This window comes from Sutcliffiella sp. NC1 (genome assembly GCF_027594365.1).
Classification (GTDB): Bacteria; Bacillota; Bacilli; order Bacillales; family Bacillaceae_I; genus Sutcliffiella; species Sutcliffiella cohnii.
This window is the reverse complement of the sequence record NZ_CP115153.1, coordinates 1,416,057-1,646,742: the sequence shown is the minus strand read 5'-3', so window position 1 is coordinate 1,646,742 and position 230,686 is coordinate 1,416,057. Positions and strand designations below refer to the sequence as shown.

Genomic DNA, 230,686 nt, shown 5'->3' with positions numbered 1-230,686 from the left:
TTTTCGGAGCGAGCTCAATCGCTAAAGCTTGTGAGAAAGAAACGGCAGCCCCTTTTGAAGCGATATAAGAACTCAGTCCAGGACGTGGTCGGACTGCCGAAATGGAAGCAACATTGACGATAACCCCTTCTTGATCTGATAATGCTTTTACAACAGCACGGTTCATTAAAAATACAGCTGTCGTATTGATTGCGATAATTCGGTTCCACTCATCAAGCGTTACGTCCTCAATCGGTGTAGATTTTTGGGCAATGCCGGCAATATGTACTAATCCATCAAGTTTTCCAAAAGCTTGAATAGCTTGCGCGACAACATTTTCTGCATGTTCCTCTTTCGTTAAATCCCCTTCTACTGTTAAAAAACGGTTACTCTTTTCGGATAGGGAAGCAACGGAAAGATCACAGGCAACGACATTCGCACCTTCCTCTAAAAAGCGATCAACTGTAACTTTACCCATTCCGCCTGCAGCACCAGTTATAATATATGTTTTTCCAGAAAGTCTCATTATCTTATCTCCCTTTCTATCTTTCTGTTTAGAAACGAGGAAGGCCAAATTGCACGCCTTCCTCTTTCGTAAATATCTATTATTATGCTAATGTTCTTTCTGTATTAGCTAACATTGCTTCTATAATCGCTTGCCCCATTTCTTCTGTTGTCGCCGTTCCTCCTAAATCTGCTGTTAATACTTTCCCTTGATTCACGACAGATTCAATACCGATCATTATTTTTTCTGCAAGATCCTTCCGACCAAGATGCTCCAGCATCAGCGCAGTTGACCAAATTTGAGCAATTGGGTTGGCTTTTCCCGTCCCTGCTATATCTGGTGCAGAGCCGTGTACAGGTTCAAACATTGATGGATATTCACGGTTGGGGTTTAAGTTAGCAGATGGTGAAATTCCTAAACCTCCAACGAGAGCCGAGCCTAAATCAGATAAAATATCTCCAAAAAGGTTGGAAGCAACGACAACTTCAAAAGATTGTGGTCGCTGAACAAAATAAGCAGCTAGTGCGTCAATATAATTTTCTTCAAGCGTAATTTCAGGATAATTACTAGCCACCAACTGGACAGCCTCATCCCATAGCTTCATAGAATGGATAACTGCATTCGATTTCGTTCCGCTTGTCACCTTTTTTTTGCCGTTTTTCTTTGCATATTCAAAGGCAAACTGAGCAGCGAGTGATGTGCCAAGTTTAGTAATAACCGTATTTTGTATCGCTAGTTCCTGTTCCATCCCTTGATAAAGTCGTCCTCCACTATTGGAATATTCTCCTTCTGCGTTTTCACGGACTATGACAAAATCAATTTCCACATCATCGTATCTCGTTTTCATCCCATCTAGCTTTTTTACTGGTCGTAAATTAATATATTGCTGGAATTGTTTACGAATTGGCATAATCAATTCCCAAATCGTAATCTCATCAGGTACACGTTCGTCACCGATTGCTCCAAAAAGAATAGCATCATAGTTTTTCAGGATTTCCATCCCGTTTTCTGGCATCATTGTACCGTGTTTTAAATAATAATCAGAATTCCAATCGAACATATCTGCTTGAAATTGAAAGGTTGAATCTTGCTCTTTTAGACCTTCCAATACTTTTAAGGCTTCCTTCATTACTTCAGGACCGATTCCATCTCCTGGAATGACTGCAATTTTATATTGTGACATCTCTTGATCCCTCACTCGTCTTTTCCTCTATTTAAAAACAGTAAAGCTGCTGTTCGGTACATTTCTGTTGTTTCTGCCAATTCGTCGATATCTACGTATTCATCAATTTGATGTGGTACTTCCCTGTCACCTGCACCAGTTGTGACAATAGGAACTCCAGCTAAATGGAGGAATGTTCCGTCTGTCGCACCAGGAACTCCGTTATAAACAGGGGGCTTTCCAGTAACTTCTTCATATGCTTTTGCAATTGCTTGCACGACTGGTTCGTTTATATCCGTTTCTGTCCAAGGTCGGTCCTCAATCACTTCAAACTCCGCTCTAAAGCTTTCATCATCTTTAGAAAGCCTGTCAAAAATATGTTGAATTTCTTTTCTTATCTCCTCATGATTTTGCCCAGGAACCGTTCTTACATCTAGTGTTGTCAAACACTGATCTGGAACGACATTGATTTGAGCTTCCCCACGAACTGGTGCTTGGAGAATGGTCGGTGTAATACTCGGCCAGCCTAATTGTGGATGGCAACCAAGTCTTTCCTTTTCTCGCTGCTCGTAGTCATCTAATGCACAAATAATTTTAGCCATCCTCGTATTCGGATTGATCCCGCTAAGTGGCATTGCTCCGTGAGCCATTTTTCCATACACACGGATTACGATACGCATTGCCCCTTTTTGACTTACACATATTTGATTTTCTTCCGGTTCACAAATAATAGCGCCGTCTACATTATCAGCCCAACCTTGCTTAATAAAATGCTTTATACCGATCATCATTCCTTCTTCATCGCACGGAATACAAAGAATTATTTTTCCTGACCACTCTTCTTTATCCCTTAAAATTGAATGAGTTGCGGTGATCATGCAGGCAAGATTTCCTTTCGTATCATTCGTACCGCGACCGTACATCCTTCCGTTTTCGATAACCGCTCCAAACGGGTCGTATGTCCAAGCTTCTCGATCTCCCTCTGTTACTACATCCGTATGCCCTTCAAATAGCAATGTTGGGCCTGGTTTTCCAGAATCAACGATACCAATTACATTCGGCCGGCCTGGCTCGACTTCTTCTACATGAACTTCGATACCTAAATCTCTTAAATATTGAGCAACATAATTCGCTACTTTTTCTTCGTTTCCTCCTTCCACACCTGGACGATATACACTAGGAATTTGGACAAGTTTTTGCGTTAATTCAATAACTTCCTCTCGATCTCTCACACTTCTATTTTCACGGGATTGTTTGATAGACGGCATAGTATACCCCTTTCTTTTTCAATATTCAAAAAACTGTAAATAAAAGGGGATGACAGCTGTAGATATCGCGACGTTTCGCGAATCCTTGGTCATCCACCTTATGGAGTTAGCCAGTTAGGCTTGTAGCTTATTTGAATTAGATATAATCGTTTCTTTTGTTAATAAACTTACGATAACAAAGGCTAGTAGTGAAAAGATAATTGGAAATACAACAGAATGAACTCCCATCATATTTGGTGCGAAATTATGAACAATAATATAGGAAGATACACCGACAACCATCGAAGCAAGTGCCCCATGTTGATTACCTCGTTGCCAATAAAGTCCCATAATGACTGGCCAGATAAACGCGGATTGTAAACCACCGAAAGCAAATAAGTTTAACCAAATTAATAAGTCTGGTGGACTTAACGCCATCGCAAATACGAGAATTCCAAGAACAGTCGTCACACCGAAACTAACTTGTTTTATTTGTTTGCTTGAAGCTGATGGTTTAATGAAGTTTAAGTACACATCTTTTACAACCGCAGAACTTACTAATAAAAGAAGCGAGTCAACCGTCGACATAATGGCAGCTAACGGTGCTGCTAGTACGATTCCAGCTAGCCATGGTGGCAATACTTCCATCGTAATTAATGGCATAACAGAGTCTCCCACTGCAATATCTGGAAGGATTGGACGTGCAAATACTCCAATTAAATGCATTCCGAGCATAATAAAGCCGACTACGATTGTTCCAGTAATTAACGCTCGGTGCATTGCTTTTGAACTTTTATATGACATCGCACGAACGGTAACTTGCGGAAGAGCAACTACCCCAACACCAACTAATATCCAGAAGGACGAAACATAGGCTGGAGTAAGTCCGCCGTCATGTCCAAATGGTGTTACGAGATTTGGGTTTTCCCTAGCAAGATCTGAGATAATATTTGAAATCCCACCTCCTGCAATAATCGTCCCAATTAAAATGATTAATGTACCAACAAACATGACAACCCCTTGAATGGAGTCAGTTACTGCAACAGCACGGAATCCGCCGATAATAACATAAATGATGACACAAACTGCAAATATAAATAGGGCAGATGTATAAGAAAGACCTGTTAATGATTCTATTAATCTTGCTCCGCCTACCCATTGAGCTGCCATTGCGGAAAAGATAAAGATAATAATACTGAAAGCAGCTACAAGGGATACAGACTTACTGTTATTGTAACGACTACGTAAAAAATCAATGAGGGTAATTGCTTTATATTTGCGGGCGTATATCGCAAATTTTTTCCCTAAAATAAGTAATGTAAAATAACCTGTCGCCACTTGAGCCATCGCAAGAAGTACCCAGCCCAATCCTTGCGTATAGGCAGTACCTGGTCCACCGATGAAACTACTCGCACTTCCGTAAGTGGCTACCATTGTCATCGCTAAAATGAATCCGCCTAACTCCCTGCTTCCGAGAAAGTATTCCTGCAAGAAGTTACTAGAATTTTTCAGATGACGAGACGACCAAAAGCCAACAACAAAAATGGAGATGACAAAAATTATTAATGGAAATATTACTTGCCAGTTCATTTTGTCTCCTCCTCTTCCTCAAAACTAACTTCTGTTAAGAATCCTTTCACAACTATAATAACGAGTACTATCATTATAATTGTTCCTACAACACAGCTATAAAAAAACCACGCTGGCAATCCGAACACATACGTATATTCTTCTGGAGGTGTTGATCCTAACCCGTAAGCGAAGCCATACCACCATATAAAGTTAAAAATAACGAGTCCAACACCGATTAATGCTTCCCTATTGGCGATTTTAAATCGTGGATCATTATGATCTATCTCATTATGATTCATATCTCTCTCTCCCTTCATCTCAAAAAACTGATTCCTTACACGTGCAAAAGGAAATCTCACCTATTCCGCCCTTTTTAAAACGTAATCTTTTAAACATGCTTGCAGGTTGCTCTCTTTCTATTGCCTCCTATCCCCCTTTTCTTTCATTTCTGAGATAACGGTTAAACCAATTTACAGAATATTTTAAATTTATAGTATAACAAAATAAATGACAAGCACATTAGACATAATATCCAATCATCACCCCAAAATATTTTCCACTTTGTCTAGGTGTGGACAGAGGGACGGGTTTCTTATCCAGGGAAAAAATGGGGAATTCAACATCTTACGAACCTACATAAATACGAATAAAAATAGAAAACCTACCTATCATATTGTAAAATTTGAAACTCCGAAGAATCAAATTATACAAAAATAATGGAAGGTTTTCTACTATAATTAATAACACATGGGTAGTGGCAAAGGAAAAACGATCATTAAAAGTGTATAATATCCCTGTCCATTTATCCAATTCTGTTTACTTAATATTGGTTGAATTCCTGTATCCCAACCCTATTGTACATTTTCAATCGAAAATTTATTAGTACTATATAGCCACGGTTGTATACTAGCTCCAATTAATCCAGACTCATTCTGTAGTTCTGCAGATTTGAGCTCAACACCATTAACTAATGCCCTTAATCCCTTATGTTTTAAATTTTCCTGTAAAAGGTAAATTATCCAATCTTCGTTTGCCATTACACCTCCACCTAATACAACTATTTGGGGATTAAACATATGAATAAGATTTATGATACCTATTGATAATCCTTGAATCATTTGTTGAACAACTTCTTTTGCTAATGGGTGACCTTCCTTATAAAAACGAAAAACTTCTTCCCCTGTAATTGAAGCAACATCGATGTGTTCCTCGCCATGCTCTGTCAACAGTTTGCTCATTCTTCTAGCAATCCATGTACCGGAAGCAAACGTTTCTAAGCAGCCAGGAAGACCACAGTTACATAATTCGCCATTCATATCAACCGACATATGGCCAAGCTCCGTAGCTCCACCCCAAGTACCGTGTATTAAGGAACCTTTCGTTAACACTCCTCCACCAACACCAGTTCCAAGTGCTAAACAAATGACTTCTTGATAGCCTTTCGCAGCCCCAAAATATTGTTCAGCAAGCGTCAACACGTTTACGTCATTATCTACATAAACCGGTAATTCAGAATAAGCTTTAATCTCTTCACGTAAATGAATGCCTCCCCAGTTACGAATGTTCGACGTTCCTGATAATATCTTCGCTTCCTGTACATGTACTTGACCTGCGGTACCAATTCCAATTCCACCTAAAGTGATGCTCTTTTTGTTAGCAAAAAGTGTTAGCTCCACAATTACTTCTTTTAACACTTGAAGTATTGCTTCTCTCCCAAGTTTTGGGGTAGGTACTTTCACTTGGTGAATGATCGTGCCGTCCCGTTGAACAATGCCTGCTGCTATTTTCGTTCCACCAATATCTACCCCAATGTTATAGTCCACGATTATTACCTCCCTACTGCTTTTTTGAAGCATGAGTATATTGCTTCCAAGGCTGAAATCCAAATTTCCCGTAATAGTTTAATAGTATTGTCCAATCGACCACCATATCTTCAACACCTTCCTTCTGTAAAAGAAGGACAATTTGTTCAAAGTACGATGTTCCTAAACCTTTTCCTTGATATTCCTTCGCCACACCAATCGGTCCAAGTCCACCGTATTTTTCCTTTAATAGCTCTTTCCAAAAAATACTCGGACCAATATAACCGTCGTTAAACGTGTGAACATGGGCAAAACCAATTAATGCATCTTCTTTAAAAAGCCCAACCGTTCCGTCGACACGTCGATCTTTTCGCAAAAAAGCTAACGTATCGTCGTACCATCTCTGACTGAAATTTGCTTGAATTAGCGACAATAAAGTAGACTGTTCCCCCTCTCGAAGCCTTCGAACCGAATAGCCTTCTTGTAGAGGATATTTTTCTGCATAATCGGAAATGCTCGTTCGTAAATCGTAGGCACTTCCTTCCACTTGATAGCCTTGCGATTGAAAAAAACGAATCGTTTCCGTACGCTCACTCGGTATGCCTGGAAATAAATGATAAGGGTCCATCCCTACAAGTACGTCTGCTCCACTCATCTGCTGTTCAAATTCTCGTAGCATGCCACTACCAATTCCTAAGCCGCGAAACTCTTTATCAACTAATATAGCACTAATCCAACAACCACCTTGCTCCGTATCTCTTTTAGAAACAAGGAAACCTACTACTCTACTGTTTTCAAGTGCAACGAATGATGCTTCCTCGTTCACCCACTCATTAGCAACTAAATTACGCTCGAATAATAGTTCCGTTATCGGAAAAGACTCCGCTAAGTTCTGATTCCATAGAGGGATGAACTCTTGCCAAGAACCATCCCAGTCTTTCCAACTACGAATTTGAATTTTCATAGGAAAAGCTCCCTTGCTCTAGCAATTTCACCGGTGACTTCCCTTGAAAAGTTAATTGTCCGTCTAATAGTTTCTTTAATTGATGAATCGTATGATCTGTGTAACTAAAAGTAGTAATATATGTGCCCACCGCCTTTGGTAAACGCTCGATTATTTGTGGATTCCAAAGAGAAACAACGATGATGTTTTCCGTCATAGTTGATAATTGGTCCACTAACTTCACCCAACCTCGTTGCAATTCTCTTCGTTCATTAATTAGTAGCACAACGACGTCACCTTGTTGAATCGTTGTTACTATTTCAGCTATCTCAATTAATGTTGGATTTTCTCCACTAATATACGTTACTTCATATCGTTCCTCTGCAAAGACGACGTCGACAATTGCCTTTCTGTCTCCCATATAACTAATATCATTGTAAGAAGATTGCCCGATTACTTTTATTGTCTTAGTACGGTCTAACGGTAAAACATTACTTTTATTAATCTGTAACGTTATTCCTTCCGCTGCAATGCGATTCATCACTTCATGATATTGCTCTTCGACGATAGTAGTTGGATTTAAACTATCCGTGAGATTCTCATCGTCAATCCACTGTTTCTTCTTATTTAAAATCCGATGAACTGCAGTTTCGACTGTTGATAAAGGTAGCACTCCATTTACCACTGCACGTTCTACCGCTTCTACCATGGAATATTGAGAAGCAACATCTCGCCCACAAGCAAGTATAATATCGGCACCAGCTTGAACCGCCTTTACAGACCCTTCTTCTCTTCCGAAGTATTTCGCAATCGCATCCATTTCCATCGAGTCTGTGATGATTAATCCATCATATTCGTATTTTTCTCGTAACAGCGTTTGTAAAAAGTACGAACTTAATGTAGCTGGAAATTCACTATCTAATTGCGGATAAACAATATGGGCAGTCATTATCGCTTCCATATTGTTGTTCATATTATCCATAAAAGGGACGAGTTCAAACGACTCTAACTGTTCTAAAGTTTTATCTACCATCGGCAAGCTTAAGTGGGAATCAAACTCCGTATCTCCGTGTCCAGGGAAATGCTTACCTACCGCTAAAACCCCAGCGTCATGATAACCTTGTATACTCGCTTTCCCTAACTGACTCACTTCTACCGGTGATTCGCCGAAGGATCGAGCACCAATTACTGGGTTATTCGGATTATTATTAATATCAATATCCGGAGCAAAGTTCATATTAAATCCAATCTTTTTTAACTGTTGCCCCATGACAAAGCTAGCATCGTACGCATTTTTTTCACTTTTCGTAGCACCGATCAGCATATTTCCAGGAGATACAACCATCGAATCCCATAAATAGGCAATCCCTCCGCCTTCTTGGTCAATCGATATCCATAATGGCGGACGGTTGTTGTTAACAGCGATTGTTTGTATATCTCGAATTAACGTAATTACTCTATTTATATCTCGTAAATTTCTTTGAAAAAGAATAACTCCCCCAACATTCCATTCCGCAATCGCCTTTTCAAGCTTGGGTGTTACATCTTCTCCTCCAAAAGCAATAATAAACATTTGCCCTATTTTTTCTTTTAGAGTCCAATCTTTCACCACCATACGTTTCCCTCCATTCAAGCTATTGCTTCACTTTTGCTTCTTGCAACTTGGTATCATATCCCACTTCAAACATTCTTCTCCATGGCATATAAACATTTTCTAACTGAATATCATATTGTAACTCTTTCATTTCTTTTTCTATAAAAGTGTTAAGCTTTTCGTTCACTAGTTTTGTAACATCTTGTAATTGGGAACCTAAATATCTCGGTGTTAGACCTATAGTTGGTAGTACTTCATAAGATATATGCTTTCGCACGACCGCTTGATAGCCCCAATCTTCAACAAGACGACTATAGAGAAATGCTTTACTATTTTCTTTATGCCATGACGGACTTGTTACCTTATCTTGTCGATAGTAGGAAGCGATAATTGCGTGACTGACGACTGTCCCCATCGTATTTCCATTTGTGTTCCACGCTGCATAAGCAATTAATTCATCTAGTAGACCTTGTTTTTTCACTAACTGCATTAAAGAAACATCCGCACCGTTACAAATGGCAACATCCGCTAACGCTACATTCTTTCCTTTTGAAATAAAGTGCTTCATCGCATGGACAAACTCACGATAATTCACTTCAGAAAAATAAGAACGATTTCTAGTTTCTATTGCAAAGCTTGATTCCGCCATTCCATCTTGACCACCGACTGCAGAAGAATGGACCATAAGGAGTACATTATTCTCTCTTTCATCGTGTACAATAACGCCACCTGCAGAAGTAATATGAGACTTTATGCTTTCTCCTAATCTTCTATCTTCATATCTCGGAATAATGAAAGGACCATTAGTAGAAGAATAACGAATCGCTATTTCCGGTGTATAGTCATGCTCCTGACAGAAAACTCTCGTAAATAAAGTACATGCAATTTCATCTGCGCCAGGATAGATATTGACACAATCCATTAAATTACCTTTTTCAACTTGATACATTAAATGACGCTGTTCCCTCGCTGTAAACCCAAACTCAGAATTATCGTCTAACGGAATAATTAAGTAATCTATCAAATTGCTGTCTACTAGTTGTACAACATTCTTTGTAACGGCGAAGTTCGTCTTCCTTCTATTAAAATAGTCTGTCAATATTTCTTGCGGTATTTCCGCTTCTATTTTCGAAAACTCCGCTGTTTCCTCTTCACTTAATTGGTTTAGTTCCTTCTTATCCGATAACCATCCTAAACGGTAAATTCTTTGTCCATATTGCTCATAGTAACTAGGCTCTTCTTCATCACTATTGTAGGCCGGTACACGCATAATTAAGTTATAAGCATAAATTTGCAAATTTGGATTTTTGTCTTTTATTTCTTTTAGAACATGTAACCTTTCCAAACATTCTTCGATCGTTAATGAATGTAAACGAGATGGCACGATTCCACCGTATAAGAGCATATCAATAGAAACGATTAAATAATCTGCATCTATCGTTTCCTCTTTCACCCACTCTAACAGTTGAGGTACATTTGCAGGAGTTTTCATGTTACCTAGCATATTTTTGTTCGGAACGATCATATCCATGTCCGTCATGTCAGCTAATGCTTTCGGATATAAATAATTACAAGGTCTTTCATCTAATGGTACGTACACAACTTTTTTCATTTTTGGCCCTCCTTCTGTTCTTCAATTAAAACTTGCCACCAATCGTATAATTCTAAATAAATGGCATCGAAAATCATGAGACCGTCACCACTATTTACACACTCTTCCACTGCTTTTTTAAATTGAAAAGCGTCACCCTCGTACTCTTGTAAAAACAAACCTGCGATCACTGGTACATTTTGAGCAGTTACTTTTTTACTTAACTCAATAGCACCTTCTACACTGCGCCACTTCTCTTTTCCTTGCTGTATAGCTTCCCCTTCAAAAACGTCGGGATAATAGCAACCTGTTATTAAAAAGTCTAAACAATCCGCGTACCCTGATTTCATATAACCCTCTTCCATCCACGGAAAAGTTACTTCATTATGTACACTAGCCCAGTTCACACCTTCTTCATAAAACTCAGGGTACCAAGAACCTACATATATTCCAAAACCGACTTGCTCGTTCTTTTCTTTTACTAACCCTTTTGCTTGATGAACAAAGTTCGTAATATTCGTCGCTCTCCACGTTAACCACTTTTTATATAAAGAGCCTGGCTGAACACCATTTTTCTTTGGGATCAGTATATCTTCTGGCCAACATTCTATTTTTTTTCCGATATATCGTTCAAAAGTATTTCTACTAAACTCACTAAAGTCTCCGTTGATGTTAGGATAGCGACAACGGTCTAACACAACAGCATGAAAGTCGTACTTTTGTACAACTTCTTCTATTAAAGAGAGCTCATATTTTTGTACTTCTGGATGAATTGGATTGACAAAAATAGAAGGTTCATGAAATTCCTCCGCTTTTGTAAAGGTCGGAGTGGAAGTTGAAGCGTCTAAATGATAATAAGTAACTTGCCATTCTTTATTTGCATGTGCTTTAGAACTAGTGTCGTTTATATTTCCTTCTGCAAAAACATCAAACTTTACAATAGCATGTAAGCCATGTTCATTAATGACATCAATCATTAATTGCACATAGTCTTTCCCTTCCCACTCTCGGAATCTTTCCCATGAACTAACGTGTGGGGCAAGGGAGCTATGATAGGTAACATACCCGTATGGAATTTTCGCATCAACGACAACGTGAGAAAAACCAGCTTCTTTTGCTTGTTGAATGTAGCTTTGCCTTTTTTCCTCTTTAATTAAATAACGGCCATTCGCTAAAAAGTCTACCCATAGCACTTTAGCGCCTACATATGTTTGATTCATCACGTTCACCTCTTTTTATTTTAGGCTGTGTTCTTAAACTTTGTTGTTATTGGAAGTTGGTTGGTTAGTTGGTTAGCTTTTAGGGGGTTCCTAACGAACTAACTGCTAACCAACCACTAAATGCTTCATTTATAAAACTCATATTATTTAAAATGCCACACTCTTTTAGAAAAGAGCCTTATTTTATGTAGAAGAGGGTGCCCTTTTAAAGGCAAAGCAACTCCAACACTACATTTCGACTTACATCTTATGTGGTGTCGGAGGGCCATGCACAAAAAATAGGACACCCGATAATTTTCACTAACAATCAGTGGGGTTAGAGTTTCACTTGATCCCGGTGTAAGCGCCCGTAAACTCCCACCTCAAAAAACTAATGAGGTTGAGCTGGGAGCTAACGGTCGCTAACACCCCGATTTGTTCAACTATCAATCAGTGGGGTTGAAGCCCCCACTGATTGAAGTTTCACTTTATTTTTCTTACTTATTTAAAAACCACTCATTTACTTGATCTGTCCACTCTTGGCCACCATCTTTGTACCATCTTTCAACAAAGACATCAAAGTCGCTAATTGGACGGTTACCAGCAATAATTGTCGCGAAGAACTCATCTTCTAACGCTCTTAATTGCCCACCGTAAGTTCCACTAGCAGGTGTTGGAGGTCCAGTATACTCAGAGAACATTGCATTTTCTGCAATTTTCGTTACGTTATCAAATAAATTAAATTCTAAACCTAAAGAATCTAAACGAATTTTAGTTGTTTCAGGATCTAACGGTTCAACAGTTGTATACATTTGGCGATATAGATGCTCATTATGCTTTTCAAAGTTTGTTTGTGCTACACCGTCTTTAATTTCCCAAACATCTCCTTCGAATCCTAAGAAGATATCTCTAAATCCATCAGAAACGATAAAGTCTAACATTTTAACAACTGCTTCTGCATTTTCACTAGTTACTGGTACAGCATTATAACCACGAACTAACGCGCTTCCGGCTGTTCCAGATTTTCCATTTGGACCAACAGGGTAATCAATAGAAACCCACTCAGCATCTGGATTGTTCTGTGTATTCGTTAAAATAGGACCACGAGTATCCCACCATGCTGCTGTAAATAGACCAGCACGGTCGTTTGCAACTTTTTCCCCTAATACTGTTAAGTTGTTGGACGGGAACTCTCTATCTAGTAAACCTTGTTGATATAAATCTGCTAAAAACGCTAACGCTTCTTTCATTTCAGGAGTAGTACTAGAGAATACTAACTTTCCATCTCTTTCTACCCACTGATTCCGTTGAATACCAAACGCACCAAGAATTGGCGAAATCCGACCTAGTTGATCCGTCATTACGAAACCAACGTTACTTTTTTGCTCTTTGAATGCTTTTAAAACTTCTACATACTCATCTAAAGTTACTGGCTTCTCAAGACCAAGTTCATCTAACCAATCTTGACGAGCGTAAACAATTTCAGATCCCGCTTCTTGAAGAATATGTGGGATTGCATAGATTTCACCATCAATTGTTACAGCTTCCCAAGCTTCTTCAGGGATTAATTTCGTTAAGTTTTTTCCATGCTCTTTAACGATATCCGTTAAAGGTGTTAATGCTTTTTGATTTACATAGTTTACGAACCAAGTAGCATCAGGACTATAAATCATATCTGGTAACTCATTACTTGCCATTAATACATTTAGACGCTCCATATACCCTTCTGCTGGAGGCACTTGAACTTTAATATCAAGTCCTGTGTTTTCTTCAATAAAATCTAAATATGGATTGTTGCTTTCATCCATTCCATTTGGGAATGCGCGTCCGTAGTTATTTACGACAATCTCGATTGAAGCATTTTCACTCGTACTACTAGAATCTTTTGAACAAGCAACAGTAGTAATTAACATGATGGCAATTAAACTTACGAGTAATAACATTTTTCTTGACATGAATGCTTTCATCTTTATAAATCCCCCTTCATGATTCTCATTTTTTAGATGATACGTTTAAAATGTGAATAAATAGTCAGGTTGGCACCATCCCATCCACCCCCTTAATTTTTCTACATTTTGGTGAAAGTTAACCTTTAACCGATCCCAACATAACACCTTTAACAAAGTATTTTTGCAGAAATGGATAAACGATTAAGATTGGTAGCGTACTAGAGATAAGCGCTGCTGCTTTTAATGATTCATTCGCTAAAAGCTGTTGTTCAAAGTTATCCCTTAAATTAATTTCAGACTGGTCAAATTGAATTAATTCTCTTAAATAAACTTGTAACGGATACAAGCTACGGTCATTAATGTAGAGCACTGCGTCAAAGAATGAATTCCAATGGAATACGGCGTGGAATAATCCGATTGTCGCAATAACTGGCATCGATAACGGAATAACGATTTTAAACAATATCCCTATGTTTGACGCCCCATCCATTTTGGCAGATTCCTCTAATTCTGCCGGAATGCTTTGGAAGAAGTTTTTCACAATAATTAAGTTAAAGGCGGAAATCATTGTTGGGATAATGTAAGCCCAAAATGAGTTTAACAAACCTGTCTCTCTAACTACTAAATACGTAGGAATCATTCCTCCACTAAATAACATCGTAAACACGACCATAAATAGAATGAGCCCACGGCCTTTAATGTATGTTTTTGATAACGGATAAGCCATTAAACATGTAAAGAAAACATTCACGAACGTTCCAACGACTGTTCTCAATACACTAATGGAAAACGCTTTTAGAAAGTGTTGATCCATTAGCACTTCTTTATACGCAAGAAAGGTTGTTTCTATTGGTAAAAATAACACTTCACCTGAGACAATTGCACGTTGACTACTTAATGATTGAGCAATAACATGGACAAAAGGAAACAAACAAATGAGTGCAAAGCCACCAAGAAACAAATAGTTAAATATAGTAAAAGCTCTTTCTCCTTTACTTTGCTTTATCGCCATTGGCAACACCCCCTTACCATAGTCCGTTTTGTCCTAATTTTTTGGCAATTTTATTCGCAAGGACAACCATAATTAGCGCGATGACTGATTTGAATAATCCAACAGCAGTCGTATAACTGAACTGTCCTTGTGTAACACCGACACGATAGACATACGTTTCAAAGACATCACCAACGTTATATACGAGTGGATTTAATAAAATAAAGACTTGTTCAAATCCAACTTCTAAAATATTACCCATTTGAAGAATGAATAAAATAACAATCGTAGGTAATAAGCTTGGCAACGTAATATGCCACGTTTGTTGCCATTTATTCGCTCCGTCTACTTTGGCTGCTTCATATAACTGTGGATCAATTCCTGCTAGAGCTGCTAAATAAAGAATTGTTCCCCAACCAACACTTTTCCATAAATCACTAGCTACTAGTACTGTTCGGAACCAACTATCATCTGCAATGAAGTAAATTGGTTCAAACCCTAGAAACTGTATGAACGTGTTTACGATCCCTGTCGAAGGGTTAAGTAAGTTAATCATAATCCCACCAACAATTACCCAGGAAAGAAAGTGTGGCATATAAATGATTGTTTGAACGGATCGTTTATATAACATGTGGCGAATCTCGTTCAACATCAACGCAACGATAATTGGGGCAGGGAATCCCCAGAATAACTTATATAAACTGATTAGCAATGTGTTGCTAAAGATACTGTAAAATTCATCTGCTTGAAACATTCGAGCAAAGTGTTTAAATCCTACCCATTCGCTGCCTGCTACTCCGGCAAATACACTGTAATCTTGGAATGCGATGACGATTCCCCACATTGGTACGTATTTGTAGATGAGGAAGAATAGGATTCCTGGAATCATTAATAGATATAGGTCCCAGTATTTAAGGAGTGCGCTTTTTTTCTTTGGTTTGATGTCTGTTTTTATGTCTATTTTTGTTTTGTTTGCTTCGATTGAAGTTCCATTTTGCATGTGAATTTCACCTCCTCTATTTGTCTTGCTTGAAATTAGGATTAAGTAGTTAGATATAGTCCGTTCCACTCCGCTACAGGTACTCGCTTTCCGCGGGGAGAGAGCCGAGCCTCCTCGGCTTCGCCTGTGGGGTCTCGGCCTTCTCTCTCTTCCCGCAGGAGTCTCGCACCTTTCGCTCCGTTCCACTGACGGTTCTGAAATTTAAGAAACAAAAACTTAAAATCTCGGTTTAAAACATACCTATCTTCAAATCCCCTGTTGGAAGTTAGTACGTTCAACTTCGCTACGACCACTTGCTTTCCGCCGGGAGAGAGCTGAGCCTCCTCAGGCTACGCCTTGCGGGGTCTCAGCCTTCTCTCTTCTTCCGGCAGGACAAGGAAGGCTACGGCAGCAAGACATCGCACGAAGAAAAATGCGTATGCATTTTTCAAGGAGTCTCGCACCTTTCGCTCCGTTCCACTGACGGTTCTAAGTAAAAGTGATTTGACTCGGAACCTAATAATAATAAAACAGGCCACGTTCCTCGCTCACTTCTACTTTCATCCACTACGTTTTTATACTGCATGGACGGTTGGCCAGGATAGTTCAATTCCTTCGTTTACTAGGTGTTGTTGGAAGTTTTCTAGTAGTGTTTGGTCGTTTCTTACTTGGCGTGGTGTTAGTTTATGTTTTAAGCAATAGGCAACTAAGTAACCACTTACTTCTCCGATGTTCCATTCGACTGGATGTAAGCGATAACATCCATTTGTTATATGAGTAACTCCTAAGTTTTTAGAAGCTGGTAGTAAGTTATTGACTCTTACCGGGATCAGGCTTCCTAACGGAATTTGGAATGGCAAGCTAGAAATATCGATAAATGAATTTCCTCCCGTACTTGGATGCAAGTCAATTCGGTATGATCCAATACCAACGGAATCATGAAATACTTCCGCTGTTTCTCTTAACGCTGCACTTATATGCTGTTCCACAACCGTAAACTCTGCTTTAATTCTTCTAGACTCGCGAATATACGGGAACATCGCTAAACCGTCATCTGTTCCAACTACATCTGGGCGTAACCGTAAACCAGGATATCCTTGTTTACCATCTAATCTCGGTGCCTCTGTTTGCATCCAATATAATAAGGAAAGACTTAGTTGTTTTGCACCTTCTAAATGCTTTTGCTTCTCTTCTTTACTAACATCAATTACAGGCCCTAACCAATAGTCATTTTGTGGCCAATTTATAAGGGATATATCACTGTCATATAAACCTTCTTTGAAATTTGCTTTATCTATTAATCTACGATATTCCCATAAAGAGAACTTATCTTTTTCTCTAAATAAACTGTATGTAATTGGCTGTAACGTTACTGGGTTTACCCCCGTCCAGTCTAGCTGTGTATTTGGCCAAAATGGAGCTTGGTAGTCTTTCCAAAATTGATAGTCTCGAGGTTTCTCAATCGTATGATTTTCTCCTTCGATGTAATCAATCGCAAAGCAATGAGTAATTGCCTGCATTTCCATCGGATTCGCATCCCCAACTAGCGCATGCGGTTCACCTGTATCCTTTTGGGACTCTGCACCTGTTACATACTCTACACCAGCTAGTGGTAGAACATCTCCACAATCGGTGCCATCTAAAAAGTATGGTGCTCTTAATACATAACTTTGTTTCGTATATACTTGTTCAACTTCTACCGCTGTAACATCATCTTTATCTGTTTCGGCAGCTTTAATTTTCGTTTCCGTTAAAATAATTACTTTTCCACTATGCACGTAAGGAGCTAACATATCATTCAATACAGCAAGTGCTGCACGAGGTTCGTGAGATATTCTACTAACGTTCGCACTACCAGGATTAAAAAATGGCTTCTCTTTTCCTAGCTCACTTAGTGGGAAGTGTTTACTATAATATGACCTAACATCATTTCTAAACTTGCGATAGCTTCTCGTACAACCGAATTGTTCGATCCAACGATGCTCATCAGGCGGTACTGCTTGGTTCGTTAATTGACCACCAATCCATTTCGTTTCTTCCGTCATAATTACTTTGTAACCAGTTTTTGCAGCAGCTAGGGCTGCAGCACACCCACCCGTGCTTCCTCCAACAATGACAACATCTGCAACCATTTCTTTTATCATTTGCTAAGCCCCCTAATATAATTTGTCGGAAACGGCTTGCGCTGTTTTTTGTAATGCTTCCCTCGACTTTTCTTTTCTTTGTAGCTCAATATATCTCGTTATCATATCTAATACGTGCATTTGAGAAATAAGAGAGGAGAACGCCCCACCGTGTAGTGGACTCTCTTTCGCTGACGTTAACAACACGACATCACCGAACTTAGTAATTGGTGATTTAATATGATTCGTAATACATATAATGTAAGCACCATTTGCTTTCGCTATTTCTATTGCATCAACAAGATCTTTCGTGCTTCCGGATGTAGATATTCCGATAACAACATCTCCCGGTTTCGCTAATGCACAATTCATTGCAATAACATGCGAATCGGAGGCAGTTTCTGCATGAAAACCTAATCGCATAAAGCTATACTGAGTTAATTGCGCAATGACACCAGAAGCCCCAACCCCAAACGTATATAACTTATTTGCTCGAATAATTTGTTGAGCGGCCTCTTCCATCACAAGTGGATTTACTAGACTTAACGTATTTTGTAACGTTTGACTGTTCTCTGCTGTTACTTTTTGAGAAAGAACGAAAACACTATCAGACTCATGAACTTCTCCATACTCTTGTTTATTCGTTTCTGTCCCATGTTGCGCAACGGCTAGTTTAAAATCTTGGTAGCCTTTATAGCCCAACTTCCTACAAAATCTTATGACGGTCGTTTCCCCAACTTCTGCATGTTCTGCCAAATCGGAAACAGACCAGTAGACAGCTTCTTTTAATTGATTTTGGACAACATCTGCTACTTTTTGTTCTGATTTTGTTAATGATTGATAAATACTTGTAATCATCACATCTGGGCTTACTTGGTAATTCACTCTACTCATGTCGTAATCATCCTTCGAAATTTATAAGTTGTCGTTTACAAATTGAATCGTTTTGTCCATATGGTCAATAATTGCCATATCATGACCAGAAAACGGAAATACTTCAATTGATTTCTCTGCTTTTATTCTGTTATATACTCCGTAAATAGGCATCGGCGGACATACAAGGTCTTTTAACCCAACTGAGATTCTTGTCTTACTAGTAATGTTTTCGCAGTTATTTAAGTTATCAAAGTACGTTAACGTCGTATAAACTGGCTCTATATATTCTGGATGACGGTGTAAAAACTTCTCTACTACTGTCAAACTGCCTTCAAACTTTTGCTTCATTGCGAGTCCAACATCACACATGTTCGGCACATCAGCAACGGTTAATTTAGGACGATTATCTAAACTAGAAACAGCTAGAGCGATGCCCCCACCCATACTAGCACCGATGATGGCAATTCTATCTTTATCTATTTCTTCTCTAGAACAAGCAAAATCAATGGCGCGAACACCGTCTACATAAACTTTTCGGTAGTAATATTCTTCTTTAATTAAAATGCCTTTCGTTACCCAAGTTCCCATTTCATCTGAGCTGTACTTCGAATAGTCTCCTGTTTTCCCTTGGCCTCTCACATCAACAGCAATGACTGCATATCCTTGAATTAACCACTTCATATAATGAGAAACAGAATTTTTATGACCTGCATATCCGTGGAAAAAAATTAAGCAAGGTAATTTCCCTTCTATTTTTTTCGGCAAAATGTAATAGGCTTGAATCGGTGTCTCATCAAATCCGTGATACGTTAATTCATAGGCTGTAATTTGCTTAATTGGGTAATCCATTTCTATAAGTTGCTCATTTAATGGCCTTTCTTTTGCTTCCTGTAACGTTTGACTCCAAAATGCATCGTGATCCGGCATTTTTGTTAACTCTGGACGATAAGCCTGTAACTGTTGAATCGTATCTTGAATATGTCTCAACATAAAAGGTCCCCCTATTGCTTTGCTTGAAGTAATTTTTCAGCTGTATCTCTCACCGCCACATAAAACTGCTTCGTAATAATTTGCGGGCGAGTAATTGCTGACCCTACCACGACAGCAAAAGCACCTAGCTCTAACGCCTTCGCGGCTTCTTCCGGTGTACTAATATTACCTTCTGCTATTACTGGAATGGTTGCTTTTTTAGCTAATTCCTCTAATAACGGAAGATCCGGAATCATTCTATCTTTCGTATATGGAGTATAGCTTGATAGAGTCGTAGATAACATATCTACGCCCGCTTTCTCTGCCGCTATCCCCTCCTCAAAAGTAGATATATCTCCCATAATGAGACAATCACTTTTGTTGCGTATGTAAGCTACTAACTCTTCTAAACTTTCCTTGTTAGGTCGTTCTTGTATCGTTGCATCTAATGCAATTACATCCACGTTTGCATCGATTAACGCGCTAATTTCTGTTTTCGTTGGGGTAATGTACACCGGACTATTACTATAATCTTGCTTAATTAAGCCAATGATCGGTAAACCTGTCGCTTCTTTAATGGCGACAATATCTACTACACTATTAGCTCGGATTGCTGCAGCTCCTCCAACTTTAGCGGCTAAAGCCATTTTTGCCATATGCTCCGAACCGAATAAGGGCTCATCCGGTAAGGCTTGGCAAGATACGATGAGTTGCCCATATATTCTCTCTAATATTTCTCTTTTTCTCATATTTGTCTCCCAACTCCCTTTTGCACAATGACTTAAACCGTTAACGTATCCTTTTTATCTTCGTCGTTCCTTACCTTAGTAAACGCTTCCACTCTATTGAACGCTTTATAGCTAATCATCATTAAAGCGTAAGCCGTTACACTACCTGCAAAAACAGGAATCAACCCTGGTAACGCTCGTAAAATGATGACAGAACTTGCGATGATGAGAATAAATGCCACCACTACTAGTGGATTCATAAACATGAGGAGAATCGTACTTTTAAAGTAGTTCCACCATTTCGTTTGATAATGTACATAAACTGGAAATAAAAATACACCTAATAGAAGATAAATAAATGTGACAACCCAGAAGAAGTAATAAAGCACTAACATGACTGCACTTGATGGGGATGAAAAATACAATATGTCTACATATAAGATCAAGCCTATAAAACCATAACTAATACCTAGTAAATTAGATTTCATAAATTCTTTCTTATACGTTAACCAAAACGTTTGGAAAACAGGAATGTCTCTATTCCCTTTCACCCATTGCCTCGTGACAGTGAACATAGCAACCGTAGATGGGAAAAGACCCAATATTCCTAAACCTAAAAGAATAAAAAATAGCCATAAAATATTTAAATATGCTAATCTCACAAACATGAGTGAAAACTTATAAAAGCCATCCATATATTGATTATCCATTGTAGTTATGACTGCCTCCTCGTTGTGTTTCGGACTCGCTCCAATTCACCAGCAAATTATGGTGGATAATTCCTCCTTAGATGGAATTTTTTTTGGAGTATATCTCCATAATATAGGCGCCTTTCACTTTTGTAAAGGCTTTCTTAAATAAAAATTCAGAATTTTTAAAAGGTCGAGGGGATTAGAAAAAACCTCGACCTTTTATTTAAAATAACGGAAGGACATGACAATCCTTAGACGGATGCACTATTCCATGTATATATTTACAGTTGCTAGTTGAACTAAATCTTTAGCTAAAGTAACCTTCAAACAATTGAAGAATTTCTTCCACATGCTCTTCATTAATATGTTTACCTGCATGTTGCTCTAACATTTTTACAAACTGTTCCAATGCTTTTATAGCGTTGTCATTCGCTTTTTCGGCCTGCCTCACTTTACCTTCTGCATAGAACCGTTCGCTCTGTTCGAAATGTTTTTGGGCTCTCGATAAATGTTGCACTAATGCTGTTTGGATTCCTTTTGGATGAACAACATATTGTTCCACTAATTCTTTCGCTGTCTCTATCACTTCAGCTACATTAACACGAGTAACGGTTACGGATTTATGATGTGTTTTCCAACCATCAACAAGAACGATTATTTCTACCTCATTCGCTCCATCCTCTAGTGAGATGGTTGCTGTAAAGTCGCCATTCGATGCAAGCACTGCCTTTTCTCCATTGATCCATACTTCTGCATTACCTGGACCAACGATTTGAACTTTTCCATTGAAATCTAGTTGTTTACTTCTCACTTCTTTACCGTCATAGTTTAACAAGCCATTTAATATAGCTGCTCTAACCTCGTCACCAACATGATAAGCATTGGCTACTAACTGTCTTTTCGTTCTAATACCTGATCCATCAAGTGCGGAAATGACAAATCCACCTTCTGGAATGATACTGTTATTATCTTGTACATTTACCCAACTCCAATTTTTCGCCTGTTGTTGGTTCACCATTTTCACCACTTTACCTGTCGCATCGACAACCGCTTCAACACCCCAAATATTCGTACCTGTGGAAGGACCAAATGCTTCCGAATAAATGTTCAAATTGTTGTCATTACGGTTAACGTTAAAGAAATCTCCTTCAATAACAGCCTCGCTATTGCGTGGATCACTTATCCCAAGATAGTAATCTTTCACATACTCGACATCGTTAATCGATGCTTTGATCACAGGGAAATTTGCTTGTGAGTAATCAAAAAGCATGAGCCCATTCGTATTTTGCAAGCCAGCCTGGAACACTTCACGTTGAACGGGTGGGTCTTGAACATTCACTAACGCCATACCCGCATAAAGAGGAATCTCCCCATTCGTCATAATGTTTCCAAGTGTAATGTATTTTTTCACTTCATTCGCTGTACGTTGGTACGTACCAATCATTAAGAAGTCTAAATTATCTGTATAACCTGTTTCGTAATACTCATCTGTATAAATACTGTCTTGCGGGAACTCTAATCTTTCATTATAGACGAAGTTTGGACTAGCCCAGTTCACTCCGTTTAAATAGTAAGACTCATACCAAGAACCAACATAGGCTGAAAGCTGAACATCTCTATTTTCTCGCACATTATATTCATCTACTAAGTCGCGCACTTCTTCTGTAAAACTTTTGATCACACTAGAACGGTACGTATACCATTCGTTAATTAACGGACCATCCACTCTCGTATTACCTTCATACGTGAAAATATCTTGTGGCCAGTTGTTTAACTGCTTTCCTCGCTCCGCTAAAAACTGTTCAAACTGTTGGCGTGAAATATCACTGAAATCAGCGAAATAATTATCATATCTTCCGCGGTCTAGTAAAACACCATCCACGTCATAGTTCTTTATCACTTCTTCAAAAGATTTCAATTGATAGTCTCGAACTTCTGGATTCGCTGGGTTTACGAAAGCAACGAGCGCTCCGTTTTTCCCGTAATGACTATCTCGTAATCTTTTTATTTCTCCTCCATCTTCATGACGATAAATTTGTTCTTCCCAATCGAGATGTTCATTTAATACACCAAACTCGTTATGAGCGATAGACCCTTCTGCGAATACGTTCATAGCTGCATGAACAGTTAATCCTAAACTGTGACTATGTTTAATAAATTCTGCTAATAAGTCTAAGTCAGGGTTTGAACCAGCACGAGATTCTGCCGTCATTTCACTAACATACGGACGGTTAGTTAAATCACTTTTCTTATAAGAAGCGAATCCTTCTACTCCTTTAACATCCAATGCAATCGCTGTAACTCCAGCATCTTTTGCTTCCACTAGCATGTTATAAATGCTCTCTGACGTTTGGAATCTCCTCGCATTTGGTCCTTGCTCTACCCAAAGGAACACTTCCTTCTCTTCCATTGTCTCTTCTTTGTAATAAACGATTAAGGATTGTACGTCATGTTCGTTGCCATTTTTAAAAATCGCAACATCAATATAGTTCGTTCCTTTCGATAAGGAATAATCGTAGCGGAAGGAACCATCTTCTGATATCGAAATTTCTTCTCCATTTACCTCCAGACGATATTGTTCTCCTTCCTCGAAGTTACGAATGGAACCTACTAACTGTGTTGTTTGCTCCGTTACTGTGTACATAAGCTCATTCGCTAAAATAACACCCGCTTGCAATCCATCACCTTTCATTAAAGCAGTTACTGGAATTACTTCGCCATTTTTTCTTAACTTAATTACGTCTCCAACTTTAAAATTCGTTGCTAGAAACTTACGAAAATCTTTCGATGCCCATGAATCGTCGTGAGCTAGTAAAACATATCCTCCGTCAGGGATAGATAACATTTGCTCCTCTTCCCAAACTGGCACGCCACCATTTATTGATGGACTAACTACTCGAACGACTTCATTTCTACTATTTACTTGCACAGCCACCCAAAGACGTTTTACTAAAACTTCAGGTGCAAACTCTGTCGTAAACAGTGAAATAAAATCTGCTTTTCCTTCAATGCTCGAATCTATATAATTAATTTCTTTTGTTGGACCTTTTGTTCCTATACTGACATCTTCTGGAGCTGCCTCCACTTCAATTAAATCGTCTTCAAAGTTAGACATCGTAGTAACAGGGAGTAAAGATAAAACTAGAAATACAGAAACTAGTAAACTAATCAACTGACGAAATTTCATTTAATTTCCCACCCTCATATCATTTTAAAATAAAGCGCTTTCAAATTTGTTCAAAGTACTTGCTCTATATCCCCCCTTCATCCTTTTAGTTATGTATTCACTGAACAGGAAACTTTAGGTGGAATCATCCTCCATTTTTGTACAAAATACTGGAATACACTTTCATTTTATACAGCCTATTCTTTATTTGTAAATAAAATTACGAAAATTACGAAAATTATAGGTAAAAAGACTTGCCTACTAGTGACCAAAGTACTACTACCCTTTCAATTGGAAACGAAATTGCCATATAAGAATTCGACTCTTTAAAAGGGTTTTTCACCGAAATATAGAATGTAACTTAAAGAGCGATAATATTTTTTGGAGGGTTGATTTTGAAAGAACAAAACGGTAGCTTAACTAAACTAGACAAAAATTTACAAATAGAAAATGTTATGACAGACGGAATTATGTGGACTTCTCCATTGTACTCACCCTATGAAATTAATGGCTTTCCTTGGTTTTCAACGGATAAAACTTATCGAAGACTTCCAATACAGCCGAACGTTAAAATTCCGGAAGCAGTCGATCACTTAGCAAATTGTACAGCTGGTGGCCAAATCCGTTTCCAGACAGATGCAACGAAATTATTACTGAGAGTAAAGATGAAAGGCAGAGCTTATATGAGTCATATGGCTGCTGTTGGTCAATGTGGATTCGATTGCTATTTCGGTACACCTGGAAATCAACAGTTTGTAAATGGAGGAATTTTTGAACTATTACAAGACGAATATGAGGTTACTATTTTTGAGAGGGAAGAAAATAATATTATCTCTATCACTTTAAACTTCCCACTTTATCAAGGAGTTGAATTAGTAGAAATCGGCATCAATCATTCTGCTAGTATAATAAAACCACTCCCATATAATAGTTCGAAAAAAGTTATTTTTTACGGAACTTCTATTACACAAGGAGGATGTGCATCTAGACCAGGTCTTGCCTATACAAATATATTAAGCCGGCGCATCAATCTGGAGTTTATGAACCTTGGTTTTTCCGGTAATGGAAAAGGTGAAGCGGAAATGGCTGAGCTTATTAGTGAAATAGAAAACCCTGCTTGCTTAGTGTTAGATTATGAACCGAACTGTGTTAGTACAGAACTATATAAGCAAACATTACCTAAGTTTATTACTACATATCGTATGGTTCACCCATATGTTCCTATTCTTGTAGTCTCCAAGTTTCCTTATGGAAAAGAAAGGTTGAATAACCAACTACAAGTAGACAGACTAGAACGTCTTGCTTTCCAAAAGGAGCTCATTGCTATTCTGCAAAAACAAGGTGATGGGAATATATTTTTTTTAGAAGGAACCGATATACTTGGGGAGTATTGGGACGATTGCACAGCAGATGGTGTACACCCTAATGATTATGGTTTTATGTTGATAGCGAATAAGATGGAGCCTATTATAAAGGAAATTTTGAATTACAGTACCAATTCGAAAGGATAAGAGTTAACACGAACACATGATATTTATTATTTTCTATATTTCCGAAATACAATTAAACAAGAGTTTGTATTTTCCTTTTTTCAATAAATTATTTTATTCTAAAATACAGGGAGCAAAACATAATACCTGCTCCCTATGTTATATAAAAATTTTTCTTTTTTATATTAAGAATTTTCTATCTACCTTCTTCTTTCGTTGTTTCATGATGTTTTTTATATTGCACTGCTATAGATTCCTTAATCTTTTATTCAACAGCACACGTTTGAAGTTCGCCATCCATATACATAATTAAAAGCTTCATCAGTTATCCGCATCAACATTTTTATATACATCTTTTTATATCATTAATCGCTTGTATATGCATTCCTTCATGAAAAGCAGTTCGAACTAGCACTTGCTCTATCGTTGTATAATGTTCCATACTAGTCGGCGGATACTCTTCTTCTAGTCGATGTGCGTAGCGCTTTTTTATGTCTTCTATTTGATTTTCTAGCATTTTTTTCAACTGTGAAAACGTAGGGGTTTCTTCCGTAAAATTTGCTGGGGTGGTTCCAAACCCGAACCATTTATTGAATGTTTTCATCTTTTCATCTTTTTCTCTCGTAACCGCTAAAACCCATAAGTATTGATCTAGATATGTATGCCCCATGTTCCACCGAATGTTATTCCTAAAGCCTTTTGGGATAATTTCTGCCATCTCTTCGGTTACGTCCTCGAGGTCGTCTAGCAAGTATTGTCGATACGTTTCTAATGACTGGAATAGCGCTACTTGTCTGTCTTTCATTTTATTGTCCCTCCTTAAATGATACGCATGGAAATCCGTAGACCGGTATTAAATAGGCTAATTTGATATTTTTTTAAAAACTATCAATCTATCTCTTTTCTTCGCAGAGCATAATTTTATTTCCTTCGCTATCCAGAACTTCAAAAAACTTAACATCCTCTGCCCCTTGTACTTTTGATTGGATGCTAACATCTTTCTGTTTCATATACTCATACGTTTCTTCAATATTTTTAGTGTCAAACATAAAAAGGTGATTGGTACTTGGCGTTAATGTGTCACGATGAATACTGTCTAAAATAAGGTTAGTTTTTCCTAACGGGATAGAATAGATAGTTTTCATATCAGGAGTTGCCGTTTTCATAAATTCTTCATCTTCCGGGAGACCTAAAATTTCTCTATACCACTGTACAGCTCGAGGCATATTTTTCACTATTACAAAAACTCCACCTATATTAAGACTGACTGGGCTATCTGTTATCATATCAATTTCCACCTACTTTAACGAAAATTTTCTCTTTAACTGACTTAATCCATAGCATTTCCAGTTAGGACGATAACCTATAATATGGAGTAGAATCTTAACTTTGATAAAGTGTTGTTATTGACATATCATTATATGATTTCCGTCAAGGTCTTTACATACAAACCATTGGGAGTTTTGCACTTCTGTAACTAGGTCTGCACCCATTTTTTTCATATATTCATAGGAGGTATTAATATTCTCCGTTTTAAACATAAACGCTGGTGCTTTGTACACTGATAATGTTTCTTTATTGCTCCACATTGGCATTTCATCCAGAATTACATCTACCCCTTCTAAAGGTAATACGAATAAGTGCCCTAATTCTTCTTTATCTGTTTCCGGTATGCCAAGCATTTTACAATACCACGTTTTTGCCTTTTTCACATCGCGCACTGGTATGAATATAGCGCCTACCTTGCTTTGAATTGGACTAGCATTTTTTACATTATCCATGAGTTTCTCCATCCTTTCTATAATGCTCTTCTCTATTATATTAGCTACCAAAACGGCGAGACCTTCATTTAAATAGAAAAATATTAAAAAAGTGTGGAAGCGGGATTGATCTGATCAATCCCCCGTCCACACCTTAATAATGCCTTCGAAGTTTGAAAAAGTTTGTGCCAAGTTCGTTTAAAGCGATTGCTGCTAAGATGATAGCGGTGCCTAACCACTGGAGTGGGGTTATTGCTTCAGATAAGATAATGCTTGCTGAGAGGATGGCGATTGGTAGTTCAATAGACGTTAATATATTGGCAATTCCACCCGCAACTAATGGTGCGCCTACTGCAAAAAATAGTGGTGGTAATACGGAGCCAAAAAACGAGACACCAGCTCCAGTCAATAATAAGTGACCCTCAAGTGGAAATATGGATGGAATGTCCTTAAAAAATACAATGAGTACTAGTATCGCTGAACCGGTAGCCATTAAAGATGTCCTTGTCCACGCATCAACCTGTACAGCAACTTTTCCACTGAAATAAATAAATCCCGCATAAGTGAATGCAGATAGAATACCGAATAAGAATCCTTTTATAGGTAGTCCTTGTATTTCTCCATTTAATATATTTGAAGCAAAAAATACCCCAATTAAAATAAATATAATGGATACAATGGTAATAGGAGCAGGTTTAACTTTGCTAAAAATCCATTCTAATAGGAAACCGATCCAAACAAATTGAAACATTAGAATGATAGATAACGAGGCCGGTAAATATTGCATAGAACCATAGTAAAAAATACTAGTTAAGCCGATAAAACACCCTGTCATCATAATTTGCGGTATGTTCTTTATACTAAGCCCTTTAAAACTAGAACCTTTTAATAGAGTAAAAGACCATAATAAAATAAAGGAACTTACCATTTGAACTATATTGATTTGTCCAAGTGAGTAGCCGTAGCTGAATCCCAATTTAGCAAAAACCGGTGTAAAACCGAAACATGCGGCACCAATTAAAACAAACAAAACACCTTTATTGATTTTCATTTACGAACACTTCCTTGATGAAAATATAGGGGGATAGATTCTTCCTCCACCATTTATAACATTTATAAAATTATATACTTCACGTCGTTTTACTTTTCTACACTGGTAAAACAATAGTCATTTTCCAAAAACTGTGTGGACACGGAACCTGTCCCTATGTCCACAAAAAGAAAATCACTTTGCTACGCATATAGCAGCAAAGTGACTTTCAAAAAACTTTAAACAGGTATCATTAGTTTCGGATTAAGTAGTCAAATGCACCTAGTGCCGCACTTGCTCCTGACCCCATTGAGATAATGATTTGTTTATACGGGGTATTTGTACAGTCTCCTGCAGCAAATACGCCTGGGATGTTCGTTGCACCATGATTGTCTACAACGATTTCACCAATTCTAGTGCGTTCAACCGTTTCCGCTAACCAGTCTGTATTAGGTACGAGACCGATTTGAACGAAAACGCCTGCTAATTCAATATGTTTAACGTCGCCTGTTTCACGCTCAACGTAAGTAATTCCGTTAACTTTATCTGTTCCCGTAATTTCTTGTGTTTGAGCATTTGTGATAACCGTAACATTTGGTAGAGAATGAAGACGATCTTGTAATACAGAGTCTGCCTTTAGCTCGGAATTAAATTCAAGAACGGTAACGTGATTCGTAATTCCTGCAAGGTCGATTGCTGCCTCAACACCAGAGTTACCACCACCGATAACCGCTACGTCTTTACCAGCAAATAAAGGACCATCACAGTGAGGACAATACGCTACACCTTTATTCTTGAATTCAGCCTCACCTGGTACTCCGACATTACGCCAGCGAGCACCTGTTGAAATGATAACACTTTTACTCTTTAGAACCGCGCCGTTTTCGAGTTCAACTTCAATTAAGTCTTTCTTCTCTAAACGTTTTGCACGTTGTAAATTCATTACATCTATGTCGTACTCTTTTACATGTTCTTCAAGACTAGCCGCAAGTTTAGGTCCTTCTGTAGCTTTTACACTAATAAAGTTTTCGATGCTTAGCGTGTCCATAATTTGACCACCAAAACGTTCTGCAACGATACCAGTTCGAATACCTTTACGTGCTGAATAGATAGCCGCACTTGCTCCAGCAGGTCCACCACCAACAACAAGTACATCGAATGGTTCTTTATTTTCAAACTCAGAAGCGTCTGGAGTGTTCCCCATTTTAGCAAGAATTTCTTCTAATGACATACGACCGCCACCGAACTCTTCTCCATTAAGGAAAACTGTTGGCACGGCCAAAATGTTTTTGCTTTCTACTTCCGCTTTAAAAGCTGCACCATCAATCATTGTATGTGAAATGTTAGGGTTCAAAACGCTCATTACGTTCAGGGCTTGAACAACATCAGGACAGTTATGACAACTTAAACTAACGTAAGATTCAAAGCGATATTCACCCTTAATGTTTTTCACTTGATCAATCACTTTTTGGTCTACTTTCGGAGCTCGTCCACTCACTTGAAGTAGAGCTAAAACTAATGAAGTAAATTCATGTCCTAGTGGTACTCCTGCAAAAGTTATACCTGTGTTTTCGCCTACACGATTTACGCTAAAGCTTGGTGTTCTCTCAAGTTCTGCTCTCTCCACTTTAATGCGGGATGACATTGTAGCTAATTCATCCACTAGAGCTAGCATGTTGCGGGAAACTTCATCATCTCCTGCGCTAACTTTTAGTAGCACATCGCCCTCCATCAACGGTAGATATTGAGCTAATTGTGCTTTTATATTTGCATCAAGCATCATGGATTACACTCCTTAAATCTTTCCAACAAGATCAAGGCTTGGAGTTAGAGTTTCAGATCCTTCTTGCCATTTAGCTGGGCAAACTTCACCTGGGTTGTTACGAACATATTGTGCAGCCTTAACTTTGTTAACTAGAGTACTTGCGTCACGACCAATACCGCCAGCATTGATTTCAACAGTTTGAATAACACCGTCTGGATCGATGATGAAAGTTCCACGATCTGCAAGACCTTCTTCTTCGTTTAAAACTTCGAAGTTACGAGAGATTTTTTGAGATGGGTCACCAATCATAACATACTCAATTTTGTTAATTGTTTCTGAATGATCATGCCATGCTTTATGTGTAAAGTGAGTGTCAGTAGATACAGAATATACTTCAACTCCAAGAGATTTTAACTCTGCATATTGATTTTGAAGATCTTCTAGCTCAGTTGGGCATACGAAAGTAAAGTCAGCTGGGTAGAAGCAGAAAATGCTCCATTGACCTTTTAAGTTTTCATCTGAAACTGTTACAAAATCACCGTTGTGGTACGCCTGTGCTGTAAATGGTAGTACTTCTTTTCCTATTAATGACATAATAAATCTTCCTCCTAATACTTTTAAATATTTAAGTATATACTGTAGAATTATTAATCAACGTTAGTATATAATAAACAGACGTTAATAATAATAATTCTAATACAACATCTATTGTTATATAAAGATAACTTCTTGTCAACCGTTAAACCTAAATGTTTTCAATTGTTTAAAATTCGTCATAATTAAATTTCTTCGTACCCGTATAGCTCCTTTTTTCCATTTTCTTCATAAAATAAGACAGCTCAACTAATAAACTTTATCAATTACTTTTCTCTTTTATCAATTGTGGACAGAGGGACAGGTCCCGCGCCCCACCAATAAATGGATATTTTGCCATTCTTCATTAAAACTCATCCCATTCTAATACGTTATACTAACGGGTCCATAACATGTATATAAACGAAGAATGCAGGATCATACCTTTTAATTCAATACCACCCTTAACATTCTTCCGTTTTTTTCTCTTCCTTATTCTTATTATTTGTCTTTCCTTTGAAAATAGGGAGAATTTGCTCACTACTACTTCGCTATAAAGGCAAAAAAAGGTTGTAATAGGTTATTTACTATTAGTCAAACTAAATACAAACAACTTAGGAGGCTTTTATCCAATGTCACAAGAGGGACAATTCCAAAGCAATCAAAAGCAATATACAATGCCTGATGCACTGAAAACAGAAAAAAAGCATGCTTATCGGGTTGGTTACACCGCTACTACAGGAAACGATACAGGTGGAAAAGACGAACCAGGGAAGCGAACGGATTTAGAGTAGCTTTTTATTATAGAGAGTTTAAACATAAAATATAGAGACCGCTGGTGCAACATCACCAACGGTCCTAATTTGTGTATCTATATAAAGTTCTCGTCTACAACTCTTACATATTGAAGCCGCCTAAGCAATACGTACCATCGAGTTATAATAGTAAGCTATCATTCCCTCAAATAACAGCCATCAATTTGGCTAGCATGTTTAAACTAATATGTCGGTTCTCCGTTCGCCACTCCAACTTCATACCCCATCTCTTGAAGAAGTTCTCGTGTGTAGGCTAAGCTATGCTCGGCTTGCTCCTGCCAAGTGGAGACGGAGTTCATGAAGCTTTCTAAACCAGCGGGTGCATTTTCTTTCATTACTTGTAGCCACCTGTTTACTTCCTTGTCTTCTTTTAAACCATTATTCACACAGTCTATTAGTGCTTTTATGATGGATTGATGAAGTTTCCCCACGGTGTAACCTTTTTGCGCACCCTAGAGCTGTTACTCGGTGATAAGATGCCGGAACAAGGTGGCGATGTAGTTCGGCATTTCCTTTTAAATTTTGGGTACCTGGAAAGTGAAATAACTGCGTTGTCATCGAGCATACCATTTGTTCCGCATTTAAGCTGTAACTCAGCCTCTCCACTACCGGAGCCCAGCTTTGACGATATGGATCATAGTTATACAAAACTTTCACCTCACTTCTTAAAAATTCCATAATAGCCTATGCATTTTTTTGTCCTTTTGTTAACGTTCATTTATTTCTGTTAAGTTTTTAAAAGTAAATAAAGCAATAACTTACAATACTTTCCCTATAGAAAAAGCTATCTTTTCCCCATACTTTAAGAAGGAAATCCCATAAATTAATAGAATCCTTCTAACTTCAGAACTTATTTGTACATTTTTTTCTAAAATATGCAAAATAAAAAATAAAAAAACGTCAATATCCATAGATAAATAGAAAAAGGAGGGTCGTTACGAATGAGCGAAAAAATTATCTCCGAATGGTTTCACCAATATAGTGATGAAATGTATAACTTTCTTATATACAGACTTGGCGAATCAGATGTGGAAGATTGTGTACAAGAGGTGTTTATTCGAGCGTATAAAAGCTTACCTTTATATAAGGGTGAATCGAGCCCAAGAACTTGGCTATATACAATTGCTCGCAACATTGCCATTGACGAATTAAGGAAGAGGAAACGAAAAAAATGGAAGGTTCTCGTTTCATTTGAAGCCAAACATGAACCGAACATGACAAAAACGCCAGAAGAAATATTAAGTTTAAATGAAGAAAACAAACAGTTGTATCAGGCAATCCAGTCTTTAAAACAAAATTATCGTGACGTTATTATTTTAAGAGGTTTGGAAGGGTTTTCGATTACAGAAACGGCAGAAATATTAGATTGGAGTGAGCCGAAAACGAGTTCCACCTACCACCGTGCAAAGTTGGAACTAAAAGATTTGCTAGGAGGTGCTTTTTATGAAGAAAGATCTATTGGAACAAAAGCTTCAAGCAATGCCAACAGCTGAGTTACCGGAAACGGAAAAAGAGAGAATGTATAACTCTATAGTAAAGCAAACAAATAATTTCCAAAAACGAAAGTCTTCCAAACAAACCTTAAGTTTTATGATTTCTGCGGGTGGTATAGCCGCTGTAATTATGCTTGCTGTTGTTCTTTTTGCATACCCGAATAATAACCAAACCCCACTACAAGCTTTTGTCGCGGAAGAAGAGATTAAAAGTTTGGAAGAAGAATTACTTTCGTACGACCGATACATTATGTTGCCCACGTATATACCTTTTGATATAGAGGAAGTCATATTAGAAAAATCGTATTGGGGTCCAAAAGCAGTTGGGGATAGAGAAATTCTATATACAGAAGAAGACGAACCTTCCCATTGGACGCTTTCGTTATACTATACTTCTAGCGAAAGTCCGAAGAAAGAAATGGAAATTGTAATAACAAATAAGTATGAATTAACAGAGGAAGACATTGCCCATATGGACGAAATGATCGAACTCTCTAATAATCGACAAGGTGGGTATTCAGTATTCAACGATTTTTCACGTGCTTTTGAAAAAGGTGCGATGCAAGGTTTTTCGTGGCAGGAGAAAGGTTCCGTATTTGATTTTACAATCTCATTTGAAGATGGGGAAACACTTCCTAAAGAAGAGTTTATAAAAATTGTAGAGTCATTTCAGCCTTTAAATCCCCATTTCGTCCCAAAACCAAAGGAAGTAGAACCTATCCATTTTACAGTTGATGAAGTTTTATTTGAACAGATCGCTATTGAAGATATTTTTTCTATAAACTTATCGAGAGGTTCTGATTACGCGAAAGTATTTTTAACAGATGAAGGTCTCATTAACGAGGTAATGTCTACCTTTAAAGGATTAAAGTTAGAAAAAGTGGAACGTCCCCCTATTGAAAGCATGGACCTTCGTACAGATCGTTTTTACGTAGAAGTAAACAAAAACAGTAGATTTTTCGTTGTAATTACAGAAGACGGATATATCACATTCACCAATGGCCAAGACCTGAATATTAATTACGGGGATTACAAAATTATAAATGAGTTTTCTTATTTTGATGTGGTCGACTCCTTGCCAATTGAATGGACGAATTTGAATTAATTTGTGAATCCTTTATAAAAAAGAAGTAACTGCCAATTGCTAGTTACTTCTTTTCCATTATTAAAGTTAAATCGTTGATATATATGTTCAGTCCTGTGTACCAAATAATGATCATTCTTTTTATATGACAATTCTTATTACAGCCAATAACTGCAATAATCAACTTTTCTCCAAACTTCCCTTACTTATTAAGTAATTTTTCTATTTCATTTGGAGGTATAGGCTTACAAAAATAAAACCCTTGACCAATATGACATTTATACTTCTTTAACAATTGTAGCTGCTCTTTATTTTCAATGCCTTCTGCAACTATTGTAAAATTCAAATTTTTCCCCATCTGAATAATCGATTTTACAATTTGGTCATCTTCTGTACAAATATCATCTATAAACGATTTATCAATTTTAAGGTTATCAATAGGTAAATGTTTCAACACACTTAAGGAAGAATATCCAGTTCCAAAATCATCAAGGGCAATTTCTATTCCTATATCTTTCAAACGTTCCATTATTGTGATACTTTTTTTGTGATTGCGCATTACGTGTTCTGTAATTTCCAATTCTAACAGATTGGAGGGCAAGCCTGTTTCATACAATATGTTAGCAACTTTATTTACAAAGTTTTCATTCAAGAATTGATGTATAGAAACGTTAACTGCTATACGAATAGAAGGTAAACCTTTTAATTGCCATGATTTCAGCTGCTTACACGCTGTTTGTAACACCCAGTCACCAAGTTCAACAATTAGCCCTGTATCTTCCGCAATTGGGATGAATTCATCAGGAAGGATAAGTCCTTTTGTTGGATGTTGCCAACGTATAAGAGCTTCTACACCAATTATTTTATCTGTACTTAAATTTACCTGAGGTTGATAAAATAATAGAAATTCATCATTTTTTAATCCCCTTCTTATTCCTTGTTCGAATTCCAATTTCTTTTTGTACTGAACATCCATTTTATCATCAAAGAAGCGATAGGCATTTCTTCCACTTTCTTTTGCTGCATACATTGCTGTATCAGTATTTTTCAATAATAAATCCGGATGTTCACCATCTCTAGGATACATACAGATACCAATACTAGAGGTAATATAGTATTCGTTTTTTTCGAGTATAAACGGATAGGATAATTTTTCAATAATTCCACTTGCTACTTTTTTCACTTCTTCTTCCTCAACGTCCTTTAGCAAGAGAACAAACTCGTCCCCTCCATAACGAGAAAGAAATGCTTTATTTCCTAAGAATCCCTTTAATCGCTTTGAAACTTGCTTTAATAAAATATCACCCGCATCATGACCTAAGTTATCGTTAATATATTTAAATCTATCTAAGTCTAAGAGCATAAGTGCAAAGTTTTCACTTTTCTCAATAGCCTCTTGTAAAAACTTATTTAGTGCATTTCGGTTTGGTAATGACGTAATGGAGTCATAATAGGCAAGGTAATTAATTTGTTCTGCAGCTATTATTCGTTCTGTAATATCCCTCATAATAACTTGTATTGCCTCTTTGCCGTGAAAAGTAGTTTTAAAAGCTATTGTTTCTATTGGGATTTTTTGACCACTTGGGGTAAGAATTCTTTGCTCTGCTAGCTCAATCTTCCCCTCTTCCTTCACTTTTTTCATCCTACTAATCGTGTAGTCATAATCCTCCAAAGGAACAAAATCTAATAGGTGCTTTCCAATTATATCTGATGCATTTTTCGCCCCAATGAAATTAATTCCCGCTTGATTTACGTAAACAATCACTCCATCTACATGAACGAAAATTACCTCAGCGGAATTTTCCACTAATTTTCGGTATCGCTCTTCACTTTCCCTTATATAACGAAAATCCCTGTCGATCAATTTATAAAAAATCCAACTCGTAACAACAATAAACAAGCATCCTTTCAATATTGAAAAAAAGTGAGCTTGGAAATGGGCATTTTTGTGGATATATTGGTCCAACAATAATTCACTAACAAAAATCCAAATAAGACTAATAATAAAATAAATAGCTATAATTCGAACTGAAGGCTTCCAATATTCACTGTTCAATCTTTCACCTCTTTTTGCAAACTAAAAATGTCCCATTTAAAATAAGTAGTTAAATTTTACTTATTTTGTATTGTTAACAGATGCTTAAAGCTATATGTACGATGTGATTTTTTTTACGTTGGTAAGAATGGTCCAAAGCTGTTTCTATTCTTATACTCTTTTATTCAATAACAAAAAAAACGATTGTGCACACAACCGTCTTCACCACCATCTATTAACTATAACGACCAAAAGCATAATATCCAGTAGTTAGAAAATACTTAACTACCGGTCATTCTCTTCCTCCACAGCTAAAAACTAGTTTACTTAATCCCAATAATTAAATAAAAAATCCCCTTGAGTTTGCGGCTTCCAATAATTGATACTGTATTGCTCCCATTCTGACAAAGGACGAGTAATCTCGAATGGACGATTTAACTCCTCTACGGAGCAGATTTTGTATGGTAAGGAGAAATAGGAGGTTAGCATTGGAAAATCAACGAAATTAATTGGATAACTCCCATCCAGCTCTTTCGTGAACGCAACGTTATATTGGTTACAAAGTATATAAATTGGCCCGTCACTTAGAGTAAGTTTAACTGCCTGATAACTACATATGCCTTGTTCATCATAAGTGATAATATTAGATTTTACACGTAAATCTCTTGCAATGCTTTTGCAAAAGTTGTAAAAAGCAACATAATCGTAACTAGTAAATTGTTCTTCAGGAAAGGAAACTAGCGTACTTTTTCTCCCCATCTTTTCCTCCACCTGTTTCACAAGGTTCGTAACTTTTGGGTCTGAGAAGATGGTTTGAAATTGTTGAGGTGATAGAAGTCCAGGCCTCTCATTCCCAAGAGAGTCTATTAAAAAAGAATGACCCCAACTAGAGCTTCCTTCATCTATTGAAAAAAATAAATAAAACTCTTCTTTCTTAAGTTGAACTGTGACATTTAGCTCGTATATATTTAAGTAAGTACCGTCTGAACACGGGACTTGCTCGTCGTATATAAGATTTGTACGTAAGACTTTCATTCGGCAAACCACCTTCCGACTATGTATAAATTAAAGGAGCTTCTGTTTGATGCTAATTTTGAATTGCGTCTGTTACAAAATCCTTTACATGCCAACCCCTTAATATTGATTCAAACTCTTTTCGAATAATTTGACTATTATGATTTATTTTACCATTTTAAATCACTGGAGAACATTTAAAATAAAAAAAACGAAGGAAACTATATTAGCCCTTCGTTTCTCTACTTACCTATACATAATTAACTAATCCAAACTCAACTCGAAACACTTTTCACTTTGCTTTTTACAAAAGAAAAGCCTTTCCCTTCCCACTCTGGATGTGCTTTCTTTACGACAGTTGGTCTTGCCATACTAAGAATAACAATAATGAGCATTACTGCAGAAACTATTAGAACCCAATGTGCTGGGAGAATGTCATAAAGGAAGCCGTAAAGTACCATCCCTAGAGGCATAAGTGCCATAGACATCGTTTCCAGAATAGAAAATACTCTCCCTTTATATTCGTCTGCAATTGTTTTTTGGAGCATCACCTGTAATGGTGTATTAACGACGATGATCATCCCACCAAAAGCAAGCATAATTAGCATATAAAATCCGACTTGAACAAAGTAACTCATTGGTATTAGAAGTGGTACCGTAATGCTAGCTAAAATTAATCCTAGACCAATAATTCCTCGTTTTGAAACTAATAGAGGGAAGCGCACTTCTTTTCTCATCGAAAAATAAATCGACATTACTAGCATCCCTAACGAAAATGCTCCTTGTGTTAACCCAAAATGTTGCGACTCCATTTTTAATTTTTCAATTAAAATATACGAGTAACCTACCTCGAATGCTCCGAATAAAAAGTTCACTAGTAACCCTATCCATATCATAATCATAATGACTCGTTGCAATTTTAAATAGCTTATTCCAGCTTTCATGCTTTGCCACATTGACTCTTTTTGCTCGCCCTCTACTGGCTGTTTTTCTGTTGCGAACAGTTTAAAGTTCATCGTTGACTCGAGAATAACGGCAATAATCGAAGCCCCAATATAGATTAATAGAAAAACAGGGATGGAAACTGTTCCGTATAGAATCCCACCTACTGCTGGACTACCAATAGCCGCAAAGGAGATGGCCATTTGGTTTAATGACATCGCCTTTTGAATTCTATTTTGATCAATTAAACTAGTAATCGATGATGTGAATGCAATTCCCGAAAACATCGAAGTTAAAGATAATATAGCTGTTGTTATATAAATGGTAATTAAGGAAAGACCAGATGTTAGTGTAATTCCAAGAAGAATAATAATGGTGAGTGTTGTTGCAATCTGTGACAGGATGACTATTTTTTTCTTTGAGTATCGATCAGTAATCGCTCCGGCAAACGGGCTTAAAATCGTTCGAGGTAAAATGTTACAAATTAAATTAGTTGCAAAACTAGTAGCCGAGCCCGTTAGTTGTAATATATAAAAACTAATGGCAAATGTATAAACTTGGGCTCCAAACGTCGAAACCATTTTACTAATCATAAACGTATACAAATGGTAAGTTGCCTTTTTTAACTTTAAGCTATCATCCATCATAGCACCCCGCATTTAAAAGTTTAATTTAATTAAACAAATCATTACACGGATAGTTCTTCCATTACAAGCAAAAGTTTAATATAATTAAACAAATAGGCGATTTACGAAAGGAGTGCTTTAATACATGCTAGGTGAACGCATTCGAAAGCTACGAAAACAAAAAAAATTGACACTTGAAGCACTTGCTGGAGAAAAATTGACAAAAGGAATGTTAAGTCTCATTGAAAATGATAAAGCCCAGCCTTCCATGGAAAGTCTTGCGTATATTGCAGAACGGTTGAACGTAGAAGTTGCGGAGTTACTTGGAAATGCTAACGCTAGCGAATTGAGAAATGTCATGGTCCAGGCCGAGCAACTTATTAACATTGATCACGAGGAAGATCCAAATAAATATAAAAAAATAATAAAACTCATCGAACCTTTTATTGATAAAGTTACGAAGAGTTACGAGTCTGCTCGATTGTTAGAACTGTATAGCTATGCACTTTACTATGAAAAAATAGACGGTTGGCAAACATTACTCCAGCGTGCTGCCGATATTTTTGATGAACTAAACGTATCCTCCAGCCGAACAAAAATTGCTGTGTTTCGTTCTTCCATAAAGTTTGTTGAACACCGCTACGAGGAAGCGTTAGACGTTTTTTTAAAGGAAAGAAAAGCTGTGGAAGAACAACATTTTTATATCGATCCTTTGTCACTACTTGAGCTTGATTATCATGAATCCGTTTTATACTTTGCGGTAGGCAATTCAGAACCAGCACTAAATGTAATGGAACGGGCCATTACTTTATCAAAGGAAAAGAGGATTTTTTATTTAATTGATGATTTATATCGACTTGCCGCTGTCCATGCGATGGATGACGGGAATAAAGAAAAACAAAACTATTATTTAATGAAGTTAAAAAAGTACGGAGAATTCGCTGACCATGAACCTTCTATCCACTTTTATCATCTAATCAACTTGATGATGCTTATTTCAGAAGAAAAGCAATATACGAAAGCTTTGGAGCTAATTGAGGAATATTTAGAAGAAAAAATGGTACATTATGAAACTTGGCTCTCTGCCGAAAAAGGAAAAGCACTATATTACCTAGGTCGGTACGATGAGGCTTTTGCAGTTTTGGAACAAGTAAAGGTACCAGAGTATCTCCACCATCCTTATGATTTAGCTATGTTTTATATTTTAGAATCATTTAAGGGTTTAATACAACTCGTATTGGGGAATAACGAAGCTGCTCTCTCCTATGCCAAAAAAGGTGTTCAACTATTTGAAACACTCCCTGAATCAGCGTATAAGAGGTTTAGCATAGTGACCTTAGAGAAGATTAAGAAAGAATTTTGAATTGAATAATAGTCCAGAAGATTTGCTACCGCCATTGTAACTCTTTTGTTACCTCCTTTTAATAAACTACTATTAAAGGAGGAGTATAGATGAAAATTACCAATCATAAAGTAAATGCAGGAGGAGTTCAAATTCACGTTGTTGATTACGGTGGAATTGGGGAACCGATTGTTTGCGTGCATGGTCTTACTGCTAATGCACGGTTTTGGGATGCAATTGCAGAACAACTGTCTCCTACTTACCGTGTTTTAGCGGTTGATTTGCGTGGACGTGGTGATAGCGAAAAGCCGAGTGATGGATACCACATCCAACAGCATTCGCAAGATATACGGCACGTTTTAACTCACTTCGATATTGAAAATGCAATCGTTATGGGACATTCTCTCGGAGCAATCATTTCACTCTGTTTTACAGCGACATATCCTGAACGAGTAAAAAGATTAATATTAGTTGATGGCGGAGAAGATTTAGAGCGTGAAGTAGCGGAAGTCTTACAACCTTCTATTGAAAGACTTGGCCGTGTTTACCTCAATTTCAATGAGTATACGGAGGAGCTTCGTTCGAAACCTTTTTTCCAACCTTGGAATTCGTACGTTCATGAATATTTCTATGCGGATGTACATCACCATCCAGATGGAACTGTGTCCACGAAAACGACAAAGGATATTATCGATAAAGAAATAGAAGCTTTATACAGTACGAACGTTAATCAGTATCATGATAACATTCATGTGCCTGCACTTCTATTTTACGCACCGCATTGTTTATATCATCCAACCGCTTATTTATTATCAAAAGAAACAGGTCAGCATTTAGCAACGAAGTGGAAGAATAGTAAGTTCATAGAAGTTCCAGGAAGTAATCATTTTAGTATTATTTTTTCAGAGTACAGACTAGTCACGGAGGAAATCCGACAGTTTTTAGGTAGTAATATCGAGGAAAAGGCACGTTAGCGTGCCTTTTTATATCGTCATTAGCCGTTTTAAATTTTTTTGGCAACTAGCGCCCCTACTCCTACAACTAAATAAACACCCATTAAACATACAATTAGTAGACCCGTTTCGATATATTGGACCCCACTTGCAAAAGCGATAATTAATGCTGCTCCACTTCCAAACAGTACGACATATAAAACAACCATAAAATACTTTTGAAGGTTTCTTAATGTCCGCTCATCTACGTCTGGTACGTTTCCGTTTCGTTTTTCCTTTATTTTAAGACCAGCGAAAAATACTAAACAGCCACCCAGAACTCCGATAATCATTGGTAGAAATAGGTTCAATGGGTATTCACCAGTTTCTTTTCCAATTAAATAAATTGCCAGTCCCCCTCCGATTAACATACAAATGATAATAACAGCCCAAGTAATATATAATAGCTTCTTTTTGCCCACCAGATTCACTCCTCTTCTTCTAAATAAAATAGCTGCTCAAACGGAACATTAAAATACTTTGCTAATTTTAACGCCAGCTCCAAGCTCGGATTATATTTATTTTTTTCAATCGCATTAATTGTTTGTCGAGTAATTTGTAAATCTTCCGCCATTTGAACTTGCGTAATCTCCTTACTTGTTCGAATTTCTTTAATGTGATTTATAACTTTCACAAGCAACCTCCAATCTAGACGAGTGTAAAGATATCTTTACACTCAGTATAAATGATGTAGTTTTTGATGTAAAGATATCTTTACACTTTTTTGATTTTATAGTCCAATTGGTTTATCAGAAAACTTCACCTAAAAAAAAGAACAGGTCCTAAATAAGACCTGTCCCTTACTTTTACTTCTATTTCTTTTTCATACGGTATAAATCAACCGTTTTATATCCTTGTGATAAAATGTCTACCATTTGTGCTTGGCGTTTTTCGCGTGTTTTTTGTTGTTTTGCAGAAAATATGTATCGAGCCCAATCTCGTTTGTAGCCGGGGGTTAACTCTAGGAAGAAAGTTCGTTCATTCGGATGCTCTGCTAGCAATGCTTCAACGTCTTTTACATTATCCTCATAGTCAGCTACACATTGACTCGCTGCTGACGTTTTTTGTGCTTTCTTTTTCTCTCGCTTTAATCCGACAACAGTAAATACGTCATCCATCGCTACCATACGTGAGAACTTCACATCGCTATCTCCCACATATCCATCTTCACCTACTTTTAATGTAGGGAAAATTTCATCTCTATGAACGAACGTTTCGTAACGTTTGTTTCCTTTTTTCGGGTAAGCAAAAAATAAATATCCTTTTTCACGTAATTGTTGCTCATTTATAACTTTTTCTGTATGTTCCACCATGTCATTAATTGTTTCAATAAAAATAAAAATAGCATCATGATTTCCAGTTAATGCTGTTTCGAAACCATCAAAAATATGATAATCACTAGGTTCATTAACGACTGCTAAGTTTTCGTACTTGTCTAGTTTTAGCTTATTAATAATTGTCATCGTGCTCTCCTTTAGTTACATTCATCATTGGTACAAACCGTACGTTTTATTGACATCTTGAATGAAAATAATGCCGTTTCCAGGCTCATCTATTTTCAACTTTGATCTAATGGACGAGATAATATTTTCTGTACTTTCTTTTTCAGATAAGATTAATACTAGCTCTTTTTCTGGCTCAATGTTCATCGAAAATAGTTTACTTGTTTCATGGATACCGGATCCTCTCGCGTTAATTATGGTACCACCTTTTGACCCTGCTTCGGTGGCAGCGTCGATAACAAGCTCGGCATTTCCTTTTTCTACAATTACCGTAATAGCGTGATACATTGTATTATTCACACCACTTTCTTCATTTATTGTTTCTTTCATACATTTTGCACCTAATACTCGGTATATTGATGTTGTATAAACGATGCCGTGGTTCGGCTTTGAAAATTTAAATTTTTTATCGAGTTGTTCAATCGCGTGATGAACAGTATTTTTATCAGAAACTAGTATAATAATTTCTTTTCGAATATCATTTATCCCTAACATTTCCAAGAGGCGGTTTTTTACTGTCCCTTTCCCTACAAGAATAGTTCCTCCTGAAATACCGTGTTTTTTGGCAGTTTGCACAATTTTACTTCCTTTTCCGAAGTCAACGATAATACAAACTTGTTCGTATGCGATCATTTCAGAGTTACTGGACATCTTTTTCCAAACCTACTTTCTTTGATTTCATTTTAAATACGAGTCCTACGATTTGTAGCGTGATAAGAGGCGTTAAAGCTACCATCGCAATCATCCCAAATGCATCTACTAAAACATTAGCACCTTCGATTGCTTCTGCTGCACCTTGTACGAATGCTAGTATAAAGGTAGCTGTCATCGGTCCAGAGGCAACCCCACCAGAATCAAACGCGATTCCAACAAATAGTTTAGGAACAATATAGGTTAAGGCTATCGCAATAATGTAGCCTGGCAATAAGTAATGCCATAATTGTAGCTCTGGAATAAGTATTCTTAGTATAGACAAAGCAACTGCTAAGCCTACACCGATACAAAGGGAAAACATGACAACATTTCTTCTTACGTACCCACTCGTAACATCTTCAATTTGATGAGTCAAAACATGTACTGCTGGTTCGGCTAGTATCGTTACAAGACCGAGAACAAATGCTACGATAATAACGTATGCTTTCCTGTCTAACGATGCGATAGAATATCCAATTTCCCTACCAACATCCATGAAGCCTGCATTGACACCCATTAAAAATAATATAAGTCCGATAAACGTAAATACAAGTCCGACGACAATTTTCCGAACTGCTTTCCTTGACATTTTAAAGGATATTTTTTGGAATACAAGAAAAATAATTAAAATAGGTAAAAGGGCTATCAAAATTTCTTTCGTAATCTTAGGAAATTCGTGCAAAAAAGGACCAATGACGGACATTGTCCCCTCCGCTTGCACTTCAATTCCTCCAGTTATTTCTTCTGTTTTTGATATGATATTCATAAGTAAAACAGCGATTATCGCTCCTGTGGAGGCAATTGCAACAAGACCGAAGCTATCCTTTTCAGACGCTTTACTATCTTTTTTCATCGAGGATATCCCTAGAGCAAGTGCTAAAATAAACGGAACAGTCAGTGCACCAGTTGTCGCTCCGGATGCATCAAAAGATATTGCTAAAAATTCTGGTGAAGTAAATATAGCGAGAACAAAAATAATAAAATATAAAACCGTTAATATTTTGAAAAGCGGGATGTTAAAAACAATCCTTACTAATCCCAGCGCAATAAGAGCGCCAATTCCAATCGAAACTACTACGACGATTAATGATTTGGAGATTACACCTGATGTAACAAAATCTACTTGGCCAGCAAGAATATGTAAGTCTGGCTCCGCAATGGAAATAAAGAAGCCCAACAATATCCCCGCTATTAGAACAATCCAAACTTTATTAGATTTAGCAATCGTTTTCCCCATTAATTGACCAATAGGTGTAATGCCGATGTCTACCCCAAACAAAAAGATAGATAAACCAACGATGATGAAGATTGAACCGATGATAAAACGGAAAAACATAGAAATGTCTTCAAGTGGAGCTAGCGTGAAGTTTAATAATAAGACGATTAACGTGATAGGTAAAACTGCATATAATACTTCTTTAAATTTATGGACAATTACATTCAAATAGCAGTCATTCCTTTCAGAAATAAGTTCCTCATATTTATGGAAGAGCCCGTTCTTTTATTTTTTTTAATTATCTCATAAAACATTATTAGCGTTATGTGAATTTTTAAAAAAATAATAGTTTTTTGGAAAACACGTATGTCCCTCCTTATTTTATTAAATACTTTGGATAGGAAAGTTAAGGTGAGTAGGTGAAACATACAAGTGAACGTTATGACATTTAACATACACCACGGTAGGGGAATCGATGGAAAATTAGATTTACGTAGAATAAAACATGTTATAAAAAGTTCTGGGGCAGATATTATTGCACTTAACGAGGTTGATAAAGAGTTTTCCTTTCGTAGTAAATATGTAGATCAAGCACTATGGCTTGCAGAAAATTTACAGATGAACTATGTATTCGGTCCAACGATACATATCAAAACTAAAAATCGAATTCGACAATACGGAAATGCACTGTTAACTCGTTTTCCAATTGAAAGTAGCTGTAACCATCCATTCGACTTTTTACCAAGTTTTATGGAAAATAGAGGTTTATTAGAGGTTCATGTAAATATAAACGGAAAAGTGATATCATGCTTTGTTACCCACTTAAGCTTCGCCCCTTTTTTGCACCAGCAACAAGCAAGATTTGTGTTGAGTAAAGTAAGGGAAACTGATCAACCTACTATCCTTATGGGCGATTGGAATATGAGACCGTCTTCCAAAAGTTATTCCGAAGTGACACAGCATTTAATAGACGCTAAGAGTAGCGATGGTTTAGATTATACGTTTCCTTCTAAAAGGCCGAAAGTGAAACTAGATTACATATTTGTTAGTGATGGAATTAAGGTTATTCATGCAGGACCTTATAAATTAGATGTGCTAGCTTCGGACCATTTACCTTTCGTTGCGGAAATTGAACGTTCTTAAGAAATCATTGTACAAGCTTTCTAACATTAAAGAAAAAAGAAAGCTACGTAAGCATGTAAGCTTATGGTAGCTTTCTTCTTTTTATCAGTGAACCGTTCTATATTTAATCATGTATTCCAACTTGCTGGAGAGGTCCACCTTCTCTTCTTCACTAATTAAATGGTCTGGTGTTTTATTTATTTGCTCAACTACTTTTTTCAGTTGGTCATAGCCTAGTTCTCTAGCTTTTTCAGCTTGCTTAGCTTCACCAGATGCTTCTAATTCAGCAGCCCGTTTGAAATGCTTTTCTGCTGATTCTATTTGTTTTAATAAAGATGTCTTTATACCATCATTCGTGTTTAATGCCTGTATTTGTTCTTTTATATCGATTAGTGTTGGTAGGTCAAATGTCATTGCGCTTCCTCCACCTCGGCGAACAGCTTCGGCTACTGCTTGTTTTTGACCATCTGGTAAAAAGGCGATTCCAGTAAAGGCACCGATTCCTTGGACTAGTGGCGACACTTCAAATTTGTGACCTAACGCTTTTAGTTCTTCGTATTCTTTCGTTTCTGAAAAGGCCGGCTCTATTATCGTTACTCCAGAAATTTTATTTTGCTGAGAGATCCTTGCCATTTCAACCGCATCCGGAAGACTCATTCCTCTATCTAAATAAGATAAAATAATTTGAGTAACAGTCGAAATAATCGTTAAGCTTCCCGGAGCTCCACCAGCAAAAACAGCCTCTCCATCTTTCGTAATAATCGTTGGTGCCATTGTACTTAGAGGTTTCGCACCTGCGTGAGCACTATTTGGCTCACCTTCGTCGGCGTAGTAACGAACACGGTTAGCTAATACGTCATTTAACATAAAACCGTAACCAGGAACGACAATCCCACTACCACCAATAGACACGATTGTGTTTGTGTAAGCAACTACATTTCCGTAACTGTCGGCAACCGTTAAGTGAATCGTTTCGCTATTGCCTGGTGCACCTTCTGTTGGGTCTTGTTCGTCATCCCCTTCAAACTGTAAGTCTGTTACTATTATATTTCCGATATAGAAGCTTCCAGCACCTTCTCCATTACGATATTCACGAGCACTAATTAGTAAACGGCCAGGATTATTAACGGACGTATCTTGTTCAATTAAATTCCATTCGCTCGGTTCTTCTTGACCATCTTGCCAAACTTTAATGAATTGCTGGTCACCTTCTACTCTAAATCGTAACCATTGTAGATCCTCTGTCACATCTAAACTAAATCTACCTATCTCTTGCAAAGTACCATTTACTGTTTTGATAAGACGTATACTATTCCAAGCAGTACGAATGTCTACTCCATATCCGTTTAATGGACTTTGTAAATTATTGAATTGGTCTGCACGGAGCCAGAAACGTAAATCACGACTAGGACTGACATCCATCCGAAACGGCACTAATAATTCACTATCATTTGCTGGACTCATTTTTGCTGTTGCTCTTGCGGACGAGCGATCTTTATCCGCTAACATCATTCGACCAAAGCCGTTGCCAGCTAAATCTATTATTCCGTCTTCGGTTGTATCTGTTTCAAATTTGCTTGAATCCCATGTTTCACCTTCTACTCCTCGGAAATCAGATTCGAAACCAGGCTCTAACTCTACCTCTTCTAAATCTTCTACTTTCATATTACCGATATAAAAATTTCCTGCTCCTTCTCCAGTACGATATTCACGGGCACTTATAAGCAATAGACCTGGCTCCATAACAGAGTGGTCCTCTTCAACTAAATTCCAGTTAGCAGGCTCCTCTTTCCCATCCTTCCATACTTTCACAAACAATTGATTGCCTTCGACCCTAAAACGGAGCCATTGTAAATCTTCCGTTACATTTAGGTTAAATCTTGCAATTTCTTGAGGAGTTGATCCGTTTACGGTTTTAATTAAGCGAATACTATTCCATTCTGTACGAATATCTACTCCATATCCGTTTAATGGACTTTGTAAATTACTGAATTGATCTGCACGGAGCCAGAAGCGCAAATCTCGGCTTGGACCTGCATCCATCCGGAATGGCACTAGTAATTCACTGTCTGTTGTAGGTTTCATAATTGCCGTTGCTCTCGCGGATGAACGATCTTTATCCGCTAATATCATTCGACCAAAGCCGTTGCCAGCTAAATCTATTATTCCGTCTCCGGTTGTATCTGTTTCAAATTTGCTAGAATCCCATGTTTCACCTTCTTCTCCGGAAAATTCGTATTCAAAGCCTGGCTCTAGGTCATCTGGAGTTGGCGTTCGCTCATTTGTTTCAACTATTTCCATTTCTCCAAGACTAAAACTACCACCACCATTCCCATCAGCAAATTCAATACTACTTATTAGCAGTCGCCCAGGTTCACTGATAGAAACATCTTCTTCTATTAAATTCCATGCTACTGGCTCTTCTTCCCCATCACTCCATACTTTGACTGATAATTGGTCATCCACTACTTTAAATCGGAGCCATTGTAGATCACTAGAAAGTGTACGATTAAAACGAGCGATTTCTTCAATCTGATTACTGTCTACTGTTTTAATTAACCTTATATTGTTCCAGCCTGATCGAATTTCTACCCCATATCCGTTATGAGGACTAGCACTACGATTAAAGCCATCAGCCCTTAACCAAATACGCAAATAACGGTTCGGACCAATATCGTTAATTTTGAAAGGTACAAGTAGTTCTTTATTATCTACTAATACCATTTCAGAAGATGCCCTACCTGCTGAATTTCTTCTATCTCCAATCGCAAGTTTTCCAAACCCGTTACCGTCAAACGTATAGCTTGTATCAAAGGAAGTATCGACGAAAAACTTTTCCTTATCCCAACTATCACCGGCTTTTCCTTCAAACTGATAAGTTAAACCAGGCTCTAATTCTGGAAGTGGCTCTGGAACGTGATTAGGGTTTTGTTCATAAAACCATGCATCACCTGGTGCTACTTTTCCTACTGTTGCTTTATCCGTAATGGTTTGTTGACGTGATAGTGCAAAATTTTTCGAAATTAACCCATTTGTCGGCACATCAATCACAGTCGGGTCGCCATGAAACTCCGCGCGATCAGCAAATCCTCTCTTCGATGCCTCTAAGTAATAATGTAAAAATTCCGTTTGCGACATATTTTCTAAATCATAGTTCTCAAGAATATTTAAAATTTCACCAATTAATAAACCACCGCTTGATACTAACGGCATACCATGAACGTTAAACCCTCGATATGAAGTAGTAACAGCATCTCCAGTTACTACTTCATAACTAGCAAGATCCTCCCACGTCATGTCTGCCGGTAAAATTTCATACGGAGTATTTTCCTTTGCAGGAGGATTATTGACAGCATCTAATATCGCTTTCCCAATTTCTCCCTTGTAAAAAACGTCACTACCATATTCTCCAATCAACTGAAAAGTACGAGCTAAATCCGGATTTTTTAATAGTGTTCCTGCTGGTGGAATGTTTCCGTCCTCGTCAAGGAATAGTTCACTTGTAGAAGTAAACATACGAAAACGACTTGCATTCTCTCTTACTTCCCTTACAAAATTCTCATCAATTGTAAAGCCTTCACTAGCTGCTTTAATGGCTGGTTGTAGCACTTCAGCTAGTGTCATTGTTCCGTAATTTTCAAGTGCTTCTTCCCAAGCAAGTACACTTCCAGGGACACCAACTGCTCTTCCACTATTTTTTCTTTGATCGTAATCATAAATATTTCCGTTCTCATCTTCGAAAGATTCAATATTAAACGATGCAGGTGCCATTGAACGGTGTGTAAGAGTCACATTTTTATTCTCTTCTGCTAAGAAAATACTCATCATTCCCCCACCACCAATTCCTCCAGAGAACGGACGCGTTACATTTTGGACAGCTGCTGCTGCAATTGCTGCATCTACAGCATTACCGCCCTTTTCCATGATCTCGATTGCAGCTTTTGAAGCTAAAGGATGTTCTGTCGCTACCGCCCCACCATTTCCAGTCGCAACTGCTTCTTGTTCATAATAAGGATTAACCGTTTCCGAAGCTTGTCCAATTGCAGTGCTTGGTAAAAATAACGACAAACATAAAATAGTGCATAACAATAAATGAATAACTTTCTTCCCTCTCATTAAAATACCCCTTTCTTCGTCAGAAAATTCTGTATACACGTACTATCATAATGTGCCCAAGACGAAAAAATTGTTGAAACAGACCGCATTTTTCTTGTTTATTTGTAAACTCTACTCGAATTAGCGCAATTTCGCACGAACCATTTGATTTATCAATGCAAAAATCGAGTAATTTATTAAAAAGGGACTGTTTTATATCAACAAAAAAAGACCGGTAACTTGACCAGCCTCTTACTTTTTTATAAACGCCCTAAAGGTAGAGTACGTATTTTTCGAATCATTTTCCTTAAATTTTCTAGCAACCATCATAGCCACCATTTGAGGAATTAAATTCAATATTGTCACTATAAGTAATAATTGATACGGTGTTAATGGCTTGAAATAACTATACCACCGCTCGTTTCCTGCCATTTGGCCTACAAAATAGAAGGAGATGATTGTAGATAGTATATTTCCTACAATAAAAGTGATGATACTTTTATTTAATCGAGAGAAAAATGCTAGGATAGAAGAAAGAGCAATCATTAAGATATAGCCGAGCATTGAGCCGTTTGTAAAGTCTTGGCGCATGGAAAAATACACAAATGGTAAACAATATAGTAGAACTATTAATATATTAATAACGTTTTTCATCATAACTTCAACCTTTCTTTACTAACAGGATAATTCATCCAACTTCTTCCTATTGTACCATGAAAATACAAAAAATAGACCCGATACATGTTCGTCGAGTCTAACATTTTATATTATAAAATTTGCAAAGAAATAAAGCATGACGATACTTATAATAATCGTTATGTTTGCTGTTGTTGCTATTAATCTAGTAGCTTCCGTGCTGTATTTGAATTCTACTGCAAACGCAAGCGAAGATGTCGCAACCGGTAGCAAAAATCCAATCAATAACGTATAACGAAACATGTCATCATATGGGAGTAAGTAAAATAGTGAAAGTCCTACAAGTAAGCCTGTCCCATATTTGAAGGATAGAAATTTTATCAATGGCTTTATGAATTGTTTTTCGATTTTAAAATTCAAATAGATTCCTAGCAACAATAATGACAACGGCACATTAGCTGCTGATATGGTACTTGCCACATCAATAACCATTGTCGGTAGTTGGATGTTAATAAAGTTTAACGTACTAGCAATAATATACGTCATTAACGGTATTGAGGTGCCTAGTCGTTTTAAAATTTCGATTGGGTTTAAGCTTAATCCTTCTTTTGAAAAATAGCTACCTAAAATAAATGCTATTCCAAAAACCATTAACGATGTTCCGACATCAAACATACTAAAATACGTTAGACCATTTATTCCCCAAATGGCAAAAACAAGTGGGAAGGCAAATAGACCTACATTTAATCCGGAAGCCATCATCATAAATGATCCTTTTAATTCTCGCTCTTCATTTTTGAAAACGAGTAATCCTAGTGGCGTTATAATTAAACCGTATACTAGGACGATAACAGGTAGTAGCATTAACGTTGGTTCTATTTTTACTGAATTAAACGTAACGATAACTAAGGCAGGAAGTGTTATTCTAAAAATAATTTTTGCAATAACTTGTCCTTCTTTTTCTTCTATCACTTTTAAGCGCTTTAATACGTAACCGAGCGCGATGATTGCAATAATGTAAAAAAACTCCTGATTCATTACTACATAAGCTCCTCTATATCTTTATTGTAGAAAAGTATTTTGACACTCGTTCCATTGTAAGTTATGAAACGGCTTTCATGTCAACCTTTTTTCCAAATGACGGATGTTTGTCGAAAATTCCGCAATATATTTTTACAGTAAAATGTTGACAACCTTTTTATTTCCATGTATAGTGAATTCCATAAACTTAATATTTTCAATTTTCTCTTATCTAGAGAGGTGGAGGGACTGGCCCTATGATACCTCGGCAGCGGACTTTAAATAGTACTGTGCCAATTCCAGTAGCGTAATGCTAGAAGATAAGAAGAGCCGGCGGTTTAATATTGTTCTTTCACCCCTCTTCTTGTTTTTGAGAAGAGGGGTTTTTATTTTAGCTCTATTAAACCTCACTATTGATTAGAGAAACTATAAAACTTTTAAAGGGAGAGTTAACTTATGACAACAAAAACATTAATTAGTGCGCCATTTCGTGCAGATCACGTAGGTAGTTTATTACGTCCAGAGAGCATTCATAAAGCAAGAAAGGATTTTCAAGAAGGGACTATTACTTCCCAACAACTTCGTGAAATTGAAACAGAAGAAATAAAAAAGGTTGTAGATAAGCAAATCGAAGTTGGTCTTCAAGCTGTAACAGATGGAGAGTTTCGTCGTAGATTTTGGCATACTGATTTTCTAGAGCATTTGAACGGTGTAGAAGGCTATGTGCCAGACCATGGATTTAAATTTAAAGATGTGGAAACAGAAAGATACGATGTACGTGTCGTTGGAAAAATTTCTTTTAATCCAGATCATCCACATGTGAAAGATTTTATTGAGTTTAAAGAAATTGTTGGAGATCGTGCGGTTGCAAAACAAACAATACCGAGTCCAAATCAATTATTCAACGCTGGTATCCGTAACTTGGACATTTATCCGGACATTGAGGAGTATGCAAATGATATCATCCAAGCATACCGCGATGCAATTAAAGCCTTTTACGATGCAGGTTGTCGTTATTTACAATTAGATGATGTTTACATTGCTGGACTAAACGCACCAGAAATTCCATTTAATGATAGTGGCTATTCCCGCGAAGAATTAATTGCGTTAGCTTTGCGTGTAGCTAACGGCGTCTTAGAAGACAAACCAGAGGACCTTATTGTTACTACTCACCTATGTCGTGGTAACTACCGCTCTACTTGGGCATTTGAAGGTAGCTACGCAAAAATTGCACCAACATTATTCGCAAAAGAAAAAGTAAACGGCTTTTTCTTAGAATATGACGATGACCGTTCTGGAGATTTCCAACCTTTAGAGCACATTCCGAATGGCGGCCCTCAAGTTGTTTTAGGGGTATTCACTTCTAAACACGGTACATTAGAAGATAAAGAAAATATTAAAGCACGCGTGGAAGAAGCAACAAAATTTGTACCACTAGAGCAACTTTGCATTAGCCCACAATGTGGTTTTGCTTCTACTCATCACGGTAATATTTTAACAGAAGAAGAACAATGGGCTAAACTGAAGTACATTGTAGATATTTCAAAAGAAATCTGGGGTTAATTATTCCATTTGGAAAAGCTCTGACCGACTAGTAGTGGGTTAGAGCTTTTTATTTACGATAATCTTCTTTTAATAACCAAGGGATTTTCATTTCAAATTCCATTTGTATAGTTGGTGTCGGAAACTTATTTGGTACAAGTGAACAATCTTCCGTAAAGCTGAATAAAATGCCATCAATTGCGTCGATAACTTGTCCTTCTCCAATTGACCGTTCCAATATGTTGCCTACTATATGATAAAAGCCACCATAAAAATGTAAGCCATCCTCCTGTTGAAAATGTTGAAACACTTCGCCTTCTTTTTTAGGATCTATCCCTAATGATTGAAAAAGCCCCATTATATTCAAAGAGAAAGTATCACATGCAAGTAAATAATTAGCACAATAATGACAACTACAATCTTCTGTTATAAGATGGTATTTTTCATAAAAACTTTTCGTTTGAGCAATATCCACTTCTATTTTCCAACCATTAAACTCTAATTTAATCAAACTAAATCCAGCTCCTACTCTAACATTAGCTTAATAATTGAATAACAAATAGCGTACCAAAAATTCCAAACACAATAAGTACACTTAATTGCGGGTCGATACGTTTTTGAAGTGCTTTCACATGTACTTCTACTTTATCTTTTATAAAACCAAGCAGAAAAAGTCCACCTGCAAAAATTGAATATGTAATCCACTTATTACCTACTAACGGTTCAACAACTCCGAGAATTATATATGTAAAAATGAGAAAAACGATGAAATAAAGTAGCGTTGATAGTTTCATATTAAATACCTCTTTATACTCTCATTTTGATATCTCTTACTTGCCATATCATTGCTCCCCACCCTATATACATGAAAGAAAAACAGAGAAGTTTACCTCCTCTGTCCGCTAGAACTATATTCCAGACTGCTTAGAATAATTCCGCCTAATCATCCCGACTGACTTCATCAAGCCTAATTTTTCATAGTACGGTTGGAGCTCCTCATCACACATTAAGTCAATCATATAAATGTCGTCTAATTCTTTTAACATCCGTTGAACTAACTCCCTACCGATTCCTCGATTTTGATAAGCTGGTAGTACTTCAAGTAACGGTATATAAGCGGATAGTATTCCATCACTAATAGCTGTAATGAAACCTATTACTTTATTAGTTTCTTCATCAAGAGCTAGGACAACTTTATCACTATTTTTCAGTAAAGTTAAATGAGTTTGTTGGCTCGGCGGCTGAGGCCAACCTACAAAAAAGCCTTCAAGCATCTCAACTGTAATACTATCTATCGTTGTTTTAAATTCCATTATATAATCCCCTTATCTTTTATTTTGTTAATAATAAAAGATAAAAATCAATTGTAAAGTAACAAAAGAAACCCTCCAAACAGAAAAGACTATATAACTTATTCTATTAGTTTGGTAAAAACCCTTTCTTGTTACCTGGGATTTTTTACGTTACTAATCTCTTCTATTATATTAGTTAGTGAATGGCATTTCTGTCGTATATCCACTTTGAACGATGATTAATTCTTCAATATCCCTTATCATTTCATTTTCTAGTTCCAGTACAAAAGTTCTAGGGGTGGCATCTGCAGTACAGTTTCCCTTAGTGTCTGAAAATGGAACTGTGATTGCTTTTTTGGCTTTATCTATGGTGATTTCTTTTAATTTGTACGGACAGCTTCCTGATTCTTGTAACCCGATGAAAACAACACTTTTTTCCTGAAAGTCCGCATTAGGGGCATTTCCCAAAATATTAGTAGTTATATTCGAGAATTATCCCATCATCCCTCTTCTATTCGAGCTATAATTGAAAATAATTCATAAAAAATAAATTCTTGTAACTTTTTATTAACTTCAAACGAATAATACATGAATACATAAAAGGGGGAAGCGAGTTGATTGATTTAGATAACTTAGAAGATAGTATAAGTAGAATTTACGACCATTACTATTTAGATGTTTATCGGTTTCTAATATGTTTTTCAGGCAATCAAAGTGATGCAGAAGATATGACTCAAGAAGTTTTTATACGCGTTCTTCATAATCTAGGTTCGTTTAATAGTGACGGCAATCTAAAAACTTGGATAATTTCCATCGCAAAACATGTAGCTGTAGACAACTATCGAAAGAAACGTTTTTATGCAATATTCAAGGATTCTTTTTTCAATCAAGTCAAATCAACAGAAAAAGGGCCAAATGATATATATGAACAAAACGAAATGAGAAATGTATTGCACGAAGCTATTTCAAACTTAAAACCAAATTACCGTACAGTAGTGATTCTAAGAGGAATAAATGAATTTTCCATAAAAGAATCTGCACAAATATTGGGATGCAGTGAGTCTAAAGTAAAAGTAAATTACCATCGAGCTTTAAAAGACTTAAAGAAGAAACTGTTTTTTGAATTTGAGGAGGTCATACGTAATGCAAAATGACAATAATTTGTTTAAGTTAATGAATGAAGTATACCCTCAAAATCCGTCTGAAGAGTTTGTTGATAACACCCGGGAGAAACTTAAGCTAACCGCAAGAGGTTTAGACAGAAAAAGAAAATTGAAAAGAGTATCTATTATTTCTAGCACTTTTTTGTTTTTCACCGTAGCGGCTACTTGGATTTTTTTCTTTGGCGGTAGTACAGTAATCAGCAATACACTTCAATCTATCAGCAGCGACAAAACACTACCCTTAGTAGATGAAAACGAACAACCATCTGTATACATTTACCATACTCACAACTCAGAATCTTTTTCTCCGGAAATACAAGTAGATGACATTTCGTTAGCGTATCATGAAGAAATAAATATAACATTACTAGGTAAAAGATTAAGTGATGCTTTATTAGAAAGGAATATTAAATCCGTCCACGATACAACCGATGTAGCAGCTATTCTAAAGCAAAGAGGACTAACTTATAATGAAGCTTATACAATTTCTAGGGAAGCCCTTCAAAATACATTAAAGCAGAACAATAATATTGAAATGATTTTTGATTTACACAGAGATTCCCAAGATAGAAAAGTCACTACCGTTGAGATAGATGGAGTTAAATATGCAAGAGTTATGTTCACGCTTTCAAATGGCCATATTCATTATGAACAAAATTTAGAGTTTGCTGACATAATTCATCACTTACTCGAGGAAAAATACCCTGGTATTTCAAGGGGAACATTTATAATACGTGGTCCTAACCAGAATACCTACAATCAAGATTTAAAAGAAAATTCACTATTAATAGAGATCGGAGGCGTAGAAAATACATTAGAGGAATCGTATAGGACTGTTGATATTCTTGCCGATGTAATTAAAGAAGTACAGGAAATGACAAGCGAATAAATTATATTATAAAAAGCCACTTGCTATCACTGAAGTGGCATTTTTTATTCTATTTCTCAGTCGCATCTATTTTACACCTAGCTCTGTTCTAACTTTTTCGATACCTTCTTCGTCTACCATATAATATACAATTTCTTTAACAATAGAAAACTCCACTAACTCTCCCATCTCTATTGCATCAATTTTTAAATCTTTGCTTGTATCGATTGCAGGGAAAATTTGAGTAATGTTTTTATTTATTAAATCTTCCATTATAGCTACTAATAATTCATTATGCTGTTTTTCTCTATGTTCAAAAGTATGTCGGGCAGGATCATACCTAGCTAATAATTGACTCAAAACTTCTTCTCCACTTAACGTTTCGTTCGTAGTCGTTATAGAAATGCCGCCCAAACTATTTAATAGTTGTACAAATCTTTCTTCTGTTAGTTCATGATAAGAATCGATTTGCATTCCGAAAAATTTAGAAAAAGACTTCACTGCAGCACTTGACTCGACAATAGTAGTTTTAAGAGCCTTCCCTTTCATCCTTTCCTGACCAGTTTCATCTATAATCGGAACGTACAAATCCCGATGAATTGATAAAACTTTCAAGTTGTTTTCACTAGGAATATACGAAAATAACAATAATAAATCCGCTAAATCATGTTCCTCACGCCTAATTATTAATAATTCCGTTTTTGGGTTTTCATGCTCCCCTATTTGTGCAACATTATGTATTTCTTCATTATTATTGAAAATAGTTGACGAGGAAAAGAGAATAAATATTATCACTGCTACAACTCCTGTAATCGAAGTGACAAATAAAGCACTAAACGAGCTAAAGAGCTTTTTTATCTTGTTTTTGGATGTTTCGTTTTTTATTCTACGAAACACTTTTTCCCTATCAATAGCATCAAAGGTCACATCATCGAATTCAGGAAACAAATACTCTTTTTCTTTATTATCCAACGATCTCAGCCCTTTCTAATTTTTCTTTAAGTTTCGACTTCCCTCTTCCCAATCTTGTTTTGACTGTACTCATTGGTATGTTCATTAATTCCGATATTTCTTTTATCGTGAACTCCTCATAATAATACAAAAAGATAACTTCTCTATATTTAGTGGGAAGGTCAAAAACAGTATGTTTTACGTTATTCTTTTCCCAATTATGTAAAGCTTCGTCTTCCGATGATGCGTTACTTTTAATATTGAATTGATAAAGTTCCGAAACTTTTAATTTTCTATAGCTCCAACTTTTTAAATAATCTTTCGCTGTATTTATTGTTATCCGATACAACCATGTTTTGACACTAGACTCGTGTCTAAACTTTTCCCAATTTATGTAGCTTTTAATAAAGACATCTTGAACTAAATCTTTAGCAATCTCTTTATCTCTCACATAGGAATAAGCTAGTCTAGTTAACTGGTCACCATATGTAATCATCATTGTTTCCAATAAAGAATCCTTTTCACTATTATCCAACGTAATCCCCCCTTCTTTTTGTTTAAGTATTTGTTCGACGAATGTGACGTTAAAAATGTTTCAATTGTTTTTAAATGGGAAGTGTATGGCGGCACTTACACGACTTTTTGACGCAGTTGGAAAATTTATTGACGCACTTTCGCATTTTATTGAAAAGTCTAAAACTCCCTAATTTCTAAAATCCCCTAGTCGCATAAAGAACTCTTGAAGAAAGTTGTAGAATAGCTTTTCGGTTGGTAAGAGTACGCGATCTTTTGGGGTGATGACTCCGACTGTTCGTGTGACATTTGGTTCGACTAATGGAATTTTCACCGCTGAGCGGGGTAAACTATCGACTAGCGTTTCTTCTGGCATTAGGGTAACCCCGAGGCCAGCTGAGACTAACCCTTTTAGAGCATCGATGTCATCTCCTTCGAATGCGACTTTTGGTGTAAAGCCAAGGTTTTGACAGGCGTTGACGACGATATCACGAAATACGAAGCCTTCTGGTAAAAGGACGAACGGTTCTTCGGCTAGTTCCCATAATGTAATCGACTTCTTTTTAGCTAACGGATGATGAATCGGCAAAAGTGCAACAACGTTTTCTGTAAATAATATTTTCCGATTTATCTTTCTTTCTTCTTGTGGGACAGGGCCAAGTAATGCAAGGTTAAAATCACCTTTCACTACACCATCGATTAGTTCACGATATAACCCTTGTTTTAATTGAAATTTTGCTTCTGGGTATCGTTGGCGAAAAGCATAAATAACGGTTGGTAGTGTGTTGGCAGCGAGACTAACAGGGAACGCGATACGGATTGTACCTTTTTCCGGATCTAAATATTCTTCTACTTCCCTTTTCGCATCATCCATTACATTCATTGCATGTTTCATTCGTTCAAAAAATATTTTCCCTATCGGTGTTAATCGCACCCTTCTTCCTTCCCGAATAAACAAGTCAACTCCTAATTCATTTTCTAAGTTTACGATTTGTCTACTGACGGAAGATTGTGCGACATGTAAAGCGTCTGCTGCTTCTGTCATATGTTCTCTCACTGCTACTTCCATAAAGTACCGTATTTGTCTAAAGTCCACCTTTTCTCCCCCTAAATATCCACTTATGCAAAAAACGCATTAATATTATCGTTTCTTGATATTGATTCGATTATTTAAATAATTATAAAATATTTTATAATATCTGATAAATAATAACCTCATATTTATAAAAAAAATTACTTTTAACATAAAACATTAACTAAAAAAGGACTGATGCGTATGAAAACATTAGAAAAAGTTCAACATTCCCATACAGAAAATGCAATCAAGTATGTTCAAGAAGTGTATGAAACGGTAAAAGTACGAAACGCAAATGAAATTGAATTTCACCAAGCTGTAAAAGAGGTCTTCGATTCATTAGTGCCAGTCCTCGTGAAAAACCCTCAATATATGCGTCAAGCAATCCTCGAAAGAATCGTTGAGCCTGAAAGAGTCATCTCTTTCCGCGTACCATGGGTTGATGACAACGGAAATGTTAAAGTTAATCGCGGATTCCGTGTTCAATATAACAGTGCCATTGGACCTTATAAAGGTGGAATAAGATTTCACCCTTCTGTAAATGCAAGCATCATCAAGTTTTTAGGTTTTGAACAGATTTTTAAAAATTCATTAACTGGTCAGCCAATTGGTGGCGGTAAAGGCGGAGCTGATTTTGACCCGAAAGGCAAATCAGACGGAGAAATTATGCGATTTTGTCAAAGCTTCATGACAGAGCTTAGCAAGTATATCGGACCTGATATCGACGTACCAGCTGGCGATATAGGTGTTGGGGCAAAAGAAATTGGTTACTTATTTGGGCAGTATAAGAAAATGCGCGGTGGATTTGAAGCTGGAGTTTTAACTGGAAAAGGAATTGGTTATGGTGGAAGTTTAGCACGTAAAGAAGCTACAGGATATGGGACTGTTTATTTTGTAGAGGAAATGTTAAAAGATAGTAACCAACACTTCAAAGGAAGCACTGTCGTTGTATCAGGATCGGGAAATGTTTCGATTTATGCAATGGAAAAAGCGATCGAGCTAGGGGCAAAAGTAGTTGCATGTAGTGATTCAAATGGTTACATTTATGATCCGAACGGCATTAACTTAGATACTGTAAAACGTCTTAAAGAAGTAGAAAATAAACGAATTAGCGAGTATGTAAAAGATCACTCTAATGCAATTTACAGTGATCAATGCAGTGGCATCTGGTCGGTTCCATGTGATATCGCTCTTCCTTGTGCAACGCAAAACGAAATAGATGAAGAGTCTGCAAAACTGTTAGTATCTAATGGGGTAAAGGCGGTAGGTGAAGGGGCAAATATGCCATCTTCGTTAGAAGCAATTGAAGTTTTCTTGCAGAATGGTGTATTATTCGCTCCTGCAAAAGCGGCTAATGCTGGTGGTGTTTCTGTATCAGCATTAGAAATGGCACAAAATAGCATGAGACTTTCCTGGAGCTTTGAAGAAATCGATTGTAAGCTACAAGAAATTATGAAAAATATTTACCGCAATAGTAAAAAAGCAGCAGAAGAATATGGAGCACCTGGAAACTTAGTCGTTGGCGCAAACATTGCTGGTTTCGTAAAAGTTGCGGATGCGATGATTGCTCAAGGAATTATTTAAAATAAAAGTGCACCTTCGTATTTCCAAGGTGCACTTTTTGTTTCTTATTTTAACAATCCAACCATTTGAAGTCCGTGATAAATGCCGTCGTCTTCTACTGAATCTGTCACATGTTTTGCAACGGATTTTACTACTTCTTCTGCATTCCCCATTGCTACACTATTGTGAACTTCTGTTAACATTTCAATATCATTCAATCCGTCCCCAAAAGCATAAACGTTTTCCCTTGAAACGCCAAGCTTTTCGACAATTTTATCGATACCTTTCGCTTTCGAACCACCCTTTGGAAGAATATCAACCGAAACAGGATGCCATCTTACGAAATCAAAGTCATCATACTTCTCTTCATATTGCTTTTCCTCTCCTACTGGACAGAATAGAAGTGATTGGTACAATTCACGCTCTTTGTAATAGTGAGGGTCGTGTGTTGGGAACTGTTTTATTTTTAATGTATCAATACTTTCCTTTATAAATGGATGCTCTGGTACATTCGCTTTCATATCTTCATGATCCATATACACAATCGGATGCTCATTTTGTAACGCATCTTCTGTTAACTTAATAAGGGAGGTAATATTTAACGGATTCGAATATAATACTTCTCCATTTAACACAACGTATTGTCCGTTATAGCTAACGAACGTATTAATACCTAATTCTTCCCGTAAGTCTTCATACATGAAAGGTGCCCGGCCTGTCGCAATTGCAACGATATGTCCCGCTTCTTTTAGTTTCATAATCGATTCTTTCGTAGAGGCAGGTAGTTCTTTTTCATGATTTAATAACGTTCCATCTATATCAAAGAAGATAACGCTTTTGTTTGTCATGCTCTCTCCTACTTTCTATATGTATTTCGTGATCTAGTTAGCCAAAATAATGTAAGAATAGATCACTTCATTATTATTAGTCTTAGTGTAAGTTATGAAACGGCTTTCATGTCAACCTATATGTTTTATATTAGTATGGATAATGGAGCAAAGGAGAATTCAATTGGCATAAATCAATCGGGAGACGTAAAAGGAATCCCTCCGATAAAATCTCTTTCATAGCAGAATACATAAAAAGTCCTAATTATTATTTTTTTGAGCAACAATAAAAAACCATTTAGAGACATAGTTCTAAATGGTTCAAATTTGATATTTATTTTTTCATCTTATTTCCTCTCCACTACCTTCTCCCGGTTCAAAACATGCTTCACTGCTCCAACATATTCTGCGAGGGCTCGTTGACTTACTGCAGCTGCTGGATTTAGCGTTTCAAATCCGTGATAGGCGCCTGGGTACAGGTGAAATTCAACGTCGACTCCTGCTTGGCATAGTCGTTTAACGTAATCGAGTGTTTCATCACGAAATGGATCTAATTGCCCAACACATGTATACGTGTAAGGAAGATTTGTCAGGTCTGTTGCACGCGATGGAGCCGCATGAGCTGGGACGTCGTCTTTACCATTTTTCCCATTTAAATACATAGACCAACCTTTTTCGTTTAAATCATGATTCCAGATTAGATTGCCTGTAATCTCTAAACTGGACGGTGAATTGTTTTTATCATCAATCATCGGATATAGTGGCATTTGGAAGCAAAGTTCTGGGCCATTTCTATCGCGAGCAAGTAAAGCTAGCGCTGCGGTTAAGCCGCCTCCTGCACTTTGTCCGCCAACTCCAATTCTTGAAGCATCTACCCCTAGTTCATCCACCTTTTTAGCAAACCACTGTAGAGCTGCATAGCAATCCTCTAACGGTGCTGGATACGGATGTTCCGGTGCAAGACGATAATCAACGGAAACGACCACACAATTGGCCTCCTTAACAAATCGTTGACATAATAAATCATCACCCTCTGGGGCACCTAACACATATCCACCACCATGAATCCACAATAGTCCTGGAAGTTTCTCTGTTTTTTCTTTCGGCTCATAAATACGTACTCTTACGTATGGATTATCTTCAGGTCCAGGTACCATTCTATTTGAAACAACGACCTCTTCATCAACCGGTAGTTCTGTTAACTGCGCCGCATCCTCCATTGCCTTTCTCGTAGCTTGTACATCGTCTAAGTTTAACGGGGGAAAAATGTCAAGCATTGCACGTAACTCAGGATCAATTCTATTTTTCATTCAAAGCCCTCCTTTAATTATCCATTCGTTCCTATTTCTTGAGGTGCATGTCTTATATACTATATTACTTATAGTCGTTCTAATATTCTAAACTTTATAAAAAAACATCCAAAAGTAGTTTTTGGATGTAATAGCCTTTTATTATTCAAATTCAATTAAGTCTCGGAATTTTTCTATTACGTTTTCAGCCAAAATTCCTTCTTTATAAAAGTGGTTTGTATATACACTCAACAACATTTCGTTCTCTTCTTTCATTTGTATTTTTAGTAACACGTTATTAATAATTGATGAAAGCTCTTTGGCATTCCCATACATTGTATTCCAGGCGCGTACTTGCAATTCTATATTATCACTTAATGCTGCTTCTTCTAGGTCTTCCACAAGTACTGGTTCGGATAAGTGTGCATACGGATCTTCGTAAATATCTGTATAAATAAAAGCAATTGGATTATGTTCATCAAGATGATAGCTGAACTTTTCGTTGCCTACAGTAACAACATACTCTTTTCCAAAAAATTCAATCTCCCCATTTTCGAATTCGATATTAGGTGTTAGTAATTGAATAGCACATGAAACATCGGGTGTAATGAACCAATATCGATATTCGCTATTTAACTCGGATACATAACTTTCAAATGTTGTCTCCGCTAACTTTTCTTCATCTCGTAATTTCGTATAGAGGCTAGGTCGATAAAAATAATTAGCATCTAAACTTTCCATCGTAATTGTCCATTCACTTTCAGGACATTCGAACAATACACGAAACGCAAAACTATTGTCTCTTTTCTGTAGTTCGTCATATATAAACCATTGGCCAACTTCAATCGGATGATTCGTTTCTTCAGATATAACGTTTTTAAAATGTAAATGAATTAGTGATTTTGTTGAAAAACCACCATCTGTATTAATAATAAGCTGCAATGATTTGTCGTCACGAATGATTTGCTGAATTACCGCATCGTGCAAACTTTCTTGAAACACCTCTTGAACAGCTTGGGGTAAATACGTAATCGCCACTTTTGTTTGTTCGTAAGCCGCATCAAGGACTTGTTCGAACTCTTTATCAGCTTCTCGCATCCATTGAACGTAATCATCACGTACATGTTTTGGTAATGTTGGCTTGTTTAGTGTACCGTCCTTCACATACGGAATAAATCTGCTTGGCAAGGTCTGCAACAATTGCTCCTTTACTTCATCAAGCTCTTCTTTTAATCGAGTGAAAATGTCCTCGCCTTCTTCCTCCGCTTCCCGCAGCGCGATCTCCCAATGCTCATCTTCCTCTTGAATCGGCAACAAATTACACTTTAAAAACTTTTCCTTCGCTTCTTTTGATATATGCCACATACGTGAGTCCTCCAGTTTTTTGTAAACATTATTGATTCTTTCATAGTAAAAAAGAGACTACACTTCTATGTAATCTCTATTAATCTCAAAACCATTCATTTAGCTTTTTTCTCCATTTTTTATTTGATTGTGCTTCTAGTCTTTCCATATGCTCCTTATTTTTCACAAAAATACTGTAAGCAGAAATAATCGTTATTTTTCGAACTAATATAAAAACACCTATAGCAATAAAGGCAACAAATAATGGATAGTAAGGTACTAACACACCTAAAGCGATGTCTTGCCTCTCTAGTAAGAATCCGAGAAAACTAATTATTAGTAATGCGACACCAAGCCCGATTACAAAAGCATTCTTCCGCTTCACGTTTTCGTAACGCTCCATTAAGTTTTGGAGAGTTGTCGAGTCAAGCAACAGCATTTTTTTATCAAGCTTTTCATAGTCTGTGTTCGCTTTTACTATCACTGATACAATAGTAACTAATCCTAGTGTAGCAAGTAAAATAATAGGGATAACATAAATTTCTGGTTTGTCTTTAAAAACTAAATATGGAATTACAGACAATATAAGTAAACTAAAACCTAAAGATAAAGATTTACCTACTTTCGTATAGTAATCTAAATACCCTTCTACTTTCTCCTTGCTTACGTAATATCCATCATTTGAATGATCATTTTCTGACACGTTATCCTTTAACAAGAAATCTGTTGACACTTCAAAGATAGTAGAAATCATTATTATTTTTTCTGTTTCAGGATATCCTTGACCATTTTCCCACTTACTTATTGCTTGGCGTGATGTATTTAGCTTCTCTGCTAATGCCTCTTGTGAAAGTCCATTCTCTTTTCTTAACGCTAATAATTTTTCTCCAAATGACATATTTTTAACTCCCTCCTTAATCTTAACTAAATTGTACGAAAACATCACTGCTAACTCTATCATTCTATCGTTGCACTTTGTTAACAGTAAGTTGCGTTATTATATTTTCCAATTGCACAGGCGATTTGTTAGGGCTTTTTCAACTATTTCCCGAAAAATGAAATGACAAATTTTTCTTAAAATATATTTTACCATACAATACCACTTTAAAAGGTAATTTTCCCCATCAAAAAAAGCGAACAGCACATAGACTGTTCGCTTCATTCTTGACATTGTTATAACAACTGCATTGTCGTTATACACGTATTGTCACCTTCAAAAGTAGATATTTCGGATTTCGTTTCTTTTCCATCGTATTCAATTGTCACTTGAAATGTTTGGTCTCTCGGTAGCCATAAGTCGATAAATCCATTCTCCAAAGAGGTAATTGTTTCATCGACTACGACATTTCCGTTTTCATCTTCTATATATACATCAAACTCTTGTTCTACTAGTTCTCCTTGGCATCCTGTTAAGCTATGGATTGCACATGGGTGTGTTTTTTCCACATAAGGCGCAATCGAAACGAAAAACTCTTCCTTAGGAAGTTCATATGTTGTAACTTCTTCATCCTCTTCCGTTACGATTAGTTCATGTGATGTGATAGAAGCGGATACCTCTTCGAAACTACCAACACTATATTCATTCACTAATTGCTTAATGTCTACTGTTTTTGTTTCGTTATTGCTACATGCCCCTAAGATTAAAAGAAAGCATATTCCAATAATAGATAGTCCTATTTTTCTCAAGAAAGCTCAACTCCTATAATCTATTTGTACGTATTTTAACATATAAGTAATTAGCTTTTATGTTAAAATTGTTACAATCAATAGGAGTTTAGAGCATTACTTCTTCATTTACTTACGATTCCAAAATCGATGGTGACCTATAGCTGTGACAAACTCTTTTTCTATGTTCGTATAAGGGTCCGCAAAAACGACACCTTCCAAATTATTATGTTTATCATTTTGAATATAAAGTTTCCCGGTCGTTGCCACTCCAATTGGCTTAAAACTTTTGTACGCACCTTTCATATATTCGTCCACACGTTGATCAAAAACTGTTTGGTTTTTAGAGCGACCACCTACAACATATAGTGCATCTAATAACACGTGATGTGTTGTAAGAAATGTTTTATTCACTTTTAACTTCGCACCATCTGTCCCTGTTATAGTACCAAGCTTATCACTAATGACATCTATAAATATACCATTTTGCTTGAGCTCATCCATTACCTTCATAACTTCTCGCCCATTAAATCCTTCTCCAATTAGTACTCCTACTTTTAATGAAAAGGCAAATTTCGGGGTGTTCGCTTGGCTAACTGCAGGGGAGGTCACTGTTACAGGTACATGATTTCCGGCTGGAGGTTTTACTCCTACATTTTCCGCTATTGTAGTTGCCATTTCTTTATCTACATTCACAAACATATTTACAACTTGTTGACGAACAGATTCACTCTCCACTTTCCCTACTGAAAAACTAAAAGATTCAATAATATGCTGTTTCTCAATAGTCGACATACTATTCCAGAACATTCTTGCATGAGAAAAGCAATCTTTGAAACTATTGTCCTTTTGCTTACGACCTGCTACTTTTTCTGGATAATGAGCAAATCCTTCAGGGCTAGGACCTGGTGTATTGTTTGCAATCGAGTTTTTATAATAGTTTACTTGGTCTACATCTATTCGATGTCTCATATGACCATCTCGCTGATTATTATGAAAAGGACAGAGTGAACGATTGATTGGAAGTTCTGTATAATTAATACTTCCTAGTCGGTGCATTTGTGTCACTTTGTAAGTAAATGTTCTTCCTTGTAATATTGGATCATTCGAGAAATCAATGCCAGGAACAAGGTTTGTTATATCAAACGCTGATTGTTCTGTTTCAGCGAAAAAATTATCTACATTACGATTCAATGTTAACTTTCCGATTTTTTCGACAGGGATTAATTCTTCCGGCCATAATTTCGTTGGGTCGATAATATCAAATTCGTATTTAAATTCATCTTCTTCCGCAATCATCTGTACACCTAGTTCAAAAACTGGATATGCACCACGGTCAATCGCTTCTTTTAAATCTCGTCTATGATAATCAGGGTCAATTCCACCAATTATTTGTGCTTCTTCCATTAACAGCGAATGAACACCGAGTATTGGCTTCCAATGAAACTTTACAAATGTTGCTTTACCTTGATCATTGACAAATCGAAACGTATTAATCGGAAACCATTCCATCATACGCCAGCTTCTAGGGATAGTTCGATCCGACATTGCCCACATAACAAAATGCGCGGACTCTTGATTGTTCGCAACAAAATCCCAAAAATTATCGTGAGCAGCCGAAGCTGTCGGCATATCATCATGTGGATTCGGTTTCAGTGCGTGTTGCGAATCTACGAATTTAAATGGATCGTGTACAAAAAACACTGGGAACGGAAGTGATAGTAGATCATAATTCCCTTCCTCGGTATAGAATTTAGTGGCAAATCCTCGCACATCCCTCGCTGTATCCTTTGAACCTTTTCCGCCTTGAACAGTAGAAAATCGTACAAAAACAGGAGTGGTAGTAGTTGGGTCTTGTAGAAAGCCGGCCTTTGTAACCTTTCTCATCGATTTATACACTTGAAACTCTCCATGAGCACCAAAGCCTCTAGCATGTACGACCCTTTCCGGGATTCGTTCTTTATCAAAATGCATCTGTTTTTGGATAAAATGAAAATCTTCCATTAAAATTGGACCACGCGGCCCGGCTTTTAATGTAGCATCATTGTTAGCAACTTTTAACCCTTCATTTGTTGTTATCTTTTTACCGGTATTTTGAATACGGAACTTCTCTAGTTGTTTATCTTTACTGCTACCATCTATTTTCTTGTTGTTTCTTGATGACTGATCCATTTATTCACCTACCCTACTAAAAGTTAAACCAACTAATATATATGAAATTTCGTAGGAATAAGAACACCATCTAATCTAAACTCGAAAAGAACAGGACCAGTGTATCCACTGACCCTGTTCCTATTTAAAGCCCTTTTATCCACCTACCAGCCATTTCAATCCAATTTACAACCTCACTCTGAAGGTTTTTTGCACTAACCATCGTTTCTTCTGTTCCAAGTGATAAACCGTGAGCACCTCTAGGATAAATATGCATTTCTAATGATACGTCGTGCTTTGCAAGTGCGTTTGCAAACAACAAACTATTTTCTACTGGGACCGCGGTATCGGTAAACGTATGCCATAGAAAAGTAGGCGGTGTATGTGACGTTACTTGATTTTCTAATGACATTAGGTTAAGCAACGCTTTATCAGCTAACTTTTTCCCTAACAACGCTCGAAAACTACCTTTATGTGCATGTTCCCCTGATGTGATGACTGGATACGATAGTATTAGTCCATTCGGTTTTATTTGTTCCGGCTGTACGTCTAATATTTTGGGTAACGGGTCTCTATTCCAGAAAACTCCTAAACTCGCTGCAAGGTGTCCACCAGCAGAGAAACCCATTATAATGATTTTGTTTGCATCTACATTCCACTTATCTACATTCTTTCTAATTAACTTTACTGTTTTCGCTAACTGACATAATGCTGATGGAAATTCTGTTGGCTTTACACTATACCTTAAAACAGACGCATGAAACCCCATTGCGTTTAATTGAATCGCGATAGGTTCCGCTTCCCGATCGGAAGTGAACTCATACCCTCCCCCAGGGCAGACGACAACCATTGGCCTTTTTCGATTAGGATCGATTTCAGATGAATTATCCAATATGTAAGTATGTAACATGGCGACATCTTGTTTATGTTTCACTTCTATTTTCTCATGCAGCATATTCTTTTCCCCCTTCTCCCAACATAGATAAAGTGTACCACCCAAATGACATTTCTTCAGTACCATTAAAAACTTGTCTAAATGTTTGCACAAAAAAAGACGGAATAAACCGCCTTTCCATTAAACAGATTGTATCACCTCTTTAATTGACTCTGTCCCACCAATTACCTGAAACTCTTTCCCAATGGTGCTATCATTTTGTAATGTTGCAATAATTACCCTCGCTACATCTTCTCTAGCAACTTCTCCAATTTCCAAATCAAATCCCGCTTTTATCTTTCCTGTTCCTTTTTCATTTACTAATGCACCAGGATGGATGATCGTATAATCTAATTCCGTCTTTCTTAACCATTCATCCGCATAATATTTCGCTGCCACATATGGTGCGAAAGAAGGTGGGGCATCGAGAATAGCTTGTCGTCTCGTATCAAAGGAACTAATCATAATAAAACGTTTTATACCAGCTAATTTAGCAGCTTCTACTGTTTTTATCGCACCATCCAAGTCGACCATTATCGTTTTATCTTTTCCCGTATGTGGCCCTGAACCAGCTGTAAATACTATCGCATCGACGCCTTCCGCAGCTTTTGCAATTGAATCAATATCTCCCTCTAAATCTACTACTACCGTTTCGGCACCTAACTCTTCAAAAAAAGATGCTTGCTCCTTATTACGGATCATCGCCCTCGCATGTAAATGATCCTGTTCTTGTATAAAGGTTACTAACTGTTTTCCGATTTGGCCATTTGCTCCAACTACAAGTATTTTCATCGTAAACATCCTTTCTACAAATGTTTTAACTCTTTCCATTCATCTTAGAGGGATAAAATGACAAATGCAAACAGTCTGCTTATACGCTCATTTAACAATGAACAAGAAAAGACCCGCATTACGACGGGTCCGATTGCTCTTCTATTAGTTGTAAAATTTGTTCCTTTGTCGGAAGTGCTGAGATGGCGCCTTTTGCAGTGGCAGTTAAAGCACCACTAGCATTGGCAAACTGTAAAAATTGTTCATAGTTCTCGGCAAGTACATTCGTTAAATTTTCCGATGTCGTGCCAGATACGAGTAGTTGATATAAGAAACCACCTATAAAGGCATCGCCTGCACCAGTTGTATCTTGTACTCCGACCTTGTATCCTTTTGACTCCCACTTTTGCCCTTTCACGTAAAGGTCTGCTCCTTTTGCACCTTTCGTAAAAATAACAGCTTGGACATCACCGGTAAACAAGGAGTGAATCGCTTGTTCCGTATCAGTTAACCCTGTAATAAATTCTAATTCTTCATCCGAGATTTTAACAACGTGCGCATGCGGGATAAATTCCAAAATTGCTTCGCGGCAATCCGATGGGTTATCCCAAAGAGGAAGTCTCACATTTGGGTCAAAGCTAATAAGTCCACCACTATTTTTCATTAAGGAAATCGCCTTTTTATGCGCATGTTTCATTGGACTTTCTACTAAGTCTACAGAACAGAAATGTAGAATATCTCCTTTTTGGAACCAGTCTGCTTCCAGCTCATCTTCTTGAAAAAGTAAGTCTGCTGACGGTTTACGATAAAAAGAAAATTCTCTTTCACCATCTTCTGTTAACGAAACAAATGCTAGTGCTGTATTGGCTTCCGCTGTTCGGAGCACTTTATCTGTCTCTACCCCAACATCGTTTAACACTTCCAATAAAAAATCACCAAATGAATCTTGTCCCAGTTTTGTAATGATAGAAGCGTTATGACCATATTTCGCAACTGCGGCCGCAACATTCGCAGGTGCCCCACCAGGTGCGCGCTCGAAAGATACGACATCTTTAAGCGACACACCTTTTTGTTGTGGGATAAAATCGATTAACACTTCACCGATTGCGTATAATTTTGTCATACTCTCACCCTTATTTAAGAAATACCTTCAGAAAGTTCATATTTTGTAAAACTACATTCTAGCTTCCCATCGCTGTAAATTTTTATTCCGTTCGATTCACTCTTTGGAAAAACTCTAGTCGTGAATACAACTTCTCCGTCGTTAATGAAAATTTCAGCAATACTACGGTCTACTATTACTTGTACTTTCGTAATGTCTCCAATTTCAAGTTCCGCACTTCTAATTATACCGAACTCTTCTCCAAAAACAGCATCAAATTTTTCACGATTTAAGCTTACTACTTGCTTTTCTTTATTAAATTGTAGGACTAATCCTTCTGTATCTGATGCGAACAGTTCCACACCGAATGTAGAAGAGGTTTTATTTTGAAAATCTAGTTCCAGTTCGTACTGGCTAGATTCATGATCAATTTCTTTCACGCCTTCTACGGTCATTAGTTCTTTCACCTTTTGACCTTTTCTTAGAAGCTTCAATGAGTCCGCTGGCTTTTGAAGAACCTTCCCATTTACTAGATTAAGTTCTCTCGGTAATGACAAGCAATGTGCCCAATCTTCCTTATCTGTTGGATAGTCAATTTCCCCCATACCTGCCCACGCGTATAAAAAACGCTCGTTATTAGGACCAGTAAATGTTTGAGGAGCGTAGAAATCGAACCCTTTGTCTAACTCTTGATAAGTTTCTACATCGAATGTAAGAGTTTCAAGATTTAGCTTACCAATGACGTAAATTACGTTGTAAAGATTGTGGTAATCGTGTCCATCTGGCTTCAACCCTTGTGGAGATACGACAATCACATCTTTGCCATCCAACTCGAAATAATCGGGACACTCTAGCATGTAAACAGAGTCTGGGAGCTCTAAGTTTATGTTCAATTCACCTTTGAAACTCCAATCTATTCCGTTACTAGATTCATAGACTATGATAGCTCCAGTTAAATCGGTTCTTTGCGCACCGAGCATCATGTAATAAGTGTCACCTTTTTGAAAAACTTTCGGATCACGAACGTGACCAGTAAACCCGGATGGAACACCTTCTATCAACGGGTTGTTTTCGTATTTCGTAATGTTGCCATCCCTGTCCATAATCGCAAGGTTTTGATTCGCAGATCTCTCTTCCGCACTATATTTGATATTACCTGTATAGTACAAATAAAGCTTACCATCTATTTCGAGAGATGCTCCAGAATAGGCACCATGAGATTCATAGTCTTCAACTGGAACTATTGCTACAGGAAGTCTTTCCCAGTTTACTAGATCTTTTGACTTTGCATGTGCCCAATGCTTCATACCGTGCATAGCCCCGAACGGATACCATTGATAAAACACATGATATTCCCCGTTAAAATACGCAAGACCATTCGGATCATTAATTAATCCATACTGAGGATGAATATGAAAGTTAGGCTTCCATTTGGAATGTATAGACTTTAATCTTAGTTGCTCTAATTCTTCTTCTGTTGCTTCATAAATTGTTCTATATTTTGGTTCCGTATATCTTTCCATATTGACACCTCTCTCACACATCTATTAAACTTCGTAACTTGGTTTTTTAATTTTTGCGTATGCTACTGTAAAAATGAAGCCCATAACGATTGCTAAAATGTTTGCAATTAAATAATGAAGATGACCTCCACCTTGTGTCGCAACAATTGCAAAACCAGGAATTGCGGTTGCTCCAAACCCTAAAGCTGTAACATTTAGAAAATACACGTATGCTCCACCGAATGTAGCACCTAAACAACCTGCGATAAGTGGGAACTTATACTTTAAATTGATTCCGAATAATGCTGGCTCCGATATTCCAAATAGTAATGAACCGAAGGACGACACACCAATTTGACGTGCTTTATCGTCTTTCCAACGTAAAAACAAGTACCCAAGTACCGCTCCACCTTGTCCCATTAAAGCTACTGACATTAAAGGCATAATAAAGTTAAAACCTGTATCTGCTAACAGTTGGGCTTCCACAGCTCCAATGACGTGATGTAATCCTGTGATAACGACAATCTGTTGAACACCTGCAAATAAAATAAATCCGATAACCCCTAGATTTTCCGTTCCCCACATTAAACTGTACGTTAAGTAGTCTGCTAACGTACGTCCTAATGGACCGATAATAACGAATAATAATAACCCAGAAAGTGTTACAGTTAATAGTGGTGCTAAGAAAAGCTTAATCATATCAGGAACTTTTTTATTAAAAAACTGATCTAGTTTCGCTACGACAAGTCCCATCATTAGTGCTACGATAATACCACCTTGGAACCCTACTAATTCGATATTTAATCCTAATATATTAATCTGCTCTGCATTAGCATCCCCACTAGCAACAGCAAATGCATTTCCTAAATCCGGATGTAGCATAATCGCTCCAATTACTAAACCTAATACTGGATTTCCACCAAACCTTTTCGTAGCGGAATAAACAACTAGTAAAGGTAGAATCGTGAAAATACCAGTGGACATAATTTGAAAGAATCGATTAATCCCTGTAATAGACGGATACATTTCCACAACAGATCTTTCCCCAAAAACTCCTGGCTGACCTAATAATCCAGTAATCCCCATTAATAAGGCAGCTGCCAATAAGCCTGGAATGATTTGTACGAACACATCTGATAGCGCTTTTATACCACGTTGAAACGGGTTTTGTTTTTTAGTAGATTGTTCTTTTACATCACTTAAAGACATATCTGCTATTCCTGCTTCTACTTTAAATACTTCAAACACGTTATTTACAATACCAGCACCAAATATGATTTGTAGTTGGTCACCAGCGACGAACGCCCCTTTAACGTGCTCCACTTGTTCGATTGCTTTTAAATCCATTTTGTCATTGTCTTTTAAAACAATTCTTAAACGAGTAGCACAGTGAGCCGCCCCTTGTATATTTTCTTTTCCACCGATTAAATGCACAACATCTTTTGCTGCTTCGTTGTACTTAGATGTATTATTTTTACTCACGGTATATCCTCCTCTTGCATTCTACTAGTGAACCGGAACCGGTTCCATTTGTTTGCAAAAAAATATATTGTTTGAACCGGCTCTATAGCTTCGATACAGGAACCGGTTCCACGGATTAATTGTATTACGATTTTATTTGTATTGCAATCATTATTTTGAAAACGCTATACTTTTTTGACACTGTTCCCTTCTAGCAGTGTAAAGTCTGCTTTTTGGACACTCGGGACTTGTTCTTCATTAATGATGCTTATCATTGTTGTTGCCGCAAGATGGCCTGTTTCTTTATGCTTAAATTTAATGGTCGTTAAACGAGGCTCCGTAAATGTGGAATAAACATACCCACCAAAACCAGTTAAAGAAATATCTTCAGGTACATTTTTTCCTGTCTCTCTAATTGCTTTCATTGCACCTAACGCGATGTTGTCTGTTGCGCAAATTAGTGCCGTAAATTGTTGCTCCTTCATTATTTGCTTCGTCATTTTGGCTGCTTTGTCTATATCAAACTCGGTTTCATAAACGGTCGCAACATTTTTTCCTTCATGGAGCAGTCCATCTAAAACACCTTGTTTCCGTACTTTTCCTACGGCAACATCACGCTCATAAACTCCTAAATACACTACCTTCTCATGACCATGACCTGCCACGTACTTTCCGATTTCGTACCCTGCATTGTAATCATCAAAGACGATACAATGTACTGCGGGAGTTTCCTGACCGACGATTAAAACCGGTGTGTTCATAGACTGAATGACATTTATATGTTCATCCGTCATTTCTGTTCCAAAAAGGATGATGCCATCAACTTTTTGTCTTTCTAAATTCAGCAAACTTTCTATTTCTAATTCAATACTTTTACTCGTATTAATGATTAATGATGTAAATTGATTTTCTCTAAGTTTCTCATCTATTGCCATTAGGACTCTAGATGTTACATAGGAATCAAGAGCAGGTGCAATAACACCAATAAAGTTTGTTCTCTTTGACTTTAAACTTCTTGCAAAGGAATTAGGCTCATAGTTTGTTTCCTCAATGACTTTTTTTATTTTATCTTTTGTTTCCGGGCTAACTTGTCCACCGTTTAAATAACGTGATACCGTACTTTTCGCTACACCTGCTATTTTCGCGATATCATTAATTGTGACTTTCATTTTTGTACCCCCACACTACAAACCTTTACGTTCATAAACATTTTATTACTATAAATATACCTACTAAAGATCGTATGAACAAGTTGGAATATGAAACAGAAAAGATTTGTATAAAAGAAGAACTCTCAACAGAATATTTAGATTTTACGAAAAATTATATTTTGTTTCGCCTTTCGAAATGTTAAAATAGATTTATATTTTTTATTACATAGACAAGCGGACGGTAATCTGTCCCAACAAGGAGGAATACATAATGACAAAACGACCAATTACTGCAGACGATTTATGCCAGTTTAAGTTTGTAGGAGATCCTCAAGTATCCCCTAACAAAGACAAAGTAGCATACGTACTAACACATGTAGATCAAGAAAAAGATGGCTACTATTCTTATATTTACGTAACAGATCTTAATGGAGAAGGCAGAAAGTTTACATCTCATTATTCGAAAGATCATTTAGTGAAGGACGTTGCTCCTAAATGGTCTCCAGACGGTAGTTCCATTGCGTTCCGTTCCAACCGCACAGGAAAAAATCAAGTTTGGCTTCTACATACAGACGGTGGGGAAGCAGTTCAACTAACAGACGTAGTGCAAGGTGTTGGTGAATTCACATGGTCACCTGACGGTAAGCAGTTAGCTGTTACGGTTCATGGTGAGTTAAAATTGTCTACTGAAAAAGACGAAGAGAAGAAGGATAAAAGTGATGTAAAGGTGATCACAAGACTTCGTTACAAAGGTGACGGAGTTGGAATTTATAACGAAGATCGCAAGCATGTTTATTTATTTGATGTAGAAACAAAAGTTTTCACAAAAGTAACAGCTGGAGATCATGATTTTGGTCAAGCGCGTTTTTCTCCAGATGGAAAAAGCTTATTTTATGTTGGGACAAAAGCAGAAGATAAAGAGTGGGGTTACTTGCCGGCGATTTGGAAATATGATATTGCTTCAAAAGAAGAATCACTTTTCTATCAAGGAAATGGGTACGTTATGGCTCCTTCTTTTTCTCCAGATGGTAAATGGTTAGCAGTTGCGGGTCATACACGCGGAGAAAGAAGTCAAGGGAATGCGAATGTTCTTTTACTATCTGTTGAAACGGGTGAATTAAAAAATGTAACGGAGCATTTTGATTACACAGTAGGTAACCTTGTAGGCGTAGATGCGAAATATGATACGGCTGAAGGGCGTTTGATTTGGGATGAAACAAGTTCTAATATTTACTTCATCGCAACTGTCGGTGGCGACTGTCAATTGTTTAAAGTAAGTTTGGATGGGAAAGTTTCAGCTGCATTAACTCCTGGGGTAGCGTCGGTTACATCTTTTGATATCGTTAGTGACGATCAAGCTGTTGTTGTACTTGCAACTCCACATTCAACTGGAGATGTCGTAGTTCAAGATTTGAATAACGTGAAAAATTTTGTACAAGTAACAGATTGGAATAGCGAGCTTTACAATGAGGTTCATTTAAGCACTCCAGAAAACTTTCAATACAAAAGCACAGACGGCTGGGATATTGAAGGTTGGGTGATGAAGCCTTACGGATATGATGAAGGTAAAAAATATCCGATGATCCTTCAAATTCATGGTGGACCAGCAACTGCTTATGGGAATGGTTTACATCACGAAATGCAGCTAATGGCGGCGAAAGGCTATGTGGTTCTTTATACAAACCCACGTGGCAGCCACGGCTATGGACACGACTTCGTAAATGCTGTTATCGGGGATTACGGTGGTATGGACTATACAGATATTATGGCTGGTGTTGATTACGCGCTAGCAAACTTTGATTATATTGATCAAGAAGAACTGTTCGTGACGGGTGGAAGTTACGGTGGCTATATGACAAACGTTATCGTTACTCGTACAGACCGCTTTAAAGCAGCTGTTACACAACGCAGTATTTGTAACTGGCATAGCTTCTACGGAACTAGTGATATCGGCTTCTTCTTCACAGAATGGCAGCACGGTCACGCCGACCTTTGGGACGATTATGAAAAACTTATTAAACTATCACCTTTACATTATGCTCGTAACGTTAAAACACCAACGCTTATCCTACACAGTGAACAAGACTTACGCTGTCCAATGGAACAAGCAGAGCAATGGTATGTGGCGCTTAAACGTCTAGGCGTAGACACAAAGCTTGTCCGCTTCCCAGACGAGAACCATGATTTATCCCGCTCCGGTAAACCGAAACACCGATTAGAACGCCTTGAACATTTAATTGGTTGGTTTGAGGATAGAAGAAAATAAAAATTGACTGATTGGGTGTACATTTTCGATGGAAATACGGCTTTTCTACTTCTTCGTTGGAAGTAGGAGAGCCGTTTTATTTTGTTGTTCAACTAAATGCACGAGTTTTTTATCACCGGACAGCGTTTTATTTATCACCCACGGGCCTTTTTTTATCAACAACTTCGATTTTTTTATCAGCGCGGCCACTTTATTTATCAACGACTCCGGTTTATTTATCAACGCTCACCATTTATTTATCACTGACTCCAATTTATTTATCAACGCTCACCATTTATTTATCACTGACTCCAATTTATTTATCAACGCTCACCATTTATTTATCACTGACTCCAATTTATTTATCAACACTCACCATTTATTTATCACTGACTCCAATTTATTTATCAACACTCACCATTTATTTATCACTGACTCCAATTTATTTATCAACGCTCACCATTTATTTATCACTGACTCCAATTTATTTATCAACGCTCACCATTTATTTATCACTGACTCCAATTTATTTATCACCGACCTCGATTTATTTATCACCGCGCACAATTAATTTTGATACTGATTAAGTTGGCTTGGCTTCCGTACAACATCACGTTTGTTCTGAACAACATATTGAAGATTCTGTTCCACTTATCACAGTTTCTGTTCAACATGTTTGGATTTCTGTTCGATATCACAAGTTTTGTTCAACTCACCGCGGTTTCTGTTCCACTTCGCAAAGTTTCTGTTCAACATTTTTGAATTTCTGTTCAACAAACTAATATTTCTAAACCACACGTAGCAAATGCGTATTCTCAACCACATCCCACTCACGGATTATATTTTCTAATTTTAATCGTCCAATTAGATCCGGTTCCTATATTGTATGCCTTCGCGAAAGACCCTTGATTAATAGCAATGGCCATATTATCTAAGGAATTGACATATACGAGCGGTTGACCAATTCTTGTATCTGCAAACGAACGACCGTATGCCATTTGATTCAAATATACTTTTCGCTTCCCGTGTTTTATTTCCACTTCTACCATTTCTCCATATGAAATTCCTTGCGTTTCGAAAAGTTCACGACTGATGTTGCTCCAAAGGTTTCCGAATTGAATGTCTAAAATATCAATAATTCCAGTAATCTCACCGTCCTTCACTACGGCGTCATTGCAGCATAGTGTAACAATAGAGTCGACAGGCTGTAATGGGCCCACCTCTTCAAAAGATATTTTTCCAGACGCTAGCCTTGCAGCGGTGTAAGCATACACATCTCTTCCATGGAACGTATGGGATGCACCAGATTTAGGGAGTCGGTTCACGTTTTCATCTATTTCTCGCACTTCTTGAATCCCTACGTTGCGTTCAACATGAGATAAAGTGCCATTGTCTGGTGTAACGATATATTGACCTGCCATTGTTTTTGCTACCACACTTTTTCTGTCAGACCCAACACCAGGGTCGACGACAGATACGAATACTGTTTCTTCTGGCCAATAACTCACTGTTTGAAACAAGCGGTACGACGCTTCCCATATATTGAAGGGAGGAATGTCATGAGTTAAATTAAAAATAGAAAGAGTTGCATCTACTGAAAAAGCAACCCCATACATCGCGTTCACTGCCCCATCACTTAAACCAAAATCTGTTTGTAAAACTAACGCTCGACTCATCATACTTCTCCTTTCAATTTATAATTGCTTTTGAACATTTTATTCGCATAATATTAAAGGCATTCCTACGAGTTTTAATATCCTTTCCACACAAAAAAACACGTCCCTTCCATATTGGAAAAGGACGTGTTTTTTAAAAATAATATTACCATCTAGCCGTTAACATTTTTCTTCTCGTATAAAACTCTACTCCATCGGATCCATTTGCATGTAAATCACCGTAGAAGGAGTTTTTCCAACCTGAGAATGGGAAAAATGCCATTGGAGCTGGCACTCCGATATTTACTCCAAGCATACCTACCTCAATATTTTCTCTAAAGTAGCGGACACTACTTCCGTTTTGAGTGAATAAACAAGCCCCGTTTCCGAAATCAGACTTGTTCGTTAGTTCGATAGCCTCTTCTAAACTATCAACTCTTACAATGGATAAGACAGGTGCAAAAATTTCTTCCTTCCAAATTGTCATATCTGTTGTAACGTGATCAAAAATAGTTGGACCAATAAAGTATCCATCTTGATGATACGCTTCATCTTTACTTCCATCGCGGACTAACTGTGCACCTTCCTGAACACCTAAACGGATATAGTTTTCTGTGCGTTGTTTATGCTCGGGACGAATAACTGGTCCTAAAAACACATCATCGTTTTGACCGTCTCCAATTTTAATAGAGTCTGCACTATCCTTTAACTTTTGCAATAATGGTTCTACAACGTCACCAACCGCAACGACGACAGAACATGCCATACATCTTTCACCTGCTGAACCGTATGCTGCACCGATAATTTCCTTTACAGCTGCGTCTAAATCAGCATCTGGCATGACGATAGAGTGGTTTTTCGCTCCCGCTAATGCTTGCACTCTTTTTCCATGTGCACTTGCTTCCTTATAAACATACTCTGCTACCGGTTGGGAACCTACAAAGGAAATCGCAGGCACGTCTTTATGTTCTAATAAACTATTCACTACATCATGAGCACCATGAACAACATTAAGTACGCCATCTGGTAAACCTGCTTCTTTAAACAATTCTGCTAATCTATTAGCTAGTAACGGTGTACGCTCACTCGGCTTTAATACAAATGTATTTCCGACAGCAATTGCTAGTGGGAACATCCAACATGGTACCATCATTGGGAAGTTAAATGGTGTAATACCTCCGACTACTCCAACTGGATATCGGTACATTCCAGACTCCATATTTGTTGCGATGTCAGGCAACTGTTTCCCCATCATAAGACTCGGTGCACCAGCTGCAAACTCTACACATTCAATTCCTCTTTGTACTTCACCGTATGCATCCTTATATGTTTTCCCGTTTTCTAATGTAATCAGTTTTGCTAGCTCATCCCAATTATCAATAAGCAATTGTTGATACTTAAATAGTACTCTTGCTCGCTTTGGAACCGGTGTTTTACTCCACGTTTTGAACGCTTCTTTTGCAGAGGAAACTGCTTGATAAACATCTTCTTTTGTAGAAATAGGTACTTGTGCTAATTCTTCTCCTGTTGCCGGATTAGGAACAGTTAGATATTGTGTTGCATTACTTTCTTTCCATTCTCCATTAATAAAATTGTTTAATTTACCAACTGTAGTTGTCGTCATATAATCTCTCTCCTCTTTTGTTTATTGATTTTCTTGAAATACTTTCTTTAAAACATCTACAATAAATTGTAAATCTTCATCTGTACTAGAAAGTGGTGGACTGAGTGTTAAAATATTGTTAAAGCCTGCTACCGTATCCCCGTTTTTACCTACAATTAACCCTAGGTCTTTACACTCTTTTATTATTTTTCCTATTCTTTCGGCACTAGCTGGTTCTTTCGTATCTTTGTTTTCTACTAATTCAATTCCCATTAAAAATCCTTTATGACGAATGTCCCCTACATACGGATGATTTTCTAACTCTTTTAACTCTTCGTATAGTCGATCCCCTAGCAACGCTGATCTTGCCACTAAATTCTCTTGTTCGATAATTTCGATATTTTTTATTGCTAGTGCACAAGCAGCCGGGTTCCCTCCAAATGTATTAATATGTCTGAAGTGACTATTTTCATTACTAGACTTAAATGCTTCATAAATTTCCTTTCTTACTGCGGTAACAGATAAAGGAAGATATGCACTAGTAAGACCTTTTGCCATCGTAATAATATCTGGTTTTATGTCGTAATGCATGAAGCCAAACATTTTTCCAGTTCTACCAAATCCACAAATTACTTCATCAATGATGAGAAGCACTTCATGTTTTTTACAAATTTCAGCTACTTTTTGTACGTAAGATTTATGTGGAATTAAAATACCTCCACCAGTAATTAGCGGCTCCATAATGACACCAGCAATCGTTTCTTTTTGTTCCCAAATGATTTTTTGCTCTAATTCTTCTGCACAGCGGATATTGTATTCCTCCACAGACTGCCCTTTTGGTCTTCTATAATTATCAGGTGGCGCTACATGAAGAAACCCTGACGATAATGGTTCGTATTTATATTTTCTCAACGCTTGACCAGTAGCTGATAGCGCACCCATGGAACTACCATGATACGCTCGGTAGCGAGAAATAAACTTATACTTCGATGGTGACCCCTTTTGCTCATGGTATTGGCGAATTAGTTTGAACGCTACTTCATTCGCGTCTGACCCACTATTACTATAAAAGAAAACGTATTCATTATTTAAGTACTCATTTAATTTTTCACCTAACTGGATTGCTGGCACATGACTTTGTGTCATCGGAAAATATGCCAACTTTTTTAACTGCTCATAAGCAGCGTTTGCTAATTCTTCTCTTCCATACCCTACATTTACGCACCATAACCCTGACATACCGTCTAAAAATTTGTTCCCGTTATGGTCTGTAATCCACGATCCTTTTCCCTCATCAGCAATTAAAGGTGTATGGTTTTGCGAATAAGGAGTAATATGGTGCCAAATATTTTCCTTGTCTTTTTCTACAAGTAATTGTTTATTTTCTTTTACATCGTTACTCATAATGATTTCCTCTCCAATCACATAATTTTACGTATTGTAAAGTTTGCTCCTACATACTACCTATTTTTACACCCTCCTATTAACACACTAATACTTTTCATTGACACATAGTGATGTCTATTTAATAATTAATTTACAGACTATTTTAACTTTTTTCATTTTACACTTTGTAAAATGATTTCCATTTTCCTTTTACAAACAGGAGGGATGCATGTTGAAAAAAGATTATATACTTACCGTTCGAGATGTGTTAAACAGAGATACATTTCGTTTTGCGAAGCTACTTGCTGGTGAAGGAGGTTTAGATAAACAAATAAAATGGGCCCATATACTTGAATCGAAAGACTTTGAATCCTTATTAAATGGTAGCGAATTAATCCTCACTACTGGTGTTGGACTTCAACTAGATTCCCCAAACAAAAAAACGTATGAACAACTCATAAAAAAGAATGTAAGTTGTCTTTGTATTGAAAAAGGCGCATATTTTCATAGCCTTTCCCCAGAGATAAAAAAGCTAGCAGATAAACATAACTTCCCAATTATCGTTTTTGAAAAGGTCGTTAAATTTGTTGATATTACATTAGATTTACATACATTAATCATTAATCAACACTACCAAATGTTAAGCCAATTAAATGAGATTGCAAAAGAGTTCACTGACTTATCTTTAACTCATAATGGTACGTTGAAAATATTGCAAAAGTTATCAAACTACTTACAAAAAAAGGTGATGTTTATTACAAAGGAGGAACAATCCTTCCATTATCCACCTGAGTCTAAATCATTCGAAGTGATGGTACGTTCCAACTATCATAAATTACATCAGATGAAAAAATCCGAGATATTAACAATTGAAAAAGAGGAAATATTAATTTATCCTTCTATCGGGTTAGGGCAAGTATGGGGCCATATATGCGTGGAAGTAAATTGTGATGATGATAATGAATTTATCGTTTCCGTTTTAGATCGTTGCGCATCTGCCATCGCACAAATTTTATTACGAAATCGAACAATCGAGGAAAGAAAACTAAATCAAGAAGATGAAGTCGTCCAAAGTTGCATCCAAGGTAAAAATTATCCAATTGAAGAATTAATGACGCTTCTCTCTTTACCAAATCAGTTTAAACATGAGTATCAATTCCGGACAATCGTTATTCAAACAGACTTCGAAACGACGATTTCCTCGGACAATGAATGGGAGGAACTGAAATTACAATTATCCCTTTCGATCCGGACCCTTTATTCTCAACACAATTTTTTACCAATAATTTCGGTAAGAAAAAATCAAATTGTTATTATTTGTTTTTCTCAAATAAAAGAGTCTGTAACTGACAACAAAAACAAACTATTACAAGTAACAAAAAAAATCTTTTCTAGCATCTCCAATAAATTACATAACGCACAATTTGGGATTAGTAGTTTAATTACCGATGTTTCTAAACTAAAAGACTCGTATTCTGATGCAAAGAAAAGTATAAAGCTCCAGGAGACTAACATCATCACCTCACCTTTTTATGAAGACATCGGTATTCATCATCTTTTCTTTCAGCTAGAAAATAGGAAAGAATTAGATGCATTTGTTGAACAATACATTGGACCATTAATTCAATACGATAAAGAAAATGGGAGTGAGTTACTTCTTACTCTTTCGACGTATTTAGATTGTCTCGGTTCTAAGAAAGAAGCCGCAGAACAATTATTTATTGTACGCCAAACTCTTTATCATAGATTAGATAAAATTCACCAATTACTAGGTAAGGATCTTTTACAACCAACGAATCGATCTGCTATTGAGGTCGCAATAAAAGCTTACTACTTTCAATTAAGTAAGTCTTCATAATGTACAAAGTGTAAAATTGTTTCCCCTCCTATTTGACAGTTTGGTAGGTGAGTAAAAAGGTATTTTTCAATTATATTTATTATTAAACATTTCTGTATATTAAGAAAATAAATAAAAAGAGGGGATTTCATTGATCAATTCAAAACGTCTAGAAGATAGAATCACGAAACTCGCCAACATTGGGAAAGTTGGTGAAACGGGAGTTTCTCGCCTTGCTCATTCAATAGAAGACAAAAGAGCAATGGACCTTGTAGCCTCTTGGATGGTCGAGGCGGGGATGAAAACAGAAATAGATTGTTACGGAAATGTTATCGGTGTGTATGAAGGTACTTCCCCTTCTCTACCACGATTAGTTTTAGGATCTCACATTGATTCACAACCACGGGGTGGTAGGTTTGATGGAACGATTGGTGTCATCGGTGCGATCGAAGTAGTTCAAATACTGAATGAATCTAACTTAACTTTTGAAAGATCCATCGAAGTAGTAGCGTTTTCAGATGAAGAAGGAGCTAGATTTAACAAAGGTTTATTCGGTGTAAGAGGATTAACAGGTAATCTAACTGTAGAAGATCTTTTACGAAAAGATAGTGACGGCATCTCTAGAAAACAAGCATTAGAAAACATTGGAATTACAACAAATGAAGCATTCCCAGTTCGTTATACGAGTGATAATGTGTTTGCTTTTCTTGAAATGCATATTGAACAAGGACCTTTATTAGAAAGCAAGGAGTTGCCAGTTGGAATCGTTCAAGGAATTTCTGGACCCTTTGGTTAACGGTAGAATTTAGAGGTCACTCTGGGCATGCAGGAAGTGTACCGATGAATTTAAGAAAAGATGCATTAGTTGGAGCTGCAAGAGTTATCTATTTATTTGATGAATTATTAAAACAGGATCAAACTATTCCTACTGTAGGTACGGTCGGCTACATAGAGAATTTCCCGAACTCTCGAAATAGTATTTCTGATCGTGTTACGTTTACAGTTGATTTACGGGATATATTACCAGAACGTCGGGATTTATTTGAACAAAAGCTTTACGAAATAATTGCTGAAACGGTAGAAGAATATCAGCTTGATTATTCCATTTCAGTAGATACAAATAGTGAGCCTAAATATTGTGCTGATTGGATAAAAGATATTTTAAAAGATGAGCTGCAACAAATGGATCAGGTACCTTATGAATTGATGAGCGGCCCATTCCACGATGCATTAATGATGGCAGAGATAAGTCCTTTCGGGATGATTTTTGTACGATGTAAGGACGGTTTAAGTCACCATCCAAATGAATACGCTTCCATAGACGATATTACAACAGGGACCAACCTTCTCTATAAAGCAGTTCTTAAAATACTGTAAAATCCAAGTTTCAACAAAGGAGGAAATGTGTATGAAAGCTACGTTTAAAATGCCTAAAACAGGAAAAGGCTGGGCTTGTTTTGCTTTAATTTTATTTACAATCGCCCTAGGTGGATGGCCCGTTGTTCCTTTCCTAAATACTGAAACGCTTGTCCTTGGAATGCCCATTATAATGGCATGGTCTATTTTTATTATCTTTTTCACCACGTTAATGATGGTGTTTATCGATAAAATTGGAGGTGCAGATTGATGGAAATGTTTATCCCTCTAGCAATTACATTATCATACATGGTGATAGCCGTTATATTAGGGTATTCTTCCGGTAAAGGCCGTAATATGAACAGCGTCGAGGAATGGGGTGTTGGGAGCCGAAGCCTAGGACCAATTATTATGTACTTACTAATTGGAGCTGGTGGAGTAAGTGCTTATACGTTCATGGGTTCTCCAGGTTGGGCCTATTCAAAAGGTATACCCGCTCTTTACGTTGTCGTGTATTTAACGTATATGGGAATAATCGCTTGGTATTTTGGCCCAAAAGTTTGGGAGTTGGGTAAAAAGTTCAAACATGTAACACAATCAGCAGCTATTTCCGATCGATATGAAAGTAAATCTCTCGGTGCATTAGCTTCGTTTGTTACTTCTATCGGAATTCTTGCTTATGCCGTCATTCAAACTATTGGTTCTGCCTATATTTTAAATGTTATGAGTTACGGAAAAATCCCTACATGGGTTGGTGTTTTCCTTTCTTTAGGAGTCATTTCTATTTATTTGTACCGAAGCGGATTACGAGCTATTAGTATTACAAATGCTTTCCAAGGTGGACTAATGTTATTTGTTTCCTTTTTTATCGGCCTTTGGGCTACAAATCAATTTACAGGGGGTTATTCTTTCCGTCCTATCTTTGAACGAGTGAAGGAAGATATTCCACAATTTTTAACGCTACCAGGTGGGTTAGGTGATATGAGTGTCACTTTCTGGACTACTTCTATTTTAGTTTCTGTATTTTCGATTTGGCAAACTCACTGGATTCAATGGATGGGAGCAAAATCTAGAAGCTCCATTCGAAGAGCAGCTACTTTACTTCCGACTTATTATATTGTATTAATACCAATGATTGTAGTTGGTTTTATCGGTATTTTTACTTATCCGAATATCGCAAATCCGGATCAAGTTGCCATTACGTATGCATTAGAAAATATGCCTATTATCGTGGCAGGTTTACTTGGAGCAGGAACGTTAGCTGCCTCTATGTCATCTAGTGAGCCATGTGTTCACGCAACAGCATTAAGTTATAGTAAGGACATTTTACAACCAGCATTTAAGTGGAGTGATGACAAGGCTGGAATATGGACGAGAAGACTTATATTCCCTATCATGTTTTTTATCATTGCGCCAATTTCTATAATGCAACCAGCTAGTTTAGTCTACATTTTGTTAATCGGTTACGGTTTTATTGCCCAAGCATTTCCGTCTATCGTTGGTATGTTCTTCTGGCCAAGAGCGACTAAACATGGTGCTTTCTGGGGGATATTTGCTGGATTCGTCATTACAGTATTATTCTCCTTCGTTATCGCTCACCCACTAGGGGTTCATGCAGGTATTTGGGGACTATTAGCTAACTTCACTATTTTCATCGTTGTATCGTTAATGACTCAACCAGTAACAAGAAACACAGTCGAAAAATTCTTCCCAGACATGGTGGATGAACTATACGACAATAACATACCAACCGACCCTTCTATTCAAACGAAGCTAAATTAAATCACTAGTAACAATTACTATATTAAGAGGCTAAGACATAACAGAAATTATCATAAAAAAACGAACTATCGCAGTATTAGCGGAGGAAATATACGGAGACTCCAGCGGGAGGAAAGGCATAGGTGAGACCCCGCAGTGCTTTAGCACGAGGAGGCTCACCAGTACGAAAAGTGAAGGTGGCTCGCTCTGGCCCGACAAGCATAAGACAGACGCTGCAGTTGGGCGTTCTTTGCCCAACGGAAGTGACTGGCTTATGTCTCGAGGGCCAAGCCGCCGTAACTAGACACGCCCGCGGAAAGCGAAGTATATTTCCGGAGCGGGTTTTTCCACTCTACTATTTTGTTCGTTTTTACTTTTGATACATATAGTTATGTCCCCTCCTTCCCTTTCTATTATAAAATTACTAGGAGGTATGACTAAATGAATAACAACTATTTATTTTTTAACGGTGAAGTAATTACAGTGGACAACAATAACGCTATAAAGCAAGCTGTTTTCGTTAAAGACAATAAAATTATCGCTACTGGTACAAATGAAGAAGTGCTAGCATTAAAAGATGACCAAACAGAATTAATAGATTTAGAAGGAAAAACATTAATGCCCGGTTTCATAGATTCACATATTCATATTACTATGTATGGTACGAACCAACTATCCGTATCTTGTAAAAGTGAATCCGTTCAAACGATAGACGACTTACTGACCGAGTTAAAAAATAGTGCGTTACATACAGAAAAAGGGAAATGGGTTAGAGCTTGGGGGTTTAATGACACAACGATTGCAGACAAAAGATTCCCTACTCTTGAAGAGCTAGATAACGTTTCTTCTGACCACCCAATTATGGTCATTCGTGCTTGTGGACATATATCCGCTGTAAATAGTTATGCTCTCCGTTTAGCTGGTATTGATAAACATACCCCAAATCCGGAAGGTGGAAAAATTGACAAACTTGCAAATGGTGAATTGACAGGACTTTTACTTGAAAATGCACATATGAACATGTTTAGCATCGCTGCCTTTTCTGACGAAGAAATAGAAAAAGCACATGAAATCGCTTCGAACCATTTTGCAGAAAAAGGGATTACATCCATTCATGATGCAACTGGCTACGGATTAAATAATTTGCGATTATTACAACAATCTACCTTAAGCGGAACGATTAAACAAAGAGTTTATGCAATGGTTGGGTCGCTAAGTGATGCACACGAAATTGTAAAACATATAAATGAGTCTGGTATATCTACCGGTCTAGGTAACGAAAAATATCGTCTTGGTCCAGTCAAATTATTCCTTGATGGCAGTAGCAGTGGTCCCACTGTTTGGACTAGAGAACCGTATACAAGTGATCCGAATAACTATGGAATTCATTACTATACGCAAGAGGAAGTCGATGATTTATTTATTCCTGCTCATAAAAACGGTTGGCAATTTACTGCACATGCTCAAGGCGATGCTGCTATTGATATGTTACTTAACACTATCGAAAAGGCTAATGAGCTTTACCCACGTAAAAATACAAGGCATAGAATTGAACATGCTGGAATTGCAACACCAGATTTAGTGAAGAGAATGAAAGAACAAAATGTAGTTCCTACACCTAATCCAGCTTTTCTCCATGAATATGGCGATGGCTATGTGAAAAATTATGGCGAACGCGCGTATCAGATGTTTCCGTTAAATGATTATCTTAAAGAAGGTGTTCCGGCAGCCATTTCATCTGATTGTCCTGTTACTGATTTTACTCCTATTCAAGGAATTCATTCCGCGATAACTAGAAAGTCTCCATCAGGTGAAATAATTGGTGGAACGCAAAGAGTATCGCTGTTAGATGCTATTCGGATGTATACGATTAATGGTGCATATGCTTCATTCGAAGAAAATATTAAGGGTAGTATTGAACCTGGTAAACTAGCAGATTTGATTCTTTTTGATCGCTCCTTATTAAATTGTGAAACCGATGAATTATTGGACTCAGCCATTGAATGGACGATGATAGATGGTGAATTCGTCTATAGTAAAAAAAATGAGGTTGCTTACAAATGATAAACAAAAGCGAAACCGCCATTCGGTTATCTGGCACTGCGTATAACATAGGATTTGATCATGGCAAACTGGCAAAGGAAAAAATACATGTTAGTCTAGCCACGTATGAAAAAATGTTCTTTGAGAACGCTGCTCTTACATGGAAAGACGCAACAAATCGTGCTTTGTTACATGTAAATGCCATTGAAAAATATAATGATAAGTTTATAGAAGAAATGCAAGGTGTTGCGGACGGTGCAGATGTTTCATTCGAAGATATACTAGCACTTAATGCTAGAAGTGAGATCGCGTTAGTAATGCTAGATGGGTGTACTTCTTTTGCATTAACAGAGCCAAAAACTTCTGACACATGGCTTGCTCAAAACTGGGATTGGAAAAGTGCTCAAGCCAAATCTTTAGTCCACCTTTCTATAGAACAAAAAGACTACCCAACAATTAATATGGTGACAGAAGCTGGTATTATCGGTAAGATTGGCAGTAATTCAGAGGGAATTGGTGTTTGCTTAAATGCGCTTGTTACCGATACGTGGGAACCGAAAGTACCAATACATTTAGGATTAAGAGCAGTATTACAGTCTACTACCTTTGAAGAAGCACTTTCTAAGGTGGAGGAAAACCAACTCGCATCCTGTGCCCACTTTTTAATTGGGTCAAAATCGACTCAACTAGCTAGTGTAGAGGTTTCACCACACCATACGGTCAGTCGCACAACTAATAGCGGGATCTTAACTCATACAAATCATATATGTGACGAATCATTAAAAAGAAAAGTAAATGAAGATATTCTTCCTGATTCTCTCGAACGATTAAGTAAGATGGACAGCTTATTAAAAAATACGAAAATAACTAATGAGGCAGCCTTATTTTCCTTACTATCTAATCATCATAATCATCCGTATTCTATATGCCGCCATGAATGTAACGATGATAATGTACCTTACAACAAAAGAATGGAAACGGTATTTAGTATCGTAATGAACTTAACAAATAATGAATTAACATGGATCAAAGGAAAGCCTTGTGAAGTTTTAGTAAAATAAAAGAAGTCTGTGCTCCAGTAACTTAAGCTGGGCACAGACTTTTTATTTTAAAATATTGGGCAAACGTTAAAACGTATTATAAACATTTTCACATTCAGCCCCTGTCGGTTCATAGAAGCAATGGAGCTTGTAACGCCCTACTAGTGGTTGATTGTACCAAGTTGGAGGACAATCACCTGGAGGTCTAAAATACCATAAACTATATTTTGCTGGCCAAGGCCTTTCTCCTTTTACAGCGCGTTCCGCCAAGCGTATTTCGCTTTCTCGTGCACGTTGATAAAAATATCCATGTTGTACCGCTTCAAAAGCATGTTGTTGATAAATCATTTCAGGAATCGTTCGTAACCCTATAAAATCGGAGCAGTTTGCACGAATTCTATTAATTCCTACCGCTCCAACGAGTAACATACCATTAACTCCTTCCCCTTCTGCTTCCGCCCGTAGTAACCGTGCTAAAAGAGCTTTATCTGCACTCGTAGCTTTTACGACCGCCACTATTAATCACCACCAAGTCTAATAATAATTGCAGCGGTTCATCGTCCGTAAGACTCCCACTGTCAGTCATGGAAGACACTAACACCCCAATTGATTTAAGCTTCCCTTCATTATATTTTCCGACAGCTAAGCCTATTCTTATCAAGATATAGAAATAACACAATACAGAAAACAACATAAAGCAACAAAGATAGGTATGTTTTCCTAATTAAATATTCAGAACATTACAATTTTTGCGCATTTTGAACTATACCGATAATCAGCAATTGCCTTTATAATAATGATAGAAATGATATTTCATATTTTTATATTTAAATTGAAATATTATTTCTAATAATGTAACCGTTTACAAATTAAAGAAGGTGGGGAGTTTATCGATGAAAATGAAAAAAGGACTGAAGTACATATGGATTACGATCTTATTGTTCAGCTTGATCGTTCCTATGTTCAACAGTCAAGCAAAGGCGGCAGAGCAAATGAATCCGAAACACGAAATGCGTGCAGCGTGGATCGCAACTGTACAAAATATTGACATTCGATCTGGTATGAATGAAACAGCTTATACAGCTTGGGTTGTAGAAACGTTAGATTTTTTAAAAGGAAAAAACTTTAATGCTATTATTTATCAAGTGAAACCAACATCAGATACGTTTTATCCTTCCAATATCGATCCGTGGTCTAAGTACATTACTGGAAAATCGCAAGATACGGACCCTGGATATGATCCGTTGGCGATTATGATTGAAGAGGCACATAATCGTGGCATCGAAGTGCACGCTTGGGTAAACCCTTATCGTATTACAATGCCAGGAGAAACATTAGAAAGCTTAGCGGACAAAAATGTAGCGAAAAAGAATCCAGAGTGGGTTGTATATCACGGGCGTCAGTACTATTTAAATCCAGGTATTCCAGAAGTAAGAGATTACCTCATTAGCGTAGTCGAGGAATTAGTAGAAAACTACGATATCGAAGCAGTACATATGGATGACTACTTCTATCCATATCGTATTGCAGGCCAAGAGTTCCCAGATGAGGAGCAATATGAGCTATACGGTGAAGGATTCGATCATATTGACGATTGGAGAAGAGATAACGTTAACCGATTAGTTGCCGATTTAAATAATGCGATCAAAAACAAAAAAGAATGGGTACAATTTGGTATTTCACCATTTGGCGTATGGCGTAATATTGCAAACGATCCGACAGGAAGTAGAACAACGGCTGGTCAAACAAACTATGACGACCTTTACGCAGATACGAGACAGTGGATTAAGGACGGTTCTATTGACTATATAACACCACAAATCTACTGGAGCCGTGGATTTGCTGCCGCAGACTATACCATTCTATTAGACTGGTGGAGCAATGAGGTGAACACATACGCTTACAACACCCCAGTTAACCTATATATCGGTACTGCAGATTATAAAGTAGCAGATAATTTTGACCAAAACTGGTATAACCCTTATGAATTAGCAGGGCAAATTTTAGACAACAGAGCAAATGGAACAGCATTAGGCCAAATGCATTTTTCACTAAGACAAATTATTAAAAATAACATTGGCTACGCAAATATTTTAGAAAATGAAATTTACACAACGAAAGCAATTACTCCTGCAACACCTTGGAACAACGATTCACTACCGCAAAAACCAAATACTGTTCATGCACATAAAGAAGATGGACAGATAACACTTACAATTGACGATAAGAAACATTCCGACGCTAGACGCTATGTTATTTATCGATTTGAAGGAAATAAAGAAGGAGACTACAACAACCCTGCGAATATAGTAGACGTTATTTATACAAAGGATGGCGTTACAACATTTACTGACACAACAATTGAAGATGGAAAATCTTATACGTACGGTGTAACTTCCCTGTCTAACACTGGGGTAGAAAGTAAACATGCAAGGGCAGTAAGAGTGTTAAACCAATAAATAAAATAAACGTAGCAGCACCCTATTCGGGTTAGACTGCTACGTTTTTCTATTAAGAAATTGAACTCCATTCGTAATAAAAGGAATCGCTTCTTTTATAAACTCATCTGCTCCTACGGTTTTATCAGTTCTTCTCCACTCTACAGAAGCTCCATACATACCCCAACTAAGCATGATTGCGGTTATTTTTAACTCTTTTCTTTCTTCCTTATTTTCTTTTACTAACATTTTATAAAAAAGCACTTCCAATTGTTCTCTTATGATGCGAGCAATCGTATCCTCATACCCTCTATGGCAGCGGTTAGATAAGGAGATTTGGAAATTTGTTATTGCTTCAAAAATGTTCACGAACGTCTCTTCGATTAATTCACTTTTTTCATACAGCTTACTGTCTAAATTTATTAAAAGCACTTCAGATAACGCCTTTTCTAGTAAGTCATATATATCTTCGAAATGATAATAAAACGTTGCCCGATTTATCATTGCTTCTGTTGTAATATCTTTCACCGTTATGTCTTTAAATTCTTTTTTACCCGAAAGCTCAATAAAAGAGTCCATAATTAATTTCCGTGTACGGATAACTCGAGGATCTGTTTTTGATTCTTTCATGAAAATACCCCCTCCTTTTTTCAACAATTCCTTGCGTGTGTTGGATAAACAACAAATCCTTCAACTTATTGGTATGGAAAATTTCCAAACTATACTATTATTCAATTATAGCTTAAAAGAAAAGGAGAATCAGTTATGGCGAACAATAATAATTTGATATGTGATGTAGAAACAGGTGTATGTGGTGTCGTGGACGATAACGATATGGAAGTAATTGATTTAAACAAACCGGAGAAAAAGATAAATTTATATTATGTAACTGACCCTATTTGCTCGCATTGTTGGGCGCTTGAACCTACCCTTCGTCGTTTAAAAGAAGAGTACGGGCATTACTTTAATTTCCATACTGTTATGGGTGGATTATTAGAAAAATGGGGCGATGGGCCAGTAGATCCTGCTAATGGCATTTCTGGGCCAGCTGATGTTGCAGGTCATTGGAGAGAAGTTGGTGAATATTCACGTATGCCGATTGACGGGTCATTGATGATTACAAACCCTGTTCAGTCTTCATTCCCCCCATCTCGTGTCTACAAAGTCATTCAAAAAAAGCATGGCGATGAAAAAGCAAACGAATATTTACGCCGTGCGCGAGAAGAGCTATTTGCGTTCAATGCAAATATTGCGGAAGTATCTGTGATGATTGAAAATGTAAATAACTTAGGTCTTGATGGTGAAGAAATTGTTAAGGAAGCAGGAGGTCCTATTGGACAGCAATTATTGAACGAAGATTTTGCCCTTACAGCAAAATTAGGGGTGAGAGGTTTCCCAACCATTATTATGGTCAATGAGGAAGATAAAGGTGTTAAAATGGTCGGAAGTCGTGCTTTAGAATATTATGTTTCTGGGTTAGAACAAGTTTTAAAGGAAGAACCGAAACGAAACGAACAACCGTCTCTGTCTAGCTTACTGGAAAAAGAAAAGCTGTTATGCGCTAAAGAAATAGAAGTAATGTATGATGTAGAACAGTCTGATTTACAAGCTTTCATTAAGGCCCAGTTAGCTGTCGGTAGTTTTGAAGAAAAGGAGTTACTTGGAGAGAAATATTACCGTTTCCTCTAAATATCGGGATAGGTAGTGCATTTGGGTGGGGAAAAACTAGATGTTTTTCCCCACTTCTTTTTTAGGGTGAATGTTGTGCTACGGTTTCTCGCTAATTCCATTTTTCGCGATAATTTCTTCAGCCATTTGAGCCTCTTTGGAGCCAGTCGGAGCTACTTTTGGGCCAACCGAGCTACCTTTTGTGCCAACCGAGCTACCTTTTGTGCCAACCGAGCTACTTTTTGTGCCAACCGAGCTACCTTTTGTGCCAACCGAGCTACCTTTTGTGCCAACCGAGCTACCTTTTGTGCCAACCAAGCTACCTTTTGTGCCAACCGAGCTACCTTTTGTGCCAACCGAGCTACCTTTTGTGCTAACTGAATCGCTTTTTCCTACCGGTTTATACTAGCGTTGAAAAGTAAAGAAGCATAATTCGCCATTAAGGCAAATTATGCTTCCTGCAAAATACGCGTTTTAATTTTGGGACTACCTTGTTTTTTTTCAATAAAACCTAATGTTTCTGCTGTTGTTTGGTGTATCTCTTTAATTAGATCTGGCTTCTTCAATAGTGAAACCCCATATGAAGGTACCATTTCTTTTATTTTTGGCTTCCATTCATCGATATGTTGAGGGAAACATTTTTCCATTAATTCTAACATAACAGATACTGCTGTCGAAGCACCTGGCGAAGCGCCTAGCAATGCTGCGATGGATCCATCCGCTGCAGTAATTACTTCTGTACCAAACTGAAGTGTTCCTTTTCCAGCGTCTGTATCTTTAATCACTTGCACACGTTGTCCTGCTACAATTAGATCCCAGTCTTCTGCTTTAGCGTTCGGGATGAACTCACGTAACTCTTCCATCCGTTGTTCTTTTGAGAGCATGACTTGCTGAATTAAATATTTCGTAAGCGCCATTTCTTTTGCGCCAGCTGCTAGCATCGTTAGTACATTGTACGGTTTTACAGAAGTTACTAAATCAAACATGGATCCTGTTTTTAAAAATTTCGGTGAGAAACCAGCAAACGGGCCAAATAGTAATGATTTCTTATTATCTATAAATCTAGTATCTAAATGGGGTACAGACATTGGTGGAGCACCAACTTTTGCTTTCCCGTATACTTTCGCATGGTGCTGTTCAACGATTTCTGGATTATTACAAACCATAAAAATGCCGCTTACAGGGAATCCGCCGATACCTCTACCTTCAGGAATGCCTGATTTTTGTAGTAAATGTAGACTTCCGCCACCGCCACCAATAAAGACGAATTTAGCTGTATGACGCTCTACTCTACCTGTTGCTATGTTACGAACTTTTAATTCCCACGATCCATCGTTCGTACGTTTCATACCATCTACATTATGGTTAAAGTTGATATTGACATTTTTGCTTTCTAAATGGGTAAACAATTTGCGAGTTAAATCCCCAAAGTTAACATCTGTTCCAGAGTCAATTTTTGTTGCTGCAATTGGCTCGTTTACATTGCGATCTTCCATAATAAGCGGAATCCAATCCATTAGCTTTTCTGGATCTTCCGTATATTCCATCCCGTGGAACAACGGATTGTTTGAAAGCGCCTTAAAGCGTTTTTTCAAAAAGTGTACATTTTGTACCCCATGCACTAAGCTCATATGAGGTAATTGTTTAATAAATTCTTCTGGTTTATTGATAAGTTTTCTGTTTACAAGATAGGACCAAAACTGCATCGAAACTTGAAACTGTTCATTAATTTTTATTGCCTTGCTAATATCAATTGAGCCGTCAGGTTTTTCAGTAGTATAGTTAAGTTCACACAATGCTGCATGCCCTGTTCCGGCATTATTCCATTCGTTAGAGCTTTCCTCTCCTGCACTTTCCAGTCTTTCAAACACTGAGATGTTCCAGTCTGGCACTAATTCTTTTAGCAGTGTCCCCAACGTTGCACTCATAATACCAGCACCAATTAAAATAACGTCTGTTTTCGTTTGTTTGTTGCTCATATTTATCGCCCTTATCCCCTAAGTTTTGTAGAAAGATTTGGTCGCGCTTACATTAACTCTTAAAGACTAACGTACGACCATTTCTTTTCCGTTTATCAATATTATTCTATTATTAGTGTATCATTAATTATTAAAAAATTAAAATATTTATTTACTATTATATAAGATACACAGATAGAAAGTCACCTGTTTGTTTAATTCAGAAAAAAATGGTTTAAAGCATTAATTTGTTAGTTTGTAATTGTTATTTTAGCCTACTTTCCAAAAGCCCTTTAAAATTATCACGATAGTACCATACTAATATCCCTTCCAATAATGTGATGAATAAAGCAAGTAATAACAAATCAGAATCTACAAAAATATGAAATGCGACTATATTAATGATTATGCTTGCTAATGCAGTTAATGCTAATGGAACATATTTACGAACTATAAGTAAAATCCCTGCAACTATTTCTACACCCTTTTCAAGCGCTAAAAAGTATCCCTCTCCTAAAAACTCCATGGCGGCTGGACTTGTAGGAGCAAACGCCTCATATCCGAATAAAACCACATATCCGTTAAGTCCTGCTCCGAGAAAAATAGTGCCTAACAATATTTCTATGATACGAATAAATAGGTTCATTTTTTTCCCCTCCCAGTTTCCAACATATACGTTAATTTTTCTGGATTGCGAATTACAAATATTTGCGTTACCTGTTGATCTGTAATCTCAAAACAGACGGCACTGCTCGGTTCTCGGTCACTACTGATAAAAAGTCCTGGCTGGCCATTGATTAGTGTCATTTGTATGGATAACGACGTATCATCACTGTATTTTTGTAATAAGCCAAATATAAATCGAGCGATTCGTTTACTTGAAACAATCGGAAATATTGCTGCGGTAACTTTGCCGCCACCATCGCTGTATAAAATTGCGTCCTCTTTCAGTAGTTGAAATAGTTCGTCTGTATTTCCAGTCGTTACGGCAGAAACGAATTGATTAATTAGTTTTTCTTCTTCATCCCTACCTACATTATTCTTTTTTTTAGATTCATGGAAATGCAGCTTTTTCTTCGCTCTACTCAATATTTTCCGACAGTTTGCCGCCTCTTTTCCTATGAAACTCTCCATCTCATCATAGGAAAAAGAAAATACCTCTCTTAATACAAATACTGCACGTTCAACCGGGTTAAGTTTTTCTAGTAGTGTTAGGAGCGCGTAGGAGAGTTGGTCATGTTGTTCGATAGAATGCAGCGGATCTTGATCTGTATTTAACGGTTCAGGGAGCCACGGTCCGATATAATGTTCTCTTCTTTTACTCGCGGATTTTAGATGGTCAATCGTTCGATTAGTGGCCATTTTACACAAATACGATTTATAATCTTTAATATTGTTCTTATCAATCTTATGAAAATCTATAAAAATATCATGAACGATATCTTCCGCTTCCGTCATACTTCCTGCCATCTGATAAGATATGGATAAAAGTAGCGGTTTATACTGCGTATATGCTTCCTCCATTTCCATCGTCGCTACACTCCCTTTTTTCATTTAATTCAATAATGCTCATGGCCGCTTGCTTTGCACTAAAAAAAGAACTGTCAACTAACATTCCCTCTGCGCCAACCCAATCTCCGGCAATAAATAATCCTGGAATCTGCTCCATTTCATTTTTTTGTTTTTTCATCATACTATTAGTTACTGTTATGTTCGGTAGGTAACGTTTTGATATAACATGTTTTTCCCAGCCTGGTTGAACTCGACTAAGAAACTGTTCGAGCTCCGGTTTTAAATCCGTTCTAGGTTCATTAATGCTCAAATATTTCATTACGTGTATGACGGAGTGGCTTTGATTGTCACTTAATGTTGCGACGTTGGAATGATTAGAAAAATAGAGTGGATGGTCCATGCTCAAGGCGAATGATACTGTAGGATTCGGTATATTGTTTAGCACTATATCCAGACATGCTGCCCGGACTGGTATAAGTTCATTGATTGCATCTATTTCATAGCCCTGAAGGAATTTCCTCAACTCATTTGGGCTTGCTGTTGATAAAATATATGGTGTGAAGATTGATTTATTGTTACTTAATTTCACTTCAAACTGTGGAAATTTCCCTTTTATTTGTTGAACGGAGGCTCCCGCTTGAATAATGACACCTAATTTTTCCGCTTTCTCTTTTAACTCCTCTATAATTGACTGCCAACCGTTATGAACATAAATGGCTTTTCCTAATTGCAGCTGCTTAAATGCAACTTCGGCACGAAGCCTATCAGGGTCGTTACAGTAAGAAGATAAACGTATAAGCATGAGAATAAATTTCTGAACACGTTCATCCTTTATATTTTCATGAAGCCATTGGTCAACGGAGATCTCTCGGTTGCTCTTTAATTTTTTTGTTTGTAAAAGTATAAAAAAGCGGAGTAATTCCATTTTCCCTCTCCAATTAAATAAATCACTAGTTAATACAGAGAAAGGGTTGGCGGGAAGGTTATACGGTGAATCATTGTAAAACACCTTTCCCCCGATGGCAGGGCTATTTCCTTTTGGAGAGATGCTTAATTCCGCTAATATTTCTAAACTTTTTCCTTTTGAATATAAGGCATGTGGTCCGAAATTGACATAACTACCATCCATCACTTCTGTTTTTGCCCGACCACCTATCGTTTTAGCTTTTTCGATTAATGTAACGGATAATCCTGCACGTGCTAAATAAATAGAAGCAGTAAGTCCAGCAATCCCTCCACCAATTACAACACAATTTCTTTCTGTATTCTTCATTGTCATCATCCTCCTATTTTACAAACAAGACGATTAACTGATTTATTTTGTGACAGATTAGAGATTAATTTTCTTTTTTTGTTTACTACTTATTTCTATAGTAACAATTAAAAACATAGCATCACGATACATTTTAGTAAAAATTAACTATTTTTCCAATTGTATATTGAATAATGTCTAAATTCATGTAGTATATGGAATAGGATATCCACTAGGGGAGCCAATAGGCTGAGACGTCGCTTTACGCGTCGGACCCTTTGAACCTGATCTGGTTTATACCAGCGGAGGAAAGTGGTGCATCGAGTACGTTTCGTATGCTCATGCTTCTCTTTTCCATGGAAGAGGAGCTTTTTTATGTTGTAAAAAGAGCTCATGCGTACCCCCTTTCGCATTGTCTTCCATGGGTGAATGTGGGTGTTCTTCTTAAATTAATTTGGAGGAGGAATACTACATGACATTTTCAAAACAGTTAAGACAGGAAGCAGACCCAATCTTTGAAGCAATTTTTGAACATCCTTTTGTAAAAGGAATTGGAGAAGGAAATGTACCGAAAGAAGCACTCATTCATTACGTACAACAAGATTATGAATACTTAACGACATTTTGCCGTATTTATGGTCTTGCGGTTTCTAAATGTACAGACAGAGAAGATATGACGTTTTTCCAGGAGCAAATAGGGTTTGTCTTAAATGCAGAAATACATCCGCACAATAACTTTTGTAAGGTTGCAGGTGTTCGGTACGAGGATTTACAAAAAGCTCCACTTGCTCCAACCGCACATCATTACACACGCCATATGATGGAGGCTGCTACAAACGGTACACTTGGCGAAACACTTGCTGCACTCGCCCCTTGTCCCTGGACGTATTGGGAAATTGGTAAAAAGCTGATGATGGAAGTAAAACCGACACCAGCTCATCCTTTCTACGAATGGATTGCATTTTATGGTGACAAGGAAGTTAGTACCATCACTCAAACATTTATGGATAAAATAGATGCTTGTGCGGCCAAAGCTAGTGAATACGAAAAAAAACGCATGCGTGAGCACTTTATTACGAGCACACAGTTAGAGCATCAATTTTGGACAATGGCATATACACAAGAAACATGGCCTGTCCCAATTAAATCTATTCAAGTTATATAGATCATCTTTGTAGATATTAAAAAAGCGTTTTGGATTAATATCCACAACGCTTTTTAAAAATTGATTTAAGAAGCTTATCTAACTATATACCTAACCCATATCTTTATATCTCATTAACTCAGCTTCTTCTTTATATGAAGATGATGCTCTGACGGTTTCATATTATGGGCATACTTTATTACTTCTATCACAAATTACTAGCTCCTATACTTCGTGTCCTAGAAGCCATTCTAACCGTTTCATTTTAAGAGATTCTGGACTGTTCCGTAACAGTTGATTTCTAATAAAAATTGCAATTGGATTTTCGAGTTGCATCATTCTTCCCATTGCTCTAGAACCTTTTACGACTTTAGCAGTTCGGCCGTATCTTATTTCTTCATACTGTTTTAATGCTTTCTCAACTTCATTCGGGTAATCGTCAAGACAGCGAGAGAGCACTAATGCATCTTCCATCGCTTGCGCCCCACCTTGTCCTAAATTTGGTAGCATGGGATGGGCAGCATCACCGAGCAGTGTAATCTTTCCGTTACTCCACGTGTTCATCGGTTTTCTATCAAAAATTTCATGAACAATTATATTCGATTCTTCTGTTGCTTCGATCACGTTAGTAACTGGCTCCCACCAGCCGCTAAAATGATCTAAAGCGATTTTCTTTGGATGAGGGGAATTAATAATAGTGCCACTTTCACTATTTATAGCTGCAAACCAAAAGATTCTTCCTTTTCCTAAATGGGAGAACCCGAACCTTTTTCCATGGCCCCATGCTTCGAAACCTCCACCTAGTTCCATAGGGAAACGTGCATCCTCATAGACAGAAATTCCTCTAATAGCTGTAAAACCAGAATAACGTAAAGGGCTTGGACCAATTACCCTTTTTCTAACTTCGGAGTGTATCCCATCAGCACCAATAACTAAATTATCTTTAACTACATCGCCATCTTCAAAGACTACACTTACTTTTGAATCACGCTGTTCTATATGTACTAATCTTTTATTAAGATTCACAGTATTTTCATTTAATGCAGAATGTAATACTTTTTGTAAGACGGGACGGTATATTAAATAACTATAGCTCCCATATCTCTGTGCCTGTTCATGAACAGGTACATTCACTAATGGTTTTCCGTCCCATGTTCTAATTTCGGCCTTTTTAACCGGGGCACCCTTTTTTCTGATCTCAAGTGCTAGTCCTAATTTTCCCAACACTTTTAAGGCATTCGCAGACAATACAATCCCTGCACCAACATCCTTGAGTTCTGTAGCTTTATCGTAAACAGAAACGTTCCATCCTTTCTGTTGTAAAGCAATAGCCGTACAAAGGCCACCTATACCAGCACCAATTACAGTCGCAGACTTTACATTATGTGATTTCTCCAAACTGACCACCTCTTTGCTTCTTTCCCATAACTTCACTAAGTTTCCTTTAAGTTAAAAAGGTGCGAAATGTTCTATTTGCGCACCTTTTTGATGATTCTCTTCGAATTAAAATTTGCTTCTCAATTCACGTTCGTTCACTTCTTCGTTACGAATCATTTGTTCTAGTTTTTCAATTAATCTATCGTTTACTTCAGGCGTTTTTCTAAAAAATGCTTTTGTCTTTTGCTTTTTTAAAACGGACAACATGTATTTCTTTTCTTCAAACGTAAACATTTTCCCTCTCCCAACGTCTTAGTTTCTACAACATTTACATGGGGATTTACTTTATTTTAACATGTTATTATTTGTCCATTGAATAGTTAATTATCAAAAAAAAACCAGACCCTATACTAAGTATAGGACTGGCTTTATGAATACTAGTTGGATCTTCGAAAGTGCATATTGAGATCCTATTTGTTTACTTAATTAAGTTTTCTTGTTCTTCTTTTCTAACTTTCCATAGACTATATAAGTGTGTTGCAATTACTTTAGCAACAGCGTATGTCGGGATTACTAATATCATTCCAACTACTCCGATGAAACGGCCTGCAACAAGGACAAGGATCATAACCGTAACTGGATGGATCGACATTCTTTTTCCAATTATTTGTGGTTGAACAAAAATACTCTCGATTTGCTGAATTACGACTACAATAATTAGGACAAGAATTGCTTGCATAGGAGAGTGTAGTAAGGCAACGATAAACGAAGGTATTGCGCCGATCCACGGACCTACATACGGAATCACATTCGTTACCATACCAAATATCGCAAGCACTAAAGCGTACTCAAGTCCAATAATACTAAATCCTACATAATACAAAATACCAACAAAGGAACAAACAATTAAGACACCTTGAATGTAATTACTTAACGTCTCATCCATATTCGTTAAAATCGGCCTTACCTTTTGTTGTTTATCTTTACTAATAAAGTTCAGAACAAAATGCGGAAGTCTTTCCCCTTCTTTTAACAAGTAAAAAAGAATAAAGGGAACGATAATGAATAATAGTAACGTATTAAAAATAGTACCAATAACAGAAATCGTGTTAGTAACAAGGTCACCTACTAGCCCACTTGCGATGACAACAATTTGTTCGATACGATCCTTCCATTCGAATGCATCTTCTAATCCAAATCGCTGAATTAAATCATTCTCTTGAATAGTGAGTAGTAACACTTGTAATTCCTTCACAATGACCGGCATGCTATTAATTAAGTTAGTAAACTGTCGTTGTAATTCCGGGCCAATAAAAGAAAAAAGCCCGACGCCTAATCCAACTAAACCGATATAAACTAATAAAATCGCAATTCCTCTAGGCATCTTTTTACTTAAAATATGTACGAGTGGTCTTAATAAGTAGAAAAGCACTCCAGCTAGAAGAATCGGTACAAACAAGGTTTGTCCAAACACTATTACTGGTCTAAATATCCAGTCAACAAGGGACCCTAAATAAATAATTGCAAAAAGTAAAAGTATAACTGACCCTACTTGCATAATTTTGTAATACATTGAATTATTCTCCTTAATTAAAATAATTATATTGTGACAGAATATAAGCTCCTTTGTCTAGTTAAATTTCTGTAAAATTTCGACAACGACACTTCTTATTGTACAAGCCTTTTATGTTATACGTTTAGACTTGTATTAAGGTTTCTTTTTTAAGAAATATTTTTAAACTAAACGTCTCCTAAAATGGCCATTTACTAAAATGACTCCGATAATAATAATGAGGCCGCCTGTAACACTTGTTATTTTTACCTTTTCATGTAGGAGGATGACAGCAGCGATTACTGTAAAAACTGGCTCTAAGTATATGAAAACAGAAACTTTTGATGCTTCTAGTACTTCTAATGCCTTTCCCCAGTACCAATATCCTACACCAGAAACGAAAATCCCTAAAAAAATGAGATGTCCCCACTCCGCATACGCTAGAGACTCGAATTTCTCCCAACCTCTTTGTTTCATGAGAAAGGGTAGTGTAAGGATAAATCCAATAAAACTTATGTAAAAAGTTAATACTAGCGCCGGTAAAGGAACATTTAATTTTTTTAAGAGCACCGAATAAACTGCCCAATTTAATGTGCTTAATATCATAAGCATATAACCAATATGGAATGAAAAACTAAAAGATTTACCCGTTCCTGTTGCTGTAATTAAGAACACACCGCATATAGCAATAATAATGCCAAAACCTTTAGAGAATGTCATTTTCTCATGTAGAAATATCATGGAAAGAAATACAGTAAACACTGGAGAAAATGTAATTAGCCACCCGGCAGAAGAAGCATCAATCGTTAATAGAGCACTTGCTTGCAGAAGTTGATGGACAAATACCCCAATGATGGAAAGTACGATAACATGAGGAATATAGCGGATTGGTAGCCTCAAAGAATATTCTCTTTTTATAAGTATTAATATGAGTAAAAACGTTGCCCCAATCCCAAACCGACTAACTAGCAACGTGAAGGGATCCAATTTGTCTATAACTGCCTTTGCAGAAACAAAGGATATTCCCCAAAAACTAATTGCTACTGTTGCAAACAAGGATGCTGCCACTACTGATTTCGAAACGTTCATCCGTTTTTCCTACCTTCTATAAGTATACTATAATCGTATGCTTGTCCCTTACAAAAATGATTGAAGTTTTTGCCACAAATGAATGAAAATGTGGACAAGTCTTCATTCCCGCCCATTTTTTCTTCACCAAGTACATTTCTTTGTCTATAAGGAAAAAAATAAGTAAAATAATAATGGTATATATTAATAAGCGGAATGAAATTTATTTCGTAGGAAAGAGGAAATCAATGATTGTCAAAACGAACGAAGAGCTTGAAGCTTTAAAAGAAATCGGAAAGATATGTGGAACCATTCGTGATGAAATGATAAAAATGACAAAACCTGGAGTTACTACGAAAGAGTTGGATGAATTAGCTGGAAAGCTATTTGAAGATTACGGAGCAATTTCTGGTCCAAAGGGAGAATATGATTTCCCGGGGTTTACTTGTATAAGCGTAAATGACGAAGTGGCGCATGGAATCCCATCAAACCGCGTTATTCAAGAAGGTGATTTAGTCAATATTGATGTATCTGGTTCGAAGAATGGTTATTTTGCTGATACCGGGTTGTCTTTCGTTGTAGGTGAAGGCGAACCTGTATTATACCGTATATGCGAAGTAGCAGAAAAAGCTTTTGAGGCTGGATTAGCAAAAATTAAAGTTGGTGCTCGCCTCAATACTATTGGTAAGGCTGTTTACCAAACTGCTCGAGCTAATGGCTTTACTGTTATTAAAAATCTAACTGGCCATGGAGTTGGGCGCGCTTTACATGAAGCACCTAACCATATTTTAAATTATTTTTACCCAATGGATAAAGAGGTGTTACAAGAAGGTATGGTGATAGCCTTTGAACCATTTATTTCAACCGGTGCGGAAGAAATATATCAAAAAAATGACGGTTGGACGTTTGCAACTGAAGATAAAAGCTTTGTTGCCCAAATGGAACATACGATTATCGTAACGAAAGACGGTCCACTTATTATTACAAAATAAGCTCAAGGCACACCCTTTGATGGTGTGCCTTCTCTATATCCTTAAAAAAATTTGTATTGATAATCCTTCTCGCGTGGACTAAAATTTAATAATCGCAGGGGGATTGGAGGGGCGTTTATGATTAAACGTTTTTTTAGTTATTACCGTCCGCATCGAAAACTGTTTATCATTGATTTTTCATGCGCGGTATTAGTTGGGTTATTAGAGCTTGGCTTTCCTTTAGCTGTTTCGTGGTTTATTGACAGTCTTCTTCCAGAAGGAAATTGGAGTACGATTTTGGCTGTTAGTGCTGGGTTGTTAACACTTTATATAATGAGCTCGAGCATGCAGTTTATTGTAAACTATTGGGGACATAAGCTAGGAATTAATATTGAAACCGATATGAGAAGAGAATTGTTTTACCACGTTCAACGCCAATCGTTTCGCTTTTTTGATAACACGAAAACTGGTCACATTATGAGCCGCGTTACGAATGATTTAATGGATATTGGCGAATTAGCTCATCATGGACCAGAAGATTTGTTCATCGCCGTTATGACGTTCATTGGTGCATTTTGGATTATGTTGACGATTAATGTGAAACTAGCACTTGTCGCAATTATTATCGTTCCGTTTTTAGTTTGGCTTATTTCCTATTCGAACATCAAAATGAATAAGGCTTGGACAGCAATGTATGGGAATATTGCAGACGTAAATGCAAGAGTAGAAGATAGCGTTTCAGGTGTACGCGTTGTTCAATCTTTTACAAATGAAGAGTTTGAAAAGAAGCGTTTTGACAAAAACAATGCTTTTTTCCGTGCTTCTAAACTAAAAGGCTATAAAGTGATGAGTTGGAATTTATCCGGAATTTATATTACGACTCGTTTGATGACGTTAGTTATTTTAGTATACGGGGCATGGTTAAGCTTTTCTGGAATGTTGACCTACGGCGAATTAGTTGCTTTTATCCTTTATGTTAACGTGTTATTTAAGCCGATAGATAAAATTAGTGCGTTACTAGAATTGTATCCGAAAGGAATGGCTGGGTTTAAGCGATTTGTAGAGCTTATGGATCAACAGCCTGACATTGAAAACCACCCTGGAGCGATTGATGTTCCAGAACTAAACGGGAATATAGCTTTCCGTAATGTTAGTTTTGGCTATGAAGAAAATAGACGCATTTTAAATGATTTAAGCTTTTCTATTAAAGCAGGTCAAACGGTTGCCTTTGTTGGGCCGTCTGGAGCTGGGAAAACTACAATCTGTTCACTTATCCCTCGCTTTTACGATGTGGAAGAAGGTTCGATCACAATAGATGGAATGGATATTCGTAACATGACAAAAGAATCCCTCCGATCTAACATAGGTATAGTTCAACAGGACGTATTCTTATTTACTGGTACATTGAAAGAAAACATTGCTTACGGAAAATTAGATGCTACACAAGAAGAAATAGAAGAGGCGACAAGACGTGCTCACCTTTCCGATTTGATTGAGTCTTTACCGGATGGTTATGATACACAAATTGGTGAAAGAGGTTTAAAGCTTTCAGGTGGGCAAAAACAACGACTTTCTATTGCTCGAATGTTCTTAAAAAATCCTCGTATCCTAATTTTAGATGAAGCGACATCTGCACTTGATACAGAAACGGAAGCTATCATTCAAGAGGCGTTAACAGAGTTATCGAAAGATCGAACAACGTTAGTTATTGCTCATCGACTAGCAACGATACGTAATGCAGACCGAATTCTAGTCGTTAACGAGGATGGTATTGCGGAAGATGGAACACATGAAGAATTGCTTGCAAATGAGCAGGGAATTTTCAAGAAATTACATGCACATCAACATGCATCTATATATTAATAACAAAAAAAGAACGAGAAAAGACGAATGGCTAGATAAGCATTCGTCTTTTTCGTTACTAGATTATCGTTTCAAGCGAAAAGTACAGAATACTCATGTAACGATACCAAATCGATTGCCATCAAGGTCTGTAATACTAAATCCTTTAACATCACCGTAGTCATGTATCAGACTAACGTTTCCGTCTTTTGCAAGCATTTCTTGATGGATTGTATCGATATCAGTTGTGAGAAAATTATAGTACACCCCAACATCGTAATCATTTTTCGGAAATTTCGGTTGAGTAATATTTTCACATTTTACAAGAGTAAAAATTACTTTTCCATCACAAGTTCTAAATGTTTTAGCATTAGGTTCGTCGCTATGAATTAGTTCAAAATCGAGCATCTCCTCATACCATTTTGTTGATTTGTCTAAATCACTAACAGGAATAAAAATTCCTACTCCATATAGTAGCTCCTTTGCCATTTGTATCTCCCCTTTCTTTTCGTCACATTAATTAACGAAAAAAAATTGTAATTCCTTACACGATAAATAAAAATTATGTACAAATCATAATTATATTTCCATCTGGATCTTTTAAGTGAAAACAGTATCGATTTTTTGAATTTTTAACTGCACTAACTTCAATCCCCATTTGTTGAATAGAGAGATAAGACTCATATATAATTTTAGGATTGTTATTTCGAAATCCATTTAAAAACTGTTCAAACATTCCTTTGTCCATCGCTTTTTCTCTTTTCTGTACTTTTATATGATCGTTTGCACTTAAAGAATTATAACGATGGATCTTCTTCTTAGCTCGATGTAAGGTTGTATACACATTGGATTCCGATTCCTTAATTAAAATTGCTGTTTCATTGGCAGTAAATTGGAATATTTCTGTAAGGAGAACGACGACAAATTGTTTTAAGGATAAATACTCTGATAATGTTTCCAAAATTACACGAATGTCATATTCTCGTTTATTATCCTTCCTATTTTCGAGTTCCACTTCTGTATCGGATACATAATCAATCTTATTATTTTTTCTGTACTGATCAATCCAAGTACTTCTTACAATAAAATATAAGTACTTTTTTGTCAGCTTACTTGTCGGCTCTTTTTTTAATAAAATATAAATCTTTAAAAGACATTCTTGAACTAAATCTTCTCTTTCCCACTTTTTCGCCGAAAAACTACGACAATATTTTTCAATAGTAGGTAAAAAAGGAGCTATCATAGAATCGAAACTAGAAGAATCCCCGTGCATATTTTTAATCGGCCTCTTTCGTTTTAATTTTCTGATTATATATCTCCTTTCAAATTTACATTAAGTAATGATGATTGACAACCGATGAAAAACTTCAAAAATAAAAAAAACAAGGTTTCCCTTGTTTTTACTCTTGAATCAATCTTAAAAATTGCTTCGTTCTTTCTTCTTTTGGCGATTGGAACATTACGTCTGGTACGTTTCTTTCCATAATAACACCGTTATCCATAAATATAACTTCATCCGCTACTTCATTAGCGAACTTCATTTCATGGGTAACGACGACCATTGTCATTCCTTCTTTGGCAAGGTCTTTCATTACTTGTAGAACTTCCCCTACTAATTCGGGGTCTAACGCTGAAGTTGGCTCGTCGAATAACATAACATTTGGTTCCATTGCGAGTGCCCTTGCAATACCTACTCGTTGCTGTTGCCCGCCCGATAATTGGAATGGATAGTAATCCATTTTATCATGTAAACCAACTTTTTTAAGCAACTCTTTCGCACGTTCTTCCACTACACTTTTTGCTTCCTTTTTGACAGTAATTGGACCTTCCATCACATTTTGAAGAGCTGTCATATGGGGGAATAAATTGTAGTTTTGAAACACCATTCCTGTTAGCCTTCTAAAGTTGGCAATCGCCTTGCGGTCTACTTTTTGAGAAAAGTCTAATTGTTGATCACCAATTGCAACAGCGCCAGAAGTTGGGGTTTCTAATACGTTCAAACATCGGAGAAGTGTCGTTTTTCCTGAACCTGAGGGGCCAATTACAACGACAACCTTTCCTTGTTCAATATCTATGTTAATATCTTTTAACACTTGTAAATCATCAAATTGCTTATATAAACCTTTAACGGAAATCACTTTTTTACGAGCTCCTTTAACTATTTTGCTACATACCGATCTAGTCGGCTTTCTAGCAGCTCTTGGATAATGGATAATGTAAAGCAGACAACCCAATAAATAAGTGCAGCTTGTATATATAGAAGTAACGGTTCATAAGTCGCTGCCGCTATTTCTTGCGCCTTTCGAAACATTTCTGCAACTAAAACGATAGAAGCTAGCGATGTATCTTTTACTAGGCTAATAAAAGAGTTAGATAATGGCGGGACAGAAACTCTCGATGCTTGTGGTAAAATAACCCGACGTAATGCTTGTGCATACGTCATTCCCATCGAATAGGATGCTTCCCACTGTCCTTTAGGTATCGACAAAATAGCAGCTCTTATTACTTCTGAAGCATAGGCGCCAGTATTTAAGGAGAAGGCAATAACAGCTGACATAAATGGATCTAGCGTTATTCCGATACTAGGTAAACCGTAAAATATAATAAATAATTGCACTAAAAGTGGTGTTCCACGAATGATGGAAACGTAAACTCTCGCTATAATGCTAAGCGGTTTTATTTTTGATATTCGCGCTAGCGCAGTAAGCACTGCAATAACTAATCCAATCGTAAAAGATATAAGCGTTAACGGTACTGAATAATAGAGAGCCCCTTTTACTAAAGGTAAAAGGGAACTCTGGAATATTTCAATCCAGCGTTCTAATCTGACTGGATCCATAAATATGTTAGTTAAGTACATCTTCACCAAACCATTTCTCTGCGATTTGTAAATACGTACCGTCTTCAATGATTTCTTGAAGGGCACGGTTCACTTCTTCCACTAAATCTTTACTACCTTTACGGAACATAAAGCCGCTTTTTGAAGCATTTTCACTCTCGGCAACAATTTTCACAGGAGCATTCGGACGTTGATTAATAAAATCAAGAACTGTTAACTTATCGTTTATCGTTACATCCACACGTTTTGATGTCATAAGTTCAATCGCTTGGTTGAATCCATCTACACCAACGATTTCGGCATTATTATCACGAGCAATATCTGCAAAGTTACTCGTTAATGATTGAGCAGATTTTAACCCCTCAATATCTTCAAAGCCATCGACTTCTTCATTATCTTCGTGTGCAACTAAAACAGCTGCGGAAGTAATATAGTGGTCAGAGAAATCGTATTTTTCTAGACGATCTTCCCTAATTCCAACTTGGTTAGCAATAACGTCAAAACGTCCAGCATCTAGTCCAGCGAACATTGCGTCCCATTGTGTTTCCATGAACACAGGTTCTACTCCAAGACGGTCTGCAATCGCACGAGCTAATTCTACGTCAAAACCAGTTAGTTCACCTGTTTCATCATGGAACGTGAAAGGTGCGTATGTACCTTCTGTTCCGATTACTAATTTTCCTTCATCTTGTACTTTAGATAGTAAAGAATCAGAAGTGTTTTCTGTTGTGTCAGTATTGTTATCACCTGTCGTATTCGTATCCTCATTAGCAGTTGTGCCACACGCTGCTAGAATGATTCCGAAAGCGAAAAGTAATGAGAATAAAGTTAAAAACTTTTTCATTTTTAAACCCCCAGTATTCTTATATGATTTATTGAACATAAATCGATTCATAATAAAATCTATCACGTTTGTCAAAACATTTGTTTTTATGTTCTCCAATTTCCTTTAAATTCATTTGGTCCATTTTAATGTTTTTACATTGGCACAAAAAAACTTCCGTAAATAAGTTGTTTTACGAAAGTTTTTTGTAGTTATAAATACAATATTAGACAAATAAAAAAGAATTGAAGATTTTTAAAATCTTCAACTCTACTATTATTGTAAAAAATTTTCTTTCAGTTTAACTATTTCCTCATCTGATAACTCAAGTACTTCTTTCGTATAAATTTTAATCGATCCATAATGTTGATCAATTTCATTCAAAAAGGTTGTTATGTATTCTACTCTCGCTTCAAATAATGCATCTAGTACAGCCTCATCGACATCGGGCAAATCATTATAACCAATTTCATCGAAGTGAGTGTTTATATCTCCTGAAACTTCATTCGTAAATAAATAATCTTGTAAAATACTTTCACGAGATACGCCTAATATACTTAATATTAACGCTGCAATTGCACCAGTACGATCTTTTCCTGCCATACAATGAAAAAGAAATGGTTTTTCTGGTTCCGTTAATAATACTTTAAAAACTTGTTGGAAAGAGCTTTTATAGTGCACCATCTTTTTATTTAATGAAATTAATAATTCTCCTGGCTTTGAATTTCGAAGTGCTTGTACAAAACTCGAATGATCTCCAGCATTACCTAACGCGGCATCTTCAGCTAGTAATGGTGTATGAAACCAAGCAACTCCTTCTATCATTGGATCAGGATATTTATTAGTTTCATCATGACCTCGTAGGTCACATATTTTTTTGATTCCTAATTCTTTTAACGTAGCTTCACCAGCCTCTGTTAACCTACTTAAATTTCCTGAGCGATAAAGCATCCCCTTTTTTACTTTCTGACCGTCTTTAGTTTGTACTCCACCTAAATCACGCAAGTTGATCGTACCTGCTACATTCAAGTTGTTTATTACAGTTCTGTTCATGTTTAGTCTCCCACTATTTAAAGATTATTAACTCTTATTAATTATAAAAAATAGTTCTCACGATTACAATTTAAAAAGGGTTACCACCCTTTTTGTCGAATAAAAATGATGGTAATAATTTCATTTTCTCTCTTGAACCTCCAGTAACGTGAGGTTTTATAATAAACCCTATACTTAATAAGGAGGCAATGTGTATGAAAGAAAATAATTCTTTTTCCATCGGTGAATTTTCAAAGAAAACTGGTATTTCCGTACGTACGTTACACTATTATGATGAAATCGGACTGTTACGGCCAGTGAAACACCCTACTTCAGGTCATCGAATTTACAATTGTGAGGATCTATTTACATTGCAAAAGATAGTAAGTCTTAAATTTTTAGGTTATAGCTTAGAGCAAATTAGCCATTATTTACACGAACCAAGTTTCTCTATTGATTTTAATGAAATGTTAGCATCTCACTTACAGGGGTTACAAAAAGAAAAAGAACAACTCGATCAATCAATGAAGGCAATTAAAAGAGTAATGCGATTGTTAGAAAAAGAAGAAGAGCTAGAAAGTAGCGTATTATTTAGTTTAATCCAAACCTTCCATACAGAAGAAAGGCAAACTGATTGGATGGAACAGCACAACCTAACTCACATAACGGAAAAGCTAGACCAAAAATCTGAAGAAGATATTTTCTCTTTAGATCAAAGCTTTGTTCAATTAACGAAAGAAGTAAAGCAACTGTACGGGAATCCGATTGAGGACCCAAGGGTGCAAGAAATGGTTAAATTATATGTAGAAGCTTCTTTTTCTTTCCTCGGCGAAGAACTAATACAAAAATTAGCAGAAGCTGATGTCGAAGAAACGGATATTCAAGAACTAGAAAACATCGCACCTTCTCCGTTTACAGAGGAAGAACAACAATGGCTTAATCAGGCAATGGAGTATTATATAAAACAAGTAGAAATGGAATCAAATGAATAGCAAAAAATGTTAAGTGCGAATGTTTGTTTGGTGTTAAAGTAGAGTTAAGGTAGGTGAATCGAGAATGGACTATATAAATTCCGTGCAACGAACGTTAAATTTCATCGAAGAAAACTTGCACGAGCCAATATGCTTAGAGCAATTAGCCGAGGTTGCTTATTTTTCTCCTTTTCATTTTCATCGTGTTTTCCAAACAATTGTAGGAGATACTGTGATGGATTATGTAAGAAAAAGAAGACTAACTTGTGCAGCAGAGCGTTTATTTTATACCGATGAAAGCGTAACGAGTATTTCCATCGCTGTTGGCTTCCAATATCAAGAGTCTTTCAACCGCGCGTTCAAAAAGACGTATGGTGTTTCACCGAAGCAATATCGAAGTGCCAAAAGATTAAGTGGTCCGTTACAAGGGAAAGCCTACCTTTCAAATAACCTATTACTAGGAGGACAACAAATGGAACCAAAACTAATTACGAAACCTGCTTTTCACATCATTGGATATGAGCTTAAAACAAAAAATGAAAATGGTCAGAACAACAAGGATATCCCGGAATTTTGGCAACAGTTTATGAAGAATAAATTAGGTTGTAACATACCTAATCCTATTAATCAAAATGTAGAGCTTGGTATTTGTACAGATTTCAATCCTAATACAAATGAATTTGTTTATATTATTGGGATGGAAGTAAACGAAGGTTCTCAGCCACTTGAAGGAATGGTGTATAGAAGTTTTCCAGAACAAGAATATGCAGTATTTACGACTCCGAAGGCAAATGGGGATACATTTACCGCTTCTATTCAATCAACTTGGAATAACATATATACGGAATGGTTCCCTCAATCTGGTTATGAACATAGTGGAGGCACTGAATTCGAATTGTATGACGAAAGATGTCACGGAGATGAAAATATAGAAATGGACATATACATTCCCGTACAAAAAATTAGCATTAACCAACCATCCTAACTCTATTAAACTAATAAAAGCCCGCTTTAAAAAAGTTGGGCTTTTTGCTCACGTTTTCTACATGTCATTATTATCATCTAAATATTTTATTTCTAGACCTGTTTCTGTCACGGTTCTCCCATCACTCTCTACATAAAATGCTTGCGCATTTGGCCTTGAACTAACTGCCACAGTAAGTGTTTCGTTTACAAAATGAAGAGCCGCTCCATCATCAACAGCATACCCAGCTTTTATCCTTCCTTCTAATAATAATTGGTGATAAGCCGGTTTTCTTTTATTCTCACCATCATAATGAGGACAATGGCTACCTTTTAAGAAACCTAAACAATCTAGTTTATACAACGGACCATTTATCGGGTCTGTTAAACCTTCTTCGAACCAACAAATCGATCCAGCACTAAGGCCAGCTAGAACGACCCCACTCTCATATGCTTTTTTTAAGACTGTATCAAAGCCCCAATCTTTCCACAAGAGTAGCATATTTCTCGTATTTCCTCCGCCGACATATATAATATCTTGTTCTAAAATATAGGTTTCTAGATTTGTAAAGTTAGGTTCAAATAGAGATACATGAGCTGGTTGACATGGAAGGTTGTTAAAAGCCTTATAAAAACGTTCAATATAATTCGTTTGATCACCACTAGCGGTTGGAACAAAACATATTTTCGGTGAATTTTTCTTTACTTGATCTAAAATGTAGTGATCTAATAGTAAATTATCAGGCTCCATTGAAAACCCACCGCCACCCATTGCGATAATTTGCCTCATTTTCTCAACTCCTCTATCTCCTAAATACTACAAATGATTGTATTTTCCTTCCTCCACTGAATAAAAGGGACCAGATTAACTCTGTTCCCTTTACGAATTCGTATTATTATATTTTAAAATTCGCTATCGTTTGTTTTAATTTTTCCGCTTGCTGTGCTAGCACTTGTGCACTTGAGTTCATTTGTTCCATCGCAGCTAATCCTTCTTCTGACGCGGCAGCATTATTTTGGTTTCCTTTAGACGTTTCTTCTGAAATAACGGCCACTTCTCTAAATACTTTTGTTACATCTTCACTTAATAGGTACGTTCCATTTACGTTTTCCGTAATATTTTCAACTAAAGTCAACGTCTCTGCAATTTTATCCGCAATTAATTGTAAGGAGCTCTCCGTATCGTTTGCGCTATCAACACTTACTTTTGCTTCTTTATTTACTTCTGTCGTTGCGGTAATTGCATTCGTTATTTCTGTTTGGATTTGTGTAATAATGTCACCAATATTTTCAGCTGATGCTTTCGATTGTTCGGCTAGCTTTCTCACTTCCATCGCTACCACTGCAAAACCTTTTCCTGCTTCTCCAGCTCTTGCAGCCTCAATTGCAGCATTCAATGCAAGCAAGTTCGTTTGATCGGCAATGGAATTGATACTATTAATAATGTTTCCAATTTCACTAGACTTTTTTTCTAGATGGTTCATTACATTTATATTTTCATTCGATAAGTTTTGTAATTTTTCAATACTTGCAGTCGTTACACTAACATTGTGCACACCATTCATCGATGCTTCCTTCATATCAATTGATTTTGCTTTAACTAATTCAGCATTGTCTTTTACATTCTTATTTAGTGCATTAAGGTTTTCCATCTTTCCTACTGCCGACTCAATGTAGCTAGTCGTTTCTTCCGAGCCTGCCGCAATTTCACTATTTGTTTCGGTAATTTGAGAAATCGTTTCTGTCGTTTCGATTGATGCTACTACGAGTTCTTCGCTATTTCTCGCTACTAATGTAGCACTATTATTTACTTCTTTAACAAGATTACTTATTCCTTCTATTAGCTTGTTCGTATTTTCCCCTAACTGTCCGATCTCATCTTTTGATTTTACGTTTATTCTTTTTGTTAAATCTCCGCCAGCGTTAGACATTTCTAAAATAACACCACTAATATAACTTAAGTTTTTCGTAATATTTCTCGTAATACCTATTCCTAAAAGCAACGCAACGATGATTGCGACAATAGAAGCGATGATTAACGTTAGTTCTGCTATTACGCTTAACTGATTTAAGCTATTTATTCGCCCTTGCATTAGTTGTTGTTCAATATCAATAAAATTCTCCAGTTTACTTCTTAATTGATCAATAGATGCTTTTCCACTATTTAAATCCACTAAACTACTCGTCAATTCTAAACTGTTGGATGATCTTATTTCTATATTTTTCACTACATAATCTGTTAACCATAATTGAAAAGCTTCTTCCACTATTCGTAGGTTTTCTACTTGCCTTTCATTGTCACTTACATAGTCATGTAAGTGCATAAAGTGCGCTTCTATCTCCTCTTTTGCACGCTCATACGCTGTTACATAATCATTATCTCCTGTAAATAAATATCCTCTTTCCGCCGTTTCTATATCGACAATATTTTTTTGAATATCTTTCGCATGAGACATGACACTAAAGTCTTGTTTCACTACTATTTCTATCTCTTCATTTAACTTTGTTAAAGAAAGAATTGATAGTAAACAAAGTATAATTAATGAAGTAATTAATATCCCAAACGAAAATATTAGCTTACTCTTTATTGTTCTTATCATTTTGGAACCCCTCCAACTACTTACAACAAAGATAATATTATTTAATTATAATATCGACATAATCATTGTTTTGTTTAGAAGTTTAAGGCGCATAAAATCTGTATGTATGTAGATTGAACGAACGGAGAAACTAACAGAGATAATCTCGGGTACTACATTTAAAGGGGGCTCACTATGAAAAAGGAAATGATTGTTTTTTATATATCTGTAGCAATCCTTGCATTACTTGTGATTGTCGGAGTAGTACTTCCTGATAGCTTAGAAAACATTACAGCTAACATTCAAGCTTTTATAACGGATGTTTTCGGCTGGTATTATTTAATTCTAGTATCCATACTTACGCTTGTCTGTCTCTATTTAATGTTAAGTCCGTTAGGAAGGTTAAAACTTGGTAAGCCAGACGATAAACCTGAATTTTCAAGAGTTACATGGATTGCGATGCTATTTAGTGCTGGTATGGGGATTGGACTAGTTTTCTGGGGATCCGCAGAACCGATTAGTCATTATGCGTTAAGTTCTCCAACGGCACAAGAAGGAACAGATCAAGGTATTTTAGATGCGATGCGCTACACTTATTTCCACTGGGGAATTCACGCTTGGGCCATATATGGAATTGTAGCACTCGTTCTAGCGTATTTTAATTTTAGGCATGGGGAACGTGGATTAATTAGTGCAACATTGAAGCCGATTTTAGGTGATAAAGTAAATGGAGTCACTGGGAAATCAATTGATGTTTTGGCCGTACTTGCTACTGTATTTGGAGTCGCAACTACTTTAGGGTTTGGTGCGGTTCAAATTAATGGAGGATTGTCCTACCTTTTCGGAATCCCAGTTTCCATTGGAACTCAGTTTATCATCATCGCCATCGTAACTGTATTATTTATGCTTTCTGCCTATACAGGCTTGAAGAAAGGAATAAAAATACTTAGTAATGCGAATATGGGATTAGCTGGAGTTTTATTTTTAATTATGTTTCTAGTAGGGCCAACCCTTTTCATTCTTAACTTGTTCACACACTCCATCGGTACATATGTTCAAAATTTAGTGTCCATGAGCTTTCGAATAGCACCATTAAATGAGGATATCCGTGGATGGATTAATAGCTGGACTATTTTCTATTGGGCATGGTGGATTGCATGGTCGCCGTTTGTCGGTATTTTTATTGCACGAGTTTCTAGAGGGCGTACGATTCGTGAATTTGTATTTGCTGTTTTATTTATTCCTTCCGTAGTTGGATTTCTTTGGTTTTCCACATTCGGGGGAACAGCAATCATGTTGGAGCATGAAGGAATCGCAAATATTTCTTCTCTTGCAACGGAAGAAGCATTATTTGGTGTTTTTTCTCAATTCCCTTTAGGTTTTGTTGCTTCGATTATCGCAATGATCCTCGTAGGTACATTTTTTATCACTTCTGCAGATTCAGGTACGTATGTATTAGGAATGATGACAACAAATGGTTCTCATTCACCTGGTAACAAAATCAAGTTAGTGTGGGGTATCATGCTTTCCACAATATCATTAGTGTTATTATACTCAGGTGGACTTCAAGCATTGCAAAACACGATGATCGTTGCTGCTCTCCCTTTCTCCATCATTATGGGGTTAATGACAGTAAGTTTAATAAAGGCGCTTTACAAAGAGGCACGTGAACTCGGAATCGGAAAAATAAAGCAGCCTAAAATAAAATAAATGGAAAAAGAAGGTCAGCGTCTTGGGCTCTGACCTCCTTTTCTTAATGACTCTTTGATGTATACTTCCGGATTGCTGGTAAAATTTCTGTACCGATGAGATCAAGATTTTTTTGTAATCGTTCGAACGGCACTCCACCAAAATCAATTTGTGCGATATATCGCTGGTGTCCATATACTTCATGTTGATAAAGAATTTTTTCAATAATTTGCTGCGGGCTACCGATATTCATCACATTTTGTGGGTCAATTCCCTGGGCATATGCCTCAGCTGGAAATCCGCGTCCGTTCGTACGCTTCATCCCTTCATTTATATGAGGATACGTATCTTTAATCGCTTGTTGAGATGTTTCCGCTGCATAGAAAAATCCAGCTGTTGCTACTGGCAGCTCTTCCGGATTATGTCCACCTTGTTTAGCAGCTTCTCGATAGGCATCGATGGAACGTTTAAAGCTCATTACATGGCCGCCTAAATGTGCTAAAAACATCGGCACCCCTGCATAACCAGCTTTAATCGCACTACCTGGTGAACCACCAACTGCACGCCAAATCGGCATCGAACCATTTACAGGTCGTGGAATAATTTTTGCATTTTTTAACGGCGCCCGGAATTCCCCATTCCAGTTTACCACTTCATTTTCATTAATCTGTCTTAATAGGTCAAACTTTTCTTCAAATAATTCCTCATACTGATTCACATCGTAACCTAACAGTTCAAAGAGTCCGATGCGTGAGGCACGCCCCGCAACGATTTCCGCTCGACCTTTTGAAATTAAATCAATCGTAGCAAAATCTTCATAAATACGTACAGGATCCGATGTACTAACTATCGTCGAAGAACTTGCAATTTTAATTTTACTCGTGCTTTGTGCAATTGCAGATAAAACAATCGTGTGTGCTTGCGTTGCAAAATACTCTTGATGACTTTCTCCTACGCTAAAAAAATCTAGCCCCGCCTCTTCCGCAAGCTTGGCATAGTTAATGATTTCTTGAATACGTTCCCCTGCGGAGATTCTCTCTCCTGTAATAGGATTTGGTAAATGGTCACCTAATGTATATATTCCAAACTCTAGTCCTTTGTTTTGGTTAATCCGATACTTTTCCATAAGCGCTACCCCTTTCTCATTCACGAATTTTTCCTACTTGAAGAATACAACAAAAGAGTCACCACTACTATAAATTAGTCTTCTGCAGTGCTTAACTTGGAATCCATATTTTCGTATAGTCGATTTGACCAAAGGAATGAGATTGCACATTTTCAATTGTTCGGTCTAAAAATCTCGTAACGATAGGATGATGTAAAAAGAAAAAGGCATATTCTTTTTGCAAGTATTTTTCTATTTCATCCATTAACTCTATCCTCTTTTCTTTCTCTTCTTCTAACTCGAATTGCCTTAATTTTTCTTCTACATACAGTTCTACCTCTTGATTAAACAACCGATTAAATAATAACACTTGATTTTTTAACGCATAGGAAAAAGCCAAATGCTTATCAAACGAAAGTGACAAGCCCATCATTAATAGGTCGATATTTTCTTCTATTCCTGCTTGCGAAAATTGTGTGTATGAAATAGTACATATTATTAACTGCACACCGTATTTTTCCGCTTCTTTTTTTAACCATGTTGCCTCTTTGACTGCGTGGTTATGACGGAAACAATATAAATTCAAACTCTCGCCTTGATAACCTGACTGCTCTAGTAGCGCAGGGATTTTGTTAGGAAACTTTTCTTGTCGCCTCGAACGTTCTATATCTATACTACTCGCTTCATGTATCTCAATTCCGAAGTCATCCGCCATCTTTTGTACATCAAACAGGTGAAAAATAGCTTCTCTAAAAGCGTGCTGCCTAATAATATTTTGTCGTTTTAAATTAAACGACAAAAGCTGAACACCGGCATTCGTTATCGTATGTTTAGCCGGTATAACGTTCGTAGGGTCTTCTTCACCTGAAAGGTAAATTGTTTTTGCTGCTTCTGATGAAACGCGGTAAAAATGAATTTCATCTATTAACGGACGTTCTTTGAAATAATAATCGTTCGCTTCTAATATTAGCTTATTTTCTGATCTCTCTTTCATTTTAAAAGGACCAGTCCCTATCCATACGTATTCATCAAACTCTACATTGGCTGGCAATATACAAAAATTAATCGCAGAAAGATAACGTAGGAAAAACGGATTCGGTTCATCTAAGTGGATTTCTATCTTTTGAGGATGTGGACAGGTTACCTTTACGATATTTCTAGCTAGCCATGAATATGATGGCGAACTGTTTTTCATTCGGTCAATAGTGTGAGCTACATCGCTACTTGTCACATAGTCTTGATTATGAAAGAAGACCCCTTTTCGTAAATAGAAAGTCCAAATTTTTTTGAATGAATCAACATGAAAATGATGCGCAATATGAGGAATGAAGCAATCTTTCTCTTTATCGTAACGAACTAGTGTATCCCCTAAATACTCAATTAAATGTGTTTCTAGCGATAAGGATATTTTCAATGGGTCCAGTGATTCAATATCTCTCGCCTTAAATGTATGTAGTATGTCTCTTGATTCACCGTAGTCGCGCCTCAATCCAAGTAATTCTCTAATATCTTTTGAATAAGAATCAACCCATGATTTCGGAATTGGAAGGCGGAGTATTTCGGCAATTTTATCGAGTGTCCCATTATTCACACAATCCTCGATATAAGTTTGTACTTCGTTTTGAAAGGAAGTGTAATAAACAATTTTCGAAACATTTCCTCTCCCCCTACCTGGATGATAGGCTATTAAATTAGCATTTTCTAGCCTGTGAAGAATTCGTTTCGTATTTTTACGAGAGCAGTACCAGATCCGATCTATGTCTTCTAGTTTAAGATCGTATTCCTTTTCTTTAAAAAAATGATTTAAGTGAGCCCGTAACGTAAAATAACGCTCTTTCATGCTAACTCCTCCTAAAAGGGGACATTTTTACTTTAATACTACCCTTTTTCCCTCTTTTTAGAAAGTTCATAATTAAATTAACAGATGGAAACAAATGAAAGGATGAGTACAAATGTTTAAACAATCAATTTGGCGAGAAAAGAATGCCTTACTTTATTTTTCTGGAACTATTCTATCTAAGTTAGGAGACAAATTTTATATTATTGCGATACCGTGGCTAATTTATGAATTAACGGAATCAGCGGCTAGTATGGGGATGATGTTCCTCTTTCAAACACTTCCCTTTATTTTCATCTCACCGATAGCGGGTGTACTTGCTGACCGATTGCCTCGAAGAACACTACTTTTTGTAAGCGCGCTTCTTCAAGGTACGTTAGTTGCGATTATTCCAACGTTGCATATGCTACAAGTGCTTCAAATATGGCATGTGTATATACTTGGCTTTTTTATCGCCTGTTTAGGTGCTGTATTTTCGGTTGTCAATTCAACGGTTGTTCCACAGCTATTTCGAAAAGAGAAATTAATAAAAGTAAATACAGCATTTCAATTCATCGATACTTCCTCTGTGCTTTTTGGTAGTATGCTAGCTGGTATACTTATTTCAAAAATAGGGGTTTACAACGTTCTTTTATTAGATGCTATTTCGTATATTCCAATTGCTATATCTATACTCTTTTTAACATTTTTAACGAAGGAATCGCCATCTATCATTAAATCTAACTCGTGGGACCAACTACGAGAAGGAGCTAACTTCTTATGGAAACATACGATACTAGGTCCGTTTACATTACTCGTATTAATAGTCAACATTGCGAACGGTGCGTTAATTAGTATGCTCGTCTACTTCTCACGTGAAAAGTTGTTGTTAACTTCAGAGGAAGTTGGCTGGGTGTATGCTGGGGCCGCTGTTACTCAAATTGTTGCGATTTTCTTAGTGAACTTTTTAGGTAATAAGACGAGTCACATCCGGTTAATGATTATCAACTTATTAATCAGTGCTGTTGGCATTATTACTGTCGCCTTCAGTTGGAGTTGGTACAGTTTATTAGTAGCAGTCGCAATTCAAAGCGCACCGGTTATTATGTTTAATGTTCTATTTAAAACGATGCGTCAACGACTTGTACCTTCTTATATATTTGGGAGAGTGAATGGGTTAATTATGATGCTAGGTCTAGGAACATTACCTTTAGCAGGTTTTTTAACGGGAATCATTGCAGAATGGATAGACATTCGTATTATTTTCTTTACGTTAGGGCTTCTTTCCCTTTTAGTAACTTTGAAATTTATTGGCCTTCGAAATCTTAAGGAAGTGGAAGAAGAGGAAAAAGTGACGGTTGTTTCTTAATATATTTAGGTCGAGGATCGTTTTCTTCGACCTATACTTTTTTTAGCAATGCGTTCGTATTTAATTATTAACTTTTTATTCCTCGCATTTTATCATAAAGGAATTGTCCAATATACAAAATAAATGCTTCAATAACAAACAAACTTAAAAATTGGAAACTGTTCATGTTCACTAAAGTCCAATATCGAATTTTTTTTAACCATTTCATTACCTTATAAACGATGAACAAATGAGTACTCAAGTTTAGAAAAGAAAAACGCAAAATGTTTCCATACCCTAATTTTAGCATCCATAAAGATCCAACGATATATGGACCGATAATTAGAGGAATTTCTCCCACTACTTTTTTGTGGGGGCGTTTATGTATTTTCCACCAGCAGTATTTATGAGCTAAAAGCGTTTCTCCAATTATTAAGATGCCCATAAAAAGGGACATTGGAAAAAAGCGTTTAAAACTTTGTTTTCCCATAAGAGGAACAGAAAACCAAGGAATAATAGCAACCCCAAGTAGAAGCATTCGTGTTTTCATCGCACCCACCTCCCTGTAAGTATTATTAACTTTCTCATATAAAAAAGAAGTTATACTTTCAAGGTAGCAGTGTGTAACCTTTTTATTTTTAGAAGTTTTCTACAGATTAGTTCTAACTACAACTGTCCATCGATACTTTTATAGAAAGAAAATAATTACTACATTTCTTAGAAAAAGGGTGAGTAATATGTACGTTGTTCATTATTTACAGGGTAGAGAAGTAATTTTAACTCAGTTACGTCAAACCGTTCCTTCCTTTGATGAAGGTCTAAAAATTAAAGGACGTAAAGGAAAGGTAACGAATGTTAATGTTGTTGATGACAAACATGTACATGTTCAAGTTGTGATGGATCCAATTATAAAAAATAAGGTAGCACTTGATAACTCAAAAAAGAAAAAAAGGTAGTTCTCATTAGTCTCGCAGTTCTATTACAACTGCGAGACGATAGTTTATTCCCTATACGATATCACTTCGCCTGTTATTGCATGAATACCGCTAATGGCCGTTTTGGTTTTCTTGTTACATGCCTCGTAAGTTAGGATATAATCTACATCCTTACTATCGTAATCGATAGTCCATGCTAAATTAACATCTAAATGACTTAGAAAAAGATTCTCCGCTTCCTCTTTTGATAAAACAGGTTCTAATGGCAGCTCACTTAGTTGTTCCACTTCCAAACTAGGCCCACTGTACTGATCAATCAACCCTGTTTGGCAATTTACGACTACCATTAACATTTCCAAATGCATTGGAATACCATTTTTATTTTTTATATGGAATATAAATGATTCATGTTTTCTTACCTCTTCGTCTTCTGATATGTCTGGAGCTAATAATAGTAAATGCTCTCTATAATTTGGTATCGTCTTTTGTATAAACTCAATAGCTTTTTGCAAGCATTGTTCTCTGTTAAGCGACAGGTTCCCGCTTCGTTCTTTAAACCATATAAAGCTATTAAGTTTACCACAATTCTTCGAAATAATTGCTTTTACAGTTCCTTCCGTTTGCCTTGAAATAAATCCTTCCACAGTCCTATCTCTATCTTTTTCCTCCCAATTCCGATCCTGCCACACTACACCTTTTTCTTCCCCCATATCTACTTCTCTAATTACTTCCATTTCATCTGTAATACCAATAAGCTCAACTATCGACCATTTTTTATTTTCATTCAAGTTAGCTTGTTGAGGTAAAGTAACATATTGTGGAGGAATTTCTTCCTCATGATTGATCGTTAAAGTTGGAGGGAAAACATCTGCTCGATAGTTTAAAACCGACGGATTCGGTTCATATATTAGTTGAAGTCCCTGTTCTTTTACGTTGTATGTATGAGCATAGATGGTACTTAACACTAAGTTAAAATCTAATGTTCGTTTTATTTCAGTAAGGACTTGCTCTTTAGAAATAATGTTGGTAGGAGTTGCAGGTTCCTTCTTTACACCGTAATAATGAAATTCTAATATGTCACCTGTCAAACTAACTTCTATAAAGCAGCCTGAGTTAGGTAGGGGTAGATTCATCACAAACTGTACATATTCAAACCGATATTTATTTTCTAATTTCTCGTTAACATTAAGGGTTAAAGCTCTTAACGCATCCGGATAATGAGATAATAAAAATTGCTCTGCTATAATTTTAATGTCTACATCACTTAGCGGTTTAGTATCTGTTTTTTCTTCTTTTCTCTCTTGTGATAATTTTGTTAAACGCCCTTTGGGGTCTAGTTGCATGGATATACCTTCGTTTTGTTCTTCATCGGCCCATGAAAGCAACGTATATCCAGCACTTTCATTAGGTTGACAATAATCTTCAATAATTAAGCTCCAATGGGATGGAATTTGAATAAGAGATTTTGCCCTCTTTAATATATCTTCACTCATTTGATTTTTCACACCGCCATTCTATCATTCTATTAATAATACGTATCCTAACTGAAAAAGGTTTCTGTTTATTTCGGAAGATAAATTTTTATTGCACATACGATGTAAAGGAGGTATGATATTACGATGTGATTTTATTTCTACTTGGTGAAATGGAGGTTGGTTTATGTCATCAGATCAACGTAAAAAAATTATCGTATTGATGATAAATATGTTTATTGCTATCGGTAGCTTCGGGATTATTATTCCAATATTACCTGCCTATTTACAATCTATCGGACAAGGCGGAACAGCTGCTGGTTTAATGATGGGAATTTTCGCAGCCTTCCAATTTATTTTCTCTCCTCTAGCAGGGAAATGGTCCGACATGTATGGTCGTAAAAAAATGATTACGTACGGTTTAATTGGGCTAACGATTGCTAGTTTTATATTTTACGTATCAGATTCAGTTCTTACTTTATATATATCACGCGCTGTAGGTGGAATCGGTGCAGCGTTGCTCGTACCTGCGATTTTCGCTTATGTTGCTGACATCACCACATTTGAACAACGTGCGAAAGGAAACAGTTACGTTTCAGCGGCGATGTCACTTGGGATTGTCGTAGGACCTGGAATCGGGGGATTTTTAGCAGAATTCGGTATTAAGTTCCCACTCCTTGTTTCTGCATTAGTATCGTTAGTTGCTGTTATTTTCTCGATTACGATTTTAAAAGAAAGTAAAGTTGTTACAGAAAATAGCGGTCCAATGGTAAACGATAATGAGTCGATGATGAAAAAAATAGCTCGAACATCTAAAATGCCATATTTTATTCCTTTAATTATTACGTTTGTGATGAGTTTCGGCTTAATTGCATTCGAATCAGTTATTGGTCTTTATTTAGATCATGAGTTCCAATCGACAGCTAAAGATATTGCCGTAATGGTAACAGCTACCGGTATTGTTAGTGTTATTGCGCAACTTTTCCTAGTAGAACGAATTGTAAACCGTTTTGGAGAAGCGTCTGTTTTAGTTACATTCGTTGGCGTTTGTGCTACCGGTTTCTTGCTTTCGTTATTCGCAAGCAGCTATTCCTTTTTCTTTATCGTTTCTCTCGTTATATTCTTGTCCACTTCGATTTTAAGGCCTGTATTAAATACGTTAATATCGAAGCTTGCTGGGAATGAACAAGGATTTGCAATGGGAATGAACAATGCTTACATGAGTATCGGAAATATTATGGGGCCAACTCTAGCTGGAGTACTTTATGATGTAAATATAATGTACCCATTTATTTTAGGACTAATTTTCTTAATTATTACGTTAGCCATTACTGTTCAATGGCGAAAAAAATCAGCTGTGAAGGTAACAGCTGCATAAACTAGGAAAGGATAGGCTTTGGGTGCCTATCCTTTTTATTATTATAATAACTAAATACCCATTAATTATCATCCCGCAAGTAGTATGTTTATAAAAAACGATAATAGGATACTAATTAGGAACGAAACGATCCAGTCTTTCTTTCTTCATTTTAAACAAAACATTTAATGTTGCACTAATATTCATGCAAACGAAAAATACAAATAAAAAGTTAACTAGACTCCCCACGCTACTCCCCTTTATAAAACAATAACTCATCTAACCACATTATGGTAATTTTAACATAAACAGACCACTAGATGTTGTTTAGCATTACTTTTTGTTCATAAGGATAAAATTAAGGCAAGACCTTAGAAAATTAAGGTCTTGCCTCGTGTTATCTGTATTTTAGGTTCCTGCTCATGCCACTTTTTTACAAACAATAACTTCCCGACGAAACGTTCCTTTTCTTACATCCCCACGATCGACAATGGTAAATCCAGCTTCAGCTAAAATAGGGTCGATTGGTTCTACTGTTAGGATAACGAGCTTGTCTGCAAAGTTGTAAGTGCTTTGCAGCATTTCTAACTGTTCCTGTGGTGTAATGACTGAGCATAGATTATATGGTAAGTCGATTATCGCTACATCATATTTTTCATTCACATCACGGATGTCACGGTGACTAACCTCTCCTTCATATCCAAAGTGGGATAAGTTTTCTCGTACCCCTGGTAAAATAAGATAGTTTATATCACTTCCAACAATGTCGATGTTCATCGATAATGCTTCGACTAGTACTGTACCAATTCCACAGCACGGATCGATTACTTTTATTCCATTAGTATCAGCCATAGGAACGGCAATATTTACGACTGAACGTGCTACACGAGTATTAAGAGCAACCGAGTAGCTATTTGGTTTTCTTTGATGCTGTAGCCAAACTGCTTCGCTTTTTGAATATAGTCCAAATATCCACTCTTCTTTCAGTTTTATTAAACCATACAATAGATCTGGGTCTACTAATTCCGGTTCACCAGGAATTTGCACTCCTACTTCCCGCTCTATTTGACGACGTTTGTTAAAACCAAATTTTTCAGCTTCTATTTGATCAACATTATGCACATACACTAGTTTAAATGAAGCTTTCGCTTCAGGAAGTTTTTTTATTTTCTCGATTAAATCGTCAATTGTTTTCCCTCGTAAAATCACGCCAATTTTATCTCTAATAAAAGGGCTTCTACTCGGTTCAAAATCTATGAAACTTTCAAAACATCTTTCTTCTGAATGAATATGAAAGATGGAGCGTTTCTCTAAATCACATAACGCAGCTTCATCTGGTTCGCACGTATAGTTGTAAATGAAGCTTTTCGGAATCATGATAGTAGTTGTTTTCACTTTAGTACCTTCTTTCAATAGAAAAACTTAGTACTTGTCATGTTGTAAAGACAAATGCCTAAGTTTTATAGGAAACTTATATATTTCGTTTTCCTTTTCTATTCATACTACCATAAAAAACTCAATTCCAATAATTTATTAAATGGAAATTGCACGGGCCTTTCTAATCACTATAAATAAGATGCTCTTCTTAACGAACATTGACTTGCCTCTTGTTGAAGTTCAGGGGCATAATAACTTAATTTCTTTATAAAATAACATGTTTCAGGAAAATGGTGTTCTAAAAAACGTAAAGTAGTTTTATTTAAAAGCTTGTTCTCCCTATATTTATGAACCATCGTAAAAACAAACTGACTCATTTCAAGAGTTACTCTTCCGACTGTTGAAGCAAACTCTTTCTGTCTTGCAAAGCCAGGTTGTTTAAATTTTAAATAACCTTTTATGTGGTGATTTTGGACAATAAACGCTTGATAATTACTTATATAAACATCTGCTTGCCTTGATGCACCAATCTCAATTGGGTCGAGCATATTTTGGAATAGTACGGCATGACCTAATTGATCCTCCAGCCATAGATCCATTAAATCTACTAGAGGAAGAGGTGAAGGTACCTTTCCTTTCACGAGGTAAGAGAGTATTCTCAAATATTCCCGGTTTTCAGCTAGTGTACCGTTCAAATAAGTTGGAGATAGGTTTAAGTTTACTTTATTATCAATTCGTAATGATTGCAGTGCTCCTTCGAACTCATAATAACCTTGTGCAACCGTCAACGCACTCTTCGAAAACTCCACTTGAGCTGCATCTTGTGACTGGATTGTTGGACGTAGGCGATTCAATTGATTTAACAAATCTTGAAAAAGCTGGATGTAACGATGCGCTGTTTCTATATATTCCTTTTCCGTCACCGCTAAATGATCTCTTACAAAGTATGCATGATCTTGTAAAACTTCTAGCCAAAACAAGTGCTCTTCCCATATTGAAATCATTATTATTCCCCCTTTTTAGCTCCTACTCTTATGTTTATTGCAGTAGGTAATAGTAATGAACTATTACTGCTTAAAAAGGGAAAATATCGACCTTTTTTTAAAACAAGACTAACATCTAAACTCCATTCATAGGTAGTTACATAAATTTTCAATAATAAGGGAAATTATGCTTATACGAACTTTTAGAGGGTGAATGGTAATGTATCGTTATAATAAAGTCATCATCATTTTAATGACTCTTTTACCGTGGTTAAGCATACCACTTTTAGGCATGAAAACTTTCAAACGATTTCTTCCAGGAACGATATTTATGAGCCTTTATTTAATTACAGAAGGAAGACTCGCAGAGAAAAGAAGATGGTGGTGGTTCCATTACAACGTAAAGCCTAATCAATTAGCGGAATGGCCATTAATTTTTGGACCTTTCTTCGTCGGTGCTATATGGATTTTAAAATACACGTATGGAAAATTTAATACATATTTAATCGTCAATTTAATTATCGATTCCGTTTTTACGTTTTTCATGTTGGACTGGTTTAAAAAAATCGGATATGTTTCGCTAGTAAGATTAAACAAATTTCAATTATCAATAGTATTCATGATTAAAATGTTCGTATTGTATGGGTTTCAAATGGTTTATGAAAGACTATTTAAAAGGGCTTCACTTAATGGAGGTCAAGTTAATGGGAGTCAGAGCTAGCTCTGACCCCCTTTCTTTGTTACTTAAGTGCCTTGCTAACTTTCAGCTTTTTGCCTTTCACTTTTAAATCCTGCATCGCTTGCATAACGAGGGAGCCTTTACCGTTTAAAATGTCTACATAGGTTAAATTGTCTTGAATCGTAATGATGCCTATGTCTTCAGCTGTGACTCCTGGAATTTTTGCAATCGTACCAACAAAATCGACCGCTCGTAGCTTTTTCTTTTTTCCACCAGAAAAATGTAGCTTCGTTATATCTTTATTAATACGGGCCGTTTTATTGTTTTTTACTACCCGGCGACCACTTTTCTTTTCTTCAAAAGCAGCTTGTCCTTGTTGAACGTGCCTTGTATCTGGTGCATCTATCGTTTCTATTTCAAAACCGATATACTTTTCAATTGCTTTTACGTATTTTTCTTCATAAGGTAAAAATAACGTAATCGCTTTTCCTTTATTTCCTGCGCGACCCGTCCGCCCAGTGCGATGAACATAGCTTTCTTTTTCCATTGGGACGTCAAAGTTAATGACAAGAGTGACATTATCAATATCAATTCCACGAGCTGCTACATCGGTTGCTACTAAGTATCGAAACTCTCCTGTTTTAAATCCATTCATAACGGCGAAGCGATCTTCTTGTTCTAGTCCACCATGAAGCTTTTCACATGGATAATTATTTTTTTGAAGCTCCGTAAAAACAGTATCTACTGCTTCCTTCGTATTACAAAAAATGATACAGCTATCTGGGTTCTCTACAACCGTTACATCCATTAAAAGGGCTAGCTTGTTTGCTTCTTTTACATTGATTAGCTTGTGCTCAATAGTAGTAGTAGTCACTTCACTAGAAGCAATTTCTATGTTTATCGGATTGTTCATATATTGGTGGCAAAGAGTTTCCACACTTTTTGGTAACGTTGCCGAAAATACCATTGTAATTCTAGTAGTTGGAATCTTTTCAATAATTGCTTCTACTTCTTCAATAAACCCCATATTTAACATTTCATCCGCTTCATCGATAACGAGGTACTTTATTTCGTCTAACTGCAGCGTTCCTCTTTCGATATGATCCATTACACGTCCAGGCGTTCCGACTACAACGTGTGTTTTTTGTTTAAGCTCTTCTTTCTGTTTCGCAAACGGTTCTTTTCCGTATACAGCCAGCGCTTTTATTCGTTTAAATCTACCGATATTCGTTACATCTTCCCGAACTTGAACAGCTAATTCACGTGTTGGTGTTAATATTAATGCTTGTGGCTTTTTTTCTTCCCAGGCAATTTGGTCGCAAATCGGAATCGCAAAAGCAGCTGTCTTACCACTACCTGTTTGTGACTTCACGACAAGGTCATTACCTTCTAATACGCTAGGAATTACCTTCGTCTGAACTTCTGTTGGTGTCTCATACTTTAACACCGTTAGTGCTCTATTAATTTCTTCACTTAAACCGAACGGGACAAAGCCTCTATCTTTCATTTACTAACCTCATTTATGTGTATTTATCTGACTTCTATTTATAAATTTTTCATTACAGAAAAATCGCACTCAAAATCTGACTATACCTATTATAACCGAAAAAATGAACAGATAGGAGTTTACGGAATAGTGAATACTGGAAGTTATCGTTTTATAAAACAATAGGCACCTCTTCTTCTGAAATCTGAACCTTACCTGTTGTATCCTTGGGCCAAAGCAAGCTCTGACCCAAGTTTAATTATTTCCATTTCCGCCTTTTTTCCATAAGTGACTGAAATTGTTTTTCTAGTTCCTCATTTGGCTCCATACTTAACTTGCTCAACACTTCAGATATTTTCATTTCTAGTATTAACCGATCTTCTTCATTTCTACTAACACTTTCGTTGTTCGTATACCTTCTCTTGATATATTGTTGATACGTTCCATCAAATACTTCTAGTTCTTTGTTTTGAATGGAAACTATACGTGTAGCAATGTTTTCAATAAATCGACGATCATGAGAAACAAAAATGACGGTACCTTCATATTCGTTTAACAAAGATTCCAGTGCGCTTGTGGCCTCTATATCAAGGAAATTGGTTGGTTCGTCTAATAGTAACGTATTAATATCACTTACAAATAATTTTGCAAGCGCCACTTTTACTCGTTCCCCACCACTTAACACATCAACTTTTTTATATACGTCATCTCGATAAAAGTGCAGTCTTGCCAGTACGGTACGTATAAATGTTTCGTCCTGTTTCGAAGTAGATAGGACATTTTGTAATATCGTCTTTTCGGTATCGACGATATTTAAGTTTTGACTAAAATACCCTATTTTCATTGCCGGAGATTTCGTAATTCCTTCTTCTTCAACCAATATTTTTTTCACAAGTGTCGTTTTCCCGCTTCCATTTGGGCCAATAATTGCAAGCTTTTCCCCACCACGAATGTGGAAGCTAGTTTTATGCCAGAGAAGGCGATTACCAATCCTACCTTCTACCTCTTCGAGCCGTAATATAATGCGACCTTTCATTGTATCCTCGTTTGGTATATTCATTTTCAACGGTGGCAATTCTTTTACCTTTTCCACTTTTTCTAATTTTTCTAATCTCGTTTCCAATGCTTTTGCTGTTTTTTGTAACTTCTTTTGCTTTTTGGCAAAGTACGGCTTTGCACCAGTAATACTTGCTTCTGATTTACTTACTTTCTTCGGAGTTTTTGTAGCTTTCTCCGCCTTTTTCTCTTTTAATTTCAACGCATCTTCTAACTGCTTTTTCTTTGACTCATATTGCTCGAACGCTTGTATTCTTTGACGCTTTTCTAATTCTTTCTGTTGCTCATAATCGCTGTAGTTACCCTTATATACTTTTACACTTCCTGCTTCGATTTCCCAAATTGTCGTACATAGCGCATCTAGAAAAGCACGGTCATGAGATACGGTAATGAAAGCACCCTTCCATTGCATTAATTTCTTTTCTAACCATTCTATATGTTCCGTATCCAAATTAGTTGTCGGTTCGTCCGCAAATAATAGTTCTGGTGATTTAATTAGTGCTTGATTAATATATTCTTGCGTAACTTCACCACCGCTCTTTGTCGTGTCCGCTCTTTTCAGCTGTGGCAACAACTCAACGGAAGTGTGTGGAATAATGTACCCATCATCAGGTTTAGTCGCTCCAGCTAGTATGTCTAACAATGTTGTTTTTCCACAACCGTTACGACCAACTAAACCAATTCGATCATTTTTATAAATTTGCAAATGCTCAATATCTAATAACAATCGATTTTTTACATAGTGTTTAATGTTTAATGCTTCCAATAAAAACATACAATCATCCCCATTTTCCATTCGAATTGTGGGGACAAAAAATGCCCCCTATTCATATTCAGAATAGGAGGCATACGTATAGATGGGTAGCATAAAGAGACTACTCCCCTTACACTCGTCAACTATCGAAATCCTATCCTATCCTGAAAATCCCGTTTGAAGGCATGACAAAGAAAACAAAATGTTCCTTTGCAATTAATTCCTTCAATTGGTTACTTTCATAAAATAGGATTAGAACTTCATTTAGTTGGGTCACCCTTTCGTTCATTTCGTTACTACCAATTTATAGTATATAAATAAAATTGTCAAAGTAATTTTTCTCATACAGATTTCTCTTTATTCAACTTTCACTTTAATACGGTCAATCCCATTATATCCATATCCTTTTCTATTCCAGTATGGTTCTTTTCGTTGAACTCTACCGTGCGAGTCAGTTGCTTTTGACAATATCGTGTATTCTCCTTTTTCAGCTACTTCCCAGTCGTACGACCAGTCTATCCAGCTATATTGATCTTTATTCCTCAGCTTTACCTCCGTCCACGTTTGCCCACTATCCGTACTAATTTCCACCTTCACAATTAGCCCTTTTCCCGTCCATGCTATTCCATTTATTTCATGTACACCGGTCGTAAGTATCTCTCTATCTAACGGCTTTTTGATGCTAGAGTTCACCCTCATCGTTGTGACCGGTGTTGCCCCTTCATCACTATCTTTTTTCGGATAGTAAACATAGTCGACCGTTTGAAAAGGGCCGGAAAATGCTCGATTTACGATCGTTATTTGTTTTACCCATTTTACTGATGCCATCCCATACCATTGTGGCACTATTAATCGTAACGGAAATCCGTGCTTAAATGGTATTGGCCCACCATTATATTCATACGCAACAAGTGTGTCTTCATGAAGGGCTTTCTCTATAGGTAAGCTTCTAGCATAACTGTACACTTTATCCGTGTCTGTTCTTTTTCCAACATCATATCCTTCTACGACTACTTCTAACGCTCCTTCTTTTATATGAGCTAACTGTAGAAGCGTTTTTAGAGGTACTCCTTTCCATACCCCTTGACTAATCGCTCCCTTTTCCCATTGTTCTCCAAACACTTTTGGTTCAAAGAAACTTCGCTTATTACCAGCACATTCGAGTACTACCGTTAACGCTTTTGATGGTAAGCTCATAATGTTTTGTAATGAAAACAATTGGGGGTTTCTTACGTGCCCATTGACAGGTAACCAGTAGCTTGAGTACGTTAAGTTTGGGTACGAAAAATGATTTCTTCTAAAGAAAAGTCGTTCACTTATGATATTGTTTTTTATGAATTGAATAGGTGTTTCTTGATTTTCAGGTTGTAAACTTCGAGTTGTTAAATACGGTTTTGATAAATTCAAAAGTACTCCTCCCCGAAAAAGGTATGAGGAGAATATTCTGGTCTTTCACCTCGTACCACCTACTAATATCTTCATATCATCTAATATTTCCTCAGTATCTACTGAATTTTTCACACTTGCCATATCATAAAGTGCACGGACGTTGTTGTTTTTATCTAATAAATACATCGTAATAGAATGCAAAAAAAAGTCATTTTCCAACTTTGCATACTGCATATTGAAATCCTTCGCAATTGCTGATGTTTCCTCTGATGTTCCTCTCAGCCATTTCCAACCAATTGAATCTGCTTCAAATGCACTTGCATAATGTTGTAGCACTTCTGCTGTATCGTATTCAGGATCTAATGTGATAGCTACTAAATGTACTTTTTCTCCAAATAACCCTGATTCTTTTAATCTTTCCTGCAGTACTTTAAAGTCAACCATCGTTAAAGGACATACATCTGGACAGTTCGTATAAAAGAATGCTACTAATTTCACTTTATTATTATTAATATCATAGATTTCACTATGAACATCTTCTAATTGGAAGTTTTTCACTTTATCTAATACCGGCAAATCTTCCCCTTTTGGCCAAATAAAATAAATAGTCAAAAACCCTGCAAAGCTTACTAATAGGAAAACTCCCCAAAATGCCTTTTTCAAGATTTTTCACACCTTTTAACAATTTAAAAGACATTTACTTCTTTTTTATCTTTTTTAATTCTGCTAAATGCTTTTGTTTTTCACTATGAACTCGTAATATCCCCCACATTCCTTGTTCAAGATCCCACCGAATATTACCTGACCGGTACATGTAATCACCAGGTAGGTTATAAAAGCCGCCAGCCCCATAATGTACTCCTAAATCTCTTGCATATCCTAGGACAATATGATCTTCAATTGATTTTATTTGAGCAAATATATCTTTATCATCTGTATTCCAATAATGCCCATGTAGGTGAAAAGTATGAGCTCGCCTTCTTTCTGAAGGGTTTACCAATCTTATTGTTATAGGATCACCAACATACGCCTCTAATAATGGCGTTGATGGGTCACCATGTACAAGAGAGCTAAATAAATGTTTGAACACTTGGTTTCGTTTATAACGATTTATTAATCGCTCCGTTCTATAGTTAAAGCCTCTTGATCCGTTGTCATACGTATCAACGATGTCACCTAGATCATCTGGATCAACCCCAGTTAAAATACCATCAATAGGATCGATGATTACTTTTCCTCGCTTATCTTCAAGTCTAGCTCCATCATACATAATGAGGGTATATTCACGTATTTCTGGTAAAAATGGATGCTGCAGTATAATATTTTCGTTTGTTATAACAGCAGGCTTTCGAGTACTTGCGTTTAATAATTTCGTTCCTCTCGGTTCAGCGATAAACGTCCCAAATGTACCTAAAGAACGATGGTTTCTAATGTCTGCCATATCCCACATACCACAAGCACCAACAGGTAAATCAACATACCATTTATAGGTTACTGTTTCACCTGGACCAGCTGTTTGGTCTGGATTAAAGCCCACCGTTTCACCAGCTGAAGTTTTGACGTCATACTGGATGAGCTGTGGATGCAAAGAAATTCTTAATGACGGCGGATAAAACGCTTGTTCTTTTACAGGTGGATATGGCCATATTCCATCAGGAAACGGAAAGTTACCACGCTCTAAATAACTTGTTAAATTAACTTCTACTACGTCACCTTGATTTGCCCGTAAAATTAAAGGTTTTGGCTTTTTTTTGCCCGCTAGAATATCTTGCATATCTTCCTTCAAGGCAAATATAATACCAAAAGGGTCGTTTTCTCCCCACTTGCTATATTGTATAGGTGTGTGAAATGCGACAATGTCAAAAACTTTTACTGGTGCATTTTCAGGTGCAAAAACCTCTATTTTCTCTGCACGTTTAGGTGGTTTTCCTGTAAAAGTAGGCAACGGCTTCGTTCGTTCCGGTGGACTCGGGCGATCTTCTAACGGTATTAAAAAATCCACCTCTTCATCATAAGCTCTAATTAACCCCCAGCAACCGTTCCAAAGATCCTCTTCTGTTTCAAATGTCCATAAATAGTCTCCAGAGTTTGGAACTTCCATTTCAAAAGTAAAAGATTCTGAAATACCTATATGCTCTTGTGCCTGGAATTCCGTCTCAACATCAGGCCGTTCCTTTTTCCACCTTAAACCGTGAACATTAAAGCTATGTGATTCTTCCTGTGCACCTTGAAGAATACGTATTCTAATAGGGTCTCCTTCGTAACAGTGCAATATCGGTGTAATTGGATCATCTTTTACGTAGGAACTAAAGGAATACGCAGGGTCACAATCCTCTCCTAAACGGAACTGTAATGGTTCATTTCTGTAGTTAACCCCAAACACACCTGGATCATCTTGAGAGCCGGGAAATTCTGGTGGATTTAATGGAAGACCTTTTTCGTCGAATAAAAGCGCAAAATCTTGCACCATTAATACAAAATCTCTATAATCAGGAATTAAAGGATGAGTGACTGTAACTTGGGCACCTACTTCTACCTCATCCCCACTCTTAGAATCAAGAACTTTTGAAAATCTTCCATGAACAACGGTTGAGCCAAAGACTCCATGTTGTTGATGATAGCTTGCATATAGATGGTCATGAAAAAACCATGCCTTTAGTTCAACATCTGCAAAGTATTCGTAAGTAATCGTTTCACCTGGAAGAACACTAGAGTCATAGTTCCAACCTACGTTAGAGCCGTCACTAACTAACACGTCAAATTTTACAAAATGAACGTGAAAAGAAGATTCATATGTTCTAGTCACTAACTGGAATGCATCTCCCCCGGCTATTTCAGGTAGACGATTAGTAAAATTCACTGATAAACATGTACCAGCGTTCATATGAATAACTAGAGGTTCCGGTTGTTTTTTCCCTGATAATACATCTTCTAAATCCTCATCACGTACATAAATCCTACCTTTTGGATCGTTCCATCCTTGCCGATTATAAACGATAGGGAGCTCAATAAGTGAAACATTCATTTCTTGAACTGCAGGATTTTCTTCAATAATACATGGATCCGTAAATACAGCACCTGGCCTTGCATTTGGTACAGCTGCATTTCTCTCCAGCTCTGTTAGCCCTCTTCCACCTACTATACTTAACGGTGGACGTGGAGCTTTACAACCAACTTTACCAGGAATAAAGTTAGGAAAACCTGGCTTTTCTTTCGTTGGTTTCGGTGGACAAGGTCGGTCAGGTAGTGGTTGCAATGGTTTGATCGGAACCCCATTTGGGTAACATTGGCTGCCATCTTGAAGTGTATCAAATACTCTATTTATAGCCCACATCCCCACTCCGAAATGAGGATACAAGTGGCAATGTAGAATAAAGTCTCCGAAAGCCCCTACTAAGGACCCTAATCCATATAGTGTGTCAATCGTATACCATGATTGGGGACTTACAGATATCGCATCAAACACGTCAGAATCTGTATTCAAAGGGTCTCTAAAAAAACTATGACTATGGTAATGAAATACGTGTGTTTCTTTTACACCAGCATGGACGAGTCTAAACTTTACTGGGTCCCCACGATAACCACGGAAGATTGGTGTTGCCGGGTCTCCAAAAACCCAAGAGTCATGATGCACTTCTTCCCCTTCACATTCTGGACAAACGACTCCCTCTTCAATTAATTTTTGTCTATTTTGCATCGGTTCATAACGGTAGTTGATAGCATGGGTGGATTCTCTTTCTTGATTTGTAACCGGGTCTAACGGTCGATTACCAGTCATATCTTTTGTGGACATTTCATCATGAAAAATAAAACCATATTCACGAAATGATGGAGCAAACGGATGATGAATATCAGCATTCATCCCACTTTTAATAGGTCCTCCGGTTTCTGGATCTGTCCACCAAGACCCTCTTTTCTGAATAAACAAACAACCGAATAAGCCATTAATACTAGTTCCCTCATCACTACTATCAGGGTTTCCTAAGTCTGAAAATAGTGCCACACCTTCATGATTAAACTTCAAGCGATACAGAATCTTTTCACCTGGTTCTGCTAATGTACTAGGATTATAGCCTACATTCGCTCCATCTGAATCTAAAACATTATAGTCCGCCTCATGAAAATGCATACCAGTTGCATATTTGATTTTGTTTTCAAATAGTATATCAACCGTATCTCCTTGATTTGCTCGTATTACGAGAGGTTGCACTAAATCAACAGGTGTAAATGGATTTTTTTCTACTAATTTTTTTACTTTTTCTTCATTTTCTTTTAAAACGTACATCATACCAGTTTCATTATAATCACCAAAATTATTTAGGACGATACGAATTGGGATTGCCACAACATGGAATTCTCGTTTCATAAGTCCTCCCTCTTCCTATAGATCATCTTTCAATTCTGGTATTCTAGGCATTCCTTTTTGCTCAATATAAAACACTTCAATTTGGTGAATATGGACAAACCACTTTCGATTTTCAAGTTCTCCTATCGTCGTTACTTCTGTATTTACGACTACACTATCGGCAACAACATCTTCTATTTTTCCGATAAATACAAACGGAAAAGAAGGAGTTAAAATGAATACTTTTTTACCTATCCCATTTGTAAATTCATTTATTAATGCTTCGTCATGTACATCGTTTATTGATGGCAGTGTAATTTCCGTAAATGAAGGTTGTTCTTTCACTTTTCATTGCCCCCTTTTATAAAAAATCAGGAATGTTATGTTAACGGAATTCGTTGATTACAATCAAAATTTGGAGTAAAGTGAGCTATCTTTTCTAGTGGGATATTTAATGGTGTGGGAAACTGAAAAAATGGTGCGTTAATCATTTTTATATTGACTGGAAATAACGTTACATCTCCTTGAGATACATTCATAATGGTGCCACAAAAGACAGGACGGAATGTTTGCCCAAATAAGTTAAGTTGATCTGATGAGGTTACTATTAAAATACTTTCTCCTAATAAGTTTTGCAGCGTTTCGACTAATGGATCATTTATATTTTCAATATTTACCGTTATTTCGTTTTTAAAGTGCACATCCTTATCTTTTTTTCTCTCTTCCTTCTTATTTTCTTTCTTTTTTTGAGACACTCGGTCATCACCCTTTCGTTAACTTTTTTTCATAATTGTCTGTATAGTTACGTTAATTAATGAAAGTAATCGAATTGTTTCAATAAACTTCACTTCTTTTAAATGGATATGAACGCTCTCTCCAAAAAATGTAATTAATATTTTCCCTTCTTGGCTATTCACGATTTTACCTACCTTTTTTGTCTGATCTCGGAGGTAAACTGTAACCCACGTATCTTTCCAAGATTGCAAATTTGTTTGTAACGTTTCTTCGAAAAACAATTGTTTTAACGTATCACGCTTTGATATCGTTTCACCAAAATGATAAAGTAATTTTTTTCTTAAATTATTATCAAATAAATAATGCTGATGTGTATTGGAGTAATTCGGAATGCCAAATGGAATATTGGCCGATTCAATAGTATCGTAACCGATCCATATTCTATCTTTTAAATTAGTGAGCATGACAAAATCACGTCCTACTGCACTGACTTTTCCTTCTTTATAAATTGGTTCTTCATCACTGTTAATAAATATTTCTACTTGCTGATTTCTTTTTGATTTAAAAAACTTACGTAATTTTAGTAACCTCCCTCTACCTGCGTTTTGATTTGAAAGATGGAAGATGTTAGCTCGATCAATATATTCCATCATTAATCGCAGTTCTTCCGTTGTATTAGGTGAGGTGGGTGAAGTTAACCCATCTCCATTTTTCATATAGAAATTATTTACCGTGTCGTTTTTTTTCTCTTCTGACTCTATTCGGTTCCACAGTTTAGTTTGATACTCATTTAAAAGCAGCCTTTTTTTAGATTGCTGTACCTTTTCATATTCTGTCATCCATAGTCCTCCTTATGGACGGATAATGTTATACTTTTAAAGAAAAATAAACTAAAGACATTGTAATACAAGTTAAGAGAGTGCCAAAAACACCGAAAATTAACATATTTTCTTCTACCGTATTAAGGTAAGAAACTGGTAAACTACAAATAGTAGGATCCTTCACGACAGCACCGAGCATATTACCCATTAAACTACCTACAATTCCGTTTAATACTCCTGCCAAGATCGATTGGAATGTCACAAGTGCACCGAAAAAGGCCCCTACAATGACACAACATATTACAGTTAAGAAAGTAGCGATTTGTACTTCCATCGTAAATTGTACTAACATAGAAATAATTAAGCTTATTACACCACTACAAGTCATTGCGATGATCATCCCGTAACGCTCACTAAACAATCTCCTTTTCCTAAAGAGTATTCGATACGTAATTAATGCCACCAAACAGTTTAAAAAGATGAAAAACCATATCCAATACATACAGGACACATCCTTTTTAAGCTACGTCCTCTTTGCAGAGATAATAAGTAATATAAGGGTAAATAAAAAAACACCTTCTAAAAATAATAGAAACGGCAAACTCCCCTTTGCAGCTGCCCCTATCATAGGTGCCATTATCCCGGTCATCACCCCATTACCGTAGCCTACTAGCAACGTTTGGTAGTCGAATAATGCACCGAAAATTGCGCCTACAAACATACTCATTAGAGTAGTTATGATTGTTACAGTGACAAACTTTAATGGAAATTGGTAAATTAATATTACTCCTGTAATAATTCCTATTAATCCCCCTGAAACACTCGATATACTCATTCCCAATTGAAACCCAATTAACTTACGAATCTTGAAAATATAAATATATATTAATGAAAGAATTAACACATTTCCTAATAACAAATAGCCAAGCAATTGTGTCCCCATTTTGTTCACCTCTTCATAGTCATCATTCAACTCTATGATGGAAATGCTTGCCATTATTCACTATTAGGTTTAATACAAATTTATAAAATCGTCTGTTTTGCAAATGCCCATACGAAAAACCATTCGTTTCCATATAATAGGTATATATCTATAGAGGGGGGTGAAACCAATCAAACAGATTAATTCTGTTAAGCATCTTAACAGTGATAACTCGTTTAAATGTCTAAAATGCGATTCGTTATTTACTGAACATTACTATTGCTCGAACTGCAAATGTCCAGAAAGAATTATTCAGCCTATGATTCCTTCTCCAACTTCATCTTTTTCTTCGGAAGAGCTAGCTGAATTAACCGAATGTATCGAAAGAGCAAATGAGCTTTTATTATCATTAGCGTCTGATAGAGGTTCCGAAAACCTACGGTCGATTCAAGAAGAATTTAAAAAACTTAGTAATAGTTACGTGTTAGTAAAACTCAAGTGTAAAGAAAACTGTATTGAACCTATCCAAGGTAAAATGATAGATGCAGGCTTAGATTTCATTATTTTAGAAACAGAAGTAAAAAACGTTGTTTTCATTCCGTTTCAACGAATACTACTTGTAAAACATATAGATACAGAAATAACCTCTCGCCAATTAAGTAACGAGTTAATTAATATTGATTCACGTTTAAGATATTCTCTCATGCTCCACTTTGGAGAAGTAGTATCTAAAAGTCCGTTTTTATTGAATTTGTTTTTCGGATTGAAGCTCTACCAATTGATTGAAAGCTATATCGGCTGTTTTGTATACGTGAGGGCAGAAAATATTGAAAAAGAACAAGAAGGAAAACTATATAAGGTAAATCCTCATAGAATTGAATTAGATATTAGTGAAAAAGTTGTTGACGTTGATTTTGATGAGCTATGCTATTTGGAGATCGAAAGAGAGAAACTTGGTAAAGACAATTTACAATACTACGATTCTCTTAAACGAAACAAATAAGCCTTCTCTTCTGAAGGCTTATTTGTTCATTCCTTAATCGTCACAACTGTAAACTTGATATCCCCTCACGATATATTATTAGAGGATATATTAAGGCTTATTCTAAGTTGATCTAACAACAAAGATTATATCCTTCTAATAAAAATTTTCCGTGGTAGCCTTTCTTTTGTAGCAATTCGAAATTGACATTATGAGTTAAACCTGCCAACCTCAATTCTATCCTATCATCACAAAACGGGATTGGATAATCACAGTAACAAGTATACTTTGGATGACAATTTATTTTACTGTGGCATTCCGGACAGTTATTTTTCTCTTTTGACTCCCTTTCTCTATTTTTATGTTCCATTTTTCGAGAATTTTTATTTATATTACAATTACACGGACTATTATTACACGTAAAACATGTTTTATTATTTCTTTTATTGTTATGCCTATCCTTTAAACTTTCAAAGATAATACAGCGACAGTCGCCACTATGCTTGCACTTATTTACATTTCTTACGTGTTTATCGTTCCATTCGACTTGTTTTATATACTCTGTAAGCAATGTTACAGTATGATCGTCGTCTAGTAATATATCTACAAAATCAATTCCTACATGACAAACAATTCCTTCGACTATTACTTCTTTCCCCTTCTGTCTTTTATGTGAATCAGTTTTTACACGCACATATTCAGGTCCTATTTTAACGGTGTTATTCATTTTGCTTTGTTTTATAAAAGATTTCCCTTCATTCATATGATCACTCCCTAAGTGTCCTAATGTAGCATATGAAATTGTAATATATTGGGTTCAATATACGGGTGTAAGCCTAAGCCTATAATCTACTGATGTGCCAAACTGATATCCTTAGGCAACGCATAATGCAACGGAATTTTATTGGACTCATACTGCAAACTTCTCTGTTTCACATAACGGTTTAAGTACATTAGGCGTGAACACATTACGAAAATAACATTTCATAATAATTGCTATTACTTCATACGATACTAATACATTCACTCTTAAAAGATAGTTGAGGTGGTATGAAATGGGACTAGATGTAAACGATTTAGCACTAAAAGTGGAGGAATTAACACGGGCGGACGAGACAATAAAAGCAGAACTCCGCCAGTTACAGTTGGAGATAGATCAATTAGAACAGCGAACAAAAATAGTTTCACAAACTGAAGGCTTTGGTAATGAAACGAAGTTAAATTATTTAACAGAAGTGAATGAACAATTATTTCAACAAAACGTAAGAATCCGGCAAATGATTGAAAGATGTATCGATACAAATACTGTTCCAACCCACGAGGAGTACTTAAAAGTGTTGCAAGGAGATACATAAAAAAGGGGTCAGCACTAACACTGACCCTTTTTGTTGTTTATGTTTTTCTAATTAGCTTATTCAATCTGTGTAACTGAAACGTATAATCGACTACCGAGGAAGTAATAATCATAAGTCGCAATTTTTGATCTTTATCTTGACTATATATTTGATGAACACGTTCAAAGAATTCGCCACTTTCTTCTATTATTTCATTCATTCCGTGATCATGTTCTTTCATTTTTCCTTCATATTTTAACAATATAAATTCATGGGACTTAATTAATTCTTCAATATGGGAATCGAATAATTTGTCCTCTTCTTCCTTCGTCTTACTTTGAAAGTAATGCTCTTCAATGTTTTCTAATAACAATTCACCTTGTTGTAATGTTTTTAACATTTGTTTAAAAATGACAACTTCTCTTGCATTCGTTTGATTTAACTTCCCAATCTTTCCTCTTTCCTCATCAAACACTTTAAACTGTCCTTCTAGTTTTTCAAGATCCTTTTTTAAACTCTTTTTTTCTTCTTCGAATGTAGTTTTTGTCATCTCATTAGAGATAACTGTACGTAATAATAATGAAAGCTTTTGAAAGGTAGAGTTTACATTTTTTATATAAGCTTTCTTATATTTTGGAGGCAAAATAACGATATTTATGATCATTGCCGAACCAATTCCAATTAATATGGTAAGAAATCTATTTAGAGTAAATAAAATATCTTCATTTCCCGAAGCACTCATAATAGCTAAAACAGTCACGAGTGTTAATGGAATAGTATTTTCCATTTTAAGTTTTAAACTTACAGATATGACAATCATAATAACGATACCTATAATGATTGGACTATCCCCGAGATAAAATATAGAAAACAATGCAATAGCTGCACCTATCGTATTCGTTAAAACTTGATCTAACATTTGTCTCCACGTTCTATATATGGAAGGTTGCACTGTAAGCGTTGCTGCTACCCCTGCAAATGCAGCAGGTTCTAGCCCTAAAATAATACAGATGTATAGTGCTAACATTACTGCTAATCCCGTTTTTATAATTCTAGGACCAATTGTCATCGTCATCTTCCTACTCCAATCTTACTTTATACCAATAATTACTTTCTTCCCTAGTGTACTACATTTTTGTTCAAACAGATAACTAGAAGGATTATCGCAAATAGCAAAGGGCTTGTCCAATACTGCCCTTTATATGCTGACTTTTCGATGGTATATGCACCAGGTATGATGAGGTTTGCATCACTTTGATCTAGTGTTTGCACCACTTTTCGGTTTGGATGCACCACTCCAAGTTTTATGCTGACTTTACCGTTGGATATGCACCAAAAACGAGAAGGTTTGCATCACTTTGATCTAGCGTATGCACCACTTTTCGGTTCCTTTGCACTACTCCAAGTTTTATACAGTCAGTTCCTCTTTAAAATAAAAAAGGGCCCAAAAAGTCAGTCTCTACTACTTTTTGGACAGCACCTTCTTAATTCCCTTTTTTTAACTCATGCATTTCTTGAACCCATTCTTCCACTCTTTCTCTTATTTCGGCAGCTTTTTCATTAATAATAGCTATTTTTTCTTCTCGAAGCTCCACATTTAAGGAATTTAATTGTTGTTCACGGGCATCAAGCAGTTCGTTCACTTGACCAATGATTTCGCTAGATATGTTACCTTCATTTTCTAATATTTTCACACCAGTCCGAAGACGATGGTTTTCTCTCATAATCGCAGCTGTCCAATGGTTACTAAGTGTACTCACTTCCTCTACCTTACGGAAAACTTCCCAGCCGTCTGGCGCTAAGTTAATAGGTGCCCACGCTAATTCTAATAGCGATGGTAGCCATTCATATTCAATCGTCGATAAAAGCTCTTCTCCATTGTTAGCGGAAAAGTACTTACCGTTCCCTGCATCTGCTACTTCAGCAAGCTGCTTTTCTGCATCTTGATCGACTTGGAACCCAATGATATTAACAGTTCGATTTTCATCATTATTTGATTCAACGAACGATTTCGCTGCCTTTACTGGGTCTCCATCACACGTTTCTACTCCATCACTAACGATGTAAATCGTAATATTCCCGGTTACTTTAGTGCTTAACTCATTCGCTTTTTCAATGGCAGCTGCTAACGGTGTCCAGCCTTTTGCTTCAACAGAAGATACAGCTTCATGAAAAGATTCACCATCATAGGAGCCTAAAGGGTAAACTTCTTCAATACCAGCACAAGAAAGCTCTTTTCCACCATTACTTTGGTCACCTTTATGACCGAAAGCTACCAGTGATACTTGACTAGTTTCTCCAATTGTTTTTGCAAAGCTTTCAACCGCTTCTCTCGCAATGTCCATTCTCTGTCGACCTTGCGAATCTAATAGCATACTAGAACTAGCATCTAATAAAATGTAAGAGTAACTTTCACCCTCTACGACTTCCCCTTCTTGAACTCGTTCTGGGCGTGGAAGTAATGGCTCATTGAAATTAGGTTCGTAGTTTTCTAGCTCCTCTACAATTTGTTGAAAACTTGGGCTTCCAACATAATATAAGAGCGCCTTTACAAGTGTTTTTGGATCCTCCGTCTCGTTTGCTACCTCAAGTATTGATGCTTCCATCTTTGTATGTAACGCTGGATCTAAATCGCTTAGTCCCCATAATACTCTTTCCGTTTCTTCCTCGTAAGAAATAGTTTCTGTTAAAATTCCTGCAGACTGTTGCTTTATATTTTCAATTGTAACGTCTGTTGAAACACTATCTATCGTCACTAAAATACTGGACTTCTCCTCAGTTTCTGTTGTATCTACCGTTACTGCTTCCTCTGAATCATTTTTCGCCGTTATGTCGTTCGTATTATTTTCCGCATCGTTTGAACACCCTACAATAAAGATAATGAGTAATACGGTAAAAAATCTTTTCATACTACTAGCCTCCTAAACTCTTATTCACTGTATATAACTATACATCTGCCTGGAGCAAATGGTTTCAAAAATCTAACAAATAAGAAAAAAGTCGGAGGTTATATATAGGGAAAAGGTCAGGGGTATAACCCTGACCTTTCAATTATTTCGCTAAAACATATATGTTATAAACGTCTTCCTCATGTAATTTTACAAAATTACCTATTGGCCATCTTTCTGTTGCTTTTCTTGCCATTTCACGGAAATATTGGTCATCGATATTAGCTTCCGAAAGTGTAATTGGCATGCCGATGGACTGGAAGAATTCCTCTGTTTTCTTAATACCAGCAAGAGCTGTTCTTTCTAAATCGTTTAAATCAATTTCTACATTCCATACTCTGTTCGCAAATTGTGCAAAGCGTTGGACATCATGCTTGTACACATATTTCATCCATGCTGGGAAAATAATTGCAAGTCCTGCACCATGTGCAATATCATATATGCCACTTATTTCATGTTCAATATTATGACTTGCCCAATCTCCTGTTCTACCTGTTCCTAATAAGTCATTATGTGCAATCGTTCCAGCCCACATAATTTCTGCTCTAGCATCATAATTTGTTGGCTGTTCTAAAACGATAGGTGCGTTATGAATAATCGATTTTAAAGCGCCTTCACAAAGACGGTCTGTAAAATCTACATTTTTTTCTGTTGTAAAATATCTTTCTAAAATATGAGACATCATATCTGTAATACCACATGCTGTTTGATAGGCAGGTAATGTGTAAGACAGTACAGGATTTAAAATAGCAAACTGTGGTCTTAAAGAATCATGAAGAGCGTCTCGCTTTAACCACCCGTCCTCGTTTGTAATAACTGATCCAGCACTCGATTCACTACCTGCAGCTGGGATCGTTAGTACTACTCCTATCGGTAACGAAGTTTCAATTGGTGTACCTGTATAGAAATCCCATACATCGCCCTCATATTTTGCACCCGCGGCAATTCCCTTTGCAGAATCGATAACACTTCCTCCACCTACAGCTAGAATGAAGTCTATGTTCTGTTCCTTACAAAGTGCTACACCCTCACGAACAAGACTAACTCGTGGATTTGGTTTTACACCACCAAGTTCAACAAATTCTACTCCGTTTTCCTGTAACGACTGGACTACTGTATCATATAAACCACTTTGTTTTATACTTCCACCACCGTAATGTAGAAGAACTTTTTTACTATGTAGAGCTGTTTCTTTACCAACTAATTGTTCTGTGTCTTTCCCAAAAATAATTTTCGTTGCATTTTGAAATGTAAAATTATTCATTGTTGTTCGCCTCCTGTTATCTATAATAGAATGCCACATGTAGTTTAGCAATATTAAAGGTCAGAGCTATACTGCCCTGACCCTATTAATTAAAATTCTATAACGATTCTACCGTTAATTTTCCCTTGTTCAAGATCCTCAAACACACGATTAATATCATCCATTTTCACAGTTTCTATAATCGTTTTCACTTTACCATCCGCTGCAAACTCTAAACATTCTTGAAGGTCTTTTCTTGTACCAACGATGGAACCAACAATACTTACACCGTTTAACACTGTGTCAAATATAGGCACTTCCATCTTTTCAGGCGGCAAACCAACTGCTACACATTTCCCGCCTCTCTTTACAGCTCGATACGCTTCACTAAATGCAGGTTTTGAGACTGCTGTACAAATAGAGGCTTGCACTCCACCAAATTCTCGTTGGATGAAATCTGCAGAATCTTCCACTTTCGGGTTAATCGTTAAATCAGCACTTAAAGAAGTAGCTAATTCTAACTTCTCATCGAAAGTGTCTACTGCCACTACTTTAAATCCCATCGCTTTTGCATATTGAACAGCAAGGTGACCTAAACCACCAATACCATATATCGCTACCCAATCACCAGCTTTTGCTTCCCCAACCTTTAATGCTTTATATGTAGTGACTCCAGCACAAAAGATTGGTGCTGCTTCGACATAACCTAACGCTTCTGGAATTTTTACGACATAACGTCCGTCTGCTAAACAATATTCTGCATAACTACCGTCAACAGAGTAGCCGGCATTTTTTTGGTGATGACATAGTGTTTCTCTCCCTGTTAAACAGTACTCACAATGCCCGCATGCTGTATATAGCCACGGAATACCTACACGGTCTCCTACTTTTAAATGAGAAATATTGCTTCCAATTGCTACAATCTCTCCAACTCCCTCATGTCCAGGGATAAAAGGTAAGGTTGGCTTAACTGGCCAATCTCCGTGGGCAGCATGTAAATCAGTATGACAAACGCCACATGCTTTTATTTTTACTAACACATCATGCTCTTTTACTTCCGGGATTACAACTTCTTCAATAGATAAATCTTTTTTAAATTCTTTTACTACTGCTGCTTTCATTGTTTTCCCATTTCCACAAGCTTCACACATATGTTTTCACCTCAGCAAGTATATTGTAGTTTTCCTACAACACTATTATGGAATATGTCTATTACACTCACAATGAGTTTGTGAATATATTCACAAATAAGACAAGACTTATTGAACAAATTATGTAAAAAGGGCAGAATTATCACTAGCCCTTTTAACGTGTTGAAAAACTGTTGAACAGTAAAATAGATGTTCACAAACTTGCTCAACTATATCTGCCCTTGTAGCTATTCTAAAACATTTGGAAACTTCTTTTTTAATTCCGTTAAATATTCATTACTTAAAAAACCGCTTCCGCCACGAATGATCTCCTTTAAATAATGTGCTGGCGGTGCGCTCTCATCTTTTTTATGAACAACAATGAAGGTTAATACTTCTAACACTTCCTCTTCCATTTCCACTTCTATTACTGCAGGACGATAACAAGAAGCATCTACCCCTTCTCTATCATATAAATATGGTAGTGCATCCGAAGCTAGCTCATACACCTTCCCCTCTACGACACCATCTTCCTCTACGATGTCCGCACGGCCCCCATCTAACGACCGCCATGTAAAACGGAGGGAATAACCAGGAAGCGTACCTTTTCCGGTAACTTTTTGAAAATGATGGTCTACATTTGCCAATTGAAAACGTTCATTATCCATACAACTTCCGTATGCAAAATAATAGAACTTTGGCTTCTTCTCTAATTGATAAACTTTCCAATCACCACCATGTATTTTCCGTTGTAGCATATTGTTATTAACCATAATGTAAACATACGCTTCATATGTACCTTTATCTGTGTTTATAGATTGGCTAACCCGGTCATATAGGTTGTCACTTCTGTGAGCTTGATAACCTTCTAATCTATCCAAGCTAGAAAGCGTATGATCATTTACTTCATATAATTCACCGTACACCCGACCTGTAGAACTCTTTTGAAGTGCTGGATAGTGTAAACCAGTATCATACAAAACACCTGTAGTCCATGCTTGTTCTGCAATTAATCTCGAACTTTCTAATAAACGATGATTGCGCTCATTTTTCCTTAACGTTCCATATACAAAAACGATGTGAGTCGAACCCATGGCTAATCAATCCTTTCTTAGGAAATTGTAAACATTATTTTCTAAAAACGATATTAAATGTCGTTCCTTCAGGTCCCGATAAAAACGAAATTGTTCCATTATTTCTTTTCACAATCGAATAACATATCGGTAGCCCTAAACCCGTCCCATGTTCTTTCGTCGTAAAGAATGGAGCTTCGACATAGCTTTGAATAGTCGAAGGAATTCCGCTTCCTTCATCTCTAATAGATAGAACAACATCCCCATACTCTTCATATGTAATCACTTCTACTTTTTTGTTCGTACCCATCGCGTCTAACGCATTGTTAATTAAATTTAGAAGTAGCTGTCTTATTTCATTTTTGTCAATACTTAAAGGTGAGACTTCTCCTAAATGTAGTACAACCATTTTCCCCTCTTTATTCGCCCTCGTTTCTAACAGAGGGTGCAACGTCTCTATAATTGAATTAATATTACATGTTTCAATTAAACTCGGTTTCTCCTTCGCAATATCGAGAAATTCGGTTATGATTTCATTTACTCTATTAATTTCATCTACCATTAGATGATAGATCTCCTTGTATTGATTTTGTTCATTTCTTTCCATCATTATTTGTAAAAATCCTTTTACTGTTGTAATAGGGTTTCTAACCTCATGTGCCACTCCTGAAGCCATTTCACGAATGACATTCAACTTCTCATAAAATTGTTTGTTCTTCTCATTTTCTTCCTTCTCCGTTATATCGCTAAACATAACAAATGTGCCATATATATTTGGAAACGCTTTAATTTCAAACCAACGTTTGGAATACTTTGCTTGCATTTTCACTTGTTTTGGTTCCTGTTCTTGAAAAGCGTTATGTATTAATTTATATTCCCTCGTTCCTTTATACTTTGGCAAAACATCCCATATACTCATACCTAGCAACTCTTTTTTAGGTTTTTCTTTAAAAGAATGAATTGTTTTTAAAAATGGCTCCGCAGCATCATTTATGAATTCAAATTCCCAATCGGTGTTTAAAAAAAAGCATGGTTCGGTAATATTGTTTAATACTTGAACCATATCAATTTTATTTTTAATGCCATATACTCCCATAGAAAATCCACCCCTTTAACCCTTTAAATTGTTAATGTATGTGTTTATTATAATCTGAAAACTCTTATTTAGAAAGAGAAATATTTTATTGCATACTGCTGTTGAAACTCATCACAAAAAAAGTCCGAAAAGTGAGTCGCTACTCACTTTTCGGACAGCTCTCTTTTTCTCTTCCAGTTAATGAATTTAAACTAATACCCTTTTGTAATATCGACCCTATTCATTAACGGCATCTCATTTTTCAAATTTTGAAATGTTTGTAAAAAACAAGTAATTGCTTCGGAAATCTCCGTTACAGCTGAGATATGTGGCGTTAGCTTGACATCATTTCGTTCCCACAACTTAGAGTTTTCAGGTAAAGGCTCTATTGACGTTACATCTAACACGGCTGACCTCACGTTTCCATCATTTAATGCTTCAATAAGAGCTGCTTCGTCTACTGTTGAACCTCTTCCGACATTGATAAAACCAACATCGTTCATATAACTAAACATTTTTCTATCGAATAGCTTATTCGTTTCTTTAGTATATGGTAACGTGCTAATAATCCAGTTTGCCTTATTCAAAACGGACTCCGCATTTGAGGATTGGACAACCTCTTTGAAGAAGCTTTTTTTCGTTCCACTTTTAGATACACCGTATACATCGGCACCGAAAAAAGAGAACGTTTCTGCTACTTTTTGTCCAATTTCACCTGTACCGAATATAACAAATGTCTCATTTTTTACCATTTTCGGTGTTTTCGGCTCCCATATTTTCTCCATTTGTTTTTCAGCAAAATAATCTTGAAACTGCAAGTCCCGTAGTACGTAACTTAAACAATATTCACTAATTCTTTCTCCGAATGAACATACTGTTCTCGTTAAAATAATATTGGTTTCGAACCAACCGTCAATACCATCTAAATAATTGTTTACACCCGCATTAAATGAATGTACCCACTTAAATTGAGAGGGATGAAAGTGGTCAGAAGGCTTAGAACCAACGTATGCATCTGCCCATCGTAAATCCTCTTCCGTTATTTTATCTAGCGTGACAAAACGAAAATGTTTCATTACTTCCTGTGGTAATTGCTCTTGAAATTGTTGCTCATAATTCCCAGCCACTAATATGTTATTAATATTCATATGCATCCCCCTATTTCACCAATTGTAGGCATTAGGATTTTCCTTATAATCTTTTATCTCTCTTTTATAGTTTATCATTTTATAATAATAGCTCGTCCAGATAAATGTAATGTATACGGTAAGAAAAGTCGATAGTAGAGTTAACATTAAGATTCTTTCATAATTTTGAATCAGCAATATCGAGTAATAAATGTAAAAATGGTCCAATTGCAATAATTGTAGTATAAATAGGTATCGATAAACTAGGCTTAAAGACTCTTTTTATTTTATGCAAATCCTCGATTTCATTACCCACTCCGTCACAACCCCTCTAATCCATATTTCCCGGAAAATATCGATTTTTGTCGTTAATGCAATTAATTATATATAGTTTTTTTATATCTTTTACCCCTGTTTTTTCTGAATATTCTAACATAACATAAATATAATAAAAGGATAGTCCCTCCTCAACAGGCCTATCCTTCTTCATTCCTATTAACTAAATTAAAACTTGTTAGCTGTTCTCGGCAAACTAGTGAATAAATACTTTCTATTTTTTTAGCAAAATTAGTAGAGGAATAATGTTGGATTACTCCAGATCTGGCGTTTTCACTAAACTGTTGGTGTAAATCTTCTTCATTAAGGAGAAAATGAAGCCTCTCTCTAAACTGTTGAAATGTTGTATATTGCCACCCATTAATCCCATCCATTATAACATCATCTAAACAAGGATCCTTTCGACATAATGCAGGCAAACCGCTTGCTAATGCTTCTACATACGTTAACCCTTGTGTTTCACTGTTTGATGCACTAACGAAAACATCACCTATTTGGTAATAAGAAGCAATTTCTTTTGGTGGCACCATTCCTGTAAAAATGATATTATCAAAAACATTTAACTTTTTTGCATATTCTTCTAAACTAGATCGTTGTGGACCATCACCTACAATTAAAAATTTTAACGTTCGACTTTTAAGGCGTGATATATATAATATTAGTTCCTCAATGTTTTTTTCTTTCGCAACTCTGCCAACACATATTAACACCTTGTCGTTAGCGTTTATGCCATGTCTTAATTTGATTTTTTTCTTTATCAGTTCACTCAATGGGTTTATAAATTTTACGACATCTATTCCAGTTGGTACTACATAAATTGGTTGTTTAATTCCATAAACTTCAAGAAGATGCTTAACTTTTTTAGTTGGCGTAATGACCGCATTCACATTTTTCAGCACTTTTCGTGAAAAAACGGCTACCATTGCTTTACCCCATTTTCTATACGGAGAAAAATAATGTGTATAATCTTCATAAACAGTATGGTATGTATGGACAATTGGTATGTTTAATTTTTTCGAGATATAGCGAGCCATTCGAAACGTACTAAATTCACATTGTGAATGAATAATATCAGGTCCCCAATTGATTAGTTCGTCAATATGCTTATTATCAATGGAAAATGCGATTCTTGCACCTGGGTAAATTTTTCCTGCTCCAACAGAGCTTATATACGTTACTTCCCCATTTCTATATGATTTATTAGACAATGTAAGAATTCGTACTTCATGACCTAACTTCTTTAATTCCTTTTGCAATGTAACGACAGAAGTAACAACACCATTAATAACTGGAACATACCATTCGGTTGTAATTAATATTTTCATAACGATTCACCCTATTTCAACTATATTATTAACGCTAAATACTGAACTTGACGCTTTTAAAAAATAAGAGAAATAGTAAAAACACCTTTTTATACTAGTCTAATTAGTATATAAAAGGTGTTTTAAGCTACAGTATGAAAAAGGTAAAAGTTAAGTTAAAGTTATATGTCAATATTGGGTTATTCTTCCCTCCATTGACGATAAACCTAATATTCTATTATAATAGGATTATACAATTTCATTATTTTCCTCTAAAGGGGAGTAGCTTTTACAATATTTGTCGTCATTACAGAGCGCAGGCTCTCGGCAATATTGGCAACTTTCGTTGTTAGCAAGACCTTTACCTAATGGTGAAGGTCTTTTTCTGTTCTCTAAAACCTTCACTATCTATGGTGGAGGTTTTTCTTATTATATTACGTTGTACTTCTAAGCATGCTATATTAGGAGGTTTACGAGCATGAAAACATATAGAGAATTAGCTGCAGGTGTTATTTTTGAAAAGAAAGGTTTCACGATGAAACTTAAAGACAAACCAGAAGAGTTAGAGCTTATTGGGAAAGGAAGGAGTGCTTTTGCTTTTAAAATTCGTTCGACCAATATCGTTTTAAAAGTATTTTTTCCTTCTCACCTATCGATCGTTAATGAGGAAGCAATGATTTATAAAATTCTTAATGGAAATCCGTATTATCCGAAAATGTACGATTACGGTACTAATTTTATCGCAATAGATTACATTGATGGAGATACATTATTTCAATGTCTTACTACCGGTAAGTATATTTCGAAACAACATATTGTAGAAATTGATAGAGCCTTGAAATTAGCAAGAGAAAGTGGCCTGAATCCATCAGATGTTCATTTACGAAACATTTTAATTACAGATGATGGTCATATAAAATTAATTGATGTTGCTCGTTTCCGACAAACGGGAACGTGTACTCAATGGAATGATTTAAAAAGGGCTTACAAATATTATAGAAAGGTGTATTGTCCTAAACAACTTCCTAGCTATCTATTAAACTGTATTGCATTCCTTTACAAAAAAAGAATGCTACGAGTATTGCTGTAATTTATAAAAAGGGTTAGAGAGTTTCTGACCCTTTTTGACTTAATTTAATAAGTGGGTAATACTCGCCTTTTCGTAGCTAGTTCTATACTTTTTAAGAAAAACCATAAAAAACCAGCATAAAAGCCGATATGCGGGTATTTAAATGCTGCTGGTTTATTTCCTTCGAAATAGAAATGTCCAATCCACGAAAATAAATAATGTAGAATAGCAAGGAATATCGTTATTTTTATATCAATAAATAGGAAGATCCAACCCCAAAAAGCAAATAGGAATGCAAAGTAGTGCAATATTTGGTTCCATTTATTTTCATGTACTCTTTGATAGTGAATTAAATCTTTTCTTATTCTTTCTCTCATTCCTTCACCCCCTAAAGCTATTATAGACCACTTTATAAATAAAATTGTAGTTGCAATTTGCACTTTTCCTAAACATCAAAAAAACAAAAAGCATGCCGAGACGGACATGCCTTTCATTCTTATTTTCCTCCACAATAAATGACAATCGCATCTCGGAGAAATTTAGTTCCACCCTGTACAGCCTTATCATAATAAGCAGTAAAACGATCATCGGCAACATACATTTCTGCAAGCCCTATGTGTGCTTCTTTAGAATAGGCTGGCCATGAGTATTCGAGCCATTCTTTATGCTTTGCAGCTAATTGTTGTGCTATCTCAGATTGCGGATCTCCTGTTTCATATGCCTCTTTCAATAGTTCAAAAATCTCTACTCCTAACTTTTCCATTGCCTCATATTTTTCCTGAGTCATTCCCCTTAACTTCGCATTGCTTTCTTCTACTACAGCTTCTCCATACTTCTCACGAATTTCGACTCCGTATTTTTGCTCGTTTTCATTAATCATCTTTTCTTTTAATCCTTCAAATTTTTCATTGTCTTTCATTGGATTCCCTCCACTAACAGAATCAATTGTTTTTTCAATCGTTTCCAATATTTTGTCCAGGCGGGCACGCTTCTTCATTAATTGTTCGTAATGCTGTTGTAATGCTACGTTACGATTAAAGTTTGGTTGATGGATAATTTCCGTTATGTCTTCCAAACTCAGTTCTAGTTCACGATAAAACAAAATTTGTTGGAGTATATCCACTTGATGTTGTCCATATAATCGATACCCTGATGAATTGATTCTTGCCGGCTTTAATAAACCAATTTCATCATAATAACGAAGTGTACGTGAACTTACCCCAGATAGTTGCGCTAATTTTTTCACTGTATATTCCATCGTTCTACCCTCCTGACAATTCCATCATAAACGTTTACGCAACGTAAAGGTCAAGTACAAAAAAACACTCTTTTTATAGAGTGTAATCATTTCCTATATTCTTTTAAACTTTGCTAAGTATGGGATAGCTAGCGTGCAGAAAAACACGATGATGAGACCGAATAACAAAGTAATAAAAAAATTTGAAAACGGTGATAAAAAACGGCCAAAGATGTAAAACGGTAAAACGGTTAGTCCAACGACAATAAACCTTGATGAAAATGTGATTTTATGTTCTGCCCCACAAAAGTCACAAGGTATAGGTTTATAACCTAAAAGAATACTTTTATATATTTTCCCCCATCTATACTTTTTGTTACAACCTTCACACGTAAACATACTTTCACCTCTTTCTATAAAAATGCTTTACTATATTCCACGACTCCCGAAACATTTTTTAAGGCGTCTTTCTTTAATTCTAATGCCATAAAAACTTCATCGGGAACATGAAATGGTGCTTTTATTCCCCAACGGGACGCCTTCTGAAACCCAAACTTCGGATAATAGTTTGGATGACCGAGGACTATAACAGACTCATAGCCTAGTTTACTCGCAATTCGTAAGGATTCTTCTATTAATAACTTACCTACGCCCTTTTTTTGATAAGTTGGTATAACGGAAACAGGTGCTAAGGCAAGTGATTCTATGGAATGTTCTTCATTTATAATAGCTATTTTTGAATAAAGAATGTGCCCAACTATCTGTTCGGTATCTTTATCAATAGCTACTAATGAAAGTTCTCGTATGTATGCGCCCGAGTTTCGAATGTTGGCGACTAAATTATGCTCAGTTTGGTCACTAATACTAACATTTGCAAAAGCGCTTTTTATAACTTGTTCCACATTTTTATAGTCTTGTGTTTGTTCTTCTCTAATAAAAATATTCATCTTATTAACTCCTAGGTTTCGAATGTATAATAGATTTCTTTCTTTTAAATATATAATATTTCTCCTTCTATTAATACCAATTACTGCATAAAAAAAGCCTTACTTTCAAATAAAGTAAAGCAATAATTAAACGTTTAGTAGTATGAGTAAGGATAATAAGGGGTTGGTGCAATATAAGGTAATAGTGCTAATGCAGCAAGTGTTGCAATCGGAAAAGTACGGCGTCTAAATCGGCGAAATCTTCTTCTTGGACGTCCGTAGCCATAGCCTCCGTAATATCGCTGATCTTCTACCGTTTCATTTACTCTATCTAAAACGTCTTCACCAACTAATACTGTGATATTGCTGCTATCAACATCTTCTATAATCCCATCAAAAGAACTACCATCATTCATAGTTAGGGTAACGTGATAAAACTTAAGTTTCACACATTGATCATGTAAGTTTCTCTCTTCGTTATACTGTAATTGTTCCGTCATTTTCAAACCTCCATCTCTTTTTATTACATGATATTCGCCTAATGAAGAGACGTGACAACTAATAAAGTGCTTTGTGATGTCGTTCATTTGCTTTTTCTGCATTCATAAGTATAATAATATAGTCCATTATGTATTTGGATGAATATATATTAAAAGGAACTGATTTACGATGCATTTATTCCTAACTTCTTTCTTCGTTGGGTTTTTAGTATTATCTAATATTATTAGTGTAAAGCTATTTGACTTGTGGGGATTAGCCATCCTACCTGCTGCAGCGATTGTATATGTGTTTACTTATCCGATTACGGACGTGATTGGGGAAGTATACGGAAAAAAAGCTGCTCAACAAACGGTAAAAGCAGGCTTTATCGTTCAAATCTTTGCTAGTATTTTCATTCTTATTGCGATATATTTACCACCTGCACCATTTTTTGCAGACCAAGACGCCTTTTCTGCTATTCTAGGTGGTAGTTTTCGAGTAATTATTGCTAGTTTAACAGCTTATATCGTTAGTCAATTTTTAGATGTTTATATTTTTCATCGATTACGAAGCAAGCACGGTAGTTCTAAACTATGGTTACGCAATAACGCCTCTACTATTTTGAGTCAGTTAGTAGATACTACTGTATTTATTACTGTTGCTTTTTATGGAACAATGCCTACTTCTGCTCTATTGGCACTTATTGCAACGCAGTACATTTTCAAAGTGTTTGTTGCGATTATAGACACGCCACTCGTATACTTCTTAGTGAAGAAAACGAAGGCAGCTGCAAAAAAAGAGGCTGAGACTACTTCCATAAGCGCATAAAAATAAAAAGAAACGTTCAGAAAAAAACTGAACGTTTCTATTTTTATGTTAGTTGTTGTTCAGCAAAAGTACGATACAACGAATGAGACTCTATCAGTTGTTGATGGGTTCCCATTCCCGTTACTTTTCCTTTTTCTATGAAAATAATGTTGTCTGCATCGACGATTGTTGATAACCGATGGGCAATGACAAATGTTGTCCGACCTTTCATTAGTCGAGAGAGAGCACTTTGTACAACACTTTCTGATTGACTGTCTAGGCTCGCGGTAGCTTCATCCATCATAAGAATTTTCGGATCACGTAAAAATGCTCGTGCAATCGCAATTCGCTGACGTTGGCCACCTGATAGCTTCACCCCTCGCTCGCCTACTTCTGTATCCAGTCCTTTTGGAAATTCTTTAATAAACTCATCTGCATATGCCATTTTAGCAACTTCCCATAATCGTTCATCACGTATGTCCTCCCAGCCTTCTAATCCGTAGCACAAATTCGCACGAATCGTTCCAGCCATCATCGCACTTTCTTGAGAAACATAACCAATTTGACTTCGCCATGACTGTAACGATAGCTGATGAATAGGAGTGCCACCGATTAAAATAACTCCAACTGTTGGTTCGTAATAGCGCTCTAACAGGGCAAACATTGTCGTTTTCCCACCGCCGCTTGGACCAGCAAAGGCGATCATTTGACCCGGCTTCGCCTCAAAAGATACATCGTAAATAACAGGCTCTTCCTCCCCATAAGCAAAAGACACATTTGCTACTCGAACCGGCATATTCGATATATCTAGATGCAAACCTTCCTGTCCTTCCTCTAACGGCAAATCGATAATGTCGATAATCCGTTCCGTCGCTCCTTTCGCTTTTTGTAATTGCGTAAAGAACATTGCAAATGAAGTTATTGGATAAATGATTTGGAATAAATACAATAGAAATGCAACTAACGAACCAGTTGACATCGTTCCATTCGCCACTCGAATTCCACCGTATCCAATAATGACAACAATAACAATCATGACGATTGAATACATGAAAGGACCAATAAGGGCGAAGATTTTAGCTTCTCTCAAGCCAAATTGCAATAAGTTTTTAATACCGTTAATTCCTTTATTTTCTTCAAACTTCTCTGCGTTAGACGATTTCATTAATCGAATTTCACTTAATGTTTGTTGTATACTACCTGTAAACTTCGCTGTTTCGTCTTGTAACCCTCGAGATATTTTCGCCATCCTACTTCCAAGGGGAATCATAATAACCATTGTTAATGGAACGGAGATTAACATTAGTAACGTCATTTTCCAGTCCATAATAAGTAAAATAATGACCGCACCAATGATGGAAATGACACCTGATACAAACTGAGGGAAATGACTTGATATTAGATCCTTCACAATTCCAGTATCGTTTACGACTCTACTAACCGACTCACCACTTTGTTGTTTATCAAAGTAGCTTACTGGTAAACGAATAAGTTTTTTCCACATTTTCTCCCGAAGACGAGATACTATTGTTTGTCCAACGGAAGCTAATAAATAGGTAGACACACCGTCGATTACACCTTGTAAAATAAAAACTGCTGCAATAGCAATAATAATGGAAACACTAATAGTCGCTGTCGAAAAACCATCCACTAGCTCCCTCGTTAAAAGTGGAATGGAAAGTCCAACAATTGTTGTTATAATACTTCCGATTAGCCCGATTGTTAGTGCTACTTTTGGAATTTTTGTAGATACTATTAGGGATAGAAATGGTTTTACTCCACTTTTTTCTTGTTTCATTACGATTTTCTCCTTCAATTATTCATGTACTATCATAATGTTTTTAGCTTCATTTTGCACATAATTACCTTTTCTCACTCAATAATGATTCGAATGTAAAAATAATTTTATTTTATTGACGCAAAGGTTATTGTATTTTCGGTGTGAAGGTGTATAATTTTTCTCTGAATGAATAGTTAAATCTTACTAGGATTATACTTATCTATTCTTTTTTTACCTTTTAAGATAAGGAGGCAATCATGAATAGTTCTTCAATTATTGAGTTTAAAAATGTAACAAAACAATATGATAACGACCCAGCTGTTTTAGATAATGTGAGTTTCGAAATAGAAAGAGGGAAGTTTTATACTTTATTAGGTCCTTCCGGTTGTGGAAAAACAACAATATTGCGACTCATTGCTGGTTTTACCGAGGCATCATCTGGTGATATTTTCTTTAACTGTGAGCGTATTAATGATTTACCAGCAAACAAACGGCAAGTAAATACTGTATTCCAAGATTATGCACTGTTTCCTCATTTAAATGTGTTTGAAAATGTAGCGTTTGGATTACGTATTAAAAAGTGGAAGAAATCCGACATCGATGAAAAAGTAAAAGAAGCTCTACACTTCGTAAACCTTGATGGATACGAAACGAGAGAAATTAAAGAAATGTCAGGCGGGCAAAGGCAACGTGTAGCAATTGCGAGGGCAATCGTAAATGAGCCAGAGGTCATACTTTTAGACGAACCACTTTCCGCACTAGATTTAAAGCTACGTACGGAAATGCAGTATGAATTACGTGAACTTCAACGTAATCTCGGTATTACGTTTATTTTTGTTACTCATGATCAAGAGGAAGCACTTGCGATGAGTGATGAAATTTTCGTTCTAAACAAAGGTAAAATCGAGCAAAGTGGTAGCCCTACAGATATTTATGATGAACCGATTAACCGATTTGTTGCTGATTTCATCGGTGAATCAAACATTGTAAAAGGAACGATGGTAAAGGATTACGTAGTACAATTTACTGGAAAACAGTTTGAATGTGTGGACCAAGGATTAAATGAAAACGAACCTGTTGAAATTGTTATCCGCCCGGAAGATTTAGAGATTACTACTTTAGAAAATGGCAAGCTGCAAGTAGAAGTGGATTCCCAGCTATTCCGTGGCGTTCACTACGAGCTTTCCTGTTACGATGACGACGGTAATGAATGGCTAGTCCATTCCACGAAAAAAGCTTCCGTCGGTGAAAAAATTGGACTTTATTTTGATCCAGAAGCGATTCACGTAATGCGCTTAGGTGAGACGGAAGAAGAGTTCGATCGCCGTTTAGAAGCGTATAAGGAAGGCGACGAATAATGAACCGTAGTAATTCACGCCAATGGTATACAATTCCTTACATGTTATGGATGATTTTCTTTGTCATTGCGCCGATTCTGTTAGTTGTTTACTATTCATTTTTAGATTTGGATGGGCAGTTTTCACTAGCAAACTATCAAAAGTTTTTCACTCCTGTATACATACAAATGGCATTTAGCTCATTTTGGTATGCGTTTTTAATTACACTGATTTCATTCATTGTCGCTTATCCTACCGCTTTACTTTTAACAAGGACAAAGCATAAACATTTATGGTTATTACTTATCATCGTTCCTTCATGGATTAACTTACTTTTAAAGGCATATGCATTTTTAGGTATTTTTGGTACGTACGGGATGACGAATCACTTTTTAGAGATAATTGGCATCGGTAGTCAACAAATTCTCTTTACAGATTTCAGCTTTATTTTCGTATCTGTTTATATTTTTATTCCATTTATGATATTACCGATCTTCAACTCTTTAGATCAATTAAACCCTACACTTGTAGATGCGGCCAAAGACTTGGGAGCGTCGAAATGGACAACCTTTTCTAGAGTTATTTTCCCGTTAACACTTGAAGGAGTAAAAGCAGGCTGTCAAGTTGTATTCATTCCTGCCCTATCTCTATTTATGTTAACGAGATTAATAGCTGGAAATCGAGTAATTACGCTCGGTACAGCGATCGAGCAACATTTCCTTGTGACACAAGATTGGGGAATGGGATCAACCATTGCTGTTTTCTTAATATTGATCATGTTCGGAATCATGGCACTCACTAGTAATCGAAAGAGGAGTGTGTAGAATGAAAGAAAAGTTATCTCCCTTTTCCAAACTTTTTTTAATTTTTATTTTCCTTATACTTTATACACCGATATTTTTCTTAATTTTCTACTCGTTTAATAGCGGTGGCACGATGTATAACTTTGAAAGTTTCACACTAGATTGGTATCGTGAATTATTTACAGATTATCGATTGTTAATCATTGTTTTAAATACTCTAGTTGTTGCGTTACTATCTGCTCTCATAGCAACCATTATTGGCGTTTTAGGAGCGTTATGGATTCATTCATTTAGACGAAGAGCGACAAGAAATATGTTAATGTCGTTTAATAATGTTCTTATCGTCAGTCCAGACGTTATTATTGGGGCGTCATTTTTAATACTATTTACCGTTACTGGTTACAAGTTAGGTTTTTACTCTGTTCTTTTATCCCATATTGCATTTAGTGTGCCGATTGTCGTACTAATGGTTTTACCTAAGTTAAACGAAATGAGTTCTTCATTAGTAGACGCGGCACGTGATCTAGGTGCAAATAGTTGGGATGTTTTAACGAAAGTAATATTGCCGTATTTAACCCCTGGTATTATGGCTGGGTTCTTTATGGCGTTAACTTTTTCTTTAGATGATTTCGCCGTAACGTTTTTCGTAACAGGTAATGGATTTAGTACGTTATCGGTAGAAATTTATTCTTTGGCACGTCGCGGTGTTTCATTAAACATTAATGCGTTATCAACGTTGCTATTCCTATTTACTATTATTCTCGTTATTGTCTATTACTTCATTGCACAACGTTCTAAGTCTACGGTAATGGGGGTACGAAAATGAAGAAACTTATTCAGTTTTTCGTTTTAATTGTTGCCGTATCCGCTCTTTTATTATGGAGTATTGCGAAATTAAATGACTCTCAAGGATACTCTAGCGGTAATACGCTAACGATCTACAATTGGGGCGATTACATCGATCCTGATTTAATTAGTTTATTTACGGAAGAAACTGGAATTAGTGTCATATACGAAACGTTTGACTCGAACGAAGCAATGATGACGAAAATTCAGCAAGGTGGTACATCGTATGATATTGCCGTACCTTCCGAATATATGATTGAAAAGATGATTGAAGAGGATCTTTTATTACCTATTGAACACGATAAAATACCAAATTTATCGAACATCGATGAAAGATTTATAGATTTACCTTTTGACCCAGAAAACAAATATTCTGTTCCTTACTTTTGGGGAACTGTAGGCATTGTGTATAACACTGCCATGCTACCAGGTATCGAAATTACAAGCTGGAATGACCTGTGGGATCCTACTTTTAAAAACGAGATACTTTTAACAGATGGTGCTCGGGAAGTCATTGGGATGGGATTAAATAGTCTAGGCTATTCATTAAATGATACGAATAGAGAACATCTTCTTGAAGCAAAAAGCAAACTAGACCTTTTGACTCCGAATATTAAAGCAATCGTTGGTGATGAAATAAAAATGCTCATCGCAAACGAAGAAGCCGCTATTGGGCTCGTTTGGTCCGGCGATGCGGCGGATATGATGTGGGAAAATGATAACTTAGACTATGTTGTACCTATTGAAGGTTCAAATCTTTGGTTTGATAATATGGTTATCCCAAAAACAGCGAAAAATATCGAGGCTGCTCACATGTTTATTAACTTTATTTTAGATGCTGAAATTGCAGCGATAAATACGGTATGGGTAAGTTATTCTACTCCGAACAAAGAGGCTCTAGCTTTTATGCCGGAAGATATGACGGAAGATGAGCGTTTTTATCCACCTGAAGAGTTAACAGAAAAACTTGAGGTGTATGAAAATATCGGGAAGTGGAATTTAGCTTATTATAACGAACTGTTTTTAGAGTTTAAAATGCATCGGAAATAGTGGAAAAAAAAAGTAGGTCAGTCTTCAATTAGAAGCTGACCTATTTTTGTTTGGCTGTTTTTGCAGTGTTTATTATTTACTTAATTGGAGAACTCTTGGATTATATTCCTTTTGTTTTTCTTTTAAAGATAATAGTTTTCGATTATTGTTCAACCATTTATTTAGTTCTTCTTGGACTTCGTTATCAACTTCGGTAAATCCATGTTGTTCCGCGTATGCTTTTACTGATTTACCAATGTAAGCAAATTTTAGTGTCTCTAATGGTAAACCTAATACTTTTGCTTCTTTTATAAAAGTATGAACGGAGGCTCGATTAGGGAATATAATCGTTTCCCAATGATCTTCTTCTATTAATCTCGTTTCAACTTCTGTAAAACGTTCGTCACGAACGAGACGATGAGTTACTATCGATACTGGATGGTGTGGTGACTGTTTCCCATATTGAGAACCTATTACAACCATTCCTTCTTCTAATTCCGTTACTAACGTTCCCCTTATTCCACTTGATTGAAGCGCACGTAACGTTTTTTCTGTTAAACAACCAATCATTCTTGGCAAATCTCGGACATCATACCCGTATCCGAATAATGAATCTATTAAAATATCAACACTTTCCGGCACAGTTATGAGTAATTTTTCGGTCTTTAATACTTTTTCTATATCATCTACTGATAGAGGTACTATTTCTTTCTTCAAAGTCGGGAATGCATATGCTTCTGATCCTAACCCTAATAAATATTGTTCTAGTTCACTATCTTCACTTGTTGCTTTTGCTATTAAAATACGTTTTCCGAAAAGTGACTTCTCTTCAAACCAGGATAGCTTTTCTCTTAAAGAAACGACATCACCAATTAACGTCATGGCAGGGTTTTGAATGTTTTTGTCTTTTACTATATTTGTAATGGTACTTAATGTACCGACCACTGTACGTTGTTTTCCAGTAGTTGCCCACTCAATGACAGCTACTTTCGTTTCAGGAGACAAACCTTCCTTGATTAAATGTTCACAATGATGTGGTAAATTTTTCACTCCCATATAGTAGGCAATCGTGTCCCCGTGCTCATCTTTTTCACGATTGTAGTTCGCGTTATTATTACAATAGTGTCCAGTTCGCACTGTGAAGCTCGTACTATATTCACGATGCGTTACAGGAAAACCTGCATAGCTAGCAGCAGCGATACTAGAAGTTACACCAGGTACAATCTCGTAGTTAATATTCGCTTCTTTAACAGCTTCAGCCTCTTCTCCTACTCGGCCAAAAACGGATGGATCGCCACCTTTTAGTCTAACAACTCGTAATCCTTTTAGAGCATATTCTACTAACGCGACGTTAATCATTTCTTGACGCATGACGTGACGATTAGGTAGCTTGCCGCAATAGATAAATTCACAATTACCATTTGCGTAACGTAACAACCTAGGATTAACTAATCGATCGTATAAAATGACGTCAGCTTTTTCAATACAACGTATTCCTTTTTCTGTAATTAATCCGATATCACCAGGTCCTGCTCCAACAAACGATACAAATCCATTCATTTTATTAGCCTCCTAGAAAGTGATGTACACTTCCCCATTTATTACTTCTGTCTCGTAAACTTCTACTTTCCCCTCATCTGGAGGTTGTACTTCCCCAGTGATGAGCGATACTCTCCAATCCTTTAATGGACAATAAACATATTCTCCTGAAACGATTCCTTCCGCTAACGGTCCGTTCGTATGTGGACAACGACTTCCTATCGCTCGTACATCTCCATTACTTAAATGAAAGAGTGCGATGGATACACCGTTTATTTCTACTTCTTTTCCAATAAGTTTTGGAAGATCCTTCAAATCTATTACTTTTATTTTTGTAGCAATCATTATAGGGCCCCTCCTTATTTTCTCGTCACTTCATATATTTTTTTATTATCTGTTTTACTCATTTTGCTCCATGCCTCTTCATACGTAGCACGAGCTTGGTCAAATTTTTCCACTAATTCATTTCGGCGAGTCTCATCAAGTAACACTTTTCTAATGTGCGTTACACCTAGACGCTCCACCCACGGTGCAGTACGCTCCCCATACACACCAGTTTCACGGTAATATTGCATATACGCTTTCGCAAATAAGACTACTTCATCTTCTGTTCTCACTGTTGTTAGAAGATCACATTCACGCACTTCGGTACCGCCATTTCCACCTACATACAGCTGATAACCGTTTTCTACACAAACGACTCCATAATCTTTTGTTAACACTTCTGCACAGTTACGTGGGCAACCGGTAACACCCATTTTCATTTTATGTGGCGTATCTACCATTTCTAATTCTTGCTCTAAACGAATTCCTAAACCTAGTGAATCTTGTGTACCAAATCGGCAGAATCTTGAACCTACACAAGATTTTACGTTACGTAATGATTTTGAGTATGCATAACCAGAACTCATTCCTAAGTCTTGCCACACTTGCGGTAAATCTTCTTTTTTCACACCGTATAGTCCAATTCGGCTAGCACCTGTGACCTTTACTAATGGAACTTCGTATTTCTTCGCTACTTCTCCCATACGAATTAACTCATCCGCCGTTGTTGTTCCCCCGTACATACGAGGAATAACAGAGAATGTCCCGTTATTTTGGATGTTTCCTTCCATACGTTCGTTAACGAAACGAGATGCTTTGTCATCTTCGTACGTTTCAGGATAAAGCATACGCATATAATAGTTCAGAGCCGGACGACATTTGGAGCATCCTTCTGGGTTTGAAAATTCTAGAACATAGCGTACTTCTACTGGAGATTGAAGACCTTTTTCTTTTATTTGCTCTACTACTTCATCACGGCTTAACGAAGTACATTCACACATTCCCGTTGTTTGTGCAGCTGCATCAAATGAATCACCAAGTGTATGAGCTAAAATATCTTCTACAACTGGTTTACATTTACCGCAAGAGCCTCCAGCTTTTGTACATTTTTTTACATCTTCATACGTTGTTAATCCTTGCTCTAAAATTGCTTGAACGATGTTTCCTTTCGTAACCCCGTTACAGCCACAAACAGTTTCTTCCGCAGGCATTTCCGCTACGAGACTAGCATTATCTCCTTCACCTGCTTTTTGTAAGATTGAAGCTGTCGTGAACTCAGAAATGTCAGTCTCTTTTTTCATCATGGAGAATAAGCGATTCCCGTCTGACGTGTCTCCATACAATACGATTCCAACAATTTTATTTTCTTTCACGAGTACTTTCTTATAAACTTTTGCCGCTGTGTCATGTACGACAATCGCGTCTGTATCATCATTTTCAAGTATTTGACCTGCCGAGAATAAGTCACAACCTGAAACTTTTAATTGAGTGGATAATAAGCTACCTTTATAACCTTCTGTCGGATTACCTACTAAATAGTCAGCTAGTGCAACACCTTGCTCGTAAAGAGGAGCTACTAAACCGTAAGCAATTCCGTTATGCTCCGCACATTCTCCTACTGCATAAATAGATGGAGCAGAAGTTCTCATCACATCATCAACGATAATGGCACGGTTTACTTCAAGCCCAGCTTCGTTTGCTAGGGCTATATTCGGACGAATACCAACCGCCATCACGACTAGGTCACATTCAATAGTCGTGCCATCGCTAAATTTTAAGCCTTCTACATGTTCTGTTCCTAAAATTTCAGATGTTTGCTTTTCCATTAAAAACTTCATACCTTGTTTTTCAAGGTCTTTTTTCAGTAATCTTGCTGCTGGAGCGTCTAATTGCTGATCCATTAATGTTGATAAAAGGTGTACAACGTGCACTTCCATTCCTTGATCTATTAATCCGCGTGCTGCTTCTAAACCGAGTAGTCCTCCACCAATGACAACGGCTTTAGACTTCGTTTTTGCCATTTCTATCATTGTTTCTGTATCTTTCATCGTACGGAAACCAATAACGCCCTCTAACTCGCTTCCCGGAATTGGTAAAATAAAAGCGCTAGAGCCAGTTGCGATAATGAGCTCATCGTAATAAATTGTCCGCTGTTTATCAGTAGTAACATACTTTTTATTTTTATTAATTTGAACTGCCTTTTCGCCCGTATACAGTGTAATCCCATTCTCACGGTACCATGACCATTCGTTCATAATGATTTCATTCATGTTTGCTTTTCCTTGTAGTACATTGGAAAGCATAATACGGTTATAATTTGGATGTGGCTCGTCCCCTATAATCGTTATTTCAAACCGATCCTTATTTCTTTTTAATATTTCCTCGATACAGCGAATTCCTGCCATGCCGTTACCTATCATTAAGAGCTGCTTCATATTCGTTCCTCCTCTAGCGCGTCCATTTCAAAAAAGTTTGCTCAATATTTCACAAGTATCCTTAAAAAAATATGACTCACACCAACTTGCTCACCTTTTCACAAGTTAGGTTGTTAGTTCTTTATGGTTTTATTATATATCGTGTTAGCAGATCTGTTTGTGCTATTTATCACACTTGAATTAATTTTTGTTCATTGGTTATCTTACCCTCTTTATTGTAAAATGAAAAAATAAGTATGTGTAAGGAGCGAGTTCATCTAGTGAAGAAAGACTATGGAGTATTAGTTATTGCACATGGTACGAAAAATAACCAAGCTAAAATACTGATAGAAAATACTGTTCAAGCTGTTCAAACACCTTTTCCAAAAACGATAGCGTACTTAGAATTTGATAAAGAACAAACTATCTCGAGTGGTATAAGCTTATTAGAAAATATAGGCGTAAACAAAATTATTATCATTCCTTTATTTGTTTCATCAGGAAGTACTCACCTTAATGAAATAAAATATATTCTTGGATTAGATCATTCAACGAACCATCCTGACATTCAACAAATATCTATAAACACTCCTATTTTATGGTGTAGTCCTATGGATGATGACCCAATTCTGTTCAAATTAATTTTTGAGCAAATAAATATGTTATCCAGCAATTCAAGTGAAGAAAATCTATTACTTATCGCCCATGGAAGTGAACAGGCTTATAATAATCATATTTGGAAACAGCTTTTAGAGAAATTAAAACAAAAAATCGAACATCACTACTCTTTTTCTGCCATTAGCTATGCAACTCTACACCCTGATAATGTTACATTCGTTGCAAAGAGATTATTACGAAATGGAAAAAAACTAATAGCTATCCCGCTCGTTATTAGCCAAGGCTACTTAACAGAAAAAAAGATACCATCTAAGTTAGATGGGTTAGACGTAATGTGGAATGGTCAAACGTTAATCCCTCATCCTCTTATGACTTCATGGCTTGAAGCTAAAATTTCTGAGAGAATTGTTCAGGAGGAAGAAGGATGACAACACCATTAATGATTAAATTGGATGCGAAAAAATGTGTTATTTTTGGTGGTGGAAAAGTTGCAACGAGAAAGGTGAAATTTTTGCTAGAGGAAGGGGCCGACCTCACCATTATTAGTGAAAACATTTCAGAAGAATTACAAGCACTTATCCCTCGTTTTCACTATGTAAATATATCGATAAATAATTTTGATGAAATACTCACATACATCCCGACTAACTGTTTCCTGGCCGTTGTCGCAACAAACAACCGAGAGTTAAATGAGAGAATTGCAAATAAAGTTAGTATTCATGTTCCTTTAATCAATATAGTAGACAATCAGTACAGCAGTAACTTCTACTTTCCTGCTTACATCAAACAAGGTCATCTTAAGATTGCTGTAAGTACATCCGGTGCAAGTCCAATATTAGCAAAAACAATAAAACAGCATTTACAAAAGGAATTTGGACCTGAATATAAAGATTATTTGGAGCAGTTACAAACAGAACGTGAATGGGCACTTCGTAACTTACATACCGAAACAGAACGAAAAGCTCATTTACAAAAGATCACTAAATTCCCGTTAAACAAGGAGAGGTAAGAATGAAAGAAATAGAAAAAGCAATTATTGATAACTATCAAAAAGAAGAAAACATGATGATTTTAGTGTTTGCACAATGGTGTATAAACAACAATTTAGATCCTGTTTCTCTATACTCCAAAGCTTATCCTGGACAAGTAGACAATATTGCATTAGCACAAGCGATGGAGTTAACAGTCGATAAAGAAGAGGCTGGAGAGATTTCTAACGAGACGTTGTTAGCGGTCCTATCATTATTCGGTAATGACGACTTAGCCTTTGTCGTGTCAGAAGAAATAGAAAAATTGAAGAGGAAATAGTATATAAATAGAGCTAGGTTATCCCGAAAAAGTCGCTAACTACATGTTAGCGACTTTTCAATCTTTTCCAATAGGTAAAAGCACTTCTACTACTGCTCCACCTTGCTCATTATTATAAAGGTTTAATGTCCCACTATGAATGGTTTCGACAATTCTTTTACAAATCATAATTCCTAAACCATTCCCATTTTCTTTCGTTGTAATAAAAGGCTTTCCCACACTTTCTAATATTTGCTTTGGAAAACCACAACCATTATCTACAAAACGAATTAAAATGAAATTATTCGAATTCTTTTGTACAGAGATGTGAATATTCCCATTAGGTTCCAGTGCTTCAACACTATTCATGACGATATTAATGAAAACTTGCTTTAATTGATTGCCATCGCAGTATATACGTGGTATCTCCATATAATCTTGAACTATTTCAATATTTTTCTGAATAGTAAAACTCGATAATAAGACATCCATTTCTTGTAATAGAGTTTTTACATCATACCACTCTTTAGCACGTTCAGTAGGTCTTGCGAGTACTAAAAATTCGTTTGTAATCTCATTTATTCTCTCAATCTCTTTAAGGATAACAGACAAGTATCGACTATCTAATTGGTCTTCTTGTATAAACTGCATAAACCCTTTTATGGTCGTTAGCGGATTTTTTATTTCATGTGCAACACCTGCTGCTAACTGTCCAACGATAGATAACTTTTCTGCATTTTGGATATAACATTCTGTCTTTTGGTACTCTGATATATCATGGATTTGGATCAAGGTTCCTTGTGGGAATGGAAAATAATCTACTAAACAAGTAAGGTTTTCTTCCTCATTTGTTAAGACCACTTTATTTCCCCGGATAGCTTCTCCCCGACTGAATAATACATATAGTTCATTAAACGGCGCTAAGTCTTGAATAAGAGTTTCCTCTTCTTTAATACTCTGAATCATCGCTTGCGCTTTCGGATTTACTTTTACAACCTTCCCATCTTTATCAATGACGATGTAACCCGTATTAGCTTGCTTTAGTATCATTTCATTCATTTCATCTAAATAACGATTTCTATCCAATAGTTCTAATTCACGTTCAATAAAATCTACTACTGTTTCTAAAGATGTTAGAATCATAGGATGTGCATAATTTAAAAAAGTCATGATAGATATCGTGCCTATTAGTTTTTCATTCACATGTAACGGAACACTATAACAAGCCGATTGATGAAGAAATTCATGATAATGGTCCGTTCCAATCAATTGAACTGGGATTTCTAAGTCAATTGCCGCTCTAATAGAACTAATTCCTACTAGCTCTTCTTTAAACTGTACTCCCATTTGTAAACCAACTTGGTGAACAACTGTTTCTTCTAAGCTTTTATCCCCCAAGTAGTCAATAAAATTCCCATCGGCATCAGTCACTGTAACTAATACCGGGATACCACTATTTCTATAAATAAATCTTTCCATAAACGTTTGGATAACTGCCAACCGTTCTTTATATTCATCTCTTATTCTATTAAGTTCATTCCATGATATTTTCGTAAAAGAAGGGATTAATTTTGGGTCTAGTTTATTTTCAATACAACGGTGCCTTACTTTTGCTAAATATTCATTTAACATTATTTTTAGAACCAACCTTTTTTATTATTTCAATAATTATCAATTATAACTTTTTATTACATTTTCTGCATTATCTTATTATTGGTATTACCGAATAAAGGATAAAAAGCTAACCGTATAAAATACGATTAGCCAGTAAGTTACGTTGTCTTTAGCCAATTTTGTAATACATTTAAAAATTGATCTGGGTCATCTAGCATCCCCATGTGAGACGTATCCGTTTCTACCACTGTTACGTAGGAAGATGGGTTTGATAATTTAAATTTCCCATCCCAAGGATCTTTTGTTCCTTTAATAATTTGTAGAGGAATATCAACTGTATCGAGCATTTGCGTTTGATCTGGACGATCTCGCATCGCTTCAAGTGCTCTTATTGCTCCTTCTTCCGAGGCTTGCTCTCCAAGAACCATCGCAAAATGAATATCTTCTTCATTCGCATCCATTGAGAAATACCTCGGTATCCGACTGTCAGCAAATGCTTTTATTCCAATTTGTGTAATAACATCGATATTTTTTGTGTGTTCCACTTTAGAAAGCTCATCATCCTCTGCAGGTGTAGAATATACAGCAACTGCTTTCGTAACATTGGAGCGATATTTATCTACTGCAGCGTATGTAATATATCCGCCAAAAGAGTGACCAATCCAAGTAGCTCGTTCCACCCCAAGTAAATGGAGAAGTTGAATTATTTTTTCTGCGTAATGATAAACATTATGAATGTTTGCTTCCATCGGTTGTGACTTCCCGTGGCCTGGTAGGTCTACAGCAATTACATCGTAGTTTAATGATAGTTCTTCCATAATTTTATCAAATATACGATGTGTGCCGAGAAAGCCGTGAATAAGAACGAGTGGTTCACCTATTCCTTTTCTTTGAAAATATAACATAGTTTCAATCACCTATCGTTATTTTAGCTATAAAGAAGTGGAAATATACTAAAGTGATGTATGCCAAGAGTTTTAAAAATCGACTTTCTTTATTTATTCTCTTCTTCCCATTTTGCTAATTCTTCACGTACGATTGGCGCGACTTCTTTTCCTAACAGTTCGATTGCTTTCATTACATCATCATGTGGCATTGTGCCGACCGGTACGTGGAGCATAAATCTTGTTACTCCAACGTTTTTACGGAGGTGAATTATTTTTTCTGCAACTGTCTTTGGATCACCAACATATAACGCACCTTCTAAACTACGTGCTGAATCAAATGCATTTCGATCATATCGTCCCCAGCCACGTTCTTTCCCTAGTTTATTCATTGCTTGCTGAGTAGATGGGAAAAATTTATCCGCAGCCAAATCTGTTGTTTCTGCAATAAATCCGTGTGAGTGAGAAGCAACCGGGAGTTTAGATACATCGTGTCCAGCATGTTCAGCCGCTCGTTTATATAGATCAACAAGTGGTCTAAATTGGCGAGGACTTCCGCCGATAATCGCTAGTACAAGTGGTAACCCCAATAATCCGGCACGCATAACCGATTGTGAGTTTCCACCACTTCCAATCCAAATTGGTAACGGATCTTGTACTGGTCGTGGATAGACACCTAAATTGTTAATTGCTGGTCGATGTCCACCTCTCCACGTAACTTTCTCAGACTGTTGGATTTTTAATAATAGTTCTAAGTTTTCTTCAAATAGCTCATCATAATCTTTTAAGTCAAAACCGAACAACGGAAACGATTCAATAAACGAACCCCTACCTGCCATAATCTCTGCTCGTCCATTTGAAATCGCATCAACTGTAGCAAAGTCCTGGAATACCCTCACAGGATCCGCCGAGGAAAGAACCGTTACAGCACTTGTTAACCGAATCCGCTTTGTTCGAGCAGCTGCTGCCGCTAATATTATTGCTGGTGCAGAAGCAGCATAGTCTTCTCGATGATGCTCCCCAACGCCAAATACATCTAAGCCAATTTCATCTGCTAAAACTATTTCTTCTACCACTTCACGAATTCGTTGCGCATGGCTTATTACTTCACCAGTATGTGGATCAGGTGTTGTTTCAACAAACGTACTTATTCCTATTTCCATTTTAGATCCTCCTAATAAACGACTTTATATATGTACATGTTTATCTATATCTTTTCACGTCATTATAACATTCTGTATAAAAAAATATCCTTAATTTGCTCTTTGAAGTTGACAAAATACTCTTACGGTGTAAAATTACACTATAAGGATAAATTAACCATAAGGTGGGACGATTAATTGAAAAGATTTATTCGCATTTTCCTGATAACAACTTCAATCATTGGTATCTCGTTTATTGTGTTTGGTTACACACTATTTAATGGACTTCCATGGAAGAAGCATACTGTTGCTAGTGAATTAGAGGCTTATGTCGAAGAAAAGTACGATATTGAAGTAAAAGTGAAGGAAAAAACGTATAATTTTAAAGATGGAAATTATGGGATAATCGCTAGTTTACAAAATCAACCTAACATTACGTTTAGGGTAGAAAAGCTAAGTTCTCGAAAAGATGTAATCTTTGACTACTACCCCGAAGCAATTTGGGTGGAGGAAATAAACTCAGAATTGGCTCCAATACTAAATGAAAACTATCCGAAGGACTTCATTTTCATAGATGCTGTTTATGGTTCTGGACAAGAGATGAACATGAAAAAACAGATTGTTAGTTATAAAGTGGTTCCACATCCATTTTTTGTTCATATTAACGTGGACGAACCAATTAGTGAAGAGCATATAAATAATTATTATGAAATCGTTAAATTCCTACAGGAAAGAAAAATTTCTAATATAGAATTATCAATGGGATTTTCTACTGAAGAAATGAAAGACTCTTCTCAAAAACCAACCTTTACAACCATTCGTATTGAGGCACATAATATTAATAGCATTCAAAAGAAAGAAGATGTTTATAATTTTATAGAAACTTATTAAGGAGATATTGTCTTGAATCGAGAAGAATTAATCGAAATTGTCACTAGTAAGTTAAAACTAATCCGAACAGAACAACAATATACTCAAGATAAAATGGCAGATATGATCGGTATATCAAAGAAAACACTCGTACAAATTGAAAAAGGTCGGATGCAAGCCGGTTGGACTACTACCATTGCCATTTGCTCTCTCTTTCGTGATAGCGAAATATTAACTAGCACACTCGGTGATGACCCTCTCGTACTTGTGCAAACTATTGCTTTTGATTCTTACGCTACTACAAAGACGAGAACACTTGGAGGAAAGATTTGGTGGAGGGAAATTCAACGAGAAGGTGATTATATTCTTCAACAAAATGTTGTTAGCAATCACTATCGAATTATAAATAATGATTATTTTCGAGTTTTTAGTTCGTTTAATATAGAGGATGCGATGAAGCGATTAACAGAACTTTCATAAGTAAAAGCCATCATTCAAGATGGCTTTTATTGTAATAATTGCTTAAGTATGTCAACTTGTTTTCGGCTAGTATTAATGACTTCTTCTGCTATTTGCTTGCTCTCCGGATCAAGATCTCCTTTTACAACCTCTTCTGAATACTGGACACCATAGTTATCTAGCCCTTTTACGGCATCTTCTAACAGTTGATGGGGATTATCAGAGAGCATTGCTTTATGCATATAGCTGTGCATTTTCCCTGTAAACCCTTCACTATCTGCTGGCACCCCACCGAGGTTTTGGATTCGTTCTGCTAGTTTTTGTGCATTTTCTTTTACTTCTTGCTGCATGGATTGGAATGTTTTCTTAAGTTCTTCATCTTCTACTTGTTGTATGTAGTGCTCGTATGAACGAATACCCATAAATGTTCCCCTTAGTAGTGTGTTCAATTCTTCTATTACAACTTCGTTTTCTGTCATTGTTTTCACTTCCTTTCTTTTATTATTTCCGGTTAATCGGAAAAACTCTCATATTTTTCTTATCTACATTGATGGACTTGACTGACTCACAATGTTTGTCCTTGTCGCTGAATTTTGAACGGGTGTTGCACCAGTTTGAGACAGTGTTGCACCAACTTTGGGGCTTCGTTGCACCAGTTGGGGACGGCGTTGCACCAACTTTGGGGCTTCGTTGCACCAGTTGGGGACGGCGTTGCACCAACTTTGGGGCTTCGTTGCACCAGTTTTTCAGGTTGTTGCACCAGAGATTTCTGGTTGCTGACTTTTAACCAGTTGTTGCACCAATTTGGGACGGCGTTGCACCAACTTCGGGACTTCGTTGCATCAGTTTTTCAGTTCGTTGACCATCTTGTCCTGGATAGTTGTAATCTCCTTTCGGACAAAAACAAAAGCTACCGAAATAACTCGGTAGCTTTTGTTTAATGGTGGCCGTGGTGGCCTTTGGATGAGTTTGTGATGACAAATCCTTCTTGTGGAACATAGTAGTATTGAATCCAGACTCCGTCTAAAAAGTCTTCTCTCGTATCTAAGAGAACGTCAATTCCTTTGTCTGTTTTGACAGTTTCATCATGCTCTGTCGGTGTGTCCAAACGTAAGGCGTAGTGAGCATGGTTCCCATGCATTTCTGTCACGTATACTCGTACTAGTTTTCCTTGCGCCTCTTCTGTTTCTAGCATCTTATTGATAACTTTTGCAGCATTACGATTTATTTTACAATTCATTTCTTCTATCTCCTCAATGTGTTTGACTATTTCCATCACTTGAACCGATATTTTTTGCAAGGTCTCTCATGTTATTTAATTTAGCGGAAAGCTCCATAAACCATTCTTTATCTCCAGTAGCTAATGCTAAATCTATTAAGTTTAATAGTTGTTCTTTATTATTAACGTTCACTTCTGGTAACGTTTTTACTTGTCTTGATGATAAAAATATAGATTTGCCAACTTGCCCATCATAATCACTAGAGACAACTTTAACTAGTGCTCCTCTTTCTAATTGGTCTAGAGCTTGGACATACCCAATAATTAATTCACCGTCTTCGGAATTTCCTTTTACCCAATCACCAATTTTCACATTATTAGACATGCCTTCCACCAACCTTTTCATTAAATATTTTGTACCCCTATCATTTTGAGGTTGAGATTTATTTTATAACGGGCAGAAAAGTTTGTCTAATAATATGACTTCTATACTAAATAAAGAAAACCATACACCCACTAAACGGATGTATGGTTTTCTTTTATTTTGCTAATACGTTTATAAACTCTCTCATATAATCCGGTAGGTCTGGTGGACGTCGACTTGAAATAATATGGCCGTCTACTACAACTGGTTCATCTACCCAAGTAGCACCTGCATTCATCATGTCATCCTTAATACCAGGCGTGCTCGTTACTTTTCTACCTTCTAAAATTTTAGCAGAAATTAATACCCAACCCGCATGACAAATTTGCCCTATCGGTTTTTGCTGTTCGTCCATCGTACGAACCATACTTAATACTTCCTCATAACGTCGAAGTAAATCTGGTGACCATCCACCTGGTACTAAAATTGCATCATAATCATTCGGGTTTATCTCTTTAAATGCGTACTCAGACATAATAGGTACGCCGTATTTCCCTATGTACTTTTCTCCTGCTTTTTCTCCAACGATATCGACCGTTGCTCCTTCTTCTCGTAATCGGAGAACTGGATACCATAATTCAAGATCTTCAAAATCATTGCTTACAATTTGGATAATTTTTTTACCTGAAAGCCTCATGATGAACCTCCTTTGTTCAGTTACTTTATAATCGTGACATTTTGTTACTCAAAATGCAAATAAATGCGTGTTTAAAACATAAAAGCTATTGAAACAATCATTGCACCTGAACCAACAAAAACTAAAGTTCCTAATACTAATGTTCTACCCAACTTTTCTCGGAAATTAACAATGAAAAAATACAGTAAGGCTGTTACAGTGACAAACAACAGAAAATGGATAGTTTCCGTCTGCCCTAACGCGATTTTTTCGATTTTATACATACCGTGTAGTTGATTAACGGTGTATGGATTAAAAAACGGCAATAATAACATCCCGCCAATTACCATTACACCAATGATATTTAATACCTTTTTGTTCATACATTCTCCTTTTCTAGCACAGCATCCACTAATATACTAATTTTTGTAATTGCTTGATTTAAAGATTCTTTAAACTCTTTGACAGTCGTTTCATCGGTTAAGTTTATTTTCACATTAGCAATCTGGTTAGAACCGTTAAAGATTCGGATTGTTGGATCATTCAATTCTTTTATCCGTTTATGTATGAAGGACTTCACTTTATCACGACGTTCATCGTATTGTTCGTACCCTTCTGTCCCCCATTTTATGTTTCGCTTCGTTAAGTATGGCCTCGTTTCATAATGTAGTGGAAGGGAGAAAATTTGGTTAAATACATCGAACGTACATTCAATATGTATATCAAACGTTTCACTTGTTAGCTTATATAAACCATTCCCTTTTTCCGCAACTTTTCCTTTCCACGCATCTTTTGAAAACTGTACAAGAAAGTTAATCCTTCCGCTTCCTACTACTTGACCAACTTCCGAACGAGTAAGGCCTGTTTCCACCGTTTGTATAGAGTCCATTAGCTTTCTGAATCGGATTTTGAGCCGCTCAGCCTCTGTATTTTCTTTAAATTTTTCTAGTAACCTATCATCCTCTTTTAAGTCTAAATCTGTATAAAAGTCTGTTAATACCGAAACAAAGTCTTCATATAACATTTTTAGCCCAATATCTTCTATTTCGGATGGCGGAACTTTTTGTATGAGCTGTTCGTAAGAAATGTTTAAAAATGACGAGCTCGTTGGTATTGTCTCAGGTACTAACGTTAAGTAGAGCAATTTTGTCTCTACTTTTCTATTCTGTAATTCAAAGTGACACTTTAGATCATTTATACATTCGTCGCTAGCATACCTGATTGTTTGCCGGTAACCTTCGTCTGCTTTTAATTTATTTTCGATTAAGAGTAAATAGACAACATCCTCCTTTTCTACTACAGAAACGATGTCTGGTACTCCAACAGATGTTGTTACTCTTGTGTATGACTTCATCCTATACGTATTTGGATTTTCTATTTGTAATATTTCTTTTAAAAATGAATGTCTCCAAAAATTAGATTCATTTAACAATGTTACAAGCAAGTTAGAAATAACATCTTCCTTATACGTAATTCCTAGCGTTCGCATAATATTTACTCTTTGTTTCATACCTCTCTCCCCTAAACCATTCATATTTCTTTACATGTATGATGCTCCGTTTTTTGATTGTCTCTTCGATAGCTAGTTAGTTTTGCATTAAATATTTCCAATTTCTTCACTCTATATATTAGTACGTAAAAAGTTAATATTAGTTTCAAATAATGTATAACTCACCTCCTAATTATACCTAATCCTTCCAGCTGAATTCCATATATTACAATCTCATTTTCTTTATAGCTTCAATTTCTTTTACTCAATATTAAAAAGCATTTCAAAGTTCCTATTTCACTTTGAAATGCTCTTTTTATTAGAATGCTATTTTATTATCTGCATCTACTCGCTCGGTGTTCCTTGGGTCTGGAACAAAAATTAAAATGATAAACCCAATTACGAATAGTATTACTAAACTAAAAATCCCGATAGAAGAGTTACCTGTCATTTGTGTAATCACTCCAACTAACAATGGACCGGTAACGGCTGCGAATCTCCCAAAAATATTGTAAAACCCAAAAAACTCGTTTGATTTTTCTTTCGGTACCATTTGCGCAAAATACGATCTACTTAACGCTTGAATCCCACCTTGTGAAGTAGCGACGAGCATCGCTAAAATCCAAAAATCTAAAATCGAGTCCATAAACATTGCATAAATACAAATAAAAGTATAAACAAGGATGCCAGCATATAATAAGTTTTTTGGACCATACTTTTTCGCTAACACTCCGTAAAGAATGGCAAATGGGGCTGCCACAATTTGAACCGCCAATAGGGCAATAATTAAGTCTGTAGCATTTAACCCAACGTCTGTACCGTATGCAGTTGACATCGAGATAATCGTATCAACGCCATCAATGTAAAAAAAGTAAGCAAGTAAAAATAAGAATATTGGTTTATATTTTCGAATATCACGAAATGTTTGTGCTAGACGCTTAAAGCTACTTATGACAATTCTCGGTTCTCTCTCGACATAATGTTCTTGTTTTACATGTTTAAATAGTGGGATAGAAAACACAATCCACCATACTGCGGTGATTAAAAATGCAATTCGACTAGCTGTGATTACCGTAATCGGAATTAATTCCATTTGTGAAAGGATAATAATAGCAATACTTATGACAAACGGTATGACGCTCCCGATATAACCTAAAGCAAAACCACGAGAAGACACATTATCCATTCTCTCCTTTGTCGTCACGTCTACGATAAAGGCGTCATAAAATAAACCTGCTCCTCTTGCACCTAAAGCTGTTAATACGTAAACAATTAATAATATTAACCAATTGTCACTTGGAACGAATAATAAACCCACTGTCGAGCCTGTACCTAGAAGGAAAAAAAAGAAAAAGAACTTTTTCTTCATCCCTTTATAATCAGCAAGTGTTCCTAATATTGGACCTAGCATTGCTAAAATAAAGGTAGTGATCGCAATCGTGTAGCCTAAATAGGCAGTAGATAAACTGCTCTCCACTCCCGCGTTATCAGCAACAGTCTTATAATATATCGGAAAAATAGCGGTTGTAATGATGATCGAATAAGCAGAGCTCGCCCAATCGTACATCATCCAACTTTTCTCTTGTTTGCTGAATTTTGCCAAACCTAATCCCTCCCTATTGTTCTTTACTTTTCTTTAGTATATAAGAAGGTTGAAAAAGGAAATAGATAGTTTTGTTAATTTTTTGATAATTTCACTTTAAAGAAATTCACGTGGCACTCGTGCTATTCCATTTTCAATGTGATATAGTGAAAGTAATGGAGGCGATAAAAAATGAAGCACTCGACAATTACAGTAGTAGATGGGAAACATCCGATAACGCTACAAGTAAAAAGAATGGTCATTTATTTACAAAGCAAAATTATCGAAGCATATAATGAACATGGCGAGGTATATTATTGCTTTTTTTATAAAAATGATTTTCTTAACGTTAAAAAATGTACGAAACTTCGTTTACATTCTCACATTCAAAAAGCTTTTCAAAACGGGCAACTGTACGATGCTCCACATCCACTCATTGATTTAGTTCTACCAACTAACCGCACCTTAAAAAGCATCACGTTCAAACAACTTTTTTCTAAATTAGAAACGAAATATCCCCCTGTTGAAATTGCACGCGTTGCAACTTTTTTTGAATCATTTATTCCACAAAAAGCACTTTTAAAACTAATCCAAACTAAATATTACGAATACGTTCGCGACGGAAAAATGCTAAAAAGTTACCAAGTGATCCGTGTATTATTAAACTTTGCTCCAAAGGATAAATGGGTGAAGGAATTTGCCAATAAGTTAGAATACTACAAATACGCGACACTATATAAACAGTTAGATAGTCGCTTGTTTATGAAGGATATGATTTTCGCAGAATCAGAATGGTTTTTGAACATGAAAGAAGAGGAAAATTTCAAGCAACTCATCACATTTTATGAAAAAGAAAATCTTAAAGCAGACATTATTTCTACCCACATACATGCTTTTTTGATGGAGCCGACAAACGAACAGTTTCACATGCTATTACAAAGCTTACATGAAATTTTTAGTGAGCAAGAAATTGTTATGATACTAGAAGACATCAATCAAAAGCACTCTAACTTCTCACCAATTCATCATTTCTTACTAAATTTCTATATGGAAAACAACGAACTTGAAAGGGCCATACAACTCATATCAAGCTATCCAATTACCTTTACTCATTCTCAACTTAAACAATTAGCCATTGTAATGGAAAGTATTCATTTAGAAGAAACAGCCGTTTCACCACATAATTGGCATCATATTTTAATCCCGATTTATGAATCAAATCATCAGCAACTAGATAAGATACTCCATCGATATGTTGGCATACTGCTGGAAAGCTATGATCTTCCATTTGCGACTCAATGGTTAGAGCCATTCCAACAGTTAAACCTTCATTTGCCGATTATAGCAAAAGTGAAGAAAATGGGAATGTTACGTAATGACCCTGATCAGCAATCATTACTTGGAGAAATGTATTATCAGTTTCATCTTACGGAACGAGCAATTGAGTGCTTTAGTTGGGAAATGGAGTTAAAGGAAAACGATCCACGACCTGTCCAATGGTTAGCAAAAATTTATCGTGAAGCAGGCCAAATGCATGAATATAAAGCATACCAACAACATTATATGAATTTACAAAATGGTGCTTCATAAGTACTGCCTCCGTAACAATATACGAATCAAAAAAAAGCCCGTTTGACTAAGCTCAAACGGGTTTTTTAAACTTACTCTACTTCTTTTAATATACCTGTATCAACATACGTCACTTCACCAGTATGTGCATTCATTTTTTCAATATGACCGACTGTTTTAGGGAAAGAAACAATGTACGATAAGTCGTATACTTTCGGATTGTGAAACTCTTTTACCGTTCGAACTAGTTTCATTTCGATTTCGTTAAAAAATCTGTTTTCCGCTTCATGCAATGGAATAGTTGGAGCTGTCTTTAACTTTTCCAAGCTTAGTTCTTGTTGCTCTGTTAAACGGGTTACAGAGCATTCTCGAATAAGACCACTGTATAACCCTACATGAACATGAGCCTCAAAGCCCTCTATTTTGAAACCATTATAGGTTCGATAAAAAGAAAACATTTGTGTTGGTTCTGGCTCTATATATCCATCATCATCAAATTCTTCTTCCGTTTCTAGATCTTCCAAATAACTCTCGCTTTCTTCATCTAAGTTTTCAACAGGCTCTTCTAGAACGTACTTTTCATGTATAGGGCCTTCTGCTAACGATAAAACGCGTAACGCTCTCTCCTTTAACGCTTCTAGCGACAATTTTACAGCGTGTTCATCCTTTACATATGGAAGGTTGGAAAAGCTAAAGAAACCTGTGTCATCTGAGTAGATCGAGATTAACGCTTCTTCTTCCTCTTCTTCGACTACTAGGTTATCGTCGACCCAAATAGTTGATCCCTCTTCACCAACTTTTTGTACTAAGCTACTATTTACACCTAGCATATCGTTCAACGTTTCTGTTGGAGTAACAGGCGAAACTGTTTGTACTTCTAGTTTTTCTGCTTCCATATATTCCGTCACTGTTTGAACTTCTCCATTTACCCCTACCCCCATTATGTCGTGGTTCGGGCGGTAAATTAGCTGTGCACCTTCTCCTTCATCTGAGAAATAAATGGTAAGTTCAACATAGTTCGCTTCTCGTAATTTTAACTTTGCCTCATCTTCTGAAATCGATATATTAGGATATTCTAGTTTTACATCCCTTTGATTAATGTTAGCAGAAGTTAAAAGTCCTTCTCTATTAAAATAAAGCGTACAGCCTGTATGAGGAATGAAGATATCAAGCTTAGGATCTTTTTCTTCATATGTAACCATAAAATTATTGGAGCTCCATTCATTTAACATTGTAAAATGCACCTTTTGCTCGAGAAATGTTTGAACAAATAGCTGTGCTTTTTGAAGCATTTCTTCTGTATTAGGCTCAGCTATATAACTTTTTAGAACGTCTTCCTCTTCTTCATAGTCTAGTTCCTTTTCAAACCCTACAAACTCTCGGTCTATTATATGTACAATTCCATAAAGTTCGCCCGTATTAGCAATAGTTAGTTCGTAAGAGTACTCCTCTTCATTAATTATTACTTCCTGCTCATCCAAAATAAACGGCTTCAACTTTTCAGCTAGTTTTTCAAACATATTAGTCTCCCTCTTTTACAATAAATAGATTTCTATATTAATAACGTTTTAATTAACAAAAGGTTCTTTAAATGTTGCGGTAATAGCGGAGGGAAATATAATCTTCTCCTTCTTTATTACCGTATCCTTTTTGTTCATGCTTAAATTGGAAACCTTTCGCTTCATAGAATGGAATTCCTTTCATATTTCCTCTTTGTACAGATAACCATTGTTCTTTTGCACCTAACTGTTTTTGTTGCTCTGTGATTGCTTTTAGTAAAAGCGTTCCAACTCCTTCGTTACGTCGATCTGGATCCATATATAGAACGTACAATTCTCCAACCGTATCACTAGTGAGTCCGCCACCACCCGCCCCGATTACTTGACCATTTTCTACCGCAACAAAATATCCGCCCCATTCTTTACTCGTTTGTGTCACTTCTTTTGTTACTCTTTCTGGCTCGTAATATTCTTTTATAATTCTCTCTATGTATTCATTAGAATAGATATCTCCATAAGTTGCCCATTGCCCTTTAGCACATACATCACAAATGCCTGCTACATGATTTACGTCTGCCTTAACGATTTTCACCATAGGAAAAAACCTCCATTTTTCACTTAATTATTTCAAACCATTAGGCATTTTTCAATTATTAAATACATTGTAAATTGCTTAAGACCGTTTTTTCCCACAAAAAAAAGAAGGCATATGCCTCCTTTATTTGTTATTATCTAACTGTTTTTAAAGCTCCACTCCAAGAAACTACTTCGTCTAACATTGCGTTCACGTTAGCTTCATGAAGGTCAGCTGGTTTGAATTCGCTCATGTTTTCAAAATCTGTGAATAGAGATAATGTTGGATGAGTACGAACGTCAGCGATTTTTAATTCACCACAAATTCCACGTAAATGTTCAGCTGCACGAGCTCCACCAGTAGAACCGTAACTTACGATACCAGCAGCTTTGTTGTACCAAGCTTCACGAGCAGAATCTAGAGCATTTTTTAATGCACCAGTAATACTGTGGTTGTATTCTTGAACGATAAATACGAAACCGTCTAAGCTAGCTAATTTTTCGTTCCATTGTGCTAAGCCTGGCTCTTCTCCAGTACCTTCACCTAGTAATGGTAGTTTGAAGTCTGCAATATCAACGATTTCGTAGTTTGCATCTCCACGTTTTTCTGCGATACCTTTAACCCACTCTCCAACTTGTGGACTCACACGACCTTGACGAGTACTTCCTAAAACGATACCAATGTTTAGTTTTTCTGCCACTTTAACTTCCTCCTCTGTTTGTTTTCCAAATAATTTAGCTAAAAAGCTCATTTTTGCTCACTCCTAAATTTCTTAAAGTAAGCGGAAAAAATTATTAACTTACTTTATGTAAGTAATTATATTTCTATATTATACTTAAGTCAAGTATTTTTAATTCGAAATATATTTATATAACAAAAAACAAGGTTACTATATTTATAGAACTAGTCATCTACATTTTTTTACGTTTAAGCGCAACTTTTCCTTTATTAAGGCGTCATATAAAAAAAGGGGGCTGTAAGTTTTGAAAAAAATAATTCTATTTTTATGCTTTTCCGTATTAGTAGCTTGTTCTTCACCTAAGGAAGAGCCGGTAAATAGTGTGAAGGAAGATGAGATAAAAGAAGTAACTGTATACAAAATGATAAGTTTTTATGAGGTGTCGGAAGAACAACCATTAATTTTTGAAGAAAAGGATAATATTGACACATTTCTACATGCTGTTGATAGCGCAAAACGAGAGCCTGGGGTTGTCGATATGGCAGACCCAGAATATAAGTTTAAAATCGGGAAAGAATATTATTTCCTTTGGATTCACGAAAAATCAGGTACTATTATGAACACATCAGATACAAACACCATATATTCTTTAACAAAAGAAAGTGCTGAGAAGCTATTTTTACTCTTACAGTAGAGAAAAAAGGTGCCGAACATATTCGACACCTTTTCTTTATCGGAAAAATTCCTCTAATTCTTGTTCAATCTTCACTTTTATATTATCTACACAATCATCTAACGTTTTACCGAAAACTCTATCTCCGTTCACAAGTGCATACGGTCGCATTTTACATAAACCACAAAGGTTTAAGCATTCATAACGCATAACCGCTACTTCCATTTCATTCTCGAACAGATCTTCTAACGGTAACGTTGATAATAGATTTGAACTACATACTTCTAAAAGAACTAAACTCATGACGACACTCTTTTCTACCTTTGACTTCATTAACAATATAACCATAAAATTGGGCTCTCATAAAAGAAAAATGCTTCAATCTATTCTAAAAGCGTTAATTAGTAAATAGAAAAGAATAAGGTCATTTTTTTCATTATAAAGGTGGTGAATAGTTTGGATAAACAGTTAAGTGAACAAACATTTAAAGAAGTGATGGGAAACTATCCTACCGGGGTAACAATTGTAACTACTACGGATGAACATGGAACTCCTTTAGGATTAACGGTAAACTCTTTTGCTTCCGTTTCCATTGACCCGCTATTAATACTTTGGTCCATTGATAAAAAAGTTTCATCCTATGATGTATTTATTAATACTGGGAAATTTGCTGTGCATATTTTAGCTGGTAACCAATCAGATCTGTGTAACCTTTTTGCGAAGAAAGGTGCAGACAGGTTCGGAAACTCCGATTGGGAACTTAGCACCATCAACATTCCGATTATAAAAGAAACGGCTGCAGTTCTGCAGTGCAACACCTTTAAAGCAGTAGATGCCGGTGACCATACAATCTTAATTGGAGAGGTAATGGAAATCACAAATAACAATAAAGAGCCTCTACTTTATCATCGACGAAAGACCGGTAACATACCAATTGAATTTTACAAATAAGTTCGTAGCATGCATTAGGGACCTTCCTAAAAGCATGCTTTTTCTTTTTTCGACATCTTTTTTGTTGACATACTTGTATATACAAGCTAAAATGAAAACGTAAACATAACTTGTATATACAGGGTGTCGGTAGATGTAAGCGGTCTCCTATTATCTCGTATATACATTGTTTCATATATACGGTTGGTCGTAAAAAGCCAATGAATAGGAGGATTTTCAAATGAGTAAATATTCCGCTCCAGCGCAAGAGCTGTTAGAGCATATCGGGGGAAAAGAGAATGTCGCAACGGTCACACATTGTGTAACGAGAATGCGCTTCGTCTTAAAAGATCCTAAACTAGCAAATATAGAAAACATCGAAAATATTGATCTCGTAAAAGGAACATTCACACAAGCTGGACAGTTCCAAGTTATTATCGGAAATGAAGTTTCATCGTTTTATAATGATTTCGTGAAAATTGCAAACATAGAAACTGCTTCTAAAGACGAAGCAAAAGTTGCTGCGAAACAAAATATGAATTGGCTACAACGGATGATTGCACACTTAGCAGACATTTTCACACCAATTATTCCAGCACTTGTTGTCGGTGGTTTAATATTAGGTTTCCGAAATGTTATTGGAGACATAAAGCTTTTAGAAGATGGTACAAAAACGATTGTAGACGTATCACAATTTTGGGCAGGAGTTCACGCTTTCCTTTGGTTAATTGGTGAGGCAGTCTTCCACTTCTTACCTGTCGGGATAACGTGGGCAATCGCTAGAAAGATGGGTACTTCTGAGATTCTCGGAATTGTTCTCGGTATTACGCTAGTATCACCTCAATTGTTAAACGCTTACGGTGTTGCTGGTGCCGATTCTATTCCAGTATGGGATTTCGGCTTTATGCAAATCGAAATGATCGGGTATCAAGCTCAAGTTATCCCTGCCATTCTTGCTGGGTTTTTACTAACCTATTTAGAAAGAAAGTTACGAGATATAACACCGAACTCGATTTCAATGATTGTTGTTCCGTTTTTCGCATTAATTCCAACTGTTCTGATTGCACACACAGTTTTAGGTCCAATCGGCTGGAGCATCGGTTCTGTCATTTCTGATGTCGTATATACAAGTCTTTCTTCTGCTTTCGGTTGGTTATTTGCAGCAATTTTCGGTTTTGCTTATGCTCCATTAGTCATTACTGGTTTACACCATATGACAAATGCGATTGACTTACAATTAATGAGTGAGATAGGTGGCACGAACCTATGGCCAATGATTGCACTTTCTAATATTGCACAAGGTTCTGCAGTTCTAGCAATGATTTACATTAATCGTAAAAACGAAGCCGAAAAACAAGTTTCGGTTCCGGCAGCGATTTCTTGTTATCTAGGTGTTACAGAGCCAGCTATGTTCGGTATTAACTTAAAATACGGATTCCCATTTTTAGCTGCAATGATCGGTTCAATGATGGCAGCTGTAATATCTGTAAGTAGTAACGTGATGGCTAACTCTATCGGTGTTGGTGGATTGCCAGGTATTTTATCTATTCAACCACAACATATGGTAATGTTCGCACTTGCTATGATCGTTGCGATTGTCGTTCCATTTATGTTAACGATTGTATTTGCTAAAACAAATATGGGTAAAATTTCATTTAAGAGAAAATAAGGCTGTGAAAGGAAGGGAATTTACCCTTCCTTTTTTATAAAGTTTCGTTACAATGTATATATGTATATAATAAGTATTTATTGAACGGAGATTTTTTTATGAAAAATAAGTATTTAATGATATATCAGCAACTGGTTGATCTAATAAAAACTGGAGAATTAAAGGCTAACACACTATTACCTTCTGAGCATGAACTGAAAGATCAATATGACACTTCGAGAGAAACCATCCGAAAAGCGTTAACGCTCCTTTCCCAAAATGGCTATATCCAAAAAGTAAAAGGAAAAGGCTCGATTATTATAGATGTAAATAAATTTGATTTTCCTGTCTCAGGCTTAGTTAGCTTTAAAGAGCTAGCAGAAAAAATGGGCAATACACCAAAAACGGTTGTCCACGAACTTACACTCGAAAAACCGAGTGACTTTATTAAACAACAATTAAAGCTTAATAATAAAGATCAAGTTTGGAAGGTCGTTCGTACGAGAGAAATGGCTGGCGAGAAAATTATTTTAGATAAAGACTATCTTGTAAAAAAATACGTGCCAGAACTTACGGAAGAAATTTGTGAGGATTCTATTTATAACTACCTAGAAAATGAGCTAGACTTATCGATTAGCTTTGCAAAAAAAGAAATCATCGTCGTCGAACCGACAGAAGAAGACCGCGAACTTTTAGATCTTGATGGCTTTCATAACGTCGTTGTTATAAAAAACTACGTTCACTTAGAAGACGCTAGCCTATTCCAATATACAGAATCACGACACCGACCTGACAAATTCCGGTTTGTTGATTTTGCGAGAAGGAGTCATTTGTAAAAGACTTATCCTAAATATATGGATAAGTCTTTTCGTCTAATTAATGAACACCCCTTTTTTCACTTCAAATGGTTATAATAACAAATAGATATGTAAGTAGTTTGGAGGCATTTTGTTTGGAAGTGTATATACGTTTACTAGAAGAGCCACTGTTATTATTATTTTTCATATTGTTTTTAGGGTCATGGCTCGGACAAGCAAAAATGAAAGGGTTAAGTTTAGGTTCAGCCGGTGTACTCCTTGTAGCGATGGTTTTCGGACATTACGGCTTTCAAGTATCACCTGTTGTACAAAACTTTGGGTTAAGTTTATTTATCGTTGCAGTAGGATTACAAGCTGGGCCAAGATTTTTTCGTATGATTCGTACGAGTGGCCTTATATTTGGAATAATTGCGTTAGTTGTAGTGTTATCAGCTTCGATCACAACGATTATTGTTTCGAAAACACTCCATCTTCCTGAAGCACTTAGCATTGGTTTAATGACAGGTGCGTTAACGAGTACACCCGGACTAGCTGCTGCTCTTCAAGCAACAAACGATCCGTTAGCATCAGTTGGATACGGAATTGCTTATCCTTTCGGTGTTTTAGCAGTCGTTCTCTTTGTACAGCTTTTACCAAAATTACTTAAAGTTGATTTAATGAAAGATTTACAGGAGAAAGATAATCCAGTTAGAAATGAAGTTTCACCTGTTGTCTTAACGATAAAAATTACAAACCCTTCTATTAATAAAAGAACGTTAAAGGAGCTAAGATTTCAAAAGAAACATGATGTTGTTATTAGTCGTGTCATACGTGGCCACCGTAATATTATTGCCCTTAATGATACTGTTCTCTTACAAGGAGACCATCTTGTTTCTGTAGGAACGAGAGAAGCTCTTCAACGTTTTTGCGATGATGTTGGGATGGAAGTCGAAACGAATCTCCAAAACGTAGACCATATTAAACTTCGTAAAGTTACTGTTGATACTGACGATATAATCGGTAAAAGTTTAAAAGAATTACAATTACGAAGAATATACGGAGTAACCGTAACAAGATTAGAACGTGGCGGAATTGAGTACAGCCAAAATGCAAGAATGCGTTTAGAGCGTGGAGACGTTTTAACGATTGTTAGTAGTGAAGATCGTTTAAATGATGTGGAAAAACTTTTTTCAAATAAATCATTAACAGTTACGAACGTTCACATTTTTTCCTTAAGTATTATTTTATTAATCGGGATTATATTTGGTATGATACCTATTCATTTACCTGGGTTAGGTACTGTTACGTTAGGTGTTGCTGGCGGTCCGTTATTCGTGGCATTAATAATAGGGCACTTCGGTAAACTAGGGCCTATTCAAGCACGATATTACCAGCCATCTAATCAAGTAATTCGCGATTTAGGACTTGTATTATTTTTAGCCGGTGCTGGAACAACAGCAGGACAAGGCATAGTTGAAGTTGTCCAAACAGAAGGAGTACGTTTAGTTTTGGGTGGTGGAATTATTACGATTGTACCTATTGTTGCAGGCTTCCTTGTAGCTCGTCACCTTTTCCGTTTAAGCTATGTTCATTCCTTAGGCGCACTTTGCGGTGGGATGACAAGTACACCAGGTTTAGGGTCTGTTAACCAACTTGTTGATGCGGACGATCCGAACATTGCCTATGCTGCCGCTTACCCTTTTGCACTAATACTTGTAGCAGTTTTTTCACAGTTATTAATATTCTTTGTTTAAAAACCCTCTTAATTTATTGGAAATTAAGAGGGTTTTTCTTTACAATATGTCCAACCAAATTTTAATTGCGGTTGCAAAAATGATAATGGCTAAAATTACTTGTAATATTTTCGTATTCATCTTTTTCCCTGCCATTGCCCCTAATGGTGAGGCAATTAAACTTGCAATAATCATTATGAAGGCTGGATAATAATCGATTTGACCTGTCGATATTTTTCCTAATGTTGCTCCGATGGATGAAATAAAGGTAATGGCTAAACTAGATTGTCATACGTGTAGGTATTTTCAATACTACAAGCATTATTGGGACTAATAAAAATGCACCAGCAGCTCCTACAATCCCAGCTCCAACTCCAACAATAAGAGCTAAAATAGCCGCAAGCCATTTATTAAAGGTTACTTTATCAAGCGGAATGTCATCAATACCCTTTTTCGGTACAAACATCATTACTGCTGCGACTAATGCTAAAATACCGTAAATTAAATTGATTCCACCTTCAGACATTAATTTAGAACCGTAACCACCAATAAAACTACCAATTAAAATAGCTCCACCCATATAAAAAATTAATGGTTTGTTTAAGTATCCACCTTTACGATAGGCCCACATTCCACCTAACGTTGCAAAAAACACTTGGATTGCACTAATGCCAGATACCTCATGTGAAGTAAAGGCAGCTAAGCCAAACATTGGCGGAATATATAGAAGCATCGGATATTTAATTATAGATCCACCAATTCCTAACATCCCTGAAATATAAGAACCGATAAAGCCAATTAAGAAAATAGTTATAATAAATGCGAAATCCATCTTATTCTCCTCCTAACAACACTACCACTTATACCTAACAGGGTATATTAATAGCTAAAAAAAATAGTTGAAACTACTTTATCAATATCACCATCATATACCCATATAGGTATTTAGTCAACCTATAAAATTATTTGGTGAGCTACAGCGGAGGTAAAGAAGATTAAATTAAAATAGTAAAGGAGTGGCGTATTACCTCCACCCCTTTACTTATTCTAATTCACTTACGTCCATAGAGGCCGTTACAACACCAACTATCTCTTTTTTGTCATTATATAGTGGTTCTCCAAACACAAAATAACAATGCTCTCCACTTGAAAGAGGAAAACAAATTTTCCTTTTTATAGGTTTCCCCTCTTTAATAACATCACGTTTTAATTTCATTAAATTTATCGTACCATTGTTCAACGCAAGTTCATCGTCCCTCTTGCCAATACTGCTTTCAGGATTGAAATCAGGATGAGGATTAAAAAGCCAAGTGTATCGTAAATCTAAATCACAATGTGCAACAATCATTGGAGAATTTCTTAACGCTAATTGAAGAGGCTCACTATATTCATTAGCAAAAAAGCTGATGAGTGTACGCCTAACACATTCGCAATATTTCGGGCAACTACAAAACTCGGATTCCGAAGACCGTTCTCAATCTGGGAATAAAAAGCTCGATTGATGAACGCTTTAGATGCTACTTCTCCTTGCGTTAAATTTCTTTCCTTTCTAACTTGCTTTAACCATTCTCTCATATTATTAATTGTCCTTTCACAACGATAAGTAATGTTGCAAATAGCCACTTTATGCGTTTTCATTATAAGGTAAAATAATGGAACAGAAAAGTATTTTAATAATTTTGGAGGGTTTCATGAAAGGAAAAAAAGTCATCTATCAAAATAAAACATACATCATTCTGCATAGTTACGGTAATGGGAATATAGAAATTTTAGAAGAAAAATCTAAAAATTATAATGAAATAAAGTTAGTGACAATACAAGAAGTCCAAATCATAACAACTAAAAAAAACAATGGGAAAAACGATTCGTTTCACCCACTGTTTTAAGACATATCGAACGCCTCTTTTATTGACTATCACTTTCCTTCGACTACTTCTTTTAATATTTCATAAGAACGCTTTTGTTTATCGGGATCGTATATATAAGAAACTGCCATTAGTTCATCTACGTTATATTTTTCCTGGAAACTTATTAACTGTTTACGAATGGAATTTTTACTACCTAGTAACGTAACACTAGACATCGATAAAGCCATTTGCTTTTCTGCTGGACTCCAAATATCATCCATACTGTCTACTGGGGGCATTAATGGGCTTTGCGTACCTCTAACTACATTAAGGAAAAACTGTTGCATCGTTGTAATTTCTTTAAACGCTTCTTCATCCTCGTCTGTTGCAATGACATTTAAACACACCATCATATATGGTGCATCTAAGTATTCGGAAGGCTTAAAATTATTTCGATAGATGGAGATTGCTTCTTCCATGTGCTGCGGTGCGAAATGGGAAGCAAACGCATATGGCAATCCTAGCTTTGCTGCTAAATAAGCAGAGTCTGTTGAAGAGCCTAGTATATAGATAGGAACATTCGTATTTACACCTGGATAAGCTTTAACATACCCTTGCTTTTCTAATGGTCCAAAATAAGTTAACAGCGCATTTACATCATCTGGGAATGTATAGACAGAGTCGTTTTTAGAGCGGCGTAATGCACTCGCTGTTAACATATCTGTTCCAGGTGCACGTCCAAGTCCTAAGTCTAGACGATCTGGATAAATGGTTGCCATCGTTCCAAATTGCTCTGCTACTACTAATGGAGAATGGTTTGGAAGCATAACTCCACCAGAGCCTACTCGTATTTTTTCTGTATGCTCTAGCGTATGTTTAATTAAAATGGAAGTTGCGGAACTAACTAAAGTAGGCGTGTTATGGTGTTCAGCAATCCAATAACGTTTATAACCCATTTTTTCTGTAGCTTGAGCTAGATCAACCATTGCCTCAATTGCATCTTTCGGTTCTTGACCTTTTCTAATGGGAGCTAGGTTCAAAACAGAAACTGGTATTTGTATATTAATCATAAATAATTATCCTTTCTACCTAAAAGTTACAATAATATAGTAACAATTATTTAACGCAAAACAAATTTTAATGCTTATAAGTATTTATTTAGCTCGTTTAAAAAAGTAGCTATTATATAGAAATAACTCAGGAGTAGTTTCTCCTGAGTTATTTTTTATATTATTTAAGTTTCCAAATTTCATCCCACGTATTGACCATATCCCAAGAAAAAGATGGCAGCACTGACAATAAGCTGTTGCCCGTAATTTCTCCTACAAATACGATCAATCCGAAGAAGAAAACCGTTGCAAAAAACAAAAAGGTGTAGCATTTCATTGTTTCCATTCTTAACACTCCTTATTGTGGTAATTTTTTAAGCCACAACAGGAAGAGAGAGATAGCTCCCTTCATAATATACCGGTGTTAAAAATGGTTTTAAAATAACTTCATATGTTTTGAATGGAGTAATTACATGTACAGTAGCTTGCTTTTTTACCTGTTTGGAAGGTTGTTTAATAGTTGCTTTTTCATTATGCGGCGATGTTAACCCACTATTTTTAGGTATAATACTAGTTTGCGCTAATTCAAAATTAGAGTCATCTGTAAGTATTGTCGAGTCATAATTAATTTTTTCTATCGTTGTCGCCATACTTATATTTCCGAACAATAAACTAAAACAAATAAGTAATAACGATAATTTTATTGTTTTCAATTTTCTTCGACCTTTACGGTTATTTTTTAACTATAATCTCATCATATTTCGTTCATTAAAAATAAGCAACTATAAAAGTTTTTTTAAAAATGAAAGTATAATCTTTTTATTACCTTCATTCTTTTAGTATACTAAAAAAGTGTGCATTATTGTTCCTATTATAGAATGACTCTTTGAAGGGGGGTATCCATCACGATGAGAATAGTTAAATTATCTATTGCTATGCTTTTGTTTTGTAGCTTTAGTTTAATGCACCTAGACATGAACACGTTTGAAGCGAATGAGATGACGATAACAACAATTGACCAAGAAAATTCACAAGCAGTTATTCGTTCCTCAACTCAACTTTTACACAATACTATATCTCTTCAACATAACGCAACCTCACCGCGTAAAGGTATATTTTATATTGCACCAACTTACATCAAACCTCCAATTAAACAACAAAATGATGGGGTTTTTTATGATGCAACAAAATATATACTTCCAGCTATGTATCAATCAAACTACCTTTCTATCTAAACCTTCTTCACACATGAACTTTATTAGACATTATTAGCGAATGGACCCAATTCATTTTTTCAAATATTAATGTTCTATTTGGTTATGCTTTTAATATGGTACAAACTTTTTTCATAAAAGTATTCTTAGCAACAGTTTTTTTGAGGAGGAAACAAACTTTATGTTTGCAGAAATTACGATAGATTATTTTATATTACTTGCAGCGTTATTATTAATTATCGGCGTACTGACAACGAAATTCTCATCCCGTTTAGGAGTGCCCGCGCTAATTTTATTTATTTTAGTTGGTTTAATTGCTGGTAGTGATGGGCTCGGATTTATCCCGTTTGATAATGCAAAGATGGCCCAACTTATCGGTATTTTGGCACTAATTATCATTTTATTTGAAGGTGGATTGTCCACCAAATTAGCGACAGTTAAATCCGTAGCTGTTCCTTCCCTTTCCCTTGCTACGTTAGGAGTAATTATTACAACAGCAGTTGTTGCTGTCGCAGCCAAATTGATTTTGAATGTTTCATGGATGGAAGGATTTTTATTTGGTGCTATTGTTGGATCGACTGATGCAGCAGCCGTTTTCGCCGTTTTAAAAGGACATAACATCCGAGAAAAAATTGGTGCTACGCTCGAAGCTGAATCAGGCTCGAATGATCCAATGGCAATGTTTCTTACCATTTCTTTAATTGAATTATTATTAGTAGACAATCCCTCTTACTTACTTTTAATCGGTTCTTTTTTCTGGCAAATGGGTATTGGAGCTCTTCTTGGTTATCTTTTTGGTAAATTAGCAACCATTTCTATAAATAAGATTAACTTAGATTCGAGTGGTTTATATCCAGTTTTTGCTTTAGCATTCGCCCTTTTAACGTATTGTATAACAGCTATTTTAGGGGCAAGTGGATTACTTGCCGTTTACATTGCAGCATTAATTATTGGAAATTCCGAATTAACGTATAAACAATCTATTTTTAAATTTAACGAAGGTTTTGCATGGATGGCGCAAATATTAATGTTTACCATCCTCGGTTTGCTTGCATTCCCTTCTCAACTTTTCACATGGGAAGTAATGATCAAAGGAATTGGTCTATCGTTTATTTTAATTTTAATCGCAAGACCGATTGCCGTTTTTCTTTCAACCATTAAAATGGGGTATTCCTTAAACGAAAAGGTATTTCTCTCCTGGGCAGGGTTAAGAGGAGCTGTACCAATCGTATTAGCGACATTCCCTATGATTGCTGGCTTAGAAAATAGTCCATTGTTTTTTAACGTTGTCTTTTTCGTCGTTATAACTTCTGCATTGATTCAAGGCTCTACTATTTCTGTTTTTGCAGAAAAGCTTGGATTAACTGGTGCGAAAAGAGTAGAACCACCGTATTCACTTGAACTAGTTTCTATCGGAAAAGCAAATGCAGAAATAATTGAATACGAAGTTAATGAAGAAACATCTATTACTGGAATGTCTTTAAAAGACATTATTTTTCCTAAAGATGTATTAATAAACGCTATTATTCGCTCTGGAAACTTAATAACACCTCAAGGAGATACGAAGATAGTTGCAGGTGATATTCTTTATATTCTTGTCGCAAAGAAAAGTAAAAAACAACTAAATGAAATGCTAAATAGCTCAATACAAAATCATGAGGGAGAGCTGCAAAAGTAACGCATACTCTTTTCTTGGGGGAAAAATTATTAAATGGAACAATTAGTTATTACAATAAAATACTTTATACTTGGCTTAATCCAAGGCTTCACAGAACCGATTCCTATTTCATCAAGTGGACACGTCATTATCGGACAACGACTTTTAGGGTTAGAGCAAAGAGGTTTAACTTTCGAAATATTAACAAATACTGCATCGCTATTCGCCATTTGTTTTATATACCGTAAAGATATAGCAAGACTTTTCGTTCACTCACTCTTCTTTATACGGACAAAAAAAGAAGAATATAAATCTGATTTTATGTTTGTTGTTTTTATTGTAATTGGTACGATTCCTGCAGGAGTGTTAGGTGTCATGTTTGGAGATGTTATTGCACAATTTTTCACCTCCATGTACACCATTGGTTTTACACTAATAATTACAGGTGTTGCCTTATGGTTAATTCGAAACTTACGTGGTAAGAAACGGGAAGGAGACCTTACTTTTAAAGATGCACTATTAGTTGGTGTTGCTCAAGCAGCCGCCCTTATACCAGGTATTAGTCGTTCAGGGGCCACCATTATTACGTCGATAGCGGTTGGGATGAAACAAGACACAGCTTTACGTTTTGCCTTTATGCTTTATATACCTGTAAGCTTAGGAGGCATGGTGCTAGGTATATCTGACTTAGTGAATACTCCAGACTTAAGTACGTTAGCAATTCCATATATAAGTGCCTTTTTTGCTGCTTTATTCATGACCTATTTCGCGATGAAATGGTTTATGGGAATAATGGCGAGAGGAAATTTAAAGTACTTTGCCTATTATTGCTTCGTTGTTGGTACACTTTTAATTGTATTTAATGTGCTTTAAGAACAAAAGTACAGATGGCTCGCTCTGACCCGACAAGAACTATAAGCCGGGTGCAGAGTGTTATAATTTCCAAAACAACAAAAAAGCTACTCATCACATTATCGTGACGAGTAGCTTTTATTTTAGTTTTCAACTGGTGCTGTACGTTGCTCTCCTAATATCATCGAGAACAGATAGCCAATAACTCCTCCTACAATCGCTGGTATTAACCAGCCTAACCCAACTGAATACCATGGAAGAATAGCATTAAATAGTTCATGTACTCCTTGTACAGGAAGTCTTTCAAGAACACTTACAATAAGTGTAAACGCAATACTCATTTGATAAACTGCTTTTTTCCCTTTGAATAAAGGATGTAAGAAAGTTAAGATCATTAAACAAATTGCTAGCGGATAAAGAGTATATAAAACAGGTATAGAAATCGCAATTAACGTTGATAATCCAAAGTTTGATATAACTGCACTAAATACTGTAAAGATAACTGCCCATACTTTATATGAAATGGACGGAACGATTTTATTAAAGTAAGCTGCGCAGGAAGTAATTAATCCAATACTTGTCGTTAAACACGCTGCAATAACGATAACTGCTAGTAGTACTTGTCCAAAAGATCCGAAATAGTGCTCAGATACACTCGCTAAAACTGCTCCACCATTATCTAAAACCCCTAGTCCTGCTACACTTGTTGCACCCATAAAAGCAAGAGAAGAATAGATAAGTGCTAGTAATACTCCTGCGATTAACGCGACTTTAAAACTCGAAACCATAATTTCTTTACTAGAAGCTGCTCCTCTTTCTTTAATGATATTAATAATGATAATACCAAATACAAAAGCAGCTAAAGCATCCATCGTTAAATACCCTTCTTGGAAGCCTTTAAAGAAACTATCATTCATATAAGTTTCAATTGGAGCCTGGATTTGTCCAATTGGATTAAAGATTGCCGCAATAATTAAAATTCCAATTACAGCTAATAATAACGGTGTTAAAAATTTACCAATAACACTTACAAGACTGCTAGACTGTAAAGAAAAATATAAGGTGATTCCGAAGAAAATAATAGTATAAATAAATAATGGCCAAAAGCCTGTCGCATCACCTATAAATGGTCGAATACCAATTTCAAATGAAACTGTATTAGTTCTAGGAATCGCAAAAAGCGGTCCGATTGATAAATAAAGTGCAATTGTAAATAATAAACCATATACTGGATGTACTCTACTTGCTAACGATTGTAAATCACTTTTACGAGAGAACGCTAATGCAACGATACATAGGACTGGTAATCCTACTCCTGTTACAATAAACCCAGCATTCGCCGCAAAAATATTCTCGCCAGCCATTTGTCCTAGCATTACTGGAAAAATTAAATTACCAGCTCCGAAAAATAGTGCAAATAGCATAAAGCCTACTGCAAATAAATTTGTTGTGTTACCTTTTGAAGACATTTTATCTTCCCCTCCAAATATTTTAGTATAATAATATACTTCTAGTATTTTTATCGACATAAAGCATAAAGTTATTTCAGTAAATCTTCGATATTGTCTGAAAGTTAATGTTGTACTTTGTCGAATCAAGCACGAAGACAATATAACATGAACAAAAGTTAAAAACAATAGTTTTCAGAAAATATTTTCATATTTGAATTTTGAAATTCTATTTTTTCACAGTGTTGGGAAAACAATATATTTTATATATCGAAATAATTTATGCAACGTCTTTCGGTATACAGAAGATTTTCTGAAATATCATTCATATGCAGTGTCAAGTGACTGTGGACCTGTTTTAATTTGTGTAAGGTGTTCATGGGAAGTGATAGTGGACATTTTTTATTAGGTTACTACTAATAAAGAAAATCATGAGATGAAAATAAAAGGGGAAAAGGTAAGCCAACTTTTATAGAAGCCTTACCCTTCTTTAATATTTAATCTAATAACTCGGTGACACAATTTTTGTACGAGGCTTTCATCATGACTAACTACTATTATGCCCATCTTGCGCTTCTTGGCAATTTCCATTACAGCATGCCAAATTTGAGCTTGTGTTATCGCATCTAGCATAGTTGTCATTTCATCCGCTATTAAAAATCGTGTATGTGATGCTAGTGCTCGTGCGATACAAAATCGTTGTAGTTCACCGCCCGACAACTCATTTGGCCATCTTGTAAGCCATTCTTGTTGAATTCCTAACTTTTGCAGTATTTCTTGATCCTGTTCTCCACTTTCCGATAATACTTGACCCATTTTCCAGCGAGGATTAATTGCTTTTTCAGGATGTTGAAATACTAATTGAACTGGATGGTATCCTACTACTGGCAATGGACTTCCGCCTAACGTTACTTCGCCTGTGGAAGGCGATTCATAACCGGCTAAAATTTTACACAACGTTGTTTTTCCGAACCCACTAGGAGCTACAATGCCAACAATTTCGTCTTCGTTTACTTCTAAGGTTACATTTTCAAATAACGGAGTGTTGTTACCATATCGGAAGGATACATTTTCGGCTTTAAGTTGCATAGATACACCTCACCATTCCGTCGCGTAAACTTCTCATCTCTGGTCTTTCTTTTTTACAATCGTCCGTTGCCATTTTACATCTCGGCTCAAATAAACATCCAGGTGGCAATTGACTAGCATGAGGTTGAGTTCCTTCGATCCCAATAAAATCATTTTGTGGAAGAGCGCGCCATAACGCTTTGCTATAAGGGTGCCTTAGCTTTTCACCACTTCCACTAAAATGTTGTACAGGAGATGTTTCGACATTCGTTCCAGCATAAAACACAGCGATTTTATCTGCAATTGTAAGCGCCGAATCGATATCATGTGTAATGAGTATTACCCCACATCCAGTGTCTGCTAGATCCCTTATAGATTTCATTGCCTCTAAAAGCACTGCTTTGTCCATTCCTGGTGTTGGTTCGTCTGCAATTATTAGCCTTGCCCCGCTTACGGTTGCGGTGGACAATAACACTCGCCTCGCCATCCCACCTGACAGTTGAAAAGGATACATTTTTTCTACTTCGTTTTTTAATTGATATCTTTCAAAAACTTTCCTCTGTTTCGTTTTCGCATCTCCATTTTGAACTGCAGTTTGAACTTGTTTCCCAACTTTCATCAATGGGTCTAGAAAATTAACAGATTGTGGAATTAATGCTATTTCGGTCCCTCTTATCGTTTTTTGTCGAGAAGCAGTTAATAGTTTACCATTATATTTAATCGTACCGCCCACCGTAGCATTTTTAGGAAGTATGCCTAAAATCGCATGGGCTAACAAGCTTTTTCCCGATCCACTAGCTCCGACGACTGCCACCACTTCTCCTGCTTTCACCGATAAATCTAAGCTGGAGATATACGTCCTTTTTTCTCTTCTAAAACCTTTCGTATACTCGGTAAACGATACTGATAGGTTTTCTACTTCTAGAATAGACATGCATATCCCCCTTCTTAATTTTCTTTTTTCTCGATATTTAGTAGAATGCGAACATTTTCACCTAGTACATCAAATGTTCTTACGACAACGAGTAAGCAAAGGCCAGGGAAAAACGCAAGCCACCACATTCCGCTAGATAAGTACTTCATAGACTCCGAAAGTATAATTCCTATCGCTGGTTCGTGCGGGGATAAACCTAACCCTATAAAGGTGACAGCAGCCTCATGTAAAATCGCATGGGGAAAGAGCAATAAAAACCCTACTAAAATTTGTGGCAATACGTGGGGGAAAATATGCTTCGTTACGATCCACCAGTTTGACTTCCCCATCTTTTTCGATAGCTGAACATAAGGTGCGGAACGAATCTGCATTACTTCCGCTCGAACGATTCGAGCAAGGCTTGGCCAATGTGTTAGTGCAATACCAACGACAATAGCTTTTGTCCCGCCTCCTAACGTAAAAGCAATTAGTATTAACGTTACTAAATGTGGGACACTTAAAAACAAATCAATTGTCCACGATACGATTCGGTCAGCCGTTTTTCCGAGTGTAGCAGCAATCATTCCAAGTGTAATTGCGATAAAAGTACTACTAACAGCACCTAGTACACCGACCGTAACGCTAAGAGAAAGCCCTTTTATCGTACGAGAAAACATATCTCTACCTAACCAGTCCGTCCCGAATGGATGTAAGAGCGTTGGCGAAACGTATTTCGCTTGTAGATTAGTAGAAACAGTTTCTTCATTAAGTGAAGCACCAATCACGATGATACTTCCTAAAAATAGTAAAGAGAAAATAGCAAAGAATAAAGCCTTTTGTTTTTTATTCATTAGTGTAAAGGGAGAAATCATAACGAACTATCCTCCCTTATCCTCGGATCTAAAAACTTATAAAATACGTCAGCTACTAAATTTCCTACGAAAACAAAGAGGGTACTTATGATGACTAGCCCTAGTAATAGCGGGACATCTCCACGAAGGCCCGCCTCTACTGTCGCTTGACCTAAGCCTGGGTATGAAAATACTTGCTCAGCTAACACCGCGCCACCAAATAATTCACCCCAGGCCGCAAACTGTATCGTAATGGCGGGAATGGCAATATTCCGCAAACCATGACGCCAAACTAATAGAAAACCTTTTTCGCCTCTTGCTTTTGCAAATAGAACATAGTAGCTCTCTAAAACCTCATTTAATTTTTGTCTCGTATGAAGTGCAACATTTCCAACCCCAACGATACTTAATGTTAGCGCTGGGAGGAAAGTATGCTTCCATCTATCAAGCAATGTAACATCTTCTGATAGAGTACCAGGAGGAACACTCAGTCCAATTGGGAACCAACCTAGCCAAACGGCGAAAACAATTAAGACTAAAAGCCCCATCCAAAATGTCGGAGTGGAAGCTAGTGTATAACAATACCATTTAATTAGTCTATCTATCCATGTATCTCTATTCATTGCTGCTATAATGCCGAGAATAAATCCTACTACCCCTGATAGGCTCCAAGCGGCTAACATTAAAACTAACGTGTGCATAAGCCTCTCGCTTATTACTTCTGATACTGGTTGTCGATAGATCATCGATGTTCCCATATCTCCTTTTAACAAGGAGGAGCCCCAATTAAAAAATTGCACCATGAATGGTTGGTCTAATCCCCAATATTGAGCAATTTTCTCTCTTTGCTCTGGACCTACATTTAATTGTTCCGCTCCGATATATGCTTGTATCGGATCAATTGGAGAGCTTTTTAATAAGAGAAAGGATAGAAAGCAAATCGCCACTAAAAGTGTTACCATTCTTACCGACTTACTTATAAGGAAGATTAATGGCTTTCTCATTCTTCCTTAACCCATTTCCATTGCTCAATATTACTCGTAAGTGGCCAACCATGTCCGTGAGGCTGAACTCGTTGATTTCCAATATCAAGACCCTCTTTAATCAAATAAACATGGTCTATATTTACTAACCACGCCCAAGGTGTATCTGCACTTATACCTGTTGTGCCATCCCATTGGGCTTTCCTCCAATAAGATAGTGCTTCTTCTACATCATTTGACGTTAATGCTTTTTCTAAATAATCGTCTACCACATCATTTTTATAAAATCCGGTATTGTAATATTCGATTCCAGCAAAGTTACTGCTATAAACATTGTATAACTCTTGAGGGTTATGACTACCCCACCCCATCATCACTGCATTGGAATACATCTTTTGCTCAATCTTATCCCAGCTTGCTCCTTCTACATTAATAGCAATTCCTAATGGTTTTAACATATCCGCTACTACGATAGAAAGAGACTGCCTAATTGCATCGTCAGCAGGATAATAAAGACTAAACTGCGCTTTTAACCCATTCTTTTCCACGACCCCATCATCATCACTATCTATCCAACCAGCATCTGCTAATATTTGTTCGGCCTGTAGGAGGTTACTATCTTCAAAGACTGTCTCTTCGTTCCACCAAGGTAGACCATCAACAGATGTATAGGCTTTGGAGCCATATCCATCAAGGACACCATCAATTAGTGCTTGTCTATCGATGGCAATGTTCATTGCTTTTCTAATTGCAGGGTCCGCTGTAACATCATTTCCGATTGGTAAACCATCTTCCGTAAAATTACCCGATTCAACATATGGAAATGCAATTCCTCGACTATCAACGGACCGAATTGCTTCTAATCTCATTCCTTTTACTTCCTTATGAGTAAAAGTAGCCGGTATAGCCGCAATATCAACTTGACCAGCTTGTGCGGCTGCAAAGGTAGCATCTTCATTTAAAAATAAAAATGTTAACTGCTGAAAATATGGCTTGTCACCATAATAATTTGGATTTGCTTTTACGATTAATTGTTGTCCTTTATCCCATTGAACAAATTCATACGGTCCTGAGCCGATTGGTTGTTGGGCGTACTTGTCACTATATGCGTGCATAGGGACAATTCCTGTTTCAACTAAAGAATGAATAAACGTTGACTGTGGACTTTTCAACGTAAATTTAACGGTAAAACTGTTCTCCACTTCTACTTTTTCTAAGTTTGTAAAATCAACAATAGACCCTTTTTGTAATGCTGTTTCGAACGTAAATTCCACATCTTCGCCTGTCAGGTTTACTCCATCTGAGAACGTGACATCTTCACGTAATGTTACGGTCCAAACTTTCCCATCTTCACTTACTTCATAGCCGATAGCTAAGTCATTTACTATATTTAGATCGTTATCTCTCTTAAATAACGTACTTTGAAATAATGGTGACCCATAACGTCCCCAGCCTGTTGTAGGGTCAAAACCGTTGCTTGGCTCACCTTTTATGGAGAGTACTAGCTCGTCCCTCTTCTTCTCTTTATTTTCTACTTTACTTTCTCCATCTGTTGTACAAGCTGTTAAAAATAATAAAACTATCGTAATTAATAAAATTCCATGTTGTTTGCTTATCATTTGATGTCACACCTTTAAATTAATCTGTAAAATATGTTGGAAATTGCTCCCGTAACCTAGGAATTTCTGCATGATATTTCGTCAAATGGCGTTTCAGTAATTCTTCAACCTTTTTTTCTTCTTTATGTGTAAGACATGTAAACAATTGTTCATGGTCGACGATTAAATCTTCTGTTAAAACTATTTCTCTCATCGCTAAATATCGGAAACGATTTAAATGACCGCGCATGTGGTAAATTACCCCTTGCAACGTTTCGTTTCCAGCTAGTTGAAGAATTCGGTTATGAAAGGCTTCATCCCATTGAAGAAACAGTTTCATATCTTGATCCTCCGCTGCTTCTCTTTGTTGCTGTAGTATTCTCTTAATCTCTCTTTCTGCTGTTTCATACACTTTCGTACTTTGCCAATTCGTTGCGACAAGCTTAAACGCACTAGTTTCAAGGCTTAACCGAACAAACCCGCTTTCTTTTACCTTTGATTCTGAAATTCTCACAACCTTTTTCGTTCGTTGCGGTGTAACTTCAATTAAGCCTTCTGATATAAGAAGTTTGAATGCATCTCGAGTCGGAGTACGACTTATGCTTAATTGCGATGCTATTTCGTTTTCAAAAATTGTTTGTCCTGGTTCAAGCTCTAAAGTAATAATTGCTTCTCTTAATGCTTCGTAAGCTTGTTCCCCTAAGTTTTTTGTAGACGAAGATACATTATTCATTCGAATATACCACCTTACTTTTCATTTAAAAGTCTTGTCTAAGTATACATGTATACATGTATACACGTCAATAAAAAGAAATGCTTTTTGTACACAATTCTTATAAGTCCGTTCCTCTTTGCTAAATATCACCATCCATATTGGATCAGTATGGGTAAATAAATCCTTGCAGTTCCGTTTTATGTAGATATTAAGAAACATAACAAAGAGGACCCCTTCTATTTATTTCTCAATGTTTATATCTTCTGATGAATAAAGAGTAACTATTACGCTACCTCGATACCCTTTTGCTCTTATCAATATGGGTTGATTATATTGGTTTTGAAAACGAAAGTCTGGACCGTACCAACTGACGGTTGCATCTCGACCAGGTGGCACATAAGGAACTCTTCTACTATGGGAATATCTTTCCACAATCTTCAAGCCTGCATTATCAACCGCATTAAATAATGTGGATGATACTTGACATATTCCCCCTCCTACTCCCTCGGATAATTCTCCTCTCACGATAATCGGTGCGAGTAAATAGCCCCTTTCAATTGTTCGCTTTCCAACTGTTTCATTAAATGAAAAAGTTTCATTCGGAAATACAACGTGATTATCGATTGCACTAGCAGAAAGAAAAATATTATGAGACCGACTTAAATTATAAGCGTTAAAAAAGGTTACGTACTGACCTATTCTTTTTACTCTAACTTGAGATAATAATTCACTATCCACCTTTGGGTAAACGGTTAATGTTGGCACTTCAATCGTTGATCTACCTTTTCCAAAAAGATAAGCATAAAATTTTTCTAAAAATGCTTGTTTATTTAGCTTCTTTCCTGCTTCTTCAGGAACAATTTGACCGTCCTCGCCTATATATGCATTCTTTGCTGGTTTATATATACTCTCTTCTATTTTTTCTAGCCACCCGTTCGTTTGTTCACTATCTATAATCGGAAAACCGGGGTTTGGGATGAGAAAATCATCCCGATTAATAACGGAGATAGTTTCTCCGTCTTCTTTAACAGTAAGATCATTTTGTACTTCAACCGGTTGAGTAAATGCTAATAAAAACGATAAACAAAACACTATCAATAGTAGCCACCTCCACAATTTAGTATGAGCTTTTTGCTATACCTTCATGTAGTAGTAACTAAATTAGCTTTTTTGTAGAAGATTTTAATATATAAAAAAGCTTGAATCTCAAGTCTCTTTAAGTTAGTACAATGAACATACTTTTAGAAAGTAATACTTTAATCTTTATTCTGTATATATAGAAAACGTAAATACATTTCTTTCTAAAATACTGGTATAACTTATAATCTTAAACAAATACTAGAATCGTTCATATTACTAATGGAGGGTACAAAATGAATTTAGCAGCTCATGAACTTTTAGAAACACAAGAAGCTTTACGTACGAAGGCAGCAGAAATTGAAGATCACGGAATGTTTGCTAGTCAATGTAGTGATCAACGGCTTAAAGGAATTCTAATGAAGCATCAACAACAAATGATGATGGCATAATACCAACAAGGGGTCAACTTAATGCAGGGTAAGGGAGCGCAGATATCCCATACAGCTCCAAATTTCCAGGCACAAAATGCAAACATAAATGCACATCACCAAGTTACAATGTCAGCTCCAATGGCGAATGCAAAAACTCTTGCCGACCAAACGATTGCTACTTTAGCCCTTAATACTCATAAATCTGGTGCTGTTATGGGAATGCAATGGGCAAATGAATGTGTAGATCCTCAAATTCGTATGTACCATGTAAACGGAGCTAATATGTGTCAAGAAATGGCTTACGAAATTTGGAGTTGGATGAATCAAAATGGATATTATCAACCACCAACTTTTGATACTACCCAAACGACTCAAATGACAGGCATGTTCCAGCCAATGGATACAATGAATAATATGGGAACAATGAATATGCAAGGACAAAATAATGGAATACAAGGTAATATTCAATAATTAGGATAAATACATTTTTGGTTAGGCACTTCAAATGTTAGAGTAAAATTTAACGTTTGATGTGCTTTTATTTGACTAAATATAAAATTAAGACTTTTAGAATTTTGAGAAAGAGTTAGGTTATAAGTTATAAAAGCGTGAAGTTGGGATATCCGAGGTGAGATTAGCTGGCAAGAATAAAAAAGAATGATTTTAAAAAAGAAGGATATTTTGGCTTTTTTATGATATAGAAAAACAAATCCCCATTATAAAAAGTCTTGGCAATAACCAAGAGCTTCCAACTAATTATTAAATTTAAAAATACTTCCTCTTTCCTGAAGGTTTATGAAAAGATTTGTAATGAACTTTGAAACAATAAAAAACAATACATAAAATAAAAATAAATAAAAGTAATTTACCCAACTAAACATTCTAAATAGCCCACGACTTACAAGGATTGGTTTTAAAACGAATGCAAAACCTGCAGATAACAAAGTAGAATATAAGTAAAAATTTTTATTTTTATTAAGAGTCCACTGATAAATCATCATATAAGATACCGGTACCAAAGAGGCATCGAGTGCAAAACTTGGTAGAATCGGAAGGACTTTATAGGGATATTCCCATAATCCTAATCTAATACCTGCAGAATTAGTATATGCAAACCATACATGATAATTTAGGCCATAGAATCCTAAAAGTAAAGCCTTAACTCGATCTATCTTAATAAACAAAATGATAAGAGGAACAATCAGGATTAATATGACAATCCAAAATTGCCAATCATTTAAACTAGAATATTGCTTCCAATACTCTATACCCATCTCTGACAAATTTTCATTTTTCCTTCTTATGTTTTTTAGTAATTCTAGTTGATTTTCACTCATGAAAAACCCACCTTTTTTAAAGATTAGTCATTATTTTAGCCATATAAGCTTAAAATATCCTGTTTATTAAATAAAGTAGAGTTTAACGTTTGGTCTTTTGCACTTCCTTACCTTTTTGTTTCTCAACTAGAATTAATTTATTTTTGTCCATTTCTTCTTTGCACCTGTTCTTACCGCGCAAAAAAAGAGCCAACATTTTCGTCGACTCTTGAATCTGGTTTTAATCAGGTTAATTTATATACTTTATATTTGTTTTTGTTGCGCTTTTTGCCTGATACTTGCCATATCAGTCTGATTAACTCCTTGGCTTTATACTCGCCTCTACACACTACTATTTTTCAATGCAAAAAACTGCGGAAATTGGATTCGTCGTCAACAAAACTGTTATATTCTAAATTATTTTAGAAAATAAAAAATGCCAAGAACTGTTGTGGTTAAGGAATTACGGGTATGAACCCCTGACCCCTAGGTGGACTGCTACCGTTGTTCACACACTCAACACGGCTTGGATAGTAATCACAGATAGAATGATGTAGTGGTACTAACCTTGAAACAGTTTGTTTCTTCAAATAATTCACATTTATAGAATATCTTTTTATCTATTGAATAAATGTCTGTACTATGCAACTAACACACGCCTCAGTTAGTGATATAACTTAGTGCGTATTATCTACAAATTTTAAATTGTGTTATTACCACAGTTAACTAGTCTAAACATATTATTAATTTAAATCATATTATGTTATTCAGAAGTATTATTAATATTAGATAGGAGGTTTATCATGGCACTGCAACTTATGAAACTTCTTGTAACTGCTACTACAACAACAACCGTTGGTCCAACGCCTGAAAAATTCTTTCATGTAACAACTGTAGAAACTCCTGCTGGGTCTACATTATCAATCGATACAGCGGATTTCTTTAACGATGCTGGTGCAATTGCTACTGACCTTCCTGCTTTAGCCACTGATAATAGTTACTTTAAAGTATATATTAACGGTGTTTTGCAAATGGAAGGAATTTCAACTTATACACCTGGTGCAACAACGATTGGTTCACTTGGTATTGATGTGCCAGCTGGAGGAGACCCAATATTACAGGGTACACCAATTGTGTTAGAGGTAGTAAATTACTCACCAACATCCTCAACTGATGTTGAAACTTAATAAAAAAATTCAGGGTTTCATAAACAGCCCTGAATTTTTTTATGTGTTATAAACTGTAATAAACTGAAGAATAATAGGTGTATTTTTTTGAGGAATATTGTTTGTTTTTAAACTAAGGTATCCTTTTTTCACCTCATAAGTATTTGGAGGCTGTAGAACGCCATTTATAAATAGGTTTATATATGATACAGTTTTTGGATCTAAAATACCTCGTTCACCGTATTCCTTCAGTTCATTTTTATTTGTGTAGATTGAACTTACACCATCAGATAAAGCATTGTACTGATAAGTATCCACTTTTAAAGTATTATTAGCCTGTTTAAAAGGAATTCTGATATTAATCTCACTAGTTGATATTTTCCAATCTAAAACCCTCTTAGTAGAAATAATATGTTTATTTTTATTCGAATTCATCTAGACCACCTACCCTTTATTTATAATATGTTTTTTATGACAGGTGGTAATGGACAAAAGTCTAATAAAACTAACAAGTTACAAAGAATTGGCCAAAACTTAACCACATTACCTCTCAAAAAGAAATTTTAAAAAACTTAAAAACAAATCTTTTACTAAAATATCGTTGTACTCCCCCAGTGAGATTAATGTATCCCTAAGTACTCGCTTATTCGCAGGCTTTCAAACTACTAGTAAGAACTATAGCGGATAAATGGAATGACTTTTGATAATAAAAGCTACAGAAGGCATGCGGAAATAGAGGATTCATAGGAACTCAACCTTTTACCATATGATACGCGATTCTCCACGCCGCCTCTGGAGGCTTTCCTTCCCATGTCTCAACGGGTCTTTTGCTCTCTAATTCCTTCCTCATGCCTATCCAAAAAAAGTTATATGGGTAAACCGTTCAGTTTCTCGTGTTACTAGATTAGGTTGTATATTCTCTAGTCCTAAAAAAAGTCCATATGTCATGTTCCCATACCAGATTTTCTCATTGAAGGACTGCTTTCTCATAGGAAAACGCAAGAAGGATGGAAAGAGAACTCCGCAAAAGAGTATTAAGAACTTTCCTTGTATTTTTAACCGAAAGCGGAACGATACAAGACCTACGAAACGTATTACGTGAATTGAGGAAAATATGTAAACGCTAAAGTCACACCTATCCGCTTTCAAGACATACGACACTCTCATGCCTCCATCCTCATTGCCGAGGGTGTTGCATTGTAAAAGTGGCAGCCCGATTAGGACACAGTAATCCAAAGATTACTTTAGAAATTTATGCTCTTTCATGCCAAATGAAGATAATGGTGTAGCAGGTATTCCACAAAGCATTTAAAAAGTCACGAAGCGTTAGTAAATACAAATTCAAGAAAAAAAGCAATCTTGAGTAATGGATGATAGATAATACTTATGAAAAAAAAAATAAAAAAGCTGAAACCCACGATAAATCAAGGATTCCAGCATTTTGATTGTATGATCTGAGAGGGATTCGAACCCCCGACCCCTACCCTGTCAAGGTGGTAAACATAATAGGAATAAAAGTGGTTGCTTCCAATAAATCCTGTTATATTAAGGGTTTAATCCGAAGTTAATATATTCATTTCGGAATGTTTGTGAACGTTGTTGACCGTTTTCGTCAACAATTCGTCAACCAATCCTCTTTATAAGAAACTCAACCTCCTCCCAATGTCTTCCGAATAATCTAGAATACCTTTTTTTAAAAAGAATTATCGTAAGGTTAATATCTTATATAAGGTTTTAACTCTCGGAACATAAATGTGCCCGATTCCTTTCTCCACCAAAATTTAAAAATACAAATTGCGTGTCTGGTTTCTTTTTTGTTTGGAAGTATAATACTGATTTATCATTAATTGGCTTTAATTCTTTTCATACTTCTTAAATGTTCTTCAGTATCACTTTATACAGTAGCAAGTGAACACAGCAAGAAACAAGATTTTTTCAATATCTTTTATCTGATCTAAATATGTTTTCTTTATTATTTTTTACCTTTATCATTTGTTTCTATGTAGTTTTTTATCTTTGAAAGATTTTTATCCACTCTATTAAGAGTTTTTATAAATTTGTAAAGAATTACAATAATAAAAAGTAATATTACTAAAGGTATTAGATAAGAGACTAGTAACCAAATTAACCCTAAAATTGAATATTCCTGTAAAAACACTTAACTCACCCTTTTTATTTATTTGAGCCCATAAAGTTAATTAAAAGAAAAAGTTCTTCTAAGTAAATGGGTACCTCTTCTTTAGAATAAAATTCAAGTTGTTCTTTATAAATATCATTTACTTTTTCTATTATTGTTTTATTTATCCTAAATTCATAATTTAATTTTGAAAATACATCTAACGTTAATAAAAGCCCATATTTTTCATATTTATTAATTTCATCGATAAAATCTTTTCTATTTATATACTTAATTATTACTTCCTCGTTAATTCTATCTTTTTCCATAAGTATTAGAAATATCATTAACATGCTTAAAGTTTCTATATCCGTATCATAACTATTAGGAATGTTTATATATTTATCTACAATTACATTTGAATAGTTAATACTTTCTCTTGATCCCATTTTAGTAAGTAACTTTATTAAATAATAATCTCTATAAACAATATGTGGGTTAAATTCGGTATTTTTAATACTTTCTTCAGTAAGTTCGTATATTTCTTTGTTAAAATGATTAACATCAACATCAAATAAGTCTAAGGTATAGTATATTTCAATTGGTGAATTTATTGACAGATTTTTTTTAGTAACTATATTTTCATATACCCAATTTATATCATTTTTACTTAAATCCGTCTCAAGCTCAAAAAAGCCATTTAATTTATAAACAAAATATGTATTGCTAAATGAAAACTCTTTTTTATAATTCGGTACAAACAACCCATTTAAACCAATTTTTTTCAGTGTGTTTTTTATAAGAATTTGGTCATTAGGTATTTTTTTTCCCAGTTTATTCAAGATAGAAACAGCTAAATAGCTTCCGTGTTCTTCTGAAAAATTGTCAAAAAAAGCATTCCAACCACCATCAAAATTCTGGAAACTAAGTATAGAGCGATAAATAAAATCTTTATCAATACTCACATTTTTATTAATATTCTTTATAATATCATATGCTAGAACTCTTGTATTAAAATCAAATAAATTAATTTCATTTTCCAAGTAAGGAGTTGATAAGAATTCAGTTAACTTTTTAACAATTGACTCATTAATTATTTCATGAGAATTCAACTTTCTTAGTCCATCAATTGCATATAAAAGTTCTTGTATTGTAATTTCCTCATTATTATTAATCTGATTTAACAAGAAGTTATGTGAATTTGATTCTATAATATCTCTATCAACATTAGAGTTTTTTTTAGAAAAATCGTTTATATATATCGCGTAATAAGTGGGAAGAATGTAATTTTCATAATCTGCATCTTTATCATGAATATCTTCAAAATACCCAGCTTTATTTTTACTTTTTTCTAATTCTGTTAAAATCTCATTTATTAAGTAACTATTATCTAATTTTAGTATTTCTATTATCTTTGTTACGTAATATAGATCATATACCGAAAGTCTTTCTTCATTAATTGAAACAAAATCAACTAAATACTGTTCAATTTTATCTCTTTGTATTGATTCAAAGTCATAGTTCAATTCACTTAGAAGCAGTGCGTTATAATAAGTAGAATACAATATTCCATTTTGTAATGAGTATTGTTCAACCGCATAACCGTATTCCATTTTTGATATATTTTTAATAATTGTAAATTTATCTTTTAGACTTTTAAATATGGATTCAGAAATGTCTATCTTATCCTCTTCTTTAGAACAACCTATTAATAAAAATAAGATAATGAATAATAAGGAGAATCTTTTTATCAATATATATCACTCCCTCAAAAATAATACAAGACTATATTAAATATAGTCTTGTTTATTCATATAGTTACAACTTATCAGTGTCTGGCTGTGGCATAAGTTCTATAGTCATGTCCATCAGATCCTCTAATTAATGTTGATCCAACATGAATCACTCCATCTAATCCATAACGTGAATCTGCATTTAGATTATTAAAAATCGTCATATGACTATTTTCACCATATTTAAGTTCACCAGGCATTGATCTCTCAGTAGAACTAACCTTATGAGTAAATACAGGAGGCCAAGTAATATCAATATTACCACTTGCAACTCTTAATTCTACAGTTGAATCATTTCTAATAAACCTAGCAGTACCTGAACCTCTCCATTCAGCCAAAACACCACCATGAATATTCTCATAATAAACTCTGGTTAGTGTTCTTCTGAAGTTTAAACCTAATGATACCGCTGCATGTGCATGAGAATAACTACCATTTTTAATATAGTAGTGATAAGTTCCAGACATTGTTTGATATTTGTCTTCATTTCCGTAATTGGCAACAATATTATCGACAGTTTTCATCAATTTTTCAGCATCTACTTTCTCAGTACCGGAAATTGAAATATTGCCATTTTCTGAAATTTCTACCTTTGCGTTCTTAAATTCATCATAATTTTCTAATTGTGCCGAAATTGTTTTCTGCAGCTTCTCATAGTCTTCAATGTTGTTGTCTGCTAGAGTAGTGTCAGCAATAAATATTCCTACTAGTAATGCTAAAATCACCATAAAACCAATCTTTTTTTTCATAATTTCACTTCCTTTTTTTTTTTGACAGAGAAATAGAGTTTTCTTAAAATCTTTTCAATAATAATCCCCCTCTCTTTATATTATTAATTTAACACATATTACATATTTTGGATTATTCTTTTAGGAATATTAAAGTATAACCAGAGGGCAAGTACAATAAAACTTCATTTTCCCACTATAATTTCCAATAGAATAGAAAATTTATATATCTTTAAGAAAATTTTTATAAGACAGATATATTAAAATTACAACTCTTCAACACTTTTACTTGGAGGTTTTAAGAGAGAAGGAATTTCCGGATTTTAAACGAATTAACGAGATTATTTCAACGTTTGAAGAATCTCAAAAAATTGACGAAGATTTTTATTTATTTGATGAGGGAATGAATGTGTATAAAGCAAGATACATATCTTACCAAGTTATTAAGGATGAAGATAAAAGGTTTATAGGTTATTATTTAAAGCGAGGTATTATAAAAAACTACGAATAAAACAGAAAAAATATTAAAACAATAAATAAATTAAGTAAGCCCTTCCAATTAAGGAAGGGCTTATTATATGCACGGTCTTCGGTCTCACCCAACTTAGGTCTTTTTTTTTATCTCTTATGATTAAATTCATATTAATAAATGTAAAAAATCACAATTAATAAAATTTACTGAAAAATAATGAGTCTTATGTAATAATAAAAATGATCCATATAAATGTTAATTTTAGTTAATTAGTGTGGATTAATAAATAATTAGAGGTGAAGGGTATGTACTACGCAACATTACGACAAAAACAAAGTGAAAGGAGAGCTCTAAAACAACTAATTGAATTTGGTAACGATACATCAAAGTTCATCCCAAACATCATTGTCAAAGATTCTAGTCAAGAATCTTTAGATGAGTTGAGGACCTGTTATAACGCTCTTATCTTACTAGATGTGAGAGAGCTTGATTCTGATGAAATAGTTTTATTAGAGGACCTACTTAGAGATGAGAAAAATGTTAATTTTGAGATCATGTATCCAATTGAATATATTCTTAATAATGAAACAGACGAGTCTAGAAGGTACGTTCGAATTGATGCTTCAGTAATAAATTCCTTTTTTGTTAAATGGCTAAATGAAAATCATAAAAACCTTCCTCTGTCTGTTATGCTTGATTTCGAATTTATTGACAACGGAACTACTAACCTATCAAAGTTCCAACCTGTAATAGAATCTTTAAAAAACCACGATATTATCATCTCAAGTGGAGCTATCCCGCAATCAGTACCAGTGCCATCAGAGGAAAACTACACTTTGAAAAGGTTTGAAAAGGATTTATTTTCAGCTGCAAAGCAATACGTTCCTGAAAATTCGAGAGCTTTTTTTGGGGATTACACATCAGTAAGTCCTATTTTATCTACTGGAGGACGAGCGATAGTTCAAATTAAGTATACTCTTGATGATAACTATCTATTTGTTAGAAACGGTCAGCGCACAGGAAATTACGATTTTGTAGCAGTTTGCAAAGAAATTAGTAAATTGAATGAATTCAATGTATCAAGTTGTTGGGGAGACTCGTATATTAAGCAGGTGGTTGATGAAAATCAAAACAAAGGGAATCCTTCAGTTTGGACTTCTATTGGTATAAGCAAGCATATTGCAGTCTGCTTAAAGGAGAATTAAGATATATTAAAGTAGATAGAGGTTAGCCACTCTATCTACTCACCTTTTGTTAGCTAAATGTTTTTCAAAACAGTTCTAACTTGACTTATTAATACCTTTTTCATAGAGTTAGATATTGAAACATCCAATAAGTTAATGACTTCTTGTTTAAAAAGTGAGCGAATCTTGCTTTTAGAATATTCTTTACCTAAATATTCATCTCTAGATGCAATTTTTTTCACATCATTAGACGAAAGCAAAGATAAGAAATCTGTAAAAGACAAATTTGGATTTAATTTAGCTTTTCTTTTAAAAGATAAACGTACAGTATTTATTCTAGTCTTTTCAGCTACAATCAAGCCCCAGTGTTTTGGAATTATTTTTTCAACTGAATCAGAAAATTTTCGCCCCACTACTATATAATTCATTTCAAAATTCCGATCGTATTCTGGTACTTGTGTAACTAACCTGCTCAATGAATCAAAATCACTTTTGATCTCATAAGCAATCACATGTCCATTAACTGCAACAATATCCGCTCTGGCTTTTCCAGAAGGAACTGTTACCTCTTCATAAACCCTACAATCTTTATAGCCAGTTATTCGCGAAATTAAGGCTGACCGTATCTCTTTATCATCAAGCTTTTTCATAATATAATCACCTTAAACTATTTTATAGGTCATCAATGATTTTATCAATTATTTATTAATTCTCTACTTTCATAATTATTTCCTGCCTCTACAATATATTTTATTTTCACTTAAATAAATCAATACACCTTTTACCCTACTTTATGTTAACTCTACCAATTACCAAAAGAATAAACCCTCAAACAGAGAGGCTTTTTATTATTTAAAGGTAGCACTAGTGTCTGGGCCAACATAGATGTTACGTTTCCCTCGACTTGTTTTAATCGTTACTACATTAGATTGCGGACGGTTTAGGATTTCATACGTCAATCCACCGAATGCTGCAGGTGTTAATGACCAGTCAGAATTTTTAGCAACAGGCGCTACACCTAACTTATATGTGCGCCATGTTTGAGCGCTTGCTGGTAACACAACGTATTCTTTTTTAGGTGCTGCTGATTTAGGTGCAGAAGTGCTACGTAACTTGTTTAGTAGCTGTGTGTTTTGTCCTGCAGTACCAGTATAATTGTTGATCCCATACTCTTTAGCAAGCTTCTTACGATTTGCTAAAGATGAATTGACGCCGATACTGTCTAGATAGTCAACAATACTAGTTGTATTATTTTGTGAGTTTTCCGGTTTAGTAGTAGGATTAGTATCAACTTTTGACTGCTTAAAACTTAATTTTTGACCGACTTGCAGTTTCGATGGGTCGGCAATATTGTTCCACTTCATTAAATCCTCCACAGTAAAACGACTATCATTTTTAGCTAGGCCCCATAAAGTGTCACCTTGTTGGACCACATAAACTTCCGGTAAACTCTTATCTACAGGTTGGTTCGGCTTAAAGTTTAACGCTTTGGCATAATCAAAGACTGAGCATTGTTTCCATGCATATCCTGGCATTTCATGATGAGACTTGTCTTCTTTACCAATCTTATCTACTTTTAAGGCTCTGTGTAAGTCAACCATACTCGCTAAAGTTGCATCGTCTAATTGGTCATAGCGATAATCTCCAGCTACACATATACCTAAAGAAAAGTCGTTACTATTCCCCACATGGTAGGAACGATCTAATATATTGTTTGCGTAGACTATGCGAGCACGCTTGCCTTTTGGAGTATCAATAATATTTTGTGGTTCAATAACAAATGTATATCCAATTCGTTCCCATCCAAGTGAGTTTACATGGTAATTAGCGAACCCTTGTGCTGTTGATCCAGCAAGATGTTTACGTGATAAACTATGGTGCCACACTCTAACTAAATCTTTCAGTGCTGTTTTTCTTTTCGATAAATTCCCTTTACTAGCTAATTGGTTTCGGTGATCAAATACTTGTGGTAATGCTAAAAAGTTGTAAGACATATAATCGCTCCTTTTGATAATTTTTAAAAAATAAAGAGCCACCATAAGGGCAGCTCTTACTTTTTAATTAATCCTTGTGCTTGTAATGCTTTTTTTTGCAGTTGACCACGTTCAGTAATGTAATTGTTTTTAAACCATGCAATTACGGTAGTTACTAGGGTAAAAAGCATGGAACCTACAAGATATAACCCCTCGATCAATGTCGTTACTTGCCCTTCGTCAATTGGTACCACTGGGTGGCCAAACATAATTAATGTTTGGTTAACGAACGCAATAAAAAGAAGCACCGTTCGTATAACAGTGCCTTTGTCAAAGTTTCTCATAATAAATTCCTCTCCTTTTCAATAGTATCAATACGTCTGTGTGCTGATTTTGAGCTTTCTTCAATACGCGTAACACGCTCGGTAAGATGAGAAATCTGCTCTTTGTTAACTTTTAAATCAATCTTGATATCATCAACACCCCTGCGAATGTACCCTAATTCTGCTCTGACTTCTGCACTTTCTTGACTATCTGACTTTATCGCCTTTGACTTATTAAGCGAGTACGTTAAAAAAGCGATAATTAGTGATAGTCCCGCTATTAATACCCCTGTTTCAATTGTCAATCTCGCCATCTCCCTTTTTACGAATAATAAAAAGCCCCAATAAAATTGGGACTTAATAATAATATTACCTCTTTAGTACTTACTGTTTAATCATTTTCTAACAAAAGATATTCCACCATTTCTTCTTATTTCTAATTGTTGAATATCTCCTCCGACATTTGAATATTCGCTTAGATTATTTAAATAGTCAATGGAGTCCTTCACTATATCATATCCGTATTCTAAAGCCTCTTCTATTGAACAATCATCAAAAGAACTTTTATAGTCAAAAAATTGATTTACCCTCTTTAGATTACCTCCAATTGTCGCTTTATAGCTAACATTGTTATTTGAATCTCGATTTAATATTATCACCTTCCCATTTTCAATTAGGCATACATAAGGCTCTCCGTTATCAAAACCAGCAGTTATTATTGATATCTTTATATTTTCAATATCATTGATGTAGTGATTAATCTTTAATGTTAAATCAACAATTGAATCACCAGGCTTGATAATGAATTTATTCATGTTTTCAACAAACTCAGTCATAGTAAAACCAGCAGGCATATCTTCAGCTGTATAAACCATACCTACATCACGATTTCTTAAAAGGAATATTTTCTGTTCTGAGTCAGAAAGTATTTTATACTCTTTTGGACCGTTTTCACTTTTAGTACATAATGTTAATCTACTATCCGAAACAATTGCTATCCCATCTGGAACATAAAAAGTGGCAAATATAGTCATTGAGTTCTCCTCCACATACTACATTCTACAAAAAAAGAGGTATTCCAATAAAAGCTTTACATCACTATCGAATTCCCCCATTACAAGATAATTTCATTTCTCTTCTTTAATATAATAATTATCTAATTTCTGTTCAAAAAAGGGATATAATTCATCAAATAATTTAAGGGCCTTCTGAACGCTAATTCTTCCCCCTACTAAATAATTTCCATCGGTAACTATTACAGAAGTAGCATCGGAGATTGAACTATCATTTTCATGGAAGAATTTCTCTTGTTTCCGCCCTTTCTTTTTAAAATATTCTATTTCATGCTCTCTCATATTTCGTACATCTCTAATATAAGGGATTTCATGGTCAATTAAGCTTTTGATTTTTTTTAAGTCTTTATAATGTTCTACTGCCTCTTCAAGCCAATCTCTGAATTTGTTTAGTGCAATAATAAAATAATATTGTTGAATTCCTTCAAGCTCCCTTATTTCATCCATCCTTTGTTTTAAATCAAATCTTTGGAGTCTAAAGTATTCATCTAATAGCTGTTGCTGTTTATGGTTTAAATCTAATATTTCATTCGACGATTCAATTACAGCCTTTACCCACTTCTTTGTTTCATATAAAGACAAGAACTTTAAATCTTCAACTTCCTCCATATTACACCTCCTTCTAAATTCAATTCGACATATATTAATTTTCACCTTTAGCTAGATCTACTTCATATTTCGTACCCACGAGCACTTGGTCATGCTCACTTTTTAGTGCGAGCCCATTATTATGCTAATCTATCTACCAAGTTTCGTTTAACAATGCCTGTTAAAGCTGCGGGTGATTCATTTCCAACGTACACTTCAGGAGAAAGTACCATATTACCACTTATGTTTATCGACCTAGATTCGTCAAAACCATTATAATGGACTCTTACAGACGATACCTCGTCATTTTCTGAAAGCATAGTGCTAACTGAAACTATTTTAAATTTAATCACTTATCTTCCACCCCTTCGAATTGGTCACATAAATAGTCATAGATTGTTGCATCATTACCTTTAAATTCTTGGTCGCAACTGAATAATATTTGTTTAACAGTCTTCAACATACCATGATTATCACCGCCTTCAACGACTAGCTCCTCTTCATATAACTCTTGAAGGTCTTTTTTAAATGCCTCCATGTTCTTAATGTCGTATTTTCCATCAGAGGACTTTGCATTTCCATCTTCGTCTTTGTTTGAATGCTCTTTAGCAAGCTCTATTCGTTGTTCTTCCACTTCTTTTGATCGAGCTTCTAATAACTTAATCAGTTTCGTTCTATGACGGGACTGCTTTCCTTTTAAAGGTAAATTAAAAAGCAGGCTCATCGCCTGCAATAACTTTCCGTTTTCAATTTTCACTTGCATATAATTTCCCTCCATTTTGTATTAAGCAGCATAACTTCCATCGCTACTATAAGCCATCATTAATTCTAAATCATCAATTCGTTTTTCTTGTCTTTCTATCATATCCTGCTGTTGTTGAACAGCCCTCCATAGGATAGATAATATACTATAAGGATCCACTCCATCTTCATCTCTCATAATCGAATGAACCATTTCCGAAATGAAACCCACTTTTCGTTTGTCATATATCCCCTGTTCTAAATTAGATTTTAAATGATAAGTGAATACTTGATTGTCCACTAAAATAGCTAATGCATCCTCATCAAAAACCTTTATATTGTCCTTGTATTGAACAGAAGAATCAGGAACAAAACTACTTGCGCGTATGGAATTGTAGCCAGTATCATTTATGTTTGTAACACGTACCTGTTGATTAGTTCGTAAATACAAAATGTTTGACCAATCATTTACAACTGTACCTGTACGTACGGAATACCCTTGCACATTCACGTCACCGGCGACATCTAGTTTATATTGCGGACTTGACGTTCCTACACCGAAATTACCAGAAGTATTATTTACAAACGAATCACCTTGTCCTCTAAATCGATGAGATACATCATTAGAGTTATTCCCTCTCATTACATCTAATCTCCATTCAGATGGCACGGTCGCAAATCGTCCAACACGTAAATACTCTGCACTTATGTCCAACCACGTTGTTTTGTGAATGTGTCCGCTTGTTCCAAAGTTTATTCCTCCGCTGCCAGTAAACAATGTACTGGCTCCCGAAAGTCTCATAGAGTTTAATATATTTATATCACCAACAGTAGATGAAATATTTGCACCAGTTATTTTATCTTTATAAATATAACTTGTTCCATCTGGCCCAACTATTTGTTCCTGAACGGTTTCCCACTTTGGCTCGAATCTTACTGTGGAGTTATAATCATCTTCAAACAAAAAGGACGCTCCACTCATATATCCAGCATAGAGATATACTCCTATTCCATGAGGATTGTCAAGATTAATCGAACTAGGCTTAATAGTAATACCATGAGAATATGTTCTATTTTCTCCGTGAACAAGAGACACTTTCACAAGACCAGAGTTAATCTCAGTCATTTCTCTGTGGTTGTTACCATCGACAATGGATTCACTTATCATGTATCCTTCTTTTAAAAGAAGTGTTCCGATTGTACTCCCACTTGTTACAAACTCACTACCATTTATTCTGACACCGTTAATGTCTATACCGTTGATTTCACCTGCCGTTATAGATCCTAAATCGTTAGTGATATCACTTAGAACTGTAACTGCTCCTACCAAATCTATATTCCTTGAAAGGATCTTTACGCTTTCTGGAGATAGATTTATAGCGCTAATAACTTCATCCTTATTCACTTTTAGGCTAATTTCACCATTTAGGCCATTCAATTCAATTTCTGCACTTCTCATTCGAGTTTCTAACTCTGTTACAGATTCCGAACTTGCTTTTAAGATTAATTGACCAGCCATAGTGGAAATTTCACCTTCTGCGGTTTCTACTCGACCTTCTAATGCATTAAAAGTAGTTTGTTCAACTTTCGAATTTATTTCTGTTTCTGTTTGTGTAATCCGTGATTCAGCACTGTCTAAACGATTAATTATTCCTTCTTGATCTACTTCGTAGTCCATTTTAGAAACACGTTGTTCAATTTCACTTGCTAGTTGAATACGAGCACTTTCTAAACTACTAATCTCCGTTGTGTGCCCGTCCACAGTCTGATTTAAACTACTGACATTTTGACTGATACTATTAACATCAACCGTAAGACTTGTAAGGTTATTGCTGACTGCAGTTACTTCACCTTCTAAGGTTTCTAAAGCGCTCTGTTCAGCTTTTAACTCGACTTTACCAGCAATAACATTTACCTCTGCCGACAAACTAGAAACATTTCCAGAAACTGTGTCTAATTCATCTTGGCTCGCTTTTAAAGCGATAGCACTTGCATTCGCATTTATTTGTATTTGTTGATTTTGCACCGTGCCATCAAGAGTAGAAAGTTCTTCAATGGTAAGGCTTAATCTTCCTTCAATGGTATCAATTTCTTGCGTAATGGATGTAATTCGCCCGCCATGTTCAGTTAGAGCAGATTCATTATCTGATACTCGTAATAGCAGAATATCTGAAACATTAACTAGGTCATTAACCGTGTTATTTATCTCATTAACAAGACTAGAATCAGCTTTTAAAAACAACTGACCATCCACATAATCAAGATTTGCCTTATCAGCCAAATTGGTCATTATTTCATTTACTTTCGCTTCATACACTTCTTTAGAAACTGAATAGTTTTTCGCATTTTGTTCAGCTTGATTAGCCTTCTGTGTTGCATCTTCTGCAGCTGCATTAATTGCCTCCGTCTTTGCAGTATCGGAAACAACATCAGCATAGTGTGTACCATCGTGATAAACACTCTCGTCTTTGCTATCAATCGTTTCCTTAGTGTACGTCACTTCTAAAACGTCCATCATACTTACCTTCTGCTTAATTTGTGCTTGAAGTGACTTCCAAATAGCATTGACTTCCTCCTCAGTGAATTCGATAAAATCACCAAGTTCTACATGCTTTTTAGATTTATCAACAATTGAACGGACTTGTGTGTGTATTCTTGCTTCAAGATAAAGAGGCGGACTAAACGTTGTATCTTTAATTTTTATTGTGTCTCCAAAACGAATTTTCTTGTTTTCCATACCTGGAACATGTTCTAAGTCAGCAATCTCACCTTCATACTCCACCAAAGCATTGACCCGCTTCTTTAATTCCATCTGTGTCAAAGTGGTTAATCGCTCAAGTGACATATTTTCATCGGTTGTTTGAGGTTCATAAGTTTCTACAAGATGTTGTCCTCTTCTCCCCCATCTTTCAAGGGCTTCTTTATCCTCTACAAATACTTCTAATCTAGTACCATCTTCTCGTTCCGGTCCAATACCTAACAGAGCAGTTACGAGTTTGTCCGTCTTTTCCTTCCGTCTAATGCTAAGTAAATCCCGTCCAAACTCAACTTCTCTACCTTGCCATACTCCAATACGGGGAAGTAAATCAACAAATCTACCGATTATTTTGTTCCCATCTACTTCAATTCTAAATCGAAGCTCTAGACCAAACTCACTAGAAATCTTTTTCAATAGACTGTATGGGTTTGTATGCGACTCAATATGAATAGTTCTGATGCCTGCGAATGAAATGTTACCAGGTTGCCATTCCGTACCGTAACATGCAAAAACCACTGCCATAGATGCAGTTTGTGCTGGTAAAGTTTGTGGGGAAATTACTCCTGCTTTTTTTAGTAATAAGTAAGTAGCAGAAGTATAAATTTCAGCTTTTAAAAAACCGTCACTTCCTCTATATTTTCCAGCTTCTTGAATTACAAATTCTTGATATGTTCCATCTTCATCCGGAATTACAACTCGATTATGCTTTCCTAAATGCTCCGAGAATTTCTTGTCTGCAAATGTAGTAAAATCAAAAGTTTCAAGTGTATCTTTTAATGACTTACGATGTTCATCATTTAGTATGTGTTTAGAAGTAATGGAAGCTAGTATGCGATCCGATAGTCCATCAGTAATATGGATTTGTGACATAATAAAACCTCCTTTCTTACCTATACCGTTGACGATACATAACTCTTGTTCGGAAGCTTTCACTAGGCTCTACGATTAATTGATTTTGACCTTCTTTTAGCTTGAAATATTCTGCACCAAAAACCTTTAAATCTGTTCGGTCTTCACCATTTATCAGAATCTCATCAGCTTGGTGGTCAAAACGGATAGTGTCTCCTGGTTGAGCTATATAAGGAATTCTGTAATCATCTGCATCATTAATCTTCCAAACTTTTAGATCCTTAATCGCCATTTGGCAATGCTTAAACCCTCCAAACTTGGATATATGGACCTGAACTTGTGCTACTTTATCCATAAACAAGTTGCCGTTATCAGTAAATCTTCTCGTTTCACGTGCATGATGCGTGCCGTCAGGACGTATTTTTGCTATATAGGAAAGCCATTGGTTCCCAATACGTTCTAGCCTCAATATTCCGTCAAAATCATTCCACGATCCCTCATATGACTGGGTTAGTAAGTAGCGACCTCCGGAACCACCAGCTCTTGCCTCTCCTCGATTTCGACGAAAATGTTCCCACGCGTCTTTTAATGTGATTCGACCGATAATATTGTTATTCACATCAAGTAAATACAACTCAACTTTTCCTACTTCATCGATACCATTAAAATTTTCGATTAACATGTCTACCCTAAAGTTCTGCAACGTCTCTGATAAGCTAGTTTTAAGCGCTGGTCCGTGCCATTTAGCTTCTGATTCGTTACCAAAGTTTTGTACAACAAACTTGGAGCCATCCGATATCATACTTCCCTCAACAGACCCATTATCTACTTGATTACCAACAGTCCATCCATTAGTGGTAGACATGGTACTATGCAAAAGCAACTGTTCTGCGACAAAAGGAGAAGCATCCACATCAACAGGACGTCCAATCATCTGATATTCTCCGTTATGGTTTTGGATCATGGCAAATGTTACTGGTTCTAATACTTCTAATTCGAATATTGGATTTGCTTCGGCTGTGCCGTTATTTGTTAACGTTACAACATCGCTAGGAAATTCAGTACTAAGTTCTGGACCGTATTTGTATGGATCAGGGCATAGAAAGGTAATTACACCCTTTCCACGCTCAAGAAATTCATCAATATCAAAGCTTCCGTCTACAACTGCATATAATACTCTTTCTGGATCATCATCAAACTTTAATTCACAAGGAGAATTGGTAATTAGCCAACTCGCTAAATCTTCCTTTAATCTTTCTAAGTTTGCGAACTCTACATTTTTTAACTCAACTGGGATTTTCTCAACTCTTACTTCTGTCTCTGTGCTACTTAAATGACCACCAGGTTTACCTGTAACGTTGATTATTCTCCTTTTAACGGGAGCCCATGGATAGCGACTAAACCCACGAAGAATTCTTATATAATTTTTCCGTAGATTATTAAATGTGAAATTCATTAGAGCCCCCCTCCTCTAAAACCTTTTACCCTGTTAGTTTTTAGTTCTTGAAACTCTGTAATATCCTCAAATGTAAACCTAGCAAATTCACGACCATTAACTTGAAGCGATACTGGACGAGATGCTAATTCTTGAATCGAATCAATTAATTCACCAAGAGCAAAATTATTTGAATCCCTCTCAGTCCCTATTCCTTTATAACCTGTTACTCCATAACTAGGTAACAAACTTCCTATTGGTGGACCAATTCCTTTTAACCTATTAATGAATCCACTAACATCCGGCTTCATCCATTGCGCTGTTTCATCTGCTTTATTCAAAACGCTACGTTTCTCTTTATCAACCCCTACCTCAAACCCTTTCATGAGGTTGACACCGATTTCATCACGCATCCAACGTGATGGAGAGAAGATAGATAATGCCCCTTTAATTGTTTTTTTAATTCCATTAGAGATATCAGTTACTTTCTTCCAAACAGCACTTGCCATTGACCCTATTCCATCAATAAGACCTTGAATAATATCTTTACCTATTTGAACGAGATCTATCGCAGAAAAGAAGTCCTCGATGTTTCGCCAAATTTTCTCACCAATACCTTTAATCGCATTCCAAGCACCTTCCCAATCGCCTTTTATTAACGACATAATTACATCGATGATGCCTGCTACATAATCAATACCGCTTTTTACAACTAATTTAATAAACTCCCAAGCTACTTTTACTACTCCAGAAATAATTGGCCAAACTATTTGGAAAATACCTTTAATCATGTTTAGAGTAAACTCAATTGTACTCTTAATGTTATCAATTGTTTGTCGAATTAATAGTTTGATAATTTCCCATGTTTTCGAAATAATGGTCATAATGGTGTCGCCATGCTTGTCCCATATTTCTTTTATGCGCTTGGTAACATGCTGAATCATCTCTCTTATACCTTCTATCACTACAGAGATAACATTCATAATCGTGTCCCAAGCAAGTTGGACATTTGCTAGGATTTGTTCACCGTTTTCGTACCAAAACTCACGAATTTGCTCTAATTTTTCCGCAAAAAAAGCAGTCACATATTCCATGACTACTTGCACAATACCCTGTATCCATTCTAATGCCTCAGAGATATATTGAGATATCGCTTGCCAAATGCGGTCTACTTGCTCTCGGAACCACTCGTTATTGTTGTAAAGAGCTATAAATGCGCCAATTACTGCTGCTATAATGAGGACTAGTCTTATCCAAGGGTTATTCTTTAGCACGTTATTTAACGCTGAGTGGGCTGTTTTAACTTTTCCAATTAAAGTTGTTACACTGTTATAACCTGAATGAGCAAGAATAGAAGCAAGGACCCCAAGAGTTATTGAAGTTAGTATAGGTATTATAGGTTTTAAAAAGTTATACAGATTTTTGATTTGATTTACAACTATGGGGATGTTTTCAGCAATAGAGTTCAATACATTTTCAAACGTTTTTCCGAAAGATGCTATGATTGATCTCATATCAGGTAACCCATTTTGAGTTAGCATCTCATCAATTTTCTTAATAATATTCTCTACACCACGAGCAACAGCTGCTCTCATGTTAGCAACGGAAGCACCCCAGGAAGCTCCTGCATCTTTTGCAGCTCCAGCAATCTTAAGAACACCATTAGTCCCTTCCATCATTGCTGTAGAAACCACATCGATAAAATCTTCTGACGTGATTTTTCCTGCCGACAAGTCTTTTTGAACTTGTGCTGCGTCTCTTCCAGTAGCTTTGGCGTACATTCCGACAGCATCTATTCCAGCATCAAATAACCGGTTTAATTGATCCATCCCTACTTTACCGCTTGTAGTCATCTTTGCTAAGGCATCCATGACATTTGCAAGTTGCTCATTAGACCCATTTCCATAGAACGCTACTGCATCTCCCCAGGCAGCTAACCTTTGAGTTGCTTTATCAACTGAAACACCACGTGTAACAAAGTCCTGTACACCTTTAGCAGCTATGTCTAAACCATATGCTGTACCAACTACAGCTTCTCTCGTTCGCTCTAACGCTAAAATTGTTTCCTCTGTGCTACCAGTAATAGCTGTCATAACTCGTTCGAAACTCTCGAGCGTGTCTATGCGTCCAAATGCAGTGTTTATAGAATCCCTTACTAAACCAATTGCCTTAGCACCTAGTGCAACTAGTCCCAAGGCTGTAACGATTTTCCCTATTCCTAACGAAGCCTTTTCTCCACTTGATTGTAAGCCACCTAGTTGCTTATCTAAATCAGCAACTCCTTTGGCAACTGTTCCATCGTCCAAAAGGACATCTATTACAACTCTTCCGTCTGCCATTTACATAATTCACCCCCATGCACAGTATTTATTGCACAGGGGCTCGATGGCTCTCTAACGGTCTTTTTTGACTATATTGACCGTTGCGCATTTTGGACATTTAATTTCGGCAATGCCCTCAACTTTTCCTAATAATCTATTACATTTCTTACAACGTATTTCTCTCATTACATTTTCCACCGCCTAAAAGGCAATATAAAAAGCAGTCCTTTTCAGAACGACTAAACAGCATCTAACCTATTAATTCTTTTTTCTTTTTATTAAATTCTTCTTGAGTAATAATCCCTTCATCAAGTAACTTTTTAAACTCTCGAATTGCCTCTACTTTTGATAAAGCGCCTTTTGAATTATCTTCAAAGGTTTCTTCTTTTGCTATATCATGGGCCACAAGGCGATTTAGTTCATTTGGATGAGTGGCAAATAAATTTACCTCTACTATAAATTTTTCTTTGGATTCCACATCCATGAACGCCATTGTATAGTTGGTTTTCTTTTTCTTTTTCGCTCCTACCGCACCACCAATTAATGTTCCAATTCCAGGAGCAAATACAGTTCCAATGGCAGCACCAGTTAGTGCCTTTGCAGTACTCATTTCAGATATTGATTGCTCTGAGAAACCTAAAAAATAATACTTCCTTTTATTTACTTCTACTATTCCTTTTTCTTTAGTAAAAAGTATCAGATAAGTAGGTTCTTTCTTTTCGCCAATAGTACCTTTTATAACCTTAACTACAATTCCTCTCGGTTTAAAAAAATCAAATAAACCCATACCATCGCCCCCAATAATTCTATATGTTTAATTATAGGCGAGGTTTCTTCCAACTTTCAACTATCGATTCTTCGGCCGATGTTTACGTTTGTTTAAATACTTCTGCGCTTTCTCTTGTTGATAGTTTCCTTTACCGAGGGCTTTTAATTCCTTTTCGATACCATCTGCTAACTTAACATAGTATTCCATTACATAATGTAAAGAAGGTGTTTGTTCATAGACCTTGGCAAAAGTACCTTCACCTAATAAAAGGTCGTAACCTTTTTGTAAGGCTTCCCTAGCGCTTTTTTCGGCAGCTTCATCACCTTTATTCTTTAGGTTTTCGAGTTCTTTTTGTACTTCCACAGCACTTGTTCGTAATCTCTTCAAAGCATCATCAGATACATCAAAAGAAAACTTTAACTTACCAATCTCAACTGGTATTTCGGGCTTTTGAGTTTCTATTCTAATAGCCATTTAGTTACCTCCTGCCAATTTATTAAACATATAATCTAGCTCTTCTTCTCGGGACTTCTGGTCTTTGTTTAAGGCATACATTTCTTTTAGTTCTTTTAATCTTTTTCTTTCCTCTTCCGTCCCTTTTCCAGTCGGAAGTTTGGCGGCTCTTATACCAACTATTTCTTTAAATTTAGTTGTATCACGCATACCTGAAAGTAAGGCTTTGAATTTTTCCCAACGCAATGAACCTTGTTGATCTATTAAATCAATACCATACTCCTGCATAAACGAGGCGTAGATATACTCAGCATCTTGTTTAAGGTCATAATATATCTTCTTATCGGAAGATTCACCAGGCGATTTTTTTTGTTTATTTTCCACACCAATTATTAAACTGGTTACAATTGCTTGAACTGCTTTGTATTTTGTCTCAAATTCAAAGTCTTTTTCGGTTCCTACAAGCATTTTGAAAGCAATTTCTATCTTGTCAGAATCGAAAAATTCTTCGTCATCCATAAGGTCAAAAAATCTTAATACAACATCAAAAAAGAGATTGATAGGGTAATAATCCCCTTCAATCTCGATTTCCTCTTCTAGTCTGTCGGATAGTGTAAACATATCCTCACACTTTCTTAATTAGTTAATTGGGGCTTGCCGTTGAAAGTAGCAGTAAATTCAAACTCTGATTTAGAGTTTGCATCTCCACCAGTAGTTTTAATCCCACTAATAGTCACCGGACCAGTAATAACACGTCCGTCCGGTTGCTCCCACTTTAATGCGGTTTCACGCTTTGTTCCTACTTCAAATGCTAAACTAGCAATATAATCCTGTGCTTCATCTCCATAATTACGATGTCCTGTAAATGTTAGAGTTGCCTTAATACCAGTTACCGTCTCCGAGGAAAAACCTTCTCCATCATAATATGCTGTATCATCCGTCTCATCGTCAAAAGAAGGGTCAACGTTTGAAATACCTGCACCAATTGGAGCCCAGGTTGGTTCTGCTCCTTCTGGAGTAATGTTAATGGAATATTTATTTTTATAATTTAACGGAAATTCATTCACCTTTTATCACTCCTTACTTTCAATAAATAAAGCCGCACTAAATTGTGCGGCAAAAATGTAATACTTATCATCTTTTGCAATTACATTTGGATCAGTAGTAACTCTAATTCCCTCGAATTGATAACTCCCATTTTGACTAGGTATGTCTTTCAATGATGGTAGAAATTTCGCTATATCCAATAAGGTGTTATAAGCAACAAGTTGCGATTCATGCTTTGTCATTACCTGAAACGCATACCCCTGGCGATAAGAGCCGTCATAATAATGCTCATAATTGTTAGAGGGCATTGTCATAACAGCAATGCTATTTCCATTGGTTAAGACTGGAGAGACTACAGTTGAATAGTACCCCTGTTGATCAAGAGTGTTTACTACCAGCTGAAATAAAAAATCGCTATTCTCATTTTCTATCATAGACCTTCTTCCACCGCCTTCTGTGCCACACGCTCCCATTCTCCTAAATGAACACTTCTAGCTTTTTCATACCACAATGGCGAAGCGAATGGATTCTTATCTGTAGAAAAGTTAAACCTTAAACCGAAATAAAGCCGTCTTCCATATGGGGTGTCCCAAATAAGCTTGCCGTTTTCAAAATTAGAAGATCTTAAACTACTATCTCGAAGATTCCAAATATCTGCTGGAATATAGAAATTACTATCTTTTAATACTTGCTCAGACAATACAATCTGTCCTTTTTTTGTAGCTGTATTAAGCTTTGGCCCAACCTTTTTAGTATCGATTGTTACCCTTACATGTTGCTTAGTCATTACACAACACTCACTTCATAATGGTGGGGAATGATTGGATCTAATGCATACAGTGCATCACTAGCAACAACACGTAATTCAACTTCCTTAAATCGTATCTTCGACTTTTCTCTCAAACGCTTGAACATTGGAGTATTTACAGAATCAAGAAAGATAATTCCTTTAGTTTTCACTTCCTCACCATTTGAATCCCGCTTTAGTTCACTTTTCGGTTGAACTAATACAAAAGAGATGGTTTCTTTTGGTGCAAATTCTTCACCGAAAGATCCATCTCTAATAAACTCCTCATATTCAATTGTATGAATTAACAATCGCTTGGGAATTGGTTTAATACGCACTATCGAACACCCCAATACCACTGTATAAAAGTCCGGTAGGTCTTAAATAGTCTAACAGATTGTCAGCGATTGGTTCCCTTTCCTTTCCACTAGATCTGTTACCTCCACCATAAGAGAATTTTCCTACAGCAACACCTGTAATATCATCGCCGGTTATAGCTATATCAGTTCCACCACTTAGAATATAAAACTCTACCTGAGCAGCTGTTGCTTTTTTTACCTGTTCTTGAACAAAAGTAGGTAAATTATCAAATCGATTACCTGTTTTTAGCTTATACCCTGTTAACTGGTCCACTACTTCACTAGCTCGTTCTGCTAATTTAGCAAACTCACTCTCATCAACCGAGGTACCTTTATAATCATTCGTGTAGAATGTGTAGTCGATATAAGCCATGATTACTCACTCTTTGATTCCTCGGACAATTTCTTTAACTCCTCGAGTGATTTCTTCAACTTGGTATTTTCAGACTTTAATGCCTTAATTTCCTTCTTCGCCTCTTCAAGCTCCTTTACTGCATCGTCTTCCTCTAACTCTTTGATTCGTTCCAGAGCTTTGTTGTGCTCCTGAAGAGAAACCGTTCTGCCACCTGTTGCTTCTTTTACCACCTTCCCGTCTTTATCGATTTGCTCAAATCCCTGTAGCAAATAACTCTCCAACCTTGTATCCTCGATATTTAAAACTTTATTATTCTTTCTTACCGTTACTTGTGCCATTATCCTAGCCTCCTATAGAGATATTAAAAAACAAGGGTATCATTATACCCCTGCTTCTACGTGGAACTTGATTCCTGGTACTTTCTTTTCGATAGCGAATACATCCCAATATTTACGTTCAAAATAGTAATACTTGCCACCAGTTGTAGCACTTGGTGCTGATAAATCAACAAAATCATATTTTTGTGGTGTAATTACTGCAGTAGGATGTACGAGAATCATATTGATTTGTTTTGCACCTACTGCTGGTACAGCACCACTAGTAAAGTTGTAAGCCGTCTTCATACGAGAAGAAGGTACAGATACAATCGTTACCTCGTCTAAAGAACGAACATTACGATTAACATCATTTGCTGCATCACCTTTAACCTCTAAAGTACGTTGAATTTTCTCTGCATTCTTCAATAACGTTTTTACTGTTGGTGTAACATATAGAATACGTCCTTCTTGAGGTACTTCAGCTTCGTCCATGTCTTCCATCATTTGATCAAAAATGTTCAAGACATTATCCACTGTTAATTCAGTAGAAATAGCTTCTCCGCCAAAACTTACGTATTCACTGTATAATTTCGAAGCAGCATACTTGTCCATTTCCATATATCTTCAGAGTAGTTCGCTAATCTACTCCCGCTATTCTTAGATAACTGCTATGTGTTACCACATAGATGAGACTATATCTTCATCCAATTTTCATTGGAGCCGCCCGTTTCCACTCGCTTGAGTGTATGCCTACTGATGTAGGTCTTACTAGTCGTTGAACCTTCTATGTTATAAGTCTTTCCACGTATACCCGTACGCTTTAGGTGTCCTTCCAGTAGCACTCCCTCTTATGTTACGTGCTAGTTTTTCATATCCAGAATCGGTTAAAGAGGTTTTGTTTGGATCGTTTTTCAATATCCATTTAGCTGCTTCGGTGCTATTCTTAAA

General features: G+C 36.2%; 225 protein-coding genes, 2 pseudogenes and 2 riboswitches (2 of these 229 only partly in view). Of the genes and pseudogenes, 59 read left to right on the top strand and 168 right to left on the bottom strand.

The window, feature by feature from the left end:
* The 19 genes from O1A01_RS08495 to O1A01_RS08405 form a co-directional block, all read right to left on the bottom strand.
* Positions 1-505, bottom strand: partial view of an SDR family NAD(P)-dependent oxidoreductase gene (locus tag O1A01_RS08495; protein ID WP_270066038.1) — the 5' portion only. The gene continues 236 nt to the left of window position 1, outside the view; only the first 505 of its 741 coding nucleotides appear in the window; its start codon is at positions 503-505; its stop codon lies off the left edge, out of view.
* A gap of 82 nt (positions 506-587) precedes the next feature.
* The gene (locus O1A01_RS08490) at positions 588-1,667 is read right to left on the bottom strand and encodes a tartrate dehydrogenase (RefSeq protein WP_270066037.1); all 1,080 of its coding nucleotides are present in this window, start codon (positions 1,665-1,667) and stop codon (positions 588-590) included.
* Positions 1,668-1,678: 11 nt separating this feature from the next.
* Entirely contained in the window at positions 1,679-2,914 is a 1,236-nt protein-coding gene (locus tag O1A01_RS08485) for a M20 family metallopeptidase (protein ID WP_270066036.1), read from the bottom strand.
* Between the two features lie 114 nt (positions 2,915-3,028).
* Positions 3,029-4,483, bottom strand: a complete 1,455-nt coding sequence (gene panF, locus O1A01_RS08480; RefSeq protein WP_066410766.1) for a sodium/pantothenate symporter — start codon at positions 4,481-4,483, stop codon at positions 3,029-3,031.
* A complete protein-coding gene (locus O1A01_RS08475) occupies positions 4,480-4,764 on the bottom strand; it encodes a YhdT family protein (RefSeq protein WP_066410773.1) in 285 nt (94 codons plus the stop codon). The genes panF and O1A01_RS08475 overlap by 4 nt, the downstream gene beginning before the upstream one ends.
* Positions 4,765-5,316: 552 nt before the next feature.
* Positions 5,317-6,288 (bottom strand): ROK family protein, encoded by a 972-nt coding sequence (locus O1A01_RS08470; protein ID WP_270066035.1) that lies wholly within the window; start codon positions 6,286-6,288, stop codon positions 5,317-5,319.
* 13 nt (positions 6,289-6,301) lie between these two features.
* On the bottom strand, positions 6,302-7,231 hold the full coding sequence (locus tag O1A01_RS08465; RefSeq protein ID WP_270066034.1) for a GNAT family N-acetyltransferase: 930 nt from the start codon (positions 7,229-7,231) through the stop codon (positions 6,302-6,304).
* Complete coding sequence (gene nagZ, locus O1A01_RS08460; RefSeq protein ID WP_270066033.1) at positions 7,212-8,825, bottom strand: beta-N-acetylhexosaminidase; 1,614 nt, start codon at positions 8,823-8,825, stop codon at positions 7,212-7,214. Before nagZ ends, O1A01_RS08465 begins: the two co-directional genes overlap by 20 nt.
* A gap of 19 nt (positions 8,826-8,844) precedes the next feature.
* The gene (locus O1A01_RS08455; RefSeq protein ID WP_270066032.1) at positions 8,845-10,416 is read right to left on the bottom strand and encodes a DUF4127 family protein; all 1,572 of its coding nucleotides are present in this window, start codon (positions 10,414-10,416) and stop codon (positions 8,845-8,847) included.
* Entirely contained in the window at positions 10,413-11,615 is a 1,203-nt protein-coding gene (locus O1A01_RS08450) for an alpha amylase family protein (RefSeq protein WP_066410781.1), read from the bottom strand. Before O1A01_RS08450 ends, O1A01_RS08455 begins: the two co-directional genes overlap by 4 nt.
* A 476-nt stretch (positions 11,616-12,091) precedes the next feature.
* Entirely contained in the window at positions 12,092-13,561 is a 1,470-nt protein-coding gene (locus tag O1A01_RS08445; protein ID WP_066410782.1) for an extracellular solute-binding protein, read from the bottom strand.
* A gap of 118 nt (positions 13,562-13,679) precedes the next feature.
* Complete coding sequence (locus tag O1A01_RS08440) at positions 13,680-14,555, bottom strand: carbohydrate ABC transporter permease (protein WP_270066031.1); 876 nt, start codon at positions 14,553-14,555, stop codon at positions 13,680-13,682.
* Between the two features lie 13 nt (positions 14,556-14,568).
* Entirely contained in the window at positions 14,569-15,534 is a 966-nt protein-coding gene (locus O1A01_RS08435; protein ID WP_270066030.1) for an ABC transporter permease, read from the bottom strand.
* 554 nt (positions 15,535-16,088) lie between these two features.
* Positions 16,089-17,657 carry an FAD-dependent oxidoreductase gene (locus O1A01_RS08430; protein ID WP_270066029.1) on the bottom strand — a complete coding sequence of 523 codons (1,569 nt, stop codon included), beginning with the start codon at positions 17,655-17,657 and terminating at the stop codon, positions 16,089-16,091.
* 12 nt (positions 17,658-17,669) lie between these two features.
* Positions 17,670-18,530, bottom strand: coding sequence for a MurR/RpiR family transcriptional regulator (locus O1A01_RS08425; protein WP_066410789.1), 861 nt, complete (start codon positions 18,528-18,530; stop codon positions 17,670-17,672).
* Positions 18,531-18,551: 21 nt separating this feature from the next.
* Positions 18,552-19,502, bottom strand: a complete 951-nt coding sequence (locus O1A01_RS08420) for an acetylxylan esterase (protein WP_066410791.1) — start codon at positions 19,500-19,502, stop codon at positions 18,552-18,554.
* An 11-nt stretch (positions 19,503-19,513) separates the two neighbouring features.
* Entirely contained in the window at positions 19,514-20,230 is a 717-nt protein-coding gene (locus O1A01_RS08415; RefSeq protein WP_066410793.1) for an N-acetylmannosamine-6-phosphate 2-epimerase, read from the bottom strand.
* A 32-nt stretch (positions 20,231-20,262) separates the two neighbouring features.
* Positions 20,263-20,919 carry a YesL family protein gene (locus O1A01_RS08410; RefSeq protein ID WP_066410795.1) on the bottom strand — a complete coding sequence of 219 codons (657 nt, stop codon included), beginning with the start codon at positions 20,917-20,919 and terminating at the stop codon, positions 20,263-20,265.
* Between the two features lie 289 nt (positions 20,920-21,208).
* Entirely contained in the window at positions 21,209-24,088 is a 2,880-nt protein-coding gene (locus O1A01_RS08405; protein ID WP_270066028.1) for a family 10 glycosylhydrolase, read from the bottom strand.
* Between the two features lie 374 nt (positions 24,089-24,462).
* On the opposite strand from O1A01_RS08405, the gene O1A01_RS08400 reads away from it, so the two are divergent.
* Positions 24,463-25,578 (top strand): SGNH/GDSL hydrolase family protein, encoded by a 1,116-nt coding sequence (locus tag O1A01_RS08400; RefSeq protein ID WP_270066027.1) that lies wholly within the window; start codon positions 24,463-24,465, stop codon positions 25,576-25,578.
* Between the two features lie 322 nt (positions 25,579-25,900).
* Here the strand turns inward: O1A01_RS08400 and O1A01_RS08395 are convergent, their stop codons facing one another.
* The 6 genes from O1A01_RS08395 to ahpC form a co-directional block, all read right to left on the bottom strand.
* A complete protein-coding gene (locus O1A01_RS08395; protein ID WP_066410800.1) occupies positions 25,901-26,362 on the bottom strand; it encodes a DinB family protein in 462 nt (153 codons plus the stop codon).
* 88 nt (positions 26,363-26,450) lie between these two features.
* Positions 26,451-26,843 carry a VOC family protein gene (locus tag O1A01_RS08390; protein ID WP_066410801.1) on the bottom strand — a complete coding sequence of 131 codons (393 nt, stop codon included), beginning with the start codon at positions 26,841-26,843 and terminating at the stop codon, positions 26,451-26,453.
* A gap of 117 nt (positions 26,844-26,960) precedes the next feature.
* Positions 26,961-27,338, bottom strand: a complete 378-nt coding sequence (locus tag O1A01_RS08385; RefSeq protein WP_235858024.1) for a VOC family protein — start codon at positions 27,336-27,338, stop codon at positions 26,961-26,963.
* A gap of 133 nt (positions 27,339-27,471) precedes the next feature.
* Complete coding sequence (locus O1A01_RS08380) at positions 27,472-28,368, bottom strand: EamA family transporter (protein WP_066410802.1); 897 nt, start codon at positions 28,366-28,368, stop codon at positions 27,472-27,474.
* A gap of 232 nt (positions 28,369-28,600) precedes the next feature.
* The gene (gene ahpF / locus O1A01_RS08375) at positions 28,601-30,130 is read right to left on the bottom strand and encodes an alkyl hydroperoxide reductase subunit F (protein WP_066410803.1); all 1,530 of its coding nucleotides are present in this window, start codon (positions 30,128-30,130) and stop codon (positions 28,601-28,603) included.
* A 12-nt stretch (positions 30,131-30,142) separates the two neighbouring features.
* Positions 30,143-30,706: an alkyl hydroperoxide reductase subunit C gene (gene ahpC / locus O1A01_RS08370; RefSeq protein WP_066410804.1), complete on the bottom strand. Its 564-nt coding sequence runs from the start codon at positions 30,704-30,706 to the stop codon at positions 30,143-30,145.
* 611 nt (positions 30,707-31,317) lie between these two features.
* Here ahpC and O1A01_RS08365 point away from each other — a divergent pair.
* Positions 31,318-31,479, top strand: a complete 162-nt coding sequence (locus O1A01_RS08365; RefSeq protein ID WP_270066026.1) for a hypothetical protein — start codon at positions 31,318-31,320, stop codon at positions 31,477-31,479.
* Positions 31,480-31,682: 203 nt separating this feature from the next.
* Here the strand turns inward: O1A01_RS08365 and O1A01_RS08360 are convergent, their stop codons facing one another.
* Positions 31,683-31,931 (bottom strand): hypothetical protein, encoded by a 249-nt coding sequence (locus O1A01_RS08360; RefSeq protein WP_270066025.1) that lies wholly within the window; start codon positions 31,929-31,931, stop codon positions 31,683-31,685.
* 510 nt (positions 31,932-32,441) lie between these two features.
* Between O1A01_RS08360 and O1A01_RS08355 the strand changes: the two genes are divergently transcribed.
* Positions 32,442-32,993 (top strand): RNA polymerase sigma factor, encoded by a 552-nt coding sequence (locus tag O1A01_RS08355; protein ID WP_270066024.1) that lies wholly within the window; start codon positions 32,442-32,444, stop codon positions 32,991-32,993.
* A complete protein-coding gene (locus tag O1A01_RS08350; protein ID WP_270066023.1) occupies positions 32,944-34,098 on the top strand; it encodes a hypothetical protein in 1,155 nt (384 codons plus the stop codon). The genes O1A01_RS08355 and O1A01_RS08350 overlap by 50 nt, the downstream gene beginning before the upstream one ends.
* A gap of 181 nt (positions 34,099-34,279) precedes the next feature.
* Here the strand turns inward: O1A01_RS08350 and O1A01_RS08345 are convergent, their stop codons facing one another.
* The 3 genes from O1A01_RS08345 to O1A01_RS08335 form a co-directional block, all read right to left on the bottom strand.
* Positions 34,280-36,133, bottom strand: coding sequence for a putative bifunctional diguanylate cyclase/phosphodiesterase (locus O1A01_RS08345; RefSeq protein ID WP_270066022.1), 1,854 nt, complete (start codon positions 36,131-36,133; stop codon positions 34,280-34,282).
* Positions 36,134-36,439: 306 nt separating this feature from the next.
* A complete protein-coding gene (locus O1A01_RS08340) occupies positions 36,440-37,147 on the bottom strand; it encodes a hypothetical protein (protein ID WP_270066021.1) in 708 nt (235 codons plus the stop codon).
* Positions 37,148-37,401: 254 nt separating this feature from the next.
* Complete coding sequence (locus O1A01_RS08335; protein ID WP_270066020.1) at positions 37,402-38,712, bottom strand: MFS transporter; 1,311 nt, start codon at positions 38,710-38,712, stop codon at positions 37,402-37,404.
* A 127-nt stretch (positions 38,713-38,839) separates the two neighbouring features.
* Between O1A01_RS08335 and O1A01_RS08330 the strand changes: the two genes are divergently transcribed.
* Both O1A01_RS08330 and O1A01_RS08325 read left to right on the top strand, forming a co-directional pair.
* Positions 38,840-40,057 (top strand): helix-turn-helix domain-containing protein, encoded by a 1,218-nt coding sequence (locus O1A01_RS08330; RefSeq protein WP_066410824.1) that lies wholly within the window; start codon positions 38,840-38,842, stop codon positions 40,055-40,057.
* Between the two features lie 89 nt (positions 40,058-40,146).
* Complete coding sequence (locus O1A01_RS08325) at positions 40,147-41,010, top strand: alpha/beta fold hydrolase (protein ID WP_270066019.1); 864 nt, start codon at positions 40,147-40,149, stop codon at positions 41,008-41,010.
* 29 nt (positions 41,011-41,039) lie between these two features.
* Here the strand turns inward: O1A01_RS08325 and O1A01_RS08320 are convergent, their stop codons facing one another.
* The 5 genes from O1A01_RS08320 to O1A01_RS08300 all read right to left on the bottom strand — a co-directional run bounded on the left by O1A01_RS08320 (position 41,040) and on the right by O1A01_RS08300 (position 44,667).
* A complete protein-coding gene (locus tag O1A01_RS08320; RefSeq protein ID WP_066410828.1) occupies positions 41,040-41,450 on the bottom strand; it encodes a hypothetical protein in 411 nt (136 codons plus the stop codon).
* 5 nt (positions 41,451-41,455) lie between these two features.
* Complete coding sequence (locus O1A01_RS08315; protein WP_066410830.1) at positions 41,456-41,662, bottom strand: helix-turn-helix transcriptional regulator; 207 nt, start codon at positions 41,660-41,662, stop codon at positions 41,456-41,458.
* A 178-nt stretch (positions 41,663-41,840) separates the two neighbouring features.
* Positions 41,841-42,491 (bottom strand): YdeI/OmpD-associated family protein, encoded by a 651-nt coding sequence (locus tag O1A01_RS08310; protein WP_270066018.1) that lies wholly within the window; start codon positions 42,489-42,491, stop codon positions 41,841-41,843.
* Positions 42,492-42,515: 24 nt separating this feature from the next.
* Positions 42,516-43,181 (bottom strand): P-II family nitrogen regulator, encoded by a 666-nt coding sequence (locus tag O1A01_RS08305; protein ID WP_270066017.1) that lies wholly within the window; start codon positions 43,179-43,181, stop codon positions 42,516-42,518.
* A complete protein-coding gene (locus tag O1A01_RS08300) occupies positions 43,171-44,667 on the bottom strand; it encodes a DUF1538 domain-containing protein (RefSeq protein ID WP_270066016.1) in 1,497 nt (498 codons plus the stop codon). Before O1A01_RS08300 ends, O1A01_RS08305 begins: the two co-directional genes overlap by 11 nt.
* Positions 44,668-44,880: 213 nt before the next feature.
* Here O1A01_RS08300 and O1A01_RS08295 point away from each other — a divergent pair, with 213 nt between their 5' ends.
* Positions 44,881-45,582, top strand: coding sequence for an endonuclease/exonuclease/phosphatase family protein (locus O1A01_RS08295; RefSeq protein WP_270066388.1), 702 nt, complete (start codon positions 44,881-44,883; stop codon positions 45,580-45,582).
* Positions 45,583-45,666: 84 nt separating this feature from the next.
* Here the strand turns inward: O1A01_RS08295 and O1A01_RS08290 are convergent, their stop codons facing one another.
* The 3 genes from O1A01_RS08290 to O1A01_RS08280 all read right to left on the bottom strand — a co-directional run bounded on the left by O1A01_RS08290 (position 45,667) and on the right by O1A01_RS08280 (position 51,330).
* Positions 45,667-49,677, bottom strand: coding sequence for a gamma-glutamyltransferase (locus tag O1A01_RS08290; protein WP_270066015.1), 4,011 nt, complete (start codon positions 49,675-49,677; stop codon positions 45,667-45,669).
* A gap of 231 nt (positions 49,678-49,908) precedes the next feature.
* Positions 49,909-50,313, bottom strand: a complete 405-nt coding sequence (locus O1A01_RS08285) for a hypothetical protein (RefSeq protein WP_270066014.1) — start codon at positions 50,311-50,313, stop codon at positions 49,909-49,911.
* Between the two features lie 105 nt (positions 50,314-50,418).
* On the bottom strand, positions 50,419-51,330 hold the full coding sequence (locus O1A01_RS08280; RefSeq protein ID WP_270066013.1) for an AEC family transporter: 912 nt from the start codon (positions 51,328-51,330) through the stop codon (positions 50,419-50,421).
* Between the two features lie 207 nt (positions 51,331-51,537).
* Positions 51,538-51,639: riboswitch (SAM riboswitch) on the top strand.
* Positions 51,640-51,768: 129 nt separating this feature from the next.
* On the opposite strand from O1A01_RS08280, the gene O1A01_RS08275 reads away from it, so the two are divergent.
* Complete coding sequence (locus tag O1A01_RS08275; RefSeq protein ID WP_066410840.1) at positions 51,769-52,875, top strand: 5-methyltetrahydropteroyltriglutamate--homocysteine S-methyltransferase; 1,107 nt, start codon at positions 51,769-51,771, stop codon at positions 52,873-52,875.
* A 49-nt stretch (positions 52,876-52,924) separates the two neighbouring features.
* Here O1A01_RS08275 and O1A01_RS08270 read toward each other — a convergent pair whose 3' ends face one another.
* From O1A01_RS08270 to O1A01_RS08255, 4 genes are all read right to left on the bottom strand, one after another.
* Positions 52,925-53,365, bottom strand: coding sequence for a hypothetical protein (locus O1A01_RS08270; protein ID WP_270066012.1), 441 nt, complete (start codon positions 53,363-53,365; stop codon positions 52,925-52,927).
* A gap of 25 nt (positions 53,366-53,390) precedes the next feature.
* Positions 53,391-53,648 (bottom strand): hypothetical protein, encoded by a 258-nt coding sequence (locus O1A01_RS08265; RefSeq protein WP_270066011.1) that lies wholly within the window; start codon positions 53,646-53,648, stop codon positions 53,391-53,393.
* A gap of 114 nt (positions 53,649-53,762) precedes the next feature.
* Positions 53,763-54,167 (bottom strand): GNAT family N-acetyltransferase, encoded by a 405-nt coding sequence (locus tag O1A01_RS08260; protein ID WP_270066010.1) that lies wholly within the window; start codon positions 54,165-54,167, stop codon positions 53,763-53,765.
* A gap of 171 nt (positions 54,168-54,338) precedes the next feature.
* A complete protein-coding gene (locus tag O1A01_RS08255) occupies positions 54,339-54,614 on the bottom strand; it encodes a hypothetical protein (RefSeq protein WP_270066009.1) in 276 nt (91 codons plus the stop codon).
* A 146-nt stretch (positions 54,615-54,760) separates the two neighbouring features.
* Here O1A01_RS08255 and O1A01_RS08250 point away from each other — a divergent pair, with 146 nt between their 5' ends.
* A complete protein-coding gene (locus O1A01_RS08250) occupies positions 54,761-55,300 on the top strand; it encodes an RNA polymerase sigma factor (RefSeq protein ID WP_270066008.1) in 540 nt (179 codons plus the stop codon).
* The gene (locus tag O1A01_RS08245; RefSeq protein WP_270066007.1) at positions 55,290-56,198 is read left to right on the top strand and encodes a stage II sporulation protein P; all 909 of its coding nucleotides are present in this window, start codon (positions 55,290-55,292) and stop codon (positions 56,196-56,198) included. The genes O1A01_RS08250 and O1A01_RS08245 overlap by 11 nt, the downstream gene beginning before the upstream one ends.
* Before the next feature lie 66 nt (positions 56,199-56,264).
* Here O1A01_RS08245 and O1A01_RS08240 read toward each other — a convergent pair whose 3' ends face one another.
* The 3 genes from O1A01_RS08240 to O1A01_RS08230 all read right to left on the bottom strand — a co-directional run bounded on the left by O1A01_RS08240 (position 56,265) and on the right by O1A01_RS08230 (position 58,737).
* Positions 56,265-57,149: an LCP family glycopolymer transferase gene (locus O1A01_RS08240; protein ID WP_270066006.1), complete on the bottom strand. Its 885-nt coding sequence runs from the start codon at positions 57,147-57,149 to the stop codon at positions 56,265-56,267.
* Positions 57,142-57,663, bottom strand: a complete 522-nt coding sequence (locus O1A01_RS08235) for a sigma-70 family RNA polymerase sigma factor (RefSeq protein WP_270066005.1) — start codon at positions 57,661-57,663, stop codon at positions 57,142-57,144. Before O1A01_RS08235 ends, O1A01_RS08240 begins: the two co-directional genes overlap by 8 nt.
* Positions 57,664-57,831: 168 nt before the next feature.
* Positions 57,832-58,737, bottom strand: a complete 906-nt coding sequence (locus O1A01_RS08230; protein ID WP_270066004.1) for a glutamate biosynthesis transcriptional regulator GltC — start codon at positions 58,735-58,737, stop codon at positions 57,832-57,834.
* Between the two features lie 180 nt (positions 58,738-58,917).
* Here O1A01_RS08230 and gdhA point away from each other — a divergent pair, with 180 nt between their 5' ends.
* The gene (gene gdhA, locus O1A01_RS08225) at positions 58,918-60,300 is read left to right on the top strand and encodes an NADP-specific glutamate dehydrogenase (RefSeq protein WP_270066003.1); all 1,383 of its coding nucleotides are present in this window, start codon (positions 58,918-58,920) and stop codon (positions 60,298-60,300) included.
* Positions 60,301-60,344: 44 nt separating this feature from the next.
* Here the strand turns inward: gdhA and O1A01_RS08220 are convergent, their stop codons facing one another.
* The 12 genes from O1A01_RS08220 to O1A01_RS08165 form a co-directional block, all read right to left on the bottom strand.
* On the bottom strand, positions 60,345-61,127 hold the full coding sequence (locus tag O1A01_RS08220) for a Cof-type HAD-IIB family hydrolase (RefSeq protein ID WP_270066002.1): 783 nt from the start codon (positions 61,125-61,127) through the stop codon (positions 60,345-60,347).
* A 326-nt stretch (positions 61,128-61,453) separates the two neighbouring features.
* Positions 61,454-62,416 carry an alpha/beta hydrolase gene (locus O1A01_RS08215; RefSeq protein WP_066418769.1) on the bottom strand — a complete coding sequence of 321 codons (963 nt, stop codon included), beginning with the start codon at positions 62,414-62,416 and terminating at the stop codon, positions 61,454-61,456.
* Between the two features lie 141 nt (positions 62,417-62,557).
* The gene (locus O1A01_RS08210; protein WP_270066001.1) at positions 62,558-63,760 is read right to left on the bottom strand and encodes a DUF4085 family protein; all 1,203 of its coding nucleotides are present in this window, start codon (positions 63,758-63,760) and stop codon (positions 62,558-62,560) included.
* A gap of 85 nt (positions 63,761-63,845) precedes the next feature.
* The gene (locus O1A01_RS08205; RefSeq protein WP_270066000.1) at positions 63,846-64,637 is read right to left on the bottom strand and encodes a helix-turn-helix domain-containing protein; all 792 of its coding nucleotides are present in this window, start codon (positions 64,635-64,637) and stop codon (positions 63,846-63,848) included.
* Positions 64,638-64,912: 275 nt separating this feature from the next.
* Positions 64,913-65,425: a CueP family metal-binding protein gene (locus tag O1A01_RS08200; protein WP_066418765.1), complete on the bottom strand. Its 513-nt coding sequence runs from the start codon at positions 65,423-65,425 to the stop codon at positions 64,913-64,915.
* Between the two features lie 108 nt (positions 65,426-65,533).
* Complete coding sequence (locus tag O1A01_RS08195) at positions 65,534-67,576, bottom strand: catalase (protein ID WP_270065999.1); 2,043 nt, start codon at positions 67,574-67,576, stop codon at positions 65,534-65,536.
* A gap of 124 nt (positions 67,577-67,700) precedes the next feature.
* Positions 67,701-68,510 carry an alpha/beta hydrolase gene (locus O1A01_RS08190; protein WP_066418760.1) on the bottom strand — a complete coding sequence of 270 codons (810 nt, stop codon included), beginning with the start codon at positions 68,508-68,510 and terminating at the stop codon, positions 67,701-67,703.
* 120 nt (positions 68,511-68,630) lie between these two features.
* The gene (locus tag O1A01_RS08185) at positions 68,631-69,281 is read right to left on the bottom strand and encodes an SDR family oxidoreductase (protein ID WP_066418758.1); all 651 of its coding nucleotides are present in this window, start codon (positions 69,279-69,281) and stop codon (positions 68,631-68,633) included.
* A gap of 118 nt (positions 69,282-69,399) precedes the next feature.
* On the bottom strand, positions 69,400-70,383 hold the full coding sequence (locus O1A01_RS08180; RefSeq protein WP_066418756.1) for a carbohydrate kinase family protein: 984 nt from the start codon (positions 70,381-70,383) through the stop codon (positions 69,400-69,402).
* A gap of 14 nt (positions 70,384-70,397) precedes the next feature.
* A complete protein-coding gene (locus O1A01_RS08175) occupies positions 70,398-71,885 on the bottom strand; it encodes a glycoside hydrolase family 32 protein (protein WP_270065998.1) in 1,488 nt (495 codons plus the stop codon).
* 24 nt (positions 71,886-71,909) lie between these two features.
* Positions 71,910-73,346, bottom strand: a complete 1,437-nt coding sequence (locus tag O1A01_RS08170; RefSeq protein ID WP_066418750.1) for a PTS transporter subunit EIIC — start codon at positions 73,344-73,346, stop codon at positions 71,910-71,912.
* A 164-nt stretch (positions 73,347-73,510) separates the two neighbouring features.
* The gene (locus O1A01_RS08165; RefSeq protein WP_066418736.1) at positions 73,511-74,494 is read right to left on the bottom strand and encodes a LacI family DNA-binding transcriptional regulator; all 984 of its coding nucleotides are present in this window, start codon (positions 74,492-74,494) and stop codon (positions 73,511-73,513) included.
* Between the two features lie 253 nt (positions 74,495-74,747).
* On the opposite strand from O1A01_RS08165, the gene O1A01_RS08160 reads away from it, so the two are divergent.
* Positions 74,748-76,742 carry a S9 family peptidase gene (locus O1A01_RS08160; protein ID WP_066418735.1) on the top strand — a complete coding sequence of 665 codons (1,995 nt, stop codon included), beginning with the start codon at positions 74,748-74,750 and terminating at the stop codon, positions 76,740-76,742.
* 11 nt (positions 76,743-76,753) lie between these two features.
* Positions 76,754-77,308 (top strand): hypothetical protein, encoded by a 555-nt coding sequence (locus tag O1A01_RS08155; protein ID WP_270065997.1) that lies wholly within the window; start codon positions 76,754-76,756, stop codon positions 77,306-77,308.
* Positions 77,309-77,551: 243 nt separating this feature from the next.
* Here O1A01_RS08155 and O1A01_RS08150 read toward each other — a convergent pair whose 3' ends face one another.
* The 3 genes from O1A01_RS08150 to O1A01_RS08140 all read right to left on the bottom strand — a co-directional run bounded on the left by O1A01_RS08150 (position 77,552) and on the right by O1A01_RS08140 (position 81,383).
* Positions 77,552-78,400, bottom strand: coding sequence for an SAM hydrolase/SAM-dependent halogenase family protein (locus tag O1A01_RS08150; RefSeq protein ID WP_066418733.1), 849 nt, complete (start codon positions 78,398-78,400; stop codon positions 77,552-77,554).
* Positions 78,401-78,542: 142 nt separating this feature from the next.
* The gene (locus tag O1A01_RS08145; protein WP_270065996.1) at positions 78,543-80,000 is read right to left on the bottom strand and encodes a CoA-acylating methylmalonate-semialdehyde dehydrogenase; all 1,458 of its coding nucleotides are present in this window, start codon (positions 79,998-80,000) and stop codon (positions 78,543-78,545) included.
* 21 nt (positions 80,001-80,021) lie between these two features.
* Positions 80,022-81,383, bottom strand: a complete 1,362-nt coding sequence (locus O1A01_RS08140; RefSeq protein WP_066418729.1) for an aspartate aminotransferase family protein — start codon at positions 81,381-81,383, stop codon at positions 80,022-80,024.
* A gap of 211 nt (positions 81,384-81,594) precedes the next feature.
* Between O1A01_RS08140 and O1A01_RS08135 the strand changes: the two genes are divergently transcribed.
* From O1A01_RS08135 to O1A01_RS08110, 7 genes are all read left to right on the top strand, one after another.
* The gene (locus tag O1A01_RS08135) at positions 81,595-83,223 is read left to right on the top strand and encodes a PucR family transcriptional regulator (protein WP_270065995.1); all 1,629 of its coding nucleotides are present in this window, start codon (positions 81,595-81,597) and stop codon (positions 83,221-83,223) included.
* Positions 83,224-83,353: 130 nt separating this feature from the next.
* Positions 83,354-83,998, top strand: a complete 645-nt coding sequence (locus O1A01_RS25430; protein ID WP_443081802.1) for a hydantoinase/carbamoylase family amidase — start codon at positions 83,354-83,356, stop codon at positions 83,996-83,998.
* A gap of 44 nt (positions 83,999-84,042) precedes the next feature.
* Positions 84,043-84,579, top strand: a complete 537-nt coding sequence (locus tag O1A01_RS25425; protein ID WP_443081801.1) for a M20/M25/M40 family metallo-hydrolase — start codon at positions 84,043-84,045, stop codon at positions 84,577-84,579.
* 31 nt (positions 84,580-84,610) lie between these two features.
* Positions 84,611-84,829: a hypothetical protein gene (locus tag O1A01_RS08125; protein WP_066418720.1), complete on the top strand. Its 219-nt coding sequence runs from the start codon at positions 84,611-84,613 to the stop codon at positions 84,827-84,829.
* Positions 84,829-86,340: a sodium:solute symporter family protein gene (locus O1A01_RS08120; RefSeq protein WP_270066387.1), complete on the top strand. Its 1,512-nt coding sequence runs from the start codon at positions 84,829-84,831 to the stop codon at positions 86,338-86,340. The genes O1A01_RS08125 and O1A01_RS08120 overlap by 1 nt, the downstream gene beginning before the upstream one ends.
* Before the next feature lie 420 nt (positions 86,341-86,760).
* Positions 86,761-88,383 carry an amidohydrolase gene (locus tag O1A01_RS08115; protein WP_270065994.1) on the top strand — a complete coding sequence of 541 codons (1,623 nt, stop codon included), beginning with the start codon at positions 86,761-86,763 and terminating at the stop codon, positions 88,381-88,383.
* Positions 88,380-89,423, top strand: a complete 1,044-nt coding sequence (locus O1A01_RS08110) for a C45 family autoproteolytic acyltransferase/hydrolase (protein ID WP_270065993.1) — start codon at positions 88,380-88,382, stop codon at positions 89,421-89,423. Before O1A01_RS08115 ends, O1A01_RS08110 begins: the two co-directional genes overlap by 4 nt.
* Before the next feature lie 66 nt (positions 89,424-89,489).
* On the opposite strand, the gene O1A01_RS08105 is transcribed toward O1A01_RS08110, so the two are convergent.
* Positions 89,490-89,918 (bottom strand): cell wall hydrolase, encoded by a 429-nt coding sequence (locus O1A01_RS08105; RefSeq protein ID WP_066421337.1) that lies wholly within the window; start codon positions 89,916-89,918, stop codon positions 89,490-89,492.
* A gap of 377 nt (positions 89,919-90,295) precedes the next feature.
* Here O1A01_RS08105 and O1A01_RS08100 point away from each other — a divergent pair, with 377 nt between their 5' ends.
* Positions 90,296-91,861 (top strand): glycoside hydrolase family 10-like protein, encoded by a 1,566-nt coding sequence (locus tag O1A01_RS08100; RefSeq protein WP_270065992.1) that lies wholly within the window; start codon positions 90,296-90,298, stop codon positions 91,859-91,861.
* A 39-nt stretch (positions 91,862-91,900) separates the two neighbouring features.
* Here the strand turns inward: O1A01_RS08100 and O1A01_RS08095 are convergent, their stop codons facing one another.
* Positions 91,901-92,470 carry a TetR/AcrR family transcriptional regulator gene (locus tag O1A01_RS08095; RefSeq protein ID WP_066421343.1) on the bottom strand — a complete coding sequence of 190 codons (570 nt, stop codon included), beginning with the start codon at positions 92,468-92,470 and terminating at the stop codon, positions 91,901-91,903.
* A gap of 135 nt (positions 92,471-92,605) precedes the next feature.
* Here O1A01_RS08095 and O1A01_RS08090 point away from each other — a divergent pair, with 135 nt between their 5' ends.
* Complete coding sequence (locus O1A01_RS08090) at positions 92,606-93,529, top strand: DsbA family protein (RefSeq protein ID WP_270065991.1); 924 nt, start codon at positions 92,606-92,608, stop codon at positions 93,527-93,529.
* 78 nt (positions 93,530-93,607) lie between these two features.
* Here O1A01_RS08090 and O1A01_RS08085 read toward each other — a convergent pair whose 3' ends face one another.
* From O1A01_RS08085 to O1A01_RS08065, 5 genes are all read right to left on the bottom strand, one after another.
* Positions 93,608-93,826 carry a hypothetical protein gene (locus O1A01_RS08085; protein ID WP_270065990.1) on the bottom strand — a complete coding sequence of 73 codons (219 nt, stop codon included), beginning with the start codon at positions 93,824-93,826 and terminating at the stop codon, positions 93,608-93,610.
* Positions 93,827-93,957: 131 nt separating this feature from the next.
* Positions 93,958-95,487, bottom strand: coding sequence for a malate:quinone oxidoreductase (locus O1A01_RS08080; protein WP_066421350.1), 1,530 nt, complete (start codon positions 95,485-95,487; stop codon positions 93,958-93,960).
* A 244-nt stretch (positions 95,488-95,731) separates the two neighbouring features.
* Entirely contained in the window at positions 95,732-96,112 is a 381-nt protein-coding gene (locus tag O1A01_RS08075) for a hypothetical protein (protein ID WP_270065989.1), read from the bottom strand.
* Complete coding sequence (locus tag O1A01_RS08070) at positions 96,109-96,996, bottom strand: RNA polymerase sigma-70 factor (protein WP_270065988.1); 888 nt, start codon at positions 96,994-96,996, stop codon at positions 96,109-96,111. Before O1A01_RS08070 ends, O1A01_RS08075 begins: the two co-directional genes overlap by 4 nt.
* Complete coding sequence (locus tag O1A01_RS08065) at positions 96,965-98,251, bottom strand: phytoene desaturase family protein (RefSeq protein ID WP_270065987.1); 1,287 nt, start codon at positions 98,249-98,251, stop codon at positions 96,965-96,967. Before O1A01_RS08065 ends, O1A01_RS08070 begins: the two co-directional genes overlap by 32 nt.
* 203 nt (positions 98,252-98,454) lie before the next feature.
* Positions 98,455-98,558, top strand: a riboswitch (TPP riboswitch).
* Between the two features lie 144 nt (positions 98,559-98,702).
* Here O1A01_RS08065 and tenA point away from each other — a divergent pair.
* On the top strand, positions 98,703-99,395 hold the full coding sequence (tenA, locus tag O1A01_RS08060; protein WP_270065986.1) for a thiaminase II: 693 nt from the start codon (positions 98,703-98,705) through the stop codon (positions 99,393-99,395).
* Positions 99,396-99,599: 204 nt separating this feature from the next.
* Here tenA and O1A01_RS08055 read toward each other — a convergent pair whose 3' ends face one another.
* The 4 genes from O1A01_RS08055 to O1A01_RS08040 all read right to left on the bottom strand — a co-directional run bounded on the left by O1A01_RS08055 (position 99,600) and on the right by O1A01_RS08040 (position 103,392).
* Entirely contained in the window at positions 99,600-100,781 is a 1,182-nt protein-coding gene (locus tag O1A01_RS08055; RefSeq protein WP_443081809.1) for an FAD-dependent monooxygenase, read from the bottom strand.
* A 96-nt stretch (positions 100,782-100,877) separates the two neighbouring features.
* A complete protein-coding gene (locus O1A01_RS08050; protein WP_270065984.1) occupies positions 100,878-101,045 on the bottom strand; it encodes a hypothetical protein in 168 nt (55 codons plus the stop codon).
* Between the two features lie 184 nt (positions 101,046-101,229).
* On the bottom strand, positions 101,230-102,324 hold the full coding sequence (locus tag O1A01_RS08045) for an AI-2E family transporter (protein ID WP_066419751.1): 1,095 nt from the start codon (positions 102,322-102,324) through the stop codon (positions 101,230-101,232).
* A gap of 162 nt (positions 102,325-102,486) precedes the next feature.
* Complete coding sequence (locus O1A01_RS08040; protein WP_270065983.1) at positions 102,487-103,392, bottom strand: DMT family transporter; 906 nt, start codon at positions 103,390-103,392, stop codon at positions 102,487-102,489.
* Between the two features lie 227 nt (positions 103,393-103,619).
* On the opposite strand from O1A01_RS08040, the gene map reads away from it, so the two are divergent.
* The gene (gene map, locus O1A01_RS08035) at positions 103,620-104,363 is read left to right on the top strand and encodes a type I methionyl aminopeptidase (protein ID WP_270065982.1); all 744 of its coding nucleotides are present in this window, start codon (positions 103,620-103,622) and stop codon (positions 104,361-104,363) included.
* Between the two features lie 117 nt (positions 104,364-104,480).
* A complete protein-coding gene (locus tag O1A01_RS08030) occupies positions 104,481-106,205 on the top strand; it encodes an ABC transporter ATP-binding protein (RefSeq protein ID WP_066412228.1) in 1,725 nt (574 codons plus the stop codon).
* A 93-nt stretch (positions 106,206-106,298) separates the two neighbouring features.
* Here the strand turns inward: O1A01_RS08030 and O1A01_RS08025 are convergent, their stop codons facing one another.
* The 6 genes from O1A01_RS08025 to O1A01_RS08000 form a co-directional block, all read right to left on the bottom strand.
* Positions 106,299-106,673, bottom strand: a complete 375-nt coding sequence (locus tag O1A01_RS08025; RefSeq protein ID WP_066411964.1) for a VOC family protein — start codon at positions 106,671-106,673, stop codon at positions 106,299-106,301.
* Positions 106,674-106,746: 73 nt separating this feature from the next.
* The gene (locus tag O1A01_RS08020) at positions 106,747-107,457 is read right to left on the bottom strand and encodes a sigma-70 family RNA polymerase sigma factor (protein WP_066411967.1); all 711 of its coding nucleotides are present in this window, start codon (positions 107,455-107,457) and stop codon (positions 106,747-106,749) included.
* A 127-nt stretch (positions 107,458-107,584) separates the two neighbouring features.
* On the bottom strand, positions 107,585-108,322 hold the full coding sequence (locus tag O1A01_RS08015; RefSeq protein WP_066411969.1) for an amino acid ABC transporter ATP-binding protein: 738 nt from the start codon (positions 108,320-108,322) through the stop codon (positions 107,585-107,587).
* Positions 108,323-108,342: 20 nt separating this feature from the next.
* The gene (locus O1A01_RS08010; RefSeq protein WP_066411970.1) at positions 108,343-109,044 is read right to left on the bottom strand and encodes an amino acid ABC transporter permease; all 702 of its coding nucleotides are present in this window, start codon (positions 109,042-109,044) and stop codon (positions 108,343-108,345) included.
* Positions 109,031-109,867 carry an amino acid ABC transporter substrate-binding protein gene (locus O1A01_RS08005; protein ID WP_066411972.1) on the bottom strand — a complete coding sequence of 279 codons (837 nt, stop codon included), beginning with the start codon at positions 109,865-109,867 and terminating at the stop codon, positions 109,031-109,033. The genes O1A01_RS08010 and O1A01_RS08005 overlap by 14 nt, the downstream gene beginning before the upstream one ends.
* 255 nt (positions 109,868-110,122) lie before the next feature.
* Positions 110,123-110,899 carry a tyrosine-protein phosphatase gene (locus O1A01_RS08000; protein WP_066411973.1) on the bottom strand — a complete coding sequence of 259 codons (777 nt, stop codon included), beginning with the start codon at positions 110,897-110,899 and terminating at the stop codon, positions 110,123-110,125.
* Between the two features lie 194 nt (positions 110,900-111,093).
* On the opposite strand from O1A01_RS08000, the gene O1A01_RS07995 reads away from it, so the two are divergent.
* Positions 111,094-111,870 carry a MerR family transcriptional regulator gene (locus O1A01_RS07995; RefSeq protein WP_066411981.1) on the top strand — a complete coding sequence of 259 codons (777 nt, stop codon included), beginning with the start codon at positions 111,094-111,096 and terminating at the stop codon, positions 111,868-111,870.
* Between the two features lie 64 nt (positions 111,871-111,934).
* Complete coding sequence (locus tag O1A01_RS07990) at positions 111,935-112,834, top strand: AraC family transcriptional regulator (RefSeq protein WP_066411983.1); 900 nt, start codon at positions 111,935-111,937, stop codon at positions 112,832-112,834.
* A gap of 57 nt (positions 112,835-112,891) precedes the next feature.
* On the opposite strand, the gene O1A01_RS07985 is transcribed toward O1A01_RS07990, so the two are convergent.
* On the bottom strand, positions 112,892-113,602 hold the full coding sequence (locus tag O1A01_RS07985) for a Type 1 glutamine amidotransferase-like domain-containing protein (protein WP_270065981.1): 711 nt from the start codon (positions 113,600-113,602) through the stop codon (positions 112,892-112,894).
* 106 nt (positions 113,603-113,708) lie between these two features.
* Positions 113,709-115,412 carry a methyl-accepting chemotaxis protein gene (locus tag O1A01_RS07980; RefSeq protein WP_066411987.1) on the bottom strand — a complete coding sequence of 568 codons (1,704 nt, stop codon included), beginning with the start codon at positions 115,410-115,412 and terminating at the stop codon, positions 113,709-113,711.
* Between the two features lie 174 nt (positions 115,413-115,586).
* Here O1A01_RS07980 and O1A01_RS07975 point away from each other — a divergent pair, with 174 nt between their 5' ends.
* The gene (locus O1A01_RS07975) at positions 115,587-117,101 is read left to right on the top strand and encodes a glycine betaine uptake BCCT transporter (RefSeq protein ID WP_270065980.1); all 1,515 of its coding nucleotides are present in this window, start codon (positions 115,587-115,589) and stop codon (positions 117,099-117,101) included.
* A 43-nt stretch (positions 117,102-117,144) separates the two neighbouring features.
* Here the strand turns inward: O1A01_RS07975 and O1A01_RS07970 are convergent, their stop codons facing one another.
* Positions 117,145-118,206: an LLM class flavin-dependent oxidoreductase gene (locus tag O1A01_RS07970; protein WP_066411993.1), complete on the bottom strand. Its 1,062-nt coding sequence runs from the start codon at positions 118,204-118,206 to the stop codon at positions 117,145-117,147.
* 91 nt (positions 118,207-118,297) lie between these two features.
* Positions 118,298-120,025, bottom strand: a complete 1,728-nt coding sequence (locus O1A01_RS07965) for an ABC transporter substrate-binding protein (RefSeq protein ID WP_066411996.1) — start codon at positions 120,023-120,025, stop codon at positions 118,298-118,300.
* A gap of 112 nt (positions 120,026-120,137) precedes the next feature.
* Here O1A01_RS07965 and O1A01_RS07960 point away from each other — a divergent pair, with 112 nt between their 5' ends.
* A complete protein-coding gene (locus tag O1A01_RS07960; RefSeq protein ID WP_066411999.1) occupies positions 120,138-121,370 on the top strand; it encodes an MFS transporter in 1,233 nt (410 codons plus the stop codon).
* A gap of 67 nt (positions 121,371-121,437) precedes the next feature.
* Here the strand turns inward: O1A01_RS07960 and O1A01_RS07955 are convergent, their stop codons facing one another.
* Positions 121,438-121,899 (bottom strand): hypothetical protein, encoded by a 462-nt coding sequence (locus O1A01_RS07955; RefSeq protein WP_270065979.1) that lies wholly within the window; start codon positions 121,897-121,899, stop codon positions 121,438-121,440.
* Between the two features lie 187 nt (positions 121,900-122,086).
* On the opposite strand from O1A01_RS07955, the gene O1A01_RS07950 reads away from it, so the two are divergent.
* Positions 122,087-122,305 (top strand): hypothetical protein, encoded by a 219-nt coding sequence (locus tag O1A01_RS07950; protein WP_066412005.1) that lies wholly within the window; start codon positions 122,087-122,089, stop codon positions 122,303-122,305.
* A gap of 44 nt (positions 122,306-122,349) precedes the next feature.
* Here the strand turns inward: O1A01_RS07950 and O1A01_RS07945 are convergent, their stop codons facing one another.
* Complete coding sequence (locus O1A01_RS07945; protein ID WP_066412008.1) at positions 122,350-123,777, bottom strand: YcdB/YcdC domain-containing protein; 1,428 nt, start codon at positions 123,775-123,777, stop codon at positions 122,350-122,352.
* Between the two features lie 166 nt (positions 123,778-123,943).
* Here O1A01_RS07945 and O1A01_RS07940 point away from each other — a divergent pair, with 166 nt between their 5' ends.
* On the top strand, positions 123,944-125,134 hold the full coding sequence (locus O1A01_RS07940; protein ID WP_066412011.1) for an MFS transporter: 1,191 nt from the start codon (positions 123,944-123,946) through the stop codon (positions 125,132-125,134).
* Between the two features lie 399 nt (positions 125,135-125,533).
* Here O1A01_RS07940 and O1A01_RS07935 read toward each other — a convergent pair whose 3' ends face one another.
* Complete coding sequence (locus O1A01_RS07935; RefSeq protein ID WP_235858049.1) at positions 125,534-126,508, bottom strand: TRM11 family SAM-dependent methyltransferase; 975 nt, start codon at positions 126,506-126,508, stop codon at positions 125,534-125,536.
* A gap of 170 nt (positions 126,509-126,678) precedes the next feature.
* On the bottom strand, positions 126,679-127,494 hold the full coding sequence (locus O1A01_RS07930) for a DUF2935 domain-containing protein (RefSeq protein WP_066412013.1): 816 nt from the start codon (positions 127,492-127,494) through the stop codon (positions 126,679-126,681).
* A 199-nt stretch (positions 127,495-127,693) separates the two neighbouring features.
* Between O1A01_RS07930 and O1A01_RS07925 the strand changes: the two genes are divergently transcribed.
* Complete coding sequence (locus O1A01_RS07925) at positions 127,694-128,194, top strand: hypothetical protein (protein WP_066412014.1); 501 nt, start codon at positions 127,694-127,696, stop codon at positions 128,192-128,194.
* 19 nt (positions 128,195-128,213) lie between these two features.
* Here the strand turns inward: O1A01_RS07925 and O1A01_RS07920 are convergent, their stop codons facing one another.
* From O1A01_RS07920 to O1A01_RS07875, 10 genes are all read right to left on the bottom strand, one after another.
* Positions 128,214-129,659: a DEAD/DEAH box helicase gene (locus tag O1A01_RS07920; protein WP_066412015.1), complete on the bottom strand. Its 1,446-nt coding sequence runs from the start codon at positions 129,657-129,659 to the stop codon at positions 128,214-128,216.
* A gap of 238 nt (positions 129,660-129,897) precedes the next feature.
* Complete coding sequence (locus tag O1A01_RS07915) at positions 129,898-131,469, bottom strand: Vga family ABC-F type ribosomal protection protein (RefSeq protein WP_066412230.1); 1,572 nt, start codon at positions 131,467-131,469, stop codon at positions 129,898-129,900.
* Positions 131,470-131,805: 336 nt separating this feature from the next.
* On the bottom strand, positions 131,806-132,855 hold the full coding sequence (locus O1A01_RS07910) for a sulfite oxidase (protein WP_066412016.1): 1,050 nt from the start codon (positions 132,853-132,855) through the stop codon (positions 131,806-131,808).
* A gap of 45 nt (positions 132,856-132,900) precedes the next feature.
* Positions 132,901-133,500 (bottom strand): SCO family protein, encoded by a 600-nt coding sequence (locus O1A01_RS07905; protein WP_084380169.1) that lies wholly within the window; start codon positions 133,498-133,500, stop codon positions 132,901-132,903.
* A gap of 34 nt (positions 133,501-133,534) precedes the next feature.
* A complete protein-coding gene (locus O1A01_RS07900) occupies positions 133,535-137,203 on the bottom strand; it encodes a multicopper oxidase domain-containing protein (protein WP_066412019.1) in 3,669 nt (1,222 codons plus the stop codon).
* Positions 137,204-137,218: 15 nt separating this feature from the next.
* The gene (locus tag O1A01_RS07895) at positions 137,219-137,527 is read right to left on the bottom strand and encodes a hypothetical protein (RefSeq protein ID WP_066412022.1); all 309 of its coding nucleotides are present in this window, start codon (positions 137,525-137,527) and stop codon (positions 137,219-137,221) included.
* A gap of 35 nt (positions 137,528-137,562) precedes the next feature.
* Positions 137,563-137,937, bottom strand: coding sequence for a hypothetical protein (locus O1A01_RS07890; RefSeq protein WP_084380171.1), 375 nt, complete (start codon positions 137,935-137,937; stop codon positions 137,563-137,565).
* A gap of 18 nt (positions 137,938-137,955) precedes the next feature.
* Positions 137,956-138,756 carry a hypothetical protein gene (locus O1A01_RS07885; RefSeq protein WP_066412024.1) on the bottom strand — a complete coding sequence of 267 codons (801 nt, stop codon included), beginning with the start codon at positions 138,754-138,756 and terminating at the stop codon, positions 137,956-137,958.
* A gap of 28 nt (positions 138,757-138,784) precedes the next feature.
* Complete coding sequence (locus O1A01_RS07880) at positions 138,785-139,240, bottom strand: hypothetical protein (RefSeq protein ID WP_157076582.1); 456 nt, start codon at positions 139,238-139,240, stop codon at positions 138,785-138,787.
* A 21-nt stretch (positions 139,241-139,261) separates the two neighbouring features.
* Positions 139,262-139,681, bottom strand: coding sequence for a hypothetical protein (locus O1A01_RS07875; protein WP_066412029.1), 420 nt, complete (start codon positions 139,679-139,681; stop codon positions 139,262-139,264).
* A 160-nt stretch (positions 139,682-139,841) separates the two neighbouring features.
* Between O1A01_RS07875 and O1A01_RS07870 the strand changes: the two genes are divergently transcribed.
* Positions 139,842-140,663 (top strand): hypothetical protein, encoded by an 822-nt coding sequence (locus O1A01_RS07870; protein ID WP_157076583.1) that lies wholly within the window; start codon positions 139,842-139,844, stop codon positions 140,661-140,663.
* A 112-nt stretch (positions 140,664-140,775) separates the two neighbouring features.
* Here the strand turns inward: O1A01_RS07870 and O1A01_RS07865 are convergent, their stop codons facing one another.
* Positions 140,776-141,405, bottom strand: a complete 630-nt coding sequence (locus O1A01_RS07865; protein ID WP_066412033.1) for a hypothetical protein — start codon at positions 141,403-141,405, stop codon at positions 140,776-140,778.
* 292 nt (positions 141,406-141,697) lie between these two features.
* On the opposite strand from O1A01_RS07865, the gene O1A01_RS07860 reads away from it, so the two are divergent.
* Complete coding sequence (locus O1A01_RS07860) at positions 141,698-141,997, top strand: hypothetical protein (RefSeq protein ID WP_066412035.1); 300 nt, start codon at positions 141,698-141,700, stop codon at positions 141,995-141,997.
* A 37-nt stretch (positions 141,998-142,034) separates the two neighbouring features.
* On the opposite strand, the gene O1A01_RS07855 is transcribed toward O1A01_RS07860, so the two are convergent.
* The 9 genes from O1A01_RS07855 to O1A01_RS07815 form a co-directional block, all read right to left on the bottom strand.
* Entirely contained in the window at positions 142,035-143,051 is a 1,017-nt protein-coding gene (locus O1A01_RS07855) for an FUSC family protein (RefSeq protein ID WP_235858050.1), read from the bottom strand.
* 409 nt (positions 143,052-143,460) lie between these two features.
* The gene (locus O1A01_RS07850) at positions 143,461-144,885 is read right to left on the bottom strand and encodes a vWA domain-containing protein (RefSeq protein ID WP_066412043.1); all 1,425 of its coding nucleotides are present in this window, start codon (positions 144,883-144,885) and stop codon (positions 143,461-143,463) included.
* 142 nt (positions 144,886-145,027) lie between these two features.
* Complete coding sequence (locus O1A01_RS07845; protein WP_066412045.1) at positions 145,028-146,188, bottom strand: iron-containing alcohol dehydrogenase; 1,161 nt, start codon at positions 146,186-146,188, stop codon at positions 145,028-145,030.
* Between the two features lie 89 nt (positions 146,189-146,277).
* Entirely contained in the window at positions 146,278-147,288 is a 1,011-nt protein-coding gene (gene adhP, locus O1A01_RS07840) for an alcohol dehydrogenase AdhP (protein WP_066412239.1), read from the bottom strand.
* A gap of 257 nt (positions 147,289-147,545) precedes the next feature.
* Positions 147,546-148,391 carry a gamma-glutamylcyclotransferase family protein gene (locus O1A01_RS07835; protein ID WP_066412062.1) on the bottom strand — a complete coding sequence of 282 codons (846 nt, stop codon included), beginning with the start codon at positions 148,389-148,391 and terminating at the stop codon, positions 147,546-147,548.
* Positions 148,392-148,425: 34 nt separating this feature from the next.
* The gene (locus tag O1A01_RS07830) at positions 148,426-149,466 is read right to left on the bottom strand and encodes a two-component system sensor histidine kinase NtrB (protein WP_066412066.1); all 1,041 of its coding nucleotides are present in this window, start codon (positions 149,464-149,466) and stop codon (positions 148,426-148,428) included.
* Between the two features lie 191 nt (positions 149,467-149,657).
* Positions 149,658-150,593 (bottom strand): D-2-hydroxyacid dehydrogenase, encoded by a 936-nt coding sequence (locus O1A01_RS07825; protein WP_066412069.1) that lies wholly within the window; start codon positions 150,591-150,593, stop codon positions 149,658-149,660.
* Between the two features lie 157 nt (positions 150,594-150,750).
* Positions 150,751-150,888, bottom strand: coding sequence for a hypothetical protein (locus tag O1A01_RS07820; protein ID WP_157076584.1), 138 nt, complete (start codon positions 150,886-150,888; stop codon positions 150,751-150,753).
* Between the two features lie 160 nt (positions 150,889-151,048).
* Positions 151,049-152,233 carry a glycosyltransferase family 4 protein gene (locus O1A01_RS07815; protein ID WP_066412072.1) on the bottom strand — a complete coding sequence of 395 codons (1,185 nt, stop codon included), beginning with the start codon at positions 152,231-152,233 and terminating at the stop codon, positions 151,049-151,051.
* A gap of 457 nt (positions 152,234-152,690) precedes the next feature.
* Between O1A01_RS07815 and O1A01_RS07810 the strand changes: the two genes are divergently transcribed.
* The gene (locus O1A01_RS07810) at positions 152,691-153,302 is read left to right on the top strand and encodes a serine/threonine protein kinase (RefSeq protein WP_066412075.1); all 612 of its coding nucleotides are present in this window, start codon (positions 152,691-152,693) and stop codon (positions 153,300-153,302) included.
* 44 nt (positions 153,303-153,346) lie between these two features.
* Here the strand turns inward: O1A01_RS07810 and O1A01_RS07805 are convergent, their stop codons facing one another.
* From O1A01_RS07805 to O1A01_RS07785, 5 genes are all read right to left on the bottom strand, one after another.
* A complete protein-coding gene (locus O1A01_RS07805) occupies positions 153,347-153,658 on the bottom strand; it encodes an Mpo1-like protein (RefSeq protein WP_270065978.1) in 312 nt (103 codons plus the stop codon).
* A 119-nt stretch (positions 153,659-153,777) separates the two neighbouring features.
* Positions 153,778-154,539: a MerR family transcriptional regulator gene (locus O1A01_RS07800; protein ID WP_066412102.1), complete on the bottom strand. Its 762-nt coding sequence runs from the start codon at positions 154,537-154,539 to the stop codon at positions 153,778-153,780.
* Positions 154,540-154,632: 93 nt separating this feature from the next.
* Entirely contained in the window at positions 154,633-154,917 is a 285-nt protein-coding gene (locus O1A01_RS07795) for a TIGR04104 family putative zinc finger protein (protein ID WP_066412104.1), read from the bottom strand.
* A 14-nt stretch (positions 154,918-154,931) separates the two neighbouring features.
* The gene (locus O1A01_RS07790) at positions 154,932-155,465 is read right to left on the bottom strand and encodes a GNAT family N-acetyltransferase (protein ID WP_066412106.1); all 534 of its coding nucleotides are present in this window, start codon (positions 155,463-155,465) and stop codon (positions 154,932-154,934) included.
* Between the two features lie 134 nt (positions 155,466-155,599).
* The gene (locus O1A01_RS07785) at positions 155,600-155,944 is read right to left on the bottom strand and encodes a hypothetical protein (protein WP_066412107.1); all 345 of its coding nucleotides are present in this window, start codon (positions 155,942-155,944) and stop codon (positions 155,600-155,602) included.
* Between the two features lie 169 nt (positions 155,945-156,113).
* Here O1A01_RS07785 and O1A01_RS07780 point away from each other — a divergent pair, with 169 nt between their 5' ends.
* Positions 156,114-156,752 (top strand): queuosine precursor transporter, encoded by a 639-nt coding sequence (locus tag O1A01_RS07780; RefSeq protein ID WP_066412110.1) that lies wholly within the window; start codon positions 156,114-156,116, stop codon positions 156,750-156,752.
* 43 nt (positions 156,753-156,795) lie between these two features.
* On the opposite strand, the gene O1A01_RS07775 is transcribed toward O1A01_RS07780, so the two are convergent.
* Positions 156,796-158,529 (bottom strand): ABC transporter ATP-binding protein, encoded by a 1,734-nt coding sequence (locus O1A01_RS07775; protein ID WP_066412113.1) that lies wholly within the window; start codon positions 158,527-158,529, stop codon positions 156,796-156,798.
* A 239-nt stretch (positions 158,530-158,768) separates the two neighbouring features.
* Here O1A01_RS07775 and O1A01_RS07770 point away from each other — a divergent pair, with 239 nt between their 5' ends.
* The 4 genes from O1A01_RS07770 to O1A01_RS07755 are packed head-to-tail and all read left to right on the top strand — an operon-like array spanning position 158,769 to position 162,547.
* The gene (locus tag O1A01_RS07770; protein WP_066412116.1) at positions 158,769-159,869 is read left to right on the top strand and encodes an ABC transporter ATP-binding protein; all 1,101 of its coding nucleotides are present in this window, start codon (positions 158,769-158,771) and stop codon (positions 159,867-159,869) included.
* On the top strand, positions 159,869-160,672 hold the full coding sequence (locus O1A01_RS07765; RefSeq protein WP_066412121.1) for an ABC transporter permease: 804 nt from the start codon (positions 159,869-159,871) through the stop codon (positions 160,670-160,672). Before O1A01_RS07770 ends, O1A01_RS07765 begins: the two co-directional genes overlap by 1 nt.
* Before the next feature lies 1 nt (position 160,673).
* A complete protein-coding gene (locus O1A01_RS07760) occupies positions 160,674-161,477 on the top strand; it encodes an ABC transporter permease (protein WP_066412124.1) in 804 nt (267 codons plus the stop codon).
* A complete protein-coding gene (locus O1A01_RS07755; RefSeq protein WP_270065977.1) occupies positions 161,474-162,547 on the top strand; it encodes an ABC transporter substrate-binding protein in 1,074 nt (357 codons plus the stop codon). Before O1A01_RS07760 ends, O1A01_RS07755 begins: the two co-directional genes overlap by 4 nt.
* Before the next feature lie 72 nt (positions 162,548-162,619).
* Here O1A01_RS07755 and cobA read toward each other — a convergent pair whose 3' ends face one another.
* Genes cobA through nirB form a run of 3 tightly spaced genes read right to left on the bottom strand, consistent with a single transcriptional unit; the run spans position 162,620 to position 166,824 of the window.
* Entirely contained in the window at positions 162,620-164,086 is a 1,467-nt protein-coding gene (gene cobA, locus O1A01_RS07750; protein WP_084380173.1) for a uroporphyrinogen-III C-methyltransferase, read from the bottom strand.
* 12 nt (positions 164,087-164,098) lie between these two features.
* The gene (gene nirD / locus O1A01_RS07745; RefSeq protein WP_066412130.1) at positions 164,099-164,410 is read right to left on the bottom strand and encodes a nitrite reductase small subunit NirD; all 312 of its coding nucleotides are present in this window, start codon (positions 164,408-164,410) and stop codon (positions 164,099-164,101) included.
* Positions 164,411-164,424: 14 nt separating this feature from the next.
* On the bottom strand, positions 164,425-166,824 hold the full coding sequence (nirB, locus tag O1A01_RS07740; RefSeq protein WP_270065976.1) for a nitrite reductase large subunit NirB: 2,400 nt from the start codon (positions 166,822-166,824) through the stop codon (positions 164,425-164,427).
* Between the two features lie 260 nt (positions 166,825-167,084).
* Between nirB and O1A01_RS07735 the strand changes: the two genes are divergently transcribed.
* Genes O1A01_RS07735 through O1A01_RS07725 form a run of 3 tightly spaced genes read left to right on the top strand, consistent with a single transcriptional unit; the run spans position 167,085 to position 168,729 of the window.
* A complete protein-coding gene (locus O1A01_RS07735; protein ID WP_270065975.1) occupies positions 167,085-167,849 on the top strand; it encodes a sirohydrochlorin chelatase in 765 nt (254 codons plus the stop codon).
* Positions 167,846-168,430, top strand: coding sequence for a precorrin-2 dehydrogenase/sirohydrochlorin ferrochelatase family protein (locus tag O1A01_RS07730; protein WP_270065974.1), 585 nt, complete (start codon positions 167,846-167,848; stop codon positions 168,428-168,430). The genes O1A01_RS07735 and O1A01_RS07730 overlap by 4 nt, the downstream gene beginning before the upstream one ends.
* A 2-nt stretch (positions 168,431-168,432) precedes the next feature.
* Entirely contained in the window at positions 168,433-168,729 is a 297-nt protein-coding gene (locus O1A01_RS07725; RefSeq protein WP_066412152.1) for a hypothetical protein, read from the top strand.
* A gap of 57 nt (positions 168,730-168,786) precedes the next feature.
* Here the strand turns inward: O1A01_RS07725 and O1A01_RS07720 are convergent, their stop codons facing one another.
* The 3 genes from O1A01_RS07720 to O1A01_RS07710 form a co-directional block, all read right to left on the bottom strand.
* On the bottom strand, positions 168,787-170,340 hold the full coding sequence (locus O1A01_RS07720) for an ATP-binding protein (RefSeq protein ID WP_270065973.1): 1,554 nt from the start codon (positions 170,338-170,340) through the stop codon (positions 168,787-168,789).
* 140 nt (positions 170,341-170,480) lie between these two features.
* On the bottom strand, positions 170,481-171,227 hold the full coding sequence (locus O1A01_RS07715; RefSeq protein WP_270065972.1) for an alpha/beta fold hydrolase: 747 nt from the start codon (positions 171,225-171,227) through the stop codon (positions 170,481-170,483).
* 89 nt (positions 171,228-171,316) lie between these two features.
* Positions 171,317-172,369 (bottom strand): LLM class flavin-dependent oxidoreductase, encoded by a 1,053-nt coding sequence (locus O1A01_RS07710; protein ID WP_270065971.1) that lies wholly within the window; start codon positions 172,367-172,369, stop codon positions 171,317-171,319.
* 177 nt (positions 172,370-172,546) lie between these two features.
* On the opposite strand from O1A01_RS07710, the gene O1A01_RS07705 reads away from it, so the two are divergent.
* Both O1A01_RS07705 and O1A01_RS07700 read left to right on the top strand, forming a co-directional pair.
* Positions 172,547-173,239 carry a YfjL-like protein gene (locus O1A01_RS07705; RefSeq protein WP_270065970.1) on the top strand — a complete coding sequence of 231 codons (693 nt, stop codon included), beginning with the start codon at positions 172,547-172,549 and terminating at the stop codon, positions 173,237-173,239.
* 12 nt (positions 173,240-173,251) lie between these two features.
* The gene (locus O1A01_RS07700) at positions 173,252-173,698 is read left to right on the top strand and encodes a helix-turn-helix transcriptional regulator (RefSeq protein ID WP_270065969.1); all 447 of its coding nucleotides are present in this window, start codon (positions 173,252-173,254) and stop codon (positions 173,696-173,698) included.
* A 26-nt stretch (positions 173,699-173,724) separates the two neighbouring features.
* On the opposite strand, the gene O1A01_RS07695 is transcribed toward O1A01_RS07700, so the two are convergent.
* From O1A01_RS07695 to O1A01_RS07665, 7 genes are all read right to left on the bottom strand, one after another.
* A complete protein-coding gene (locus O1A01_RS07695; protein ID WP_066412167.1) occupies positions 173,725-174,156 on the bottom strand; it encodes a DUF2383 domain-containing protein in 432 nt (143 codons plus the stop codon).
* A 458-nt stretch (positions 174,157-174,614) separates the two neighbouring features.
* The gene (locus O1A01_RS07690; RefSeq protein WP_066412169.1) at positions 174,615-174,917 is read right to left on the bottom strand and encodes an iron-sulfur cluster assembly accessory protein; all 303 of its coding nucleotides are present in this window, start codon (positions 174,915-174,917) and stop codon (positions 174,615-174,617) included.
* Between the two features lie 13 nt (positions 174,918-174,930).
* Entirely contained in the window at positions 174,931-175,302 is a 372-nt protein-coding gene (locus O1A01_RS07685; RefSeq protein WP_443081800.1) for an IDEAL domain-containing protein, read from the bottom strand.
* 133 nt (positions 175,303-175,435) lie between these two features.
* Positions 175,436-175,957, bottom strand: a complete 522-nt coding sequence (locus O1A01_RS07680; RefSeq protein WP_270065968.1) for a type 1 glutamine amidotransferase domain-containing protein — start codon at positions 175,955-175,957, stop codon at positions 175,436-175,438.
* Between the two features lie 71 nt (positions 175,958-176,028).
* On the bottom strand, positions 176,029-176,319 hold the full coding sequence (locus O1A01_RS07675; protein WP_270065967.1) for a hypothetical protein: 291 nt from the start codon (positions 176,317-176,319) through the stop codon (positions 176,029-176,031).
* The gene (locus O1A01_RS07670) at positions 176,316-177,446 is read right to left on the bottom strand and encodes a hypothetical protein (RefSeq protein WP_270065966.1); all 1,131 of its coding nucleotides are present in this window, start codon (positions 177,444-177,446) and stop codon (positions 176,316-176,318) included. Before O1A01_RS07670 ends, O1A01_RS07675 begins: the two co-directional genes overlap by 4 nt.
* Positions 177,447-177,744: 298 nt before the next feature.
* On the bottom strand, positions 177,745-179,028 hold the full coding sequence (locus O1A01_RS07665) for an MFS transporter (protein ID WP_270065965.1): 1,284 nt from the start codon (positions 179,026-179,028) through the stop codon (positions 177,745-177,747).
* A 171-nt stretch (positions 179,029-179,199) separates the two neighbouring features.
* Between O1A01_RS07665 and O1A01_RS07660 the strand changes: the two genes are divergently transcribed.
* Positions 179,200-180,597 carry a tetratricopeptide repeat protein gene (locus tag O1A01_RS07660; RefSeq protein ID WP_270065964.1) on the top strand — a complete coding sequence of 466 codons (1,398 nt, stop codon included), beginning with the start codon at positions 179,200-179,202 and terminating at the stop codon, positions 180,595-180,597.
* A gap of 71 nt (positions 180,598-180,668) precedes the next feature.
* Here the strand turns inward: O1A01_RS07660 and O1A01_RS07655 are convergent, their stop codons facing one another.
* The 3 genes from O1A01_RS07655 to O1A01_RS07645 form a co-directional block, all read right to left on the bottom strand.
* Positions 180,669-182,096 carry a hypothetical protein gene (locus O1A01_RS07655; protein ID WP_270065963.1) on the bottom strand — a complete coding sequence of 476 codons (1,428 nt, stop codon included), beginning with the start codon at positions 182,094-182,096 and terminating at the stop codon, positions 180,669-180,671.
* Between the two features lie 67 nt (positions 182,097-182,163).
* Entirely contained in the window at positions 182,164-182,670 is a 507-nt protein-coding gene (locus O1A01_RS07650; RefSeq protein ID WP_066412190.1) for a GNAT family N-acetyltransferase, read from the bottom strand.
* A 133-nt stretch (positions 182,671-182,803) separates the two neighbouring features.
* Positions 182,804-183,400, bottom strand: coding sequence for an NADPH-dependent FMN reductase (locus tag O1A01_RS07645; RefSeq protein WP_270065962.1), 597 nt, complete (start codon positions 183,398-183,400; stop codon positions 182,804-182,806).
* Between the two features lie 232 nt (positions 183,401-183,632).
* Here O1A01_RS07645 and O1A01_RS07640 point away from each other — a divergent pair, with 232 nt between their 5' ends.
* A complete protein-coding gene (locus tag O1A01_RS07640; RefSeq protein ID WP_270065961.1) occupies positions 183,633-184,022 on the top strand; it encodes a YhfM domain-containing protein in 390 nt (129 codons plus the stop codon).
* A 36-nt stretch (positions 184,023-184,058) separates the two neighbouring features.
* Here the strand turns inward: O1A01_RS07640 and O1A01_RS07635 are convergent, their stop codons facing one another.
* Positions 184,059-184,349 carry a DUF1450 domain-containing protein gene (locus O1A01_RS07635; RefSeq protein ID WP_270065960.1) on the bottom strand — a complete coding sequence of 97 codons (291 nt, stop codon included), beginning with the start codon at positions 184,347-184,349 and terminating at the stop codon, positions 184,059-184,061.
* A 147-nt stretch (positions 184,350-184,496) separates the two neighbouring features.
* On the opposite strand from O1A01_RS07635, the gene O1A01_RS07630 reads away from it, so the two are divergent.
* From O1A01_RS07630 to O1A01_RS07615, 4 genes are all read left to right on the top strand, one after another.
* Complete coding sequence (locus tag O1A01_RS07630) at positions 184,497-184,952, top strand: flavin reductase family protein (RefSeq protein ID WP_270066386.1); 456 nt, start codon at positions 184,497-184,499, stop codon at positions 184,950-184,952.
* Positions 184,953-185,172: 220 nt separating this feature from the next.
* Positions 185,173-186,600 (top strand): PTS system trehalose-specific EIIBC component, encoded by a 1,428-nt coding sequence (gene treP, locus O1A01_RS07625; protein ID WP_066412198.1) that lies wholly within the window; start codon positions 185,173-185,175, stop codon positions 186,598-186,600.
* A gap of 98 nt (positions 186,601-186,698) precedes the next feature.
* Positions 186,699-187,415, top strand: coding sequence for a trehalose operon repressor (gene treR, locus O1A01_RS07620; RefSeq protein ID WP_066412205.1), 717 nt, complete (start codon positions 186,699-186,701; stop codon positions 187,413-187,415).
* A gap of 122 nt (positions 187,416-187,537) precedes the next feature.
* Entirely contained in the window at positions 187,538-189,130 is a 1,593-nt protein-coding gene (locus O1A01_RS07615) for an aspartate:alanine exchanger family transporter (protein WP_235858052.1), read from the top strand.
* A 39-nt stretch (positions 189,131-189,169) separates the two neighbouring features.
* Here the strand turns inward: O1A01_RS07615 and O1A01_RS07610 are convergent.
* The 3 genes and pseudogenes from O1A01_RS07610 to O1A01_RS07600 form a co-directional block, all read right to left on the bottom strand.
* Positions 189,170-189,941: pseudogene (locus tag O1A01_RS07610) on the bottom strand (sulfite exporter TauE/SafE family protein).
* A 210-nt stretch (positions 189,942-190,151) separates the two neighbouring features.
* Positions 190,152-190,457 (bottom strand): PAS domain-containing protein, encoded by a 306-nt coding sequence (locus tag O1A01_RS07605; RefSeq protein WP_066412207.1) that lies wholly within the window; start codon positions 190,455-190,457, stop codon positions 190,152-190,154.
* Positions 190,458-190,474: 17 nt separating this feature from the next.
* The gene (locus O1A01_RS07600; RefSeq protein ID WP_066412209.1) at positions 190,475-190,684 is read right to left on the bottom strand and encodes a helix-turn-helix domain-containing protein; all 210 of its coding nucleotides are present in this window, start codon (positions 190,682-190,684) and stop codon (positions 190,475-190,477) included.
* Positions 190,685-190,800: 116 nt separating this feature from the next.
* On the opposite strand from O1A01_RS07600, the gene O1A01_RS07595 reads away from it, so the two are divergent.
* Positions 190,801-190,995 carry a hypothetical protein gene (locus O1A01_RS07595; RefSeq protein WP_066412211.1) on the top strand — a complete coding sequence of 65 codons (195 nt, stop codon included), beginning with the start codon at positions 190,801-190,803 and terminating at the stop codon, positions 190,993-190,995.
* A gap of 29 nt (positions 190,996-191,024) precedes the next feature.
* Here O1A01_RS07595 and O1A01_RS07590 read toward each other — a convergent pair whose 3' ends face one another.
* The 3 genes from O1A01_RS07590 to O1A01_RS07580 all read right to left on the bottom strand — a co-directional run bounded on the left by O1A01_RS07590 (position 191,025) and on the right by O1A01_RS07580 (position 192,718).
* Complete coding sequence (locus O1A01_RS07590) at positions 191,025-192,026, bottom strand: LLM class flavin-dependent oxidoreductase (RefSeq protein WP_066412213.1); 1,002 nt, start codon at positions 192,024-192,026, stop codon at positions 191,025-191,027.
* Between the two features lie 160 nt (positions 192,027-192,186).
* Positions 192,187-192,351, bottom strand: coding sequence for a hypothetical protein (locus tag O1A01_RS07585; RefSeq protein ID WP_157076585.1), 165 nt, complete (start codon positions 192,349-192,351; stop codon positions 192,187-192,189).
* A 28-nt stretch (positions 192,352-192,379) separates the two neighbouring features.
* Complete coding sequence (locus O1A01_RS07580) at positions 192,380-192,718, bottom strand: hypothetical protein (RefSeq protein WP_066412217.1); 339 nt, start codon at positions 192,716-192,718, stop codon at positions 192,380-192,382.
* Between the two features lie 195 nt (positions 192,719-192,913).
* Between O1A01_RS07580 and O1A01_RS07575 the strand changes: the two genes are divergently transcribed.
* From O1A01_RS07575 to O1A01_RS07565, 3 genes are all read left to right on the top strand, one after another.
* Positions 192,914-193,240, top strand: coding sequence for a hypothetical protein (locus tag O1A01_RS07575; protein WP_270065959.1), 327 nt, complete (start codon positions 192,914-192,916; stop codon positions 193,238-193,240).
* 160 nt (positions 193,241-193,400) lie between these two features.
* On the top strand, positions 193,401-194,897 hold the full coding sequence (locus O1A01_RS07570; protein WP_270065958.1) for a potassium/proton antiporter: 1,497 nt from the start codon (positions 193,401-193,403) through the stop codon (positions 194,895-194,897).
* A gap of 33 nt (positions 194,898-194,930) precedes the next feature.
* Complete coding sequence (locus O1A01_RS07565) at positions 194,931-195,749, top strand: undecaprenyl-diphosphate phosphatase (protein WP_270065957.1); 819 nt, start codon at positions 194,931-194,933, stop codon at positions 195,747-195,749.
* A gap of 122 nt (positions 195,750-195,871) precedes the next feature.
* On the opposite strand, the gene brnQ is transcribed toward O1A01_RS07565, so the two are convergent.
* The 8 genes from brnQ to O1A01_RS07525 form a co-directional block, all read right to left on the bottom strand.
* Positions 195,872-197,197 (bottom strand): branched-chain amino acid transport system II carrier protein, encoded by a 1,326-nt coding sequence (brnQ, locus tag O1A01_RS07560; RefSeq protein ID WP_270065956.1) that lies wholly within the window; start codon positions 197,195-197,197, stop codon positions 195,872-195,874.
* A gap of 459 nt (positions 197,198-197,656) precedes the next feature.
* Positions 197,657-198,265, bottom strand: coding sequence for an ABC transporter ATP-binding protein (locus O1A01_RS07555; RefSeq protein WP_270065955.1), 609 nt, complete (start codon positions 198,263-198,265; stop codon positions 197,657-197,659).
* Positions 198,255-199,178: an ABC transporter ATP-binding protein gene (locus O1A01_RS07550; RefSeq protein WP_270065954.1), complete on the bottom strand. Its 924-nt coding sequence runs from the start codon at positions 199,176-199,178 to the stop codon at positions 198,255-198,257. The genes O1A01_RS07555 and O1A01_RS07550 overlap by 11 nt, the downstream gene beginning before the upstream one ends.
* A gap of 14 nt (positions 199,179-199,192) precedes the next feature.
* A complete protein-coding gene (locus tag O1A01_RS07545; protein ID WP_270065953.1) occupies positions 199,193-200,029 on the bottom strand; it encodes an ABC transporter permease in 837 nt (278 codons plus the stop codon).
* Complete coding sequence (locus tag O1A01_RS07540) at positions 200,026-201,012, bottom strand: ABC transporter permease (RefSeq protein ID WP_066414600.1); 987 nt, start codon at positions 201,010-201,012, stop codon at positions 200,026-200,028. Before O1A01_RS07540 ends, O1A01_RS07545 begins: the two co-directional genes overlap by 4 nt.
* Positions 201,009-202,610 (bottom strand): ABC transporter substrate-binding protein, encoded by a 1,602-nt coding sequence (locus O1A01_RS07535; RefSeq protein ID WP_066414610.1) that lies wholly within the window; start codon positions 202,608-202,610, stop codon positions 201,009-201,011. The genes O1A01_RS07540 and O1A01_RS07535 overlap by 4 nt, the downstream gene beginning before the upstream one ends.
* A gap of 19 nt (positions 202,611-202,629) precedes the next feature.
* Positions 202,630-203,322 carry a GntR family transcriptional regulator gene (locus O1A01_RS07530; RefSeq protein WP_066414615.1) on the bottom strand — a complete coding sequence of 231 codons (693 nt, stop codon included), beginning with the start codon at positions 203,320-203,322 and terminating at the stop codon, positions 202,630-202,632.
* 222 nt (positions 203,323-203,544) lie between these two features.
* A complete protein-coding gene (locus O1A01_RS07525; RefSeq protein WP_066414621.1) occupies positions 203,545-204,402 on the bottom strand; it encodes a VanW family protein in 858 nt (285 codons plus the stop codon).
* Between the two features lie 275 nt (positions 204,403-204,677).
* On the opposite strand from O1A01_RS07525, the gene O1A01_RS07520 reads away from it, so the two are divergent.
* Both O1A01_RS07520 and O1A01_RS07515 read left to right on the top strand, forming a co-directional pair.
* A complete protein-coding gene (locus tag O1A01_RS07520; protein ID WP_270065952.1) occupies positions 204,678-204,833 on the top strand; it encodes a hypothetical protein in 156 nt (51 codons plus the stop codon).
* 21 nt (positions 204,834-204,854) lie between these two features.
* Complete coding sequence (locus O1A01_RS07515; protein ID WP_270065951.1) at positions 204,855-205,286, top strand: spore coat protein; 432 nt, start codon at positions 204,855-204,857, stop codon at positions 205,284-205,286.
* Positions 205,287-205,567: 281 nt separating this feature from the next.
* Here O1A01_RS07515 and O1A01_RS07510 read toward each other — a convergent pair whose 3' ends face one another.
* Positions 205,568-206,152, bottom strand: a complete 585-nt coding sequence (locus O1A01_RS07510; RefSeq protein WP_066414624.1) for a hypothetical protein — start codon at positions 206,150-206,152, stop codon at positions 205,568-205,570.
* A 782-nt stretch (positions 206,153-206,934) separates the two neighbouring features.
* Between O1A01_RS07510 and O1A01_RS07505 the strand changes: the two genes are divergently transcribed.
* Positions 206,935-207,318, top strand: coding sequence for a DUF4183 domain-containing protein (locus O1A01_RS07505; protein ID WP_066414627.1), 384 nt, complete (start codon positions 206,935-206,937; stop codon positions 207,316-207,318).
* Positions 207,319-207,357: 39 nt separating this feature from the next.
* Here the strand turns inward: O1A01_RS07505 and O1A01_RS07500 are convergent, their stop codons facing one another.
* From O1A01_RS07500 to O1A01_RS07490, 3 genes are all read right to left on the bottom strand, one after another.
* On the bottom strand, positions 207,358-207,732 hold the full coding sequence (locus O1A01_RS07500; protein WP_066414630.1) for a DUF4183 domain-containing protein: 375 nt from the start codon (positions 207,730-207,732) through the stop codon (positions 207,358-207,360).
* A 1,737-nt stretch (positions 207,733-209,469) separates the two neighbouring features.
* A complete protein-coding gene (locus O1A01_RS07495) occupies positions 209,470-211,167 on the bottom strand; it encodes a prenyltransferase/squalene oxidase repeat-containing protein (protein WP_270065950.1) in 1,698 nt (565 codons plus the stop codon).
* A 74-nt stretch (positions 211,168-211,241) separates the two neighbouring features.
* The gene (locus O1A01_RS07490; protein WP_270065949.1) at positions 211,242-211,955 is read right to left on the bottom strand and encodes a hypothetical protein; all 714 of its coding nucleotides are present in this window, start codon (positions 211,953-211,955) and stop codon (positions 211,242-211,244) included.
* A 756-nt stretch (positions 211,956-212,711) separates the two neighbouring features.
* On the opposite strand from O1A01_RS07490, the gene O1A01_RS07485 reads away from it, so the two are divergent.
* Entirely contained in the window at positions 212,712-213,611 is a 900-nt protein-coding gene (locus O1A01_RS07485) for a beta family protein (RefSeq protein ID WP_270065948.1), read from the top strand.
* 53 nt (positions 213,612-213,664) lie between these two features.
* On the opposite strand, the gene O1A01_RS07480 is transcribed toward O1A01_RS07485, so the two are convergent.
* The 23 genes and pseudogenes from O1A01_RS07480 to O1A01_RS07375 all read right to left on the bottom strand — a co-directional run.
* On the bottom strand, positions 213,665-214,240 hold the full coding sequence (locus O1A01_RS07480) for a sce7726 family protein (protein ID WP_270065947.1): 576 nt from the start codon (positions 214,238-214,240) through the stop codon (positions 213,665-213,667).
* A gap of 198 nt (positions 214,241-214,438) precedes the next feature.
* Positions 214,439-215,584 carry a LysM peptidoglycan-binding domain-containing protein gene (locus tag O1A01_RS07475; protein WP_270065946.1) on the bottom strand — a complete coding sequence of 382 codons (1,146 nt, stop codon included), beginning with the start codon at positions 215,582-215,584 and terminating at the stop codon, positions 214,439-214,441.
* A gap of 56 nt (positions 215,585-215,640) precedes the next feature.
* Positions 215,641-215,907, bottom strand: a complete 267-nt coding sequence (locus tag O1A01_RS07470; protein ID WP_270065945.1) for a phage holin — start codon at positions 215,905-215,907, stop codon at positions 215,641-215,643.
* The gene (locus O1A01_RS07465; RefSeq protein WP_270066385.1) at positions 215,904-216,191 is read right to left on the bottom strand and encodes a hypothetical protein; all 288 of its coding nucleotides are present in this window, start codon (positions 216,189-216,191) and stop codon (positions 215,904-215,906) included. Before O1A01_RS07465 ends, O1A01_RS07470 begins: the two co-directional genes overlap by 4 nt.
* A 90-nt stretch (positions 216,192-216,281) precedes the next feature.
* Positions 216,282-216,920: a hypothetical protein gene (locus O1A01_RS07460; protein WP_270065944.1), complete on the bottom strand. Its 639-nt coding sequence runs from the start codon at positions 216,918-216,920 to the stop codon at positions 216,282-216,284.
* Between the two features lie 93 nt (positions 216,921-217,013).
* Entirely contained in the window at positions 217,014-217,568 is a 555-nt protein-coding gene (locus O1A01_RS07455) for a hypothetical protein (protein ID WP_270065943.1), read from the bottom strand.
* A 119-nt stretch (positions 217,569-217,687) separates the two neighbouring features.
* Positions 217,688-217,900 carry a hypothetical protein gene (locus O1A01_RS07450; protein WP_270065942.1) on the bottom strand — a complete coding sequence of 71 codons (213 nt, stop codon included), beginning with the start codon at positions 217,898-217,900 and terminating at the stop codon, positions 217,688-217,690.
* Positions 217,897-218,310 (bottom strand): DUF1617 family protein, encoded by a 414-nt coding sequence (locus tag O1A01_RS07445; RefSeq protein WP_270065941.1) that lies wholly within the window; start codon positions 218,308-218,310, stop codon positions 217,897-217,899. The genes O1A01_RS07450 and O1A01_RS07445 overlap by 4 nt, the downstream gene beginning before the upstream one ends.
* Before the next feature lie 21 nt (positions 218,311-218,331).
* The gene (locus tag O1A01_RS07440; RefSeq protein ID WP_270065940.1) at positions 218,332-221,916 is read right to left on the bottom strand and encodes a phage tail spike protein; all 3,585 of its coding nucleotides are present in this window, start codon (positions 221,914-221,916) and stop codon (positions 218,332-218,334) included.
* Positions 221,917-221,932: 16 nt separating this feature from the next.
* Complete coding sequence (locus O1A01_RS07435) at positions 221,933-223,351, bottom strand: distal tail protein Dit (protein WP_066412462.1); 1,419 nt, start codon at positions 223,349-223,351, stop codon at positions 221,933-221,935.
* The gene (locus O1A01_RS07430) at positions 223,351-225,669 is read right to left on the bottom strand and encodes a phage tail protein (RefSeq protein ID WP_270065939.1); all 2,319 of its coding nucleotides are present in this window, start codon (positions 225,667-225,669) and stop codon (positions 223,351-223,353) included. The genes O1A01_RS07435 and O1A01_RS07430 overlap by 1 nt, the downstream gene beginning before the upstream one ends.
* 54 nt (positions 225,670-225,723) lie before the next feature.
* A complete protein-coding gene (locus O1A01_RS25420) occupies positions 225,724-225,837 on the bottom strand; it encodes a zinc finger domain-containing protein (protein WP_084380204.1) in 114 nt (37 codons plus the stop codon).
* Positions 225,838-225,901: 64 nt separating this feature from the next.
* Positions 225,902-226,438, bottom strand: coding sequence for an SHOCT domain-containing protein (locus O1A01_RS07425; protein WP_270065938.1), 537 nt, complete (start codon positions 226,436-226,438; stop codon positions 225,902-225,904).
* Positions 226,439-226,498: 60 nt separating this feature from the next.
* Positions 226,499-226,894 (bottom strand): DUF6673 family protein, encoded by a 396-nt coding sequence (locus O1A01_RS07420; protein WP_270065937.1) that lies wholly within the window; start codon positions 226,892-226,894, stop codon positions 226,499-226,501.
* Positions 226,895-227,494, bottom strand: coding sequence for a Gp15 family bacteriophage protein (locus tag O1A01_RS07415; RefSeq protein WP_270065936.1), 600 nt, complete (start codon positions 227,492-227,494; stop codon positions 226,895-226,897).
* A 14-nt stretch (positions 227,495-227,508) separates the two neighbouring features.
* Entirely contained in the window at positions 227,509-227,940 is a 432-nt protein-coding gene (locus O1A01_RS07410) for a phage tail tube protein (RefSeq protein ID WP_270065935.1), read from the bottom strand.
* A gap of 6 nt (positions 227,941-227,946) precedes the next feature.
* Positions 227,947-228,393 carry a ubiquitin family protein gene (locus O1A01_RS07405; protein ID WP_270065934.1) on the bottom strand — a complete coding sequence of 149 codons (447 nt, stop codon included), beginning with the start codon at positions 228,391-228,393 and terminating at the stop codon, positions 227,947-227,949.
* Entirely contained in the window at positions 228,351-228,707 is a 357-nt protein-coding gene (locus O1A01_RS07400; RefSeq protein ID WP_270065933.1) for a minor capsid protein, read from the bottom strand. Before O1A01_RS07400 ends, O1A01_RS07405 begins: the two co-directional genes overlap by 43 nt.
* On the bottom strand, positions 228,707-229,045 hold the full coding sequence (locus O1A01_RS07395; protein WP_270065932.1) for a putative minor capsid protein: 339 nt from the start codon (positions 229,043-229,045) through the stop codon (positions 228,707-228,709). Before O1A01_RS07395 ends, O1A01_RS07400 begins: the two co-directional genes overlap by 1 nt.
* The gene (locus O1A01_RS07390) at positions 229,035-229,439 is read right to left on the bottom strand and encodes a head-tail connector protein (RefSeq protein WP_270065931.1); all 405 of its coding nucleotides are present in this window, start codon (positions 229,437-229,439) and stop codon (positions 229,035-229,037) included. Before O1A01_RS07390 ends, O1A01_RS07395 begins: the two co-directional genes overlap by 11 nt.
* A 2-nt stretch (positions 229,440-229,441) precedes the next feature.
* Positions 229,442-229,759: a hypothetical protein gene (locus O1A01_RS07385; protein ID WP_270065930.1), complete on the bottom strand. Its 318-nt coding sequence runs from the start codon at positions 229,757-229,759 to the stop codon at positions 229,442-229,444.
* Between the two features lie 42 nt (positions 229,760-229,801).
* A pseudogene (locus O1A01_RS07380) lies at positions 229,802-230,353 on the bottom strand (capsid protein); the annotation flags it as partial.
* 174 nt (positions 230,354-230,527) lie between these two features.
* Positions 230,528-230,686, bottom strand: the 3' portion of a protein-coding gene (locus tag O1A01_RS07375) for an NUMOD4 domain-containing protein (protein ID WP_270065929.1). 423 nt of this gene lie beyond the right edge of the window; 159 of the gene's 582 nt are visible here — the last part of the coding sequence; its start codon lies beyond the right edge, outside the window; it ends in the stop codon at positions 230,528-230,530.

Excerpts from the sequence above, each read along its gene's own strand:
- O1A01_RS08115 (WP_270065994.1), top strand. The coding sequence starts at position 86,761 with ATGAATAACAACTATTTATTTTTTAACGGTGAAGTAATTACAGTGGAC.
- O1A01_RS07490 (WP_270065949.1), bottom strand. The coding sequence starts at position 211,955 with ATGAAAAAAAAGATTGGTTTTATGGTGATTTTAGCATTACTAGTAGGA.
- O1A01_RS08485 (WP_270066036.1), bottom strand. The coding sequence starts at position 2,914 with ATGCCGTCTATCAAACAATCCCGTGAAAATAGAAGTGTGAGAGATCGA.
- O1A01_RS08455 (WP_270066032.1), bottom strand. The coding sequence starts at position 10,416 with ATGAAAAAAGTTGTGTACGTACCATTAGATGAAAGACCTTGTAATTAT.
- O1A01_RS07860 (WP_066412035.1), top strand. The coding sequence starts at position 141,698 with ATGGGACTAGATGTAAACGATTTAGCACTAAAAGTGGAGGAATTAACA.
- O1A01_RS08205 (WP_270066000.1), bottom strand. The coding sequence starts at position 64,637 with ATGTCATTTGGAGAAAAATTATTAGCGTTAAGAAAAGAGAATGGACTT.
- O1A01_RS07585 (WP_157076585.1), bottom strand. The coding sequence starts at position 192,351 with ATGGAAACAATGAAATGCTACACCTTTTTGTTTTTTGCAACGGTTTTC.
- O1A01_RS07970 (WP_066411993.1), bottom strand. The coding sequence starts at position 118,206 with ATGGAAAAGTATCGGATTAACCAAAACAAAGGACTAGAGTTTGGAATA.
- O1A01_RS07430 (WP_270065939.1), bottom strand. The coding sequence starts at position 225,669 with ATGGCAGACGGAAGAGTTGTAATAGATGTCCTTTTGGACGATGGAACA.
- O1A01_RS07865 (WP_066412033.1), bottom strand. The coding sequence starts at position 141,405 with ATGAATGAAGGGAAATCTTTTATAAAACAAAGCAAAATGAATAACACC.
- O1A01_RS08040 (WP_270065983.1), bottom strand. The coding sequence starts at position 103,392 with ATGAACGTTTCGAAATCAGTAGTGGCAGCATCCTTGTTTGCAACAGTA.
- O1A01_RS07440 (WP_270065940.1), bottom strand. The coding sequence starts at position 221,916 with ATGTCACAAATCCATATTACTGATGGACTATCGGATCGCATACTAGCT.
- cobA (WP_084380173.1), bottom strand. The coding sequence starts at position 164,086 with ATGAATGGATTTGTATCGTTTGTTGGAGCAGGACCTGGTGATATCGGA.
- O1A01_RS07545 (WP_270065953.1), bottom strand. The coding sequence starts at position 200,029 with ATGATTTCTCCCTTTACACTAATGAATAAAAAACAAAAGGCTTTATTC.
- O1A01_RS07855 (WP_235858050.1), bottom strand. The coding sequence starts at position 143,051 with ATGACGATGACAATTGGTCCTAGAATTATAAAAACGGGATTAGCAGTA.
- O1A01_RS07595 (WP_066412211.1), top strand. The coding sequence starts at position 190,801 with ATGAAAGGAAAAAAAGTCATCTATCAAAATAAAACATACATCATTCTG.
- O1A01_RS07760 (WP_066412124.1), top strand. The coding sequence starts at position 160,674 with ATGAAAGAAAAGTTATCTCCCTTTTCCAAACTTTTTTTAATTTTTATT.
- O1A01_RS08325 (WP_270066019.1), top strand. The coding sequence starts at position 40,147 with ATGAAAATTACCAATCATAAAGTAAATGCAGGAGGAGTTCAAATTCAC.
- O1A01_RS08005 (WP_066411972.1), bottom strand. The coding sequence starts at position 109,867 with ATGAAAAAGTTTTTAACTTTATTCTCATTACTTTTCGCTTTCGGAATC.
- O1A01_RS07810 (WP_066412075.1), top strand. The coding sequence starts at position 152,691 with ATGAAAACATATAGAGAATTAGCTGCAGGTGTTATTTTTGAAAAGAAA.
- O1A01_RS07880 (WP_157076582.1), bottom strand. The coding sequence starts at position 139,240 with ATGTATTGGATATGGTTTTTCATCTTTTTAAACTGTTTGGTGGCATTA.
- O1A01_RS07950 (WP_066412005.1), top strand. The coding sequence starts at position 122,087 with ATGTACGTTGTTCATTATTTACAGGGTAGAGAAGTAATTTTAACTCAG.
- O1A01_RS07570 (WP_270065958.1), top strand. The coding sequence starts at position 193,401 with ATGTTTGCAGAAATTACGATAGATTATTTTATATTACTTGCAGCGTTA.
- O1A01_RS08145 (WP_270065996.1), bottom strand. The coding sequence starts at position 80,000 with ATGACGACAACTACAGTTGGTAAATTAAACAATTTTATTAATGGAGAA.
- O1A01_RS08195 (WP_270065999.1), bottom strand. The coding sequence starts at position 67,576 with ATGGATCAGTCATCAAGAAACAACAAGAAAATAGATGGTAGCAGTAAA.
- O1A01_RS08430 (WP_270066029.1), bottom strand. The coding sequence starts at position 17,657 with ATGATAAAAGAAATGGTTGCAGATGTTGTCATTGTTGGAGGAAGCACG.
- O1A01_RS08380 (WP_066410802.1), bottom strand. The coding sequence starts at position 28,368 with ATGAAAATCAATAAAGGTGTTTTGTTTGTTTTAATTGGTGCCGCATGT.
- O1A01_RS07845 (WP_066412045.1), bottom strand. The coding sequence starts at position 146,188 with ATGAATAATTTTACATTTCAAAATGCAACGAAAATTATTTTTGGGAAA.
- O1A01_RS08080 (WP_066421350.1), bottom strand. The coding sequence starts at position 95,487 with ATGAGCAACAAACAAACGAAAACAGACGTTATTTTAATTGGTGCTGGT.
- ahpC (WP_066410804.1), bottom strand. The coding sequence starts at position 30,706 with ATGTCATTAATAGGAAAAGAAGTACTACCATTTACAGCACAGGCGTAC.
- O1A01_RS07730 (WP_270065974.1), top strand. The coding sequence starts at position 167,846 with ATGACAACACCATTAATGATTAAATTGGATGCGAAAAAATGTGTTATT.
- O1A01_RS07985 (WP_270065981.1), bottom strand. The coding sequence starts at position 113,602 with ATGAGGCAAATTATCGCAATGGGTGGCGGTGGGTTTTCAATGGAGCCT.
- O1A01_RS07670 (WP_270065966.1), bottom strand. The coding sequence starts at position 177,446 with ATGAAACAAAGAGTAAATATTATGCGAACGCTAGGAATTACGTATAAG.
- O1A01_RS08465 (WP_270066034.1), bottom strand. The coding sequence starts at position 7,231 with ATGAAAATTCAAATTCGTAGTTGGAAAGACTGGGATGGTTCTTGGCAA.
- O1A01_RS07755 (WP_270065977.1), top strand. The coding sequence starts at position 161,474 with ATGAAGAAACTTATTCAGTTTTTCGTTTTAATTGTTGCCGTATCCGCT.
- O1A01_RS07990 (WP_066411983.1), top strand. The coding sequence starts at position 111,935 with ATGGACTATATAAATTCCGTGCAACGAACGTTAAATTTCATCGAAGAA.
- O1A01_RS08175 (WP_270065998.1), bottom strand. The coding sequence starts at position 71,885 with ATGGAAAGATATACGGAACCAAAATATAGAACAATTTATGAAGCAACA.
- O1A01_RS08110 (WP_270065993.1), top strand. The coding sequence starts at position 88,380 with ATGATAAACAAAAGCGAAACCGCCATTCGGTTATCTGGCACTGCGTAT.
- O1A01_RS07400 (WP_270065933.1), bottom strand. The coding sequence starts at position 228,707 with ATGACTAAGCAACATGTAAGGGTAACAATCGATACTAAAAAGGTTGGG.
- O1A01_RS07445 (WP_270065941.1), bottom strand. The coding sequence starts at position 218,310 with ATGCAAGTGAAAATTGAAAACGGAAAGTTATTGCAGGCGATGAGCCTG.
- O1A01_RS07690 (WP_066412169.1), bottom strand. The coding sequence starts at position 174,917 with ATGAATTGTAAAATAAATCGTAATGCTGCAAAAGTTATCAATAAGATG.
- O1A01_RS07535 (WP_066414610.1), bottom strand. The coding sequence starts at position 202,610 with ATGATAAGCAAACAACATGGAATTTTATTAATTACGATAGTTTTATTA.
- O1A01_RS07565 (WP_270065957.1), top strand. The coding sequence starts at position 194,931 with ATGGAACAATTAGTTATTACAATAAAATACTTTATACTTGGCTTAATC.
- O1A01_RS07520 (WP_270065952.1), top strand. The coding sequence starts at position 204,678 with ATGAATTTAGCAGCTCATGAACTTTTAGAAACACAAGAAGCTTTACGT.
- O1A01_RS08280 (WP_270066013.1), bottom strand. The coding sequence starts at position 51,330 with ATGAATCAGGAGTTTTTTTACATTATTGCAATCATCGCGCTCGGTTAC.
- O1A01_RS08160 (WP_066418735.1), top strand. The coding sequence starts at position 74,748 with ATGACAAAACGACCAATTACTGCAGACGATTTATGCCAGTTTAAGTTT.
- O1A01_RS08385 (WP_235858024.1), bottom strand. The coding sequence starts at position 27,338 with ATGGATAATGTAAAAAATGCTAGTCCAATTCAAAGCAAGGTAGGCGCT.
- O1A01_RS07675 (WP_270065967.1), bottom strand. The coding sequence starts at position 176,319 with ATGAACAAAAAGGTATTAAATATCATTGGTGTAATGGTAATTGGCGGG.
- O1A01_RS07965 (WP_066411996.1), bottom strand. The coding sequence starts at position 120,025 with ATGAAAGAGCGTTATTTTACGTTACGGGCTCACTTAAATCATTTTTTT.
- O1A01_RS08490 (WP_270066037.1), bottom strand. The coding sequence starts at position 1,667 with ATGTCACAATATAAAATTGCAGTCATTCCAGGAGATGGAATCGGTCCT.
- O1A01_RS08215 (WP_066418769.1), bottom strand. The coding sequence starts at position 62,416 with ATGAAAAATAGAATTGATCCTGAGTTACGTGCAATGCTTGACATTTTT.
- O1A01_RS08120 (WP_270066387.1), top strand. The coding sequence starts at position 84,829 with ATGGAAATGTTTATCCCTCTAGCAATTACATTATCATACATGGTGATA.
- O1A01_RS08260 (WP_270066010.1), bottom strand. The coding sequence starts at position 54,167 with ATGGAATTTAAAACAACGATAGATAGTATTACAGTTGAGATGCTTGAA.
- O1A01_RS07420 (WP_270065937.1), bottom strand. The coding sequence starts at position 226,894 with ATGGCTATTAGAATAGAAACTCAAAAGCCCGAAATACCAGTTGAGATT.
- O1A01_RS08025 (WP_066411964.1), bottom strand. The coding sequence starts at position 106,673 with ATGGCAAAGGAGCTACTATATGGAGTAGGAATTTTTATTCCTGTTAGT.
- O1A01_RS07470 (WP_270065945.1), bottom strand. The coding sequence starts at position 215,907 with ATGAGAAACTTTGACAAAGGCACTGTTATACGAACGGTGCTTCTTTTT.
- O1A01_RS07390 (WP_270065931.1), bottom strand. The coding sequence starts at position 229,439 with ATGGCTTATATCGACTACACATTCTACACGAATGATTATAAAGGTACC.
- O1A01_RS08010 (WP_066411970.1), bottom strand. The coding sequence starts at position 109,044 with ATGTACTTAACTAACATATTTATGGATCCAGTCAGATTAGAACGCTGG.
- O1A01_RS07530 (WP_066414615.1), bottom strand. The coding sequence starts at position 203,322 with ATGAATAATGTATCTTCGTCTACAAAAAACTTAGGGGAACAAGCTTAC.
- O1A01_RS07930 (WP_066412013.1), bottom strand. The coding sequence starts at position 127,494 with ATGATTTCAATATGGGAAGAGCACTTGTTTTGGCTAGAAGTTTTACAA.
- treP (WP_066412198.1), top strand. The coding sequence starts at position 185,173 with ATGAGTAAATATTCCGCTCCAGCGCAAGAGCTGTTAGAGCATATCGGG.
- O1A01_RS07385 (WP_270065930.1), bottom strand. The coding sequence starts at position 229,759 with ATGGCACAAGTAACGGTAAGAAAGAATAATAAAGTTTTAAATATCGAG.
- tenA (WP_270065986.1), top strand. The coding sequence starts at position 98,703 with ATGACATTTTCAAAACAGTTAAGACAGGAAGCAGACCCAATCTTTGAA.
- O1A01_RS07800 (WP_066412102.1), bottom strand. The coding sequence starts at position 154,539 with ATGGAATATACAGTGAAAAAATTAGCGCAACTATCTGGGGTAAGTTCA.
- O1A01_RS07960 (WP_066411999.1), top strand. The coding sequence starts at position 120,138 with ATGTTTAAACAATCAATTTGGCGAGAAAAGAATGCCTTACTTTATTTT.
- O1A01_RS07720 (WP_270065973.1), bottom strand. The coding sequence starts at position 170,340 with ATGTTAAATGAATATTTAGCAAAAGTAAGGCACCGTTGTATTGAAAAT.
- O1A01_RS07885 (WP_066412024.1), bottom strand. The coding sequence starts at position 138,756 with ATGACAGAATATGAAAAGGTACAGCAATCTAAAAAAAGGCTGCTTTTA.
- O1A01_RS07775 (WP_066412113.1), bottom strand. The coding sequence starts at position 158,529 with ATGAAACAAGAAAAAAGTGGAGTAAAACCATTTCTATCCCTAATAGTA.
- O1A01_RS07830 (WP_066412066.1), bottom strand. The coding sequence starts at position 149,466 with ATGGGAGTATATGGCATTAAAAATAAAATTGATATGGTTCAAGTATTA.
- O1A01_RS08030 (WP_066412228.1), top strand. The coding sequence starts at position 104,481 with ATGATTAAACGTTTTTTTAGTTATTACCGTCCGCATCGAAAACTGTTT.
- O1A01_RS25425 (WP_443081801.1), top strand. The coding sequence starts at position 84,043 with ATGAATTTAAGAAAAGATGCATTAGTTGGAGCTGCAAGAGTTATCTAT.
- O1A01_RS07850 (WP_066412043.1), bottom strand. The coding sequence starts at position 144,885 with ATGAAAAGATTTTTTACCGTATTACTCATTATCTTTATTGTAGGGTGT.
- O1A01_RS08295 (WP_270066388.1), top strand. The coding sequence starts at position 44,881 with ATGACATTTAACATACACCACGGTAGGGGAATCGATGGAAAATTAGAT.
- panF (WP_066410766.1), bottom strand. The coding sequence starts at position 4,483 with ATGAACTGGCAAGTAATATTTCCATTAATAATTTTTGTCATCTCCATT.
- O1A01_RS07785 (WP_066412107.1), bottom strand. The coding sequence starts at position 155,944 with ATGACGGAACAATTACAGTATAACGAAGAGAGAAACTTACATGATCAA.
- O1A01_RS07980 (WP_066411987.1), bottom strand. The coding sequence starts at position 115,412 with ATGATAAGAACAATAAAGAGTAAGCTAATATTTTCGTTTGGGATATTA.
- O1A01_RS08190 (WP_066418760.1), bottom strand. The coding sequence starts at position 68,510 with ATGCTGCATGAGAAAATAGAAGTGAAACATAAACAAGATGTCGCCATG.
- O1A01_RS07480 (WP_270065947.1), bottom strand. The coding sequence starts at position 214,240 with ATGAAAAAGCTTGATGATAAAGAGATACGGTCAGCCTTAATTTCGCGA.
- O1A01_RS08185 (WP_066418758.1), bottom strand. The coding sequence starts at position 69,281 with ATGAAAATACTTGTAGTTGGAGCAAATGGCCAAATCGGAAAACAGTTA.
- O1A01_RS08165 (WP_066418736.1), bottom strand. The coding sequence starts at position 74,494 with ATGAAAGTCACAATTAATGATATCGCGAAAATAGCAGGTGTAGCGAAA.
- O1A01_RS07975 (WP_270065980.1), top strand. The coding sequence starts at position 115,587 with ATGAAAAAGGAAATGATTGTTTTTTATATATCTGTAGCAATCCTTGCA.
- O1A01_RS08285 (WP_270066014.1), bottom strand. The coding sequence starts at position 50,313 with ATGATGAAAAACGTTATTAATATATTAATAGTTCTACTATATTGTTTA.
- O1A01_RS07660 (WP_270065964.1), top strand. The coding sequence starts at position 179,200 with ATGAAGCACTCGACAATTACAGTAGTAGATGGGAAACATCCGATAACG.
- gdhA (WP_270066003.1), top strand. The coding sequence starts at position 58,918 with ATGAAAACATTAGAAAAAGTTCAACATTCCCATACAGAAAATGCAATC.
- O1A01_RS07600 (WP_066412209.1), bottom strand. The coding sequence starts at position 190,684 with ATGAGAGAATGGTTAAAGCAAGTTAGAAAGGAAAGAAATTTAACGCAA.
- O1A01_RS08305 (WP_270066017.1), bottom strand. The coding sequence starts at position 43,181 with ATGTCCAGTAACTCTGAAATGATCGCATACGAACAAGTTTGTATTATC.
- O1A01_RS08070 (WP_270065988.1), bottom strand. The coding sequence starts at position 96,996 with ATGGAAATGGAGGAAGCATATACGCAGTATAAACCGCTACTTTTATCC.
- ahpF (WP_066410803.1), bottom strand. The coding sequence starts at position 30,130 with ATGATGCTTGATGCAAATATAAAAGCACAATTAGCTCAATATCTACCG.
- O1A01_RS07510 (WP_066414624.1), bottom strand. The coding sequence starts at position 206,152 with ATGAGTGAAAATCAACTAGAATTACTAAAAAACATAAGAAGGAAAAAT.
- O1A01_RS07650 (WP_066412190.1), bottom strand. The coding sequence starts at position 182,670 with ATGGTGAAAATCGTTAAGGCAGACGTAAATCATGTAGCAGGCATTTGT.
- O1A01_RS07635 (WP_270065960.1), bottom strand. The coding sequence starts at position 184,349 with ATGGTTATATTGTTAATGAAGTCAAAGGTAGAAAAGAGTGTCGTCATG.
- O1A01_RS08050 (WP_270065984.1), bottom strand. The coding sequence starts at position 101,045 with ATGTTTACGTTTGAAGAAAAGAAATACATGTTGTCCGTTTTAAAAAAG.
- O1A01_RS07710 (WP_270065971.1), bottom strand. The coding sequence starts at position 172,369 with ATGGAAATAGGAATAAGTACGTTTGTTGAAACAACACCTGATCCACAT.
- nirD (WP_066412130.1), bottom strand. The coding sequence starts at position 164,410 with ATGATTGCTACAAAAATAAAAGTAATAGATTTGAAGGATCTTCCAAAA.
- O1A01_RS08450 (WP_066410781.1), bottom strand. The coding sequence starts at position 11,615 with ATGAATCAAACATATGTAGGCGCTAAAGTGCTATGGGTAGACTTTTTA.
- O1A01_RS08180 (WP_066418756.1), bottom strand. The coding sequence starts at position 70,383 with ATGACAAAATTATACGCAATCGGTGAAGTGTTAATCGATTTTATCCCA.
- O1A01_RS07500 (WP_066414630.1), bottom strand. The coding sequence starts at position 207,732 with ATGAATTCGAATAAAAATAAACATATTATTTCTACTAAGAGGGTTTTA.
- O1A01_RS07405 (WP_270065934.1), bottom strand. The coding sequence starts at position 228,393 with ATGGGAGCGTGTGGCACAGAAGGCGGTGGAAGAAGGTCTATGATAGAA.
- O1A01_RS07915 (WP_066412230.1), bottom strand. The coding sequence starts at position 131,469 with ATGTTTTTATTGGAAGCATTAAACATTAAACACTATGTAAAAAATCGA.
- O1A01_RS07825 (WP_066412069.1), bottom strand. The coding sequence starts at position 150,593 with ATGAATATTAATAACATATTAGTGGCTGGGAATTATGAGCAACAATTT.
- O1A01_RS08395 (WP_066410800.1), bottom strand. The coding sequence starts at position 26,362 with ATGAAAGACAGACAAGTAGCGCTATTCCAGTCATTAGAAACGTATCGA.
- O1A01_RS07835 (WP_066412062.1), bottom strand. The coding sequence starts at position 148,391 with ATGGGTTCGACTCACATCGTTTTTGTATATGGAACGTTAAGGAAAAAT.
- O1A01_RS07455 (WP_270065943.1), bottom strand. The coding sequence starts at position 217,568 with ATGGAGGAAGTTGAAGATTTAAAGTTCTTGTCTTTATATGAAACAAAG.
- O1A01_RS07415 (WP_270065936.1), bottom strand. The coding sequence starts at position 227,494 with ATGTTTACACTATCCGACAGACTAGAAGAGGAAATCGAGATTGAAGGG.
- O1A01_RS07680 (WP_270065968.1), bottom strand. The coding sequence starts at position 175,957 with ATGAGGCTTTCAGGTAAAAAAATTATCCAAATTGTAAGCAATGATTTT.
- O1A01_RS07695 (WP_066412167.1), bottom strand. The coding sequence starts at position 174,156 with ATGACAGAAAACGAAGTTGTAATAGAAGAATTGAACACACTACTAAGG.
- O1A01_RS07485 (WP_270065948.1), top strand. The coding sequence starts at position 212,712 with ATGTACTACGCAACATTACGACAAAAACAAAGTGAAAGGAGAGCTCTA.
- O1A01_RS07925 (WP_066412014.1), top strand. The coding sequence starts at position 127,694 with ATGTATCGTTATAATAAAGTCATCATCATTTTAATGACTCTTTTACCG.
- O1A01_RS08045 (WP_066419751.1), bottom strand. The coding sequence starts at position 102,324 with ATGTATTACAAAATTATGCAAGTAGGGTCAGTTATACTTTTACTTTTT.
- O1A01_RS08210 (WP_270066001.1), bottom strand. The coding sequence starts at position 63,760 with ATGTGGCATATATCAAAAGAAGCGAAGGAAAAGTTTTTAAAGTGTAAT.
- O1A01_RS07505 (WP_066414627.1), top strand. The coding sequence starts at position 206,935 with ATGGCACTGCAACTTATGAAACTTCTTGTAACTGCTACTACAACAACA.
- O1A01_RS08420 (WP_066410791.1), bottom strand. The coding sequence starts at position 19,502 with ATGTTGAGACATATTCAAGATACGATTCAACAGTTACAGGCTTATCGT.
- O1A01_RS08135 (WP_270065995.1), top strand. The coding sequence starts at position 81,595 with ATGTTGAAAAAAGATTATATACTTACCGTTCGAGATGTGTTAAACAGA.
- O1A01_RS07955 (WP_270065979.1), bottom strand. The coding sequence starts at position 121,899 with ATGAAAACACGAATGCTTCTACTTGGGGTTGCTATTATTCCTTGGTTT.
- O1A01_RS08245 (WP_270066007.1), top strand. The coding sequence starts at position 55,290 with ATGCAAAATGACAATAATTTGTTTAAGTTAATGAATGAAGTATACCCT.
- adhP (WP_066412239.1), bottom strand. The coding sequence starts at position 147,288 with ATGAAAGCAGCAGTAGTAAAAGAATTTAAAAAAGATTTATCTATTGAA.
- O1A01_RS07725 (WP_066412152.1), top strand. The coding sequence starts at position 168,433 with ATGAAAGAAATAGAAAAAGCAATTATTGATAACTATCAAAAAGAAGAA.
- O1A01_RS08075 (WP_270065989.1), bottom strand. The coding sequence starts at position 96,112 with ATGAACCTATTTATTCGTATCATAGAAATATTGTTAGGCACTATTTTT.
- map (WP_270065982.1), top strand. The coding sequence starts at position 103,620 with ATGATTGTCAAAACGAACGAAGAGCTTGAAGCTTTAAAAGAAATCGGA.
- O1A01_RS07790 (WP_066412106.1), bottom strand. The coding sequence starts at position 155,465 with ATGAATATTTTTATTAGAGAAGAACAAACACAAGACTATAAAAATGTG.
- O1A01_RS08090 (WP_270065991.1), top strand. The coding sequence starts at position 92,606 with ATGGCGAACAATAATAATTTGATATGTGATGTAGAAACAGGTGTATGT.
- O1A01_RS08330 (WP_066410824.1), top strand. The coding sequence starts at position 38,840 with ATGCTAGGTGAACGCATTCGAAAGCTACGAAAACAAAAAAAATTGACA.
- nagZ (WP_270066033.1), bottom strand. The coding sequence starts at position 8,825 with ATGGTGGTGAAAGATTGGACTCTAAAAGAAAAAATAGGGCAAATGTTT.
- O1A01_RS07940 (WP_066412011.1), top strand. The coding sequence starts at position 123,944 with ATGTCATCAGATCAACGTAAAAAAATTATCGTATTGATGATAAATATG.
- O1A01_RS08125 (WP_066418720.1), top strand. The coding sequence starts at position 84,611 with ATGAAAGCTACGTTTAAAATGCCTAAAACAGGAAAAGGCTGGGCTTGT.
- O1A01_RS08275 (WP_066410840.1), top strand. The coding sequence starts at position 51,769 with ATGACAACAAAAACATTAATTAGTGCGCCATTTCGTGCAGATCACGTA.
- O1A01_RS07540 (WP_066414600.1), bottom strand. The coding sequence starts at position 201,012 with ATGAGAAAGCCATTAATCTTCCTTATAAGTAAGTCGGTAAGAATGGTA.
- O1A01_RS07590 (WP_066412213.1), bottom strand. The coding sequence starts at position 192,026 with ATGATTAATATACAAATACCAGTTTCTGTTTTGAACCTAGCTCCCATT.
- O1A01_RS08410 (WP_066410795.1), bottom strand. The coding sequence starts at position 20,919 with ATGGATAATCAATATATGGATGGCTTTTATAAGTTTTCACTCATGTTT.
- O1A01_RS08435 (WP_270066030.1), bottom strand. The coding sequence starts at position 15,534 with ATGCAAAATGGAACTTCAATCGAAGCAAACAAAACAAAAATAGACATA.
- O1A01_RS08425 (WP_066410789.1), bottom strand. The coding sequence starts at position 18,530 with ATGAGTAGAGTGAATTACCAAGTAAGCCCAGATGTGATGATTACAAGT.
- O1A01_RS07460 (WP_270065944.1), bottom strand. The coding sequence starts at position 216,920 with ATGACTATATTTGCCACTTTTTATGTTCCAGATGGGATAGCAATTGTT.
- O1A01_RS07685 (WP_443081800.1), bottom strand. The coding sequence starts at position 175,302 with ATGAAAAGGTTGGTGGAAGGCATGTCTAATAATGTGAAAATTGGTGAT.
- O1A01_RS07645 (WP_270065962.1), bottom strand. The coding sequence starts at position 183,400 with ATGAGCTTTTTAGCTAAATTATTTGGAAAACAAACAGAGGAGGAAGTT.
- O1A01_RS08350 (WP_270066023.1), top strand. The coding sequence starts at position 32,944 with ATGAAGAAAGATCTATTGGAACAAAAGCTTCAAGCAATGCCAACAGCT.
- O1A01_RS08440 (WP_270066031.1), bottom strand. The coding sequence starts at position 14,555 with ATGGCGATAAAGCAAAGTAAAGGAGAAAGAGCTTTTACTATATTTAAC.
- O1A01_RS08100 (WP_270065992.1), top strand. The coding sequence starts at position 90,296 with ATGAAAATGAAAAAAGGACTGAAGTACATATGGATTACGATCTTATTG.
- O1A01_RS08475 (WP_066410773.1), bottom strand. The coding sequence starts at position 4,764 with ATGAATCATAATGAGATAGATCATAATGATCCACGATTTAAAATCGCC.
- O1A01_RS07715 (WP_270065972.1), bottom strand. The coding sequence starts at position 171,227 with ATGTTATATTTTCAAAGAAAAGGAATAGGTGAACCACTCGTTCTTATT.
- O1A01_RS07805 (WP_270065978.1), bottom strand. The coding sequence starts at position 153,658 with ATGAGAGAAAGAATAAGAAAAGATTTAATTCACTATCAAAGAGTACAT.
- O1A01_RS07575 (WP_270065959.1), top strand. The coding sequence starts at position 192,914 with ATGAGAATAGTTAAATTATCTATTGCTATGCTTTTGTTTTGTAGCTTT.
- O1A01_RS07995 (WP_066411981.1), top strand. The coding sequence starts at position 111,094 with ATGAAAGAAAATAATTCTTTTTCCATCGGTGAATTTTCAAAGAAAACT.
- O1A01_RS08140 (WP_066418729.1), bottom strand. The coding sequence starts at position 81,383 with ATGAGTAACGATGTAAAAGAAAATAAACAATTACTTGTAGAAAAAGAC.
- O1A01_RS07770 (WP_066412116.1), top strand. The coding sequence starts at position 158,769 with ATGAATAGTTCTTCAATTATTGAGTTTAAAAATGTAACAAAACAATAT.
- nirB (WP_270065976.1), bottom strand. The coding sequence starts at position 166,824 with ATGAAGCAGCTCTTAATGATAGGTAACGGCATGGCAGGAATTCGCTGT.
- O1A01_RS07515 (WP_270065951.1), top strand. The coding sequence starts at position 204,855 with ATGCAGGGTAAGGGAGCGCAGATATCCCATACAGCTCCAAATTTCCAG.
- O1A01_RS08000 (WP_066411973.1), bottom strand. The coding sequence starts at position 110,899 with ATGAACAGAACTGTAATAAACAACTTGAATGTAGCAGGTACGATCAAC.
- O1A01_RS07630 (WP_270066386.1), top strand. The coding sequence starts at position 184,497 with ATGGGAAACTATCCTACCGGGGTAACAATTGTAACTACTACGGATGAA.
- O1A01_RS07605 (WP_066412207.1), bottom strand. The coding sequence starts at position 190,457 with ATGATTGTTGCACATTGTGATTTAGATTTACGATACACTTGGCTTTTT.
- O1A01_RS07435 (WP_066412462.1), bottom strand. The coding sequence starts at position 223,351 with ATGAATTTCACATTTAATAATCTACGGAAAAATTATATAAGAATTCTT.
- brnQ (WP_270065956.1), bottom strand. The coding sequence starts at position 197,197 with ATGTCTTCAAAAGGTAACACAACAAATTTATTTGCAGTAGGCTTTATG.
- O1A01_RS07550 (WP_270065954.1), bottom strand. The coding sequence starts at position 199,178 with ATGTCTATTCTAGAAGTAGAAAACCTATCAGTATCGTTTACCGAGTAT.
- O1A01_RS08290 (WP_270066015.1), bottom strand. The coding sequence starts at position 49,677 with ATGAGAGGGAAGAAAGTTATTCATTTATTGTTATGCACTATTTTATGT.
- O1A01_RS08265 (WP_270066011.1), bottom strand. The coding sequence starts at position 53,648 with ATGAAACTATCAACGCTACTTTATTTCATCGTTTTTCTCATTTTTACA.
- O1A01_RS08355 (WP_270066024.1), top strand. The coding sequence starts at position 32,442 with ATGAGCGAAAAAATTATCTCCGAATGGTTTCACCAATATAGTGATGAA.
- O1A01_RS08335 (WP_270066020.1), bottom strand. The coding sequence starts at position 38,712 with ATGGATGATAGCTTAAAGTTAAAAAAGGCAACTTACCATTTGTATACG.
- treR (WP_066412205.1), top strand. The coding sequence starts at position 186,699 with ATGAAAAATAAGTATTTAATGATATATCAGCAACTGGTTGATCTAATA.
- O1A01_RS08065 (WP_270065987.1), bottom strand. The coding sequence starts at position 98,251 with ATGAAGAATACAGAAAGAAATTGTGTTGTAATTGGTGGAGGGATTGCT.
- O1A01_RS08095 (WP_066421343.1), bottom strand. The coding sequence starts at position 92,470 with ATGAAAGAATCAAAAACAGATCCTCGAGTTATCCGTACACGGAAATTA.
- O1A01_RS07765 (WP_066412121.1), top strand. The coding sequence starts at position 159,869 with ATGAACCGTAGTAATTCACGCCAATGGTATACAATTCCTTACATGTTA.
- O1A01_RS25420 (WP_084380204.1), bottom strand. The coding sequence starts at position 225,837 with ATGAGAGAAATACGTTGTAAGAAATGTAATAGATTATTAGGAAAAGTT.
- O1A01_RS07655 (WP_270065963.1), bottom strand. The coding sequence starts at position 182,096 with ATGTTTGAAAAACTAGCTGAAAAGTTGAAGCCGTTTATTTTGGATGAG.
- O1A01_RS08445 (WP_066410782.1), bottom strand. The coding sequence starts at position 13,561 with ATGAAAGCATTCATGTCAAGAAAAATGTTATTACTCGTAAGTTTAATT.
- O1A01_RS08365 (WP_270066026.1), top strand. The coding sequence starts at position 31,318 with ATGTCACAAGAGGGACAATTCCAAAGCAATCAAAAGCAATATACAATG.
- O1A01_RS08220 (WP_270066002.1), bottom strand. The coding sequence starts at position 61,127 with ATGACAAACAAAAGCGTTATCTTCTTTGATATAGATGGAACGTTATTA.
- O1A01_RS08390 (WP_066410801.1), bottom strand. The coding sequence starts at position 26,843 with ATGATAACAGATAGCCCAGTCAGTCTTAATATAGGTGGAGTTTTTGTA.
- O1A01_RS07945 (WP_066412008.1), bottom strand. The coding sequence starts at position 123,777 with ATGAGTGAAGATATATTAAAGAGGGCAAAATCTCTTATTCAAATTCCA.
- O1A01_RS07920 (WP_066412015.1), bottom strand. The coding sequence starts at position 129,659 with ATGAAAGATAGAGGCTTTGTCCCGTTCGGTTTAAGTGAAGAAATTAAT.
- O1A01_RS07815 (WP_066412072.1), bottom strand. The coding sequence starts at position 152,233 with ATGAAAATATTAATTACAACCGAATGGTATGTTCCAGTTATTAATGGT.
- O1A01_RS07795 (WP_066412104.1), bottom strand. The coding sequence starts at position 154,917 with ATGTTTACGTGTGAAGGTTGTAACAAAAAGTATAGATGGGGGAAAATA.
- O1A01_RS07425 (WP_270065938.1), bottom strand. The coding sequence starts at position 226,438 with ATGGGTTTATTTGATTTTTTTAAACCGAGAGGAATTGTAGTTAAGGTT.
- O1A01_RS08340 (WP_270066021.1), bottom strand. The coding sequence starts at position 37,147 with ATGAAAGTCTTACGTACAAATCTTATATACGACGAGCAAGTCCCGTGT.
- O1A01_RS08415 (WP_066410793.1), bottom strand. The coding sequence starts at position 20,230 with ATGAGAAAAAGAGAAATATTAGAGAGAATATATGGGCAACTCATCGTA.
- O1A01_RS07780 (WP_066412110.1), top strand. The coding sequence starts at position 156,114 with ATGCATTTATTCCTAACTTCTTTCTTCGTTGGGTTTTTAGTATTATCT.
- O1A01_RS07475 (WP_270065946.1), bottom strand. The coding sequence starts at position 215,584 with ATGTCTTACAACTTTTTAGCATTACCACAAGTATTTGATCACCGAAAC.
- O1A01_RS07900 (WP_066412019.1), bottom strand. The coding sequence starts at position 137,203 with ATGAAACGAGAATTCCATGTTGTGGCAATCCCAATTCGTATCGTCCTA.
- O1A01_RS08150 (WP_066418733.1), bottom strand. The coding sequence starts at position 78,400 with ATGATGAGTCGAGCGTTAGTTTTACAAACAGATTTTGGTTTAAGTGAT.
- O1A01_RS08405 (WP_270066028.1), bottom strand. The coding sequence starts at position 24,088 with ATGAAATTTCGTCAGTTGATTAGTTTACTAGTTTCTGTATTTCTAGTT.
- O1A01_RS07555 (WP_270065955.1), bottom strand. The coding sequence starts at position 198,265 with ATGCAACTTAAAGCCGAAAATGTATCCTTCCGATATGGTAACAACACT.
- O1A01_RS08310 (WP_270066018.1), bottom strand. The coding sequence starts at position 42,491 with ATGACAATTATTAATAAGCTAAAACTAGACAAGTACGAAAACTTAGCA.
- O1A01_RS07875 (WP_066412029.1), bottom strand. The coding sequence starts at position 139,681 with ATGGGGACACAATTGCTTGGCTATTTGTTATTAGGAAATGTGTTAATT.
- O1A01_RS08020 (WP_066411967.1), bottom strand. The coding sequence starts at position 107,457 with ATGCACGGGGATTCTTCTAGTTTCGATTCTATGATAGCTCCTTTTTTA.